General features: G+C 46.7%; 199 protein-coding genes, 16 tRNA genes, 2 rRNA genes, 1 pseudogene, 1 riboswitch and 1 other annotated feature (2 of these 220 cut by a window edge). Of the genes and pseudogenes, 55 read left to right on the top strand and 163 right to left on the bottom strand.

All coding sequences use genetic code 11. The annotated features are described in order from the left end of the window. The 19 genes from cntA to MKY44_RS23080 all read right to left on the bottom strand — a co-directional run. Positions 1-1,196, bottom strand: partial view of a staphylopine-dependent metal ABC transporter substrate-binding lipoprotein gene (gene cntA / locus MKY44_RS22990; RefSeq protein ID WP_341008757.1) — the 5' portion only. Its footprint begins 433 nt before the window's first position; 1,196 of the gene's 1,629 nt are visible here — the first part of the coding sequence; its start codon is at positions 1,194-1,196; its stop codon lies beyond the left edge, outside the window. 216 nt (positions 1,197-1,412) lie between these two features. Next, on the bottom strand, positions 1,413-2,708 hold the full coding sequence (locus MKY44_RS22995) for an opine metallophore biosynthesis dehydrogenase (protein WP_341008758.1): 1,296 nt from the start codon (positions 2,706-2,708) through the stop codon (positions 1,413-1,415). Between the two features lie 56 nt (positions 2,709-2,764). Next, positions 2,765-3,562 (bottom strand): SAM-dependent methyltransferase, encoded by a 798-nt coding sequence (locus MKY44_RS23000; RefSeq protein WP_341008759.1) that lies wholly within the window; start codon positions 3,560-3,562, stop codon positions 2,765-2,767. A gap of 43 nt (positions 3,563-3,605) precedes the next feature. Further along, positions 3,606-4,466 (bottom strand): diaminopimelate epimerase, encoded by an 861-nt coding sequence (locus tag MKY44_RS23005; protein ID WP_341008760.1) that lies wholly within the window; start codon positions 4,464-4,466, stop codon positions 3,606-3,608. A 329-nt stretch (positions 4,467-4,795) separates the two neighbouring features. After that, positions 4,796-6,022, bottom strand: coding sequence for an amidohydrolase (locus MKY44_RS23010; RefSeq protein ID WP_341008762.1), 1,227 nt, complete (start codon positions 6,020-6,022; stop codon positions 4,796-4,798). A 50-nt stretch (positions 6,023-6,072) separates the two neighbouring features. Then, the gene (locus MKY44_RS23015) at positions 6,073-7,134 is read right to left on the bottom strand and encodes an LLM class flavin-dependent oxidoreductase (protein ID WP_341008763.1); all 1,062 of its coding nucleotides are present in this window, start codon (positions 7,132-7,134) and stop codon (positions 6,073-6,075) included. Positions 7,135-7,311: 177 nt separating this feature from the next. Continuing rightward, a complete protein-coding gene (locus tag MKY44_RS23020) occupies positions 7,312-8,184 on the bottom strand; it encodes a LysR family transcriptional regulator (protein WP_017692495.1) in 873 nt (290 codons plus the stop codon). 69 nt (positions 8,185-8,253) lie between these two features. Continuing rightward, positions 8,254-8,802, bottom strand: a complete 549-nt coding sequence (gene ssuE, locus MKY44_RS23025) for an NADPH-dependent FMN reductase (RefSeq protein ID WP_340906980.1) — start codon at positions 8,800-8,802, stop codon at positions 8,254-8,256. A gap of 123 nt (positions 8,803-8,925) precedes the next feature. Beyond that, positions 8,926-9,840 (bottom strand): ABC transporter permease, encoded by a 915-nt coding sequence (locus MKY44_RS23030; protein ID WP_341008764.1) that lies wholly within the window; start codon positions 9,838-9,840, stop codon positions 8,926-8,928. A 60-nt stretch (positions 9,841-9,900) separates the two neighbouring features. Then, complete coding sequence (locus tag MKY44_RS23035) at positions 9,901-10,833, bottom strand: ABC transporter permease (protein WP_036605816.1); 933 nt, start codon at positions 10,831-10,833, stop codon at positions 9,901-9,903. A gap of 137 nt (positions 10,834-10,970) precedes the next feature. Beyond that, complete coding sequence (locus MKY44_RS23040) at positions 10,971-12,614, bottom strand: ABC transporter substrate-binding protein (protein WP_341008765.1); 1,644 nt, start codon at positions 12,612-12,614, stop codon at positions 10,971-10,973. A gap of 169 nt (positions 12,615-12,783) precedes the next feature. Continuing rightward, a complete protein-coding gene (locus MKY44_RS23045; protein WP_249912865.1) occupies positions 12,784-14,127 on the bottom strand; it encodes an LLM class flavin-dependent oxidoreductase in 1,344 nt (447 codons plus the stop codon). A 322-nt stretch (positions 14,128-14,449) separates the two neighbouring features. Next, entirely contained in the window at positions 14,450-14,728 is a 279-nt protein-coding gene (locus MKY44_RS23050; RefSeq protein WP_339789189.1) for a glutaredoxin family protein, read from the bottom strand. 348 nt (positions 14,729-15,076) lie between these two features. Continuing rightward, positions 15,077-16,804: a glycosyltransferase family 2 protein gene (locus MKY44_RS23055; RefSeq protein ID WP_341008766.1), complete on the bottom strand. Its 1,728-nt coding sequence runs from the start codon at positions 16,802-16,804 to the stop codon at positions 15,077-15,079. Between the two features lie 66 nt (positions 16,805-16,870). Continuing rightward, entirely contained in the window at positions 16,871-18,412 is a 1,542-nt protein-coding gene (locus MKY44_RS23060; RefSeq protein ID WP_341008767.1) for a GT-D fold domain-containing protein, read from the bottom strand. Positions 18,413-18,417: 5 nt separating this feature from the next. Next, entirely contained in the window at positions 18,418-19,149 is a 732-nt protein-coding gene (locus tag MKY44_RS23065; protein WP_036605812.1) for a sugar phosphate nucleotidyltransferase, read from the bottom strand. Beyond that, on the bottom strand, positions 19,146-19,919 hold the full coding sequence (locus MKY44_RS23070; protein WP_127547059.1) for a glycosyltransferase family 2 protein: 774 nt from the start codon (positions 19,917-19,919) through the stop codon (positions 19,146-19,148). Before MKY44_RS23070 ends, MKY44_RS23065 begins: the two co-directional genes overlap by 4 nt. Beyond that, entirely contained in the window at positions 19,919-21,031 is a 1,113-nt protein-coding gene (locus MKY44_RS23075) for a glycosyltransferase family A protein (protein ID WP_341008769.1), read from the bottom strand. Before MKY44_RS23075 ends, MKY44_RS23070 begins: the two co-directional genes overlap by 1 nt. 41 nt (positions 21,032-21,072) lie before the next feature. Next, the gene (locus MKY44_RS23080) at positions 21,073-22,029 is read right to left on the bottom strand and encodes a glycosyltransferase family 2 protein (RefSeq protein ID WP_341008770.1); all 957 of its coding nucleotides are present in this window, start codon (positions 22,027-22,029) and stop codon (positions 21,073-21,075) included. A 768-nt stretch (positions 22,030-22,797) separates the two neighbouring features. On the opposite strand from MKY44_RS23080, the gene MKY44_RS23085 reads away from it, so the two are divergent. Next, positions 22,798-24,363, top strand: a complete 1,566-nt coding sequence (locus MKY44_RS23085) for a M4 family metallopeptidase (RefSeq protein ID WP_341008771.1) — start codon at positions 22,798-22,800, stop codon at positions 24,361-24,363. Positions 24,364-24,533: 170 nt separating this feature from the next. Here MKY44_RS23085 and MKY44_RS23090 read toward each other — a convergent pair whose 3' ends face one another. Next, positions 24,534-29,747 carry a WIAG-tail domain gene (locus MKY44_RS23090; protein WP_341008772.1) on the bottom strand — a complete coding sequence of 1,738 codons (5,214 nt, stop codon included), beginning with the start codon at positions 29,745-29,747 and terminating at the stop codon, positions 24,534-24,536. Positions 29,748-30,261: 514 nt separating this feature from the next. On the opposite strand from MKY44_RS23090, the gene MKY44_RS23095 reads away from it, so the two are divergent. Together MKY44_RS23095 and asd are read left to right on the top strand one after the other, a co-directional pair. Continuing rightward, positions 30,262-31,392: a YheC/YheD family endospore coat-associated protein gene (locus MKY44_RS23095; protein WP_341008774.1), complete on the top strand. Its 1,131-nt coding sequence runs from the start codon at positions 30,262-30,264 to the stop codon at positions 31,390-31,392. 85 nt (positions 31,393-31,477) lie between these two features. Continuing rightward, positions 31,478-32,269: an archaetidylserine decarboxylase gene (asd, locus tag MKY44_RS23100; protein ID WP_047841263.1), complete on the top strand. Its 792-nt coding sequence runs from the start codon at positions 31,478-31,480 to the stop codon at positions 32,267-32,269. 347 nt (positions 32,270-32,616) lie between these two features. Here asd and MKY44_RS23105 read toward each other — a convergent pair whose 3' ends face one another. Further along, the gene (locus tag MKY44_RS23105) at positions 32,617-33,402 is read right to left on the bottom strand and encodes an AraC family transcriptional regulator (protein WP_278298407.1); all 786 of its coding nucleotides are present in this window, start codon (positions 33,400-33,402) and stop codon (positions 32,617-32,619) included. 178 nt (positions 33,403-33,580) lie between these two features. After that, positions 33,581-35,038 (bottom strand): MocR-like pyridoxine biosynthesis transcription factor PdxR, encoded by a 1,458-nt coding sequence (pdxR, locus tag MKY44_RS23110; RefSeq protein WP_341008776.1) that lies wholly within the window; start codon positions 35,036-35,038, stop codon positions 33,581-33,583. A 154-nt stretch (positions 35,039-35,192) separates the two neighbouring features. On the opposite strand from pdxR, the gene MKY44_RS23115 reads away from it, so the two are divergent. The 3 genes from MKY44_RS23115 to MKY44_RS23125 all read left to right on the top strand — a co-directional run bounded on the left by MKY44_RS23115 (position 35,193) and on the right by MKY44_RS23125 (position 37,630). Next, on the top strand, positions 35,193-35,810 hold the full coding sequence (locus MKY44_RS23115; protein ID WP_341008777.1) for a pyridoxamine 5'-phosphate oxidase family protein: 618 nt from the start codon (positions 35,193-35,195) through the stop codon (positions 35,808-35,810). A 178-nt stretch (positions 35,811-35,988) separates the two neighbouring features. Further along, positions 35,989-37,287, top strand: coding sequence for an aminotransferase class I/II-fold pyridoxal phosphate-dependent enzyme (locus MKY44_RS23120; RefSeq protein WP_341008779.1), 1,299 nt, complete (start codon positions 35,989-35,991; stop codon positions 37,285-37,287). A gap of 217 nt (positions 37,288-37,504) precedes the next feature. Continuing rightward, the gene (locus MKY44_RS23125; protein ID WP_206759599.1) at positions 37,505-37,630 is read left to right on the top strand and encodes a YjcZ family sporulation protein; all 126 of its coding nucleotides are present in this window, start codon (positions 37,505-37,507) and stop codon (positions 37,628-37,630) included. A 169-nt stretch (positions 37,631-37,799) separates the two neighbouring features. Here MKY44_RS23125 and MKY44_RS23130 read toward each other — a convergent pair whose 3' ends face one another. The 5 genes from MKY44_RS23130 to MKY44_RS23150 all read right to left on the bottom strand — a co-directional run bounded on the left by MKY44_RS23130 (position 37,800) and on the right by MKY44_RS23150 (position 42,857). After that, entirely contained in the window at positions 37,800-39,017 is a 1,218-nt protein-coding gene (locus tag MKY44_RS23130) for an ABC transporter permease (protein WP_340906992.1), read from the bottom strand. A 2-nt stretch (positions 39,018-39,019) separates the two neighbouring features. After that, on the bottom strand, positions 39,020-39,772 hold the full coding sequence (locus MKY44_RS23135) for an ABC transporter ATP-binding protein (RefSeq protein WP_340906993.1): 753 nt from the start codon (positions 39,770-39,772) through the stop codon (positions 39,020-39,022). 27 nt (positions 39,773-39,799) lie between these two features. Further along, positions 39,800-41,173 (bottom strand): DEAD/DEAH box helicase, encoded by a 1,374-nt coding sequence (locus MKY44_RS23140; RefSeq protein ID WP_340906994.1) that lies wholly within the window; start codon positions 41,171-41,173, stop codon positions 39,800-39,802. Positions 41,174-41,568: 395 nt separating this feature from the next. Beyond that, entirely contained in the window at positions 41,569-42,342 is a 774-nt protein-coding gene (locus MKY44_RS23145) for an SDR family NAD(P)-dependent oxidoreductase (RefSeq protein WP_036605800.1), read from the bottom strand. Between the two features lie 56 nt (positions 42,343-42,398). Further along, positions 42,399-42,857 (bottom strand): chemotaxis protein CheX, encoded by a 459-nt coding sequence (locus tag MKY44_RS23150; RefSeq protein ID WP_036605799.1) that lies wholly within the window; start codon positions 42,855-42,857, stop codon positions 42,399-42,401. A gap of 456 nt (positions 42,858-43,313) precedes the next feature. Between MKY44_RS23150 and MKY44_RS23155 the strand changes: the two genes are divergently transcribed. Together MKY44_RS23155 and MKY44_RS23160 are read left to right on the top strand one after the other, a co-directional pair. Then, the gene (locus tag MKY44_RS23155; RefSeq protein WP_036605798.1) at positions 43,314-44,216 is read left to right on the top strand and encodes a LysR family transcriptional regulator; all 903 of its coding nucleotides are present in this window, start codon (positions 43,314-43,316) and stop codon (positions 44,214-44,216) included. Between the two features lie 30 nt (positions 44,217-44,246). Beyond that, positions 44,247-45,056, top strand: a complete 810-nt coding sequence (locus MKY44_RS23160; protein WP_341008782.1) for a histidinol-phosphatase — start codon at positions 44,247-44,249, stop codon at positions 45,054-45,056. A 486-nt stretch (positions 45,057-45,542) separates the two neighbouring features. Here the strand turns inward: MKY44_RS23160 and MKY44_RS23165 are convergent, their stop codons facing one another. The 6 genes from MKY44_RS23165 to MKY44_RS23190 form a co-directional block, all read right to left on the bottom strand. Continuing rightward, a complete protein-coding gene (locus tag MKY44_RS23165) occupies positions 45,543-46,175 on the bottom strand; it encodes a GNAT family N-acetyltransferase (RefSeq protein ID WP_341008784.1) in 633 nt (210 codons plus the stop codon). Between the two features lie 168 nt (positions 46,176-46,343). Further along, on the bottom strand, positions 46,344-47,075 hold the full coding sequence (locus MKY44_RS23170; RefSeq protein ID WP_341008785.1) for a metallophosphoesterase family protein: 732 nt from the start codon (positions 47,073-47,075) through the stop codon (positions 46,344-46,346). A 57-nt stretch (positions 47,076-47,132) separates the two neighbouring features. Then, positions 47,133-48,107 carry a metallophosphoesterase gene (locus MKY44_RS23175; protein ID WP_341008786.1) on the bottom strand — a complete coding sequence of 325 codons (975 nt, stop codon included), beginning with the start codon at positions 48,105-48,107 and terminating at the stop codon, positions 47,133-47,135. Positions 48,108-48,282: 175 nt separating this feature from the next. Then, complete coding sequence (gene sdhB, locus MKY44_RS23180) at positions 48,283-49,047, bottom strand: succinate dehydrogenase iron-sulfur subunit (protein WP_036605794.1); 765 nt, start codon at positions 49,045-49,047, stop codon at positions 48,283-48,285. A gap of 596 nt (positions 49,048-49,643) precedes the next feature. Then, positions 49,644-51,386, bottom strand: coding sequence for a succinate dehydrogenase flavoprotein subunit (gene sdhA / locus MKY44_RS23185; protein ID WP_036673387.1), 1,743 nt, complete (start codon positions 51,384-51,386; stop codon positions 49,644-49,646). Positions 51,387-51,429: 43 nt separating this feature from the next. Then, positions 51,430-52,098 (bottom strand): succinate dehydrogenase cytochrome b558 subunit, encoded by a 669-nt coding sequence (locus MKY44_RS23190; RefSeq protein WP_036605792.1) that lies wholly within the window; start codon positions 52,096-52,098, stop codon positions 51,430-51,432. A 295-nt stretch (positions 52,099-52,393) separates the two neighbouring features. Between MKY44_RS23190 and MKY44_RS23195 the strand changes: the two genes are divergently transcribed. Further along, positions 52,394-53,323, top strand: coding sequence for a LysR family transcriptional regulator (locus MKY44_RS23195; RefSeq protein ID WP_036673385.1), 930 nt, complete (start codon positions 52,394-52,396; stop codon positions 53,321-53,323). A gap of 54 nt (positions 53,324-53,377) precedes the next feature. On the opposite strand, the gene MKY44_RS23200 is transcribed toward MKY44_RS23195, so the two are convergent. After that, on the bottom strand, positions 53,378-54,049 hold the full coding sequence (locus tag MKY44_RS23200) for a potassium channel family protein (protein ID WP_074096339.1): 672 nt from the start codon (positions 54,047-54,049) through the stop codon (positions 53,378-53,380). 17 nt (positions 54,050-54,066) lie between these two features. Further along, complete coding sequence (locus MKY44_RS23205) at positions 54,067-55,386, bottom strand: TrkH family potassium uptake protein (RefSeq protein ID WP_445670697.1); 1,320 nt, start codon at positions 55,384-55,386, stop codon at positions 54,067-54,069. 444 nt (positions 55,387-55,830) lie between these two features. Between MKY44_RS23205 and MKY44_RS23210 the strand changes: the two genes are divergently transcribed. Then, a complete protein-coding gene (locus MKY44_RS23210) occupies positions 55,831-57,528 on the top strand; it encodes a CPBP family intramembrane glutamic endopeptidase (RefSeq protein WP_341008789.1) in 1,698 nt (565 codons plus the stop codon). On the opposite strand, the gene uvrC is transcribed toward MKY44_RS23210, so the two are convergent. Next, positions 57,497-59,584 carry an excinuclease ABC subunit UvrC gene (uvrC, locus tag MKY44_RS23215; protein ID WP_341008790.1) on the bottom strand — a complete coding sequence of 696 codons (2,088 nt, stop codon included), beginning with the start codon at positions 59,582-59,584 and terminating at the stop codon, positions 57,497-57,499. The genes MKY44_RS23210 and uvrC overlap by 32 nt on opposite strands. A 408-nt stretch (positions 59,585-59,992) precedes the next feature. Continuing rightward, complete coding sequence (gene trxA, locus MKY44_RS23220) at positions 59,993-60,310, bottom strand: thioredoxin (protein WP_017692451.1); 318 nt, start codon at positions 60,308-60,310, stop codon at positions 59,993-59,995. 263 nt (positions 60,311-60,573) lie between these two features. Here trxA and MKY44_RS23225 point away from each other — a divergent pair, with 263 nt between their 5' ends. Then, positions 60,574-60,729 carry a hypothetical protein gene (locus MKY44_RS23225; protein ID WP_017692450.1) on the top strand — a complete coding sequence of 52 codons (156 nt, stop codon included), beginning with the start codon at positions 60,574-60,576 and terminating at the stop codon, positions 60,727-60,729. A 177-nt stretch (positions 60,730-60,906) separates the two neighbouring features. Here MKY44_RS23225 and dnaI read toward each other — a convergent pair whose 3' ends face one another. The 11 genes from dnaI to MKY44_RS23280 all read right to left on the bottom strand — a co-directional run bounded on the left by dnaI (position 60,907) and on the right by MKY44_RS23280 (position 82,307). After that, positions 60,907-61,857 (bottom strand): primosomal protein DnaI, encoded by a 951-nt coding sequence (gene dnaI, locus MKY44_RS23230; protein ID WP_062837925.1) that lies wholly within the window; start codon positions 61,855-61,857, stop codon positions 60,907-60,909. Between the two features lie 264 nt (positions 61,858-62,121). Continuing rightward, on the bottom strand, positions 62,122-64,905 hold the full coding sequence (locus MKY44_RS23235) for an alpha-mannosidase (protein ID WP_341008792.1): 2,784 nt from the start codon (positions 64,903-64,905) through the stop codon (positions 62,122-62,124). Beyond that, entirely contained in the window at positions 64,902-68,081 is a 3,180-nt protein-coding gene (locus MKY44_RS23240; RefSeq protein WP_341008794.1) for a beta-galactosidase, read from the bottom strand. The genes MKY44_RS23235 and MKY44_RS23240 overlap by 4 nt, the downstream gene beginning before the upstream one ends. Beyond that, a complete protein-coding gene (locus MKY44_RS23245; protein WP_341008796.1) occupies positions 68,078-69,397 on the bottom strand; it encodes a glycoside hydrolase family 125 protein in 1,320 nt (439 codons plus the stop codon). Before MKY44_RS23245 ends, MKY44_RS23240 begins: the two co-directional genes overlap by 4 nt. A gap of 257 nt (positions 69,398-69,654) precedes the next feature. Further along, the gene (locus MKY44_RS23250; protein WP_341008798.1) at positions 69,655-72,861 is read right to left on the bottom strand and encodes an alpha-mannosidase; all 3,207 of its coding nucleotides are present in this window, start codon (positions 72,859-72,861) and stop codon (positions 69,655-69,657) included. Positions 72,862-72,865: 4 nt separating this feature from the next. Continuing rightward, positions 72,866-75,220, bottom strand: a complete 2,355-nt coding sequence (locus MKY44_RS23255; protein ID WP_341009929.1) for a glycoside hydrolase family 3 N-terminal domain-containing protein — start codon at positions 75,218-75,220, stop codon at positions 72,866-72,868. 36 nt (positions 75,221-75,256) lie between these two features. Next, the gene (locus MKY44_RS23260; RefSeq protein WP_340031188.1) at positions 75,257-76,177 is read right to left on the bottom strand and encodes a carbohydrate ABC transporter permease; all 921 of its coding nucleotides are present in this window, start codon (positions 76,175-76,177) and stop codon (positions 75,257-75,259) included. 23 nt (positions 76,178-76,200) lie between these two features. Beyond that, positions 76,201-77,130 carry an ABC transporter permease gene (locus tag MKY44_RS23265; protein ID WP_036605780.1) on the bottom strand — a complete coding sequence of 310 codons (930 nt, stop codon included), beginning with the start codon at positions 77,128-77,130 and terminating at the stop codon, positions 76,201-76,203. 77 nt (positions 77,131-77,207) lie between these two features. Continuing rightward, on the bottom strand, positions 77,208-78,680 hold the full coding sequence (locus MKY44_RS23270; RefSeq protein WP_341008800.1) for an ABC transporter substrate-binding protein: 1,473 nt from the start codon (positions 78,678-78,680) through the stop codon (positions 77,208-77,210). Positions 78,681-78,961: 281 nt separating this feature from the next. Then, entirely contained in the window at positions 78,962-80,476 is a 1,515-nt protein-coding gene (locus tag MKY44_RS23275) for a response regulator transcription factor (RefSeq protein ID WP_341008802.1), read from the bottom strand. 1 nt (position 80,477) lies between these two features. Further along, entirely contained in the window at positions 80,478-82,307 is a 1,830-nt protein-coding gene (locus MKY44_RS23280; RefSeq protein ID WP_413407319.1) for a sensor histidine kinase, read from the bottom strand. A gap of 212 nt (positions 82,308-82,519) precedes the next feature. Between MKY44_RS23280 and MKY44_RS23285 the strand changes: the two genes are divergently transcribed. Next, positions 82,520-85,324, top strand: coding sequence for an endo-beta-N-acetylglucosaminidase (locus MKY44_RS23285; RefSeq protein WP_341008804.1), 2,805 nt, complete (start codon positions 82,520-82,522; stop codon positions 85,322-85,324). A gap of 140 nt (positions 85,325-85,464) precedes the next feature. Here MKY44_RS23285 and MKY44_RS23290 read toward each other — a convergent pair whose 3' ends face one another. Then, positions 85,465-87,042, bottom strand: a complete 1,578-nt coding sequence (locus MKY44_RS23290; protein WP_341008805.1) for a class I adenylate-forming enzyme family protein — start codon at positions 87,040-87,042, stop codon at positions 85,465-85,467. Positions 87,043-87,334: 292 nt separating this feature from the next. Here MKY44_RS23290 and MKY44_RS23295 point away from each other — a divergent pair, with 292 nt between their 5' ends. From MKY44_RS23295 to MKY44_RS23305, 3 genes are all read left to right on the top strand, one after another. Beyond that, positions 87,335-87,820, top strand: a complete 486-nt coding sequence (locus MKY44_RS23295; protein ID WP_341008806.1) for a hypothetical protein — start codon at positions 87,335-87,337, stop codon at positions 87,818-87,820. A gap of 575 nt (positions 87,821-88,395) precedes the next feature. Further along, positions 88,396-90,042 carry an RNA polymerase sigma factor gene (locus MKY44_RS23300; RefSeq protein WP_341008808.1) on the top strand — a complete coding sequence of 549 codons (1,647 nt, stop codon included), beginning with the start codon at positions 88,396-88,398 and terminating at the stop codon, positions 90,040-90,042. 659 nt (positions 90,043-90,701) lie between these two features. Continuing rightward, positions 90,702-91,940, top strand: a complete 1,239-nt coding sequence (locus tag MKY44_RS23305) for an RNA polymerase sigma factor (RefSeq protein ID WP_341008810.1) — start codon at positions 90,702-90,704, stop codon at positions 91,938-91,940. A gap of 328 nt (positions 91,941-92,268) precedes the next feature. Here MKY44_RS23305 and MKY44_RS23310 read toward each other — a convergent pair whose 3' ends face one another. Continuing rightward, complete coding sequence (locus tag MKY44_RS23310; RefSeq protein ID WP_341008811.1) at positions 92,269-92,934, bottom strand: Type 1 glutamine amidotransferase-like domain-containing protein; 666 nt, start codon at positions 92,932-92,934, stop codon at positions 92,269-92,271. Between the two features lie 140 nt (positions 92,935-93,074). Then, complete coding sequence (locus MKY44_RS23315) at positions 93,075-93,635, bottom strand: GNAT family N-acetyltransferase (protein WP_341008812.1); 561 nt, start codon at positions 93,633-93,635, stop codon at positions 93,075-93,077. A gap of 540 nt (positions 93,636-94,175) precedes the next feature. Between MKY44_RS23315 and MKY44_RS23320 the strand changes: the two genes are divergently transcribed. Next, on the top strand, positions 94,176-94,958 hold the full coding sequence (locus MKY44_RS23320) for a hypothetical protein (RefSeq protein ID WP_341008814.1): 783 nt from the start codon (positions 94,176-94,178) through the stop codon (positions 94,956-94,958). Between the two features lie 141 nt (positions 94,959-95,099). On the opposite strand, the gene MKY44_RS23325 is transcribed toward MKY44_RS23320, so the two are convergent. Both MKY44_RS23325 and MKY44_RS23330 read right to left on the bottom strand, forming a co-directional pair. Then, positions 95,100-96,635, bottom strand: coding sequence for a helicase DnaB (locus MKY44_RS23325; protein WP_074096359.1), 1,536 nt, complete (start codon positions 96,633-96,635; stop codon positions 95,100-95,102). 384 nt (positions 96,636-97,019) lie between these two features. After that, a complete protein-coding gene (locus tag MKY44_RS23330) occupies positions 97,020-97,313 on the bottom strand; it encodes a YuiB family protein (RefSeq protein ID WP_341008815.1) in 294 nt (97 codons plus the stop codon). 412 nt (positions 97,314-97,725) lie between these two features. Between MKY44_RS23330 and hemQ the strand changes: the two genes are divergently transcribed. Beyond that, the gene (gene hemQ / locus MKY44_RS23335; protein ID WP_149846789.1) at positions 97,726-98,472 is read left to right on the top strand and encodes a hydrogen peroxide-dependent heme synthase; all 747 of its coding nucleotides are present in this window, start codon (positions 97,726-97,728) and stop codon (positions 98,470-98,472) included. A gap of 302 nt (positions 98,473-98,774) precedes the next feature. Here hemQ and MKY44_RS23340 read toward each other — a convergent pair whose 3' ends face one another. Both MKY44_RS23340 and MKY44_RS23345 read right to left on the bottom strand, forming a co-directional pair. Beyond that, positions 98,775-99,026 carry a hypothetical protein gene (locus MKY44_RS23340; protein ID WP_145325111.1) on the bottom strand — a complete coding sequence of 84 codons (252 nt, stop codon included), beginning with the start codon at positions 99,024-99,026 and terminating at the stop codon, positions 98,775-98,777. Next, a complete protein-coding gene (locus MKY44_RS23345; RefSeq protein WP_036673348.1) occupies positions 99,023-100,216 on the bottom strand; it encodes an NAD(P)/FAD-dependent oxidoreductase in 1,194 nt (397 codons plus the stop codon). The genes MKY44_RS23340 and MKY44_RS23345 overlap by 4 nt, the downstream gene beginning before the upstream one ends. A gap of 654 nt (positions 100,217-100,870) precedes the next feature. Between MKY44_RS23345 and MKY44_RS23350 the strand changes: the two genes are divergently transcribed. Both MKY44_RS23350 and MKY44_RS23355 read left to right on the top strand, forming a co-directional pair. After that, positions 100,871-101,845 (top strand): NAD(P)/FAD-dependent oxidoreductase, encoded by a 975-nt coding sequence (locus MKY44_RS23350; protein ID WP_218639193.1) that lies wholly within the window; start codon positions 100,871-100,873, stop codon positions 101,843-101,845. Positions 101,846-101,921: 76 nt separating this feature from the next. Further along, positions 101,922-102,173: a hypothetical protein gene (locus tag MKY44_RS23355; protein ID WP_341008821.1), complete on the top strand. Its 252-nt coding sequence runs from the start codon at positions 101,922-101,924 to the stop codon at positions 102,171-102,173. Positions 102,174-102,194: 21 nt separating this feature from the next. Here the strand turns inward: MKY44_RS23355 and MKY44_RS23360 are convergent, their stop codons facing one another. Beyond that, on the bottom strand, positions 102,195-102,338 hold the full coding sequence (locus MKY44_RS23360) for a sporulation histidine kinase inhibitor Sda (protein WP_017692430.1): 144 nt from the start codon (positions 102,336-102,338) through the stop codon (positions 102,195-102,197). Positions 102,339-102,693: 355 nt separating this feature from the next. After that, positions 102,694-103,353, bottom strand: coding sequence for a YheC/YheD family protein (locus MKY44_RS23365; RefSeq protein ID WP_076253234.1), 660 nt, complete (start codon positions 103,351-103,353; stop codon positions 102,694-102,696). A 238-nt stretch (positions 103,354-103,591) separates the two neighbouring features. Between MKY44_RS23365 and MKY44_RS23370 the strand changes: the two genes are divergently transcribed. Together MKY44_RS23370 and MKY44_RS23375 are read left to right on the top strand one after the other, a co-directional pair. Next, a complete protein-coding gene (locus MKY44_RS23370; protein ID WP_017692428.1) occupies positions 103,592-103,846 on the top strand; it encodes a hypothetical protein in 255 nt (84 codons plus the stop codon). A gap of 26 nt (positions 103,847-103,872) precedes the next feature. Beyond that, positions 103,873-105,402 (top strand): Ppx/GppA phosphatase family protein, encoded by a 1,530-nt coding sequence (locus tag MKY44_RS23375; RefSeq protein ID WP_341008823.1) that lies wholly within the window; start codon positions 103,873-103,875, stop codon positions 105,400-105,402. Here MKY44_RS23375 and ppk1 read toward each other — a convergent pair. After that, a complete protein-coding gene (gene ppk1, locus MKY44_RS23380; RefSeq protein WP_036605760.1) occupies positions 105,362-107,443 on the bottom strand; it encodes a polyphosphate kinase 1 in 2,082 nt (693 codons plus the stop codon). The two genes, MKY44_RS23375 and ppk1, sit on opposite strands and share 41 nt — an antisense overlap. Positions 107,444-107,691: 248 nt before the next feature. Here ppk1 and MKY44_RS23385 point away from each other — a divergent pair, with 248 nt between their 5' ends. The 3 genes from MKY44_RS23385 to MKY44_RS23395 all read left to right on the top strand — a co-directional run bounded on the left by MKY44_RS23385 (position 107,692) and on the right by MKY44_RS23395 (position 110,531). Then, positions 107,692-107,919: a hypothetical protein gene (locus MKY44_RS23385; RefSeq protein ID WP_017692425.1), complete on the top strand. Its 228-nt coding sequence runs from the start codon at positions 107,692-107,694 to the stop codon at positions 107,917-107,919. A gap of 346 nt (positions 107,920-108,265) precedes the next feature. Beyond that, entirely contained in the window at positions 108,266-109,315 is a 1,050-nt protein-coding gene (locus MKY44_RS23390) for a glycoside hydrolase family 53 protein (RefSeq protein ID WP_036605759.1), read from the top strand. A gap of 760 nt (positions 109,316-110,075) precedes the next feature. Continuing rightward, a complete protein-coding gene (locus tag MKY44_RS23395; protein ID WP_221823564.1) occupies positions 110,076-110,531 on the top strand; it encodes a hypothetical protein in 456 nt (151 codons plus the stop codon). Positions 110,532-111,074: 543 nt separating this feature from the next. Here MKY44_RS23395 and rarD read toward each other — a convergent pair. The 5 genes from rarD to MKY44_RS23420 form a co-directional block, all read right to left on the bottom strand. After that, positions 111,075-111,953 (bottom strand): EamA family transporter RarD, encoded by an 879-nt coding sequence (gene rarD, locus MKY44_RS23400; protein WP_341008824.1) that lies wholly within the window; start codon positions 111,951-111,953, stop codon positions 111,075-111,077. A 150-nt stretch (positions 111,954-112,103) separates the two neighbouring features. Further along, positions 112,104-112,682 (bottom strand): hypothetical protein, encoded by a 579-nt coding sequence (locus MKY44_RS23405; protein ID WP_341008825.1) that lies wholly within the window; start codon positions 112,680-112,682, stop codon positions 112,104-112,106. Between the two features lie 344 nt (positions 112,683-113,026). Continuing rightward, the gene (locus tag MKY44_RS23410) at positions 113,027-113,422 is read right to left on the bottom strand and encodes a hypothetical protein (RefSeq protein WP_341008826.1); all 396 of its coding nucleotides are present in this window, start codon (positions 113,420-113,422) and stop codon (positions 113,027-113,029) included. Between the two features lie 254 nt (positions 113,423-113,676). Next, complete coding sequence (locus MKY44_RS23415; RefSeq protein WP_036605754.1) at positions 113,677-114,318, bottom strand: NAD(P)-dependent oxidoreductase; 642 nt, start codon at positions 114,316-114,318, stop codon at positions 113,677-113,679. Between the two features lie 225 nt (positions 114,319-114,543). Further along, positions 114,544-114,900 (bottom strand): HesB/IscA family protein, encoded by a 357-nt coding sequence (locus MKY44_RS23420; protein ID WP_062837974.1) that lies wholly within the window; start codon positions 114,898-114,900, stop codon positions 114,544-114,546. Between the two features lie 443 nt (positions 114,901-115,343). On the opposite strand from MKY44_RS23420, the gene mqnE reads away from it, so the two are divergent. Continuing rightward, on the top strand, positions 115,344-116,450 hold the full coding sequence (mqnE, locus tag MKY44_RS23425) for an aminofutalosine synthase MqnE (RefSeq protein ID WP_341008827.1): 1,107 nt from the start codon (positions 115,344-115,346) through the stop codon (positions 116,448-116,450). A 234-nt stretch (positions 116,451-116,684) separates the two neighbouring features. Next, the gene (locus tag MKY44_RS23430; protein ID WP_036605751.1) at positions 116,685-117,746 is read left to right on the top strand and encodes an NAD(P)/FAD-dependent oxidoreductase; all 1,062 of its coding nucleotides are present in this window, start codon (positions 116,685-116,687) and stop codon (positions 117,744-117,746) included. On the opposite strand, the gene MKY44_RS23435 is transcribed toward MKY44_RS23430, so the two are convergent. Further along, on the bottom strand, positions 117,743-117,997 hold the full coding sequence (locus tag MKY44_RS23435; protein ID WP_036605750.1) for a YuzB family protein: 255 nt from the start codon (positions 117,995-117,997) through the stop codon (positions 117,743-117,745). The genes MKY44_RS23430 and MKY44_RS23435 overlap by 4 nt on opposite strands. Before the next feature lie 80 nt (positions 117,998-118,077). Between MKY44_RS23435 and MKY44_RS23440 the strand changes: the two genes are divergently transcribed. Beyond that, positions 118,078-118,323 carry a NifU family protein gene (locus tag MKY44_RS23440; protein WP_053783253.1) on the top strand — a complete coding sequence of 82 codons (246 nt, stop codon included), beginning with the start codon at positions 118,078-118,080 and terminating at the stop codon, positions 118,321-118,323. 138 nt (positions 118,324-118,461) lie between these two features. Here the strand turns inward: MKY44_RS23440 and MKY44_RS23445 are convergent, their stop codons facing one another. Then, positions 118,462-119,241, bottom strand: a complete 780-nt coding sequence (locus MKY44_RS23445) for an SDR family oxidoreductase (RefSeq protein ID WP_017692411.1) — start codon at positions 119,239-119,241, stop codon at positions 118,462-118,464. Positions 119,242-119,408: 167 nt separating this feature from the next. Between MKY44_RS23445 and MKY44_RS23450 the strand changes: the two genes are divergently transcribed. Then, complete coding sequence (locus MKY44_RS23450; protein WP_341008829.1) at positions 119,409-120,413, top strand: DUF2167 domain-containing protein; 1,005 nt, start codon at positions 119,409-119,411, stop codon at positions 120,411-120,413. Positions 120,414-120,536: 123 nt separating this feature from the next. On the opposite strand, the gene MKY44_RS23455 is transcribed toward MKY44_RS23450, so the two are convergent. The 6 genes from MKY44_RS23455 to MKY44_RS23480 all read right to left on the bottom strand — a co-directional run bounded on the left by MKY44_RS23455 (position 120,537) and on the right by MKY44_RS23480 (position 126,249). Then, positions 120,537-121,376: a MetQ/NlpA family ABC transporter substrate-binding protein gene (locus MKY44_RS23455; protein ID WP_036605748.1), complete on the bottom strand. Its 840-nt coding sequence runs from the start codon at positions 121,374-121,376 to the stop codon at positions 120,537-120,539. A 74-nt stretch (positions 121,377-121,450) separates the two neighbouring features. Beyond that, positions 121,451-122,110 (bottom strand): methionine ABC transporter permease, encoded by a 660-nt coding sequence (locus MKY44_RS23460; RefSeq protein ID WP_341008830.1) that lies wholly within the window; start codon positions 122,108-122,110, stop codon positions 121,451-121,453. Further along, positions 122,111-123,145, bottom strand: a complete 1,035-nt coding sequence (locus tag MKY44_RS23465) for a methionine ABC transporter ATP-binding protein (protein ID WP_340934490.1) — start codon at positions 123,143-123,145, stop codon at positions 122,111-122,113. A 126-nt stretch (positions 123,146-123,271) separates the two neighbouring features. After that, positions 123,272-123,413: riboswitch (SAM riboswitch) on the bottom strand. Between the two features lie 129 nt (positions 123,414-123,542). Further along, positions 123,543-124,259, bottom strand: coding sequence for a Cthe_2314 family HEPN domain-containing protein (locus MKY44_RS23470; protein WP_341008831.1), 717 nt, complete (start codon positions 124,257-124,259; stop codon positions 123,543-123,545). A gap of 204 nt (positions 124,260-124,463) precedes the next feature. Then, positions 124,464-125,402, bottom strand: a complete 939-nt coding sequence (locus tag MKY44_RS23475) for a COX15/CtaA family protein (protein ID WP_036605745.1) — start codon at positions 125,400-125,402, stop codon at positions 124,464-124,466. 502 nt (positions 125,403-125,904) lie between these two features. Beyond that, on the bottom strand, positions 125,905-126,249 hold the full coding sequence (locus MKY44_RS23480; protein WP_017692403.1) for a thioredoxin family protein: 345 nt from the start codon (positions 126,247-126,249) through the stop codon (positions 125,905-125,907). Between the two features lie 141 nt (positions 126,250-126,390). On the opposite strand from MKY44_RS23480, the gene MKY44_RS23485 reads away from it, so the two are divergent. Then, on the top strand, positions 126,391-127,677 hold the full coding sequence (locus MKY44_RS23485; RefSeq protein WP_341008832.1) for a DUF2515 family protein: 1,287 nt from the start codon (positions 126,391-126,393) through the stop codon (positions 127,675-127,677). A 210-nt stretch (positions 127,678-127,887) separates the two neighbouring features. Here the strand turns inward: MKY44_RS23485 and MKY44_RS23490 are convergent, their stop codons facing one another. From MKY44_RS23490 to MKY44_RS23540, 11 genes are all read right to left on the bottom strand, one after another. Further along, a complete protein-coding gene (locus MKY44_RS23490; RefSeq protein WP_341008833.1) occupies positions 127,888-129,516 on the bottom strand; it encodes a putative polysaccharide biosynthesis protein in 1,629 nt (542 codons plus the stop codon). 61 nt (positions 129,517-129,577) lie between these two features. Beyond that, positions 129,578-130,018 (bottom strand): DUF456 domain-containing protein, encoded by a 441-nt coding sequence (locus tag MKY44_RS23495; RefSeq protein ID WP_047841365.1) that lies wholly within the window; start codon positions 130,016-130,018, stop codon positions 129,578-129,580. A gap of 54 nt (positions 130,019-130,072) precedes the next feature. Further along, positions 130,073-130,822, bottom strand: coding sequence for a Cof-type HAD-IIB family hydrolase (locus tag MKY44_RS23500; protein WP_341008834.1), 750 nt, complete (start codon positions 130,820-130,822; stop codon positions 130,073-130,075). Between the two features lie 490 nt (positions 130,823-131,312). Beyond that, positions 131,313-132,185 carry a metal ABC transporter permease gene (locus MKY44_RS23505; protein WP_047841304.1) on the bottom strand — a complete coding sequence of 291 codons (873 nt, stop codon included), beginning with the start codon at positions 132,183-132,185 and terminating at the stop codon, positions 131,313-131,315. Then, on the bottom strand, positions 132,185-133,144 hold the full coding sequence (locus MKY44_RS23510; protein WP_341008835.1) for a metal ABC transporter permease: 960 nt from the start codon (positions 133,142-133,144) through the stop codon (positions 132,185-132,187). The genes MKY44_RS23505 and MKY44_RS23510 overlap by 1 nt, the downstream gene beginning before the upstream one ends. A 3-nt stretch (positions 133,145-133,147) precedes the next feature. Continuing rightward, entirely contained in the window at positions 133,148-133,969 is an 822-nt protein-coding gene (locus MKY44_RS23515) for a metal ABC transporter ATP-binding protein (protein WP_235193917.1), read from the bottom strand. 31 nt (positions 133,970-134,000) lie between these two features. Further along, a complete protein-coding gene (locus MKY44_RS23520; protein WP_341009932.1) occupies positions 134,001-134,945 on the bottom strand; it encodes a metal ABC transporter solute-binding protein, Zn/Mn family in 945 nt (314 codons plus the stop codon). A gap of 237 nt (positions 134,946-135,182) precedes the next feature. Beyond that, positions 135,183-137,159, bottom strand: coding sequence for a peptidoglycan D,D-transpeptidase FtsI family protein (locus MKY44_RS23525; RefSeq protein ID WP_445670661.1), 1,977 nt, complete (start codon positions 137,157-137,159; stop codon positions 135,183-135,185). A 369-nt stretch (positions 137,160-137,528) separates the two neighbouring features. After that, complete coding sequence (locus tag MKY44_RS23530; protein ID WP_341008836.1) at positions 137,529-139,568, bottom strand: peptidoglycan D,D-transpeptidase FtsI family protein; 2,040 nt, start codon at positions 139,566-139,568, stop codon at positions 137,529-137,531. 105 nt (positions 139,569-139,673) lie between these two features. After that, on the bottom strand, positions 139,674-140,819 hold the full coding sequence (locus MKY44_RS23535; protein ID WP_341008837.1) for a transglutaminase domain-containing protein: 1,146 nt from the start codon (positions 140,817-140,819) through the stop codon (positions 139,674-139,676). A gap of 18 nt (positions 140,820-140,837) precedes the next feature. Beyond that, entirely contained in the window at positions 140,838-141,320 is a 483-nt protein-coding gene (locus tag MKY44_RS23540; protein WP_174806458.1) for an ATPase, read from the bottom strand. Positions 141,321-141,510: 190 nt separating this feature from the next. Between MKY44_RS23540 and MKY44_RS23545 the strand changes: the two genes are divergently transcribed. Together MKY44_RS23545 and MKY44_RS23550 are read left to right on the top strand one after the other, a co-directional pair. Beyond that, positions 141,511-142,686, top strand: a complete 1,176-nt coding sequence (locus MKY44_RS23545; RefSeq protein WP_341008838.1) for an MFS transporter — start codon at positions 141,511-141,513, stop codon at positions 142,684-142,686. Positions 142,687-143,175: 489 nt separating this feature from the next. Then, complete coding sequence (locus MKY44_RS23550; protein ID WP_341008839.1) at positions 143,176-143,523, top strand: toprim domain-containing protein; 348 nt, start codon at positions 143,176-143,178, stop codon at positions 143,521-143,523. A gap of 75 nt (positions 143,524-143,598) precedes the next feature. On the opposite strand, the gene MKY44_RS23555 is transcribed toward MKY44_RS23550, so the two are convergent. Beyond that, a complete protein-coding gene (locus MKY44_RS23555; RefSeq protein WP_124117453.1) occupies positions 143,599-144,210 on the bottom strand; it encodes an SCO family protein in 612 nt (203 codons plus the stop codon). A 431-nt stretch (positions 144,211-144,641) separates the two neighbouring features. Between MKY44_RS23555 and MKY44_RS23560 the strand changes: the two genes are divergently transcribed. Then, positions 144,642-145,622, top strand: a complete 981-nt coding sequence (locus MKY44_RS23560) for a metal-dependent hydrolase (protein WP_036605731.1) — start codon at positions 144,642-144,644, stop codon at positions 145,620-145,622. Positions 145,623-145,738: 116 nt separating this feature from the next. Here MKY44_RS23560 and MKY44_RS23565 read toward each other — a convergent pair whose 3' ends face one another. Continuing rightward, on the bottom strand, positions 145,739-145,957 hold the full coding sequence (locus MKY44_RS23565) for an alpha/beta-type small acid-soluble spore protein (protein ID WP_017692386.1): 219 nt from the start codon (positions 145,955-145,957) through the stop codon (positions 145,739-145,741). A gap of 120 nt (positions 145,958-146,077) precedes the next feature. On the opposite strand from MKY44_RS23565, the gene MKY44_RS23570 reads away from it, so the two are divergent. Then, complete coding sequence (locus MKY44_RS23570; protein WP_017692385.1) at positions 146,078-146,278, top strand: hypothetical protein; 201 nt, start codon at positions 146,078-146,080, stop codon at positions 146,276-146,278. Between the two features lie 114 nt (positions 146,279-146,392). Here MKY44_RS23570 and trpS read toward each other — a convergent pair whose 3' ends face one another. Then, the gene (gene trpS, locus MKY44_RS23575) at positions 146,393-147,385 is read right to left on the bottom strand and encodes a tryptophan--tRNA ligase (protein WP_036605729.1); all 993 of its coding nucleotides are present in this window, start codon (positions 147,383-147,385) and stop codon (positions 146,393-146,395) included. Between the two features lie 75 nt (positions 147,386-147,460). Next, positions 147,461-147,728: a binding site (T-box leader), on the bottom strand. A gap of 244 nt (positions 147,729-147,972) precedes the next feature. Between trpS and MKY44_RS23580 the strand changes: the two genes are divergently transcribed. After that, positions 147,973-148,947, top strand: a complete 975-nt coding sequence (locus MKY44_RS23580) for an aldose 1-epimerase (RefSeq protein WP_036673298.1) — start codon at positions 147,973-147,975, stop codon at positions 148,945-148,947. A 205-nt stretch (positions 148,948-149,152) separates the two neighbouring features. Continuing rightward, positions 149,153-149,386 (top strand): alpha/beta-type small acid-soluble spore protein, encoded by a 234-nt coding sequence (locus MKY44_RS23585; RefSeq protein ID WP_047841310.1) that lies wholly within the window; start codon positions 149,153-149,155, stop codon positions 149,384-149,386. 85 nt (positions 149,387-149,471) lie between these two features. Here MKY44_RS23585 and MKY44_RS23590 read toward each other — a convergent pair whose 3' ends face one another. Both MKY44_RS23590 and MKY44_RS23595 read right to left on the bottom strand, forming a co-directional pair. Continuing rightward, on the bottom strand, positions 149,472-149,873 hold the full coding sequence (locus tag MKY44_RS23590; RefSeq protein WP_341008841.1) for an O-methyltransferase: 402 nt from the start codon (positions 149,871-149,873) through the stop codon (positions 149,472-149,474). A gap of 295 nt (positions 149,874-150,168) precedes the next feature. Next, positions 150,169-151,968: a M3 family oligoendopeptidase gene (locus MKY44_RS23595; protein WP_341008842.1), complete on the bottom strand. Its 1,800-nt coding sequence runs from the start codon at positions 151,966-151,968 to the stop codon at positions 150,169-150,171. Between the two features lie 301 nt (positions 151,969-152,269). Here MKY44_RS23595 and MKY44_RS23600 point away from each other — a divergent pair, with 301 nt between their 5' ends. Together MKY44_RS23600 and MKY44_RS23605 are read left to right on the top strand one after the other, a co-directional pair. After that, positions 152,270-152,440, top strand: coding sequence for a YycC family protein (locus tag MKY44_RS23600; RefSeq protein WP_017692379.1), 171 nt, complete (start codon positions 152,270-152,272; stop codon positions 152,438-152,440). Next, the gene (locus MKY44_RS23605) at positions 152,437-152,670 is read left to right on the top strand and encodes a hypothetical protein (RefSeq protein ID WP_017692378.1); all 234 of its coding nucleotides are present in this window, start codon (positions 152,437-152,439) and stop codon (positions 152,668-152,670) included. Before MKY44_RS23600 ends, MKY44_RS23605 begins: the two co-directional genes overlap by 4 nt. Before the next feature lie 12 nt (positions 152,671-152,682). Here the strand turns inward: MKY44_RS23605 and MKY44_RS23610 are convergent, their stop codons facing one another. From MKY44_RS23610 to MKY44_RS23620, 3 genes are all read right to left on the bottom strand, one after another. After that, entirely contained in the window at positions 152,683-153,414 is a 732-nt protein-coding gene (locus tag MKY44_RS23610) for a DUF2225 domain-containing protein (protein ID WP_036605724.1), read from the bottom strand. A 43-nt stretch (positions 153,415-153,457) separates the two neighbouring features. Then, entirely contained in the window at positions 153,458-153,835 is a 378-nt protein-coding gene (locus MKY44_RS23615; protein ID WP_036605723.1) for a globin domain-containing protein, read from the bottom strand. Between the two features lie 244 nt (positions 153,836-154,079). Next, positions 154,080-154,244 (bottom strand): hypothetical protein, encoded by a 165-nt coding sequence (locus MKY44_RS23620; RefSeq protein WP_155984997.1) that lies wholly within the window; start codon positions 154,242-154,244, stop codon positions 154,080-154,082. A gap of 152 nt (positions 154,245-154,396) precedes the next feature. On the opposite strand from MKY44_RS23620, the gene ylbJ reads away from it, so the two are divergent. Then, positions 154,397-155,650, top strand: coding sequence for a sporulation integral membrane protein YlbJ (gene ylbJ, locus MKY44_RS23625; protein WP_341008843.1), 1,254 nt, complete (start codon positions 154,397-154,399; stop codon positions 155,648-155,650). Positions 155,651-155,754: 104 nt separating this feature from the next. Beyond that, positions 155,755-156,558, top strand: a complete 804-nt coding sequence (locus MKY44_RS23630) for an NAD kinase (protein ID WP_036673293.1) — start codon at positions 155,755-155,757, stop codon at positions 156,556-156,558. A gap of 28 nt (positions 156,559-156,586) precedes the next feature. On the opposite strand, the gene MKY44_RS23635 is transcribed toward MKY44_RS23630, so the two are convergent. After that, positions 156,587-157,006 (bottom strand): YutD family protein, encoded by a 420-nt coding sequence (locus MKY44_RS23635; RefSeq protein ID WP_245838390.1) that lies wholly within the window; start codon positions 157,004-157,006, stop codon positions 156,587-156,589. 14 nt (positions 157,007-157,020) lie between these two features. Further along, positions 157,021-157,920 carry a lipoyl synthase gene (gene lipA, locus MKY44_RS23640; protein WP_341008845.1) on the bottom strand — a complete coding sequence of 300 codons (900 nt, stop codon included), beginning with the start codon at positions 157,918-157,920 and terminating at the stop codon, positions 157,021-157,023. Positions 157,921-158,162: 242 nt separating this feature from the next. Here lipA and MKY44_RS23645 point away from each other — a divergent pair, with 242 nt between their 5' ends. Next, on the top strand, positions 158,163-159,233 hold the full coding sequence (locus MKY44_RS23645) for a M23 family metallopeptidase (protein WP_076319835.1): 1,071 nt from the start codon (positions 158,163-158,165) through the stop codon (positions 159,231-159,233). A gap of 88 nt (positions 159,234-159,321) precedes the next feature. Here the strand turns inward: MKY44_RS23645 and yunB are convergent, their stop codons facing one another. From yunB to zwf (MKY44_RS23665), 4 genes are all read right to left on the bottom strand, one after another. Then, a complete protein-coding gene (gene yunB / locus MKY44_RS23650) occupies positions 159,322-160,203 on the bottom strand; it encodes a sporulation protein YunB (RefSeq protein WP_051446910.1) in 882 nt (293 codons plus the stop codon). Positions 160,204-160,467: 264 nt separating this feature from the next. Continuing rightward, complete coding sequence (gene fsa / locus MKY44_RS23655; protein WP_036605718.1) at positions 160,468-161,112, bottom strand: fructose-6-phosphate aldolase; 645 nt, start codon at positions 161,110-161,112, stop codon at positions 160,468-160,470. 86 nt (positions 161,113-161,198) lie between these two features. Further along, entirely contained in the window at positions 161,199-162,092 is an 894-nt protein-coding gene (gene gnd, locus MKY44_RS23660; protein ID WP_017692367.1) for a phosphogluconate dehydrogenase (NAD(+)-dependent, decarboxylating), read from the bottom strand. 541 nt (positions 162,093-162,633) lie between these two features. Next, positions 162,634-164,088, bottom strand: a complete 1,455-nt coding sequence (zwf, locus tag MKY44_RS23665) for a glucose-6-phosphate dehydrogenase (RefSeq protein ID WP_341008846.1) — start codon at positions 164,086-164,088, stop codon at positions 162,634-162,636. 415 nt (positions 164,089-164,503) lie between these two features. On the opposite strand from zwf (MKY44_RS23665), the gene MKY44_RS23670 reads away from it, so the two are divergent. Then, positions 164,504-164,824 carry a winged helix-turn-helix transcriptional regulator gene (locus tag MKY44_RS23670; protein ID WP_036605715.1) on the top strand — a complete coding sequence of 107 codons (321 nt, stop codon included), beginning with the start codon at positions 164,504-164,506 and terminating at the stop codon, positions 164,822-164,824. A 720-nt stretch (positions 164,825-165,544) separates the two neighbouring features. Here MKY44_RS23670 and MKY44_RS23675 read toward each other — a convergent pair. Then, entirely contained in the window at positions 165,545-166,702 is a 1,158-nt protein-coding gene (locus MKY44_RS23675) for a Gfo/Idh/MocA family protein (RefSeq protein ID WP_341009933.1), read from the bottom strand. Positions 166,703-166,810: 108 nt separating this feature from the next. On the opposite strand from MKY44_RS23675, the gene MKY44_RS23680 reads away from it, so the two are divergent. Further along, on the top strand, positions 166,811-167,686 hold the full coding sequence (locus MKY44_RS23680; RefSeq protein WP_341008847.1) for an AraC family transcriptional regulator: 876 nt from the start codon (positions 166,811-166,813) through the stop codon (positions 167,684-167,686). Positions 167,687-167,768: 82 nt separating this feature from the next. Here the strand turns inward: MKY44_RS23680 and MKY44_RS23685 are convergent, their stop codons facing one another. Both MKY44_RS23685 and MKY44_RS23690 read right to left on the bottom strand, forming a co-directional pair. Next, positions 167,769-168,518, bottom strand: coding sequence for a DUF3600 domain-containing protein (locus tag MKY44_RS23685; RefSeq protein ID WP_341008848.1), 750 nt, complete (start codon positions 168,516-168,518; stop codon positions 167,769-167,771). After that, positions 168,505-169,091, bottom strand: a pseudogene (locus MKY44_RS23690) (sigma-70 family RNA polymerase sigma factor). Before MKY44_RS23690 ends, MKY44_RS23685 begins: the two are co-directional and overlap by 14 nt. An 845-nt stretch (positions 169,092-169,936) precedes the next feature. On the opposite strand from MKY44_RS23690, the gene MKY44_RS23695 reads away from it, so the two are divergent. The 7 genes from MKY44_RS23695 to MKY44_RS23725 all read left to right on the top strand — a co-directional run bounded on the left by MKY44_RS23695 (position 169,937) and on the right by MKY44_RS23725 (position 175,005). Then, complete coding sequence (locus tag MKY44_RS23695) at positions 169,937-170,440, top strand: phosphatase PAP2 family protein (RefSeq protein WP_341008849.1); 504 nt, start codon at positions 169,937-169,939, stop codon at positions 170,438-170,440. Positions 170,441-170,736: 296 nt separating this feature from the next. Next, positions 170,737-171,066, top strand: coding sequence for a hypothetical protein (locus MKY44_RS23700; protein ID WP_341008850.1), 330 nt, complete (start codon positions 170,737-170,739; stop codon positions 171,064-171,066). Positions 171,067-171,425: 359 nt separating this feature from the next. Beyond that, positions 171,426-171,929 carry a DedA family protein gene (locus tag MKY44_RS23705; RefSeq protein ID WP_341008851.1) on the top strand — a complete coding sequence of 168 codons (504 nt, stop codon included), beginning with the start codon at positions 171,426-171,428 and terminating at the stop codon, positions 171,927-171,929. Between the two features lie 44 nt (positions 171,930-171,973). Continuing rightward, positions 171,974-172,540 carry a class I SAM-dependent methyltransferase gene (locus tag MKY44_RS23710; RefSeq protein WP_341008853.1) on the top strand — a complete coding sequence of 189 codons (567 nt, stop codon included), beginning with the start codon at positions 171,974-171,976 and terminating at the stop codon, positions 172,538-172,540. 57 nt (positions 172,541-172,597) lie between these two features. Next, positions 172,598-173,278 carry a response regulator transcription factor gene (locus MKY44_RS23715; RefSeq protein ID WP_341008854.1) on the top strand — a complete coding sequence of 227 codons (681 nt, stop codon included), beginning with the start codon at positions 172,598-172,600 and terminating at the stop codon, positions 173,276-173,278. 49 nt (positions 173,279-173,327) lie between these two features. Next, positions 173,328-174,371: a sensor histidine kinase gene (locus MKY44_RS23720; RefSeq protein ID WP_341009935.1), complete on the top strand. Its 1,044-nt coding sequence runs from the start codon at positions 173,328-173,330 to the stop codon at positions 174,369-174,371. A gap of 34 nt (positions 174,372-174,405) precedes the next feature. Continuing rightward, positions 174,406-175,005: a class I SAM-dependent methyltransferase gene (locus MKY44_RS23725; protein ID WP_341008856.1), complete on the top strand. Its 600-nt coding sequence runs from the start codon at positions 174,406-174,408 to the stop codon at positions 175,003-175,005. 18 nt (positions 175,006-175,023) lie between these two features. Here MKY44_RS23725 and MKY44_RS23730 read toward each other — a convergent pair whose 3' ends face one another. The 8 genes from MKY44_RS23730 to MKY44_RS23765 form a co-directional block, all read right to left on the bottom strand. Further along, positions 175,024-175,806, bottom strand: a complete 783-nt coding sequence (locus tag MKY44_RS23730) for an SDR family NAD(P)-dependent oxidoreductase (protein ID WP_341008857.1) — start codon at positions 175,804-175,806, stop codon at positions 175,024-175,026. An 85-nt stretch (positions 175,807-175,891) separates the two neighbouring features. Beyond that, the gene (locus tag MKY44_RS23735; protein ID WP_341008858.1) at positions 175,892-176,470 is read right to left on the bottom strand and encodes a TetR/AcrR family transcriptional regulator; all 579 of its coding nucleotides are present in this window, start codon (positions 176,468-176,470) and stop codon (positions 175,892-175,894) included. A 55-nt stretch (positions 176,471-176,525) separates the two neighbouring features. Beyond that, on the bottom strand, positions 176,526-177,524 hold the full coding sequence (locus MKY44_RS23740; protein WP_341009937.1) for an NADP-dependent oxidoreductase: 999 nt from the start codon (positions 177,522-177,524) through the stop codon (positions 176,526-176,528). A 175-nt stretch (positions 177,525-177,699) separates the two neighbouring features. After that, on the bottom strand, positions 177,700-178,785 hold the full coding sequence (locus MKY44_RS23745; protein WP_341008859.1) for an alkene reductase: 1,086 nt from the start codon (positions 178,783-178,785) through the stop codon (positions 177,700-177,702). A gap of 60 nt (positions 178,786-178,845) precedes the next feature. Next, positions 178,846-179,604, bottom strand: coding sequence for an SDR family NAD(P)-dependent oxidoreductase (locus MKY44_RS23750; protein ID WP_341008860.1), 759 nt, complete (start codon positions 179,602-179,604; stop codon positions 178,846-178,848). A gap of 403 nt (positions 179,605-180,007) precedes the next feature. Further along, the gene (locus tag MKY44_RS23755) at positions 180,008-180,511 is read right to left on the bottom strand and encodes an SMI1/KNR4 family protein (protein WP_341008862.1); all 504 of its coding nucleotides are present in this window, start codon (positions 180,509-180,511) and stop codon (positions 180,008-180,010) included. 199 nt (positions 180,512-180,710) lie between these two features. Further along, the gene (locus MKY44_RS23760) at positions 180,711-181,502 is read right to left on the bottom strand and encodes a TrmH family RNA methyltransferase (RefSeq protein ID WP_341008863.1); all 792 of its coding nucleotides are present in this window, start codon (positions 181,500-181,502) and stop codon (positions 180,711-180,713) included. A gap of 26 nt (positions 181,503-181,528) precedes the next feature. Beyond that, positions 181,529-182,230 carry a potassium channel family protein gene (locus MKY44_RS23765; protein WP_341009938.1) on the bottom strand — a complete coding sequence of 234 codons (702 nt, stop codon included), beginning with the start codon at positions 182,228-182,230 and terminating at the stop codon, positions 181,529-181,531. Between the two features lie 128 nt (positions 182,231-182,358). On the opposite strand from MKY44_RS23765, the gene sspI reads away from it, so the two are divergent. Next, positions 182,359-182,592, top strand: a complete 234-nt coding sequence (gene sspI / locus MKY44_RS23770) for a small acid-soluble spore protein SspI (protein WP_036673259.1) — start codon at positions 182,359-182,361, stop codon at positions 182,590-182,592. Between the two features lie 229 nt (positions 182,593-182,821). Here sspI and MKY44_RS23775 read toward each other — a convergent pair whose 3' ends face one another. From MKY44_RS23775 to MKY44_RS23830, 12 genes are all read right to left on the bottom strand, one after another. Further along, positions 182,822-184,405, bottom strand: a complete 1,584-nt coding sequence (locus MKY44_RS23775) for a peptide chain release factor 3 (protein WP_074096423.1) — start codon at positions 184,403-184,405, stop codon at positions 182,822-182,824. 350 nt (positions 184,406-184,755) lie between these two features. Next, positions 184,756-185,154: a DoxX family protein gene (locus tag MKY44_RS23780; protein ID WP_026081473.1), complete on the bottom strand. Its 399-nt coding sequence runs from the start codon at positions 185,152-185,154 to the stop codon at positions 184,756-184,758. 389 nt (positions 185,155-185,543) lie between these two features. Continuing rightward, positions 185,544-187,094 carry a glucose-6-phosphate dehydrogenase gene (zwf, locus tag MKY44_RS23785; protein WP_341008866.1) on the bottom strand — a complete coding sequence of 517 codons (1,551 nt, stop codon included), beginning with the start codon at positions 187,092-187,094 and terminating at the stop codon, positions 185,544-185,546. Between the two features lie 215 nt (positions 187,095-187,309). Beyond that, positions 187,310-188,059, bottom strand: a complete 750-nt coding sequence (locus MKY44_RS23790) for a YwmB family TATA-box binding protein (RefSeq protein ID WP_341008867.1) — start codon at positions 188,057-188,059, stop codon at positions 187,310-187,312. A gap of 449 nt (positions 188,060-188,508) precedes the next feature. Then, positions 188,509-189,177, bottom strand: a complete 669-nt coding sequence (locus MKY44_RS23795; RefSeq protein WP_091020933.1) for a response regulator transcription factor — start codon at positions 189,175-189,177, stop codon at positions 188,509-188,511. After that, on the bottom strand, positions 189,119-190,234 hold the full coding sequence (locus tag MKY44_RS23800) for a sensor histidine kinase (RefSeq protein ID WP_341008868.1): 1,116 nt from the start codon (positions 190,232-190,234) through the stop codon (positions 189,119-189,121). Before MKY44_RS23800 ends, MKY44_RS23795 begins: the two co-directional genes overlap by 59 nt. Positions 190,235-190,265: 31 nt before the next feature. Beyond that, positions 190,266-190,913: a cell wall-active antibiotics response protein LiaF gene (gene liaF, locus MKY44_RS23805; protein ID WP_036605686.1), complete on the bottom strand. Its 648-nt coding sequence runs from the start codon at positions 190,911-190,913 to the stop codon at positions 190,266-190,268. A gap of 149 nt (positions 190,914-191,062) precedes the next feature. Further along, positions 191,063-191,770 (bottom strand): PspA/IM30 family protein, encoded by a 708-nt coding sequence (locus MKY44_RS23810; RefSeq protein ID WP_017692315.1) that lies wholly within the window; start codon positions 191,768-191,770, stop codon positions 191,063-191,065. 1 nt (position 191,771) lies between these two features. After that, positions 191,772-192,281, bottom strand: coding sequence for a PspC domain-containing protein (locus MKY44_RS23815; RefSeq protein WP_017692314.1), 510 nt, complete (start codon positions 192,279-192,281; stop codon positions 191,772-191,774). Positions 192,282-192,298: 17 nt separating this feature from the next. Continuing rightward, positions 192,299-192,532, bottom strand: a complete 234-nt coding sequence (locus MKY44_RS23820; protein ID WP_017692313.1) for a PspC domain-containing protein — start codon at positions 192,530-192,532, stop codon at positions 192,299-192,301. 5 nt (positions 192,533-192,537) lie between these two features. Beyond that, complete coding sequence (locus tag MKY44_RS23825) at positions 192,538-193,209, bottom strand: PspA/IM30 family protein (RefSeq protein WP_017692312.1); 672 nt, start codon at positions 193,207-193,209, stop codon at positions 192,538-192,540. Positions 193,210-193,244: 35 nt separating this feature from the next. After that, positions 193,245-193,553: a LiaF transmembrane domain-containing protein gene (locus MKY44_RS23830; protein ID WP_017692311.1), complete on the bottom strand. Its 309-nt coding sequence runs from the start codon at positions 193,551-193,553 to the stop codon at positions 193,245-193,247. Positions 193,554-194,110: 557 nt separating this feature from the next. Between MKY44_RS23830 and MKY44_RS23835 the strand changes: the two genes are divergently transcribed. Continuing rightward, positions 194,111-196,501, top strand: coding sequence for a helix-turn-helix domain-containing protein (locus MKY44_RS23835; protein ID WP_341008869.1), 2,391 nt, complete (start codon positions 194,111-194,113; stop codon positions 196,499-196,501). A 56-nt stretch (positions 196,502-196,557) separates the two neighbouring features. Here the strand turns inward: MKY44_RS23835 and MKY44_RS23840 are convergent. The 20 genes from MKY44_RS23840 to MKY44_RS23935 all read right to left on the bottom strand — a co-directional run bounded on the left by MKY44_RS23840 (position 196,558) and on the right by MKY44_RS23935 (position 205,627). Further along, positions 196,558-196,639, bottom strand: a tRNA-Asn gene (locus tag MKY44_RS23840). A gap of 257 nt (positions 196,640-196,896) precedes the next feature. Next, on the bottom strand, positions 196,897-197,823 hold the full coding sequence (locus MKY44_RS23845) for a class I SAM-dependent methyltransferase (RefSeq protein ID WP_341008870.1): 927 nt from the start codon (positions 197,821-197,823) through the stop codon (positions 196,897-196,899). Between the two features lie 183 nt (positions 197,824-198,006). Then, a tRNA-Leu gene (locus tag MKY44_RS23850) sits at positions 198,007-198,085 on the bottom strand. 6 nt (positions 198,086-198,091) lie between these two features. After that, positions 198,092-198,165 (bottom strand) — tRNA-Cys (locus MKY44_RS23855). Positions 198,166-198,171: 6 nt separating this feature from the next. Further along, positions 198,172-198,246: transfer RNA gene (locus MKY44_RS23860), tRNA-Gly, on the bottom strand. Between the two features lie 4 nt (positions 198,247-198,250). Further along, positions 198,251-198,325 (bottom strand) — tRNA-Gln (locus MKY44_RS23865). Positions 198,326-198,347: 22 nt separating this feature from the next. Then, positions 198,348-198,420, bottom strand: a tRNA-His gene (locus tag MKY44_RS23870). 29 nt (positions 198,421-198,449) lie between these two features. Then, positions 198,450-198,523 (bottom strand) — tRNA-Trp (locus MKY44_RS23875). 7 nt (positions 198,524-198,530) lie between these two features. Next, positions 198,531-198,616 (bottom strand) — tRNA-Tyr (locus tag MKY44_RS23880). 9 nt (positions 198,617-198,625) lie between these two features. Then, positions 198,626-198,701, bottom strand: a tRNA-Thr gene (locus MKY44_RS23885). 20 nt (positions 198,702-198,721) lie between these two features. Beyond that, positions 198,722-198,797, bottom strand: a tRNA-Phe gene (locus MKY44_RS23890). Positions 198,798-198,892: 95 nt separating this feature from the next. Continuing rightward, a tRNA-Asp gene (locus tag MKY44_RS23895) sits at positions 198,893-198,970 on the bottom strand. 27 nt (positions 198,971-198,997) lie between these two features. Next, positions 198,998-199,071 (bottom strand) — tRNA-Met (locus MKY44_RS23900). A 16-nt stretch (positions 199,072-199,087) separates the two neighbouring features. Beyond that, positions 199,088-199,163, bottom strand: a tRNA-Val gene (locus MKY44_RS23905). 6 nt (positions 199,164-199,169) lie between these two features. Then, a tRNA-Glu gene (locus tag MKY44_RS23910) sits at positions 199,170-199,241 on the bottom strand. Between the two features lie 17 nt (positions 199,242-199,258). Continuing rightward, positions 199,259-199,350, bottom strand: a tRNA-Ser gene (locus MKY44_RS23915). A gap of 3 nt (positions 199,351-199,353) precedes the next feature. Then, positions 199,354-199,429 (bottom strand) — tRNA-Asn (locus tag MKY44_RS23920). A gap of 66 nt (positions 199,430-199,495) precedes the next feature. After that, positions 199,496-202,421: ribosomal RNA gene (locus MKY44_RS23925) — 23S ribosomal RNA — on the bottom strand. A 317-nt stretch (positions 202,422-202,738) separates the two neighbouring features. Beyond that, positions 202,739-204,291: ribosomal RNA gene (locus MKY44_RS23930) — 16S ribosomal RNA — on the bottom strand. The 16S and 23S rRNA genes sit together here with 15 tRNA genes alongside, the layout of an rRNA operon. Positions 204,292-204,748: 457 nt before the next feature. Then, entirely contained in the window at positions 204,749-205,627 is an 879-nt protein-coding gene (locus MKY44_RS23935) for a nucleotidyltransferase-like protein (protein ID WP_036607052.1), read from the bottom strand. Between the two features lie 122 nt (positions 205,628-205,749). Here MKY44_RS23935 and MKY44_RS23940 point away from each other — a divergent pair, with 122 nt between their 5' ends. Beyond that, on the top strand, positions 205,750-206,130 hold the full coding sequence (locus MKY44_RS23940; protein ID WP_017692307.1) for a DUF2614 family zinc ribbon-containing protein: 381 nt from the start codon (positions 205,750-205,752) through the stop codon (positions 206,128-206,130). Positions 206,131-206,394: 264 nt separating this feature from the next. On the opposite strand, the gene MKY44_RS23945 is transcribed toward MKY44_RS23940, so the two are convergent. From MKY44_RS23945 to MKY44_RS24025, 17 genes are all read right to left on the bottom strand, one after another. Beyond that, a complete protein-coding gene (locus MKY44_RS23945; RefSeq protein WP_341008871.1) occupies positions 206,395-208,125 on the bottom strand; it encodes a glycosyl hydrolase family 18 protein in 1,731 nt (576 codons plus the stop codon). Positions 208,126-208,265: 140 nt separating this feature from the next. Next, the gene (gene perR / locus MKY44_RS23950; RefSeq protein WP_026081471.1) at positions 208,266-208,688 is read right to left on the bottom strand and encodes a peroxide-responsive transcriptional repressor PerR; all 423 of its coding nucleotides are present in this window, start codon (positions 208,686-208,688) and stop codon (positions 208,266-208,268) included. 188 nt (positions 208,689-208,876) lie between these two features. Further along, the gene (locus MKY44_RS23955) at positions 208,877-210,265 is read right to left on the bottom strand and encodes a DUF4097 family beta strand repeat-containing protein (protein WP_036607044.1); all 1,389 of its coding nucleotides are present in this window, start codon (positions 210,263-210,265) and stop codon (positions 208,877-208,879) included. A gap of 26 nt (positions 210,266-210,291) precedes the next feature. After that, entirely contained in the window at positions 210,292-210,885 is a 594-nt protein-coding gene (locus MKY44_RS23960; RefSeq protein WP_341008873.1) for a hypothetical protein, read from the bottom strand. 147 nt (positions 210,886-211,032) lie between these two features. Then, complete coding sequence (locus MKY44_RS23965) at positions 211,033-211,743, bottom strand: MgtC/SapB family protein (protein WP_017692302.1); 711 nt, start codon at positions 211,741-211,743, stop codon at positions 211,033-211,035. Positions 211,744-211,775: 32 nt separating this feature from the next. Beyond that, positions 211,776-212,240 (bottom strand): GNAT family N-acetyltransferase, encoded by a 465-nt coding sequence (locus MKY44_RS23970; protein ID WP_341008875.1) that lies wholly within the window; start codon positions 212,238-212,240, stop codon positions 211,776-211,778. A gap of 96 nt (positions 212,241-212,336) precedes the next feature. Continuing rightward, positions 212,337-213,776 carry an Asp-tRNA(Asn)/Glu-tRNA(Gln) amidotransferase subunit GatB gene (gene gatB / locus MKY44_RS23975; RefSeq protein WP_149846799.1) on the bottom strand — a complete coding sequence of 480 codons (1,440 nt, stop codon included), beginning with the start codon at positions 213,774-213,776 and terminating at the stop codon, positions 212,337-212,339. Positions 213,777-213,802: 26 nt separating this feature from the next. Then, positions 213,803-215,260 (bottom strand): Asp-tRNA(Asn)/Glu-tRNA(Gln) amidotransferase subunit GatA, encoded by a 1,458-nt coding sequence (gene gatA, locus MKY44_RS23980; protein WP_341008876.1) that lies wholly within the window; start codon positions 215,258-215,260, stop codon positions 213,803-213,805. A 27-nt stretch (positions 215,261-215,287) separates the two neighbouring features. Beyond that, entirely contained in the window at positions 215,288-215,575 is a 288-nt protein-coding gene (gene gatC / locus MKY44_RS23985; protein WP_036607033.1) for an Asp-tRNA(Asn)/Glu-tRNA(Gln) amidotransferase subunit GatC, read from the bottom strand. A gap of 205 nt (positions 215,576-215,780) precedes the next feature. Further along, positions 215,781-216,164, bottom strand: a complete 384-nt coding sequence (locus MKY44_RS23990) for a hypothetical protein (protein WP_024631336.1) — start codon at positions 216,162-216,164, stop codon at positions 215,781-215,783. A gap of 131 nt (positions 216,165-216,295) precedes the next feature. After that, a complete protein-coding gene (locus tag MKY44_RS23995; RefSeq protein ID WP_341008877.1) occupies positions 216,296-216,526 on the bottom strand; it encodes a sigmaY antisigma factor component in 231 nt (76 codons plus the stop codon). Next, entirely contained in the window at positions 216,519-216,854 is a 336-nt protein-coding gene (locus MKY44_RS24000) for a YxlC family protein (protein WP_341008879.1), read from the bottom strand. The genes MKY44_RS23995 and MKY44_RS24000 overlap by 8 nt, the downstream gene beginning before the upstream one ends. 2 nt (positions 216,855-216,856) lie before the next feature. Next, entirely contained in the window at positions 216,857-217,387 is a 531-nt protein-coding gene (gene sigY, locus MKY44_RS24005) for an RNA polymerase sigma factor SigY (protein WP_341008881.1), read from the bottom strand. 102 nt (positions 217,388-217,489) lie between these two features. Next, positions 217,490-217,735, bottom strand: coding sequence for a hypothetical protein (locus MKY44_RS24010; RefSeq protein ID WP_341008882.1), 246 nt, complete (start codon positions 217,733-217,735; stop codon positions 217,490-217,492). A 564-nt stretch (positions 217,736-218,299) separates the two neighbouring features. Then, positions 218,300-218,932 carry an MBL fold metallo-hydrolase gene (locus tag MKY44_RS24015; protein ID WP_036607016.1) on the bottom strand — a complete coding sequence of 211 codons (633 nt, stop codon included), beginning with the start codon at positions 218,930-218,932 and terminating at the stop codon, positions 218,300-218,302. A 6-nt stretch (positions 218,933-218,938) separates the two neighbouring features. Continuing rightward, complete coding sequence (locus MKY44_RS24020; RefSeq protein WP_017692292.1) at positions 218,939-219,508, bottom strand: thioredoxin family protein; 570 nt, start codon at positions 219,506-219,508, stop codon at positions 218,939-218,941. A 2-nt stretch (positions 219,509-219,510) separates the two neighbouring features. Continuing rightward, complete coding sequence (locus tag MKY44_RS24025) at positions 219,511-220,125, bottom strand: DedA family protein (protein ID WP_036607012.1); 615 nt, start codon at positions 220,123-220,125, stop codon at positions 219,511-219,513. Positions 220,126-220,285: 160 nt separating this feature from the next. Between MKY44_RS24025 and MKY44_RS24030 the strand changes: the two genes are divergently transcribed. After that, positions 220,286-220,633 carry a dehydrogenase gene (locus MKY44_RS24030; RefSeq protein WP_074096436.1) on the top strand — a complete coding sequence of 116 codons (348 nt, stop codon included), beginning with the start codon at positions 220,286-220,288 and terminating at the stop codon, positions 220,631-220,633. Between the two features lie 643 nt (positions 220,634-221,276). Here the strand turns inward: MKY44_RS24030 and MKY44_RS24035 are convergent. The 5 genes from MKY44_RS24035 to yyaC all read right to left on the bottom strand — a co-directional run bounded on the left by MKY44_RS24035 (position 221,277) and on the right by yyaC (position 227,749). Beyond that, positions 221,277-223,865 carry an O-antigen ligase family protein gene (locus tag MKY44_RS24035; RefSeq protein ID WP_341008883.1) on the bottom strand — a complete coding sequence of 863 codons (2,589 nt, stop codon included), beginning with the start codon at positions 223,863-223,865 and terminating at the stop codon, positions 221,277-221,279. Between the two features lie 152 nt (positions 223,866-224,017). Next, positions 224,018-225,265: a class I SAM-dependent methyltransferase gene (locus tag MKY44_RS24040; RefSeq protein ID WP_051447021.1), complete on the bottom strand. Its 1,248-nt coding sequence runs from the start codon at positions 225,263-225,265 to the stop codon at positions 224,018-224,020. A gap of 96 nt (positions 225,266-225,361) precedes the next feature. Continuing rightward, positions 225,362-226,066, bottom strand: a complete 705-nt coding sequence (locus tag MKY44_RS24045) for a DUF6483 family protein (RefSeq protein ID WP_341008884.1) — start codon at positions 226,064-226,066, stop codon at positions 225,362-225,364. Positions 226,067-226,339: 273 nt separating this feature from the next. Continuing rightward, positions 226,340-227,131 (bottom strand): alpha/beta fold hydrolase, encoded by a 792-nt coding sequence (locus tag MKY44_RS24050; RefSeq protein ID WP_341008885.1) that lies wholly within the window; start codon positions 227,129-227,131, stop codon positions 226,340-226,342. 60 nt (positions 227,132-227,191) lie between these two features. Beyond that, entirely contained in the window at positions 227,192-227,749 is a 558-nt protein-coding gene (gene yyaC, locus MKY44_RS24055; protein WP_082218945.1) for a spore protease YyaC, read from the bottom strand. Between the two features lie 158 nt (positions 227,750-227,907). On the opposite strand from yyaC, the gene MKY44_RS24060 reads away from it, so the two are divergent. Next, complete coding sequence (locus tag MKY44_RS24060; protein ID WP_017692283.1) at positions 227,908-228,132, top strand: DUF1128 domain-containing protein; 225 nt, start codon at positions 227,908-227,910, stop codon at positions 228,130-228,132. A gap of 95 nt (positions 228,133-228,227) precedes the next feature. Here MKY44_RS24060 and MKY44_RS24065 read toward each other — a convergent pair whose 3' ends face one another. After that, positions 228,228-228,953, bottom strand: coding sequence for a pirin family protein (locus MKY44_RS24065; RefSeq protein ID WP_341008886.1), 726 nt, complete (start codon positions 228,951-228,953; stop codon positions 228,228-228,230). Positions 228,954-229,092: 139 nt separating this feature from the next. After that, entirely contained in the window at positions 229,093-230,112 is a 1,020-nt protein-coding gene (locus MKY44_RS24070) for an asparaginase (protein ID WP_341008888.1), read from the bottom strand. Positions 230,113-230,290: 178 nt separating this feature from the next. On the opposite strand from MKY44_RS24070, the gene MKY44_RS24075 reads away from it, so the two are divergent. Then, positions 230,291-230,686, top strand: the 5' portion of a protein-coding gene (locus tag MKY44_RS24075; protein WP_341008890.1) for a phosphatase PAP2 family protein. 306 nt of this gene lie beyond the right edge of the window; 396 of the gene's 702 nt are visible here — the first part of the coding sequence; its start codon is at positions 230,291-230,293; its stop codon lies off the right edge, out of view.

The following is a 230,686-nucleotide window of genomic DNA, read 5'->3' on the forward strand; positions in this document are numbered from 1 at the left end:
TGTATTTTCTGTGAGGACGAGTTGCTGTCATAGTATAGTTTCATGGCTAAAGGCTTACCGTTCTTCGTTCTCACCCCTTCACCATCTGCCAATGTCCAGCCTGCTTGGTCCAGAAGCTGTTTAGCCATCTCCGGATCATACTTCCGTTTCTTCAGGTCCACCTTGGCGTAATTGACATTGGCTGAAAATAGCGTGTCCGCAACAGTCTGCGTTCCGTTAAAAATATCGTTACTGATCGTTTCCCGGTCGATGGCATACCAAAGCGCTTCCCGAACTTCCGTTTCCTGAACCGGACTATTCTGGCGACTGCTATTGGCTACGATCATATTCGTATTCATTGCATCACTTCGGATCACTTGATAATCACCAAATTCAGCCAATTGGTCCATGGCCTCGACATCAATGCTGTCTGCCCCACGGTCATCCGTGAACACAAAGTTGATTTCTCCCTTTTGTAATGCCAGGAATGTCGTTTCGCCTGCCGGAAGAACCTTGGATGTGATTTTCTTGATTGCAGGTGCACCACCCCAATAGTCTGCATTAGCTTCAAACGTGGCATTCTCTTCGACTTTATGAGCAGTAAGCTTGTAAGGCCCTGTACCGTGGAAACCACTCACTCCGTCTTTGGTTCCACCATCCTTGAAATCCTTGGGTGAAATGAAGACGTAAGGTCTTGTCATGGACAGTTCCACCAGTGCTGGATAATAGGCTTCCGACAGCGTCAGCTCCACCGTATGCTCATCGATAACTTTTACACTTGTGATTTTGGTAGACAGCTTGATCCAGGCATGTTTTTCGGCATTCGCCTGTACTGCATCGATATTTTGTTTGACCGCCTCTGCGTTGAACGGCTCTCCATCATGGAATTTCACATCTTGTCGCAGATGAAAGGTATAGGTCTTGCCATCCTCCGAAATATCCCATGAATCAGCTAGCAATGGCTTGATTCCGTCAGGAGTGTTTTCCACCAGAGACTCATATACCATCCCTTGCGCAGGCATGGAGCCTGTATACAGATGAGGGTTCATATCATTAATATCTTTGGCAGAAGCATAGATAAGTTCAGTCTGCACCTGGCTATTGGCAGGCTCCGTTTGGGCGCTCTCTTTCTCTGTTGTGCTCTGAGCGCATCCGGCGAGTAGCGCAATGGCAGACACCAGCAATAGTATGGATGTAAAAGTAAGACCCTTTTTCACAACATTTCCTCCTGATGAGCAAATTAAATTCACACTTTACACAAGACCACTACGTGGTCAGAACAACCTTCTGATCGCCGTTATCCCCAGATTTTTTTGATCTCTTTTCCAAAGAGAAAATCCGGTGATAAATGCGAACGCTTCGCTTCTTCAGGTTCTTTCTGCCCCCTCCGTTACTGTGTAAAACAAAATTTAATTTGCAATATTTAAATGTAATTAGACCCTTGAAAGTCCGGTGCAAATCATGCGGATATCCTCGTCGAAGGATTGGATGACAAAGGCGTTGGACACACGTTGATTCGGGTGTGCGTCATCCACTTCCTGAAGCTTCGCCTCATATTTGGCGATAAATTGATCAATCGTTGGGCAGCTCACATCGAGGTGTCTGGCAATGCCCTGAATGATTTTGATGCGGTAGTAATCTTCCTTGGGCATACGGGGGATGTCCAGCTCCCCTTCGCGGTTCATGAACGTTTGACGGAATGGCACTGCTGAAAAGTCGAAATATTTCCCTGCCGAATCGGGTTCCGAGAATGGATCAATCAATAATGAGGTGTATCGTATGTATAATAAATACTCTTGATGAATGACCTGCAGCTGATTGAAATTCTCGATATCCTGACGTGATATACTCTCTAATCGAACCGGATAGTTGTCATCCGTCATGAATTGAAGCAGGTTGACTCCCTGGATATGGAGCCGTTCCGTAATATTCATAATCTCCTGCCACTGTGCACGCATTTGCCGAATCAAATCTTGTGTAATCGGACCTTCGGGGTACATCTTGTATACGTATTTCTGAATATCCGATGCCCCAAAAATGGCCCCTAATGAGAAGTCGTTCATGAACAAGGGGGGATGCACATACAACGAAATATTTCTTGTTTCCGCCTCCAATGGAGATCGCATCACTTCCAGCGCAACACCCAAACGCTCATACACTTGGCATAGCTTGCTGACCTGTTCAGACGGGTAACGAGTGGAACCGATATAGACCTTTTTCTTAACCCCTGTAGTGATCACATGATTGGATGGATGTTCGTGCATCCAACGGGTATCTCCGAGGTAGGTAGAGAAGCTGATCACTTCCGGCGCTGCATTCCGCTCTCTCATATAATGGGTTACGAGTCGATTCGACCCAAACGTTGGAGAAATCAAAATGATACATTTCAGTTGTTTGATGAATTCATTTTTCATTTGTTCCAACACATCGATATAAGCATCGGTGGTAACCGCCAAAATGAGTGTATCCCATTCCCCCTGGGTGGTGTCATATCCCTTGAACACATGATCAATGAAACACTCACCTGCGAGTGGCTGATGTTTCTCATTTTGAATGCTGACCTGAATACGCCCATTGCTCTGTTCGAGGGCTGCGAATACGGACGCTGAACGAACCGATGCTCTCCCCACAATGCCTATACAGCAATTGAGATGATCTTTGAGTGTAACCGCAAGCTGAATGGATGCAGGCCCGGTTCCAAGTAACAGAATTCGCTGAAGATTGCTCATATAAACCTCCTTAATTCAAAGTTCAATCTGTAATCCATTTGGACGCACTTGCATACCTATGCTTTTTGATACAACGCAATATCAAACACATCATCCGGGCGCAGGATCGTATCCACCAGCTTCCACTTGCTGCTATCCGTCGCTCTCATGGGATAATTGAACAAGGACTTCAACTGATCACCGTATCTCATGGCTACAACCACCTGTGCATTCGTCAGGGCATGCAGTTGATCAAGCAGCTCATATTTAGGGGCCACCGTAGAGCTGAAAATGATATGGGTTGCTTCCCTGGTATAATCCAGATTCTCCAGCAAAGTTGACTCCAATCGAATCTTCAAGCCTGCCGTGCCCAGTGTCTCCACCACTTTTCGCCCGAGTGTGATGGACTCTTCGTCAATATCGATCCCTACGACCTCTGCACCTGTTCGCTTGGCGATGAGTACTGGTGTCATGGGGAAGGAACCGGAGCCTACCAACAACACTCTGGAATCGGAGGTGACATGGAAGCTGCCAAATTCTTTATCGATACACTCTTCGATGTTTTTGAAATAATCGGCAATCTGCACATCCCCGTTCTCTAACTTTAATGCACGATATTTCTCCATGATCGCCACACACTGGGCGGATTTATTTCTTAACTGCCATATAAGCGAATCAAGTTCTTCCAGCTCCGAATGCTCCAACTGTTCCCAGGCTGCCTTATTCTCCTGATCAGTCACAAAGCGGGAGTAGTCATTGATCACAGCCTCCAGCTCCGAACTATGCAGAATCGTATGATCATACTTGCTCGCGAGCTTATCGAATTTCTCTGCAAATTCACTCAAACATGTCTGAAAATGGACCAATGTGATCATTTCTTTTCCCCCTATACGTTGTCTCGATCATGTATCATGTACCTCATGCGTTTACTACGCTCCATTCTGCTGGAGTATCTATGAAGGCTTTGCCCTGTGCCACAATCCCAACAGATCCCTCAATCGTAATGCTCCCAAGTTCTGCGCCATTCCACTGGGCTACCACTTTGATCGCACCACCAGGCTGCTTGATGTACTGAGTGATCCCTCTCTGCTGGCTCCATGCGAGATAGGCTCCCACAGAGGCTGTACCCGAGCCACACCCTCTCTCCCAGATCAGACTATCCAGCTCCGGAACATAGATGAGTGGGGCCATTTCTTCCGAGTGCGATTGATATAACAAGATACCGATCAGCTTATCTCCCAGGGTTAGTCCCAGTAGCCTTGCAAGGGTCTGTGCCCTCTTTTTCATCGTATCGTCGAAGTAATCCACTTCAATCACGATATGGATGAACTCAGCGTACCGGATGATTACCATATCCAGCTCGATGCCTTCGTACCGGATTGTTCGCTGCTCAATCTGCTTCGGAACCGGCATGGTCACCTGGCAGTCATATTCATTCTGCTGTTTCTTCACATGGCACATGATCAATTGATCGGTTCCGGAAACCTCCAACACGATGTCCATCGATTCCTGTTGTGCCAGTCCTGCTTCGGATGCGTGGTGTGCTGCAAGTGCCATACAGGCATTGCCACAGAACTCTCCTCCGGCCATTTCCAGGCGGGCCACAGCTTCCGGTCTCCTCGTTGGTTCAATAAATCCCACCTGTTCAGCGTAAACGTTATCATACGACATTAGACGAGTTGCAATATGATTGTATTTCTCTGCTGCATGATCCGTTTTAACCAGAATCGTCATGTTTTGGGTGGGACTGAACTTGATAAAATCGATCTCCTGTTTCATCGCAGCGACTACTCCTGTTCTTCTTTTTTTGTCTAATAGTAATTATTACGATTAAGGGTCGAGAAAAATATAGCACATCCTTTTGGAGAGCGTCAACAAATATTTCCATTTAAAAAAATAAAATTTCATAATACCTTTAGCTGCACCTCCTGTAAGAAAACCCAAACAGAGCTGACGCTTCTGCGCCAGCCCTAGCCATAATTAAACCATCTGATAAGATTCAACGAATCGTCGTCCCAAGACCGCTCTTATCAAAAAAATACGAAAAACGGTTGCCGTCGAACGGAACCGTTTCGATCTGGATATGATCCAGTGATTCACTGTACTCATCACTCTTGATGTGCTTGCACATTGTGCAGTGCTTTCTCAGCCAGTGCAGCCAGAAGATGTGCTCCCAGCGGCAGAGCCCGTTCATCCACATCAAAGCCAGGGTGATGCCACTCATGCGGGCCAGAGGTGCCCAGGAAGAGGAACAGGCCGGGAACTTCTTTTTGATAAAAAGAGAAGTCCTCACCTGCAGGAGAAGGTAGCGGTCTAACACTATTTAATCCAATCTCACTTGCAACTTGCTCCGCCGCAGATGCCAGAGCTTCATCATTGACCACGGCAGGTGGTCCCTGAATCCAGCGAACCGTAGCACGTGTGCCATAGGCCGCCGCCACACCGGCTACCACCTGATTGAAACGCTCGCGAATTCGTGCACGCACTTTCTCATCAAAGGTACGCACTGTGCCATCGAGGATCGCTTCATCGGGAATAACGTTCCAGGCTGTGCCGCTGTGGAGCTTGGTGACGCTGATTACAGCACTCTCCTGTGCTCCTACATTGCGACTCACTATGGCCTGTAATGCCGTAACAATATGTGCGGCAACCACAATTGGATCAATGCCGGCTTCAGGCACGGCTGCATGGGTGCCTACACCTTCCACTTTGACAACAAAACCGTCTGCTGCTGCCATCAATGCGCCTTCCCGAATACCCACCGTACCCACTTGGAGATCAGGCTTGTTATGCAACCCAAATACGGCCCGAACATCGGATAATGCGCCGCTTTGGATCACTTGCCGAGCACCCGTTGCTTTTTCCTCCGAGGGCTGGAATATCAACCGTACTTTTCCCGGTAGAATGGACTCGCGCTGTTTCAGTAATCGTGCAGCACCAATCAGAATTGCCGTGTGTGCGTCATGTCCGCAAGCGTGCATCTTTCCATCTACCTGGGAGGCAAATTCAAGTTTTGTCTCTTCCTGAATGGGCAGCGCATCAATATCTGCTCTTAGGGCAACCACAGGTCCGTTCCCTTGGCCTACTTCAGCGACAAGCCCTGTCCGCAGCGCATATTCGTCTGCAATACGGACGCCTTCCTCTTCCAGCCAACCGCGAATGGCAGCTGTCGTCTCTTTTTCCTCGCCGGACAATTCCGGGTTACGATGCAGATGTCGCCGAATGGTGATTAAACGTTCCGCGAATTCTTCCACCCGTTCACCGTGAAGTTCATGCTCGGGGCCCTGTACTTGTTGCTCAGAATGCTGCTTGGGCTGTTCCAGATCACTTTTCATCACATGGCCTCCCGTTCGTATATATTCACTGTTATATTAACTGCCTAACTCTATCCGATTGCAGCTTCCTGTTCCTTGGATTCCAGTGCAAATTCGCTCAGTCCCTGCTCTGCCAGAATCTCACGCAACAATTCAAATGAACGAATTCGCTTCGTAAAGTCCCGTGTAGCTGTAGTCACAATGAACTCTTCCACAGCAAACTCCTGCTGGAACTTCAGCAGTGCCTGACCTACGCTTTCCTTCGTACCCCGGGTCACACTTGGCTCCAGAATCTCGATCCGATAGGTTTCGTTTGATTGACGGCCGAATTCTTCCGCCTGTTCCACAGAACCAACCGTCAGCACCTTACCACTCTCCAGATGAATCTTCACCAGCATATGCTCGCTCGCAAGTCCTTCCGCTTCTTCCTCACTCTCGGCCACAATTAACGATATGGCTAGTGCAGCGTAGGGCTCCCGTCCCTGGGAACGATTGAATTGTTCACGATATACACGGATCGCTTGAAGCGCTACCTCTATATTACTGTTAATGAACAGTGAAAAGACATATGGAAGTCCCAGTTCCGCAGCCATGCCTGCACTATCGACACTTGCTCCAAGTACGTACAGCTCCGCTGGAATGTCCGACACGGGCGAAGCGCTGAGACCTGCAAGTGGATGTGACTGATCTTCAAGCGGCTCATTGTGGATGTATCGTTTCACCTGAACAATTTTCTCTTGAAGAGATGCGGCTTCCTGAATTCCTTCCTGCAACGCCTGTGTCGAACGTGGTAACCCGCCTGGTGCACGACCGATTCCCAGGTCAACTCTTCCTGGTCCGAGCGCTGCGAGGATATTGAAATTCTCGGCGACTTTGTATGGGCTGTAATGCTGGAGCATTACTCCGCCAGACCCCAGCCGAATCCGCTTTGTATGCGCAAGCAAGTGGGAGATGAGTACCTCCGGGGAGGAACCTGCAACATGCCCTGAATCATGGTGCTCCGATACCCAGAACCGATGGAATCCCAGCTGCTCTGCCCGCTGTGCCAGCTCAATCGTATGCCGAAAAGCATCCACCGCCGTTTCCCCTTCATAGATGGGAGTCTGATCCAAAATGCCAACACGAATACTCATATCCTTCTCCTCCTTGATTGTGCTGAACCGCTGTTCTTGAATCACTATTAAGTTGAACTGGAGATGTTACACTTTATCACTCCGATTGCAGTACCATCTTCCGATCACGCTTCGCTTCTTCAGATTGGTTCTGCACTCTCCGTTTTGGTGTAAAAGTCAGATTCAACGTTAGACGCTTTATAACTGCCGCAGCAGTTCCCCGAAGGGTTCTGCCAATGGCGAATATTCTTCCTTTAAAGTAACAACGCTGATCTGCAACGATACACCTGCTACCTCATGTACCTGAATGGGGAACAGCTCCTGATTCTGCACTTCCTTCTTCACCGTGAGTCCCGGGAGAAAGGCAATGCCTGCCCCTTGCATAACCAGTTTCTTCGCCGTCTCCGAATTATCGACATGATATGTAATATTCGGCGGATGTTCCAGCGAGTCGAAAGCCCGGTGAATGCGCAGCCAGTCCAGTGAACCACATTCAAAAAAGACCAGTTGCTCATTCCGGATGGCTTCCATGCTGACATGCCCGCTCTCAATGAATGGATGTCCTTTGTACACATAGAGCTGGATCGGATCTTCATAAAAAGCAACCGTACGGATCGCAGGATGCATGACCTTGCGCACAAAAGCAAGATCGATCTCCTGACCAAGCAGTTTGGCAATCAGCTGATCCGTCGTTGCTGTCGTCAATTTGATGTTAATTTCGGGGTAAGCTTCCTTGATCTTAGGTAGAAAATCGGGAATGACATAGTTAGATACCGATACTGTACTACCGAGCCGAAGAGCATCCGGTGTTGATCGCCGTTGCTGAATCTTCTGCTTGCCCTTCTGAATCACTTGCAGCACTTGCTGCGCATATGGCAGGAATTTCCGGCCTTCCTCTGTCAGCACAATTTGTTTGCCAAGCCGATCAAACAACTTGCAGCCCAGCTCCCTTTCCAGTGACTGAATGCGAGCTGTGACCGAAGGTTGGGACAAGAAGAGTACTTCGGCAGCCTTATTGAAGCTTCCATAATGATTGATATATACAAATGCTTCAATATTCTCGATATTCATGAGCGCCTCCGTATCCACGTCCGCAGACGTTTGATCTTATATTGATTTATCCAATATACTTACTTGGTTTTATGATATCGTAATCCCATCCTTTTCCAGTGTCAATATCAATTCTTCCAGCGAGCGATCCAGACGTGTAGTAACGTCTGCCGAGAGTACAAATTTTCCATCATCCAATCGTTCAATTCCCTGATCCACAGCATACACGCCACCCAAGATATGTCTTCCACCAAGGGCTGCCAGAACAGGTTTCAATGCATAATCAATCGCGAGTAGATGAGCTATAGAGCCACCGATAACGAGCGGAAGTGTCAACTTACCCCGTAATCCTTCTTGCGGAATTAGATCCAGGAACAGCTTGAGTACTCCCGAGTATGATGCCTTGTATACCGGTGTAGCTACAATAACGGCATCCGCCGCTTCAACAACAGCCAGAGCATCACGAATGAATGAGCTGTCAAACCGGGCTTGCACCAGATCCTCAGCGGGCAGATCCACAACGTGAATAACTTCAACGGTGATGCCTGCCTCCGTTAATTTTTGGCTGCTGTAATCCGTCAGACCTGTCAAACGCGAACGTTTGGAAGGTGATCCTGCAATAATGACAACATGTGACATGAATATCTCCTCCTCAAGCGTAAACGGCTGTCGCCGTCCTCTGGTGGCACAGCTACCGTTTCGCAGTGAAATATAAAAATGGATAGGGTGAAACTTATAAATTCTTATATTTTGGAATAGCGGTCAAGCCGCTCCTTTTACTTTGGGGTCCAACCGATCGCGAATATCGTCTCCAATCAGATTAACCGCCAGTACAAACAACGTGATCGCCAGCCCCGGGAACGTACAGATCCACCAGGCAACCGTCAGATAACCTCTACCTTGTGAGAGCAATGCGCCCCAATCCGGTATTTCCTTCAACACCCCAAGTCCCAGAAAACTGAGTCCGGAGCCCGTAAGAATTGATGTCCCTACGCCCAGCGTAGCCATGACCAGCAAGGGTGACAACGAATGTGGCAGTACATGTTTCCAGAAAATACGTGTATTGGAACCGCCCAGTGAACGTGTCGCTGTAATGAAAGGCAGACCTTTAACTGATATGACTTGCCCACGCATCACCCGTGCGTAGCCCGGAATGGAGGAAACCGCAACAGCCAGTGCAATGTTCATCAGTCCTGGCCCGAGAGCAGCTGCAACAGACAATGCCAGGAGCACGCCGGGTACAGCCATCAGAATATCAACAGCCCGCATCGTGATGGTATCAACAATACCTCCGGCATAACCGGAGATAATACCAAGAGCACTGCCAACAATACCGCCTACAAGTACCGAGGCGAATCCAATGAGCAATGAATCTCTGCTCCCATGCACAACCACACTGAAGATATCCCTGCCAAAATAGTCCGTCCCGAACAGGTGCGCAGCAGAAGGAGCCTGCAGGATAGCATCCGTCATCATCTGAGTTGGATCATAGGGTGCAATCCAGCCTGGTACAATCGCACATGCCACGGTAAACACCACCACCAGCAATGCTGCATAAAAGAATAATCGGGATACCGCGAATGAGACGCGATAGCGCCAAGGGCGGCGATTCCACAGACGGATACGTCCTACGCCCGCCCATGCTTTTTTGTCACCAACCAAAGGTTTCATGCTCATGAGCAACAACTCCTCCTTCCATACTCCGCGTCAGGACACTTCTGACTGTTCCGGCTGTCATCATGTTCGGACTGCACGCCGAACCCGGGGATCAATGTACGAATACGAGATGTCCACCAGCAAATTCAAGACCACATAGATAATGGATGTAAAGAAAACAACCCCTTGCACCACTGGCAGATCCTTGGCCATTAGCGCATCTGCAATAATTCGGCCGATCCCCTGTCTGGAGAAGACAGTCTCCACCACAACCGTTCCCGCAAGCAGATCACCGATCAGCATGCCGATTACCGTTACAGCAGGAATAAGCGCATTACGCAGTGCATGGCCATACATGATGGCACGCTCCGAAAGTCCTTTGGCCCGTAATGCCACGATAAACGGTTCATTGATGACTTCCAGCATGCTGTTCCTCACCATCCGTACGATAAACCCTGCACCCACGAGACCCAGCGTAGCTGCCGGAAGAACCAGTGAGCTGAACCCATCCGATCCCATCGCCGGGAACCAACCAAGCTGTACCGAGAATAACAGGATGAGCAGTATACCCGTCCAGAAGGTCGGCATGGAGATGCCAAACAGTCCAACGAGCCGGGCGACGAAATCAATCACGCCATTGCGATGAATCGCAGACAATACACCAAGTGTAATTCCGATCGTGATGGCAATGATTGAACTGAGTGCGGTCAAAGCCAGTGTCGCTGGAAAATGTTCCAGTATTTTTGGCAAAACCGGATCGGAATTGATCATTGATTTACCAAAATCCCCACGCAGCATATCACCGAAATAGTTCGCAAACTGGATATAAAACGGCTGATCCAGTCCAAGCTGGACCCGCAGATTCTCGATCATCTCCGGGGTAGCCGAGGACGGGTCCAGCATGAGTAGAACCGGATCACCCGGCAGAAGATACATGATGCAGTACACCAGCACCGAAGCTCCGAAAATAACCAGAAGCGATGTTGCGAGTCGTGACAGTATCGTTTGAACCATACCGGGATATCTCCTTCCTGAATCTGGATTGGTCGTTCCTATAGTGCGTGTTCAAAAAGATCAGTTTTCATATTCGATGCTGATCATGCCATTAGGCATGACTCGTAATCAAAAGTGGACTTTTTGAACAACCTCTGTTAGGGCTGAATGCGAACGTCGTTAAAGAGTGGATAACCCAATGAATCAAACTTGATGCCTTCGACCTTTTTGGATGCAGCGACGGTATACGGGAATACATAGATCGGCAGAATTACCGCTTGCTCAATCAGGTATTGCTGGATTTGATTGTAGATCTGAACACGTTTATCAGGATCCGTCTCGACCGCTCCCCGCTCCAGCAATTCATCGATCTTTGGATCAGACAAACCGGACAATGTGGGACGCTCGCCCTCTGCACTCGTATGATAGAAAGCGTACAAGGCATTCGGATCAGAATTGACCTGACTGTTGCCATAGAGATCATAATCCCAGTTCTGATAGATGACTGTAGCGATATCTTTTGTAATCTCGACTTCAACGGCAATGCCAACCTGTTTCAACTGTTGCTGAATAATGGCGGCAATGTCATTGCGTTTCTCCCGATTGGGCGAACCATCGACATAACGCAGGGTCAGTTTCTGGCCGTCTTTGGCACGAATACCGTCAGCGCCTTTCACCCAGCCTTGTTCATCGAGCAGCTGATTGGCTTTGTTGATGTCCGGGTTAATGCTACCTTCCAGCGATGCATCATAACCCAGGATTCCAGGAGACAGTGCGGACCATGCACGTTCGTAGTTGCCCAGATACAATGTTTTGACAATCGATTCCACATCTACAGCGGATTGTACCGCCTGCCTTACTTTCACATCATCCCAAGGCGCTTTGCGCAGATTGAAAAAGAGTGTATATGGCAGCCCAACCGTATTGGCCTGCAACAATTGCTGGTTCGGATCGCTTTTCAATGCAGCGATATTCTGCGGTGGAACCGTCTCGGCAGCGAGTACCTGACTACTCTGTACACTTCCGATGCGCGTCGCTTCTTCCGGTACAATCTTGAATGTGATCGTATCCACATGGGGCGCGGCTTTATTCTCAACCGTCTCAGGTCCCCAATTGTAATCGTTGTTTTTGGCAACGACGATATCCGCATTTTCATCCCATTTCACAAAGGTATAAGGACCTGTGCCCACCGGATTTTTACCCAGCTGGTCACCATATTTTTGGGCAGCCGTAGGGGATACGATCCCCAGCAGCGCCTGGCTCAAGTTGCCGAGAAAGGCTTGCGATGGTGATTCCAGATTTACCTTGATGGTATATTCATCAATGACTTCAGAGGAGCTATACGGTCTAATCAGGGCCAGAGAATTGGCAGCTTTGGTGGCCGGATCGATCACTCGGTCCAAATTGTACTTCACGGCTTCCGCATTAAAAGGTGTACCATCATGGAACTTCACTCCTTCACGCAGCTTGAACGTATAACTCTTGCCATCCTCGGATACGCTCCATTCCGTAGCGAGCCAAGGTCTGATAGAACCATCAGGCAGCTGCACGACCAGATTGTCGTAGATCGTTCGGATGGCGCGTACCGTTACGGCAAGCCCACTACGATGAGGGTCAAGCGTATCCGGGGAAGTCGCGAGTGCAAAAGTCAGGTTGCCGCCTTCCGCTTGCCCGGCCTGATCCCCGCCCCAAGCCTGTGCCGAACCGTTCGTGCCCCCTCCCGCTGCTCCGCAACCGGATAATACCATCACCAATACTGCTGCCAATGCCATATATTTCATCCATGAGATAGACCTGTTCATATCGCTTCCCCCTCTGTGTATACAGGTGTCATTAAATTGATGTTTATACCAATACTCTATATATCCTATGAGTTAAGTAGGTTTTAAGATAGTACGAAACGTAGTAATTACTTTTTTACCGTTTGGAGAACATAACAGACAAAATCAAATGCTCGTACGCTCCTATCCGTTATGCCAAATCAGATACAACTTGCTTCTTCGCAGCCGTATAACGGTTAACCGGAATCTGTACCCCAAGGTTACCTCGCAATGTATCGTGTTCATAGTCCGTACGATACAGACCGCGTTCTTGCAGAATCGGAACAACCAGTTCCACAAAATCAGACAATCCACTCGGCAGTTCCGAAGCAATAATGAAACCATCCGCTGCTTCCGTCTCAAACCATTCCTGAATCTTGTCAGCGACCTGCTCTGGTGTGCCCAGGAATTTGCTGCGTGGTGTTGCTGCCCGCAGAGCCACTTCACGCAAGGTCAATCCTTGCTCTTTGGCATCCTTCTTGATCTTGTCAGTTCCACTGCGGAAGCTGTTGCTTCCAATGCCATTCAGCTCCGGGAACGGTTCATCCAGCGGATATTGGGAGAAATCATGGTGTTCGAAGAAACGACCCAGATAATCCAGCGCTTTATCAATGGTAACCAGGCTCGCGATCTCCTGATATTTCTGTTCAGCTTCCTCTTCGGTCTGTCCAACAATAGGATTGATGCCTGGCAGAATAACTATATCCTGTGCAGAACGTCCATAGGAAGCCGCCCGTGTTTTCACATCCTTATAAAATGCCTGTGCATCTTCAATCGTATCGTGTCCGGTAAAGACAGCATCCGCTTCTTGCGCCGCCAGCGTTTTGCCATCTTCCGATGAACCTGCCTGGAAAATCACCGGCTGTCCTTGCCGTGAACGGGCAATGTTGAGCGGACCTTGTACGGAGAAAAACTCTCCTTCATGATTAAGCGTGTGCAGCTTGGATGGATCGAAGAATACACCGCTCTCTTTGTCTCTTACAAAGGCATCATCTTCCCAAGAGTCCCACAACCCTTTGGTTACCTGTAAATATTCCGCGGCAATGCGATAACGTTCCGGATGCGAAGGGTGACTGCTCTTACTATAGTTCTTCGCTGTACCTTCCAGCGGAGAAGTCACGACGTTCCAGCCTGCACGGCCATCACTGATCTGATCGAGGGAACCGAACTGTCTGGCTACGGTGAACGGATCACTATAGGATGTCGAGAGGGTACCCACCAATCCAATGCGTGAAGTAACGGCAGCCAAAGCGGAGAGGATACTGATTGGTTCGAAGCGATTGAGGAAATGCGGAATGGATTTCTCGGTAATATACAGACCGTCTGCGATAAAGACCAGATCGAACTTGCCTTCCTCCGCTTTCAGTGCCTGACGTTTGTAGAATCCAAAGTTAACGCTGGCATCCGACAGAACCTCCGGGTGTCTCCATGTGGTGTTGCTTCCTCCAACCCCATGAATAATGGCTCCAAATTTCAAACTGCGTTTCGCTGTCATATGCACTCCGCCTTCCTTGGATTAGAATCTTCAAAAGAATGATCAAGGGCCAACTGAACTGATTACGTATGCAAAATAACTTAAAAGTTAACTATTCCTATGAGTTTGGTTTGTTTTAATTTCACAAATCTTATCACTGCCCCGTAAAAGGGTCAACAGCGTGACTAATAGATTTTTTCTATATGAACATTGAAGATGTAAATAAGACCATTTACATCCCAAGTGAGCCATAACTTATGAACGTTCCAGCTGCTGTACAAATGCGATCTTGCATCATGCAACAGCCGGAACGGCTTGCTTCAAAGTTATATATTAACTCCCGTTAGACTGCTGCCGCTTCGTCCGTTCGTGCCAGAAGTTCCGCCAGCTTCTCCAGATCAGGTTCCAGCAAGGCTTCAAACTTGCCGTCCCCTCCCACTTCAATGACAGGTACATGCCGAATGCCATATTTTGCTTCAAGCACATCACGCAGCACGTCATTACCCTGCACTTCAATGTTCTCAAAAGGCTGGTTTCGCTCTGTCAGAAATGCTTTCACTTCCCCGCAGAAATGACAGCCTGTTTTGCTCCACAGCACGACTTTTTTGGTTGATGATGACATCGACATACCTCCTGATTAGTTTTAAGATCAAGATCTGGGCGATTGAATATGAACACCCTAGACCTTCAATTCCCATCTGTTAAATAAGAATTATGGCTCTAAATGTACTCCTGTGCCCTTCCTGCGTCAATGGATCTGCTAATAGAATAAACCTATAACCAAATAGAAAGATTAAATTATAAATTTGAAAGATGAAGCATTTTAGAGAAATGAATCGCTTTCACTAGTCTAGCTACCAACTCATATGTAATATTCGGATGCGGAATGAATCAGAGCGATTACACAGGGTACCGCTACATTTTCCATTCCGCATCATGCTGCTGATTCGCATAAACAGATCGCCTAACATTACAGATCTGGGTTCAAGAGCTGAGGTGGGGCGATAATGGGCCAGCCTTCTTCCATCGAATTCAGTTGGTCCGCAGACACGCTGATTATATGCCCAGAATGTACACCCCAACGTTCTGCCGCATAGACCGATACAAATCGTCTCCGCTTGTCTCCGCTGATCTGATATCGAATCTCGGGTGCGTCCACTGCGGCAACAATACTTCCTTCTGCCCAGCCATGGTGAGAACCATGAACCGCTGTCGTATGCACCTGTTGTGATTCCCTCGGCCATCCTTGCACGTCCCCCGCTGATATCAGTGCTTCTCCGGCAGGAATGGCGAGCAGGTCCGGTTTCGCAACCTGAACAGGAGATATTCCACGTGGTACAGGGATGTTCAATTTACGCCGCCGACCGCCAGTTAAAGTATAGACATCTCCTTTGGCATCGGACAGGAACGAGCCTTCCGGGTAGAAGTCATAACTGTGTCTGAACTGTAATGCTGGATCTTGGCTGCCCTGCGTTGAGACTCGCTGACGCGGGTCGATTTCGTTCGTATCTCTGTCCTCTTGTTGCCCGGATGGGGGACCAGAGGTTTGTTGTCTAGCCAAGCGGGAGGTTTCGGCAACCAGCGCATGGGGATCTCCCCACTTTTGGCTATAAAATTGCTCGTTATCCTTATTCACTACAGCAAAGTCTTGCTCACCCAAGGCTTTCATACTGACACTTCCGAAGTGGTGGATAAAGGCATCCCCGGCTACCGCAAGCTGGTATCCTGCCAGCTTCACCCGAATGATCCAGTCATCATCTTCGAAATTACCCACCGCGTACCCTTCGTCCAGATAACCTACCCGTTCCAGCAGCTCCCGTGAGAACAGCCAGCAGAACCCGACCAGGCGATCGGTTATTCGATGTTTGTCTGCATCCGGACGATTATGTGTGGCGGCAAAAGACCACATCTCTTCTACCTCACGGTACGGAACCTGAATCTGCTGATCCCCGCCAATATAGTTGGTCACTGGGCCCACCACACCAATCTTCGGATCACTGGCAAGACAAGTCATCATGTTATCCAGCCAGCCTGGAGTAACGAGCGTATCGTTGTTCAGCACGATGATATGTCGTCCTCTCGCCATCATCAGCCCATGATTGACACCTCCGGCAAACCCCCGGTTCTGATCCAGGGCAGCAACTCTCACCATGCCGCCTTTGCGGCGCATGGCCTCGGCAGTTCCATCCTTGGAGGCGTTATCCACGACAATGATTTCGTAGGGAGCAGGCGTATGCTTTTCGATACTGGACACACATTGCAGCACATACTCCCGCTGATTGTACGTGGGGATAATGATGCTAACTCCTTCAAAAACAAGACCAAACGAGCTCTGTCCCTGGCGGACACCTTCGTTGTATCCTCTGGTATACCCCTGTTTGTAGAGCCTTGCGCCTTTGGCTGTGCGCCTGCTTTTGCCTTTACGTCTGGATTTCCGAATTGAGCGACGACCTGCTGCATGCAAGACTGCAATATCAGATCGCGAGACATCTTGCTGTGTGGCACGGCGGGCCGCGTTTTTTTCGCTGCTTATGCTACCATTCCTGTTGTTTTCACTGCGGTTGTTGTCACTGTGAGTGCTGATATTTGGAATGATATTCAGATGACTGTGACCCTTTCGACGGACGACGTTTCGAGCCTTAACCTTGTTGCTGCGGCTATGACGTTCTTCCCCGCGCTGTTGATCGGGTGTGCTCATGTTGCTCCCTCCATTTCCACTTGTCCGTGAGACCAACACGCACATGACCAGCCCCCGGACGGTCCACTAGAGTTGAAGCTCTCCTGTTACCAGTTTGTCAGCCAAATGTCCAAAATCCAGAGCGACCTTGCCGAGTTCACCTGCAATTCGCCGACACAGAATAACCGCCGGAATTCCCGCCGCCACCAACGCGATATCAAAAGCATGTTCTGCGGTTTGCTGCATCACCCTCGGAATATCCATGACTCCCGCCACAGAATCAATAATGCCTGTGACATGAATCCCCCGGTTATGCAGCAGTGCCGCAAGCTCTGGTGCCTGGCTGCCTATGAGCAGAACCCGCCGTCCTTGCAGCAAGGGCAACACCAGGCCGGACTGATGCAGACTGTAATTGATCGTGGAACTGGTCAATTTCAGCCGGGACCAGTCGATCCCGAAGTGACGCAATACCGGGAATAACAGCCCCTGGAATGTCGGCGCCCGCGAGATCGGCACGCCAACCCAGTCGGCGGCCTGTATGGCTTCCGCAAGCATCGCGCGGATGTCTGGCGTTGAGCATGGCACCCCTGCATAGGGCAGAAACGGTGCCAGCTCCTGCACTTCCTGGCCTGGCAGCACCGTATCGGCTGCCAGCGTGAGCAGTTCGCCATCTCCGAGGCGAACGACAGACAAGGGGCGCTGCGCATCCAGCGCCGCCGTGATGTGTCCAGCCATCTCATGAGGGCTGGACAGCCGGGCCAGGCTGGGCGCATATTGGCGGAATCCCGCCGCGATCAGATCTGCCGCCGCCACGGCAGGCAGAATGTGATCCGGCGGGATGTGCTGCGCCACCAGCGCCTCCCCGCCGGCGAATACGCCGTCGCGGTAGCCCTCGGCGTAGCCGCCGGGCACGGCCTCCGCCTGCACTGCGTGCTCCGCGGGCGGAGGCGGCAAGCCCTTCGCGCTGCCCGCCTTCGCGCCGGCAGCGCCTCCCCGCCCTGCGGGGGCGACACCCTTCGGGTGTGTCGCCTGGCGCGGGGCGGGGCCAGCACCGCTGGCAGGCATCGCCTGTGGCGTGCTGGCTTGCGGTGCTGGCAAGGGCGCACGGCGCATCGCCGTGCGCTGCTTGGCGCGGGCAGCGGCACGCCGGCCCCGCGCGGATGCCGGCCTGCGCCCAGCAGTGGCCCGGCGCAGGCCGGCTTTGCCTTTGCCGGTGCGGCTGGCTCTTGCCGCTCTGCTCGCACTCGCAGAGCCAGCTTTGCCTGCTCTGCCAACAACACTGCCTGTGCTGCTCGCTTTCCTTGCAGCAGCCTTATGCGCTGCGCCTGCAGATGTACCCGCTTTGGTCAGGGTACTACGTTTCCCTGACTTCACACCTCTGACTCCAGCAGACCCTGTACCTGCTGCTGTCGGAGTGCCACTGCCCATAAATACGGCCGGGTGGATGCCCCGGGGCTTACCCGACACGGAGGCCCTAGCGGGCCCGGTGCGTGTCACTACTCTCACGCCATTCCCTCCTTTGGCATGCACGAGGATTGTCGCTGCGCAAAGCGCCGGAGCATCCTTCCAGCTCCGGCGCAGAGTGTTCTGCTCCCATGGGGCACCGCACAGCGGCAGCATCAGTCGCATATATTTTAGGGCAATTGTCCTTTCATACGGACAGCTGCTTCCTGGAGCGATTCAAATGTACCTGCATCACTCCAGTATTTCTGCAAAATGTCGTATTCCAGTCCGCCAGCAGACGCGTAGTGATTATTCACATCCGTAATTTCAAGTTCTCCGCGCGCAGACGGCGCAATGTTGCGAATCAGGTTAAATACATGATCGTCATACATGTATATGCCCGTCACACAATAAGAGGTTTTCGGCTGGCTTGGCTTCTCCTCAATGTACGAGATTCGCTCTGGATGCTTTGGATCAAAAACAGGCACCCCGTAACGTCGTGCATCATCCACCTCTTTGAGCAGAACTCGCGCTGTACCAGCAGGTTGCTGCATGTAACGGTCCACATAAGGCTTCAGATCATCGCTGAAGAGATTATCACCGAGAAGCACTACAAATTTTTCGCCAGGAAGAATAAAGGAAGTCGCCAGATCCAACGCTTCCGCAATCCCGCCTGCCTTTTCCTGAATGCGATAAGTCAACTTCACACCATGATCTGCTCCGCCACCAAGATACTCTGTATATAACCCGGCGGAATGTTTGTTGATCACAATCAATAGTTCATCAATGCCTGCCTGGCGGAGCCTGTCGATGCCATACATAATCATCGGATGTTTACCGACTGGAAGCAGATGTTTGTTAATGAGCCGGGTCAGCGGATACAGTCTAGTTCCTGTTCCGCCGGCAAGAATTACACCTTTCATTCCACGTTCCCTCCTTCATCGGATATGTCCATATATTCAAGCGGATCGACATGCCATTTGTTCATAAAAATCGAACGATTACGCTCAAGCAGCTGCTTCCACGCTACCGGATCTGTCTTCTGGAAGCTGGCACTTCCCTGATGATGCACGAGAACATCTCCACATACCAGCAGACGATATCCCTGCAATCTTGCTCTATAACAATAATCGTCATCCTCATAGTGTCCCGGAGAATATGCCTCGTCAAGCAGTCCAACCGATTCCACGACATCTCGTTTCATCAGCATGCACAGACCGACGATCCGGCGCACTTCTCTCCACCTTGAAGAATCTGCAATATTATTGGAATTGGCCAACTCCTGAAAATGTTCCATATCCCGAAACGCCAGTTCAATCTGCTGGATGCCGCTTGCATAATTCGTAACAGGACCCGTGATCCCAATACTTGCGTCACTGTACAGAGCTGTTCGCAGGTTCTCCAGCCAACGGGGCGTGACCGTAACATCATTGTTCAACAGCAACAGCTCATCCCCGCAAGCTGCACGAAGTCCAGCGTTACATGCTGCCGGAAACCCCCGATTGTCCGGGAACCTTACAAATCGAATTCGCTCCAGCGCACAATATTCAGCCGTTCCATCCGTCGAACCGTTATCTACCACGATAATTTCATATGACGCAGGATCGCCCGAGTATTGACGTATGGCATCGATGCAGGGCCTGATCAGATCCAGCCCATTGTAAGTTGGGATAATCATACTCGTCAGTGTCATTAGGCGTTCCTCCTGTAAGCCACTTCTACACGGGAGAGTGTATGTGCCTGGGCTGGATTCCAACCTGTACCCAGCAATGTAGCCAGTGCCTCCAGATGATCTCCGATGATCAATCTGGCGACATCATTCCCACTTCCCGTGTTACCAGGACGCAACCGATTGGAACGAATAACATCCACCTGACTTGGTGCCGAGACGTTCATTCCATGCTGAATAGCTAGACTTTGTGCCTTAGGTGGAACGGCCAGTGATGCTGGCTTCACCGTCTGAATCATACGACGAGATAATGCATGAGGCACGGCTGTCATGGAATTGGAACCAAGATCTGCCCTGCCTAATGTTCGGTTCAGATATGCTTTGATCCGGCTTACCTCATCCTGCCCTGCAAACGCAGGAAGCAAAGACGTCAGATTATTCAACGCCACATCCTGTCCCCGATCAACCGCGAACAGAAAGGGTGCAAGCTGTTCAGCCGAGACGACCATATCTCCATCCACAAAAAGTACCGTCTCCGCATCCGTCATCTTGGCTCCAAGTGCCCGGCCCACATCATGTCCTGCCCGATCCGGTTCATAGATTACTGTAAGTCCCGGCTGCCTTAGTACCTGTTTCAAACTGTCATCTGTCGTTCCATTCAGTACCACAATAATATCCGTCAGAGGCAACCGCTTTAGTTGCAATAACACCTGCCCCAGTGTGTGTTCTTCATTACAGGCACAGACAATAGCAGCAGCCGAATGACGAAGAGGTAGTGGCACGATCTGGAATGAATGTCCCGAGGCCTGAGCATAACCCTGCATAAATGTCTTACCTGCTCTCAGGGCTAGCTCGAAATTGCTTAGCTCCGCAACGTTCGCCGCGTGTGCATTCCATACGAGACGTGCATGTTCTTCTGATACTGTGTTGTTCGCCTTTGCCTCGCTTCCTGCAACTTGCCCCGCTTTCCACATCAAGTGCAGATCTACTTGGCCAGACTTTGCTCGGCTTTTTCTTTTTTTTTGAATATCTACATGTTTTTTGTTCCTATGACGCTTGTTCATTACTGTTCTTCCTGCTGTCGTTTGTCTACTTGTTGTCCGCCTGCGGCGGACAACCCCTGAACGTCCCTTCATTTCCTCACCTCCAGCATGCTGCATCATCCGATGCGACATGCTTACCTCGCCAGGTTGCGAACACGTTGCAGATCGGTATAACCTCCGCGGGGACCGAGCGTATCCGTAATCCACTTGATTGCTGCCATATGATCATTCAGTACCACTTGACTTAGCGGATCAGGTCCGCTTCGCTTCTTGATTCGTACTGCATTCATTCTACCCACAGGTACGTGATGAACAGCGCGTACCCGAAGTCCGCCGATCACTGCCTTGGCTTGTGCGAGTGGCGGAACTTCAAGTGAGGATATTCCCATGACCTCAAGTCCTTTTCGGCTTATTGCATGTGGAATAGCTGTCATGGATGCCCCCCGGAGATCGGATCTTGCGAGTATGCTGTTCAACATGTGTTTGGCCTCCACTACCGGATGAACGGGATGATGAGTGACCGGCCCATGGTAGTCGTTAAGCGCCACATCCGTTCCCTTCAGCACAGCCTTCACGTAAGGGGCAAGGTGCTCTGCGGGAATTGCGATATCTGCATCAGTAAATAGCAACACCTGACCGCGCGCCTCCGCTGCGCCTACTTTTCGTCCTCCATCATGCCCCAGCGCTTCGGCATACGTGAGCACTCGTGCTCCAGCCCGTTTGGCTGCGTTAGCCGTACCGTCTGTTGAACCATTCACAACGACAAGCACTTCAGCATCACGGCATATCCGCAGCGCTTCACGTACAACTGCACCAATCCTTTTCTCCTCATTCATAGCAGGGATAATGACCGAGAGCATCGGTCGCTGAGAAACATCCCTGTGTGAAGGAGCATCACTCATGCCATTTTCCGCTCCATTCTCTACTCCATCCTTAGCCTGTGACATCAGCTGTTTGGATGAAATAACGAACGTATAGGCCTTTGTACCCTTTTTGTGTCCAGACTTCCATCTTCGTTTCTTCAGCACTGTTTTTCTTCGTGTCACATTGGATCGGGTTGCATAACGTGCTGTGGTACGGGTTTTGCGCAACAGTTTCACCTCCCGCATTCGATCATCGGCATGCCAAGGGAGTACACGTTATTCTATGTATTCGTGGAGCAGTGGAAACGGCGTTTGTCCTTGCACGAAGCAGGTTCTCCCTGTGAACACGAGGGTACAGGCCTTGCTTTTAGACAAAATACGTCAAATTATGTGAAAAACGCTACCTCTCCCCTACTTCAGACACAATTTTAACAAAAATCTAAATTTGTATCTTTTCCAAAGTTTTACATTGTGATAATATACGTTCCAAGCAGTTTTATTTACAAAAATAACCTTGTGGTGAACATAGGTTCCCCTATATTTTTTTAATCAATTTATTGACCTTAGGTTGATTAGATTATGACCTCATTCACAGAACCTGTTAAGCAGATACATTTTACTCTTGAGAGGAGTGATGCCGTTCAGAACACACTGCTTTTGTCATTTACGCAAACCCGGATTGAACACCCCAGTTTTCCGTGAACGTATCTTCTACCTGCGCAATTGAACAACCCCCGGCTTTCTGAAAGAGGAACACAATAGACGATTAAACCTTCGGGTTGAACTGAATAAACGGTTATCCTTTTTGTTTGGTGTCGTGCTTAACACTTCCCGAGCTAAAGGCCAAGCCGATTTTGTTCCAATCGTTTCTTGTCTCATTCCACGCTTCAGGTTCAGCCCCACGCTCCGCGCTGCCCAAGTTGCAGACGGAATTCCAACCGAGATTGGCATGAAAATTTCCAACAAAAAAATAATTTAAGAATGGGAGAGTTTACTATGAAATTCGCCAAAGTTATGCCAACAATTCTTGGAGGAGCTCTTTTGCTCGCTTCCGTATCCTCTGCTACTGCAGCTCCAGTGTCTGATCAATCTATTCCACTTCAGGCCCCTTATGCCTCTGAGGAGGGTATTCCATTGAACAGTGGAACAGATGACACCATCTTTAATTATCTTGGACAGCAGGAACAATTCCTGAATTCCGATGTGAAATCCCAGCTCAAAATTGTTAAAAGAAACACAGATACATCTGGCGTAAGACACTTCCGCCTGAAACAGTATATTAAAGGTATTCCGGTTTATGGTGCAGAACAGACGGTCCACCTGGACAAAACCGGAGCCGTGAGCTCCGCACTTGGCGATCTTCCACCGATTGAAGAGCAGGCCATTCCGAATGATGGTGTAGCCGAGATCAGCGGAGAAGACGCGATCCAGATTGCAACCGAAGAAGCAACCTCCCGGATTGGAGAGCTTGGCGCCGCGGAAATCACACCTCAAGCTGAATTGAACATCTATCATCATGAAGAAGATGGTCAGACGTATCTGGTTTACATTACGGAAGTAAACGTACTGGAACCTGCCCCTCTACGGACCAAATATTTCATTAACGCAGTGGATGGCAGTATCGTATCCCAGTTTGACCTCATTAACTTTGCCACTGGAACAGGTACAGGTGTGCTTGGAGATACCAAAACCCTGACAACCACCCAATCCGGCAGCACCTTCCAACTGAAAGACACCACTCGCGGCAATGGCATCCAAACGTACACGGCGAACAATGGCTCATCACTGCCTGGTAGCTTGCTCACAGATTCGGATAATGTATGGACTGATCGTGCAGGTGTAGATGCTCACGCTCATGCGGCTGCTACGTATGATTTCTACAAAAACAAATTCAACCGTAACGGTATTAATGGTAACGGATTGTTGATCAGATCAACCGTGCACTACGGCTCCAATTACAATAACGCCTTCTGGAACGGGGCACAGATTGTCTTTGGTGACGGAGATGGAACGACGTTCCGATCCCTGTCTGGTGATCTGGATGTTGTGGGCCATGAATTGACGCATGGTGTTATTGAATATACAGCCAATCTGGAATATCGCAATGAACCAGGTGCACTCAATGAAGCCTTTGCCGATATTTTCGGTAATACGATCCAAAGCAAAAACTGGCTGCTTGGTGATGATATCTACACACCTAACGTTCCAGGAGATGCGCTGCGCTCCCTCTCCAACCCTACATTGTATGGTCAACCTGACAAATACAGCGATCGCTACACAGGCTCACAGGACAACGGCGGTGTCCATATCAACAGTGGTATCATCAATAAAGCCTATTTCCTTGCTGCTCAAGGCGGAACACATAATGGTGTGACTGTTACCGGAATCGGTCGGGATAAAGCGATCCAGATTTTCTACAGCACACTGGTGAACTACCTGACACCAACGTCCAAATTTGCCGCTGCCAAAACAGCTACCATTCAAGCAGCCAAAGATCTGTACGGAGCAACTTCCGCTGAAGCTACTGCTATTACCAAAGCGTATCAAGCTGTAGGCCTGTAAAATCTTACTTTATTGTAGTTGAACTTATAATGTACTTATCATAATGGTAACAAAACGTTCAGACACCCCTCACCGTCCGAACGGATCAAGCTGATATCAATCAAAAGCGGTGTCCCGGACAACTCTGGACACCGCTTTTGTCATTTGTGTATTACGGATACAATCCTGCACTATCCTTGCGAAGGTCCCGCAGCAATCCATGACAACAACCCGTACGTATGCTTGCAATCTGCTGTACGTGACACTTCAAGTACCGCTTCATCCTCACTCTGCGAGAGCAGGGAAATCTGGAATCCCCGATCATTACTCATGCCCACAATCACATAATGTTCTGAAGCAAATGATTCTTCAAAAACAACAGTTACCTCTGTGCATACTTCACTCTCTGGCAGTACAAAAGCTTCCATCCCGAATTGTTGTACAACCGGTTGCTTGCTTACGCTGCGAACGGGCTGGAAGGCCAGATGTTTGGCTTGAACTGCCCCCAATTGCAACTGGCTGCTGCCCACGGCATCATCACACAGGTGCTCCTGTTTAATGGATTGTTCACTTAACATAAACTCCGTAGTTCCAGCGATCTCCTGTGACTGTTCAAGCTGTGGTTGCTGAGCCTGATCTTCCTGATCTGCCTGCACTGCCTGCTCAGTTGTGAACAAAGCTTCCGGTAGTTCGCCAAGCTGATCTGTTTGGGATACCAGCTCTTGTTGTTGCTCCAGACCAGCACTCGGTATTGCCTCGACGATTACCTGCTGTGATTGCTGTACACCTTCATTTTCTGGTTGAAGCAATCCCTCTTGTCTTTTGATAGCTGCCAGTTGCTCCAGCGTTTCTCCACTGAACTGACGGATCGCATTCCATATCTCTTCGCTCAGATGCGCTGGACCTACAATCCCCGCATTCAAATGATTAGAGGTAATACTCTGCTCACTCAGTTTGCTGCCGTTCACGCTGCCATCGGCCAATTTGGCACTGGTGACGGAACCATTTTGCAGATGAACCCCGCTTACTGCTTCCTCTTCCAGATGAGTTGTGCGAATACTGCGTTCTTGAATATGATCAGCAAGAATGGTTCCATCCTGGATATGACGAGTTTGCACACTTTTGTCTGCTATGTGGATAGCCGATACCGCACCTTCAAGCAATTTATTACCGTTTACACTGCCGTCAGCCATTTTGGCACTTGTTATGGAACCATTGTGCAGGTGAATCGCACTTACCGATTCCGCTTTGAGGTGGGAGATCCCAATGCTTCGCTCTTGAATATGGTCAGCATGTATGGCTTTCTCTTGGATATGACGGGATTGTACACTTCCATTGGCAATATGGACATCTGACACCGCATCTTCAAGCAGTTTGCTGCTGCTCACACTGCCATCCGCCAGTTTGGCACTCGTTACAGATTCATTTTGCAGATGAACTGCACTTATTGCTTCCTCCTCCAGATGAGACGCACCAATGCTATGCTCCTGAATATGATCAGCAAGGATCGCTCCCGCCTGGATATGGCGAGTTTGCACACTTTCCGATGCGATATGGCTCCCCAATACAGTATCTTCGAGCAATTTGCTGCCGCTAATGCTACTGTCAGCCAATTTGGCACTTGTGACGGACCCATTTTGCAGATGAACCGCACTTACGGCTTCCTCTTCCAGATGGGCTGTGCCTATGCTTCGCTCCTGTATATGACCAGCATGAATAGCTCCTGCCTGAATATGCCCGGTTTGCACACTTTCCGATGCTATATGAATTCCGGATACCGTACCTTCGAGTAACTTGCTGCCAGTTATACTGCCATCCGCCAGTTTGGCACTCGTTACAGATCCATTTTGCAAATGAATGGCACTTACAGACTCCTCTTCCAAATGTGCTGTGCCGATGCTCCGCTCTTGAATATGATCAGCATGAATGGCTCCTGCCTGAATCTTACTGGATTGCACACTATCGTCTGCAATGTGGATATCCGATACGGCTCCTTCAAGCAACTTGCTGCCGGTTACACTGCCGTCGGCCAACTTGGTACTTGTTACAGATCCATTTTGCAGATGAATGGCACTTACTGCTTCCTGTTCCAAGTGAAGCATGCCGATGCTGTGCTCCTGAATATGGTCACCAAGGATTACTCCTGCCTGGATATGGCGGGAATGCACACTTTCAGACGCGATATGGATTCCTGACACCGCATCTTCAATCAACTTGCTGCCGGTTACACTGCCGTCGGCCAGTTTGGTACTGATGACAGACCCATTTTGCAGGTGAATCGCACTTACTGCTTCCTCCTCCAGATGGGTTGTGCCGATGCTCCGCTCCTGAATATGGTCAGCATGAATAGCCCCAGCCTGGATATGCCCGGGTTGCACACTTTCGGACGCAATATGAACCCCCGATACGGTTCCTTCAAGCAATTTGCTGCCGTTGATACTGCCATCCGCCAGTTTGGCACTAGTTACAGATCCATTTTGCAAATGAACCGCACTTACAGACTCCTCATCCAGATGAACTGAGCCAATACTGCACTCTTGAATATGATCAGCAAGAATTGCTCCTTCTTGGATATGACGGGTTTGCACACTTTCATTGGCAATGTGAGTAGCCGATACGCTTCCTGCAGCTAATTTGCTGCCATCCACACTACCAGTCGCTAGTTTGGAGCGTGTCACAGATTCATCCTGCAAAATAATCGTACTTACCGCTTCTTCTTCCAGATGAGACGTTCCGATGCTGCGTTCATGAATATGATGAGGAAGAATTTCACCATCTTGAATATGACGGGAATGTACAGCTCCTTGCTGCAGGTGAACAGCACTTGTCGACTCTGCCTGAAGATGCAAACCACTGATCAAACCTGGCTGAAGGTGAGCCGCTGTAATGGATAAAGGAGCCAGATGGTCTGTTTCGACAGATCCGGGTGCCAAGTGATGCGATGTGACCACCTGTTCAGCAATATGCTCCTCATGAATGATGTCTGGCTTCAGATGCTGTGAGCTCACTACTTGAGTCCCCAAATGGTCAGATTTCACGCTGCCGTCTGCCAGATGGACGGATTGTACAACGGATGGTTGCAAGTGCTCGCTACCTACAGCAGCCTGTTGCAGTTCTGTTCCGGATACCGAGTCTGCTGTCAAATGGTCCGCACTTATGGAGCCATGCCGAAGTTTGTTGCCGGTAATACTGCCATCAGCAAATAATTCCGGTGAGCGTATCTCTTCCGACAAATGTTCCAGTGAAACGGAATGCTGCTTCAGGTGATACCCGCGAATGGTTCCTGCTGGAATATGTTTGGCGTTAATACTCTCTGCCATAATCTTGGAAGAAGTCACGCTACCGTCTGCCAGTTTAGCTGACGTGACAGCAAAATCCGCCAGTTTATCTGTTGCAACACTCTCTGGTGAAAGCTTGGGGGAGGTAACCGCATGATCTGTTAGATGAGGCGGAAAAATGGACCCGCCAGCCAGCTGGGCTGAAGTTACACTATCAATAGCCAATTTGTCAGTGGTGACCGCGGCCCGTGCAATCGCATCCGTTTCAACACTACCCGGCTGAAGATGAGGTACACCTACGGCATGTTCTGTCAAGTGTTCCGATTTCACTGCATAAGGTCTCAGGGCCTCGGAACCCACGCTGCCTGGAGCCAGATGTGTACCTGTGACTCCACCACTCGCAAGATGCGAGGATATAACACTTCCCGGGGCAAGTGCTCTGCTACTCACCGATGCCGTTCCAAGCTTTTCTGTTGTCACACTTCCATCCGCGAGTTTAACGTCTGTAACGGCAGCATCCTGCAATTCATACGTACCCACGGCCGACTCTGCAAGATGCCGCTCACTTACCACGTCGTCTGCAAGAGCGTCTCCGGACACACTTCCGGCAGATAGATGAGCTGCCTCGATGCTTCCACTTGCAATGTGAATGGAGTGAATTGCGGAATTGTCCACATGTACCGGAGTAATTCCCCGATTTGCAATGTGTTCCGCACGAATGGACCCTTTGGCAAGATGTTTACCCTGTACGGCTTCATCAGCAATTTTGGAAGAAATGACGCTCTGATCAGAGATCTTGGATGCCGTAATGGACTGCTCCAGCAATTTTGCTGTTCCAACAGACTGGTCTGCCAGTTTGCTGCTGGTTACTGCACCTTCCGTCAAATGCTCACTGCCGACTTCTCCATTGCCAATCTGCTCCTTGCCAACGGAATGAGCGCGAATCTGACTTGATCCGATTGAACCGTCCAGGAGATGTCTTCCAGTTAGTGAACCCTCAGCTAAATGTCTTGTTTGTATGGATCCATCCTCTATCTGGTCACTTCCAATACTGCCATTTAATAGTTGTGAACGACCGACAGACCCTTCTGCCAGATGTGTCTGTTTAACAGCACCTGCCTGAATATGGTGAGACTCGATGGAGTGTTCTTCGATTTTGCTGCCTGTGACAGCAGCTTCACGAATTTTGGTTGTAGTCACTGCATCGTCAGCCAGTTTGGAGGTATTCACAGCTCCTCCCGTGAGATGCCTTGTATCCACCCCGCTAATCGCGATCTTGTCTCCAGTTACGGCATGATTTTTGATTAATTCTTCCGTTACCAGCATGCGGCTGAGATGTCTTGTGCTGATGGAACCGTCGGCAATTTTAGCCGAATCGATGGCCTGGTTGCCAAGCTTCTGAGAAGTAATACTGCCATCTCTGATTTTCTCGCCTGCAATAGAAGCATTTCGTATTTTGTGACCAGACACAGAACCATCAATCAGGTGCTCCTCAGATACAGACGCTTCCGCAAGTTTCGCTGAAACAATGGCACCGTCTGCAATGTGAATGCTGGTCACCGCATAATCCTGCAATGCTTCACTGCCGACCGCATCCGGTTTCAGCTTGGAGGCATCTACAGAGAAAGGAGCCAACTTGCTCTCCGTAACAGCAAATTCACTCAAGTCGTCCGTGTAGATGTAATGTCCGGTATGACCCGGCATCTGGTTCTGGTTCAGGATCTGCAGCCGGTCCTTGTTTGTTGTTTCTTGTTTGATGATACCCACCTCTTCTTCCAGAACAAGCGGAGCCACGCTGCTAACCTGAATCTGCTTATCCGAGCTATCTTCTGTCTCTATTTCCTTGCTATCAGACTCTACGGGTTCCGGCTTGATTTCGGCTTCGATCTCTAACTCTTCCAGCTCGTTTGTTGAAGCAGGTAGCTCCATTGAGTCGAATAGGAATTCTTCCGACTCCTGAACAGCTCTCGAATCCCTTTTATTCGTATTCAAGCGTTCTTCCCTATTCACAGTGAAACCTGAGTTCATCTTGTCTGCCCGGCGATCAGTCAGTTCCAATTCCTTGTATTTCGGGCTCACATGCCGCAGTTTCGGCGTCGGAACCTTCTTTTTGCCATTTTTACTCATGCAGCTTGCTCCTTCCTCTAACGTTCGTCTCCGGCATCATATGCTTCCATCTGGGCATCTGCCACTTCATTTATGACTTTTGCGGATTCCAGAGCACGAATGTACGGGCGTCAAGACAGGAAGGTTCGATAATCTTCGTGGAAATAGGCGTGTCAGGGCAGCAGAGGAAAGGCGGCTGTCCACGCCCCCGTCCCAGTCATGTCATAGGATATTATATCTAGGTCGTGTCTGAAAACTCGCTGAAGTGCATCTTTCACCGTCTTTTCGCCCCTGCTGTGTCACTTTCCCTTGATGTGCCCCGGCACGCCTGCGGAAAACTTCCTTGCTTGGAACGAAAATTCGGCAAAACCTGCTTCCTTCAGAGTTTTAGACACGCCCTGAGCAAGCACTAGTGCTTGGCGATGCATCTTACACACCGGTCTGCGTTATCGCGATGTCTGAGCCATGCGGTGACAGGCCGGCATTCCATGAATGGACGATCCATGGTCGCGATAACATCGAAGGAGGAACGGTCATGCTCCAAGAAACGATCGGCATTATGTTCGATTCACGCATGTACCGGGGGATACCGGCCGGAAGGACCGGTCAGGAATCACTCGCGAATTATGAACAGGCAGCGGCCAGTTATGGATTAACTCCCTGCTTTTTGAGGCTGGAAGATATCGATTCGGATCAAAAAACATGTCTTGCCTATGTAAAAAAAGAAGGCAGATATGTTCGCGAGCGCATGCCACTTCCCTCCGTCATTCATAACCGCTCACTCCAGCTTCGCCGGACGGAACAACATCAGATTACCAAGCTGATGTTGCAGGGTATCCAGGTATTCAACGTTCGCAACCGGTATCGTAAAGATCACATTCATGACATGCTTCATCAGGACCTCGCCTTGCGAGAACACTTGCCCCATGCAGTTAAAGCTACGCCAGAGTCTCTGGCCTATATGATGGAACAATATGATGACCTCGTCATCAAACCATGCAGCGGTAGTATCGGTCATGGTATTATGCGAGTCTTCGAGCGAGATGGACAGTGGAAACTAACCTGTGAGACAAAGGCTGCACGCAAAGGGTGGGCTACCTTCCGTTTGAGCAAAGGACAGCTTCCTTCCTCCACCCTAAGGCGGATCTTTCGCCATGCCTACCTCATTGAAGAGCGTATCCCACTGGTACGTTATGAGGGCAGGCCAGTAGATTTGCGGGTATCTGTACAACGTGGCAGCGATGGTCTTTGGGGAATAACAGGCATGTTTGCCAAAGCGGCTCCTGCCCATACGTTTGTCAGCAATATCGCCCAGGGCGGTAAAGTCATGAAGCTCGCAGAGGCCCTTGGATTAGGGGAATCTGGCTTTGACCTGGCTCGACTGGAATACAGAATCGGACTCGTTGCACTTCGAATTGCCCAGAACCTGGCCGCCAGTCTTCCACATCTGGCTGATCTGGGTCTTGATCTCGGGATAACGCGCAGCGGCCAGATCTATTTTATTGAATGCAATGGACGGGATCAGCGTTACGGTTTTCGCAAGGCGGGAATGTCGGAACACTGGAAGGCAACGTACAGCAAACCGATGGCTTATGGGCGTCTGCTGCTGGAACAGAATTCGAGAATTCCGAGACAACCGCAGACATACGATAGGAGACTATATTGATTTCGTGTGCATTCTGTGTCAATATTATGCAGAACGGCCGGTCTTGCCGGCCTTGAAGTTCGCATTAACCCTAAGGGGGATATTCATGGCAAAAACGCTGTTGCGATTAATGACCGAGCTTTCTTCGCGCAAATGGATCTCCCGGACTGTGGGAGCCTTCTCCAAAAGCCGGGGAAGTAAGGCATTTATCCCTTATTTTGTCCGGACCTACGACATCCCTGTTCAGGAGGCCGAGAAAGACTGGAAAGAATACCGTTCACTGAACGATTTCTTTACCCGCAAATTAAAGCCGGGCATGCGCCCGTTGGAACTTTCAGAGCATGCACTGATCAGCCCGGTAGATGCCAAGATTACGGCAGCCGGTCCAATATCTGCAGGGACACTCCTGAATGTTAAGGGACAAAATTATACACTTGCTGAATTATTAAACCACTCTCCCCATCTGGAGAAGTACAAGCACGGGTACGGGTTCGTCCTCTATCTCAGCCCTCGCGACTATCACCGTATTCATGCACCTGTCAGCGGCCGCAAAATAGAGAGCGAACACATCAAGGGCAAAGTTTATCCCGTGAATGACTTTGGCCTGACCCATATGAGATCCGTGCTTAGTCGAAACGAACGACTCATTACGTATATCGCACACGATTACGGTGAAGTGGCGGTTGTCAAAGTAGGTGCGATGAACGTGAGTAGCATACAATATGCTGATACGGACACAAGTACCTGGGCACAAGGCGATGATCTGGCCTATTTTGAATTCGGTTCCACCGTTGTTCTGCTGACGCAGAGTGGCACATTCGAACCAAACCCGGGCTTACAGCCAGGCGATTCGGTCAAAATGGGCGCATTGCTTGGTCGTTTGAAACCAAAGAACTAATGAGTCCATACGCAAATAAAGAGGATGGCGCAACACCTGTAACCAGGTATTGCGCCATCCTCTTTATGAATTCATATTCATCCATATATACATGCAATACGAAGCTTCGCTCCGTCGTTATTGGTCTGCTGAGTTCTCCTCAAAACCACACATCTTGCAAGTCCTCTGCCGGTTTGAAGCGACGCAGACGGTTCCGGAAAATATTGCATCCCTTCGTAGAGCATCCCCGGTTGCGGACCCGACGTTTTCCGTTCATCACAAGTTCCCCCTTTTGGTCATCTGGAATGCTAGATAATTACCCTTGCATTCCAGACTTGAAACGGTTTCCTGTTTTTCTCATCAGAATTTTAACGAATCTCGGACGGGCTTTTGCCGGTATACTGCTTGAACTGACGACTGAAGAAGAAAATATCCCGGTAGCCCAGAGCATCCGCCACTTCGGTCACATTCATGCCGGTATGCACCAGCAGATGTTCCGCCCGTTCAATACGCATGCGGATAATATAAGATTGCACCGATGATCCCACCAGTTCCTTGAACTTGATCGAGAAGTATCGGGGCGATAAGCCAGCCCGCGCAGCCAGATCTTCCACCCGATGCGTAATCCCGGGATGCTGACGCACATAATTGGCGACCTCCTGGATCACATCGGACAACTGGTTGCTCACCTTTTTCTCCACAGGTTCTTCCGTATCGGCGCGCAGCAAATGAATCATCAATTGTTTTAGAATCAATCGGCTCTCTTCATCACGTCCGTACACATCCGATAAAAACAGTCTTACATAACGTGCCAGCAAGTGCTCAAACTCCACCGTTTCCTGTACCTCGCGATAGGACTGAGGAACGTCAGTAACAGGCACGTCCACATCAAAGTGAATATACGTAAGTACCAACGGTTTTTGCTTATTATGTGTTGCAGTAGGATGATCTCCTGGCCTGAACAAAAAACAACTACCCTTGCCAACTTCATACGACTGGTCATTCAGTACAAGCGTTCCTTCACCACTCCATACATAAAATAAATCATAGTTTTGCATCGGTTTTTCCCGTTTCTGCCACTTCCAGCCCGGTTCACAGACAATTTTGGCGACAGCGGGCAAAATAACAAATGATGACGGCGATGCCTGCAGCATGTCGCCACTCCCCCTTGATAGTTAATCTCTCTGCATATGGCATCCTACTGATCTGAAACTCACTTCTTCAATCAAGGCCATATGTATTTCAGTATCTTGCATCATTCAATACAACTTGCTCATATATAATCTCTGCTCCTACAGGAGCGAAATGTCTTATCCCATTATACAGCGGAATTCACCGAAACGAAAATGTGCACTTCTCCCAGGCTAGCCGCATTCGCCGGATTCCCTCGGTTATCTCTTCTTTCTCCAGATGTGCAAAAGCAAAACAGGCCGCCGGATGACCTGAAGTCAACCGATATCGCTCTGCATCACGGAACAATATGCCATCCTCCTCAGCAAGCTTTTTAAATCGCTGATAACTGTCCACATCGCCATTCCAGGTAGCGTAGATATGCAGTCCTGCATCACCAAGCTGCATGGTGAATGCCTCCGGCAGCTGTAGTTCCATCTCTCGCACAAAAAAATCATGCCGTTCCCCATATAACCGGGTTAACCTCCGTAAGTGCCTCAGGTAACCTCCTCGGGTCATGAACTTCGCCAGTGCGCGCTGCTCCAGCAGTGCCGGAGGTACCGGTTCATACAACGCCTTGGCGGCAAGCAGAGGTTCTACCAGACCAGGTGGCAGGACGGCGTAGCCCAGTCGAAACGAAGCAACCATCGTTTGTGAGAATGAACCCACGTAGATGACGCGCTGTTCACGATCAAGCACTTTAAGGGGTTCAATCGGTCTTCCGCCCCACCGGAATTCGCTGTCGTAATCATCTTCAATAATGACCGCATTTCGCTTCGAGGCCCACGCAAGCAAAGAACGTCTTCTGTCCAATCCCAGCACGGCTCCTGTTGGAAACTGCCGGGTAGGGGTGACAAATAACGTCTGTGCCTCCCATGGCTGAGGAATAATACCCGCCGTATCCACATCTGCCGGGATGATGTTCCCACCACAGGACTTAACCGCATGGGCAATGCCCGGATACCCCGGGTTCTCCAATACAACCGCTGCCCCCTCTGCGATCAGCAGCTGGGATAGCAGGGTAATGCCTTGCATTGAACCGCTGAACAATACAATCTGTGATGCATCAGCCTGGATGCCACGTGTCCATCTGAGATGGGAGGCGATGGCTTCACGCAGCTCCGGATCACCGGCTGCACCGCTAGGTTCTCGCCAACCACTGCGATGAACAGCAGCGAGTGCACTCTTCCACTCCGCCAGCGGGAAATGTTCTGCAGGCATACGCTGCATTTGGAAATTAATGATGGACGGCTTCGGTGAAGGTATCTGGGCCCGTGGGACATCATGTTGTGTATTCAACATCTGGACTCGTTCGCCCCAGGGAGACAGCTGGAGAACGGCTTCACGTTTCTCATTTTCCTGTATGGATAATGTTTCTGTTACAAATGTACCTCTTCCCCGATGTGCATGGACATACCCATCCGCAAGCAGCATGTCGTATACCTGAGCTACCGAACCACGTGACATCTCATATTGTCTTGCCAGTTCGCGCGTGGAAGGAAGCCTCGTGCCTCCCTCCAGTGTGCCTGCATGAATGGCATCCCGTAACGCATGGTACAGTGCCTCATACTTGTATCGATGTTGAAGTTCATAGGTATCCATCGGCAGCCACAATTCCATCGTGCACCTCTCCATCCGTCTTCATTCGTCATTCCTGACCAATTGGCCTACTAAAGTGAATGTAAATTGGATCTATTTCATTGTCAATGTATGAACTAATGTTATCCATAAGATATGGCGTTCTATTATACATTTCATTAATGGGGGAATACACATGAGACGGAAAGAATTCACAGTAGATGAAGAACAGGAGATTACCGCATTTCTGGATCAGTGCTCCTTCGGGTTTCTAGGAACGGTCAGCCCGGACGGACAACCACGGGTTACACCGCTGAATTTCGTATATATGGACGGTTGCTTTTTTTTCCACGGCAGTCTGGCTGGCGAGAAGATGAAACAGATCAAACAGGATTCGTCGGTCAGTTTCACGGTGGCTGAAGAGTTCTCCCTGATTCCATCCTACTTCAGTGATCCTGAGCTTGCTTGTCCGGCGACTTCTTTCTTCAAAAGTGTTATGGCCTTTGGTGAGGCTGAACCGGTTAAAGATCTGGACATCAAAGGTAAGGTATTACAACGATTCATGGAGAAACTCCAGCCGCAAGGCGGATATGTACCCATTGATGCTACTGACTCGCGTTACACAGGAAACCTCAAAGCTGTAGCCGTTGTAAGAATCGTGCCAAAACGAATCAGCGCCAAGTTTAAATTTGGACAAAACCTCTCCAGTGAACGATTTGATCATATTAGTGGTCAGTTAGAACAGCGCAATGAAGGAAGAGATACTGAAACTGCTGAAATGATGCGGAAATACTGTCCATTTCATCAGCAATAAGTTTCATTTCTTGAGGATTACTCCAAGGTTGAATTCAACGATAACCCACCCGAAAACCCTCTGCAACAACGCGGTAAAGCGATATAACTGTCATATTGCGTAATTTCCGTGACGGGGGCATGTCAAGGTGATATAATGTTAGGCAGTTGAATCACAAAGACTTGGAAGGATGAAAAGAATGAATCCACTGGCTGAACAGTTGAACGAAAGTATTCAGACAGGCAGCAGTCACGTCTACTCCATGCTGTCACAGCTTGGCAAAGAAATTTATTTTCCTAAAGAGGGGATCTTGAGTCAATCTGCTGAAGCAGCAAGCTTGGCCAAGACCCATAATGCCACGATTGGTATCGCCCTGGAGGGTGGTGTGCCGATGCATCTTCAGGTTATTCAGGAGAAGCTGTCTGCATTCCAGCCAAAGGATCTGTATCCTTACGCTCCACCTGCAGGCAAACCTGAATTGCGGACCGTCTGGAGAGACAAGATGCTGAAGGAAACACCTACGCTTGAAGGCAAAACGTTTGGCAATCCGATTGTAACCAATGCATTAACCCATGGACTGAGTATCGTAGCCGACCTGTTCGCCGATGAAGGGGACGCTGTCATATATCCGGATAAAAACTGGGAAAATTACGAGCTGACCTTCGGAATTCGTCGTCATGGCCAGTTGGTTCATTATCCCCTGTTCGATGATCAGTTGAACTTCAACAGCGATGGTCTGCTTCAGGCTTTGCTTGATCAAAAGGACAAAGGTAAAGCGATCGTACTGCTCAACTTCCCGAATAACCCAACAGGTTATACGCCTGGAGCCGAAGAAGCAGATGCCATTGTGAACACGATTCTTCAGGCAGCTGAAGCCGGTGTTAACGTGGTTGCTGTAACAGATGATGCCTACTTCGGACTGTTCTTCGAAGATTCCATTCATGAATCCCTGTTTGGCAAACTTGCCAACATTCATCCACGTGTGTTGACCGTAAAAGTGGATGGTGCAACCAAGGAAGAATTCGTATGGGGCTTCCGCGTTGGATTCATTACGTATGCCCATGAAGATGCAGCCGTTCTGCATGCATTGGAACAAAAAACACTCGGTATTATCCGGGCAACGATCTCCAGTGGCCCGCATCCTTCCCAGACTTTTGTACTGGATGCGCTCAAAGCACCGGAGTTTGAAGCACAGAAACAGGAGAAGTTCGAGATTATGAAAGGCCGCGCCAATAAGGTAAAAGCCATTCTCGATAGCGGCAAGTATGGAGATGCATGGGACTATTATCCGTTCAACTCCGGTTACTTCATGTGCCTGAAGCTAAAAGAAGTTGGCGCTGAAGAACTTCGAAGCCATTTGCTGCACAAATATGGTGTGGGTACAATCGCGCTGGGTGAATCGGATCTGCGAATCGCCTTCTCCTGTATTGAAGAATCCGGATTGGAAGATCTGTATGAAACCATCTATCGTGGAGTTCAGGATCTGCGGACGACTTAGTTAACACAGACCTGTACCCTGAATGATATAAGAACCCTTTGTATAACGGCGACGCTTCATGTCTCTGGATATACGAAGGGTTCTTTTGTGTTTTATCAGCCCAAAAGCTTTAATTTCTGGCTTTACCGGGCATCGGCCCAATCAGCCTACCCCCAAGGCACATAATATACGATGTACGCAAGGGCGTGCCAAACAACCACTTGAAAGGGGAATGACCATGTCTGGAGTTGAAGATACAAGAGGCGGTTATGGATGCGGCGGTTACGGAGGATTTACTAATACAGGTGCCATTCTCGTTCTGTTCATCTTGCTCGTGATTATCACTAAATCGTTCCTCTGTTAGTACCAATACACACTTGCGCGAGAACCAAGTGATCTGATTGCAAGATTCCATTACAGCACAAAGAAGGGTATTACGGGACACAGCCCGGCATACCCTTCTTTTGTTATCTTTTGTACCTCTCACTGATGAACCCAATGTAATAATCCGAGTTGGTCAGGTGTCCGATCGTTTACTCGTCTTCTTCTTCCTTCAACCACTTGTTACCTTGCGAACGCCGCATAATCACAATCACCAGTATACCCAAAATAAGTGCTACTCCGGTGACAGTCAGTCCGCTTGCTCCGGCAGCCAGCATAGGCAGCCACATGAGCAATGCAGCCAATGCGTGCAGATGGAATATGAATCCCAACACCTGAGAACGACGACTCTCACCCGAGATTGGATAGATCATAATCCAAAACGATTCACTATGACTGCGACGCAAAGCACCTAACTGAACACCTGCAAGCAACAGGAAGAACAGATACACCCCGACACCAAAGTAGCTGCCTGCTGTCCACCAGGATAGTAACATGCCCAGTACAACTAGGCGTAACACGATTGAGAACACTTCGGTTCGAACAAACGTTTTGGTTATCAAGTAACGGTAAGCTTTCCCTGCATTCCAGGGAAGACCACTCCCCAATTTGCTAAGCCAGCGACGCGAACTTACTTTCTGTCCGGATGAAGGTACATCCACAAACCAGCCAAGCGTACGCATAACCCTGCCAGCCTGCCCCTGCTCCACCTGAATCAGTCGTTCCCACGCTACCCGATGTTTCACCGGTATACGCAGGGCGACGACGTAGACAACAGCCAGCAACAGCAGGAACCAGACGCTGCGCTGCGGTGGCTGCCACAGCCAAGCGCCAACCGCCAGCACTGCCAGAGCCCATCGCAAGAGACGATATCCTCTTGCTGCCCCAACCTGAACCATTCTTAGCTCTTGCCATGCTCCATAACTGGACAACCCTTTCCACAGCAGCAGGAACACGATGAACCAGCCAAATGGCCGTGCACCCAGATCTGCTCTGACATAGAGCGGCCACAGTGTAACAAACACAAGCAGCAAGCCCAGAGTTTTATAGATGATGCCCCGGGCAAAGCTGTTCTTCAAATACTCCTGCATCCGGTATTCCTGTGGTCGCAGGAACACGATATCTGCCGGAAGCAGATATGTACGATAACTGCTAAACAGCACCAGTGGTGCCAGCAGCAGCAATGCAATCCAGCGAATCGGAAATTCCGCCGGAATATTCTGAACAAACGATGTATACCAGGCGGAGAACGCAATGACGAGAAATAAAAAGACCATCGCTACACCACTCTGGATCACATAACCCAGATAAGGAAGTATTCCGTTCCAGAATCCTGTGCGTCTTTGCTTCCATAGCAGCTTGAGATCCATGCTCAATCCCTGCCTTGTACGAGAGAATAGAACATGTGCTCCAGCGTGGCATCCGATTCCCCGAATTGAGAGCGCAATTCATTCAGCGTCCCTTGAGCAATGACTTGCCCACGGTGCAGAACGATAAAACGGTCACAGTAATTTTCAATCGTGGACAGAATGTGTGAACTGAGTAAAATGGATGATCCCGAAGCTTTCATCTCCAGCATAAAATCAAGCAAGGAGCGGATACCCAGCGGGTCCAGCCCCAGGAAAGGCTCATCAATGATGTACAGTGGTGGTCCTGCCACAAAAGCACACATTATCATAACCTTTTGCCGCATCCCCTTAGACAGGTGAGTCGACAAACTTGTGCTTTTCTCATTCATACGGAACAGTTCAAGCAGTTTCTCCGTACGTTGTTTGAAATCAGCCTCCGACACATTGTACGCTCTTGCCGTAAACTCCAGATGCTCCATCACCGTCATCTCATCATACAGTTCGGGTGATTCCGGTACAAAGGCCATAGCCGATTGGTAGATCTGCGCATCCTCTTCCCGCTTCTTGCCCATCACTCGTACTTCGCCCTGTTGAGGTGTCATCAAGCCGAGGATATGTTTCATGGTTGTACTTTTGCCAGCACCGTTTAAGCCGATTAGTCCGACCATCTCTCCACGTCCAACTTCCAGATCGATGCCGTGAAGGACTGGCCTTTTGGCACTATAACCTCCGCTTAACCCGCTGATTTGCAGAACAGGCGATTGAACGTTTTCCATCTATCCCTGCACCCCTTTCGTCAGATTCTATTCTTCGGAGCGTGGCGTTTTGTCTTTACTCCACTTGGGTGCTCCTTTGTTTTTACGATCCTGGTCGCGCTCCGTGCGGCCTGCATTCCCCGCTGGTTTGCTACCTGCTGGACGCGAATTGGAGATTGTAGCTCGGGTTCCCCCATTACGATTGCCCTGACCTGGTTTGCGATCTCTGGATTGTCCTGGTTTTCTGGAGAACGAATGTCCCTCAGGCCGCGTGTCCGGACGCGGGTCAGCCTCCAGTACTTTACCGCCAAAGAGTACACGTTCTGACAGTTCGATTCCGAGTTCGCGTGCGAATTTACGCATAATAAAGATCTGTGTTTCATCCACAATGGACAAAACGATACCCGAACGTCCCATACGGCCTGTACGACCTGCACGGTGAACATAGTGCTCCGAGTCAAAGGCAGGATCATAGTTAATGACCATTGGCAAGCCTTCGATATCCAGTCCTCTGGCAGCCACTTCGCTGGCAATCAGCAACTGAAGTTTGCCATTACGGAAGGCAGACAATACGTTACTGCGGGTCACTTTGTCAGCATCTCCATACAGCGCAGCAGCGGACAAGCCCAGATGATTCATTTTTGCTTCAACTTCACCAATATCTTCGGTTGCATTCACAAATACGATTGCCCGATCCGGATTGTACTGTCTAACCAGACGACGCAGCATGTCAATTTTGTTACGGTTTTCTTCTACAAAATAATAATGCTCCAGGCCCGCAGCCGTAGCTCGATCCGGTTCAATTCCGATCTGCACAGGCTCTTTCATCTCACGCTTTGCAAGTCCAGCCGTATGCTCATCAATGGTTGCTGACAGGAAGATCAGCTGACGGTCCCGCAATGCGCTCTTAAGTACAAAGTTCACGTCACTTACGCCGCCAAGTTGAAACACTTGGTCCGCTTCATCGATAACAATGGTGGAAACGTTGTGCATTTTCAGTTTTTTGAGTGTAATCAATTCTTTCAGTCGTCCCGGTGTACCCACAACTAATTGCGGATGCTCACGCAGCTTCTCGATCTGACGTTTAGCTGCTGCGCCACCAATCAGACCCAATACGCCGATCTTGCGTTCTTCCGCATAACGCTGTGCTTCTCGCACAATTTGCATCGCCAGCTCTTGCGTAGGTGCAATAATAAGTTTCTGCGTACCTTTGATATCCATTTTGATGGATTGTAACAGTGGCAGCAGATATGCCAGCGTTTTTCCTGTTCCCGTCTGGGATTTGGATACGACATCTCGGCCTTCCAAAATAACCGGGATCGTCTGAGCCTGTACAGGTGAAGGTTCGTTAATGCCATGTTTCGCCAAAACGGCCTCCAGATCCTGTTCCACGCCAATTGAAGCAAATGTTTGATTCGTCATGTATGTCCATCCTTTTAATTTATTCATTTTGATGTTATATAAGTTCAACTAATGAATATTTACACTGACACTACGACGACAGAACAACCTTCCGATCACTGTTATCCCCAGATTTTTTTGATTCCTTTTTTCCAAAAGGAAAAATCCGGGGATAAAGGTGCACGCTTCGCTTCTTCAGGTTATTTCAGTCCTCTCCGTTATTGTGTAAAAATTTAGTTGAACATATAAGTTGCTTGTATAAAACCGAAGCCTGTCATCACATTACCTTTCATTATATGCGAAAAAAGCCCGTGTACCAAATCTTATTCCAGAATTGTATGTATACACGCCAAAAAAAAGAAAAGCCCCTCGGCGGAGCCTTTCTTTCATTCCGTATATGATGCCTCGTATCACATTTACTTCTGATTCATTACACCGTGCGACAATCGATCTGCAAGACGAGGAAATAGCTGGTACAACCATATGCCAGCAGAAGCAAGTCTTGGCAGATTTACTTCTTCCTTGCGCTTTTTCATCGCCCGAATCATATGACCCGCAACGTCTTCCGGTTTCAACATCATCCAGCGTACATTATTCACATAATTGCCAGAAGGGTCAGCCCGATGGAAAAATGGTGTATCAATCGGACCCGGATTAATCGTTGTCACCAGGACGCCAGTCTTGCGAAGCTCTTGACGCAGCGCATTACTAAATCCGAGTACAGCATGTTTCGTAGCTGTATAGGAAGCGGACTTGGCTGTACCGATTTTGCCAGCCATGGAGGCCACGTTCACAATCTGACCTTTGCCACGTTCCAGCATCTGTGGAAGCACTGCTTTGGTGCAGCGGACAATGCCCATGTAATTAACGTCCATCATCTCATCGAATTCCTGTACAGACATCTCTGTCATCGCTGCGAATTTCCCGTAACCTGCATTGTTCAGCAAAATGTCGATTCGTCCGTATTTATGCAATATCGCATCCACAGCTGCCTGAACTTGCTCACTATCCGTAACATCAAGTGTGAGTAATTCATGCGGCCCTTTCAGCGAGGCACCAATCTCCTCCAGCTTGTCCCGTGAACGGGCAGCCAGAATTGGGATGGCTCCTTCTTCTATCAGCATCTGCGCACACAGCGCACCGATACCACTCGATGCACCTGTGATAAACACTACCTGATCTTTCAGCATCCGTAATGTCCTCCCGTATTGAACACATATTGCCTTTTGAGGCGTATGGTTCTATTCTACGAGATCATGACCTGAATATCCATCTCACCAATGCCGTCCATCAGCAAAGGAATGCTCAGTGCTTTCGTTGCACTAAATGTAGTCAGATGTTCGGATTTCATCACTTGTGGAGGTGTAATATCGACCACAACACCTTGGTTCGACAGAATCGTACTGGCATTACCACTGATCATATTACCGAGTTCCGAAATCGCACTTTTGCTCATTTCATCCATTTCTGTGATAACGAATCCGCCCATCATCGCAGATACAATTTTCAATGCAACTTGTTCATTAATTCCAAATACAATGTTTCCGCTAAGTTGTCCGGTCATTCCGATCACGATCCAGACATGGTCTGCAATGTACTCTACATTTTTCACGCCAAGACTCCCGGTGGAAGGCGAAACCTGGATGAGCTGTTCGAATACGTTCCGTGCCGATTCCAGGAAAGGATTAATCACTTCCGCTTTCACTGTCTATGTCCCCCTCGCACTGGGTTATTGGTCACACACCAAAAGTCCCATATTCATTAAATTTATTATACTTTATCACGTACAAGAATTCATTAAGAATTCGTTAAACCATGTGTACTATAATTTATCGTCATCCGTGGGGCAAATGTTTATAGCTGATTCTAGCGAATAAACAGCGCTTTTCACTTCTTTTGAAGAAAGCTTTTCGTTCATTGTGCGTGGCAAAAGGCATTTAGGACTTTATTACTGCTTCTCACAACTGTAAAAAAAATCAAATTCTTGTATTCGCGTTTTTTTCACAGTCTCTTGAACTACTTTTGATCCTGATAATTACCTTCATTGCTCTGCTGTCCTGAATCACCTATAATTTAAGATAACGGAACAATAACTAGTTACGGGATTACATCGAACCAAACACTACATAATCAAGAAATTTTGCCTGCAAGGAGGTCACCTATGAACATAAGCCAACTGGAGACACTAATTACCATTTCCAAAACGATGAGCTTCCGCAAGGCGGGAGAACTTCTGAACCTTACCCAGCCTGCCGTCTCGGCCCAGATCAAAAGTCTGGAGGACGAATTCAGCACCGTTCTTGTGGATCGGAACCAACCCGTTACCCTGACAGACCGTGGACAGGTATTCCTGGAGCACGCTGAACGGATGCTCGACATCGTTGATGAGTTAAAACAAAAATTGTCCGATCTCGATGAAACGCCTCAGGGACGTATCGTATTAGGCACAACAACTTCCATTGCTATTCAGATCTTGCCAAGGGTGTTATCCTATTTCCAAGATCAATTCCCGTTGATCAAAACCAGTATCCAATCCCTTCCCTCATCACAGATCTATACCCAGGTCGAAAATGGTCTGGTTGATATTGGTATCGGTTATCTCACGGAGCGTAATCCCAACCTGAATACATCTGTGCTGTACTATGACACATTTGAACTCGTGGTATCTCCTTCCCATCCGCTGGCGAAGAAAAAACATGCTGCAGTCGATGTACTCCGGAGTACACCATTGATTCTGCTGTCCCCTGATACCGTAGGACGAAGGTTTACGGAAACGATCTTCAAGAAACATAATATTGAACCTAATATTGTAATGGAGTTGTCGAGCAGCGAAGAAGTGAAACGGATGGTCGAGATTGATCTCGGGGCAGCTGTCATCTCCAAACAATCTGTTGCGCATGAGTTGCGTCAAGGTACATTGCGAATGATACCCTTAAGTGAGCTGGAGGTCAGTCACCCTGTCGGTGTCATCTATAAGTCCAGTCGATACCTTAACTCAGCGATGCAGCAATTCATAAGTGATCTCAAAGGTATGCCGGAAACCCAATTCATCAGTTCAGAATGACAATGAGCCATGAGAAAGGAAGGATTCCATATGAAATTTGATCTTCATACACATCATTTTCGTTGTGGTCACGCAGACGGCAACATCCGCGATTATATAGAGGCAGGTATTAAGGCAGGACTTCAGGCCATCGGTATCTCGGATCATACGCCATACTTTGGCAGTGAGCTTGAGCAGGCATTTCCCCGGATCGCAATGGGCAAGTCTGAATTGCAGCATTATGTGGAAGAAGTCCTTGCTCTGAAAGAAGAGTACGCTGGTAAAATCGATGTGCTGCTCGGCATTGAATCCGACTACTTCCCTGCTTATGCAGAATTGTACCGTACCACATTGGGACAGTATCCTTTTGACTATATTATTGGTTCAGTTCATCATACAGAGGATGTGAGTATCTTCAACAAAACCCGGTGGAATGGCCTAAGTAATGCTCGCAAAGTTGAAGTGAAAGAGAGCTATTATTCATTAATCCGGGAATCGGCTCGCAGCGGTATGTTCCAGATTCTTGGACACATTGATGCGATGAAAGGAAACTATCCACCTTTCTCCGAAATTATCGCTGATCAGGCCATTGATGAAACGTTGCAGGTCATTGCAGAATCCAACGTAGCGATTGAAATTAACACATCTGGCAAAACCAAACTTAGCGGTGGCTGGTATCCCTCGGATGCCATTCTGGAACGCGCTCATCATTATGGGGTGAAGGTAACATTTGGATCGGACGCTCATAAACCACAGCGGGTTGCAGACGAGCTGGATGACGTTCGTACACGCCTGAAGGAGATCGGATTCACCGACTGGGTGTACTTCAAGCAGAAACAGATGCAGATTGTATCACTGTAAAAAATATAGAACCACAGAGAAACCCCCACAGCGTTAACAAGCGCAGTGGGGGTTTTGGGTTTAATTCTAAATAAAAAAATATTATATAAAGTTAAACTACATATTTACACGATAACAGAGAGGACAGAAATAACTTGAAGAAGCGAAGCGGTCGCCTAAAAGCTTTCTGAAAGAAAGCTGCATCGGAAGCATACGCTATCAACGGATTTTCCCTTTTCAAAAGGGAATCAAAAAATCTGGGGATAACAGCGATCAGAAGGTTATTCTGTCATTGGAGTGGCCAGTGTAAATCCCCCACAGTTAACTTATATGGACAAAAAAAATGAACCCGCTCGCGCGGGTCCCAACAGCATTATCTATTATCAAAAAGGGGGTCATGAGATAAGTTTACCCCCTGTCTGTTAGAGTTCAATTGCAGCTATATTTCAATTGTGTAACAAATGATTGAAGTTCGATTCATTCACGTTTGACTACTCTTACTCTATGTCATTGCGGCTTGTCAGATACCAGGGTTTGCAGGTCTTTTTCCTGAAGCGGTCTGACGTATTGTTCCCGGTACATACTGTACACTTTAACATCCATCAGGGATGCTGATCCCTCGTCATCCTCATCATGCAGTACAAACGAGGGAAGACTCCGCTCATAGGACATCCCTATTTTGCTTAGCACCCGTTGTGAAGATACATTGGCCTCATAACAACGTGCTTCCACCCTCCCCAGATGAAGATCGTCAAATCCAAACTGCAGTAGCCGTTGTACCGCCTCGGTAGCCACACCCCTGCCCCAACAGGACCTGTTCAGGATATAACCAATCTGTGCGGTACCATTCTGATCATTCCAGTGCTGGAATGAGGTGATCCCAATCACTTGTTCCTTGCCTCTCCAGCAGATCCCATAATGTAACGAATCCAGCTTGGCGCTGCTGCTCCGTATCTGGTTCAATAACCGTCTCGCCCGGATTGGCGTGGGCTGGCTTCCCCTATTCACATATCTTATGACTTGAGGATCGGAAAAGAGTTCCGATAATGTGCTGTAATCACTTTGACGTAATGATCGCAGGACAAGACGCTCTGTCCACAAAGCCGGCAGACCTTGAACCAGCATTTTTCGGGTAAGCATGACAATCGCTCCTTTTGCCTAAACGGGCTCTAGTCCGGTAAGACAAGCATGCTCTGATGATGATCCGGCGTAATACCATTTGAACTGATCCACGAACTTTAGTATTCGCATTTTAGTATTAATATATTGCAACATTCAATTCCTCACGCTAAAAGGCCCAGATGCTGACTACTCCTGCAGCCCGCGATAGATACCCGTACGAATCTCACGAATATAGAAATCCAATGCAGGAACATTCGCCGACTGTGCAACCTGTACTTCTCGCTCAATATCATAAGGCACCCTCACAAATTGAACATTGAATGGGGTGTTGTTATCTTTGCAGTCTTCACCCTCCAGAATACAGTAGGAAGCTTGGGGAAGATCGAGTGGATTACCAACACTGCCTGCATTAAACAGTAACTTGCCGTTCATATACTGCAAGTATGCGTTATGCACATCCCCATAACCTACAACATCTGCAACACCTTGCTCAGGCTCATCAGCCGGAGGATCAAACATTGCCAACCTCTTTTCCATCGCGTCCCACGGCTGTACACGATGGTATACACTTTGGGGTGAAGCATGGACCAGACGGATGGTGCGACCGCTCAGTTGAAATTGATGACTGAAGGGTAGGCCCGCCAAGTACGCCAATCGTTCCTCACCCAACCGTTCTGCTTGCCACGTAAAGTTCTCGTTGTCCTGGTTAACCGCAACCAGTTCATCCCAATTGCCACGGATAACAAGTTCGCACGTCGCTCTCACCTGATCCACAACCTTTACCGGTTCTGGCCCCTTGCCCACGAGGTCACCAAGACAAAAGATTCGCTCTACGCCACGACTTCGGATATCTTTTAACACTGCTTCCCAGGCAGTCATGTTGCCATGAATGTCGGATACAATCGCAATTCTTTCCATCTGGATAACCTCCATTCATGTTGAATCCTTTATGTTTTATATTCATCTTATATTCTTTTATGTGGTTGATCCTTTAAGCTCAAAAACCGTTAATTCTGGTCTGCACAGAAAACGAATGGGCAGTTGAGTCATGCCAAAACCACGATTCACATACACCGGCATCTGTGTCTGGGTGGTGTAATATACCCCCTGGACATCCGTGTAATACAACCCTTGAACATACTTGTGTGAACCTCGCGGAGTTGTCAGTGCCCCAATCCAGGGAAAACGTACCTGTCCACCATGGCTATGACCGGAAAGTTGTAATCCGAAACCATAGGGAGTGGCAATGTCGGCATAATCCGGTTCATGCATAAGTAACAATTTCCACACATCGTGATCCAATCCCTTAATGGCTTGGGCAGGATCAGGCCTGCCTGTAAGTGCGTCATCCAGACCAGCTATGGCCAGACGTTCGCCCCCTTGTTCAATCACCACATGTTCGTTCTGTAACAAAGTGAATCCAGCTTCACGGAACATGGTTGTCACTTCATTCTGCTGTCCGCCCCGATAATCATGATTCCCCAAAACAGCAAATTTGCCATACTTCGCTTGCATGGAGGCGAGTACAGGAATACATTCTCGCATCGGCTCTGCTTCCCTCTCAACTATGTCTCCGGTAAAACAAATCAAGTCCGGTTGCTGCTCCTCAATCGTTGCTGCCAGCTTCTTCAGCTCTTTCACCCCGGTATGAAAACCAAGATGGGCATCGCTGAACTGAACTACACGCAAACCGTCAAATGCCTTTGGAAACTTCGGAAGTTTCAGCTCCACTTGCTTGATCTCCAGACGACGCGGTTCCCATAGCCAGGCATAACCTCCTGTAAGCAAACTGGCACCCGCCGTCATCAAAACCATGCGCAATAAGAAACTTCGGCGAGAGGGATCATGATCCTTTTCTTCCCCAGGAAACACAGACTCTTCTGCACCTGATGCTTTGTGCGAGCGCTGGGACGGCGAGTTGTTGCTGCCCTGACGCGGTGTCTCTGCCATATCTCCCCCTCCTTCTACGCTCTTAATCCATCCCCTTAGTATATCATATTCTGCATGGTTAGCCCGGTTCCTCTGCTTCATTACAAAAAGAAGCCGGGATCTCCGGCATGTTGCTGCACGGGATCACGACTTCTTCTAAGTTGCAGATTACACTTCTGCACATGTTATGACGAGATTATACACCCAACCAGCGTTTGAACATATGCTTGGTCGTTTGTTTGTTCATTTCGGCAATGGAGGTTGTCAGTGGAATGCCTTTTGGACAGGATTGCACACAGTTCTGTGAGTTACCACAGCCCTCGATGCCTCCGTCTTCCATCAACGCTTCCAGACGATCGTCGGCGTTCATCTCCCCTGTTGGGTGAGCGTTGAACAGGCGCACTTGGGACAGTGCTGCTGGACCGATAAAGTCTGTTTTCTCATTGACGTTCGGGCATGCCTCCAGACATACACCACATGTCATGCATTTGGACAGCTCATATGCCCACTGACGCTTCTTCTCAGGCATCCGTGGACCTGGACCGAGGTCATAGGTACCATCGATCGGAATCCATGCTTTTACGCGTTTCAGGGCGCTAAACATCCGGCTACGGTCGATGACTAAGTCACGAACCACCGGGAATGTCTTCATGGGTTCGATACGAACGGGCTGTTCGAGCTTGTCGATCAGAGCTGCACATGCTTGACGTGGCTTGCCGTTGATGACCATGGAGCAGGCACCGCAGACTTCTTCGAGACAGTTGGAATCCCAGCATACGGGTGCAATGGATTTGCCATCTGTATTGACGGGGTTCCGCTGAATCTCCATCAGGGCGCTGATCACATTCATGTTGGGACGGTACGGAAGCTCAAATTCTTCGTTGTACGAAGATGACTCCGGGCTATCCTGACGGGTGATGATAAACTTGACGGTTTTATTGGCTGTAGCTTGTTCCGCCATATCGTTGTCCCCTCCTCTGGTGACGATGATTGGTGTTGCTGATGCGCAAAGTTACTCTTTTGGTGCACGGGTGGCGCTCCGTCAGTGGAATGACCTTCCGACCGCTGTTGCTCCCCCATTTTACTGAATGGATCTCTATTGAATAAAATGGGGTATCAAAGGCGGACGCTTCGCTTCTTCAGGTCAATTCCACTTCCTCCGCTACGTCGTGCACTGGGTCACTTTGCTGGAAACTGCACTCCATTCATGCTGGAGGCAGTATTGAAGTGCTAAAGCATCGCTAGGCGCTTTGCTTCTTCTGGGCATTTCCGCTTCCTCCGCTACGTTGTGCACTGGGTCACTTTGCTGGAAACTGCACGCCAATTCATTGTGGATTGCGGTAATTTTAAATATGCAAGCTTTGCCAATGCGTTGCTTGCTTATGAACAGGTATTTTGGCATCCTCTGCTGCTTTGTGCACACAGAGTACCTTTGCTGAGAACCTTCACTTCAACACGTTGATGGCAGTAACTTTGAAGAATCTTTGCTTCTCCAAAGTTCTCCTGCCTCTCCGTTCAGGTGTATAACTATTCATTGCATGAATAGTGTGGTACTTCTTAATCCTTGGAGTAATCCCGGATACGTGGTGGGATAAGGGATACGTCTACTGGCTCGTACGAAATTTTCGGGCCTTCCTTCGACCAGCTTGCGATAGTCGTTTTCAGGAACTCTTCGTCATTACGTTCCGTGAATTCCGGTTTGTAATGCGCGCCGCGGCTTTCGTTACGCAGAAGTGCGCCCAGTGTCATCGCTTCTGCCAATTCAATCATGTTCCACAGTTGGCGAGTGAACGCTGCGCTCGGGTTGTTCCAACCGGAGCTGTCATACATGTTGATTTTGCCATAACGCTCTTTCAATTCCTTGATCTTGCCAATCGTGGCTTCAAGCTTGTCGTTGTAACGCACAACCGTCATGTTGGCTGTCATCCACTCGCCAAGCTCTTTATGAATGACATAGGCATTTTCCGTGCCCTGCATTTTCAAGATGCCTTCGTATTTGTCGCTTTGTTGTTTGGTGTGTTTCTCAAATACGGAAGATGGGATATCAGCGGACGATTTTTTGAGTCCTTTGATATATTCAGCCGCTTTTGGTCCAGCCACCATACCACCATAGATCGCGGATACCAATGAGTTTGCACCTAGACGGTTCGCACCATGGTATTGATATTCACATTCACCAGCTGCGAACAGCCCCGGAATGTTAGTCATTTGGTTGTAATCTACCCACATGCCGCCCATGGAATAATGGACTGCCGGGAAGATTTTCATTGGGATTTTACGCGGGTCATCACCCATGAACTTCTCATAGATCTCAATGATTCCGCCGAGTTTAACATCCAGTTCCTTCGGATCTTTATGAGACAGGTCGAGGTAAACCATGTTCTCGCCGTTCACACCCAGACCCATATCTACGCAGACGCTGAAGATTTCACGAGTCGCGATATCACGTGGAACCAGGTTACCGTAGGATGGATATTTTTCTTCAAGGAAGTACCAAGGTTTTCCGTCTTTGTACGTCCAGATCCGTCCACCTTCACCACGCGCGGATTCAGACATGAGACGCAGCTTGTCATCCCCTGGAATGGCTGTTGGGTGAATCTGAATGAACTCCCCGTTTGCGTAATTTACACCTTGCTGATACACCGCACTTGCTGCTGTACCTGTGTTAATTACAGAGTTGGTCGTTTTACCGAAGATGATCCCCGGACCACCACTCGCCAGAATAACCGCTTCTGCCGGGAAGGTCTGTACCTTCATCGTTTTCAGATCCTGAGCCACGATCCCGCGACATACGCCTTCATCATCCAAAACTGCCTGTAGGAACTCCCAGTTCTCATATTTCGTAACCAGGCCAGCTGCTTCCCAGCGACGTACCTGCTCGTCTAATGCATAGAGCAATTGTTGTCCTGTTGTCGCTCCGGCAAACGCCGTACGGTGATGCTTCGTTCCCCCGAAACGACGGAAATCAAGCAAACCTTCCGGTGTCCGGTTGAACATTACGCCCATACGGTCCATCAAGTGAATGATGCCTGGTGCTGCTTCACACATCGCTTTAACAGGAGGTTGGTTCGCAAGGAAGTCACCGCCGTATACCGTATCGTCAAAGTGTACCCATGGGGAGTCACCCTCACCCTTGGTATTTACCGCTCCGTTAATGCCGCCTTGTGCGCATACAGAGTGGGATCGTTTAACAGGAACCAGTGAAAATAAATGAACGTGGACTCCGGCTTCAGCCGATTTGATCGCCGCCATCAATCCCGCGAGACCGCCGCCCACAATAATTACATTCGTTGATGCCATTGCTGTTCACTCCCTTATAAGTCAGCATTTATACGCTAAATGCTTAAATTAGAACTGTTTTTACTGCGTCAATCATCGAAGTAGCTGTTTGGAAATCAATGCTCCGGAAAGCAAATAGTGAAGCAATAAACATGATGGAAACAATAGCGAACAAGCTCATACATACGTAAGAGGATACACGTTGCGCACGCGGGCCAACTGTAATTCCCCAGCTAACGAGGAACGACCACAGACCATTGGCAAAGTGATAAGACGCCGCAACCACACTGATCATATATATCGCAAAGGTTATCGGATTCGTCACCGCATCATGTATAACGCCGCCAATCTCTTCATGGGATACATTACCCAGCGCAATCTGTACTCGCGTCTCCCATACGTGCCAGATGACGAATACAAACGTAATAATACCGCTTACCCTCTGTAACGTGTAGCGCCAGTTGCGCTCATTACCGTAACGCCCAACGTTAGGCTTGGCCTGATAGGCAATGTAAAGACCATAAACACCGTGATAGAACAACGGCAGCCAGATAAGTAATGCCTCAATCACAATAACAAGAGGCAAACCGTTCAGAAATGCAACGGCACCGTAAAAAGCTTCTTTGCCGCCTTCAACTGCCGTGAAGTTCGTCACCAAATGCTCAACAAAAAACAAACTGAGCGGAATGACGCCAAGCAAGGAGTGCAGCTTTCTGGAGTAAAACCCTTTCATAAAATGTCGATCCCCTTTCGCTAAATACAACGTTTTCATAAATGATTTCACTTATCATGACACGAATCCTTTTCCCTGAAAAGGTTCGACAAATTGTTCCGTTTTCCCCAGGTGTGAACAACTTGTGTCACGATTCATGTTACTCCTTTTTTTCTTATAAGGGAATTGCAATATAATTATTAAATGTTATAACCTATAGGTATAAGCAGTGAAACATTGGATTTACAGGCTATACAACATGGAAAACGATTGAGCAAGGGCAAGAATCACATTCATGGAAAAGAGGTTATTGTTCATGTTTGAGGAGTTAAATGCATTTGCAGCGGTCGTGGAGCAGTCCAGCCTGAACCGTGCATCCAAGTTACTGAACTTGTCCCAACCCGCACTCTCACGCAAAATTGCCAAATTGGAGGATGAACTCGGGGTTGCCCTGTTCCACCGCCGTGGCAAACGGCTGGAGTTAACCAGTGTGGGCCAGTTCACCTATACCTACGCTGTAGAACAGAAGCAGCAGCAACAGAAGTTCCTCACCATGCTGGCCCAGTATAAAGACGAAGAACAGAGCACCATTACACTCGGAGCCAGTCTGACGACGCTTCAAACCACGTTACCACCTCTCGTGAATGCCTTTATGGAGAAGCATCCAAATGCCGAACTGAAACTGTTGACGGGTAAAACACATGAAATTGTCTCGTTTGTGCGTGACAAAAAAGCCGATGTGGGCATTGTCGCCTCCTCCATCAGCGAAGTGGGGCTTAACTGTGTGCCGCTCTTTGACGATCACCTGGAACTGGTTGTGCCGCTTACACACCCCTTGTCCGGTAAGGAAGCCGGGATGGAGCATTTGCAGGATCTGCCGATGATCACCTTCTCCAAAGGCACCTGGTACCGCAAATTAACGGACGACCTCTTCCAGCGCTGTGCCGTGATGCCGGATATTCGCATGGAGATTGATTCCTTTGAAGCGATCATCCGACTTCTGCCTTCCGCCAAAGCTGCTGCTCTATTGCCCAAGTCATATCTTCGTCCACAATTACTCGCGGACAATGATCTTGTTTCTGTTCATTTGCCTCAATTACAGCAGACCCGCAGAACAACTTGCATGATCTATGGGGAAAAGGAAGACCTCAGCGAGACCTCCAGACAATGGGTCAAGGAGACGGCTGCACTCTTTACAGCAAAGGCGCCATTGCCCTCACGGAGGGCTACGACGCCTTTGCCTTGATCTGAATCAGCCAGGATCTAACGCCTGGCTTCCATATATAACTCATCTTAATTATCAGCTCTCTTGGCTGATAACCTCTTCTTCAAATCGGTCGATATCTGCATTATTACCAATAATGACCATGATATCCCCCATTTGAAGCGAGTCCAGTGCTGTTGGAGCAATAATGACACCAGCTTCTTTCTGTAACGCTACAATGCTGCAACCAAAACGTACGCGTGCATTCAGGGTTGAAAGTGTTTTGTTGTGCAGACAGGCGGGAACCTTCATCTCGACAATACTGTAATCATTGGATAATTCAATGTAATCCAGCAAGTTTGGGGTAACCAGCTGGTGGGCAACCCGAATGCCCATATCCCGCTCAGGATAAACGACACGATCGATCCCCAGTTTATCCAATGCTCGTCCGTGAAGGACGGATATGGCCTTGGCCACGACCGTCTTGACACCCAGCTCTTTTAACAGAATCGCAGTGAGAATGCTCGTCTGGATATCATCCCCGATGGCAACGATGCAGCAGTCAAAATTCCGAATACCCAGGGAGCGCAGCACTTCCTCATCTGTGGCATCGGCTACAACGGCATGGGTGACCAATTCACTCATGTCTTCGACGACTTCTTCATTTTTATCAATCCCGAGTACCTCGTAGCCGAGTTCCATTAATTCCTGTGCCAGACTGGAGCCAAACCGCCCAAGCCCAATCACCGCAAACTGCTGTGTTTTCATTGTTCTTCACGAACCCCTTATCCAATAATCATTTTGCCTTCCGGATACCTGTATAACTCTTTACCCTTTTTCTGCCCAAGTGCATACGCTAATGTGATCGGTCCAAGCCTTCCTGCAAACATCGTAAAACAGAGCAGGAGCTTGCCCAATGTAGTCAACTTCAGCGTCAGTCCGAGCGATAATCCCACAGTACCAAAGGCCGATGTTGTTTCAAATAAGATCATCATAAAACTGGCGTCTTCTGTGGTACTCAGTGCCATCGTTACAGCTATGATCAACAAGAGTGCCAGCAATGTAATGGTAAGCGCCTTGAAAATCCGTTCCTGTACGAGCCGGTAGCGGAAAAATACGATATCTTCACGTCCTCGCATCATGGCGATGACCGCGCCAGCCATAATCATAAATGTCGTTGTTTTGATCCCGCCTCCGGTAGAACCTGGCGAAGCACCAATAAACATCAGAATGATCATAAAGAACTGTGTTGCCTGTCTGAGTCCAGCAATATCTACCGTATTGGCTCCTGCTGTTCGCGGCGTAACGGACTGGAAGAATGAACCGAGAATTTTGCCACCCCAGTTCAGGCCACCCAGTGTCCGTGGATTGCTGAATTCAAATACGAAAATGACAAGTGCACCAAACACAATTAACAATCCAGTCATTAACAGTACAACTTTGGAGTGCAGAGACAACTTCCGCGTTTTGCGGTAATCCACCAGATCTGACAACACCACAAAACCGATACCACCAGAGACAATCAGGAACATTGCAGTAAAATTAACCAACGGGTCATACACATAACCGGTCAGACTGCGGAAATCCCCAAACATATCAAAGCCCGCATTGTTGAACATCGAGATCGCATGCCAATAGCCATAATAGATCGCCTGTCCGACTGGCATGTCGAACGACCAGCGAATGGCAAACAGTGTGCCACATATGCCTTCGATAATGAGTGAGTAGATCACAACTTTACGTATTAGCCGGACGATGCCCTCCATCGTGCTCTGATTCATCGCTTCCTGTAGAATCAACCGCTCTCTAAGCGAAATCCGCCGTTTGAACGCAATGGCAACCAATGTGGACATTGTCATGAAGCCCAGTCCGCCAATCTGAATCAGAATCGCAATCACAACCTGACCCAGCACCGAGAAATGAGTCCCTGTATCGACCACAACCAAACCAGTGACACAAACAGCCGAAGTTGCTGTAAAGAGCGCATCAATAAATGCAAGACTGTCACCGTTACGGTTGGATGCCGGAAGCATTAACAACAGTGTGCCTACCAATATGATGCCAGCAAACCCTAACACAAGAATACGGGGTGGCGATAATCGCATCCATTGAACATTCAGTTTCACTTGAGTATCTTCCACCTCTTTTAAATGAAAACAACTCCACACCTGTGGAGCCTTCTTCATCTGAAATGCTGTTGCCAAACGTTAAACAAGTATGATTCAGATTAAAACGACATATATAATGAAGTTGGAATATATCCTATTCGTTCCCTTGTTGGGCGAAAGACATGCGAATCATTGCACATTTGTTTCAAAATTATAAGCGCTGCGACGTTTGTAGACAAAACGTTTTTTGTGTAAATAGCATCGAATTCAGCCAAAAAGGGAAGAACTCAGATATGGCGACGGATGGATCAGATTCTTTCGGTCCTTTTCATTCATTTTCAAGGATTTACACCTGTTTTCGTTACATCATTGGCATTCGGTGCTTGGCCTGTGCTATGTTAACTTTAATATCCATATTAGATTAAGGAGGAACACCATCATATGAATCCCTTAGGGCAGCCTTTGCAACTCAAGGCTAACTTCAAGCGGCTGGGGTTGCTTGCGGCGATTGGCCTGATTCTATTTTTTGTATTTCAGATCTTTCCTGCTACCTCATCACAAACGACAGAAATTTCGTCCACATCCTTCATAACCAAGGAGCAGGCGAAGCAATCCGCACGATCATTTGCAGCTTCTGTGAATGACTATACACTGCCAAATGATGATGAAAAAACCCTGGTAACCTACCAGACACATTCGGATATCTACGGGTATATGGCCAAAACCAAACAACTTGATACCTATAACCAGAAATGGGAAACAAGCTATCCTTACGATGTATTCCGCGTTCGTTTGCCTGATCAACACAAAGGCGGATATCTTAATGTTGACGTACATATGAAAACAGGAAAAGTAGTCGGCTTCAAACGGGAACTGCCTTCTTCTCTCTATACCGCCATTGAGGCGGAGCAGGTTAGTGGACGAGTGACCACATCGCAAGCACTTGCTGAAGGCAATATATCGCTGGACGAGAAACAACAGCTGGCGGCTGGCGTTCTGACCGAATTCGGTTATGAAGTACCTGCGCTTCAACTGGAGACTCGCGATGGTGAAGCGGGACTGAAGTATGTGGATTCTGAAAAAGCCATTGGAGACTCCAAGCTTGAACTGAATTTTACGTTTGAAGAGGGGGCGGTACGATCCTTCGATCCTGGCTTCTCGGTCCCGGAATCCCATACCGACTATGTGAAAGATCAAACGCGCCAAGCCAATTGGATGACTTATGGTGGTTATGCATTCCTGACCTTTGTTCTGGGCGTGCTGGCAATCATCTATAGCATTCTGACCCGAGCACATACGTCTTTCAAACGCGGGATCATTCTCTCGCTGGTGTATTTCGCAGCTTCGGTAATTGGTACACTGAACATGATTCCACTCTTTCAGGCACAAGGGCTCTCCAGCTTCATGTTAGCGTTCCTGATGTTAATGCAGGCGGGAATTACGCTCGTCATGAGTGCAACCATCTATCTGTCCCTTGTTGCCGGTGACGGCATGTGGCGTAAAATAGGTCTGAACCCATGGCCTCGTGCGAAAGAACCCGGATATGGAAAATATGTACTTCACAGTATGTATGCTGGTTACCTGTGGGCATTCATTCTACTGGGTGTGCAATCCATCCTGTTCTTCATTCTGGAGCGAAGCATTGGCACATGGTCAACGACGTCAGCAGATCAATCTACATTTAATATGACTTATGCCTGGCTCTTCCCGATCATGGCCTGGATGGCCGGTATTGGTGAAGAAACTGTCTATCGACTGTTCGGCATTCGCATGATGCAAAAGATTGTGCGTAACACGTTTATTGCCTGTCTGATTCCAACCATCATTTGGGCACTTGGACACACATTGTATCCGATCTATCCAGTAATCACCCGTCCCATTGAACTGATGGTGATTGGATTGCTGTTCAGTCTGATCATGCTGCGTCACGGCTTCATTGCCGTTGTATTCGCGCATGTGATCTTCGACAGCTTGCTTATGGGACTCAGCTTGGTGTTTATGGGCGATGCCCTGAATATGGCTGCCGGACTCTTCTGGATTGTACTGCCGGCCATCGTTGGATATGTGGTCTACAAATTCAATCCAAAACAAAAAGAGAAGCCGTATGTTACGACTCCTCATCCCGAAGTGCTGCAATAATCTGATTTGCCAGTTTGTCACCAATAGATAGAGGCCGGAAGTCTTCGACGCTGGCCTCTTTTATTTTGCGCAAAGAGCCAAAATGCTTCAACAGCAGCTTACGCCGCTTCTCTCCAATACCCGGAATGGCATCCAAACGTGATGTCACCATTGATTTTCCACGCTGTTCCCGGTGGAACGAGATCGCAAAACGGTGGACCTCTTCCTGTATCCGCTGCAACAGGTAGAATTCCTGACTATCCCGAGGCAGGGAGATGACTTCCGGTGGATTACCGATCATCAACTGTGAAGTCTTATGCTTCGCATCCTTCACCAGACCACATACCGGAATAAACAGCCCCAGCTCATTTTCCAAAATATCGACCGCAGCCGAGATCTGTCCTTTACCACCATCGACCACAATCAGGTCAGGCTGGGTCAGGTTTTCTTTTAATACCCGCTCGTAACGGCGACGGATGACCTCTCTCATCGTTTCATAATCATCCGGCCCTTCAACCGAACGGACCTTGTACTTCCGATATTCCTTCTTATCCGGTTTACCATCGGTAAATACGATCATGGCAGATACCGGGTTTGTACCCTGGATGTTCGAGTTATCAAACGCTTCAATACGGTGAAGCTGATCCAATCCAATAAAACGTCCCAGTCCTTCAGCAGCTTTCGATGTACGTTCTTCATTTCGCTCAATCAAACGGAACTTCTCTTCCAATGCCACACGCGCGTTATCCACAGCCATGGTGATCATCTGACGTTTCAATCCACGTTGCGGGATGAGCACTTTGATCTCCAACCACTCCTGTAAAGCAGCAGCAACCTGAGTTGGATCTTCCAGTCCTGATGGAAGCTTTTCAGTTGAAGCAGTTGTATCCGTTATTGGAGCATCCTCTTGCACACTATCAGGTTGTTCACCTTCTGCCTCAGCGGAACCTCCGTAAGCTGCACGAGTCTCAGCAACCATTGTTTGGGGAGCGTTACTGTGCTCTACTTGTCCCGTCTGATCGAACTCTACCGTAACTGCGGCAGGCACCGATCCCTCAGCATCAGATACTGTATCCAAACTGTCGTTATCCGTTGCAAGATCCTTGGGCATTTCCGGCAACAAAATTTCTTGTGGCAATGCCGGATTATCGCTGTAATACTGTGTTACGTAAGACATGAAATCACTGTACGCCTCACCGTAAAACGGGAAGGTTGATACGTGACGTTCAATCATTTTACCCTGACGCATATATAGAATCTGGACACACATCCAGCCTTTATCAATGGCAAAACCAAATACATCACGGTCTCTGGCATCGGCCATCGTAATTTTCTGTTTTTCCATCATCGCATCGATGGCGATCACCTGGTCGCGCAGTTCCTTGGCTCGTTCAAAATAAAGATCTTCCGCGGCCTCCTGCATCTTACGCTGCAAATCCTTCTTGATCTCTTCGTGACCACCGCTCAGAAATGAACCAATCTCTTGGGAAATCTGGTCGTACTGCTCCTTCTCCACTTCCTTCACACAAGGGGCAAGACACTGTCCCATGTGATAGTACAGACAGACTTCTTTGGGCATTACACCACATTTGCGCAGTGGATACATCCGGTCGAGCAATTTTTTCGTTTGGTGTGCCGCATATGAGTTCGGATAAGGTCCGAAATATTTGGCTTTATCTTTCAGCACACGCCGGGTTACTTCCAGCCGGGGGTGCTTTTCATTTGTAATTTTAAGATATGGGAATGTCTTGTCATCCTTAAGCAACACGTTGTACCGCGGCATATGTTTCTTGATCAGGTTACACTCCAGAATGAGTGCTTCCATGTTACTGCCCGTCACGATATATTCGAAATCACGAATTTCAGACACCAGACGCTGGGTCTTTCCGTTATGACTGCCGATAAAATAAGAGCGTACGCGGTTCTTTAGAACTTTAGCCTTACCCACATAAATAATGGTGCCTTCACTGTTCTTCATCAGGTAACATCCAGACATGTCTGGCAGCAAAGCGAGTTTGTGACGAATCTGCTCCAATGCCTTCTCCTGATCCTGCAAATCATTCATGAATTGATCCATAATTCTGTGAATCCTCCTTCCCGAAAAAGCTGAAATCCTCACGTTACAAATAATTCACACGAACACTACGATAACAGAACAACCTTCCAATCGCTGTTATCCCCAGATTTTTTTGATTCCCTTTTACAAGGGGAAAATCCGGTGATAAAGGCGAACGCTTCGCTTTTTCAGGTTTTTTCTGTTCTCTCCGCTATTGTGTGAGTAATTAGTCCAAAACATATTAAAGGTGAAACTCGGATAAAATTGCAACGGGTATGCTTCTACACTCATTTCTGTCTTCTTCGTTAAACATGTAAATTTCCAGTTTCATTTTATATAAATAGTATACTTTATATTGTCCTACATAAAGGTATTCGACGCAAAACGCCCCCGGCATGTAAACCGGAGGCGTATGTGTAAGCCTGTAAATTATTGGTGTTTTGCGATAATTCCTTTGAGCGCATCTTTCGAGTTCAGACCAACCACTTTATCTACTGGTTGACCGTCTTTGAAGAAGATCAAAGTTGGAATGCTCATTACGCCGAAGCGGGAAGCAGATTCCGGATTTTCATCCACGTTAACTTTAGCAATTTTCACTGCATCGCCAACTTCTGTGGACAGCTCTTCCAGGATTGGAGCGAGCATTTTACAAGGACCACACCAAGGCGCCCAGAAATCAACAAGAACCGTTCCTTCGCCTTCTACTTCAGCGTTGAAGGATTGATCGGATACGTTAACAATAGCCATGAAATTGTCCTCCTTATATATACTTACGGTTTATTTTAACCTGTAACGTCGTGAACGACACTTCCAGTATAACACAGGTACGTCAAACTTGTGAATTGAACGCTGCAATGTTCATCTTCCCAACATCAAATCTTCACAATTACAGGATGTGGCATACTAACTGCAAAATCTTTACAAACGCTTTCTTTTCCAAGTATACTAAAATTACTCCGGGTTTCAGCCCCCAATACGGGCAAGCTGTTTCCCCATAAGGAGGCAATAACATGGATGCAAATGTGCGGATCAGCGACCCGCGTGAACATGTGAACGAGGAACCCCGCAACGATCTATTTGATCTGATCGCGGGTGTTGCCGGCATGGCCGGCCTGATGACAGTGATCTTTTTCGGTATGGTTATCTTCAAATTTCTCACCGAATAGGTTGCTCAGGCTCACGCAGGACCAGAAAAGCCCGGTTTTCGCGACATTGCGAAATCCAGGCTTTTTTTGGGACTACTGTAGCTTTTGATTGCAATCAGCTGAGCTTCTAAATCAAAAGCTCCACCGATAATTTGAAGATTAACCTTGTCCAGAACCGTTTCGTTCAATTAGATCGCTTTAACGTTTACCGCGCTGATTCTCACCCCGAACGGAGATGACATCCACGAATGGACGAATCCGGTCCATGAGACGCTGGCCTTTATTCGATTCCTCGCCGTCCCGATTGGTGAAACTAAGATGTTTTTCCAGCCCATCCAGATTGTAATTGGACGTATAGAACGTTGGTTTACGATTCATCCGATAGTTCAAAATAGACCCCATCACATGATCCCGAACCCAAGGGTTCAGATTCTCTGCCCCGATATCATCAAAGATGAGCAGATCACAACTTTTCAAAATATCCGTCATTTCCTTCAGCTTCTGCCCTTCACTGATCATGGATTTCAGATCCTCCACAAAGTCAGGCATATAAATAATGACACCCGTGTGGCCTGCAACCGCCAGTTCATGCAGCAGATAACACATCAGGAACGTCTTACCCGTCCCGAATGTTCCTTCCAGAAACAGTCCTTGCGGAGATAATCCATTCTCCTTGGTCTCCCTAATATAACGAAGCACCTGATTCACTGCCGGAGCACGCATCCGATCCTTGCCCATGATCTCCACGTCGTTGTATCCGGCACTGAGCGCACGCTCATCCACATAGAAACTGCGAATGCGTTGCTTAATGATATGTTCATTTTGCCGGGCGATATGTTTGGAACAAGGTGCTTTTATATCTATAATTTCGGGTTTACCGTTAAAATGTTCTACTTCCAGTTTGCAAAAGTGGCCCTGAAAATCGTTAGGACAGTTGTCGAGTCCCGGACAATTCGCACAGTTCTTAGAGTCTTTGGCGTACTGAAACAGCTTGCTCAGATCGGTCATGAGCTGTGCATCTTGAAGTTCAGGATGACCTGCGCGGAATTCGCGTACGTACGGATTTTCCATCAATTCCGCCGCAATCCGCCGCGATTGCTCACGAAAGGCAGGGTTCAGCTGCTGAAGCAGTCCTCCCAAGGATTCCATGGCTTCAAGCCCCCTTAATGTTTCAATATAGAATGAACAATTGAAGTGTACCCATGGCCATCTTGATGGCATAGGTACTTTCGATCATTAGCAATTCTACTGTTCATTCTATAGAAAAACAACCAATAACTCAACAGATACATCTGGTAAATAGCGTAACCCTCCCGCCAACGTACGTAATGCCTAGTTTATTGTACACTTGCAGTCCTGTACCTTTTAGTGTGTGTTCAAAAGTCTGTTTTTCGACTCTTTAAACAACTTTTATCAGCGGCGCAAGCCGACAGTAACGATCTCGCATGAACCTGTCTGTATGTTCCATTCCTTGTTGGCAAATGATAATGTTGATGCCTCTTCTATGCTGCGGGCATGAAGCCTTTCGCCCTCTTCCTCCAGGATGTTGCTTTTGTATGCCGTTTCGAATGGCTGTGGATTCGCTTGTGATGCTGCAAGCTTCAACGTGGCAGAGTCAGTGGTCATATTGAACCAGCGGAGCATCACATCACTGGAATCTTCATTCACCTTGAGTGATGAAAAAGCCAAGCCGTCTCCTTTCCATGCAAACGGTGTGTTGTTAGGTGTCAGATAACCCGGATGTACTTCGGTTTGTGCCAGCGTCCAAGGAACCTGGAACTGATAGGCTTCAATATATGCACCTGACGCTGCACCATTTCCATCATGCGGAATGATCTCGATTTTAGATGTATGTTCACCAAGGCATTGTGCTTCTGGTGTCGGGAACAAGCCCCAATCTCCAAGTTCGCCCACAGAACGAAGCAGCGTTACGGCGATCGTGTTACGCCCATCTTGAAGCACTTCATATTCATTCAGGCCCAGATTGGCAACAACCAATCCGGCGTCCTTTTCACTCACATCCACAAAATTCTGTTGATGCTGTGTATTGCTTGGATTTTGCCACTCTGGTGCAGGCTTGTTATCACGCGTTGCAATTTCGAACATGGAATCCACATGATGAACAGCAGATACAAGATCCGTTGGGAAAAGGGCGCGTACCCGATGATCCTTCGCCTGATTGTTGAAGGTTGTTTCCATCTGGACGCCTTTTCCACTACGACTAAGCGATATAACAGTACGGATCTGAAGTGGAATCATTTTCGCTGAACGCTGGGCTTTGCGATGTGGATAATAAATCAGTTCTCGCTGTTCCTGATCCAGCATCTCATCTGCTGACTCCGGTATTTCCCAATGATGAATCACTTCGAACGAGGCCAAGTATGATGTATCCTCAAGGACCCGAATCTCGGCCTGAAGCTCGTGTGTTGTTCGCGCCACTTCGTTCTCTGGCTGCTTGAACATGTATTCATTGCCTATATCGCCCACGTTTTCGTACACGCCAAGATCTTTGTAAGTCCGGCCTGTTCGTTTATCTGTGAGTGTGAGTGAACCGTTGTCAGCAATTGTGACGATCAAATATTGATTTTCCATACCACGTTCACCACGCAACAGCGTAGTCGTTTTCGATGGAGTACCACTCTTAGCATCATCCGCAACGTTGATCAATGCATAGGTTTTCAGGCCAAATGCAGCTACATTTTCTGTTTCAAAACGAATACGTACTCGCCGACAACTATACGGCTGACGGAAGCGATCATCCGGCAGATCATAGCCAAATTGCAGACCCAGATCCTCCACCATACATGGAATGTGGTTACCATCTTCATCTACCAGTATGCGGTCTGACAGGTCAACGGCTTTCATCTGTGCCGCCATTTCCTCCAATGTATATTCATCCCGGAAATACAACCGAGCCGCGTCCAGTTCCATCTGAACTACACCGCTACGTTCCCACCCCGTTGTATTAAACACCACAACAGGCCGGGCATTTTCGCCGTAACGCTCAAAGATGGAGGTATCAACAGCTGTAGCAATCTGGCTGGTGCTCTCTTCAATTAAAGCCTCTGCTACATGACGGCTCTTATCAAACCGTGTCACCATCTCGCGGTGCACCTCATCCACACTGCATCCACAGATGCTGTCATGTGGGTGATTTTGCATCAGCGTTTTCCAGGCATACGTCAGTTGATCATGTGGATAGGCATATCCAAGCAGATAGGCGTAGGATGCCAGGGGTTCAGCCACTTTTTCCAGCATAGTCTGGCCCAGCTGGTTCATCTGTTTCAGATACACACGAGCCGAGGCGGTGTTCACCAGAGTTCCCCAGCCATCGGTACGCTGGCTGCGCAATTCGCCTTTGACCGTGGACAACTCATGTTCAGACGATGCTCTCAAAGCTTCCAGATAATCCGGAAAGTTCGAGTGAACAAACTCGATATCGGGATATAATTGCTCAGCCATACGGATGGCTTCTGGCAGGTCTCGTTGAATCGGCTGGTGATCACATCCGTTCATGTACAACAACTCATTCGTTGATGCATATTTCTCAGCGTCTGCAAGCTTGGTTTCCCAGAACTTGCGGGCCGATTCCTCGTCTACTGGAACTTCATTTCCGTTGGAGTACCAGTTGGCAAACAATACACCGAGTACTTTTGATCCGTCTGGTCCTTCCCACATCAGCTCCGAGAAGCTTGATTCATATCCGGCATCCGATACCGTATTATTAAATCCCGTAGGCTTCACACCACGACCAAAAAACACATTATCAATGCCCGATTGTTGCATCAGCTGCGGAGTCTGTCCGACCAATCCAAATGTATCGGGAAAGTAACCAATTTTCGAAGGGGTGCCGTAACGTTTGGCGTCCTTATGTCCAACCTGCATGTTGCGCACATTAGCTTCTCCACTCGTCAGAAACGCATCCTGCAAAATGTACCATGGCCCAATCACAATCCGTCCATTGCGAATATGCTTCTCCAGTCGTTCCTTCTGCTCCGGTCGAACCTGAAGATAATCTTCGATAATAATCGTTTGTCCATCCAAATAAAAGCTTTTGTAGTCTGATCCTTCATCCAGCTGATCTAACAGTGAATCGACGAGCTGAATAAGACGCATATGATGCTTCTCATACGGCAAGTACCATTCCCGATCCCAGTGGGTATGCGAAATAATATGTGCTCTCTTTTTCTTGGTCATCGTGTTATCCCACCTCTTTCATCTTGTTGTACAATCTCAACCTCATCAGGGCGATACACCGCAGTCAGGTTTCCAGAAGCATCTGTGGCAAACAGCACAGAACGATTTTTCTCCAATTGGAACGAGTACGATACACCTGTACGTTGATCTCTCACATGAACTTCATGGTTCAAGGCAAACTCCGATACGAATACATACAGATTTCCTTTTGGAAAACTCAGCTTCCGCCCGTAGATTCCTGCGACATCCCCGCCAGATATCCATTCCAACTCCTGTTCGATGCCAGCAACCTCAGTGGCGTAACGATACAATTCAGCAAGTGGTTCATCGCGTCCGTTTAACTCGAGCGGCAGCGGGGTCCAGATTAATTTCCCTTTGCCCAAAGGCAAAACGTGTACTTCATCTGGTGTATCATTATCCCCATGAAGCAACGTCTCCTTCGCCACCTCGGCGATACGACGCCGTCCATAGGTGACTCGGTGATTCACTCCATTAATATTCAGCAATTCCTCCCGCTGCACGTTACCCAGACTGCGTTTGCCTATGATATGATCGGCCCGGTCAGTTGCCTTCCAGTATGCGTCCAGTCCCAGCGGCCCTGTAATAAGCAGGCTCGTGCCTTTGTTCTCCGCGAACGTGAGCAATTGATGCAGTGCATCACTGTCCATATTGTGCGGACTCGGTACGATGATCAGCTTCGGTGGTTGCTGCTCCAGCGCTTCCAGATGGTATTCGGATAACGCACGGAACGGCATTTTCAGATCATAGGACATCACACGAGTCAGCTTCGTTGTGGCATCATAGGCCAGAGCACGGTTGGAGAAGTCATTGGAATACGGGAACACCACTGCAATCTCCTCCAGCTCGCGGTCTTCAAAGAGATCACGAATGCCATGCATGAATCGTCCAAAATCATAAGATACCTCTGCCTCAGGCTTCTCCGTACCATCTGCACGCAAGGCTCCGATATGAGACTCATTGGCATTATCCATATAAAAGTTGGTATTCCAAATCCATTGCACCGCCCCTGCGCCGCCTGTCGAGAAAGCATAAGCGTACTTGCGTTCGAGAATGCCACGAAGCTCTTCTTCCGAACGTTTGGCTCGCCCATCGGGAGTTTCCACATACATGATGCCCGTCTCCTGAATGAGATTTGGCTTATGTGGCGTTTTAGCGAAAATGCCGTCCCAGATCAGATCATCGTTTAACCACCAGGAATGCACGGTTGTATAATCCACTTCACGTTCATAGAAGAAAGGTGAAGGACGCTGCGCACCAAGTGCTTCATCCTGCCCCACGGTAACCAGATGATTCGGTACCAGATCCTTGATCGTACCTACAAGCTCTCTAGCCCAAACATTGTGCATTTCCATGGAGAAAAGACAATAATCAAGCCAGCGTGTTCCTTTTTTGGCCTTGTGCATGTCCTGTACATCAAAATTAATCTCTTCCGCCTCCGGGATCACCGCGGCTGCAAAGTTCGGAAGCTGCTTCGGTGACATATTCCATGCCTCCTGCAACGCCTCAATCGTCTGATGACGCTGCTGAAGCCAAGCGATATAAGCCTGCTGTTCATATGAATCCCTCGCCGAGCGTGGGCCAGTGGAGAAGATGCGCACCGGATCAAACATGGATGGCTCGTTAATCAGATCCCAGTCCACATGTGTTGTATGCGTGTGACGACTGACGATGCTGCGGATGAAACGTTTCTGTGCTTCGACACTCTGCGGGTCCAAATACGGATTCGTGCCTTCCCATGTCTCCGGTGTAAAGGAGAAGAAAGTGAACGTGACCTGTAAGCCGTGGCGTTTCGCCGTTAAAATAAATGCATCAATGGCACGAAGCACATCCTCTGCCATATGACCGTCCACCTGCATCATGTTGCGATAGGCGGTCCAGATTCCCGTCCGAATCCAGTTAATGCCGGTTTTCGCCATCTGAGCCATATCTCGATCCCAGACATCCGCATTCGGCAAAAACAGAAATTTCCGTGCCACATCGGAGGTCATGTAGGTCATGCCCACAACAGGGAGAGGACGTCCGTCTTTTACAAAATAGTCCCTGCTGCGGGTAATCAGTTCCCCTTCTGCCAGCAATGCAGCGTCCTGTCCCCAGAAGCCTTGACGCAAGGTCCGAACTTCCCCGTCAGGTGCCTGCGCGTGGCAGACGATCCGATACAGCCCACTCTCAATGGAAATCGGGAGAAGTATACGTTCAAAGCGCTGCTCACCGGAAAGTTCCATCTCCATTCGCTGGCTCCATACCTTTTCCGTCGTGCCACTTGTGCGATCTTCATGCTCCACTGTTATGTCGAATGTCCACAGCTCAGACGCTGTACGCCTTTTGCCTGCTCGCTGTAAAATCTGGCCTTGAAGTGTGAGTACAGCCCGCTCATCTGGCTCATACGAAGCGTAATTCGTTTTCAGAGATAGCTCAGTTACACCTTGCGCACAGAATTGCGCCCACTTCACAATCTCGGCAGCGCCATCCTGCTCCCAGAATGAAGTGGTCAGTGGCAGATGCACAAACATCCAACGTGAACCAACGAAAGTCCCGCGCGAGTTTTCCCACAGAACGACCGGAGCGGCAACACTGCGTCCATCCTTACTCATGCCACAAAGTAATGGGTAAATCTGCGTACTCATCGGTCCTGATGAACCCATCTGGTGGGGCAGATCACTTGTTTTGGTTGTATGTGGAACCAGATTCCATGTATCTGCCTTCTCGAACAGCCCCTCTTTCCCAGTGAGAAGCGGGATCTGTTCGGATGAAGTGTACGATTGCACATTGGCAGAAGATACGTTCAACGCCTCATGAATATAGAGTTCCTGGTGATACGCGGTCTGCTCTGACTCTACAACCCATGCCCCATTCTCATATCGAACCGGACGTTTGAAGGGCGCACCACCAACACTGATCAGGCTTCCGCCCTGATGCAAGTAAGCTGCAATCTCCGTCCAGGCAGACTTGGGAAAATAGGGTGCATGCAGATTGACCAGACATCCTTCACCTGCTGTGGTCTTCAAAGCCTCTGCAAGTTCTTCAGCGTTTACAACGGTGATCTCTTCGACTGCTTTCCATGTATTCAGAGCCTCATGAGTTGGAGAAGCACCTTCCATTGGAAACGCAGGATCAGCGAAGATAATCAGCTTTTTATCATGAAGTTGGATACTCATAACAGGCCATCCTTCATGGATTTATAGACCAACTGGGAGAATAGACTGTTGGACCATGCAAACCATTTTCGTGTAAAAATCGTTGGATCATCTGCGTGGAAGCCTTCATGCATATAACCTGTATCTGCATCTGTCGCTTCGAGCATGCGAATAATCTCCAGTTTCTCCTCGGCAGACTGTGCCGTCAGTCCCTGCATGGACAATCCCATATGCCAGATGTAATCTGGTGGGGTGTGCGGGCTACCAATCCCTTTGGCAACCTTGCCCTCATAGTAGAATGGGTTCTCTTTGCTCAGAGCGAAGCGGCGCGTATTCTGGTAGATCGGATCATCTGCTGTGACGTAACCTAGATATGGAATGGACATCAGTCCTGGTGTACCCGCATCGTCCATGAGACAGTGGTTGCCATAACCGTCCGTCTCGTACGCATAGATCGGTCCAAATTCCGGATGACGATAAATCCCGTACAGCTGAATACCGTGATCCACGTCCTGCTCCAGATCCTTCAGTTCCTGCAAAAGTTCCATATCACGGAACACCCACTCGGCAAACTCCTGCATTTGGCGCAGAGCTACAACCGCGAACATGTTGCCAGGAATATTGTAGTGGAAATCACACACATCATCACTGGAACGGAAACCTGACCAGATCATACCCGTGTAGTTGACTGGCATACCCTTTCCGTGATTGCGCAGGGAATCTGTTGGGATACCGTTATTACGAGTAAAGTGATATGGAGATTGTTCCATGTGATGCTGTTCGACTTTGAACAGGTCCACGATTTTACGCATCGCTGCTTTGAAGCTTGAATCGAAAATGTCGGTCAGCTCGGTTTCCTTCCAATATAAATAGGCCAACCGTACAACAAAACATAATGAGTCGATCTCGAATTTACGCTCCCACACCCAAGGTGACATGTCGGTTTCGTCCGTGGTGTTCCAGTGCCAGTCGTTGGCCGTCTCATTGAAGGCATTGGCATAGGGATCGATATGAACATACTGGATATGACGTTTAATCAGCCCGCCAATAATGCGCTGCAGGTCCTCGTCTTCTTTTGCAAACGGAATGTAATGTACCACCTGCTCCACGGAATCACGCAGCCAGGAAGCCGGAATATCTCCTGTGATCACAAACGTAGTGCCATCCTCCATCAACTTGGTTGTTGTTTCGATGGTATTGGGGAAGCAGTTTTTGAATAATTGAAGCAGCTTCGGTCGGTGAGCCAACTTCTGTTCTGCTTCTTCGAGCACGGCCTGAATGGATTGTGGCAAAGCAACAGGTGGCATGGGTATTTTGGGTAATCTGAACTGTTCCATGGATGAGTGCAACTCCTTAAACAAATTGAATGGTGTAGCTATAAAAGATCAAGCTGAGAACATTCACACTAGACCACTACGATGACAGAATAACCTTCCGATCGCTGTTATCCCCAGATTTTTTTGTTTCCCTTTTCTAAAGGGTAAAATCTGGGGATAAAGGCGAACGCTTCGCTTCTTCTGGTTATTTCTGTCCCCTCCGTTAACGTGTGAATAAAGAGCTGGACATGTATAGCTCAAAAATATTTCAAAAAGGTTTACCGCAGTAGCACGGTTTGTATTTGGTAAGGTTTAAAAGATAGTGTAATCTGGCCATTGGTATGGGCCAGTGGTTTGATCGGTTCTTCCAGTGCGTTGGAGTGATAGGCTTGCTCAAAGGCATATGGCCATTGCAATGTGATGTTTTCGCGTTTGCCTGACGATTCATAGAAACGAAGGACTGTTCCGTGCCCATCCTCTGCCATTTTGACGGTATCTAGAATCACGTGACTGCTGTTGAAGTTAATCCATGAGCCCGTAGCTGGACGAGAATGTGCAGCGGTTGCCGTTGCATCTTCAAGTGGATCGACTCCAGTCCCTGTGCTTGGCTGTACCTGTTCTATCTGCTGCTCTTGTTGTATCTGACCCTTTTGTTGCACTTGTTTCACTTGCTGTACCGTCACCTCATGATTCAGTTCGGCGGCCTGTCGTACGGTGTGTGCTGTTCGCCATTCTCCTTCGTGTGGGTAGAGGGAATACGTGAATTCATGTTCTCCCAGATCGGCTGTGCGATCAGGCCATTTGGGTGCACGCAGCAAGGATAAACGAATGGTGCTTCCCTGCACGTCATACCCGTATTTGCAATCATTGAGCAGACTCACGCCGTATCCATATTCGGATACATCCGCGAAGCGATGTCCACAGACCTCATACTGGGCTTGCTCCCAGCTTGTGTTGCGATGTGTTGGACGTTCCAGTGTGCCAAATGGAATCTCAAACGTAGCCTTGGAGGTCACCACATCAATCGGGAAGCCAACTTTCAGAAGTTTGTGATTCTCGTTCCAGTTCACCTGTGTTTGGAAGTCAATTCGCCGTGAGTCATGATAAAAGACGATATCTTGTGTGATTTCCGATTGATGTAGCTTCCAGCGGAAACGCAGGACATCTTTCGTTGTACCCGCCAGCACCAGCTTTTTCTCCAACAGTTCCACTTCGCCAGCAATCTGTTCCTCATAACGACTGTCGATATCCCATGCATCCCATAGCGTTGGACGATCATGGAAGAAATGAAGCTGATTGCCACGTTCTCCCGGCTTCAGCATCTCACGCTCTGCAGTTTTATCCCACAGGCGGGTGATCTCCCCACGTTCATTGAACTGCACATGGTAAAAGGCGGTATCCCATGTATCATTAAAGGTTGGTTGTGCGGCAAGGTTCTTCATTTCCCGTACATTCGTTTCCCTTGTATTTTCCGGTACCAGCCAAATCGTTTTATATCCAAACGCCGGAATGTCTGTCACGAGAATGGATATGCTGCCATCCTCCCGATCCAGCCGCAGTCGCTGGCCTTCTTCATCAATCCCGTAGCGATCAAAGCCATCCTGCACAGGAAGTTGAACGACTGAACTCCGTTTCCAGCCCAGGCTGTTGAATACAACATAGGCTACTGAACCTTCCGGTCCCTCTGTGTTGATACCCGTTGTCAATGCTGCAGTGCCTTGATTAAGTCCGGTTCTGCCCAATTCAAATACCTGTACATATTCCTCATTCGAAGTGACGTAGGACTCCGTAATCGCCGATCCCGGTATAATATCGTGGAATTGATTCAGCAAAATTAATTTCCAGCCTTCATGCAGATTCGAACGCACTTCAGCTTCTGCATCTGCCTCCATATCTGGCAGAGCGAGTGTGTTCCACAGCTCAGCTTCTCGATACAGAACCTCCGCTTTCCGATTGTTGCGCTTATTGCGCGCATGGGTCGTGTAGGTTCCTCGATGTAACTCCAGATACAGATCGCCATGCCACTTCGGAAGTACAGGCTGCTCCTTTTCAATTCCGGCAAAGAAAGCTCCAGCTGTGCTATAACGGCTCGCAGGCTGTCCAACCATCAGGTCTGCGCGATCCACATACTCCAGCATCTCGCGTGTTACGCCACCGCCGCCATCTCCGTGTCCGTACAGAAGCATATGCTCCGGATGCGCTGCTTTCTCACGGTAAGACTGCCAGTGATCATGAATGTCCTTCGGCAACGTATGCTCGTTAACACCATGATTGAGGTAGGACAGGATCGGTGTGCCGTCAATGCCCACCCAGTGGAAGAGATCGTATGGAAACACATTCGTGTCGTTCCATCCGAGCTTTGTTGTCATGAAATATTCCACATTGCCATGCTTCAAAATCTGTGGCAGGGAGGCACAATACCCAAACGTATCCGGCAACCATTCAATCTGTGATGTCTTGCCGAACTCCTCCATATAGAAACGCTGACCATATAACATCTGGCGAATCAGGGACTCCCCGCTCGGGATGTTCAGATCCGGCTCAACCCACATGCCGCCAACCAGTTCCCAGCGGCCTTCTACAATCCGCTGCTTCACCCGCGCGTACAGCTCGGGATCATGCTCCTTCAGAAACGCATATAGTAAGGGTTGACTCTGGGAATAAACATAGTCCGGATATTCATTCATGAGTGCATCCACGGTGGAGAAAGTACGGCTCGTTTTGCGTACCGTCTCACGTACAGGCCACAGCCAGGCAATATCAATATGTGACTGTCCCACCATATGCTCCAGACCTTCCGCGTTTCCACCAATCTCACGCACATGATGCTTCAGATTATTCTCAATCTGACGAATACCCTCTCCATGCTCAATCTCTTCTGCTGACATGCCTACAAATTGATCCATCGCACGATACACCAGTTCTAACAGGCGAACCCGCCGAAAGTCACTTTCCGGTAGCAACACAGCCGAATCACGGACAATAATGACGGTATACATCAGACTACGAACCGCTTCATTGGGTCTCACCAGCAAGCTCGTAATTGATGTGATTGGCGGCTGAATAACCGCCTGTTGATTCAACGGGTCTACAGGTTCAGGTACCGGATCAAACATCTCGATCTCCAGTTCTGGAGCGTTTCCGACTTTGGATGGATCAAGCGTGACGTAGGTATGATTGCGGTCAAGGCCCTGATAAGAGTTCCCATTTACCCGAAGCAAGCCTTCTCCGCCTGTCTCAAATACAAGCCCATAAGGTGTTTGCTGCCATGTAGCAGGAATCTCCAAACGTGTTCTGAAAAAATAAGTCGTTCCCTGTTTGCTCGGAAAACGCTCAAAATCTTGCCCTTCGGGGTACTCACCCTGATCCTCATACTGTCCTGGCACATGATAATAAGCGCGGGTAATGTCCCAGCTGCGCAGCTGTAATTGCTCCAGCCACTGATGTTCGGACAACTCGCGAATAAATCGTCTGATACGTTCCAACGTCTTACGCCTCCCTTACGGTCAGTTCGGCTATTTGCGTATCGTTTACGCTGCTGCCGATATGAATATGGAATTGTCCCGGTTCAACGACAGGCTTCAAATCACGACCAATATACTGCAGCTGCTCGGCCCCGATGTGGAATTCCACGGTCTGTGTCTCTCCTGGCTCCAGGTTCACTTTTGCAAACCCCTTCAGTTCCTTGGCCGGACGAGTTAGTGAGCTGACCACGTCAGAGATGTACATCTGTACAACTTCTGCACCTGCATAACGGCCGGTGTTGGTCACGTTCACCGATACCGTAACTGAATCATCAGTTGTCATAGATGCAACACTCAGCTGCGGTTCACTGTACTCATATGTGGTATAGCTAAGTCCGTATCCAAATGCATAACGTGGCTCCAGATCCTCTTCGAGGTAACGTTTGCCTCGGGAACGTTTGCCGTTATAATAGATCGGTAATTGGCCGACATGCTTCGGAATGGAGATCGTCAATTTGCCTGACGGATTCACATCACCGAATAAAATATCTGCAATGGCACGACCGCCCTCTTGACCCGGATACCACGCCTCCAGAATTGCATCGGCATGTTCATCCACCCAAGGTTCAGTGATGGGACGACCATTAATGTAAACAACGACAAGTTTCTTGCCGAGCTTGTGAATCTCCTGAATAAGTTCCAACTGTACTCCGGCAAGACCCAACGTCATCCGGTCGATCCCTTCGCCACACTCCATATCATTCCAGGAGTTATCCGACACATTGGAAGCCCCCGTCTTCAGATCAATTGTTCCTTCTCCAAAGTCACGTGCACTGGAGCCACCAACCACCATAATGACCGTATCCGCTTGACTGGCAACTTCGATCGCACGCTCGAATCCTTCTTTCGAATCACCTTTGATCCGGCAGCCTGGTGCATAAAGAACCTGATCTGTACTGCTGTCACCAGTCAAAGCACCAACAGAACTCTTCTCCGTTTGCCCATCCACATGACTAGCCAGCTTACTGCGAATCCCATCCAGTACCGTCGCTACTTTCGACTTCGGTTGCGGAGATGTGTAATCGCCCAGTTGATTGTAGGCCTGATCCGCATTTGGGCCGATCACGGCAATCCGGCCCACATTTGCTAACGAGAGAGGTAACGTGTCAGCCTCATTTTTGAGAAGTACAACCCCTTCCGCAGCCAACTGGCGTGCCAGTTGAATATGCGCTTCACTTCCAATTACTTCTGCTGCCCGATCGGCATCCACATAAGGCTGTTCGAATAAACCCAGTCTGAACTTCAACGCCAGCACGCGAGAGGCAGCCTGATCCAGAACCTGCATATCAAGTTTGCCTTCTGCCACCGCCTGCACCAGATATTGCCCAAACATCTCACCGGACATTTCCATATCGATGCCTGCCTCAATCGCCTGTACGGAAGCTTCCATTCCATCCGCCGCGACATCATGCCCACTTGCTAGCATGTTGATCGCACCACAATCCGTAATGACCAGACCGTCAAAGCCCCAATCCTTACGCAAAACATCTTCCAGCAATTCCGTATTCACGGTGCAAGGCGTGCCATCAATTTCGTTATATGCTGGCATGATCGACGCAGCGCCCGCTTCCACCGCTTTGCGGAATGGATAGAGATCCACTTCCAGCAGCTCGCGCCAGCCCATATGTACAGGCCCTGCATTACGTCCGCCTTCTGAGCTGCCATAACCAACAAAATGTTTCAGCGTTGCCGCTACTGTATCTCCACGGTCAAGACTTTCACCCTGAAGCCCTTCTACGGAAGCAACTGCCAGCTCTCCAATGAGAAACGGATCTTCACCGAAACATTCCTCCGTACGTCCCCAGCGCGGATCACGCACAACATCCAGTACCGGAGAATAGGTGACCGCACCACCTTGAGCACGTGTCTCCCGTGCTACTGCCCGGCACATCTCCCGATACAGATCCACATTCCAGGTGCTCCCCAGTAAAAGAGGGACAGGATAGACCGTTCCGTCAATAGCCATATGACCATGCGAGCACTCTTCCCCGATCAGAATGGGAATCCCCAGTCTGGAATGTTCTATTGCATAACGTTGAATCAGATTGACCGCCTCAGCGCCTTCTCTGGCGGATAGTCCATTTTCCAGCGTAACGCCCGTCCACGGATCTGCGCGAAGTGCACCATAGAGGGAGCCGACGCCCCCATTTTCCACTTGCTGTTTAAAGGATTCGTTTAACGTGATGTTCCCTTGATCATTCGTATAGGTCTGCCAGCCAAATGGCTGCGTAAGTTGACCTACCTTTTCTTCCGTAGTCATCAGGCTAAGCAGGTGTTGTACCCGTTCCTCTACGGATTTGCTTTGGTCCTTATAAGTCATCAATCTGCATCTCTCCAATCCTATAACGTGATCCGGTTATTCTTTGACCGCGCCCACCGTCAGACCCTGTACAAAATAACGCTGGAAAAACGGATAAGCGAATATAATCGGCAACGTAGCAAGCACAACCATCGCCATTCGGGACGTATCCTGCGGAATGGACTGCATGGCTGCCAGACTCATCGAACTGTTAGCAGAGTTCTGCTGGATAAATTGGATACTCGACTCAATCCGCATTAACATAGATTGCAGTGGTACCAGATTCGGATTATCGATGTATAACAGCGCATTGAACCAATCATTCCAGTAACCGAGTGTACTGAACAACCCGATGGTTGCCAGTCCCGGCAAGGAGAGTGGAACCACGATTTTCATAAAGGTATAGAACTCACCGGCGCCATCAATCTTCGCCGATTCAATGACTGCATCCGGTACACTGGTGGAGTAGAATGTACGCAGGATCATAATATAGAAGGCATTCATCGCCAGCGGCAGAATCAGTGCCCATAACGTATCTTTCAACCCGAGCAGCTGGGATACGACCATATAGGTTGGAATCATCCCGCCGTTGAACAGCATGGTAAGAATTGCAAAGATGGAGAAAAATCTCCGATATCTGAAGCTCTTGCGGGAAACCGCATACGCATACAGCGACATGAGAATCAAACTGATAATGGTACCGAGTACCGTCACCAGGATGGTAACTCCATACGCCCGCAGCAGCGTGTCCCCACTCTGCCAGACAAACTGATATGCCGCGAGACTCCATTCTGCCGGAATCAGACGATACCCATCACGGGCCAGTGCTTTCTCGTCTGTAAACGAGATGATAACTACAAATATAAAAGGAAATACACAGATCAGAGCAAATAGACCGGCGATGATGTTCATGATCACGTTCCATCCGTTGGATACGTGGTGGAAGTCGCGTTTTTTAACAAGCCTTGCTTGAGCCATAGTGGTTCACTCCTTTCCCTGTCCTAGAATAGGCTGCTGTCTTTATCTACTTTGCGAACAACATAGTTGGAGATAATAACAAGCACAAAGCCCACCACGGATTGATACAATCCCGCTGCTGTACTCATGCCGATCTCACCACTAGTTTTCAAACCTCGATATACATACGTATCAATAACATTTGTCACGGAATAAAGCGTACCCGAATCCCTTGGCACCTGATAAAAGAGTCCAAAGTCGGCATAGAAAATGCGGCCTACGGCCAGCAAGGTCATAATCGTAATGATGGGCGACAGCAACGGAATCGTAATATTGCGAATCTGCTGCCATTTGCTTGCTCCATCAATCATGGCTGCTTCATACAGTGATTTATCAATCCCCAGAATGGAAGCCAGATAGACAACGCTGCTATAACCGATGGTTTTCCATAACGCTACGAATACCAGAATATACGGCCAATATTTCGCCTCGGAATACCACTGAATTGGTTCCATCCCAAACCAGCCGATAATCTGATTCAACATCCCGCGGTCCATGCTCAAGAAGCTGAATGCGAAGTAACCTACGATAACCCAGGATAGAAAATACGGCAGAAACATGCCAGTTTGATACAGTTTGGCGAGTCGTTTATTCACTAGTTCCGAGAGCAGGATTGCCAATGCCACAGCAAATACCAGTCCCAGGAAGATAATGGCGATGTTATAAAAGAGGGTGTTGCGTGTAATGAGCCATGCGTCACTTGTGCTGAACAGGAATTTGAAATTGTCCCAGCCAACCCATTCACTCTTCATCAGACTTGCCCAGAACCCTTCACGGCTGAATCGATATTCTTTGAAAGCAGCCACTGTGCCCACAAGTGGCAAGTAGGAGAAAAAGAAGAACCAGATGGCGCCTGGCAGCACCATGAGCAGCATGACTCGGTTTCTAATCAGGTTTTTCAAAAATGTAGTCATTGTGGATACCCTCCTTCAGGCTTGAATGAAAAAGGACCGGACGCGATAAGCAGCCGCCCGATCCTTACGATGTACTGTTACTTGTTTTCCGCTCTCCAGGCATCCAGCTGGCTTTGGGCTTCAGCCATTACTTTCTCCAGTCCGGCTTGATTAAACTTCTCAATCACTTGATCCAGATTGGCTGCCGGGTCCAGTGTACCTGTCATCAGTGCTGCCCAATATTGCTCTTTCACGTTCTGTACCGCTGTCAGTTCGGACGATACGTTGCTTGCATCAAAGTTAAAGCTGAGGATCGGGGAATTGACACCTTCAGCGTTAAACTTCTTGAACTCATCCCATTTGTTATCCGGGTCATTGCTGTTCAGATAGAGCAGCATGTTGTTCCCAAGGGAGTATGAAGGCATATCGTAGTTTTTCGATTCAGGCAGATTTTCCATATGTGTGTCATCCACTTTTTTGTAGTGTGTGCCCTCGATACCGGAATCCACCATATTACGCAGCACAGGATCTGTATTCAGCAGGTTCAGGAACTCCATCGCTTTCTCCGGATATTCCGAGTTGGCCGAGATCGCCATAATGGAGCCTTGTACAGATGTATTCGTTATAATTGCTTCACTTGCAGGTGTTGAAACGACTTGATAACCGTAACTTGCAGACCATTGATTGTCCGCGAGCGGCTGAGTCTGTGCACGATCCAGGAACCAGTTGCCCGATGTTGTCAGGTCGTTCGTGGAACCTGTTGTTGCCGCTTCTGCCGATACATAACCAGCCTTGTAGTATTTGTGCATTGTGGTAAGTGCTTCTTTCATTTCAGGTGTTTCCAGTATGTTTACAAGCTTATAGTCTGTTGTATCCAGCTTGATTGCCATTGGCAGATTCTGAATGACATAGTCATAAGGCACGTAAGGAACGTAGTTCTTATCCATGGCAAAAGGTGTTACACTCGCCTCGTTTTCCTTAATTGTTTTGAGCAGAGGCTCCAGACTGTCTAACGTACGAACGCCAGAGATGTCCAACTTGTATTTATCAACCAGCATTTGGTTAAAGCGCCATACCTCTTGTTGTGGCAGCTCTTTGTTGGCTGGAATTCCGTAATTGTGTCCATCTACCTTGGAACCGCTGAGGAATGCAGGATCAATGGTCTTGGTAAGATCCTGACCGTATTCAGCAAGCAGGTCATCCAGTTCAAGGAATGCACCTTTTCTGGCATTTTGTACATAATCGAATCCACCAGAAGAAGTGAACAGAATGTCCATTGGTTCACCGGATGCTACGTTAACCTGCATCTTCTGCGGGTAGTCACCCCAGTCAACCATCTTCATCGTTACCGTGGCATTAATTTTCTCTTTGGTATACTTGCTGACTTCTTCCATCACTTTATTAACGTCTTTCTGAGGAGTACCGATGGTATACCAGATCAACTCTACCGCGTCATCTCCAGCTCCTTCGGATTCCGAAGCACTTTTGCTTCCTCCACAGGCACTAAGAACAAGTGTAACGGCCATTAACAATGCAAGAACGAGTGAGAAGCGTTTTCTTTGTTTACTCATTTCTTTGATCCTCCCTTTTCGTGTTCCCTTAGGCTCTACTTACTAACTGCTTTAACCTTATCGAATGAAAGCATTTACAAAAAGAAGATAAACTTAAGTTTTCGAGGTACAAATTAAAGAGAAATCATCCTTGGGCAACTATTTTGTACCTATTTAAATAAATCGCTTACATGAAAGAGACATGCCGGGTAACGTATGCCATGATTTTCATCCATGCCATTCCTGTTCCCGATATGTCTCTTGGCTCTCTGTCCGCATAGTTGGATCTACCCGTCACCGAATTAACCAAACACCTTGAAATCAGTCGGTGAAATCCCCACATATTTGCGGAACTGTTTATAGAAATACCCCGTCTCCCAATACCCCACATTTCGGGCGATCTCATGTACCTTCAGATTGGAATTGCGTAGTTGCTCCTTCGCACGTTCAATCCGGTATTTGTTGATATATTCGGCAAACGTCTCTCCGGTCTCCTTATGGAACAATTGTCCCAAATACACCGGATGCAGATGATAGTGGGCACCCAGCAGCTTCAGGGAAAGTTCTTCTGCGTAGTGTTTTTCGATATGCTGAAGCACCTGATTCACAATTGGATTTTTCAGATCCTGCAATAGGGATTGGATCGTCTGCGACCCAACCTGCTGAAGCGCCCGCACGAGTTCATCAAAAGTACCACTGTCCAGTACAAGTTGAAGCCCTTGTTGGTATATGGCAGACTCATCCGAATGTTTGATGCCCTCCAGTTCCATTTTGAAGCGAATCACAACTTCCAATGCGGTATTCTGTAACTCCCCAGGTGTAAGCCCATCGCGATGCTGTTCAAAATCCATGCGAATCCGGTCGGCAAGTTGTTCTGTATTGCGGGACAGAATAAGTTTGGCATACTCCCTCCATTCAATGAAAAAGGTCGCCGTTGAATTTCCGCACCTTTCCAGTATGGCATGGTCGATGACTTTAAGGTCGGGATAAATCATCACATACTGGAGTGCTTTTTTGGCCTCGGCATAACTGGTCGGCGCATGGTACAGTCCCTTCATCAACCTGCCTGCTCCAATGCGTGCCGCCGGATGGGTTACGGTTATCTCATCAGAAAATGCCTGCAAGCCATCCATCAACTTCTGTTCCTCGTCACTCGTACCCTGAATATTGGCAATAATGACGATGTCTCCATCGATATCATGAAATACGTTCAGATGGCGTCTGTCTCTAAGCATCTCTTCCACGCGTTCAAACATGCCAGATGTCTGTCCTTTGTCCCGCAAGACAGCCACAGCAACGTCAGGTGCATCCAGCGAAAGGTTCATAAACTGGGCACGTTCTTCAAATTCGGTAGCTGCAATCTGTCCTGTAAGCCATCGATGAAGAATGTTATCTTTCAGAATCTGGATGCCATACGCATCATCGGCTTGAGGTGATACCATATGATCCAGCTTGGACGCTGTGTTGCTCAGCGTGGATTCCAGTTCCTCCACATTAATCGGTTTGAGCAGATAATTTTCGATCCCCAGTTGCATACCTTCCTTCAGATATTCGAACTCATTGAAACCACTGAGGATAATGACCTTAAGCTCAGGTTGCACTCGCCTTGCTTCCCGAATCAGGTCAAGACCATTCATGAGTGGCATGGATATATCCGTGATCAGAATGTCCACAGGCTGAGAAGAGAGCGCTTGTAACGCCGCTTGTCCATTGCCCGCATGACTCACAATTTCCATTCCAAATGAAGACCAATCCACAATATCGTATAAACCTTCAATGATGAATGGCTCATCGTCCACAATAAACACCTTGTACATATTAAACACCTGTCCCTTCTGTATGTGGATAACGCACCCTGATCCGTGTTCCTTCTCCGAGGGTGCTCTCTATGGTGATACCGAACTCTGGCCCATACAGGAAGCGCAATCGACTATGGACACTGCGCAGCCCGAACATCTGACCAGACTCTTCAGGACGTTCCAGTTCTTCAAGGATTTCTGTCAGGCGTGCCGGATCAATGCCTTTGCCATTATCTTTGACTTCCACTTGCACCACATCATCCGTCTCTTCCACAACAATCGATAATCGGTTATCCGAACGTTCTGTCTGAATGCCGTGTACGACATAATTCTCAATGATGGGTTGCAGCGAAAGTTTGACCACAGGGTGTTGATAATAAGCAGCGTCGATCTGAATCGTATAGATAAAAATGTCCTTGTAGCGGATTCGGAATAACTCCAGATATAACCGGCAAGCTTCCATCTCATCCTTAAGCGTATAGTTTTTCTTCTGCTGTACCAGGCTCTTAAACAAAACGGATAGGCTATAGATCATCTCGCCGACATCCCTCGCCCCCTGAGATATCGCCCTCATCCGAATTACTTCAAGCGTATTATAGAGAAAATGAGGATTGATGCGCGCCTGTAAAGCGACCAGTTCGGTCTCCTTCTGTTTGATCTCGGCTTTGTAGACCCGTTCAATATACAGATTCAGCTCATCCAGCATGTCGTTGAAGCTATGGGAGATCTGCCCCAGTTCATCATCACGCGGATCGTCGATGCGAGCCGTCAAGTTGCCGTACTTTACTTTTTGGGTGAATCGAATAATTCGGCGGGTTCGTTTGGCAAAGTTAATAATGAAAAACGCCGGAACCAGCACGGCAAACAAAATACATACGATACTGATCGAGATGATGGTATTGCGAATACCCGCATAGGTTTCAGCCATCTCTTCTACCGGAACGGTGCCAATGACCACATAGCCCTGATCCGCGGAGACAAACTTGTTCACGTACATGTTCTGCTCCTTTTTCATCGAATCCATATCGGTCTGGTCAAACAGGGAATCGGCCACATTCACGTAGGGATACTTCTTCCCATAATAATGATTGTTGGAGTCAAACAACACTGTCCCTTTCGCCGATAACACCACGATTTCTCCCTTGAGATTACTCTCGTAGTTATCCAGCGCATTACCGATTCCTTCTGAGTCAAAGAAGACAAGAAATTGGCCCAGATTCCGAAGAGTCTGTGTATTGTTAATTGGTACGCGGATGGAGTAGAGCGCAGGGTCCCATTGATTAATCTCTTTGCGTATCCAGTAATTGGGTGCACTAATATTGGGTGTTTCCATCGCCATCACGTCCGGAATATAGGAATGAGCTACATTCGCGTCCAGCTTGCGGAACTGCTTGTGTTGATTGAAGGTAGATAGATCCTGCTGCTCAGCGCTATATAACATGAGTTGATTAATCTGCGAATTGCGATCCATAATGTTCTGAAAATGTTTCAACACATCGGCCGAATAATCGTCCTGATTGGCGTAATATCCATTCGTCATGTGCTGAACATATTCAGCGTACGAATGATTCATCAGATAAGTAATGTTGGCCGAGAGTGCCTCATTCTGATGCATGTCCCTCACCATGTTTTGTACCGATTCATACTGCTGATGAATGTACCGATCCACATGTTCCATCGCCGCTTTCTGGATCGCCAGTTCCCGGCGAATCGTGGAGTCGGACACCGACAGGAAGATGATATAAGATAACGTAATAATCGTGACAATGGATATCATCGAGAAAATCAGGAGCATTTTCATAAACATATTATTTTTGAAGAAATTATTGTAAACGCTAACAATTTTCAATTCGCATGTTCCCTCCGATGCTGTTTTCCTGACTTGAATTATACCATCAGGCTTCTGACATTAACTTGTCACCTGTAACTTTTCTTTAGTTTATATCTGTGTTTCTTTAATTTCACCCTATTTAAAAACGCTTTCATCCACTATCGTTAACCATAAGTTTAGCTTTGTGTAAAAGAATACCTTACATTCATTCCACTTGAAGGAGGAACAGCATGACACGCAAACTCAAACCAAAAGGCATCATTCCCAAGGTCACTGCCATGGTCCTGACTACGGCTCTGCTTGGACAAGTTGTTGCATCATCCGTTTATGCAGGAGACACGCTCCCTTACACCGGTGAAAGTGCCAAAGGGGTGAATCAGCCCTATCAACACGGGTACACCTCGGCCCAGATTCTGAACTGGACACCGGAAAGTGATATCCATGGTGATCTCCTTCGTGCCCATGTTCCCTTGCAGCCCCGTAATGAAGCGTTCGCTGCCACACAGGCTTATCCTGAGCTTAGCCCGGACACCCAACTGTTCACAATGAGTGGCGATTATGGCAATGCATTCTTCGATAGCACACCTTATACCAATGAATTCAGCCAGTATCTATTTAATTATTGGCAATATACAGACTACTACAGCTATTGGCACGGCATGGCCTCTGCGGGAGTACCTGAGGAGCTGTACGATCCGAGTAAAGAATGGACGGAGAAATACTTTGAGTTTGGTGTCTTGAACATTCCGAATCCGGCCTACACCAATGCAGCCCACAAGAATGGCGTTAAGTCCATTGCTAACATCTTTTTCTCGGACAATGACCGTGGGCCACAAACCTATAAACAAATGCTGATCCAGGATGAAAACGGTAATTTCCCTGTGGCCGAGAAACTGGCGGAGATGGCGAAGTACTACAACTACGATGGATACTTCTTCAATCAGGAAGAGGTTGCCCGGGGTGTAGCCCCTGAGGATATCGCTTCCTACAAGAAATTCATGAAATATCTAAGAGATAAAGGCCTGTACGTTCAGTGGTATGATTCCACCATCAATACAACAGGTAAGATTCAATACCAGAACCAATTCAATGGGCTCAACAGCCCCTTTGTACGAGATTCCGTTCTCGGCAGAGTCTCGGATTCCATCTTCCTGAACTATGTATGGAACCACAAGATGCTCCGCGATTCCCGTGATCATGCCCTTAGCTTGGGACTGAATCCATTGGAAACCGTATTTGCTGGTGTTGAAGGTGGTCATGACAAATTCGGCCGCTGGAAGCAGTCCTACGACCTGCGTCATAACCTGGATGAGAACGGTCAGCCTATGAATAGTATCGCGACATTGGGTGCCGATTTCACCCACAACGCCCTGGATGAAGAAATGGGCGATGGCAGCACTAATCACCGAGCTGAGGATGAGTACCAGTGGATGACCTTTGTACGTGATCGTGCGTGGTGGTCTGGTCCAAATCAAGACCCGACAGATGCACGTCGTAATGCGTCTGCCGATCTATCGGATGTGTATGCTTCCGGTGCAAACTGGGATGGAATCGCTGCGTATCTTACCGAGCGATCCGTCATCAACGGCTCTAATTTTGCAACAAGTTTCAATACGGGACACGGTCTGAAATATTATGAAGACGGCGCTGTCTCGAACGATAAAGAATGGTCGAATATCAACATTCAGGATATCCCTGTCACTTGGCAATGGTGGATGGATAGCGAAGGCGACAAGCTCAGTGTTGATTTTGACTACGGTCCATCTTATGAGAAAGGCGCAAGGTACAACTATGACTCCATCGGCGCATTCAATGGCGGCAGCTCTCTCGTGGTGAACGGTACATTGAACGCGGAGAACTTCCTGCGCCTGTACAAGACCGACCTGTCCGTCAACGGACAATCGAAACTAGAACTGACGTATAACAAACCGTCGACTAGTGACGCTTCCTCCCTGCATGTTGGGTTGATCTTCGAAGATGATCCATCCAACGTGGTCAATGTGGAAGTGCCTCAGTCAGGCCAGCATACTACAGGTTGGAAGACAACTTCGCTGGATTTGAGCGCCTATCAAGGAAAAACCATTGCCGCTATGGGATTATCTTTTGACCCGAATGGCAAAGCGATTGAGAATTACCAGATGAATATTGGTGAGATCCGTATGTTCGACGGTTCAGCGGCTGTACCGGATGCACCGACCGGATTCCATATTGCCAAAGCACTGACCAACACCGATGAACTGGTTGTCGCATGGGACATGAAGGACTATTCAGAGGTCAAACAATACAATTTATATGAAAATGGTGCCTATGTTGGCGGCGTGTATGATTCCACTTTTTATATCAAATCGCTAAAACAGCCGTCTGGTGACCTGTCCATACGTGCTGTTGGTGCAGATGGTACCGAAAGTGAAGCAACCGTCCTACCTTACGATCTGAATGCAGCCGTTCAGAATATGGATGTGAAATTCAAAAAGAATGGCGATGCCATCGTAAGCTGGAAAAACCCGAAGAAAGTGAAAGATTCGGGCAAAGATAAGAATACGGATAAGGATAAAGATAAAGATAAAGGCAACGAGTCAATTCAGCTCACACTAGAAACCGAATACACAAAAGAACCCTTCACCAAGTCGCTTCAGGTCAAAAAAGGAAAACAGTCTGCCATCCTGACCGGACTTCCGACCAATGGTGAACATTACGTGCTGAACATCGCCATTGGCGGGCAGAACCCGGTTACCCATACCGGACAGCTCGCAGATCTTCAGATTACACCATACGCCAAGGAAAAGGTCACGGTAAAAGATGGAAAATACACATTAGCCCTCCCGGATCTGGAGGACTGGTACAAGATCTATGTATATGAAAATGGAGTACCACGCGAGTTCGGAGTCACTTACGTTTCGCAGAAATTCCCGTATATCATTCGGGGTAGAACGAAGCTGAGTGAACTGACCTTCACACCAGCGTCCAGCAGCAGCTCTTTGAAGCTGGTCATTGAGGATTATGCGGGCAATCAGGCCACTACGATTTTGAGATAATATTGCAAAGTATTTTTGTGTGCGCCAGCATAACCGTAATGAAAACATACAGCCCTTCACTTCCAAAAGGAAGTTGAAGGGCTGTCTTGTTGATCAAACAATGAATACTCTACCAAACAGTTATTAAACAGCATTTTCCGTTAGCCTAGTTTTTCGGATGAAATTGAGGATAGCTGCTTGCGCAACCGCTTTTTATCTATTTTATCCACAGCTGTTCTCGGCAAAGTATCCACAATGAACAGTTGAGTCGGCCATTTGTACGGAGCAAGGTGTGGCTCACAAAACGCCCGCACCCGCGTCAGATCCATACTTTCACCGTCCCGTAACACTATGAAAGCAACGAGTTCCTCGCCTTCGTCAGGAAGAGGATGTCCGATTATGGCCGCCTCGCTTACCGACTCATGGCTCACAATAACATGCTCCACTTCGGCGCAAAACACATTGGAACCGCCCACAATAACCATATCCTTCAAGCGATCAAACACATAAAGGTAACCTTCGGCATCCAGACAACCGACATCGCCAGTTCGGATCCAGCCATCGTGCATGGTCTCGGCAGAAGCCTCCGACTGGCGCCAATACCCCAGCATGGTTTGTTCACCTCGAACAACGATTTCTCCAGCCTCGCCCCTAACTGTCTCACTTCCATCCATATTTAATATCCGAACTTCGAAGGCCTGTTCACCCTGGGCAGCCAGGTCGGCGGGACGACCTACAGATCGAAGGCGATGAGGATCTCCCATATGCTGAGCAGGAAAAAGGCGGCTTATGGACATTCCACATTCCGCTTGTGAGTAGTTGTTCACAATGATAACTTCAGGAAATTGCGATACGACCTCCTGTAGTGTATCCGGGGAAATAATGGACCCTCCGCAGCCAATAAGTGATAGACTCTTCAAGTTTCTACCTCCTGCCGATGCCTCGCGGGTAAGATCACGAAGCAGTTGGCCTACTGTGCTGAGTTGTGTAATCTGATCACGTTCAACAACTTCCATAATGCGGTGTACATCTGCCGGGTATTCGTCTAGGAATACAAGACAGCCTCCGGCAGCCATGGTCGCCCACAACTGAAACTGACCCACCAGATGGGATAGGTTGAGCACTAACACACGACGCCTGAGATCATGACCGAAGCCTGCTGAAGGCGTAAGTTGATTCCAAGCTGCCATACTTTGATGCGAATGCATTACCCCTTTTGGCCGACCAGTTGTCCCGCCCGTATAAATCAGAACTGCCGTATCGTCTACACTTCGATTGAAATGATCTTTTGGATAGGACGCGGGTTCCTGTTGTAAAAGAGCAGCGAGCGAACTGCTAATCGTCCCTTCTTCTTCTGTCGTGAATAGTTTTGGACAATACCCAAGAAGCTTTACCGTGGCGATAGCGGCTTCAGCATGTTGGTCATCATGAATAACCATATGTGGTTCTGCATCCTGAAATATCGCAGCGAGTTCAGGCACTGTTAGCATAGGAGACGGTACGAGCGGTATAGCACCGATCCCAACTGCTGCATAAAACGCAACAACGAGCTGGGGATCTGGATCACCTAAAAGGGCAATGCGATCACCGGCCCGGAGTCCTTCAACATACAGAGAATGACTAAGTCTTTCAACTAGACCGTAAAGCTCCCCATAACTCATCGTTTGGCCATGTCGCATTAACGCAGGTTCCTCAGGGTACAGACTTGCTGCAATTGGCAATCGTTCGGATAGAAGCAAGCAATTACCCCCAATATTTAAATTTCCATTTATCCGTTAAGAAAACTATGGAATAAAAAAAGAGTAGCATGTATCTGGAATAATAAGTAATCATTATCCCCTATTAAAACCATAAATTCTCCTGATATTACAGTTCTGCCAACATACGATCCTTGCCGTTAACCCTACTTGCTAACTTAATTAGGCAGCCTAATTGGGCTGCTTTTTAAACTGAAATCCAACATTTCTCGTTATCATTACGTTTATTTAGGTAACGAGTACCAAGGAGGGGATTGTCATAAAAGTAAAGACAATGTATTTTATTCTCAGTGTTGTAGCGTTATTTTTACTATCAGCTTGCGCAGGTGGTGTTACTGGCTCTAGTCAGCAGAATGAACTAGGTGAACCTTATCGTGTGGCGTTGGAGGAGTTCATTTCAACAGATACGGCTCTTAACGAAAACATGGAGTATATCTCATTGGATTTTAATAAAGGAATTCCATTAAAGGATTTTGATAAGAAAAGCATTGAGGATTATCTTCACAGCAAATATAACGTAAAAATTTATAACCTAACCTATGAAGAATTGATTGAAGAAGGACTGTCTGAACAGTCTGAAAACACGCTAAAAGGGATTTTACTGAAAATTGAAAAGCAGGAGAAGCAATCAGATAATAACATTGCCATAGAGGTCAGTAAGTATCGTACCAATGAGGGGTCGCTCTCTGCAAAAATAACTTTAACCTATGAGGAAGGTAAATGGAAAGTTGCTACTCATACTCCTACAAGGGAAAGTTAAAAGATATAATTTCTTTTATCAGTGAGAGTACTAGGAAAAGTTTACTATGACAATTATGGAAGTAGCCCTTTTGGGCTTTTTTTGTCCGTATTTTCTGGAGTACATCCCCCTAAAGGTATACCAATAAGAATCGTTAGCATTTTTGCAACGATCCCTATTGTCATCCGTTAGTTTAATGAAACTCAATTATGCATTTGAATAATTAATCGAGACCACTCCTGGTAAACTACGGAACGAAGGAGTACCCCAAGTCCCTGAAGAAGAACTTTGGCTCCTGCTCCTAGTTTGTATCCTCCCGAAGTTGAACGGAAAAGAAGTATCTTTATATACTAAAAGTGAGGTCTTTACATCTAAAGTAATCTTCAACTTGTTTAATTCTTTTCCAATATACTTAACAAAAAGTTCATAACGTCTTTTTAACCATTCAAATAATCTACTCATGATGTTTGTAATTATACATATATGAGCGATCCGGTAGGACGTCCAATTTTTTTTTTGAAATAATCCCAACCTTTATTTCGCCTGGCACACTATATAATTGTCAGGAATTACAGATGCAACTATGGAGGCAAAAAATGGACTCAATTGGTAAAAACGGAAAAGAAGCGGCGGAAGCGATTCGGAGCTATGTCAAACCGATTTTCGGTTTTGCGTTAAACCGGGTCAAGCAGCGGGCCGAGGCGGAGGATCTGGCTCAGGAGATTATGCTGCAGTTGTTAAAATCCTTCTCTGGGGTGCGGGACATTAGAAGCCTCGATGCTTACGTCTGGACGGTTGCCCGATACACTTGGGTCAATTGGTTGAAAAAGCGTGCGCACGCTCCCCAAGCGATCGAAATCAACGGCATGTCCGAACTGTCTGCCGCCCCTTCCCGGGAGCCGCTTGACCGGCTGCTGGTAACCGAAGCTTACCGTGAGCTGCGCCGAGAAGTCGCGTTTCTCTCCGACATCCATCGCCGGATCGTGGTCATGCATTACTACGACGAGCTTAAAATCGGCGATATCGCGATTGCTCTGAACATTCCTGTCAACACGGTGAAGTGGCATTTGAGCGAGGCTAAAAAGAAGTTACGGAAAGGGATGAAACGTATGCGTGCAACAGGAACTTTAAGTGTCAATCCGGTCAGCATGGGGGAAATGGGCCATTCCGGTTCGGCCGGCAGACTGGGCGAAACCAACGATTTTCTTGGACGCGCCTTGGCGCAAAATATCGTTTACGCGGCTTATCACAAGGCGCGTACCGTACATCAAATCGCGGAGGAGCTAGGAATGCCGCCGTCTTTACTGGAAGGCGAAGTCCGGCACCTGGCCGATTACAATTTTCTCATCCAAACCTCTCCCGGCAAATACCAAAGCAATACCATCGTCTGGGACCTCTTCGAGTTGGCCGTAGCCGGTCATCAATTTTGGCAAGATTGCGCCGCCGAAGTGGCCGATGTTCATTTCGACGCGTTAATGGAAGTTCGCCGGCAAGTCGAGGATAGCGGAGTGTACGTTCCGGACGGCGACTATAACTTCCTGCTCTGGACCTTGCTGCCCAAGAACGTCGAGGAGCAATCATGGCGGAGCATGCCGGCGGGCGAAAACTTCGATGCGGTCGCACCAATGCGAAAGGACGGAGGTCAGTATATTGCCTATGCGGCGTTAAACCAGAGCCACAGTTCCGATCCGGGTTTTGATTTGAGTAGTTACGTCACCTTCGGTCCGTCGCTCCGCTACGTCGAAGACACTCCCTTATACTTGTGGCAATTCAATACTTACTGGAGCGACCGCCAGATGGATTGGCGTTTCCTGGAATACCGGAATGTCGAGATTTGTCATGCGTTCCAACAAGGGGAATTGCCCGACAACGAAGAGAACGCCGAGCAATATTCGTTCCTGCTGGAGAAGGGGTACATCCGCAAGACGGAGGAGGGGTACAAGTTCAATGCGGTTTGGATCGACTCTCCGCAAACGTTGGATCGGTTGAACAAGGCAATGCCGGATTTGTCCGCTCTGTATGCGCCTGCTGTCGGCAAGCTCTACGATAAAATGCTCAACCTGTTCCTGCAAAATCAGCCGAAGCATTTGGAGCCGCAGCTTGCTTATATGGTGAGAGGTAACACCGGCGGAGGCCGGCTGGTCGCTTATATTTTGAAGCATTTGATCGATAACGGGAAATTGAAACCGCCGTTGCCACACCAGCAGAAGACGATTTCAACCTGGATGGGGCCGGTCAAGTAAGTCGGTTCGGAAATGTATACGAAGAATAGCCGTTCCCGGGCGGTGGCCATTTTTACACAAAACTCTGTCTTTCCACTCTGTCTGTCCAACGAAGTGATTAGGACATCGCTATTTCACACGGCCCCCTCCTGAACGTATGGAAATGATTAAAAACTACCCATGACGCATGTGCGCCATGGGTAGTTTTTAATCGCAATCGTATCTGCAAGATCTCCCCTTTACCTTACGAATTTTATCTTTCTTGTCCGCAACCAACCGTGAGAGGCCAGGTGCTCCACATACTCAGCAGATCTATTCAGCAAAACTGCCCGTTAGTTGAGTAAAAGCAGCCAATCACAATGATCAGCTGCTTTCTTGTTGTTATTGAGCTAACGTTTCCCGTTAGTTCAATTGGTTGGGGGGTTATAAATTAAAAGATTCCAATCAAGATGAGCTGAATTTGCTTTCCCAGAAAGCCAATACGTTTTTTAAGCTCCTGCATCTCTTTCTCCATTGGTAATCCTCACTTAATACCACATAGCCGAATTGCCTTTACGCTTTGCTTTTTCGGGGTTTAAAAAAAAGTGGAGTGGCGTCGTGTAAAATTATTTTAAAACGATGTGGCTTTTTACCTCCCTTCGGTGTCTAATGAATTGTAAGTTCAGGAGGAGGTATTACTGGTGTCACGAGCTCAAGACAAAAAGAAAATCCCTGTTCTTCCGGAGGATCAGGAGCACATCCAGCATTTCGAAGCCATTTATAATCAATATCGAGATAGAATTCGAAATTATATTGCAGTAAAAACAAATTCGGCAACTGCCGATGACTTAACGCAACAAGCTTTTTTAAAAGCAATGGAAAACTTTCACTTGTTTAAGTATAACTCCAGTATATTTACTTGGCTCTTCAAAATCGCTCAAAATATTGTGAAAAACGAGTATCGCACGAAATCACGAACTAAAGAAATGTTGCACGAAGTAATCGATTTTCAGTCCCAATCGATATCCCTCGATATTGCTAGAGATGTCGATATCCGTCTTGATATTAGTGCTGCATTAGCCCGATTGAATGAATTAGATCAGCAAATCATATCATTGCGTTTTTTCGTCGATTGCACTTTATTGGAAATATCCAAAATCATCGGGATGTCTGAAAGCGCAGTTAAGAACAGACTCTATCGTGCCTTAAACAAACTAAAAAAAGAATTAAAAGAATGGGGTGACATTACAATCATGTCTATTAAAGAATTGATATCAATTGTGGATAAAAGCGAGGCTCCCTCCAAAAATGATGGTATGAACAAGGTATACCATGACTTATTTGAAGAGTTGAAAAGTAATGTAAATCGAATTATTACAATCTATCGTCATCGACCTTCTCAGAAAATCGCTATTGAGATCTATCCGGATCTGCCCACTTTTCATCAAGCAATAAACGAGCCGGATGCGCCCAATTGGTTTATGGGAACCTATGAAGACAATAAAATTAAGATTGTATCCCCACTCAACCCAGGCCCTGAGCATACGTATCAATCGGTACTACGGCACACTATAAGCTTGTTTACAATGTGGTTAGTGAAGGATATTAATCCGTTGGCACCAAAATGGCTTACACACGGTCTCGGCGGGCATGAAGCCAAACAAATGTCACAAGAATATATCGAGTATAGCACCTCCGAATCGATTCAAAATAACGCTGTCCCTAGCTTTCAAGCATTAACAAATGATACCTGGGATTTCGAGAAGATAGGGGGATATGGATTCTCGCACTTGCTCGTAGAATATCTCATCCATTCATACAGTTTAGATGCGCTCAACAAATTCATACGCGATGCCACTGATTTTCAAGGCGCATTTCAAGTATCGGAAACTGAGCTGCATGGGATGTGGGTGCAATATTTAAAATCTAGGCTATGTTAAATTTTGATACTAGTATTTGACCATAACAAAACCACCTTCGAAAAGGTGGTTTTGTTATGGTCTCCCATAGCTCAACAGTACACTATACATTGTTCTATCTAGTACAGCCTTTTAGCACCAATCATTAAACTATCCTGTCCGCTAGTTGAAATCAGCAACTGATCACTTTGATACCCTGCCGACTATAGGTCCTAGGGATATTAAGATTGCATCTGTTTACAAACAGTATTCTAATCATAGAAAGGAGACCTGAGATGATTCGCCTGTTAGCCTTGATTTTATACATCAAAAGGAATTACTTATGTAAGGTCACAGCCACTCACCCTAATTAGAGCGTCTCAACCAACTTCTGAATCTTTGAGTGGGAAATTAAATATACAGGTCCCATTATTTCTATTTTGCCGTCCTTTACACGTATAGCGCTCTCCTGTTCTGCCGCATAAACATCATTCTCTTCAGACAAGGGGAACAGGTAGCCTTGAACAAACGTGGCGTAGTCGCGTTGAGAATGAGATTCATAGGCAAAATGATCAAAACCAATACCATTATAAATGGTACTTGTTTCAACTTCATCAGTGTTATTCAAGCTTAACCATTTTGCAGCCATGTTTAACGCACCGGCGCTGGCACCCATGATAACGGCATCGCTATTCTTAATAACATGCGATAATTCATATTCCGCCAAAAAATCGTTCTGCAAAACAGGATATCCACCACATAAAAAAATGACAGAAGCGTTCTGAATGAATCGCTGGGCATCTTCCTTCTGCATGCGGTAATCAATAAAATGATATTCATCAAAAATAATATTAGCCTGATTCAACCATGTCCATTCAGAAACATCATCAAAGTTAACTTGCTCATCTTTATAACCAGACGGATTAGCACTAATCATAACAAGCGATTTTCTGTCTTGTATATCCTCCTGCAAACAATGGACCAGCTTCTCAGGAAAAAAATGATTAAACCAACTGAAATAGTAGTGAGTTTTCAAACTTAATTACCTCCATATGTATTATTTACATTCACTCATTCTTAACGAAAACATATTATACATGCTAGAAAGATGAACGATTGTTCAGCCACGTTAACAACCTGCTCGTTGGCTTAACAAATCGCATCAGTTAAAGATGCTTACTTTACTAATGCATATATGTTCGTGTCTCTTAATTCACTTCCATCAACAGACAGGTCTTCATTCCTAATAACACCTTCCAGGTCAAACCTCAATCTTTCGGGAATCATCTTGCTTTTTGTGTTTTTGGTGTCACAACGTATTTCTATTCGATTTGCATTCAAATGATTAAAAGCAAAATCAGTGATACCTTGTACAGCTTCAGTCATATAACCTTTCCCACTATACCTAGTATCAATCCAATACCCAATTTCAAACTTTCGAACTTCCCAATCAATGCTATGTAAGCTAGAAGAGGCTATTAATTGCCCGGTATCCTTCAAAAATACAAGTAGCCTTAGGTTTTCTCTACTTAGGAATTTAATATGTGCTTCTCTTATCCCAAGTTCTGAATTATACTCCGTATGCTTTTCCTGAGCCCATTTCATCCAAGGCTTCAACTCTTCAACGGAAGCATTTACAGCTTCACATACTACCTTTCCATCACCTGGTTTAGGCATTCTTATCAGTAGACGCTCTGTAAAAAACTCATCTGGAAAATCAATCATGATAGGATTCATAGACAACCTCTTTTTACATACATTATACAAAATAACCCAATTTATTGATAGTACATTTACCATAACTCTAACCACGTTAAAAAAAGCCCGGTTCTTCCCCCGGGCAACATACATTTTTGTATGGGTTACTTACTTATAAATTTTACCATCTTCTGATGTAATTCCTTCTCGGAACATTGAAAGATACCATTAAATCCTGGGGGTTACGGATCAATTTGTTTAACTGGTCTATTCCATATTGTTGAACAACAAACTCTACAAATAGGAACGAAAACTGAAAACCCTTCATCGTTTCGAAATCCCAGGTATCATTATCTAATTGTTCGAACGTTGGGATCTCTAAATTGTGAATAGACTCTTCTATTGTACCTTCAATAAAGTCGTCCTGAGGATATACTTCAATCGTTACTTTCCGCGATCGATGATAATTCTCTATGATTTCATATATTTACAAATTTATAACGATAAGCAAAGATTGGAATAGTTCTGGAGGGAATCACATCATGTAAATCGACTTTCCAAAATGAAGGAGAGATAATAATGAAATACACCAATGTTTTATTATCAAGCGTAATTGTCTTAGGAAGCATGGGCACGTTATCAACTGCATCATCTTCGTTTCATACTTCTAATAAAGTAGCACACATTGCTGCTGGCTCAACATCTGTGAACTCTTCGACATACCAGAGTATATCTAAGTTTGAAAAAACAATAAGCTCAAACAAAATTGTCTGGAGAGGTGACAACATCACGATAACCGCGAACACCTTAAAGCTAGATGCTGCTGCCGATTTTGAACAAAACATCATTGACACCATTGTAGTTACTCATGGTAAAGAAAAGCACACCCTACAAACGGGAGATTTTGAAGTTAAATTATTGGATATCACTAGTATTGCTCAATCTCCATCGAATGAATGGATTGCTATCCAAGTCGAAAAAAGTGCCGGCAGCAACCTCATTCTCGCGAACCTTAAAACAGGAAAGTACACGATTATAAACGAACGTCTTGAAAAAGCAGGTAAACAAAATGTAGAAACCATTTCATCATATAATTGGTCACCAAAAGAAGACATCATTGCATTTTCTTATGGAAATACGGAGAAAAGCACGCTAGCAATATACGACACTAAGAAAGACAGTGTTGTTTATCTCCCTCGGGCAACCAACTATATTAGCACCGGTTTAATTTTATGGCATAAGAACGGAAAAAGTATGGATTACATTAGTGAGTATCCTTCAGATCAATGGATTCTTTTTAGATACGATACAGAAACCAAAAAAGTTAAGCCTGTAAAAAAAATCACACAAAAAGAATTTTAGCAGTGGTTTAAATTAGATAAATATCCTACGAAATAATAAAAAATTGGATTGGACGGAAAATCGTTTCTTTCGTTCAACTTATATAGCAAAAAGGCGAGTCTCCATTAATCGGAGGACTCGCCTTTGGTTTTATTAAAATATTTAAGAAGTTCCTTTTTGCTTACTCGCTTGCATCTGCTGGGCGAATCTCATCATCTCTTCGAACTCTTCCTCAGATACGGCATCCCCATCGGTGCTTATGTCTTGTACAATCGGAATTTCGGGCTTAGCTTTGGTTCCTTTGCCGTATGTACGGGTACGGGTTCCAGCTGCACCAGCAGCCTGTTTGCCTTTGACCTTGGCCTGATCGCGAATATATTGGACGGCTTTCTCGTAGGAGTTTACCTGCTTGAGCAACATGTTGGAGGCAATGGCCTCAACGAAGTTACGGTTAATCCGCTGCTCTCCGCCAGATACAAGCAATGCCATCAGATAATGAATCAATACATTGATCACTTCACCAGGCAACTTGTAGCTCAGATCAATTTTCTCAAATATATCGATGAGATTGTCGGGTACTGCGCCCGGGAAAAATGTCTGCAACAGACGTGTGTATGGCTCATTGCGCAACATCATATTATATTGATGAATATCACACTTGGTCATAAATTGCGGAGGCACTTCGACGTAATATTCCATCTGCACTCCATGTTCAACAGGTGGTTCACCGGAGTCTTCTTTGCGCTCAGGCTCCTCCATATGCTGTCTCAGTGCCACGACCTTGGCTGCCTGTACAGTTTGTTGCTCATGACGCTTCTTCGTCTGTCTGAACTGCATGCTCGCCTTATGCTGAAGATCATCCAGAATCAGCTGGCCCTGTGGACTAAAGATATCATCTTCATCCAGCAGACGGCATACATCCTGCACACTGAGGTTGAACTTGTTCACGACATAATTCACAATGCCCAGTTGTTCATGATCGAACCGCAACTGTTCAACATGACGGCGATTGACCGACTCCCGCGGAAAACGCAAAATAATGTCGGCATAGTTCAAACTGTTTTCTTCCGCTGCATCATTTGTGCCTGTCCGCTGGGCCGTAGTCGAAACTTCCGACAATGCTTGCTCCAACTCGTAATCAATTACATGGGTATTCAATTCAAATATATCGTAAAAGGGAACGGAAATATTCTCTTTATTGGCTGCCGGATAAGGCGCGTCCCCATTTTCCACTGCCGAGAAACCGGAACGCAAGGAAAGTACGGCGAATTTGCCTATCTTGTCACGAAGCAACAGTGTCAAATGCTGTGTCCGGAAAAACTCTGCCGGAGAAAGCGGCGGTTGCAGCTCATATTCGTAGATGTAATCATCATTTTCCGGTATATATAACCGTGAAGTCTGAAGTAGCCCCACTGCCTCAAGCTTGGATGTCTGCTCTAACATATATTTGCGCCCCTTCTCACTTGGCTCCAAGCCAAGCGTCATGAACAGCCTCCGTTGCTGTTCAAGCGGCGAATAACCGACCTGTTCACCGGGAAGATGCTGAAACAACAGCCGATACAAGCCAACCGCAAAAGCACCTACCATGGGCTGATATGCTCCTGTAAGCATACGGTCATCCAGGGCGCTAAGTCCAAACTCCCTGTATACGCAGTAGCGATGATGTTCAGTATAATGGTGCAGATTCTTCATGCGCATAGCCTGATCTCCTTCTCCCCAAAAGTATGTTTATCTATTCTATCATAAATGTCTGATCCTCAAATGCTCAAAAACAGGTAAAAAGATGGCCTGTTCTCGCTCCGTTTCGTCCTAGGTCGACATCATTCACGTTTTCGCCGAATTCAGCAAATTTCTAAAATAAAATGTCGAGAGCCGCTAGAATACTATAAAAGCTGTAGCCGCAGAATACAAGGGAATATCTGAAGAGAATGTTCTCCAGATGTATATGAAGTACAACTGTACAATAATCCTTCTAATATAAATGAATAGCAAAAAAGCCTTCCCTTTGTACTCGTAAGCGTTTACGACAAAGACAAGACTTTCACGCGATTACAGTGGCATGTGCTACCTCTTTCCAACAATCTAAAACATTCTGTACCCACCCAAACGCAACTTCTGAATCGTCCAGCCACTGATTACCGCACCAGCCAGTCCAGCGATGCCCGTCATATAGTCTACAAGCTGGAAAGAACCCAGATGTGACATCAGAGATGACGACTGATCCCATAGAGAGTACACAACAATAGGCAGAATTACAATAATGAACAGATAGGAAGGAAACCAAGTTGTCTTCATCAGCATGTTCAGAATGAAACCGATACCAAACATCATAACGAAAAATAATACCATCAATACCAACACAGGTATAAATTGCATCGGGCGACATTCACCTCTTCTTTCACACATTCAGGTTTCACTTCTGGATAGTAGTTAGTGTACCGCAAAAAATGTGGCGAAGCAACGAACTTTCTGGACAAATTTCCCTATATTTATACTCTGTTCATTTGCCCTTCTGCTTCATGTTGGGATACAATGTAAACGATAAAGCACTCACCCGTCCCTTATAGTGCGTGTTCAAAAAGACTGGTTTTCAGTACCGAGAAGATGGAATGAAGTTAGAAATGGAGCAGCGGAGCGTAGATAGAGCTACGTGAGTAGCGGACATTTCGGCTGAATGCCATATTCGATGCTGATGATGCCACCAGGCATGATTCGTAATCAAAAGCGGACTTTTTGAACAACCTCTTATAGGGATTTGGAAATATACCTTGCAGGAGGAACACAACCAATGAACGAAGCCGCATCAACACTGGAGGGCTGGTATGCCCTGCATGATTTTCGCTCGATTAACTGGGCCGCCTGGAAAGCAGCAGATGATGAAGAACGCGCTGTAGCACTGGACGAGCTGGAGGAATTCTGGAAGGAATGGAAAGAAGTCGAGAATTCCTCCCAGGGAAGCACGGTCGTTTATACCGTAGTGGGACAAAAGGCTGACCTTTGCATGATGCATCTGCGTGAAACGCTGGAAGATCTGAAGGCTGTAGAGAACGCGTTTAACAAAACGATGTTTGCTCAATACACAACCAAATCGTATTCCTACGTCAGTGTAGTGGAACTGAGCAACTATCTTGGCAAAGAAGGCGAAGACCCGATGCAGAATCCGGAGATTATCGCCCGTCTGAAACCTGTTCTGCCACAACGACAATACATCTGCTTCTATCCGATGAACAAAAAACGTGAGCTGAATGACAACTGGTACATGCTGTCCATGGATGAGCGTCGTACCATGATGCGCAGTCACGGCATGATTGGCCGCAGCTATGCGGGTAAAGTAAAACAGATCATTACCGGCTCTGTCGGTTTCGACGATTGGGAATGGGGCGTTACGCTATTTGCGGATGACGCACTTCAGTTCAAGAAACTTGTCTATGAGATGCGTTTCGATGAAGTTAGCGCCCGTTATGGCGAATTCGGTTCGTTCTATGTGGGAAGTCTGTTGAACGAAGAAACACTGGAAGACATGCTTAAGCTGTAAAAATAGCACAAAGCACAATAAAGCACCGCGACATCTCCTCTAAAGGATATGTCAGCGGTGCTTTATTATCTATCAATATTCTACTACCTCAAGCTTGATTTAGATCTATATTGTTTGAACTATTTATTTACACAAAAACGGAAAGGACAGAAAAAACCTGAAAAAGCGAAGCGTTCGCCTTTATCACCGGATTTTCCCTTTAACAAAAGGGAATCAAAAAAATCTGGGGATAACAGCGATTGGAAGGTTATTCTGTCATTGAAGTGTATGTGTAAACATCTTTAGTTCAACTTATATCGTCTCTAATCTTGCTCCTCATCTACCGCTTTCAGTGATTCGAGAAACTCGGCTGTGGCCCGGTCACGGTCACGACCCTTCTCTTTAAGCCGCTCAATCGCGGGCAAAATGAGAATATCCACTTCTTTCTGCACGATGTAGGCCAGATCATACTGATCCTGTTCCTCCAGATAACCACCGACCTGCATCAGGGCGTTGTATCGATCCAGTTCTTCACGCGTTAATAATCCCCGGACCTGAACACTGCAATGTCTCATCCAAAAAACCGCCCTTTCTTCAGGACTAACGGAATACCACCAATGATGAACAGATAACGCAGATCAACCAGCTTCTTCAACTGAGCTGCTTTCCAGCCCTTGTATTTCTTGCCGCCTACAACGGCAATCGCTTCACCTTTACCCAATGAAGCAACTGTGCCTTTGCTCGTAAATACAAAAGGTTGTGGCTGTTTCTTACGAATGGATGCCACGACGTTCTTCGCACAGTTCACACCTTGTTGCATCGCAATCTGGGCTGTTGGCGGATAAGGCCGTCCTTCCGCGTTGAACACAAGTGAATTATCACCAATGACATAGACATGCTCATGCCCCGGAGCACGCAAGTAGTCATCTACTTTCACACGTCCTCGCATCACTTCAAGACCTGCCTGTTCAAGCAGTGAGTTACCGCGAATACCGCCGGTCCATACGACTGTAGCAGCATCGAGTTTTTCACCCTCACCCACAATAACCCCGTCCGGGAGACATTGCTTGATTGGAACACCAATTTTGAAAGTAACGCCCTTCTTCTTGAGCACATTCATGGCATGTTCTACCAATTCCGGGTCAAATCCAGGTAAGGCCGAAGGCGCTGCCTCTACATTATAGATGTGCACATGTTTCGGATTCACGTCGAACTCCTTGCACAGATGTGGAATACGATCTGCAAGTTCAGCTACGAATTCAACACCACTGAAACCCGCTCCACCTACGACAAACCGAATACGATTTCGTTTGTTATCGTTTTTGTACATCGCAAATTGATATTCGATGTGTTCTCGAATCAGTCTGACCGAGTTAATACTGCGGATTGTCATGGCGTGATCGAGCATCCCCGGAATACCGAAGGTCTCAGGCTCACCGCCTAGTCCAATAATCAGATAATCATAGGATAACGTGCCGTCCTCCAGAATAATCTTCCGATCCTGCAGACGAATCTCCTTCACGGAAGACTTGACCAGATCAATCTTGAACTCATCAATCAGCTTGGAAATGGGCACTCTTGCATGCTCAATGGTATCCGTGCCGGCTGCCGGCATATGTAGATGTGTAGTAATATAATGATAATCATGCCGATTCACCAGTGTGACGTCGGCCTCGTTATAGTTCAATTCCTTCTGCAGCCGCTGGGCTGTCAGAATCCCGCCATAGCCCGCGCCGAGGATGACGATTTTGGGAATACTGCTCATGTCTATACCCCTTCCGGTTTCACTTGCATCAGCCCGATCTTGGGTGAGATGCAAAATGCACATACTTACAAATATTGATGAGGTCTTGCCCATTATGACGACAAATGTTAACTTCGCGAATTTATTTAAACGTTTGCATCAATTTCATAACTCACTAAAAATGGATTTTATGAAACTAGATATCGACATATTGAACTGTTTTGATCTATATCTAGACTTGATTGAAGCAACTAAAGGGTTTATGAAATTGATACGTTTGCACGCAAGTTATCGTTTCAAGTTGTGAAATTAACCACAAGATTCTACAAAACACGGGATCTGTCTTCATATTACATATTGACTCTAAATTAGACAAAAAAACACATAGTACAGGTCAAGGATATCTGTATTTCTAGTAAAGATCAAGGTTTTTTTTGTTATTTTTCATAACCTTTCATTTCCAATTTCATCCTATTCTCATCTGATCTTCATCAATTGTTCCCAGTTTCGTGACGCCGCTAACTTTGCAACCCTGAATACACCGTTTATAATAGGAAAGACAGTTCAGCACCCATGCCGGTTACGATACGTAGCCTGCACATTCTTTCTGTTAACTACCTATTAAAATATGAAAGGTGTTGTTGATTCTTGACTGCACAAAATTCCAGTCATGATATGACTGATTTACTTATTATCGGTGGAGGCCCTGCGGGTCTGTTCGCCGCGTTTTATGGTGGGATGCGTCAGGCATCCGTTACACTGGTTGAAAGTATGCCACAGCTTGGCGGACAGCTTGCCGCTCTTTACCCGGAGAAATACATCTATGATGTAGCCGGATTCCCGAAAGTAACAGCTCAGGAACTGGTGAATAACCTCGTTGAGCAAATGAATCATTTTAACCCGAACATCCGCCTTGAAGAAAAGGTTGTATCGGTGGAGAAAAAGGATGAACAACATTTCATCGTGAAGACGGATGAAAATGAATATCATGCCAAAGCCGTCATTATTACAGCTGGTGTAGGTGCATTCGAACCACGTCGCCTGGAGCTTGAAGGTGCTGCCAAGTTCGAGAAGAGCAACCTGCACTACTTCATCAGTGATCTGAATGCCTTCGCTGGCAAAAAGGTACTGATCAGTGGTGGCGGTGACTCCGCAGTAGACTGGGCACTTATGCTGGAGCCTATCGCTGAGCAAGTGACGCTGATCCATCGCCGGGACAAGTTCCGTGCGCATGAACACAGTGTCGAAAACCTGATGAATTCCAAGGTGAATGTCGTTACACCGACTGAAATCACGGAACTTCATGGGGATGACACCATTACCAAGGTAACCCTTTCCCATGTGAAAACCAAAGAAACTCAGGAAATTGAAGTAGATGACGTGATCGTTAACTTCGGATTTGTCTCTTCTCTCGGACCGATTGCCGAGTGGGGTATCGAAATTGACAGTAACTCCATCGTTGTTGATTCCCGCATGGAAACATCTATTCCAGGAATCTTTGCTGCCGGAGATATCACAACATATCCGGGTAAACTGAAGCTGATCGCTGTCGGATTCGGCGAAGCTCCAACAGCCGTCAACAATGCCAAGGTGTACTTCGATCCGGATGCCAAATTGTCCCCAGGACACAGCAGTAACATGAAACGCTAGTTTTGCTTAAATAACATATATTGATACAAAAAAGGGTATCTTACTCCTGAGTGAATCCATATCAGGAGGGATACCCTTGTCTTATATATGCCCGCTGTGTAACGGTCTGGTTGTACCGGAGCAGGCTTGCCCCCACTGCCTTCAGGGACTGTTAGAATGCGGCAAATTGGATGATTACACCGGACCATACAGCCCCTACGTATTCCAACCTTCCTCTGACACGGCAGACGAAGCCGAAAACGTTTGCAATCATGTGATGTACTGTCACCATTGTCAGACGAGCACGCCATGGCCTGTCTCACTATGGGACTTGTCCGGAAACCTGTAACATTGCCTGCAATGAGGATCTCTAGTGAAGAATGGCAGATACGTCGGTACCCAGTTTGCGCTTATGGATTTCTGCCAACAGCAGTGCGATGAAATCTCGTTCGAGATTCAACTCAATCGCTTTATGGTAGGAATCCAACAACATCTCATCGGATAACATAGCCATTTCCCGCCACAACCTTTCCTTTTTTTTCCTCAAAACTATCATATCAGAGATTCATATAGAGAACAAGCGTTCTTGTTATCCACAACGATATGTGGAAATCCTGTGCATAGTTTGTTGATAAATGGAAAAAATACAGAGTAATCAACGTGTATAGTGTGGACAATATTTATGCACAGGAAGTTTGTACTACTGTCAGAACGTTTATGAGCGTATTTTTTTTGGAATAAATTCATAGTTTCAAGACTTGTTGCGAGTAAATTACCCCGTAATGTAAAATTTCAAACGGTTTTCATACCGTTTTCTTCTATATATTATCGGTTTTTCTTGAATTTTCTTGAGTTTTCCCATTCATTTTCTATTGGGGTCTGGTATTCACTTCCAGAATCCAGATCTTGCCTGAATAATCCAGTCCATAATCAAATCCAAGCTGACCTACACCAGGGAACTGACTTTCCATAATGTACGTACATGTCAGTGTAAGGGAACGCATCTCCCGGCGTTTGTGCCGACCGGATATATGTGGCAGGGATAAACCAAGAGCTCGCCTTCCTGATAACATGGTGCCACCCTTGCTCAGATTCGTCACACAGAGTCCGGGACGAGCGAGTCGTCCTACTAATGAACGGAATACCCAGCCTCGTTGGGTTTTGACAACTTTGACTCTGTAATCAACCGGTCTCCCTTGAATTGTTGCCAGATGAATGCCTTGCTGGATCAAGTACTTGCGTCTAGCCTTTACACGCACCAAAGAGCGATACATCTGGCTGAAACTGGCGAAAGAACGGGTCGTTTTCATATGGGTGTATCGATAAGCCCCACCGCTCGCCGATACCCGGATGACACCGTAACCTCCGCCTCCTACAATAGGTTTGACATACACCATTCCATAACGACTGAGCATTTGCAGCAGATTACCCGAGTTGAATGCTTTGGTCTGTGGGATATGGACAGCAGCTACCGGGTATTTCATCAGAGCTGCTGTCTTCCGCCATTTGCTTGCAAGTTGTCTCGACATGGGTTGATCTCCTTCCTTGAAACAATAGTCCTTCCTTATACATACTCAACAGAAGCCTTGCTTTCTTGGATGTTTGTCCGCGGCAAGGGCCCCTTTTCCATGTAACCTGTCCCAGGGGAGATGGCGGAAACGGGAACAAGCGCCCAGTTTACTTTTCAAACAAGTCAATCTGTCGTATGCTACTAAGGAATGGCTTGGAAGGGCTTAAATATGAGGATCTAAGGAGCGTTCAGAACAAATGGAAGCATTTTTTAAATCACTTTATGGCGTAGCCTATTTTGCAATGTCGATCGTTCTCGTAGCTGTTACGGTACTTCTTTTTGTCACAGGTATTCGACTGTTTATGCAAAAGCGTAATCGCGGCTTTGCCGTGAGTTGTCTTATATTTGCCTGTTTCATCGTCTTTATCATTGTTGTTATGTTAACTACGCCCTTCTCTGCCACACCACCGGGTTCACCGGAAGCCATGGCTGCCCTTCTTCACTTCGGGTAGTTGAACCTCTGTAGAAGGAGATGCTTATGACACGTACTAATGAAACCTTAGGAATTATTGATATCGGCTCGAACTCCATTCGTCTAGTTATCTATGAACTGGACCAGGACGAAGCCTATCGCATCATTCATGAAGACAAATACGCCGCTCGTCTGAGCAGCGTTGTTGAGTCTGATGGAACCATTCTGCGCCATTCTCTGGATAAAGCCATCACCATCTTGAGTCAATTCAAAGCGACCTGTGAAGCGTATCAGACTAAACTGATTCGCGCAGCAGCTACCGCAGCCATTCGTAATGCAAGCAATGTCCTGGAGATTATTGAATGGCTGGAGACAGAGACGGGGCTTACCATTGAATGTGTATCGGGAGATCGGGAGGCCTATTATGGGTTCCTTGGTGTCACTCAATCCATTGATCTGGCAGACGGTTACGTCGTGGATATTGGAGGCGGCAGCACAGAGATCACGGTCTTTCGGGATCGGAAAAGGTTACATAGCATCTCCCTCCCTATTGGTGCAGTGAATTCACATGCCCGTTACGGGGGCGAAGATCAGTGGACCGAGGAAAATGCAAATGCATTATGCAACGAAGTCATTGAGGCTCTCCGTGGACAGGATTGGATTCGTGAGCATCCCGGTCTGCCACTCATCGGACTTGGTGGCACAATGCGTACACTCGCCAAAGTGGAACAGAAGCGTACCCAGTATTCTTTGCCTGTGAGCCATCATTATGAGATCAGTGAGGAAGCGATGGAGAACATTGCTCGCTCCTTGCCACATCTCACCTCAGCACAGCGCAAAAAGGTACCTGGGCTCGCCAAAGATCGCGCAGACATCATTGTGCCCGGCGTACTGATCCTGCGAACTGTCTTCCAGTTAATACAGGGAGATCGTTATGTGGTTAGTGGCGCGGGTCTACGAGACGGGTTGTTGCGTGATTACATGGCTGGAGGTCAGCCGGTCGTTCCAGACGCGCTGAAGGACAGTATCCGCAACTTTATCCATTTTGGTCCGCCTATTCCAGAGAAACGTCTGCAACGGATTCATCAGGATATGGTTACCCTGTATACGGCATTACAAGGTACCCCTCCTGATCAAGCAGATGCCCGAATCCTGTATGCATCCTCCATGCTGCACATGGCAGGTAAGCAGATTAACTATTTCCGTTATACACAGCACTCGGCCTATTGGATCATGAATTCAAGCATCTATGGACTTTCTCATCGGGAGACCATTCTAAGTGCCAGTGCAGCTGATTATCATCCCAAAAAAAGAACGCCCCAGCTGCTGAATAAGCACCGGGACATTCTGAAAAACTCGGATGAGCGGCATGCTCATCGTTTAGGCTCTCTGCTGCGAGTAGCCGAAGCCATCAATCGATCCGAAAGCATTGCTGCGATTGAAGCAACAAAAGAAAACGACTCGCTGCAGGTGCAATTCACCTGTACAGCTGAGCCGTTACTGGAACTTGATGGCCTGGAAGAGGCCGTCAAGGATCTGAAGGAAGCCTGGGGAGTTACGTTAACGCACTCCATTCAGCAGGCTTCCAAGGGATAATACCCATGGCCTCCGTCTGACTTCTCAGCGGGGGCTTTTCATTTTCTACAAACACATAATTGCCACCAGGCATAAGTTGTCTCGCTTTGACATTATCCATAAGGGACAGATTAAGGATATCCACCAGCATCTTTTTCAGCTCTGGATCAAATACGGGACACATCAGTTCAATTCTTCGATTCAGGTTACGTGTCATCCAGTCTGCACTGGAGATGAATACATCGGGGTTGCCGCTATTTTCAAAATAAAACAACCGTGAATGCTCCAGAAAACGATCCACAATGCTAATGACCCGAATATTCTCACTGAGTCCCTCTACCCCCGGGCGCAGACAACATACCCCACGCACAATCAGATCGATCTGCACGCCGGCTTGAGAAGCCTCGTATAATTCATCAATCATTTCCTGATGGGATAAGGAGTTGATCTTGGCAATGATTCTGGAAGGTTTGCCTTTCAGCGCATGCTCTGTTTCTCTACGAATCAGTGCAAAGAGTTCATCCTTCATCCCATCCGGAGCTACACGGAACGCCTGCAATGCCTTCGGACCGGAGTATCCGGTAATCTCATTGAACAATTCGGATGCATCTTCCCCAATAATCGGATTGGAGGTGAACAGTCCCACGTCCGTATAAACTTTGGCTGTACTCTCATTATAGTTACCGGTTCCTACATGAACATAACGTCTCAGCCCCTGCTGCTCCCTGCGTACGACAAGAATGATTTTGGCATGGGTCTTCAGCCCAACCAGTCCATATACCACGTGACAACCGGCCTTCTCCAGCTTACGGGCCCAAGCAATGTTGCGCTCTTCATCAAACCGGGCTTTCAGTTCCACCACCACCGTGACCTGCTTACCACTCTCAGCGGCAAGAGCAAGTGCCGGAATAAGGCGTGAATCGCCATTGACCCGATATAAAGTCATCTTGATCGCCAGAACTCTTGGATCTTCCGAAGCCTCCAATATAAAATCAGTGACTGGTTCAAACGATTCGTATGGATGATGCACCAGTACATCACGTTTGCGCAGCAGCTCAAAATGACTTTCTCTTGGCAAAAACTCAAGTGGGTAGACTGGCTTCACCGGACTGTATTTCAGATGTGAGAAACTTTCCAGACTGTCCACGAATCCCGCCAGAAAACTCAGATCAAGTGGTCCATCAATTTCATATACCGGGTCCTGAATATCAAATTCATCCTGCAATTCCAATAAGGCATCCGGACGAAAATCCTTGCAGACTTCCAGTCGTACAGGAGCCCCGCGGCGTCTGCGGCGCAATTCTTTTTCAATAGCCTCAAGCAGATCTTCCGCTTCTTCTTCATTAATGAACAGATCCGCATTACGGGTCACCCGGAATTCCTGTGCAGCAAGCGAGATATATCCGCTGAAGAGCGTATGGATATGATGTTTGATAAGATCTTCAATCAGTATGAATGTTTTCTTTTTGCTATTCGCCCGAATGGGAGCCTGAACTACTCGTGGCAGATTGGAAGGTACCTGAACAATAGCCATAAATGGCTCGCCCTCTTGCTCCCCTTCCTTCTGAAGCATCACGGACAGGTAGACAGACTTGTTGTGTACCAGTGGAAACGGACGACTCTGGTCAATCGCCATCGGTGTGAGTACCGGAAAAATAATTTCATGAAAGTACTGGTCCATTGCGCGCTGCTGTGTCACATTAAGATCTGTATATTCCTGAATGTTCACGCCTTTCTTGGCGAGTAGACGAATGAGTTCACGATACGTTTTATACTGTTCGGCGACCATGGTCCCGGTTCGTTTGATCAATCTGCGGTACAATCCCGAAGGCGTGTATCCTGTAAAATCTTTTTGCGTGAATCCGGCCTTGATCTTCTCTTTTGTCTCCGCCACCCTTACACTGACGAACTCGTCCAGATTACTAGCGACAATGCCGAGAAATCTCATGCGTTCCAGCAGAGGCGTTGTTGGATCCTGGGCCTCCTGAAGTACGCGCCGATTAAATTCAACCCAACTCAAATCACGATTAACGTAGTTGCCTGTTTTGACGTCTCTATGCATGTATGGCCTCCGAATGTGTTGCATATCTATTCTTGGTTAGAAGTTCTCATATAATTGTACTATTCGTAATCAACATCAAGCGTCAGCGCAGTGTAAACGCTACGTAAAATTTATGTAAATGATACCTCATGGGCGCAACTTTTTCCATCCCTTTACAAAGGTCAATAGACAGAGTAAAGTGAAGTACAGTGTGATTTGGTCCGGTTGCTTGTTCTCATTCCAAATATATAAGATTAAAGGAGTATATAATGAAATCCAACAAACCTAGAACGTTACAAAAAAATATAGAGTTTTTCACGGCTGCACTATCCCAATGTATGGTAAGCGCATGGCAGGAAGACCCGGCTGGCGTCTATTGCGAGGTCGGTTGTGGCATTGTGGAGCGGATCAGTGAAGACAGTGTGCGCATTCGAAATAATGACGGAACCAAGAGCCATTATGCACGAGATATCACGATGTTCCAGACTGAAAAATAATTTGGCTTAAATACGAAAAAAGACTAGCTTTCCGAAACAAGGTGTTGTATACTCTTGCCACAAGGAAAGGAGGTGCGTCAACATTTCTAATGTCATGTTGAACGTGTCCCTTACCCGATCCACTAGCTCAAATTAAAAGAGTCTGGTGGAGGCGCGGGATACGGATCAATGTTTCAAAAAGCGCCACGGGTAGAAAAGCCGTCTTCGGACGGCTTTTTGTTTTCTCATTTTCTGTAGAGAGGTTGAGAAAACACCCAAAATATTGGAAATGGACCCTTTAGTAGAGCAAACCAGGATGGCTATAATTAGGATGCAACTCAACCTAAATCCGAGGAGGCATCTTGTAATGTTCAAAAATGTAAGGGGTTTCAAGACATCCATCATGTTGGCTTTTGTTTTGTTATTCACCTCCATCATGTTGCCCGCAGGTCAGCATGCCAGCGCAGCACCAAGTTTCGCCAAAGGAGCCGACATCAGTTGGGTTCCCGGAATGGAAGCCCAAGGTTACAAATGGAAAGATAAAAACGGGGTACAGCGTGACATCATTGATATTTTGAAAAAAGACTATCAAATCAATTCCGTTCGCATTCGGGTATTCGTTAATCCTTCGAATGATTATGGGAACGGTTACATGAATAAGGATCGTGCAGCTGCACTCGCACAACGTGCCAAGAATGCTGGCATGAGTGTAATGCTTACCCTGCACTATAGCGATTCCTGGGCAGACCCTGGTCAGCAAACCAAACCTGCTGCCTGGAAAAACTATACGTTCCAACAGCTCATGGATGCGGTATGGAACCACACTCGTGAAGTTATGACGGCGATGCAAAGCAAAGGCGTTACCCCGGACTGGGTACAGATCGGTAATGAAACAAGCAACGGCATGTTATGGGAAGATGGCAAAGCATCCACCAACATGAAAAACTATGCGTGGTTGGTGAATACAGGCCATAACGCAGTGAAATCCCTGAGCAGCGGCACCAAAACCATTGTGCATCTGGCAGGTGGGGATGATAACGCCCTTTATGTATGGAATATTGGTGGTCTGATTAATAACGGAGCTAACTTTGACATGATCGCCATGTCCCTCTATCCTTCAGCTTCCGGCTGGAATACCGCTGTTACAAATACGGTAAACAACGCCAAGGATATGATCAACCGTTATGGCAAAGAGATCATCATCTCCGAAATTGGCATGGACAATAACCAGGCTGCAGCTGGCAAAAGTTTTGTTGCCGCGATGAAAAACCAAATTCGCAATCTGCCAAATGGCAAAGGTAAAGGTGTATTCTACTGGGAGCCTCAGGCTACACCAGGTTATAACAGTGGATATGGTAAGGGCGCTTGGCAGTCGAATATGATGCCAACTGTTGTCATGGAAGGATTTATTGACTAGAACACGGAGAGGTTAGAAGTTTGGATGGGAGCAGTGGTGGCGTTCCGGTGGCGGATCGTTCTTATGATCGCTGTTATCCCCAGATTTTTATGAATTCCCCTTATAAGGGGAAAATCCGGGGATAAAGGCGACCGCTCCGCCTCTTCAGAATCGATTCCGCCCCCTCCACTACGTTGCTGCTCCTTGAGACACTTCTAAAACCGTGCGTAGGCAAGTTATTAGGGTAATGAAGAGCGGAAGGCGCTATTCCTGGTGGGAGTAGCGCCTTTTTTTACGTTAGAGCGAGCTATACGGCTGAGGGTTCCAATTTGGGAGCATTGGTGGCGTTCCGGTGGCGGATCGTTCTTATGATCGCTGTTATCCCCAGATTTTATGAATTCCCCTGATAAGGGGAAAATCCGGGGATAAAGGCGACCGCTCCGCTTCTTCAGAATCGATTCCGCCCCCTCCACTACGTTGCTGCTCCTTGAGACACTTCTAAAACCGTGTGTAGGCAAATGGATTAAGTAGTAAGGTAAACAAGAGCTTGAGGCGCTGTTCCCGGTGGGAGTAGCGCCTTTTGGCGATGAAGTGCGTTGAGGGGGCAGCGTGGTCGGCGTTCCGGGGGCGGATCGGGCACTCCTAAAGCGTGTCGCAATCAATCGAGGAGGGGTGCATCACTCGGGCTGGAGACTGATGTTCTTTTGGCTTACATATGAATATAATAAGTTTATTGAGATAACACATAGGATCAACTTCTAATTGGAGAGGAGGCATAAGGATGAGTTTTTTAAAAGGGTTCGGTCAGTTAGCTGGGGAAGTTACCGGGAAAGTGTTGGGCGGCAGCGTGAGGGTTGTTGGTGAAATCGCGGGAAGCCCCTTTATCAAAGAAATCGGGAACGGCGTAGAGAAAGCCACAATTAATACAGGCAAAACCGTTGGACAACTGGCTAGCGGGACATATGATCTTGCCAGTGGTGCAATTCGAAAAGATGATACCGCCATAGACGCGGGGCTTGCCGATATTGGAGGTGCTGTAACCAATACTGCAAAAGGTGTAGCGATATCAGCCAAGTATGTATATAACAGCGGTAAAGATGTTGTTGTGGGCATGAAAGAGGAAGATAAGGACAGAGTCAAGCTTGGTGCCAAGAATCTTTTAGCTGCTGCTGCGGTAACAACACTCGCTGTCGGTGTCATTGATGCAGTTGATGGGGCTGAAGGTGTAGATACGTAGGATTTGGATTAGATCACCAATAACACAACAACTGAAGAAATACAGCCTAGCAGGGCAACCAAAATATGGAGACAACTAAATGAGATTTTTTCAAGTAAAATCCGTTGTCTCTTCTGAATTAAACACGAGTAGATGAACACCGTTATCACAACGGGCAGATATAAATGAAGATCCGGACCATCCGTGCTCGGTAATAGTTGATTAATATATCTACCTATCGTCTCGTTGACCATCATGAACCCATATATACTACCGATTATTGCTGAAACTGCAAACTGAAATAGTATCTGAACTACAGCATTCTTTACAAAGAATGGATCACGTTTGCGGTAACGGTTATTAACCATCATATATCTGTCGCCTCCTCGTTTTTCTATTACTCTTTTTGGTTACTATTTTTGATTACTACTCCTGTATTTTACCATAACGTTGATCAGCCTTCCTTTTTAGTTTTTATCGACCTATCGCTCCCCCACAAACAAAAAATTGCCCTCTCCACCTCATTGGCAGAAAGGGCATTTATAACGATTAAGATACCTCTGTTCAGCTTACCTTAGCGAGTCTCGTAGCACGTATCGATGCGGCAGCGTATACGATGAGCGCTGTCCAGATGAGTGCGAAACCAACAAGCAGAACTGGCGAGACCGTTTCCTTGAACACAAACACACTCAGGATCAGCATGATTGTCGGCCCAATATACTGTACAAAGCCGAGTGTGGACAATGACATTCGAGCAGCCGCCCGTGCAAAGAACAGCAGCGGCAACGCCGTCACCACACCGGAAAGCAGCAGTTCGAAGAACATCGGTGCAGGCAGCGTCCATGCCGTTGCTTTTCCTACAACGGCCAAGTAGATCCAGTAGCCCAGTGCGACGGGCAGAACTACAGCTGTCTCGGAAAATAAGCCCACTGAAGCGTCTTGCTTGATCTTCTTCTTCGCCAGACCGTACAAGCCAAATGACACGGCCAATGAGATCGCAACCCATGGGAAACGCCCGTAGTCGATAGCGATGATAAGCACCGCGACACCAGCGATAGCAATCGCGAGCCATTGTCCACGGTTTGGCTTTTCATGAAGGAAGACAACCGCCAGCAGCACATTCAGTAACGGGTTCAAATAATAGCCCAGACTTGTCTCAACGACATGCCCGTTGTTAACCGCCCAGATGAAGATAAGCCAATTAATAGCAATTAGCAGCCCACTCGCGGTAAGGGACAGCAGGGTCGAACGACTGGTAAGAATGCGCTTCATGTCCCTCCAACGACGTTGGACGGCAACGAAAATCCCCATAAAGACAAATGACCAGACAACCCGGTGCGATAAAATCTCACCTGCCGGTACATTTTCAAACAACTTCCAATACAGCGGGAGAACTCCCCACATGATATACGCAATGATCGCGTTGATTAATCCACTATTCATAACTGTATCCCCTCTTATTGCTCTGATATCTCAACGGATTATACGCCTCGATCCTCATTTAAGTAAAGGGGGTAATAGGTCATACAGGAATCCATGCCTAGTTCAAATGAGTTTTTCTTTGAGCAAAATTCCCCGCTTAGCGCAACCAAATTATGCTTTGCGCTTTTTCTTTCTTACTCTCATGAAGAAGATAAAGATCGCCGCAAATACGACTACACCTACGATAAACAAATCAATATCTTGCTCAAACATAAACCACATTTTGTGTTCTACGTTCACTTGTTGTTTTGGTGGAAATCCTTCCCCGAATAGCTCAGTTGCTTGGTTCAAATGATTCATTTCGATGGTCAAACTGCACGGACTACTACTTAATTCGCCATCCACTTCGCTAAAGTATATTAAGTATTTGTTACCTTCCTTGAAATCAAATCCCCATGTGAAGTTAGTTGCAATAATTAGTTGAGAGTCAACTTCAGTATTCCAACTCCTCTCAACTTCCACTAAAATATATCTAATTTTCTCTTTGGTCCCCGTAAATCCCTCTTGCTTCAAGTCGACCTTTACTTGCTTTACTTCACCATAAACAGCTCCATCATATATTTCTAACTGTTCTTGGGGACCTCCCGATTCAGCACATGACAAAGCGTTAGCATTTTGTGCATTTGGGATAAAAAACACGGTGGATATAAAAAATATTAACGTGAATATACGAAGCTTCAGTTTTTCCACCTTCTTCTCATAACGTTATTTCTACATCTTTATTGACCTGTTTAACAGGTAAAATGTTGCATTTTCCCTGGCCGTTAGGTGAATAAACAAAGAAGCAACCAATCGGACACAATTGTTTGCTCCATTTGTCTTTATTAAGTTATTATTCAAGACTAATCTAAAAGAAATAAAACTAAGATATTTTTCTTACAGCAAACCATAACTCAACAAAATTCAGTCCATCTTTAACTCCAGTAATTTCAAATTCCATTCCGTCGACCTGTTCATATCCTGTAGTAGGAAGCCATTCAGAAAAGAATCGTTTATGTATGGTAGCGTCACATTTGATCCTATTTTGGTTACTTTCACTTTCCTCCAACATGAAACACACCAATTACGGTTTCACCATCTTTGTCATACAGTGGAATATCCCACCCGTCTGGTGATCTGCTGTTCTGTATCGCAATAGCTTCTTCAGGTGTTTTTGGTTGCTCGCCATCCATGTCTTTTTTCAGCAGATATCCTTCTGTACCATCCACACCAGTAGCCAAGATTAAATCAGGTTCTGTTTCTGGAGAAGTCGCATATATGTTAGAACCGTATGTCTGTCCATTCTTATTTTTCGGATAAAGAGAAGTGATGTGAATTTGATTCAGCGCATTTTTAACGTTTGGATATTGGGATAACCCTGAACCACTCGATTCATTCATCATAAAAACCACAAAGATCAATAGTATAACTCCATTAGAATACATCTTCACAACTGTTCACTCCCTCATACTTTTGAACTCGCAGAAATTCCAATGAAGAGAAGATGGTTTTCATATAATCACATTTCCTTCCCATCTTTAGAATAATATAACATAGATTCAAAGGAGTAGTTGAAAGTTGAACTATAATCATCTAATCTGTCTAACGTTATTGCAGAACTTCTCTCTTCGAAAATATAAAAAACGAACGCCGATCTGTGGAGATCAGCGTCCGTTTGTATATTACATATTATTATTTGAAAGTGTTACTTCACTTCGCCAACAACGGTAAAGCGCTCGTTTTTGTGTTGTGGATTTTCGATCTCATCAACCAAAGCAATCGCATAGTCTGCATAGCTGATATAGCTGTTACCTTCACTGTTCACGAGAATAACGTCGTTGCCTGCTTGATATTTGCCGGTGCGTACGCCTTCTGGATTAAAGAATCCAGCCGGGCTCAAGAATGTCCATTGAATACCTGAGGATGCTTGTAGATCCTGCAAGTTTTGGCCTTGGTTCGTTGCAGTTGCTTTGTAAGCATCAGGGAATCCTGGGGATTCAAAGACACGCAATGTTTTGGACTCGTCTGTGAACAGGCTTCCTGCTCCACCCACCACGATCAGACGAGTGTTTGGTGCATCCTTCAGGATGTTGATCAACGCTTGTCCTACTTCCACATGCAGGTTTTCTTTACCAGCTGGAGCACCAAATGCATTTACAACCACATCGAATGCTTTAAGATCTTCAGCTGTAAGATCAAATACATCTTTCTCCAGCGTATTCAGGCTTTTATCTTCCAATTTGGATGCATTACGAACGATTGCCGTTACTTTATGACCTCTGTCTGCTGCTTCTTTCAAAATTACACTTCCTGCTTTGCCTGTTGCACCAATGATTGCAATGTTCATCATGATCTCTCCTTTAAATTATCGATATTGTTTATGTTTGAACTTTATATTGTAACTATAGTTGTTACAACTAAGTTTGTCAACCATGATACTTTCAGTACACGCAAAAAAGCCCCTGATATCATACCCGTGCTAAAAGGATACAATTCAGAGGCTAGCTATTAAAGGGATTGCAAACTGCTTATTTCATAACAAGATTGAGAAACCGCTGTACAACTCAGTTTCTTAACAATCCTTATCAGGCACACCCGCATCTTCCTTCGTACGGAAAGAAGATCCACAGCCACAAGTGGCTACCGCGTTCGGATTATGGATGGTGAACCCACCCGTCATACCGGACTCTTCAAAATCAATTTCAAGTCCATTCAGATATTTCAGGTTTTCCTTCTCAACTACAACCTTCATGTTCTGAATATCCATATACAAGTCCTCATCGGACTCTTTATCGTCAAAGCCCATGGCGTACGAAAATCCGGTGCAACCGCCCGGTGCTACGCCAAGACGGAGGAACATACCAGGTGTCTCTTGCTGTGCAAGCATCTCTTTCAATCTGTCAGCAGCCGTTTCGCTGATGTTAATCATGCCAGGTCACTCTCCTTTTCATTAACTCTTCTTTAAATTATACTCCACCCCGTCAAGGGTCTCAAGTCATGTTTGCCTCTTTCCGCGTTCCCCCTCTACTCCTTTTTCTTCCCAGTGTATTGAACCCCCGCGACACGAGGTTTATAATGAATAGGTGGTCGCACTGAAATGTCGATATTTTGTCATGACTTATTCAGGTGACGATCATATATAGAGTTGTAATTTTTTTCACATTTCGAGACTGTCCGCAGTCCCCAATGCATATAGAGTCACATGACTCACTTTAATGAAAAAATTAGCTTTACGTACGCAGCACACGCTGCACCGGGTAAATAAGAGTTAGTCCTTATAAGAAGGCGGCAGTTGACCGCATCTTTGCTATGTAGTTCTGTATACAGATCCTACACACAACTCAAATCCGGTTAAGAACAGGAGGAAACAGTATGTCTACATTGGTAACACCGTTCACAGACAAAAGAATGGCTGAAATCGTTGAGAAAGTGCAGAACGGCGTAAGGCTGAACGTAGAAGACGGCGTATATCTGTATGAAACAGATGATCTGCTGACTTTGGGCCAGCTGGCCAATGAGGCCAACCTGCGGAAAAATGGTAAGAAAGTATATTTCATCGAAAACATGAGTCTTTATTTTACAAACGTATGCGAAGCCCGCTGCGCTTTTTGTAATTTCCGTAAAGACCAGGGTGAAGAAGGCTCCTATACATTATCCGGTCAGGAAATGATCGATTATGTGGAACAGCATATTCATCCGGGCGTACGTGAGTTCCATATCGTAGGCGGACATAACAACCATGTTCCTTTTCAATATTATGTCGATTCCCTGCGTGCTTTAAACGAGAAATATCCGGATGTTACACTGAAAGCTTACACGGCAGCCGAGATTGATTTCTTCACCCGTATTAGCGGGCTCAGTATCAGAGAAGTTCTGCAAGAGCTGCAAAAAGCAGGTCTGAAAACATTGACTGGTGGCGGCGCTGAGATTCTCTCGGATGAATATCGCAAAAAAATGCGTGTAGACAAAGCCAACGTGGATCGTTATCTTGAGGTGCACCGTACAGCTCATGATCTCGGCATGCGTACACATACTACGATGTTGTATGGATCGATCGAATCCTATGAGGACCGCGTCAACCATATGGTGCAAATCCGTGAATTGCAAGACGAGACCAACGGATTCATGGTCTTTATCCCGCTTTCCATGCAGCCAAAAAGTAAAAACGCGAGTATTATGCGTCGTAACTCGGCTTATGAGGATCTCAAAACAATTGCGATCAGCCGTCTGATGCTGGATAACATCGATCATATCAAAGCATACTTCATTAACATCGGTCCACAGCTAGCTCAAGTTGCCCTTGGATTTGGTGCTTCGGATGCACACGGCACGATCGTTCGCGAACGGATTAGTCATGCGGCAGGTGCACTCACACCTGAAGGCCTTACACGTAAAGAGCTCATATGGCTCATTAAGGGTGCAGGACGTATTCCGGTAGAACGTGATACGTTCTACAATGAAATTCAAGTGTACGAATAGGATATAACTCCATCCACAACCAATATTGCACCAGCACCACTCCAGAACGCAGCTTTCATTATTGGCAGACGTTTGAATTCGAGTGGTGCAAACTGCTGATTAATATCTTGAATTTTCAATGTCTACTTTTCAATTATTCAAATCATAACAAAAGGAGCAGCTATGTTATTGCATAGCTGCTCCACAGTTTACAGCCCCATTTCAGTGGGACTGATGCAGAAAGGAAGCCGAGTCATGAAAAATTTCGTCATTCTTGGAGGCGGCTATGGCGGCCTCACCATCATCAAGGAACTTCTGGAGGGTAAAATTCCATCCGATACACAAATTATTTTGGTGGACCGCAGCCCCTTTCAGGGATTAAAGACAGAATATTACGCACTCGCAGCAGGAACCGTATCTGATTATGACCTGCGTATCCAATTTCCAGTGAGCGATAAAGTCACTTACCGTTATGGAGAAGTTACTTCGATTGACCTGGAACAGCGTCAGATTGAATTTGAAGGCCAAGACCCGCTCGTGTACGACAAACTTGTCATTGGACTTGGTTGTACAGACCGTTTCCACAATACGCCAGGCGCCGAAGACTACAGCTGTACCATTCAGAGCTTTAGCAAAACACGCGAGACCTACCTGCGCCTTAATGAAGTCAAAGCCTATGGCAATGTGCATATCGTAGGTGGCGGATTAAGTGGTGTCGAGATAGCAGCCGAACTTCGTGAGAGCAGACCGGATCTGAACATCAGCATTTTGGATCGTGGTGAACGTGTATTATCCGCTTTCCCGCAACGTCTATCCGTGTATGTGCATGAATGGTTCAACGAACATCAGGTAGAGACACGCGGGCATATCGCCATTTCACGCGTTGAACCTAATGCTATCTATAACCGGGATGAACAGATTCTCACGGATGCTGTCGTGTGGACTGCAGGCATTCAGCCCGTAAAAGTGGTACAGGATCTGGACGTGACCAAAGACCCTCAAGGTCGTGTCGTCCTGAATGAATACTACCAAATCCCGGAATATACCGATGTGTATGTCGTTGGTGACTGTGCCAGTGTACCTTACGCCCCTAGCGGTCAAGCTGCGGAAGTACAGGGTGAGCAGATCGCCCATATTCAGCATGCCCTCTGGAAAGGCGAAAAGCCCAATCCACATCCACTCAAGCTTCGTGGCACACTCGGTGCACTCGGCAAGAAGTCTGGGTTTGGGCTGATGGGCAAAACGTCCATGATGGGACGTGTACCTCGTATTTTGAAAAGTGGTGTGCTCTGGATGTCCAAGCGCCATCTCGGTTAGTCGAGATCGAGCTCGTCCCAGACATCGGCTTCAGCAATTTTGGCCAGAATGGCGTTATATAGATCTTCCACTTTGTCCGTGATGACAACTTCGCCATTCACCAGTGCAAAAGGAGTCATAGAACATTGGCCGCAGTTGGTGAGGCAGCCGTATTCAATCACGTCATAGTCTGGATTTTCTTCCAGTTGATCCATGACTTCATCTGTGCCAAAATGCATATTATTGGCACAAAATTCAATAATCGGTCTCATTTAAGTTCACCTGCTTTGTTTGACCATTTTAATTTGTGGCCATTTGTAATATAATATAGGAAGGAAAGGAGTTGAACAATATGAGCGAAAACGCACAAAGCACCATGTATGATGAGGTATCTGATGTGCTTGATAAACTTCGTCCGTTCCTGCAGCGCGATGGCGGTGACGTGGAACTGGTCGACGTGGAGGACGGCATCATTAAGCTGAAACTGGTCGGTGCCTGCGGCAGTTGCCCAAGCTCCACCATTACCTTAAAAGCCGGGATTGAACGTGCCCTTCTCGAAGAAGTTGAGGGTGTACAAGAAGTCGTACAAGTATTCTAATCAATCCTTCACGAAATAAACCTCAAGAGCCTTTCGCTTCGCATGAAGCGGAGGGCTCTTTTTTTGTGTGCATATGCAGAGAATCCATGTTCACAGTCACCTTGACCCGTTTCCACGTACAATCCTTCAATTCACCTTTTAAGTATCCTCGCGCTGTATGGTGGGACGAATCGGATCAAGTCCTCCAGATACATCCATAATGTTACCTGTTATAAAATCGGAATGATCAAGGCACAGATACGTAATCACTCGTGCAATGTCTTCACCGCTACCTGGGCGCCCTCTTGGCGTTTCCTCGTCGGTGATACCTGCCATTTCATCAATCGTTTTCTCTTTGTTCGCACCACGAATGTCACCTGGACATACCATGTTAACCGTAATTCCATACGGGGCTTCTTCAACCGCGAGTGTCTTTGTAAAAGATACCAGACCCACCTTGGCAGCCGCATATACGGCGCGATGAGGCCAAGATCTCGCTTCTCCAGCATGACTGAAGCCAAAATGGATAATGCGTCCCCATTGCTTGCGTCTCATCTCTGGCAAAACACGCTGATCCAGTAACATCGGTCCCAACAGATTTCCCTGCACAAGCATCTGGACCTCAGCTTCAGAATAATCAGCAAATAATCGTCGTTCACGGACAAATGGACCTGCGTTATTCACCAAAATATCAATGCTGCCCAGGTTACCTTCCACCTGCTCAACCAATGAAGAGATATCTTCCACCTTGGATATATCAGCCTGGATGGCAATGCACCGCACACCCTTGGCTATAATCTGAGCCTTTAAAGCCTCAGCTTCTGTTCTGCTGTGTACATAGTTGAGGGCAATATGGCACCCTTGATCTGCCAGACTGAGGGCCGTCATTTTACCAAGACCTTTGGCACTTCCCGTTATGAGGGCAATCTTTCCCTTCACGTTCATCCCCCTCTTCAAAGAGCAGTCACTATCCAGTATAAAAGATTTATCGTCCTCCTACAACTCGCTTATCCACAAGGGATTATCCACCTTTAATTCCAAATATATCTTGATTGAAAACAAACACCTATGGTACTGTCGAGGATATAACCCGAAAGGACCACTACATGAATATAATGAACAGAAGATGGATATCATTTCTTACACTTTTAATGTTGAGTTTATTCACAGTCTTTAGTGCCTTACAGGTATCAGCGGCAAGTGAGAATGAGCAAGCACCTGATGAGTACGATTGGATTACTGGACCAGCATCTGTCTCTCTGGACGGTAAGGCCACCCTGGAAGTCCCTGAAAGCCATTCCTATCTGGATAAGCCCAATACCCAACGCTCGATACTTAACAGTGATGGGAAGCCTAACGGGAATGAAATCGGAAGCCTAACCAGCAATAGCGAATTCGGCTCGTGGTATGTTGTGTTCGAGTACGTGAAGACGGGTCATATCCATGATGACGATCAAAATTTGAATGCCGAAGAGCTGTTAAGCAGTTATATCCGAGGCACAGAAGAAGATAACAGAGAACTTGATCCTGAATATAGAACGTACATAACGGGGTGGGAAATCGAACCGGCATATGACAGTGCCAAACATCAGTTGGTTTACTCCCTTGGTTTCAAGAATGCTGATCAGCAAGCCATGGTCAATTACAATGTAAAACTCCTGACACGCGAAGGATACATCACAGCCATTCTGGTTACAGATACGGCCAACTTTCAACAGAGCCGTCAGGCATTCGAGGAAACCGTACTTCATAAGCTGAGCATCAATGCAGGATACACCTACGAGGAGTACAATGCTTCGACTGACAAAACATCCACCATAGGACTCAACAGTCTTCTGATGGGCGGGATCGGGTACACAGCTTCCCAGAAATTCAGTGCTCTTCTTTTGCTCAAAAAAGGATGGGCTTTGATCCTCGTTGTCGTTCTCGGTCTGATTGGGTGGATCAGATACAAGATCAAAAGCTCACACGGAGAAGAAGAAACACTCTCTCCCTCCGAGAGAACGTACCTGCAAGAAGCAGATGAGCAGCAGTATGCTGATCAGAATGAATTATCTTACTACCGCCAATCTGGACATCAATCTGACGTGGAGAAACAAGATAAGCCCTAACCCTTCCCTTATTGATCCCACGTCAGCACAGACTTAGGAAACATAAAATAAGCCGTATATCTCTTCAGAAGAGATATACGGCTTATTCTTAATAGCTTCACATCATATCATACATATCGTGAATTATTCAGTTGCAGGTTCAACTGCACCTTTATAACGTTCTTTGATGAATGTTTTCACTTCTTCGGAGTGCAGAGCAGCAGCCAGTTTTTGAATTGCATCTGCATCCTTGTTGTCCTCACGGGAAACGAGGATGTTGGCGTATGGGTTACCTTGCAGATCTTCGATCAGCAAAGCATCATTCGCCGGATTCAGGTTCGCTTCAAGCGCATAGTTAGCGTTGATGAATACCAGATCTGCTTCATCCAATTGACGAGGCATCATGGCTGCATCCAGCTCGATGATATCCAGGTTCTTCGGATTGGCTGTGATATCTTGAATCGTAGATGTGATATTTGTGTTGTCTTTCAGCGTAATAATGCCTTCCTTCGCGAGCAGCAACAGTGCACGTCCACCATTGGATGGGTCATTCGGAATTGCTACTTTTGCGCCGTCAGCCAATTCATCTAAAGACTTAATCTTCTTGGAGTATCCACCAAAAGGTTCAACATGAACAGGTGTTACAGAAACGAGGTTGAATCCACGTTCTTTATTCTCTGTGTCCAGATAAGGTTGGTGCTGGAAGAAGTTTGCATCCAATTTTTTATCAGCAAGCTGCTGATTGGGTTGTACATAGTCATTGAATGTAACGACTTGCAGACGAATACCTTGTGCTTCCAGTTCAGGCTTGATGCTTTCCAGAATCTCTGCATGTGGTGTAGGTGAAGCTCCAACTTTCAATTCAACTGTACGTGGTGCACCTGCTGAATTGTCTGCGCCGCTATCGGCGTCCTTGTTGTTTCCGCAAGCTGCGAGAACCGCAATCAACATAAGACTAAGTAGAGCAAAAGACCATTTTTTCATGTGTAAAACCCCTTCTCTAATCATTTTTTCATGTGGCATCCGCATGAATGCATATCCATCATGTTATCTATGTGTTATTTCCTGGTGAAAAATGTAACCAAGCGATCTCCAGCCATCTGGAGAATTTGCACTAGAATAATCATCGACACTACGGATATAATCATGATTTCATTTTGATAACGATAATACCCATAGTTGATTGCCAGCGTTCCTAGACCTCCACCACCAACCATGCCCGCCATCGCCGTGTAAGAGACAAGCGTAACGATGGTAATGGTTATCCCAGCAACCAAACCAGGTAACGCTTCAGGCAGTAATACCCGTCTTACAATCTGTCCGGTCGAAGCACCCATCGACTGTGCCGCTTCAATGACACCCCGATCAACTTCTCGCAACGTCGTCTCCACCAATCGAGCAAAGTAAGGAGCTGCTGAAATAACTAAAGGTGGTATAACACCTAACACACCTGTAGCAGTACCGACGAGTGAACGAGTGAACGGAATAAGAGCAACAATCAATATGATAAATGGGACTGAGCGCAAAATATTCACAATCAGGGATAGTATAGTGTACACTGTCCGTGACTTGATCGAAGTAGATCGTGCTGTCATGAACAGCAGCACTCCGAGCGGTAAACCAAAAATTACGGTAAACAAGCCTGATACACCCAAAATTTGCAGTGTCTCAATGGAGGCTTTACCAACCTCTTCCCAGCGAACTGTTGAAAAATCCATCTAACGAAGCACCTCCACATCAAGTCCCTCAGCGGTTAATTCTGATATCGTCCGATCAATCGCATTTGAATCACCCTCGAACCGAACGGTCAGCTGCCCATAAGGAACCTGTTTGATCGTAGAGATTGTACCTTGCAGGATGGCAAAATCCACGCCTGTCTTACGTACCGTTCTAGACAAAATCGCTTCATACGTTTTGTTACCCAGAAAGGATATCTTCACAAGTTTGGAAGCAGCACCTGCCTGCAATTCAACGCCTGCATTTGCCAGAGCGGTCTCTTCCAGAGCAAGTCCAGCTTCATGGTCACGCATCATGAAGTCCCGCGTAATCGCATGCTGCGGCTTCAAGAACACGTCTGTTACAGGTCCTTGTTCCACAATGCCACCTTGATGAATGACAGCCACCTTGTCACAGATGTTCTGAATGACATGCATCTCATGTGTGATCAGCACAATCGTAAGGTTGTACTTTTCATTAATGTCGAGCAATAACTTCAGGATTGAATTTGTCGTCTGCGGATCAAGTGCCGAAGTAGCCTCATCACAGAGAAGTACATTTGGATCACTTGCAAGTGCTCTCGCAATCCCTACACGTTGTTTCTGTCCACCCGATAATTGAGCCGGATATTTGCTGCTATGGTGCTCCAGACCAACCAGTGCGAGCATTTCCTTCACTTTGCGATCAATGGCTTCCTTGGGTGTATTCACAAGCTTTAGTGGAAAAGCTACATTGTCATATACCGTTGCCGAAGATAACAGATTAAAGTGTTGAAAAATCATCCCGATCTTGCGTCTCTGTTGCTGCAATTCGGTTTTGCTCAGTTCAGTCAAGTTGATTCCGTCGACCCATACCTCACCCTCCGTAGGCCGTTCCAGCAAATTAATGCAGCGAATCAATGTGCTTTTGCCCGCTCCAGAATGGCCAATCACACCGTAGATTTCACCCTTTTGGATGCTCAAATTCAGCTCGGATAACGCTGTTGTAGATTTTTTCCCTTTGCCGTACGTTTTCGTTAAACCTTTTAATTCAATCAATCGCACTTGCCCCTTTCCAACCACCTACATGTATCTTTACCCGATCTAAAGGAAAACTCCCCTTAAAGTACAAAAAAAGAGCCCTTTGCAGATACAAAGAGGGCTCTTCACGTGAAAGAATATACCTTCTCATCTGCCAAAATCGTGTCTTGCACCATTTTGTAGGAATTAGCACCTAACATCTATAACGAATGATACATGTATCATGTCGTTACAAATCGGTTGCCGGGCTTCATCGGGCCTGTCCCTCCGCCGCTCTCGATAAGAAATATGTTGTTGTAGGATTTTATAAGTTCATGTAGTTTATGCTTTATAATGTGAACGTAACTTTTGAAATATCAATTATATCCGTGTAACATTTGATTGAAACTCAGTATATTCCAAGTATTCCGATTTGTCAAAGGGAATTATTTCTTTTCCATATTTTGTTGATATAACTATAAGAGGCTGTTAACGTTTCACAGACCATATCGACGCCCTGACGCATTTCCTGCACATGCTGATTCAGATCCTCCAATTTCACTTTACCTTGCAAGGTCTGATGTAACTGCCACAGGTCATCGTGCATTTCTGAGTTCATGTAGTGAATTTCCATATTACGTCGTTTGCGCAGCTTGCTCATCGGTTCACGATAAGAGTCCTTGATCTGTATTAATAGCAACGCAAGATCATGATGTTCCCTCGCATAGTCGAACTGCCTTAACACAGTAAAATAAGAAAAATGCGCTTTGGTATTTGAAGTATTCAACTGGAATATTTCATTTAATACCGTGCCGACTTTATCCAGAATGGCAAAGCAGCGGATAAAGCCATCTTTGTAGAAATACACATACCGAGCATACTCGGCTTTTTCAGTCGGCGTCATATCATCCGTTGAACCTGCAACGACCTTTTTACGAAAATGAGCAGCAGCGAAACAGCTTTGCTCCAGTTCATCCAGTGAGGAGATGAGTCCCTGAGTCCACACATACAGTTTCCGATAGTCATGCGTGGGATCTTGGTCCACATGCATTTGTCGTTGAAATAGCTCAAGCGTATGCGCCATTGCGTCCATCGCTGCTTTCAATTTACCTTCGTTTATACGTGGCTTTTCCCCCAACAACGTTCGCAGCATATCTAACCTCCTCTTTTCCAAATCAACAAGAATTCATCACCGTAAACGTAACACATCATCCATTCCGTGTAATTGCTGCTTGCCATAGGTTGCCCTGATCCCCCTGACATCAAACAAAGTCCACCTGTCCAATGATGTACATCACTGGATGGTGGACTTTCATATTTAGCCCAAGTACCTTTGGAAAAAGAATGGATCTATATCTTAGAAACGATTAGCCGGGCGATGTAGCTTGTACACCAGGAAACTCATATAGGTTAAAACCCCGAACAATATGGCGATATCCAGCATATGAGCAAGAGCTACGAACATGTATACTTCCGGACGGTTCATTGTCACCATCATGAAAATACCAATGACTACTTGCATGAGAATGAGAACAACGGATACCACGCCAAGGGTACGCATTTCCTTGTTGTCCGGATGATTACGGTAAGCGAAGTGACCCAGGATCGCGATAACAATCACGAGCGACGCAGCTGCTGCACGGTGAGCAAAAGCAACCGCTACCCCACCCGAAAGCTCAGGAATAATCTGACCGTTACAAAGCGGAAATCCCGAGCATCCGCCGGCAGAATCCGTGTGACTCACAAATGCACCCGTGTATACCACGAGATATGTGTAAATGGTGGAGAACCAGACCAGATTCCTGAATTTTTTGCTAACCCGAGGGTATTTATTCAGGCGCTCCAATCCGCCATCTTTGGCCTCCTGCCTGATGCCCAACGCCATCATTAGGGAACTGGCAAAAGCAATCAGTGCAAAACCAAAATGCAGTGCCATGACTGCTGAAGATTGGGAGAAGACAACGGCAAAAGCCCCCATGATTCCCTGGACGATAACAAATACCAGAGTTAAGAAAGAAAACAATTGCAGGTCACGACGTGACTTGCCAAACCGCAGAAAAGCAACAAACGAGGCAATGGACAACAGTCCAGCCAGTGCACTTACAGCGCGATGGGAATATTCAATGAGTGAAGCCACAGTATGTGCGGGAACGAGTTTTCCGTTACATAAAGGCCATTCTGTTCCGCAGCCAAGGCCTGATTCCGTTTTGGTTACGATGCCTCCGCCAAAAGTGGCCAGAAACATGACAAGACAGGTTAATACGGTTAACCATTTAAACAAAGTTAAGTGTTTCAATTTTTTCTCACCCGCTGTTGGTTTAAGATGGCGAAGAATATTCTCCGCTTGTTTCGGTACTTTGACACTTATTTCACAACTAAATTCATTATAACGGATAAAATGTTCATTGACGTCGCGCTTTGTGACAAAATGTTAACGTCTGGTGAAATAATGACCCACAGGTCATTGAGGATATGTAATTGAGGGATATGCCAGTTGAATTGTGTCTTAAACAGAATCCTGAACACACAAACGCCATTTCCCTATTTCAAGAGAAATGGCGTTCTTTTTATTATACCCTTTTACAACATGAACCTGTCATACTTTTATATAAGTTCAATGAAACATTTACACAATAACGGAGAGGACAGAAATAACCAGAGAAGCGAAGCGTTCGCCTTTATCCCCGGATTTTCCCTTTATAAAAGGGATCACAGAAATCTGGGGATAACAGCGATCGGAAGGTTATTCTGACATCGTAGTGCCTGTGTAAATATTCATTAGTTGAACTTATATAACATTATTTATGAATCGTGTTGTACACCTCAACTGCTCGATCTAAGAACTGCTCAATCTCTTCTCTCGACTTGCGCAGCTTGTTCACATAACGTACGAGTTCACGGCCATCTGTATACGCCACAAAGCTTGGAATGCCCAGAATATTCTGCTCTTCACTAACCGTTCCAACCTGATCCACATCGACCTCAATCAAGGTCAGTTCACGTGCATATTTCTCTTCAACCTCAGGCATAAACGGATCGATGTATTTGCAGTCACCACACCAGTCTGCCTTGAATACGGCAATTGTCAAACGTGGGGATTGGATGGCTACATCAAAAGCCGGTTTGGAAGTAATCTGTTCCATTCGGTCATCTCCCTTTCTGTACCTTGTCTTACCCTAAGTGAAGCAAATTGGCGAGTGGAAGTCAAATAATCAGCGCATACTTAGAATAAACCACATGGTCTGTGAATTTAAACTCAGAACATCATGAAAGGATGTCACATCATGACTTCCACCAGAACCGATTCTTCCAGCGAACAACATCACGGGTCCCTCCTGCAGATGGTCCGTTCCATTCCGGGTGCTGCCCGGGAAATATGGCGTGGCAAACAGGCTGCATGGCAAGCTTCTGCACAGCTTCGTCACCCATTGCGTGACATCGAGTGGGATACAGATACGGCAGCTGCCTTACAGTCTGAGGTGGAGCGTTTGTTACCTGCCAGCGGCAAGTCTTTTGCACGCACGGACCAGGTTCAAAGCGCACTCGTCTGCGAAGAAGATTGCATCATTCTGGAAGAGATTAAGACACTGACTCAGGAGCACAATCGGAGTAATATCACCCGCACGGCAGCCTATCTGGAATGTTATGAGCAATGTCCCGAACTGCATTGGGCACTGCTGGCCCATATGGTCTCTCGCAACGGCGGATATCACATGACAGATCTTCAGAGTGACTTAATGCATAACCTACAGAATCAAAGTGATCGCGAGCATATGTATCGGCTACTGGAGCGGTGCAATGCACTCATTTTCCAGGATGCCTATCCACAGCTTCTGCTGTATATGAACAGTCGCCGGATCGGACGTAGCTGTTTCCATCTCTTGTCGCACTTTCACGTATCGGCGTTTATGACTCCGTTTTGGGAACGCTTTTGGCTGGAACGATGCAGTTCACTGCTAAGTGTGGCATTAATTATTAATGAGCAGAACTATATCGAGAGCCGGGTGGTGCAGCATCCTTATTTTCAAAAAGAAGTACTTTCCAAACCCGCATTCCATCTGCATAATCTGGCCGGTCTGAATCATATCGTCTTTCCTCTTGGACGGGGAGCAGGACTCGCAGGACGCGTCATTGAACATTTTGGCAAACTGGATGAGCGAATCATGTTTGGCAAAGGGCTATATGCCCTATTGTTTGGCGTGGAGCAAGTACACACACAAGTGTTGGAGTTCGCACGTTTGGTTCCTCATCGTGGCTCGCGCGCTGAATATTGGCCTGGCTTGTTTACCAATCGTGAAGACGAGGCGGGTGAACATACATTATACGCTCAGGCGTTACTGGATGAAGAATGGCTTCCAGAAGGGCAACGATTATATAGTCCGGAACTACTTTCCGTATGGGGGGACACGCCTTATGAACCGATCACCAGACATGACTGGCTTCAGTCTCGGGATAGTCTCGGTTATCTGACGGCACCACGTCGGCCATGGCTGTTTGAGATTAGTCACGAACACCGGTATGGCATGCTGAAAACGGCACTGGCTCATGATGCTAAAGCCATCACACACTAATGTTGAAGATCATATGGAAAATGCTAATCCACATCATACATGCGAATACCTGAAGTACAGCTAATTCAGGCTTGCTTGCTTAATGCTCAACCCATTCGGCCTAAGCTTTGCCTGAACTAAACAAAAAGCCCTGTCCGCTTCAATAGCAGACAGAGCTTGTATCCTATTTTCACAAAAAATTCTGGAGCATAGATGATGCTTTTTTCATTTTTACCCTCTTTGCCCAGCTCCACGTTGAAGACGCATAAGTGGACGAAGAATTTTTTGCAGAATACGAGGGTAACTGCCCAGCTCGTCCTTGCGCAGTACACGCAGCACAACCATGAGAACCAGATACACCACCACAACAAGCATACCAACCACAAGGCAGGTAAACAAGAAGGATACACGCGCTGGCAGGAACAGTCCAAAGATCATATTCCCAATCCAGTTCGTTGCAAATCCTACACCTGCTGCAAGCAACACTGTAATGATAAACCCTTTCCAACGATCTCCCATGATGGAGAAATCAACGATTTTGCGAAGGACCCGCAGATTCAGGTACGTGATGACCAGGAAACAAAGGGCTGTTGCAATAATGATGCCGTAAATGCCAAAGATCGGCGCCAGAATCAGACTTGCGATCAGTTTGATCACAACACCTGCTGCGACACTGATCATCGTAATCCGCGGTTTCCCTACCCCGAGTAAAATGGAGTTGGTGGTCATCATCGTAATCTGGAAAATGGTACCGAATGTTAACAAGGCAATGATCGGCGTTCCATCCAGATTGGTAAACAGCAATCCGTTGACCGAATACGCTGCCGCACAAAGTGCAATGACAATCGGCATACCTGTCAGAATCGAAATGCGCAACGCAAGTGTAACCTGACTCTTCAGATGCGCTTCATCCTTGCGGGCAAATGCTGCCGATATGACAGGCACCAATGATTGACTTAAAGCGATAGCCAAAATTGGCGGAATACCCGCAATACTTTGGGCCTTGGCACCGAGGATCGCAAGTACGCCTGTCGCCTCTTCGAGCCCGATCTGGCCACTAAGCAGTGGTACCACAAGGGATGAATCGATGAAGTTAATGGCTGGAACCGCAAGTGAAGACAGCACAATTGGAATAGACAGCTTGAAGATATCACTGTAGATACCTCGCATCGGTAACTGCTCTGCACGCTCGTAATTCAATTGGGCCGCACGGTCGCTACGACGCAGCTTCAAGGTGAAGTACAGCATGACACCGAAGGCACCCACACTTCCTAATACCCCACCAAATGAAGCACCCGCAGCAATCGTCTGATCATCATAATTCCATTGCAGCATGACATAAGCCACGATAACGGCTGTACCTACACGGGCGAACTGTTCCACGATCTGTGAAATACCGCCTGCTGTCATGTTGCCGCGTCCCTGGAAATATCCTCGCATCATTGCAATGGCCGGGAAGAGCAGCAAGGCTGGAGCCAAGGCGCGAATGGCGCTGACTGACTCCGGTACTTTGGAGACATACGTGGCATAATAAGGTGCCGCGATCCACAATAAAGCAGACATGACTACCCCGGCCACAGCTGCAAAGATAAGGGCTGCACGGTAGATCTGTTGAGCTTCACCCGCGCGTCCGAGCGCATATCGTTCCGATACCATTTTACTCAGAGTACTCGGTATGCCCGCCGTTGCTACAGTTAACAGCATTAAATATACCGTATTGGAGATCGTAAACGATGCGTTACCTATATCGCCGAGGATATGCTCCAGCGGCACCCGTTGAACCAATCCGAGTACTCTTGCGATCAGCGCAGCGGCCGCCAGAATGAGCGTACCCCTAATGAATGTTTCTTTCTTAGACAAACGAATTCCCCTTCTTTCCTCCACACCGGACGTGCATCCCGTTGAAGCTAATCCTGAACGTTTAGGCGAATCTTACCACCCAGATAATAAAGAGAACAATCATGACGATTTGCAAAATAATTTTCATCACAGTACTCGTAAATAGCCCCACAACGGAACCAAATCCAACTTTCGACGCTTTGGAAGGTGAAGACCCTCCGATCAGTTCCCCGATAAAAGCACCGATAAATGGTCCCAGCACCAGTCCAAATGCCGGAATGACAAATGGACCAATGATAACACCAATGGTGCTGAGCGTTGTCGATAACTTGGAGCCACCGAACTTCTTCACGCCCCAAGCGCTGACGACATAATCAGCCACAAACAACACAACAACAATCAGAATCTGAATGATCCAGAACCACACACCAAACGGATCAAAGCTGAAGAACCAGCCGTAGACCAGAAACGCGAAGAAAATCGCTACAGCACCAGGCAGTATGGGATATACCGTTCCAGCCATCCCCACTGCAAACAGCAGTACAATTAAAATCCAGGCAACGGTTGCGAGCAAAGGTTACTCCCCCTTCAAAATATGTTCACGGATCACTTCGACGATGCCGTCTTCATTGTTACTCGCTACGATCAGATCAGCCGCTTCCTTCACCTGCTCTTGCGCATTACCCATCGCTACACCAAGACCTACCGCCTCAATGACAGCCAGATCATTCAAACTGTCTCCGACAGCAACAACTTCGGACATCTCAATGCCCAGCAGCTTGCAGACTTCCGCTACACCACTTGCTTTGGATACCCCAGCAGGGTTGATCTCAATATTAACGGGTGAGGAGTTGGTCATTTGCAGACCACCCATTTGTTGCAGTTCCATCATGATCTGGTGACGCACTTCATCCACTTCCGTATTGAAGCCGAATTTCAACCATTCCAGACCTTCAATATTGTCGATCCAGCGGTCACGATTAAACAGTTCTTCCACGGAGTATGCCCAGTACCAGCTGTTATATTTCTCACCAATCTCCTGCATTTTGCGAATCAATGCCGGGTCCATCAGATGACGCATATGCAGATCATGCGGAGCTTTCCAGACCTCACTACCGTTAACGGTAACCATCGGTGTCTCCAGTCCAAGTTGGACAGCATAAGGCATTGCGTGGAATACGGCTCTTCCCGTAGAAAGGCACACATGTACACCCCGACGAATGGCAATTTGAATCCACTTGGCGGTCTCCTGTGTAATTTCATGATTATCGTTAAGTAATGTTCCATCCATATCCAATGCAAGCAATTTGTATTTCAGTTCACTCATACAGTAGTTCCTCCTATTTTGTCTCTCTCCAAATTGAACTCATGGATATCCATTCAGGCACTACGCGGGCAGAAAACCTTTCGATCGCTGTTATCCCCTGATTTTCTTGATTCCATGTACAATGGAGAAAATCCGGTTATATACGCGACCACTTCGTTTCTCTAGGTCCTTTCTGCCCTCTCCGTACCCAATGGTTCTCCAGTTCAACTTAAAGGTTCTCTTTATCTATTTTAAACATTCTCTCACAACAAGATCGCCCGGCATCTGTAAAAACGGACGCTCCGGACGTCACAGCTAACGACATTTTACCACAGATCATCTGTATGCAACAAAATAACCCGTAATCGGCAGGATGACGCTACATTATCATTTTATATTACATATCTATAATTAGACTCCCCTGCAAAAAGAATAAGACAAGCCACGCAAAAAACCGTCTGCAATGCAGACGGCTTCTTGTAATTTTGTTTATTCACCTGTTAAACTTCAATTACCGTGCCGCGAATTTGCGACGAGCGTAACGGAATACGATGCCATGTTTCGGTGACAGCAACAGTGCAAGAACAAACAAAATCCCAGCAACAGCTACCATGCAGCCCGCGATGGAAGCATCCAGAGCGTAAGCCATGATGTAACCTCCAACCGAGGATGCTGCTCCGATCAGGACGGCATACAGAATCATTTTGCCCAGACGATCTGTGAGCAGGTAAGCCGTTGCCGCAGGTACAATCAGCATACCCACCACGAGAATCGAACCAACACTTTCAAATGAAGCTACGGACGTCATCGAAACAAGTCCCATGAGCAGATAGTGGAACAGCACTACTGGAATGCCGCAGGCCGCAGCCAGTGCCGGATCGAAGGCACATAGCTTGAACTGTTTGTAGAACAGCCCAATAACGACGAGGATGACCAGCAAAGTGATACCCAGCATCCAGACAGCCCTCGGACCGACATCCGTACCTCCAAGGGTTAGTGTATCCCACTGTACATAAGCGATCTCACCAAACAAAACACAGTCCAGATCCAGATCAATATGCTGGGCGTTTAGACTAATCAGAATGACACCTACTGCGAAGAGTGCTGTGAACACAATTCCGATCGAGGCATCAGATGACAGTCCACCGGCCTGCAAACTTTGTATGAAGAACACCGTCAGTAGTCCAAACACCGTTGCGCCGAGCAGCATCCATAACGAATCTCTGGAACCGCTCCACAGGAAAGCAATCGCAATACCGGGGAGAACCGCATGGCTGATCGCATCACCGACCAGAGCCATTCGCCGCAGGATCAGAAAACAACCGAGAATGGCGCAGGCAGAAGAAACCAATACGGCCGTCAAGATAATCCAAAACGTTGCCATTACATCTCCCCCCGTTCCTGCTGATTTCGCTGTGTGGCGAGAGTCTGAAGTGTAGCTCGCTCTTCACGCATATATGCGGACTTCGCCTGAATACTACGCAACCGTCGAGCTAATAATCCACGACGCGGAGCCAGCAAGGCTGACCCGGCAAACAACACCGTAGCCGCAAGAACGGTTACAGGTCCTGTCGGCAGATTAGGTACAAGCGTACTGAAGATCGTCCCTGTTGCACCGCTTAATGCACCAAATATGCCTGCCAATACCACCATCAGTGCAAGTGAGTCGGTCCAGCACCGTGCCGCTGCTGCTGGGGTTACCAGCAAGGCTGCAACAAGCACCACACCAACAGCCTGAATTCCGGCCACCACCGCGATTACCGTTAAGAGCAAAATGAGCTGCTCCAACATGGCAACTGACAGTCCCATACCACGTGCAAATCCCGGGTCAAAACTCACCAGTTTGAATTCCTTGAACCAGGCAAGACAGGCAATCAGTAATACGAGACATACACCACCCATGACATACACATCCGTCATGACCATGGATGCCGCCTGCCCAAACAAATATTTATCGAGCCCGCTTTGACTTCCACTCGCCCCATGCTGGATGCGCGTCAGCATCACTACACCAACCCCGAAAAAGACGGTCAGCACAATTCCCATCGCCGCATCCTGCTTGATTCGGGAGTAGCGCGTAATCCACGAGATTCCGAAGGTAGCGACAATGCCAGCCACCAGAGCACCGAACAGGAATAATCCGACCGACTTCGTTTCCGTCAACATAAATGCAATACAGATCCCAGGCAGAGCAGCATGAGCAAGGGTGTCGCCCATCAGGCTCTGTTTACGAAGAAAGGTGAAGGAGCCAATAATTCCGCTACTGAATCCTAACAACAGACAGCCAAGCAATATCCAACGTGTATTGGGGTCAGATAAGATGGCGATGATCCAGTTCCACATGCACTACACCTGGCCTTTCTCCGTCCGGCTTCCGATCATCGCAATCCGGCCTCCGTACGTCTCTTGCAGTGTATCCGGTACAAATACTTCACTTGTCGGCCCACCTGCCACCAGTCGTCCATTGAGCAGCAGCACATGGTCGAAGTATTCCTCGACTGTCGCCAGATCATGGTGAACAACCAGTACGGTCTTGCCTTGTTTCTTCAACTGTTCCAAAAGCGAAATGATCGCTTTCTCTGTGGTGGCATCCACACCTGCAAACGGCTCATCCATGAAATACAGATCTGCGTCTTGCACGAGTGCCCGCGCCAGAAAGACACGTTGCTGCTGTCCACCGGACAACTGACTGATCTGGCGGTACATGTAATCACCCATGCCTACTTGCTCGAGGCAGTGTGCCGCCAAGTCCCGCTCCTTTTTCCCCGGACGACGGAACCAGCCCAGATGACCATACCGTCCCATCATCACCACATCGAGTGCATGCGTTGGAAAATCCCAGTCCACCGATTCCCGTTGGGGCACATAACCGATGCGGCGACGTTGTTCCCTGTACGATTGTCCAAAGATCCGTACCTCTCCATGCATCTTCGGTACGAGTCCCAGAACCGCTTTGATCAGGGTGGATTTTCCTGCACCATTTGGTCCGAGAATTCCGATGAGCTGTCCTTCCGGAATATCGAAGGATACGCTGCTAAGCACCGGCTTTTTGTGATACGCAACAGCCAGATCCCTAACACTAAGAGGAGCCGATGTTGGCTGCGTTCCCTGCAAGTGACTATTGTTCAGTTTCGTAGGAGTTTGTTTCAATAAAGTTGTATCTTCCATAATCCTGTAACTCCTCTCTTCTTGTGATTCATTATTTCAGTGCTTCTACAATCGTCTCAACATTGTGGCGAATCATACCGATGTATGTGCCTTCTTCCGTCCCCTCAGCCCCCATGGCATCCGAGAACAGTTCTCCACCAATGCTGACCGTATGTCCTTTTTGAGCTGCTCCGGCAATGATGGCTTCCATCGCTTTTGCAGGTACACTCGATTCAACAAATACTGCTTTGATATGGTTATCTACGAGATAATCCCGCAGTTCGCTAACATCTTTTGCGCCGTATTCGGCTGCTGTACTGATGCCCTGAAGCCCCATCACTTTCATGCCATAAGCCTGACCGAAATATCCAAATGCATCATGCGCTGTAACCAATACCCGGCTTGCTTCCGGAATCTCCAGAATCTTCTCACGCACCTCGGCATCCAGTACTTCGAGCTTCGCCAGATACGCCTCTGCCTGAGCTTTGTATTCTTCCGCATGGTCCGGGTCCGCCTCCACGAGCGTATCGCGTACGGCTTCTGCCGCATGCATCCAGTGGCTGACGTTAAACCAAACGTGTGGATCATATTCGGTGCCGCCTGTATCTTTGCCTGAGTGCAACTCCTCGACTGGAATAGTCTCTGTAACGGCAGTAACCAGTTTGCTAGAGGACATTTTCTCCAAAATGTCTGTCATTTTGCCTTCGAGATGCAGTCCATTATAGAAAATGACTTTTGCTTGTTCCAGCTTGCGAATATCACCTTGGGATGCCTTGTACAAGTGGGGGTCAACTCCCGGGCCCATTAGCCCGGTAACGTCAACATATGCCCCGCCTACCTCACGTGCTACGTCAGCGATCATTCCCGTTGTAGCTGTTACTTGTAACTTGCCACCACTGCTCGTCTCTGCATTACTGGAACATGCCGTAAGTACAACAACCAGAACCAGAGCGGCTAGCGTAATGAACCCCCTCTGAATACTCCTCATTTTCACCATTAACAATTCAACCGACCCCTTTCCCTCTCCTAAAATACTTGTCTACATCTAATTTTGTTGTACAAGGTATTAAGTTTTAATCAAGACTAATAATGTTTCCCTTGTGCAAATTTTATCCGAAGCCAAAAAAAAAGGCAAGGGATTATTTCCCCTGCCTGTCCAAATTCATATATTGTTCACTTCATTAACCTGTTAGATGTGATGTAAAAGCGCTACATCTGCCGCATTTCTTTTACATTACTCGTTGTCTTTTCCTTCGTCTTTCTTACCTTTTGGCGTTCCATCGAGACCATACACTTCATCGTATGCATCGAAGATTTTCCGTGCAATCGGCGAGGCACTGACTGACCCGAACCCACCTTCCGGTACAACAACAGCAACAGCAAGCTTCGGATTATCTCGTGGTGCAAAGGCAATAAATACACCATTCTCTTTTTTGTTCGGTCCGGTCCCCTGCTCTGATGTTCCTGTTTTCCGAGCATAATCGTAAGGGAAACCGTCAAATGAACTTACTTTGGTAACCATTCCTTTGTGCACTTCATTCCAGTGCGCATCGGCAAAATCAACTTCATTAAGCACCTTAGGTTTGATCTCTTTCACCACATTGCCGTCCGCGTCACGGATTTCCTTCACCAGATGCGGTTCCATTCGTTTGCCCTTATTGGCAAGCATGGTCGTGTATTGGGCGAGTTGCATCGTGGTGTACTTGGCTTGCTGTCCAAAGGAGGCAAATGCCAAACGTGTTAGAGCTGATTCATGATCTTCTTTGTATTCCAGCCGACCCAAGAACTCGTTAGGTAAATCTACTCCCGTGGAGACACCCAAGCCAAATTCTTGCATGTGTTTGTGCCAGACATCGATGCCTTTCTCTGAGCCATAATTACGTAACAAACGTTTACCCACCATATCAATCATGAAGGCATTGGAGGATTTCTCAATCGCTCTTCTCGCCGTAATAGAACCATTATAAGCAGAATGCGAGTTCTTCACTTGTCGCCCGTCTTTCCCCAAAACCGCATATCCCTGATCGTGATAGGTCTCTCCTGCTGTAAATAATCCCTCTTTTAATCCAATAAGCACACTTAGCGGCTTGATTACTGATCCAAGAAGTACAACGGATTCCGCCCGACTAGGCTTGTCATCATTCGGTGGGAACGACTCGGTGGTTCCATTCCGGAACACATATTTGATTTTGTCATAATCCCAATCGTTCGGATCATAATCCGGCATACTCGCCATAGCCACCACATTCCCCGTATCCACTTCCATGGCTACTGCGTATCCGGTAATTGCCTTAGGGAGTCTTCGTAATTCGTCCGTTATTGCTTCTTGTGTGGCCATCTGAATTTCCTTGTTAATGGTGGAAACCAGACTGTAGCCTTTCTCTGGCGGAGTCTGTTTCATCGTGCCCTCTGGCAAATTACGTGAATTAATATCAATGGACTGGTAACCGCTACGTCCACGAAGCTCTTCCTGATATTGTAATTCCAGACCATCGACCCCCACTTTTTCTTGCTGGGTATAGCGCAGTCCAGGATCACGTTCTGTTGCCTCCGCCTTGCTTATTTCTATATATTTATCCAAGTTTTCCTGTTGACCTTTGAACTCTCTTGTATATCCAATCACCTGGACGGCAACTCCATCCGGATCATATTTTCGAATGTTTTCTTCCAGTACCATGGCACCTGGATACTCCGCCTTCTTCTCCATAAAATAAGCAATTTCTTTCGTGTTTAGATCCGACTTCACTAGGCGAGGGGTATACCCATGTGCCTTCTGAGATTTGAGATCCAATCGTTTGATGATCTCTTCCGCATCCGGCTGCTCTTTGTCCCCTGGATTAAACTGCTTAAACACAGCCGCCAGATCATGAGCCAGTTCCTCTGCTTCCTGTCTACGTTCATCATTCCGATAATCCTCATATAACAGCACATACAGGGACTGTACAGGTTCGGAATAAGCGAGCGCAACTTCCCCTGTCGCATCATAGATGGGACCACGAACAGGTGCGAGTGGAATGTCTTTCGTATTACGACTCGTTTCCATATACGTCAGTTCAGGACCCTCGACAAATTGCACAAAGGCTAATCTGAAAATAAGGATACTGAATATGACAAATGCCGCGAAAAAAAACAGATTCAGCCTTGCGGTGGAAGGCTTGTTGACGGGTGTATCTTCCTCAGTCATGGGTTTCTTCCTCAATCGGTTAAACATGTTATAAGCCTCTCCCGTTCCTTTATAAAAATAAAATATTTAATCCGTCTTGTGAACGCGTTCAATCCGATATTTAATCCTTTCTCATACAAGTCTACCAAAGGTTAGCTGTCACGTCTTTCAATATTTGGTTACATTTTCGTAAACAGAACTTTTACACTACCCCATCTACCGATTTCAATGTAAACACTGACATATCAACGTTGTCCCGCTCTCCAGATCGCGTTTACCCTTCCCTTATATAAACGTGGTACAGCTCATATGGTTACATATTAATGCAACTAATTAGTTCACTCTTACGATCCATTCTCCACGTAAAAACAAAAAAGAGGACCCACGAAGGGTCCCCTCTGTAACCAATGCCTCACATTACTGTGTGCCTGATTCCGAATCTGAATCTTTATTTTTGTCTTTCTTCGGTACACCGTCGAGACCGAATTCCTCGTCATAGGCATCGAAGATCGCACGTGCAACCGGAGCCGCACTGCTCGATCCAAAGCCCCCTTCGGGGATAACCACAGCGACAGCAAGCTTTGGATTATTACGTGGTGCATAGGCGATAAATACACCGTTATCCACCAGTTTACCGCCTACTACCTGTGTCGATGTTCCTGTTTTTCTAGCAAAGTCATAAGGGAATCCACTAAATGCAGATACCTCGGTTGCCATGCCTCGTTGTACTTCATTCCAGTAGGCATCGTTAAACTCCACCGTGCTGAGTACCTTAGGTTTTACTTTCTCGACCACGTTGCCTTCAGAATCCCGGAACTCTCTAACCAGTTGTGGCTCCATCCGCTTTCCTTTGTTCGCCAGCATTGTCGTGTACTGTGCTAACTGCATGGTTGTGTATTTTCCCTGCTGTCCAAAGGAGGCATATACCAGCTTGGTCAAGGAACTCTCGGCACTTTCCTCACCATATTCTTTGCGCCCAAGCCATTCATTAGGCAGGTCAACACCTGTGGAGATACCTAACCCGAATTGCTCCATGTACTTATCCCACACGTCGACACCCTTTGCCCCATACTTCGAGTACAGCTTCTTCCCGATCTCGTCGATCATAAATACGTTCGAGGAATGACGAATCGCATCACGAGGATACATTGCACCATACACATGCCCTGATGAGTTCTGCACTCTGCGATTGTCTCCACCAAAGGTCGTTGAACCTCTATCTGAATATACGGTATTTGTAGTGAAGAAACCTTCTTTCAAACCGATCAATACACTGAGCGGTTTAATTGTAGAACCAAGCAATACAACAGATTCCGCCCGTTTACCTGAATCGTCTGGCGGGAATCCACGAATGGTACCATTTTGATAAATATATTTTATTTTATCGTAATCTTCATTACTTATACCGCCGGTTCTCCATACGTTAGTATCATAGTCCGGCATACTGGCAGCAGATACGATTTTCCCGGTATCCACTTCCATCGCAACTGCAAATCCGGTCTTGGCATTCGGATGCAATCGACCGGAAACCTGATTCCGATGAAGCCAACTCAACTGATCCAGAATGGCCTGTTCTGTTTTTACCTGAACGTTCTTGTTAATGCTAGAAATCAGGTCGTACCCTTTCTGCGGCGGGGTAGAACCTGCTACACCTTCAGGCAAATTACGCAAATCAACATCAACGGATGTATATCCGCTTTTGCCCCGGAGAGCATCCTGATATTGCAGTTCCAGTCCATCAAAGCCTACAAATTCATTCTCTGTATACACCAGGCCCGGATCCGTTTGCGTTTTATTGGCCTCATCCACCTCTTTGTATTTGTTCAAGGACTTCGAACTTCTGAACTTCTTCAGATAACCGATGGTCTGAACCGCTACCGTATCCGGATCGTAGAATCGCACACTCTCCTCGACGATCTGAATACCTTTGAACTCGTCCTTGTGCTGTAGGAAATAAGCAACTTCTTCCTCGGACAGATCACTCTTGATCAGACGCGGCATAAAACCGTTCGCTTTACGGGAGTTCAAGTCCATCTCTTCAATAATTTTCTCCACTGTAAGTGACTCTGAATCCTTCAGCTTGTACTGTTCAAATACATCATGCAACCGGGTTGCAATATCCTGCACTTCCCCTATGTTAGGACTCGGTTTCCCATCAACATCCCCATAGTTTTTATACAGAGTCAGGTAGAGAGACTGAATGGGCTTGGAATAAGCCAGCTTCACTTCACCTGTGGAATCATAGATCGTGCCTCTTACGGGAGGAAGCGGTACATCCTTGGTAATGTTACTTGCTTCTTCCTGACTAAGTTCAGGGCCCTCCACGAATTGTAAAAAGGCCAAGCGTACAATAATAACACTAAAAATAACAAAGGAAGCGAAGAAAAATACGTTCATTCGGTAACTGAAGCGCCGTTTGTCTGTAAGTTCATCCTTCTCATTGGAATGTTTTTTCATCCATCCTACCTCTTTCATGACTTGATGCATACCGCTCAAACTGATTCTTAACGGCATGATAACCTGGCAACGTCGTCATATTCCGGACCCATGTCCGTTGTAATGTTAAGCTGATTGATCCTTTAGATGGGTGTCGGCAAAATTCGGAGGATTAAACCAGTCTCCACTGATCGCCCATGTCGGGTCAAGCGGAACCCAGCTCTCGGAATCACTCAAATACACCTCATTCCACGCATGCGGACCATACCCTCCCTGGCCGTTATAACCAAGTCCTGTAACAACTTTGACTTCAAGTCCTTGAGAACGGGCCATCACGGCGTAAAGACGGGCATAATCAATACATACGCCTTTGCGTGTATCAAATGTATTCTGTGGATTTTGTTCATGCCATATGCCCTTTTGCTCATAGTCATCTACTTTACCATAGTCATACTGAATACGTGAACCTACCCAGTCGTATAGCGCTCTTGCTTTGGCTTCATCTGTCGATTGGCCTTTGACAATCTCACTCGCTGCTGATTCAATGTCCGTCGGAATATTGTGGTCGATAACTTCATATTTGCGTTGCAGGATGCCGCCCAGTTCCTTCTGCACAGCCTGCGTAAATACGGGTAGCTTGTCCTTGATAAACGTGCCAGACAACGGTTCGATAACCGATTTGGCCCCTTGCATATAGATCGGAGATGCTTCTACATATCGGCTGAACATGCTCCCAGGGTAAAGACTGACAATCATGAACAAAACTGCGATGACAATCATTCCGCGGACGGAGCCTATGATCGTGCCAATGAATGCACCCGTCAACCGACTAAACATACCTTTAGGCGCACTTTCCTCGGCTGACCTCTGCCTGCTGCTAAAAATAAATGAAGAGAGAAACCCGAGAATCAGTCGGATGAGTCCATAGCTAAGTACAAACAATACAGCGAACCGCATCAGCGGAAAATCTGCAATCGCCGTAACCAACGTATAATACAACTGTTCCCACCGGTTCAACTCACGGTTAGGCATGGCTGAAGCATACTCAGACAGCCACTGCTGTACATATGGCGCAAGCCACAACGTTAAACCGATCGACAACAGAATACCAATGACCGCCATAATGCCATCCATCAGGAACCCAAAGAGTCTGCCTGCTGAACGCGAAGCCCCTCTGGACCAACCCTGCAATAATGAAGCAGCCACAATCAGCAACAGCATAATCGTGATGCCATTCAATTCCTTCAGGCTGTCCAGCCAATTCTGCAGCACGTACCGATTCCCCCTTTACTACGATGCTGGTGCTGTTTTGTTCTCCTGTGCCTGTTCGACAAACGTACGTATAGTTTCATTGTCGAGTTTCCATTCGCCAAGTGAAATTCCGCGGAAGGTCACATCAACTTTATCCGATTGAGTTCTGCCCTTAATCTCCACATTGGGACTTGTGATGGTGAACGCTCCATCCTGTCCTTTGACGTATTTCGCTTTGGAAGCCTCCTTAAGCATCATGCTGGTTGCTTCCTTCTTCAATGTGTCCATCGTGCTGGATTGTACGTCTGTCACTGTCTGTTTGATCTGATCAATGGAGATGCCGCTGTATATCAGTAGAGCCGCAATAATGATGATGGCAATCGCCCATTTCAATACGGTTTTGACCACATTCAGAACAAAGAACAATATGATCAATGCAACCACGATCACCAGCCAGTTCTGCATCACAAACTCTTTGATTACTTCTATGTTCATGACTACACCTTCCGTATTAGAATTCATTCGTAACACTCCCGAATATTATACATGATTTCCGAAGCTGCTGTCAGCTAAGCCCTCTCCCTTAAAAATAAACGGTCTAAGTTCGTCCCGCCGGGCGTACAAGTAGTACCATGAGGTTCTGCCGGGCGAACGGGGAACACGTTCAAGACCTGTAGTTTGAACATGCATCGCTTAACAAGGAGGGGCTTATGTGAAAACAGCCATCTGGCTATACCTGTTTTTGTTCCTTGCCGTATTTGATTTGCACGCCCAGTATCCCATTCTGACCCCTTTTGCCATCTCGCTGGGAGCCGCCCCTACTTTCATTGGCTGGATGATGGGCATCTATTCCTTAACACATCTTCCTGGCAATCTGATTGCTGGAACACAAATCGATAAACATGGCAGTCGCCGCTACATTGTATTCAGTCTGCTCGGTGCAGGATTCATCCTGCTCCTACAAGCCTATGTCCAAACACCATGGCAACTGCTGGCGCTGCGTTCCATCAGCGGGTTTGTACTGGCCTTCCTGTCTCCTGCATGTCTCGCCCTGCTTGCACAGTTATCCAGCGATCCGGTGAAACAGGGGAAGTATATGTCGGGTCACGGGGTAGTACATACTCTCGCGTCTGTGGTATCACCAGCAGCCGGTGCGATCATTGTGGGCTCCATGGGATTCTCTGCTACATTCTCAGGATTGGGCTATCTGCTTATTCTCACAGGTGTCATTGCTTTCATGACGATGCCTCGCGGCATCATCAAGCAGCATGAGAAAGTAACGGAACCTGCGAAACCTGCTATTTCACCAGCAGATGCCACAAGTGCCTTCCTGCCGGTGTCCTGGCGATACTTTGCCTTGCCTCTGGTGATTGCCTGTGCCCAAGGGATTCTCTTCTTCGAATTACCCCTGCGGGGCGGAGGACAATCGTCCATCATGTCTACCGGACTGCTGTTCTCTATTATCAGTATTGGGGCACTCTTCACACTCAGCATGTTATTTCTCAACCGGTATTCCCCCAAGCTGCGTCTGGTTGCGGGCGTGCTGTTAATGTCCTTGTGTTTTTTTGTGATGGCAGCCATTCCGCAAGTTCCGTTGTCCACCGTATTATTTGTACTCGGGATGTCTAAAGGCATCATCTTTCCAGCTATGGCAACCCTATTTATCCGTCTGAGTGGAGGAAGCAGGTTAGGCCGCATTTTCTCGCTGCAATCCATTGCCACCTCCATCGGCTCTTTCATCGGTCCCATCACAGCTGGACAACTTCGTATCGGGTTATCACCCTATTTCATCGCCTTTGTTCTATTAATGATTGGCATGCTTCTGCTTCCATACTATACAACCAGAGGTGAAGCTTCCCTTGCCGATCCCAAAAGTATATTGAATTAGGCTGGCCAGTATTTTCATTAGCTTTGCATCATTCCCCCATTTACAGCTAAACTATATAAAATGGACTAACGTTTTACACGTTAATACAAGCTAACTGGGAAATCTATCTTTTACAATCACCGAAGGTTTTATCTTATTGAAGATCATTAAGGTTGAACAATTAGCCAAAAGTAGTGAAGGGGACGGAATCGATTTTGAAGAAGCGGTAGCGTTCGCCTTTGTCTCCATATTTCAACCTATAAAAATTCAAACAGAAATTTGGAGACAACAGCGATCGAAGGAACGATCCGTAACCGGAACGGCCACTGCAAGCTATTACTGACCTAATGATGCACATGAGATAAGATTTCAGAGAATTGTCTTGATGGGTTGTTCTATCCAGTTAACAAACGTGTAAAGAAAGGAGTCCATTTTATATAATCAGTCGATTTTCGCTGCAACATTTCCCGGGGAATGTCGACATAAGCTCTCGAACAAGAGGTGAATATCATGCCTATTCATGTCATTGTGGAAGGTAAGAATGACCGAAGCAAACTGAAACGTCTGGTTGGACCCGAAATCAACATTCTATGTACGTTTGGAACACTTAATTCCCTCAAGTTGGAGACCCTGCGCAAGCAAGTCGGTTACGATGAAGTCTTTTTATTTATGGATAATGACAGTTCCGGCAAAAAAATTAGAGGTGTACTTCGGGATGCTTTCCCGGATGCAGTACAGATGTATACACGACGAGGATATGCGGGTGTGGAAGGAACACCTGATGAGTATATCATTACCCAGCTGGAAAAAGCCGGGTTAGAGACATACATCCAATACCCTGAACATCCTTCCTATTAAAATGAAATACCAAAAGGCTGCCTTTGGGTTGATATCCAACCAGAAGGCAGCCTTTACAGTATGATGATCAGATGATTATTCCTTAATCAGATTGCGAATATCCTCGGCAATGACAGCTGGCACAACGTCCTCTGTATTAAATGCGTTATATACCTTGCGCAGCTGGTTGTTCTCATCCACCAGACCGATCATGTTCATATGGGCAAAATCGTCCTTATTCTCCCCTTCGATCAGGATCTGGAATGAATCCCTGGCCAACTGTTTGGTTTTGTCCATATCCCCTCGCAAGAAGTACCATCCGGAATAATCCGCATGGAAGCGGTCCGCAAACGTCTTAATCTTCTCTCTGGTGTCGACTTTCGGGTCGAATGAAATAGATACAAATGAGACATCTTTACCAAAGGTGTCGTCCTCTTTCAACAGATCCTGCACCTGGGATAACGTAAAGGTCGTAATAGGGCAGACATCCGGACAACTGGTGAAATAAAAGTAGAACAAGCGGACTTTCCCTTGCGTATCTTCCAGTGACACTGTACTGCCATCTACATTTTCCATAGAAAAGGATTGGATTTCACGAATCTCGGGTAATTTTTCCTTACTGGCAAATACAGTGCCCCACATCAGATACACAGCCATAATCAGTGCGAGCCCGAGCAGCATCCATGTCCATTTGTACTTTTTCAGCATCTTCCTCGTCCCTTCTGTATCTCCTCTTATGAATACGCATACATATGTGAATCCAAAATCACGTTCGTTTCGCTTTATCCATCTACTGTGACATATGTATTCAAAGAAACCTACTTTTTATGAGATTCTATATTATTGTAACGGTTTAAAGGAACAATGCCCATAAATTATTTTAGCGTTGTATATCATTCGAATAGTATCGTACGTTCTCTGGCGATTTTTCTCACTGTATCCGATATAAAGTTTATCATAGGAACTGCCAAAATAGTTTGACAAACTACGTACATTTATTGGGTATGGCACAGGAAATTGTCATAACTTTGAAATTAGGGATGTTTTGCATCCTGACAAACGGATATTATACACTATATATGGGTATCACCTAGATAGAGAAGTAATATGCCTTAGAACACCACACAAAGGAGACGTTTATGGATACCTCTACACATTTTGTCATGGGGATTGGTCTAGCCGGTCTGGCTTATGTCGATCCTGTCGTCGCGGCGAGTCCCATGCTTGCAGCTGCGGTAATGGTTGGCACGATCGCCGGTTCCCAGGCCCCTGACATTGATACTGCGTTACGTCTCAAAAGCAATTCGCTTTACATTCGGAATCATCGGGGCTTGTCACACTCTCTGCCATTTCTCCTGTTATGGGTTTTGCTCATCACCGGCGTCATTGCACTGATATTCCCTGGTGTCCCTATTGGACACGTTGCCACCTGGACCGCTGTGGCCGTAGGCTTTCACGTATTCACCGATCTGTTCAACACCTATGGAACTCAAGCCGCCCGGCCTTTTACGGAACGCTGGATCGCTTGGAACATCATTCATATTTTTGATCCGTTTCTATTCACTACACATGTCATAGCTATCCTGTTATGGGCCTTTGATCTGATCGCCCCTGCACCACTTTTCGTTACGTTGTATAGTTTGACCGGTTTATATTATATATGGCGAACGATTGCTCGTGCACAAGCGGTCAGAAAAGTTAGACGTCTCGACAACAGCCCAGAACAGGCAAGATACATCGTCATTCCAACGATATCCTGGAACCGCTGGCATGTGGTTAAACGAGTTGAGGACGGCAGTTATGTGATCGGTAAAATGGATGGTTCTAATCTGGTATGGAGTCTGCACGCCTCGTCTTCTACTCATGCGGCCGTTGCTGCTTCACGCAAATCGCCGGAAGTCAGCGCCTTCCTCTATTTCACCTCCTATGCGGTGGCAGAGGTTGAAGAACTGCCTGCCGGTTACAAGGTCCGCTGGGCAGATGTACGTTATCGACACCGGAAACAATATCCATTTGTCGCTGTGATTGTGATGGATCGGAATTTTGAAACGATTGATACGTATGTAGGCTGGTTAAGCGATGAGAAAATGGATAAAAAACTTTTATCTGCACGCCCTTGACGAAGTGAGCATAGCAAGGCACAATCAGACATAGGAACTGATACGCGAGAAAGCCCGGAGCGTTTCCGCTCCGGGCTTTCTGTTTATCCTGTTTTGTTGCTGTTGGTTAAAATAAATTATTTGCCAGACCCAGCCAGAGACTGCTCAGCGATTTGTACCAGACGTTTGGTGATATATCCACCCAAAGATCCTGTTTCACGGGAAGTGTAGTTACCATAGTAACCGTCTTGTGGGATAGTTACACCCAGTTCCTGTGCAGCCTCGATTTTCAATTGTTGCAGTGCTGAATTTGCCTGAGGTACCACCAAGTTGTTAGAACGAGATCCTTGAGCCATATTTATAATCTCCCTTCAATCTGTGTCTGTAATGTAATTGCAAGCTTGCAAGATTATTATGGCTCGTAGGCTACAGGTTATACGGAGTTTTACTAAATTTGTAGATGGAGGTTTTTCCCAATGAGTAAAGGCTTGTCTTTATGGTTCGCATTCTCTTCGATTATCTTGTTAACGGTTTCAGCAATTATGATCTCCTACTCCGGTTGGTTTGCTGCACTACTGTTTGTCCTGTCCATTGCCAACATTGGCTGGGGATTTGTGATTCGCGCCAAAAAAGAACGTCAGGAAGTTCGCTCGGCTGCTTCAGAGCCCACTTCTTGATTAGGTCATTTGATAGTTCAATAATGAACGCACAAATAAAGAGGAGTCCTTCAATAGGACTCCTCTTTATTCATGTTAACTATTCATTGCATGAAATAAAGATTTTGTTCAGGACTACTGTTTACGTCTCGGAACAAATCCCATACGTTCTTTCACTGCATCCAACGTTTGAGCAGCTACTTCTTCTGCACGGCGGGCTGACGTATCCAGAACATCCGCCAATTCGCCAGACTCACGAATCTCATTATATCGTTGTTGGAGCGGTTCAATCACAGATACAACCACTTCAGCCAGTTCCTTTTTAAACGGACCGTACATCTTGCCTTCATAACGCTCAGCTACTTCCTTAAGCGTCATACCTGCACATTCAGCATAAATACTCATCAGATTGCTGACTTCCGGTTTGTTTGCCGGATCATATACGACTTCACGTCCCGAATCTGTAGTGGCACGGCTGATTTTTTTGCGAATCACATCCGGCGGATCCAGCAGGGCAATATAGCTGCCAGCGTTAGGGTTACTTTTGCTCATTTTCGAAGAGGCATCATCAAGTGACATTACCCGTGCACCTACCTGTGGGATATACGGATCTGGAATGGTGAAGTACTCCCCATAACGGTGGTTAAAACGTCCTGCCAGATCACGTGTCAGTTCCAGATGCTGCTTCTGATCCTCACCTACGGGTACAAGGTCAGCATTGTATAACAAAATATCAGCCGCCATTAATGATGGATACACAAACAGTCCGGCACCAACGGAATCTTTACCGGATGATTTATCCTTAAACTGAGTCATGCGTTCAAGCTCACCCATGGAGGTCAGCGTTGTCATCAACCAGCCCAATTCCGCGTGCTGCGGTACATGGGATTGCAGAAATACGTTAGATTTCGAAGGATCAATACCTGCTGCAATAAACAGCGCAGCTACCGCTTCCGACTGTTCGCGCAATGCTGCTGGCTCCTGAGCCACGGTGATGGCATGAAGATCAACCACCATGAAATGACATTGGTAGTCATGCTGGAGTTTTACAAAATTTTTGATTGCACCAATATAGTTGCCCAATGTGAGCTTACCGCTTGGCTGAATACCTGAAAGTACTGTTTTCATTGCACATAACGCCTCCCTGATTGTATATAAAAAAACGCCTGCCATTCTCTGCGAACGCAAAAAGGCCCCACATCCGCAAGGGACGTGAGACCGTGGTGCCACCCTTATTCGCTTTTCTTCGATTGCTCCTGACCCTGTATCAAGTCAAGCCGAAGAAATGCCTTCATTGTTCCGTAACGTGGATTATACGGCAGACTCTAGTGGGGCAAGCCCATCTCTGGCTTAACCTGTTCAAACCTACACTCAAGGGTCCATTCGGTAAAGAGCTCACACCGGTTCACATCAACCACCGGCTTTCTGAAGAGGATTCTCTTGGCCTACTTATCCCTGTCATCGATTTCATGTCATTCAATTCTAATAAATGCTTTTAGAGTTCCATCTTAATGCGCACAGGCGTGAATGTCAAAATGAGTTGAACTTTTTTACCCGAGACATCAAAATCTGTTATGATGGAATTGCTTATCCTGTTGCCTGTTCACACGAAATAGCGCAGGAAATCGCTGGCATGTACACAACGACACGCCTGCAGCAGTAGCTTCATCACAACTGCTTGCAGACAGATTTCAAGTGGGAAAAGGAGCATCGATATGAAACAAGTGACCAAAGGCCAATGGAATGGTTACGACACGTATATCCTACATAGCCGTGAATTGGAAATCACCCTGCTGCCGCGTCTTGGAAATAATATTATTTCTATTCGCGATTTAGTGCAGGACAGAGATGTCGTCCGCCGTCCGGATGAAGACGATCTTGCCTTTTATCTGCAGAAGCCGTACCATTTTGGCGTTCCTCTCCTGATTCCACCAGGGCGCATTCATCGTGGACAATTCGAATATGAAGGCGTTCGATACCAGTTCGATCAGAACACGGCGAATGACAACCATATTCACGGTCTCCACCGTACCCAATCCTGGTGTGTCAGTGACATTGAGGAAGATGAAGACGGCTGTGCAATTACGACTGAATTACTGACCGAAAATGAAGAGCATTGGATGGCACAATTCCCGATTCCCCTAAAACTTGAGATGACGTTCAGTCTGCAAAACGCTGTATTTAGCCAGCGTCTGCGAGTCACCAATCTGAGCTCAACGCCTGCTCCTTTTGGGATGGGATATCATACATGGTTTTTGTTAGACGGCAAACCTGCCGACTGGACACTGCAACTGCCTGTTTCCGGAATATACGGACAGAATGAAGAACAACTACCGACAGGTGAACTGGAATCCCTGGGTGAATGGTCTGCTCTGAACGAAGGCATCAATTTGCAGGGACGTAACTGGGATACCCTTTTGAAAGCTACCGAAGGTGAACCGGCTACGGCTTACTTACGCAGGCAAGATGGATATACATTGAAATATTCAGCAGATGAAGCATTTTTCAAACATTGGGTTCTCTTTACCAAAGGTGAATCCGATCAGTTCTTGTGCATTGAACCGTACACTTGGCTCCCGGATGCACCTAATTTGGCTTTATCGGATGAACAAACCGGGTTGATTCGCTTGGAACCGGAACAGCCTGTTGAGTTATTTACACGTATTGAGGTTATACCTCCTACAGACTAAGCGAGCTGATCATGCTCTATTCTGCTTTTACGCATATCACCCTATATTTTGATATCCAAATACAACTTGCCGACCCGCATTGGGTCGGCTTTTTTATGTGTCCTGTGCACTGATAGTTATCCATATTTTCCCTTACGCCATATCATGTATATTTCCGTATTCTCTAACCATACTAACATCACCAACCCATAAGGAGGTGACACATATGTACGGAAGTCAAAACCAAGGTAGCGGTAGCCGCTCCAACAACCTGGTCGTTCCCCAAGCAACAGCAGCATTGCAACAATTGAAAATTGAAGCTGCTCAAGAGCTGGGTGTAACTATTCCACAAGATGGTTACTACGGTAACTATACTTCCCGTGAGACAGGTTCTCTGGGTGGATACATCACTAAACGTCTGGTGCAAATCGCTGAGCAGCAATTATCGGGTCGTTCGTAAGCTCGTAATTATTGCTTGAGCCTAAGCAGAATCCAAAAGCAAAAGCGGCCTTCTTCGGAAGTGCCGCTTTCTCTTGTGCAACTAATTATGAGGTCGACTCCATATCTGAATCCTTGTATGTATTGGTTCTAGGGTAACGAATCATCAGGCTCGCCATATTGTAATTAGACTCCATCGTTGCATCTACCAAAATCATACCTTGTCTTACTGTGAAGTCGTACGATATTTCGCCATGTGTCCAATTACGTTTGAATTTCAACGTCTCCAGTGCCATTGCCCGGAAAGAAGTTCTCTGGGTTTCGTTTAGCCCCCCTTCCTCCACAGCCATCTGCCCATCTCGTCCAGCTATCGGATTATGTCGAATACCGAATTTCCCAATTACGTTGTTTCGTATTTGCACAAAAACTACCCCTGAATCTAACCCTGATAACTCATGATCAAGTTCTTTGAATACCAGATCCAACTGTCTCGCTAATGAAAGCTTCAATTTTCATATTAACACTCTCCTTATATGCTTATAGTCCTATACAGCAAGGGCTTACGACTCATTATATGACATCATATGTGCTCATTCAACAAAGAACGGCAAAGTTGGGTATTTCTAACTATGATTTGCACAATTAATTGCCATTCCACTCCCTTAAACTGAGCTTTTTCACTTATTTACGACAAAATCTTCGAGAATCAATAATGAGGATTCTGTACAAAAAAAGGCTGCAATCCTGTGTCTGTTAACACGGAATTGCAGCCTTTTCATATATATTCAACCTATTATGTTCAACCTATTTTTCGGTTGCTGTCATCTGCAGAAACTGCTCAATATCGGCAATAACCAAGTCCGCAGCATTTTGCCAGAATTCCGGTTGTGTCAGGTCTGTACCCAGATGTTTCTGAGCAAGTTCTTCGACCGTCATACGCCCTGTATCCCGCAACAAATCATCGTATTTATCTGCAAATGCTGTACCTTCCTGCTGCGCTCTTGCATAGATTCCCGCACTGAACATATAACCGAACGTGTATGGGAAATTATAGAATGGCACACCAGTCAGGTAGAAATGTAGTTTGGATGCCCAGAAATGCGGATGATCTGTTGCAAGCACACCACAGAACGCTTCCTGCTGTGCCTCCACCATTAATTTGGATAACTCATCCGCGTTGACCAGGCCTTTTTTGCGTTGCTCATAGAAACGATTCTCAAACAGGAACCGGGCATGGATATTCATAAAGAATGCCACACTTCGCTGTATCTTGTCTTCCAACAACGCCAGCTTCTCTTGCTCATCTGTTGCTGCCTGTACCAGGGCATCTGCTACAATCAGTTCAGCAAACGTGGAAGCTGTCTCGGCCACATTCATCGCATAGCGCTGATTCAATGCGGGTAACTCTTCCATAATGTGTTGATGATATCCATGACCAAGTTCATGCGCAAGAGTCGACACATTGGACGGCGTCCCGGAGAAGGTCATGAAAATCCGGGTTGCTTTGCTAAGTGGCAAAGACGTACAGAATCCTCCTGGGCGCTTGCCAGGACGGTCTTCTGCTTCGATCCAGCGTTTCTCAAAAGCCATCTCTGCAAACGAAGAAAGTTTAGGACTGAACTTGGCAAACTGTTCAACAATATTGATGGCTGCCTCATCGTAAGTGATTTTGCCACTTGATTTACCTACAGGTGCATCTACGTCGCTCCAGCTGAGCTTGTCTACCCCCAGCAGTTCTGCCTTGCGCTCCAGATATTGAACAAGCGCAGGTTTGGCACCATTAATTACATCCCACATCGTATCCAGTGTCTGACGTGACATCCGGTTGATGGCCAGAGGTTCTTTGAGGATATCATCCCAGCCACGTTTCTCATATAACTTCAGACGGAATCCCGCGAGGTGATTCAGCGTGTCAGCGCAGAAATCTTCGACATCGGTCCAAGCCTGCTCCCAGTTTGCAAATACCGTCTCCCGTACATTCCGATCACTATCACTCAGCTTGTTGGCAGCCTGTCCTGCGGACAGCATTACCGTTTCTCCATCTTGCTCAAAAGGAATGTTCACCTTGCTGACAATCGTATTATAGAATTTGCCCCAACCATGGTACCCATCCACACCCAGATCCAGGGCAAGACCTTCCAGTTCCGGCGACAGCTTCTCACGAGCCAGCGTGCGACTCTCGTTCAATGCAAATGCCAGCGGCTGAATATCTTCCCGAGCAATCCACGCGTCCCACACCGAATCCGATGTCTGACTAAGTGTATTATCGAACTTCGACTTACTGCCGTTCAGCATCGCAGCAAGGGAACTGATGGCTCCCTGAAGCTGCGTTGCCTTCTTGTCCTTCTGGTTTTGTGATGAGAGGCAGGAAACAAACGCAGAACCTTCCGATACGCGGATATAGCAGCTTTGCAGCAGTTCCAAAATCGGATCAAATGCAGCCGTCTCTTGTAATGAAATCGGTGCAGGTGTTTCGTTCAACAGATGTTGCAGTTTACGTACATCCTCTTCCAGTTCAATCAGATACGCAGCGAATGTCTCGGAGGAAGAACCTCCACTAAAAATGGACTCCAGATCCCATACGGGGTGTAATGGCGTTTTCATTTAATAAGGCACCTCTCTCTATAAATTGGATGGTTAGGATTGAATTAAAAACTGGTTTTATGCGTGCCATATCTCTATACTAGAGAAATAGCTACAGAGGTTGTTCAAAAAGTCCACTTTTGATTACGAATCATGCCTAACGGCATCATCAGCATCGAATATGAAATTCAGCCCAAATGTCCGTTGCTCACGTAGTTTGCCTACGCTCCGCTACTCCATTTCTAGCTTCATTCCATCTTCTCGGTACTGAAAACCAGACTTTTTGAACATGTATTCATAGTAACTTTCAGGAGGTAAACGTATGAAACCTTTACAAGTATCGGCTGATACAGCCGTCAAATTAGCAGAATCCCTGGGCGTACCTTTGGAGCACCTGATGCACATGCCCCAACATATCCTGATGCAGAAGATTGCGGAACTCGCCAAACAAGAAGCCTCCAAACCTTCCGCACCAGAAGGCGAACAAGAATGATTCCGTTTGAGAACAGCTGGCCTTACGATATTGTGATGGGAGACATCTATGTACAGCAATGTCCCTACTGTCATGCAAGCAACGTGCTGCTCCCCCTCAAACCCAAAGAGCTTGTGCTCATTCGCGAAGGCAAAAAGAAATTACTGGTCTTTCCCTGCTGTAATACAAGCATGACCGTGATCGACAACGACAGTGACTATTTGTTATCCAGCCGTCCTGTCCGTAACTAATGTAAGATCAACCTAGAGGGGGCTGCGCTTTGCAGCCTCTTTGTCTGTTTCCAGCATCTCTTCAGGGAGTTCCAACTTACTTGAAATCATCTGCTCACGCAGCACGGCCCACTGTTCCCTTGAAGCACGAATCATGGCCGCATCTGTGATCCGCTTGTCATGAATGACCTTGCTGAACCATTGCACTGCTTCATTAAACCGTCCTACCCTGCGGTTCAATTCCCCGAGCAAATACAACAGCTTGGCTTCATTGCCACCCGTTCCTTCACGTTCGAACACCTTCACATAGGCTTCCAGGCTAAATTCAAGAAAACGATGTTCCTGTGCATGGTCCTCCATATAACGATACAACCAAGCTATATGATGCAACAGACCAGCAACGACACGATCTTTCTCCCGGATAACCTGTGCGCACAGCAAGGCAAGCTTGTACGTAGCCAGCGCCTGTTCCAGTGTTCGTGCTCCGCTATAATCACGTTTAACCCAGCGGTTACCGATCTGTTCCTTAAAAGCCTTGCGCTGAGCATCATTTAAATGCTCCGTTGCGTTCTCCGTCGTGGCAAACCCGCACTGCGGACAGATGCGAACCACATAAAAGTCTGGATTCTCCAGCTTGTAGTAAGCACAAAAATCCGAATCCGTCCGGTAGGGCCTTTTCAAACTTGGTCTTACCCGTGAGGTTTCATACTCGGTTTCGCAATAATGGCAGGTCACTTTCACCTTATACAGCGGCTCTAATTCCAATCTCTTCCATCCCTCTCCCGTACGCTTGTAATCATATTCGGATCTACGGTGTATTCACAAAATGATGTGCAGGCCCGGATAAACGCTGCAGGATAAACGAATGCAAGGGCTCCTCCACACCAATCTGTGTTAAGGCTTGATCCATACATGCAAGCCAAGCCTCAGCCCGTTCAACCGTCACTTCAAAATGCATATGACGGGCACGCATCATCGGATGTCCAAACGCCTCGGAAAACAGCCCTGGTCCTCCAAAAAATTGAGACAAAAACATATACTGCTTGTCGATGACCGGCTGAATATCTTCCGGGAAAAGCGGAGCCAGCTGCTCATTCTGTTGAACGATCGGATAGAAAGCCTCGACCAGTGCGCGAACACCTTTCTCACCGCCAAGATTGTCATAAATACTCAAACTGGGATTCATTCGTCTGATTCCCCTTTCTGATGTCGAATTTTGCCATATATTACACGTTCCGTGAACATTGTGAAAACAGTAACAATATCCAGGCCACAAAAGCCTTTATCTCCATTCTATCAAAAAAAACCAAAAAGTCCTATATAACATGAAATCATCAGGACATGTAACCTGCTATCTGTATATAGGACCTTATTCGAAACATAACACAAAAAAAGCGCCAACCGCTTGGGTTGGCGCACTAGATATTTCATTAATAACTCCGCCAGTCCTCTTCCTCAGAGCGTACCAGCGAGGCACGTATCACATATACAAAAGCACAGACCAGGATTCCGGTGACAAGACTCATGATCATCACTCCATCCGAATTGAATTCCACCTTGGAGACAATTAGGTGACGTTCAGGCGTTTTTCTCATTTTAGCACACATCACTCAAAAACACAGCCACTTTTGCAAGCGCTTTCTACGTATAATTTTGTACTGTTTGTCCACTTTTTTTCATATATTGATGGCAATAACATCACAGACTTCCGCACACCGACCATTCCAAATATAAAGGAGAAGAATTCATGGCTGCTTCACAACGACTCACCCATGTCCTGGTCACACTCGCTCTCCTGATCCTTTGTGTGTTAATGGTCTTGTATCCAGCGGAAACCTGGCATGCAGGTGTACGCGGACTGTCCATCTGGTGGGACGTATTGTTTCCCTCCCTTTTTCCTTTTTTGGTGCTGTCCGAGCTGCTGCTCGGCTTTGGCATTGTTCATTTTCTAGGTACCTTGCTGAATCCACTGATGCGTCCATTGTTTCGTGTTCCCGGAAGCGGTGGTTTTGTATTTGCCGTGAGCTGTGCATCCGGTTATCCTACAGGGGCGAAACTGACCGCTCAGTTATGGGAACAAAAGCTGGTTACCCGGGAAGAAGGAGAACGGCTCGTTGCCTTCACTACATCATCCGATCCAATCTTCATGATTGGAGCCGTATCGGTTGGGTTCTTCCATAATGTCGCCATTGCTCCAGTATTGGTTGCGAGCCATTACGCTGCAGCTTTTCTGGTGGGTATGCTCATGCGTTTTCACGGGGGTACAGCCAAAGGCTCACAGCCAGACATCTCTTCTGCATCTCCATCGGAGGAGATACCTAGAAACAGACTGGTCCGGGCCATCTATGCGATGCATGAAGCAAGAAAGGCTGACGGACGGGCATTCGGTGAACTGCTGCGCCAGGCAGTCTCCTCATCCCTTCGCCTTATTATTATCGTAGGAGGGCTGGTTGTATTCTTCTCGGTCATGATGGAGCTGCTTGTCCAGACCGGTTGGCTTGGCGGATTATACGTGATAACCGAGCAATTGTTACGACATAGCGGACTGCCTCCATCCTTATCTCCTAGCTTGGTCGGTGGGCTGTTTGAAGTAACGCTGGGGAACAAAGAGGCTGGGAGTGCCGGGGCATCCATCCCACTCGTCTATAAAGTAGCAGCAGCAGCCTTTGTTCTCTCTTGGGGTGGATTATCCGTCCATGCACAGATTATGAGTGTTCTTAGCAACACACCCATGAGATACGTTCCATTTCTATTTGCCAGAGCAATCCATGCGCTAATCGCACCTATGCTGGTCCTGCTGTTGTGGACACCCCTGATGGGGCGTTCCTCTTCACCCGTTCTCATGGAGCCCGATTTCATCCCATCGTTATCAACGTATACACCGGACTGGGGACTGATTTTCTTGTCCGGAATGATTGTTTTTGTAAGCCTCATCGTGTTGTTGTTATTCCTTGCGATATTAAGTTCCATTCTCAAGCCTAGACGACATACCAAAAAATAAGTGAACGATTCATCTATATTTAACTGAATATGCGCCCAAACGTTGTGTTCTTCCGCGGAATTGATTATCATCGGTAGTATAATGACCACAAAGGAGCTTTCATCTTGAGATACTATGTTCAAGACCGCGGAGACCAGTTATCGATTGATCTCAGTCAGCAGTTTCATGCGCTGGCGAAGGAAGAAGGGTTCAAGCTGGATGCAGAATCGCCGGAGATTGTTATCTCCATCGGGGGCGATGGTACGATGCTACAGGCATTTCACAATTTCATCGACCGTATTCCGGATATTGCTTTTGTTGGGGTTCATACAGGCCATCTCGGCTTTTACGCCGATTGGAAGAAGGAAGAATTACGGGAGTTAGTCAGGCTGATGAGTGGCAAAGGAGATCCGGAGCGTCTCAAACCACGCATTGTACAATACCCGCTACTGGAGCTTGAGATTCGGAAAAAGTCAGGGAATTCCTCTTACATCGCCCTTAATGAATTTACGTTAAAAGGTGTAGACGGTACAGTCGTAGCCCAGGTCGATATTAACGATGTGACATTTGAGATGTTCCGTGGGGATGGCATCTGTGTATCCACGCCATCAGGCAGCACGGCATACAACAAGGCCCTTGGCGGTGCCATGGTCCATCCGACCATCGAGGCGATTCAGATTGCGGAGATTGCATCGATTAATAACCGGGTCTATCGTACACTTGGTTCACCGGTTATTTTGCCCAAGCATCATCATTGTGATATTTTCTCCCGCAAGGATCAGCGGTTATTGATGACGATTGATCATGTGAACGTGATGGTGGAGGATCTGATCTCCGTCCGTTGTCAGGTATCCAGTCACAAGGTCAGTTTCGCACGTTTCCGCCCTTATCCATTCTGGAACCGGGTTCGCACGGCATTTCTTGACTAAAATAAACACACCAAAAAAGCGGTCCTTCTCAGGAACCGCTTTTTGCTTTGGCTTGAGGCTGATCCTTGCTCTTCTGAAGCACAAAGTACGCACAGCCAAAGTTACAATATTCATTGATATAATCCACCATACTGGCGATTGTGGAATCCTTCGTCGCTTTTGGATGGTTATCACGGTAAAAACCTTTTAACCTTAACTGGCTATAACCCCAGTCCCCGATAATATAATCATAACGCTCCAGCACTTCACTGTAACGATCACGGAAAACCTCTGGATTCCAGCCTTCTTTGTGGTTCTGGACGATTTCATAATTTTTGCCGCCGATTTGTACAATGACCGGTTCTTTGGGCTTTTCTTCAACCGATTCAACAACTGATTCCTGAACCGGCTCCTCGATCTGCTCCTGAAGTTGGTCCTGAATCTGTTCTGTGATTTTTTCTTCTTCCAATCCGGTATCCTCCATCACGCGTGTGTTGCCGCCTGTTCAGCATGTTTGGTAGCCGATTTCACCTGTTCATGCGCATGGTAGGAGCTGCGTACCATCGGGCCGGATTCGACGTGGCTGAACCCACGTTTTAATCCTTCCTGTTTCAATGCAGCGAACTCCTCTGGCGGATAATACTTTTCAACATACAGATGTTTCTCCGATGGCTGCAAATATTGACCAATCGTCATAATATCACAGTTCACCGCACGAAGATCATCCATTGTTGATAAAATTTCATTATATTCCTCACCTACACCAAGCATAATGCTTGATTTCGTAGGGATGTTAGGTTTCATTTCTTTGGCACGAGCAAGCAATTCCAGTGAACGTTTATATTTTGCCTTGGCACGCACTTTGTCTGACAACCGCTCAACCGTCTCAATATTGTGATTCAGAATGTCCGGTTTGGCATCCATTACAATCTGCAAAGATTCCCGATCACCCAGAAAGTCTGGAATGAGAACTTCAACGCTGCACAATGGCAGGCGACGCCGTACGGCCTTCACGGTCTCTGCAAAAATCGTAGCTCCCCCATCCTTCAGGTCATCACGGGCTACACTTGTAATTACGCAGTGTTGCAGATTCATCTGCTCTGCTGCTTCCGCCACACGTTCTGGTTCCTGTAAATCAAGCTCCGTTGGCAAGCCTGTATTCACCGCGCAAAAACGGCATGCCCTTGTGCAAATATCGCCCAAAATCATAAAAGTGGCCGTTCGATTGGCCCAGCATTCATAAATATTCGGACATCGCGCTTCCTCACATACCGTATGCAGCGTTTTGGAACGCATCATCGTTTTCATTTCCTGATAGTTATCGCCGGTTGTCAATTTGATCCGAATCCAATCCGGCTTCGGTTCTTTAACACGTTTTGCCAATGCATAAACCTTCTTTCTAACTGAAGTTAGGCTGTTGCTCGGAACATATTATACCATGAAAGCGCTGGAAAAACCCCCATTTGTCACATCTTGTGCATTCATGCCCGATATGGACAATTTGTATAATTGGATTCCCCCCCAAGAGCTTACATGGATAAAATGAGAACTTTTGAAGAACGCTAACCTTTAGCTTGGTTCATCGGGTACCTTGTATCATTCTAATGGAAAGGGGCTGCATCCCAGTGCAACAACGCTTGACCTTCAGGCACACGTACCGCTTTTGGATCAAAACATTACTTGCAGGTACTCTGCTTCTCCCATTCTTGCCTGTTGAAGTTTACGGTGAACCCGCCCAGGCCGCTCCCAAACCACAGGCTGCCGAGTTAAAACCCGCAGAAATTTTCGCTGCACGTCGCCATTTATATGAAACCATCGGTCAGATGACTCAGATTCCCTGGTACAGGCTTGCCGCCATTGATCAGTATGAACGTACGATTACCCGTGCACACCCGAAGGATCGCAAGCATCCGGAGCGGCTTACGGGTATCTTCATGACCCCTCCGGCCTGGAGAGGATGGCTAAATCCCGATGAGACGGATCAACATCCGGAATCCATTCTTTTTTTCAAAGGATATGGACGTGATGGTTCAGGAGACGGTATAGCGGATGCCAACAATGATCAGGATGTGTTGTACAGCATGGCTTCTGTTATTCAAGGTTACGGGAACAAACAAGAGGACTTCAACATTGCCTTGTGGGAATATTATCACAACTCCCGTGCCGTGCAACGGATACAGCAATTCGCGAAGTTATATGAGCATTTTGACAATCTGGATCTATTCGGACATGCCTTTCCGGTCCCGCTCGGAACCAACTACTCCTATCGTAGTACCTGGGGGACAAAAAGAAGCTGGGGCGGTTATCGCATTCATGAGGGAACGGATATCTTCGCTCCGCATGGCCTACCTGTGCGCAGTACCTGTTACGGGGTCGTGGAAATCAAAGGCTGGAACCCGTTTGGCGGCTGGCGCATCGGAATTCGGGATTTGAACAACCATTATCACTATTACGCCCACCTCTCGGGTTTTGACAAGAGCGCACGCATTGGTGAAGTTGTTATCCCCGGTCAGGTTGTGGGTTGGGTTGGCAGTTCGGGTTACGGAAAACCGGGCACGCAGGGCAAATTCCCTCCACATCTGCACTATGGGATCTATCGCGACAGCGGACTGCACGAATGGTCGTTTGATCCTTATCCACAGCTGAAACATTGGGAACAGGATGAACGCAAACAAAAGAACAAGAAAAGCAAGTGAGACGAGGATATGCACGATCAGCAAAGCGAAAAAGGGACCTCTTTAATAGAGGCCCCTTTCTTTGCTTTGCAATTCAAATTTGTGTGTATCATGGGTGCGCGTCCTTATTGAGCTGTAATCCCCCATTCACATCAGGCAGATCATCCGGTTCAATTTCTTCAAGTTCATTCCCTTGCAAATGGTCTGACGGCGTCTGTTGCTGGTTCTGGCTAGGGGGATTCGTAGTTACTCCATTACCGCTTGATACACCCGTATGACCTGATGGCAGCGCAATAGCTGGGGCATTACTACCGTTACTGCCCACTGGCTTGCCCTGATTATCGTAATAATACATTGGCACATCCCCGACAACCAAAAGGTAGGAAATCGGGATTTCCGTATCGACCGTTTCGGGCTCCATGTCGAAGGGCACCACGACCGCGACCTCAGCAATGATGTGAATGTACACTTCCACCAAAATCATGTTAATACCCGCATTCTGCTGACGGGTGTTCAGATCCACTTTAACAGCGCCTTGGGGCTCAATACGAACCGGTATACTCGGGCCAAATGAAGCCAACACCGGACTGCCCAGCGCCTGCCCCAGTGGGATTTTTTCTTTTAACATGTGTACATTCTGCAGCGTGGATTGCACAATATTCATCGTACTTGCAGTGATTCGCATATGCTCATTGTAGTTCAGCATGAAACCGGACACTTTCCCGGCGGTATCCGTCTTCCAGTCAATCAGTCCTTCGTTGGTTTTGCCATCTGCAACCTGTGCTGTAATCGCCTTGTTGATCGCTTCGGTTGCAATCTGCTTCACTCTGATCTTGGCCAAGTGCATGATGGGGGGCTTCATCTTTTTATCCACATAAGCAAAGCCCTGCATCAAACAAAACGCGGTGACCAATAAAATGATCAACCACATTTTGCGTTTGCCACTTGGCGGCTTACGGCGTCTCCGGCTTCGCCATTTTCTTCTCATCATCGAAGTGTCCCTCCCCTGCGGGATGAGCTATAGGCTATATGTTAACCTTATGCACCGTTGTCCCGAAAAAGAAGGACAGTACGTGGACACTGGACAGAAAGTAACAACAACATGAAAGGGACAAGTACTCCTCTTTGGCTAACCTAACCGGAAATCGGAAACGACAATAAACAGAGATAAAAAAACCTTTCACCCGCAGATTACTCTGCAAGGCGAAAGGTTTTATGTTCAGACCACCCAAAGATTCAGGCCATGTCTATCCTTTTATTTCGGAACAGATTCCCAGTCTTTCAGGAAACGTTCAATCCCGCTGTCCGTCAATGGGTGTTTCCAAAGTGTTGGTAAGAGCGAACCCGGAATGGTGGCAATATGCGCACCGGAAAGGGCTGCATCCTCTACATGTTTGATATTGCGAATGCTTGCTGCGATAATCTCGGAAGGCAGATCATACATGTCCAGAATAAGACGCAGATCACGAATCAATTTCATACCATCCACCGCAATATCATCCAAGCGACCAACGAATGGACTGATGTAGGTTGCACCGGCTTTCGCCGCCATCAGGCCCTGTGCTGCGGAGAAAATCAGTGTTACATTGGTTTTAATTCCTTTTTGCGTCAACTCATGACAAGCGTACAACCCATCTTCGGTCATCGGCAATTTAATGACTACATTCGGTGCCCATTCTGCAATTTCATAAGCTTCCTTCAACATATCCTCGGCTTTGAGACCGATGACTTCAGCACTGACCGGGCCTTTAACAACGCCACAGATCTCCTGAATGACTTCTTTAAATACGCGACCTTCTTTGGCAATCAAAGACGGGTTAGTCGTGACTCCATCCACCAGACCCAGACGTTCGATCCGTTTGATTTCTTCCACATTCCCTGTATCCAAGAAAAATTTCATGATATGTTACCTCCACTTGATGAATTCGTAAACACGATATAAGTCATTACCCGATTCTCATCATATGTTAACAGTTATATATAAAATTAATTTTTCTCTACAGCGTGACCGCCAAATTCATTACGCAATGCTGCTACCACTTTACCTGTGAATGTATCTGTTTCCAGGGAACGATAACGCATCAGCAAGGACAACGCGATAACCGGTGTAGCGGTTTGAAGGTCAAATGCCGTTTCTACCGTCCAACGTCCTTCACCGGAAGAGTGCATCACGCCTTTGATTTCATCGAGGTTTGCATCTTTGGAGAAGGCACGTTCTGTCAGCTCCATCAACCAAGAGCGGATAACGGAACCGTTGTTCCATACGCGAGCCACTTGTTCGAAGTCGAAATCAAATCCACTTTTCTCCAATACGTCAAAACCTTCACCAATGGATGCCATCATACCGTACTCGATACCATTGTGAACCATTTTGAGGAAGTGACCGCTGCCGGCTTTACCTGCATACAGGTATCCGTTCTCCACGGAAGTATCTTTAAATGCCGGTTCAACGATTGCCCAAGCTTCCGGGTCTCCACCGATCATATAACATGCTCCATTACGTGCGCCTTCCATACCGCCAGATGTACCTGCATCCATGTAGTGAATGCCTTTAGGTTTCATCTCTTCGTAGCGACGGATGGATTCTTTGTAGTGGGAGTTACCCGCTTCAATAATGATGTCGCCTTTGGACAACAACGGGCTAACTTCAGCCAGCACAGCATCTACCACGTTGTGGGGAACCATGATCCACAATACACGTGGGGATTCCAGCGAAGCCACCATCTCTGCATAAGAAGATACGCCTTCAGCGCCGTATTCTTTCATTTCATTTACTGCTTCAGCGTTAAGGTCAAAAGCAACCACTTCGTGTTTGTGATCAATCAGGTTTCTACCCAGGTTCAATCCCATTTTTCCTAATCCGACAAGTCCAAGTTTCATTTCAAAATCCTCCTGTTATGAACAATGTTTAAATTTCATTTGCGTTCAAAATTAAAAATAAGTGCTTAACGTTTGGCGAAGTAACCGTTCCGGTCACGAATCGTTCTTTTGATCGCTGTTATCCCCAGATTTTTTGAATCTCCTATATAGGAGAAAATCCGGGGATAAAGGCGAACGCTTTGCTTCTACAGAATCGATTTCGTCCCCTACACTACATTCTCAGCGTTCAAGCCAACCGATTTTCAAAACTGAACCACTAATCTATATTCAAAAATTTTCACGGCCTTCCGGCAAACATAGCCGGAAGGGCTTATGCAAAATTGGAACGGTATAATTCGTAATAGTTACTGTATATATCTTTTGCATTATTCGATCCAACTTGCTCCTGAGTACAAGCTCTAAGGGAATAAAACATTTCGTTCTATATCCTGTTGACTTGGAAAGGTTTGTTTGGATTTGTGCAAATGATTATTTGTGAGCAGAACGGATTGTACTGTTGTTTTTACTATTGTGTTCTCTTATGCTCACTCTTTCGTTTCACTTACCACCAACGGAAGCCGTCTGCTGCTGTCAAACGATCTGCTGACTCTGGTCCATGCGAACCTGCACTGTACGTATCCAGTGGCACGCTGCCTGCTTCGAATGCTTCCTGAATCGGTTGCACCCATTGCCAAGCCAGCTCCACTTCGTTCCAGTGAGCGAAGAAGGTGGAATCTCCACGCATCGCATCATAGATCAGATTCTCGTAGGCTTCAGGGATGTTACGTTTACCTGAGTTGAAGGTCATATGCATTGGTTCCACTTCACCATGGTTCAATGGATTCTTCGCATTTAATTGAAGCGAGATGCTTTCTCCCGGACCAATTTCAATCGTCAGCAGGTTAGGTTCCGTTGTATTTTCGGATTCATGACCGGTCTTCAGTGGAGCCTTGAACTCAACAACGATTCGGGTGGATTTCTCAGCCAGGCGTTTACCTGTACGGATATAAAATGGAACCTCACTCCAGAATGGATCATCGATCCAAAGTCTTGCAGCAACATAGGTCTCATTCTGAGATCCGGCTGGAATGCCAGGCTCGTCCAAATATCCAACAACCGAGGAACCTTGCAGCTCACCTGCTGCATATTGCGCACGAACAACTTCAGAAGCGATATTTTCTTTTGTCAACGGACGAAGTGCTTCAGCAATTTTTTGCTTTTTGAATTGAATTTCTTCCGGTGTGCAGCGTTTCGGCAAATGCAAACCAATCATCATCAGCAACTGAAGCATATGGTTTTGGAACATGTCACGAAGGGCACCACTTTGGTCGTAATACGCGGCACGTTCTTCAACACCCACCGTCTCACTTGCCGTAATCTGTACATTGGCAATATAACGGTTAGACCACAACGCCTGAATCACCGGATTTGCATAGGTGAGCGTCTCAATATTTTGAACCATCGGTTTTCCGAGGAAATGGTCAATGCGATAGATCTCTTCTTCTGCAAAGGTATTGCTCAGTTTTTCGTTCAGATCACGAGCCGATTGCAGGTCGTGTCCAAATGGTTTTTCGATAATCAGTTTTTTCCAGCCTTTGGTGTTACCCAGGCCACTTTCTTGAATGTTTAATGCGATTGACTCAAAGAATTCCGGTGCCACCGACATGTAGAACATGCGGTTTTCGGGAATGTTAAGCTCTTGTTCACGCTGTTGAACCAACTCCAACAGTTTGGTGTAATCTTCAAGCTTCGTATTATTTAAAGAACAATAACGGAAAGCTCCAATGAAATCACGAACCTGAGATGCTTCTTCCGGCGTCTGACGTGAGAATTCATGTAGTGACTTTTCAACATTCGCCTGGAAGTCCGTATCCGACAATTCACGTCGTCCCAATCCGATAACGGAGAAGGATTTCGGCATTTTCTGATCCATGTACAAGTTATATAATGCAGGGTAAATCTTGCGTTTGGCTAAATCGCCTGTTGCCCCGAACAGGACAAATGTCATTGCATCCATTGGAGTGCCTCCTGTGATCTGTGCAGTATAGTATATGATGTTGCAAAATGTTCAAATCCAAGCATGACAAAAGACGGAATAAGTGGGTATGGTCCCCGCCTTGCCTCCGTTTATATAACGCACCTGAATTCAACCATGGAACATTCCTTCTCTCCACAACCTGTGTTTAGGTTATAAATTGTAACCATTTGAATTAACGTTACCCATATTACACCTGTCGTCACAATTCGTCAACAATCGTGTCGAACCTGTGAACTCCAGTGTTTATAGGGTTTTTATTTGATGATAACGCTTTATGTGGTAACATTAAGAACAATTGGTATGTGACATTTTACACATATGGCCTGTGGACAAGTAGGTTACAATAAGTATACTAATGATATTACAAGCAATACTAAATCAAAGGAGTACAATCATGAGCGATGATGAGAATGCCAAGCAAATATGCACAAAAGTGGAACAATCTTATCAGATCATTGGCCGAAAATGGGTAGCCCTCATTATCCATGCGTTGATGGAGGAACCCAAACGCTTCAGTGAGATTCACGCTTATATCCCTGACTTGAGCAAACGTGTGTTAAATGAGCGAATGAAGGAACTGGAGGAAGAAGGACTAGTGGTTCGTCATGTGGTCACGGAACGTCCAGTTCGAACTGAATATATGTTGTCACGAAAAGGCACGGAACTGGGGAGAGCGTTAAGCGCCGTGGAACGTTGGGCTGATAAGTGGCTGTAACATTTTTATTAATCATTATGATTTGTTTAGCTTGAAGGTAACACGTGCAATCCCGGAGGAGGAGTAACGCATTTAGCAACTGGCTAGTGCAATCCGCATCCGGGATTTTTTTAATTCAAACGGTAAATACTAATTGTGTATATAGAGACGTAATAACGCTATTATTTTGCAAACTAAAATAATGCTTGCTGCACCGTTCAAATTGTTGCCGATAATACAGCGGGCTCGTCCCGGCAGATTTGCGAAATAACTGGATGAAATACATCCGTTTGGAGATCCAGTGCGTTTGCCAATCTCCTTCACCGCAAGTGTTGTTATCTCAAGGAGTAAGAAGTCCTGCCCAACCTTCGAGCTTTGACGTGTTCCGTAACGCTGCTACCTGTCTCTTGATGAAAAATGCGGGAAGCATACGATTTGGACAGGTAAACTTCTGCCGTTATCTGGTCTCATGATCTAAATGCTCTTCAATCCATTGCATCCTCTTCTACAAGTGTCTAAAATGACGTGAATCCGCTAAATTTGAAAGCGTTTCATTTTCACCCTTTTTCTTTTGATCCAATTCATTACTGTGGAGATTATTATCTTGAAGCGAATACGAGTTAAATGGATGTAAAAACCGGGTGTATTGATTTTTTATAGTGATGTGGGTGTAATCGACTTAGTACAAAAAAAGATGCCCATTCTCACTTATGTGAGGGGGCATCTTTTTCACGTAAAATACTACGAATCCAACTTGCTCCCAAGCGTAATACTCGCATCCTCGAAGTTGTCCACCGTCGTCTTTTTTTCATAAAAGTGTACGGCATGTTGCATAATTCCTTCTCTTGTGTAAAACGCGTCTTCCGCCCCTATTGGAAAAACAACCTTTTCTCCCGTGCTTGCCGACTTATAGATACCCACAATCAGTTCAAGCGTATTCCGACCACTTTGGCCATCCACCAGAAGGGGAGAGTCTGTCTCAATAGCATTTAACACATTCTCAACTTGCCCAGCGTGACCGACATGAGTAACATCCGGTAATTCGTCAGCGAACTTCTGAATCTGCTGTTCCAACTCTCGATTCGGTTCCGGAAATCCGTTATTTCGCGCGGTAGAAGCAACCACTTTCCAAGGTGCAGATACCCGGGCTTTTTTCCCCTGAAAAATTAACTGTTGCTCCTCTCCGTGATGTACGACGGAACTGGTAATCATGCCAAGCGCCCCTTCCTGAAAGCGAAGCATCGCCATGGATATATCCTCAACTTCGGCATTATCATGTGCCGTATTTGCCATCATCGCCTGTAGTTCCACTGGAGGTCCCATCATCCAGAGCATGGCATCAATATGATGCACCGCATGATTAAGGGTACAGCCTCCGCCTTCTTTTTCCCATGTCCCGCGCCACCACAGATCATAATAATTGTGGCCCCGCCACCAGAACGAATCAACCTGCACATGTACAATCGGTCCCATCCGTTTACTGTCCAGCACACCTTTTAGCTTCATCATTGGTGTTGTAAAACGATTCTGTGCTACTACGGATAGCAACTTGCCACTTGCTTGCGCTGCTCTCAACATCAGATCCGCTTCCTCCAGAGAAGAAGCCATCGGTTTTTCGACCAACACATGTGCACCTGCTTGCATGAAATCACACGCAATGGGAGCATGCGTATACGGCGGTGTACAGACTGATACCAGATCAATGTTTTGGGCAAGTAACTCTGTGTAATCCGTGACAGCTTGTGCACCTTCCAGACCATTTTCATTAATTCGCTTCTGTGCTTTTTCCACGTAGATATCGACCACAGCAACAATCTGACATCGCTCAGGGAACGCCAAATATGCTGAGATATGTGCTCCACTAATTGCACCTGCTCCGATAATCGCCACTTTTAACATCATTGCATACCTCCCTTATTCCCTTCACAATACACAATAATAAAGCGCTTTTATGCGTTCATCTTGTGCTAAAATAAAACTATCTTGCGCATGATAAGGGAGGCATTCATGAAGTCCATCTTTCTGGGAGAACAATTTAATCTGGTCTGTCGTCGTACATCCAACACTACGTCTCGCGAAGTGTTCCATGCTCATTCGCAGCTGGAGATAACCTATATTCACGAAGGATATGGGCAGTTGATAATGGAAGGTCAGGTTTTCTCCCTTGAACCCGGTATGCTCATGATTTTTCGACCTTTTCAATTGCATCACATCCAGATTCATGTATCCAGACAGCAGCCTTTCATTCGAAATGTACTCATGGTTGAACTTGATCTACTGAAGGCACATTGGGCCCAATTTATCGTTACTCACGACTTCATACAGGACCTGCTGGAAGAACAATCCCCCATTCAGCCCATCCGACTTGCTGCCACATCCCCACTCGTTCAACGAATGGAACAATATGCAGATACGTATCCAGGTCTGTCTCCCCACGAAGTAGAGGAGGATACACGACTCTTTTTATTGGATCTGCTCGCACAACTTCGCTACCTGTGGCAAGACGGGCAGCAACGCCGCTCCCAAGATGTACTCTCGTCCAGTGCAAACGTTCTTCACCCTCATGCCGAAGCCATCATGCAATGGATTGAGCAGCATTACCAGGAGCCTTTTCGTTTGGAGCATATCGCAGACACTCTTCATCTGTCCCCCTATCATCTATCTCATGTATTCAAAAAAGCGACCGGCACCACAATTGTTGCTTATGCTCAAGCCACCCGCATTCGTCATGCCTGTGTGCTACTCACTCGGTCCTCGCTCACCGTTCCCGAAATCGGTCACCGTGTCGGTATGACCAGCCCCTCCTACTTTTGCAAAGTATTCCGTACTACCACAGGCTCTACACCACATCAATATCGGCTGAAGATGCAGGGGAGGAAGTAATGAAGTAATGGATCACAACAACAAGAAAGAAGCGAAAGAATTCACTTCTCCGCTTCTGCTCCTCTTTCACACTTCACCCGACTCAACGCAGATTGAGCTCCAACCGTTTCAAATAGGGGATTAGGCGTCTCTCTAGCTGACTTAAATCATCCTTCTGCTCCGCTGACAATCGTTCCTCATGGGTACTTCCATCCTTGTCCATCACCATAACTTTGTATTTTTTCATTTGTTCATAGACAGACTTGAACTCACGATATTGTTCCTTGGTAAATGTCTTTTCTGCCTGTTCCAACTGTTCCGTCCAAAATTGCTGCTCGTCCATCAGTTTTTTGGAGGACCCTACACTCACAGTTTCCAGCTTCTCGAAAAACGGTTCCAGCTCAGCTACAAGAAGGTTGTATCGTTCCTGCTCCACTGTACTCCACTGCTCTGGATGCATGTTTCCCTGAGAATCAGCATACTTCACGGCCATTTGCCCTAATTGCTTCAGCAAGTCCATATATTGAACAAATTCTTCTTCGCTGAAATGGGCCTTGGCCGTCTGCAGCTTTGCTTCCAACCTCATATAATCCTCAGCTGTCCCCCCCATAGCTGTGATGTTTTCCTGTGAACCGTATATTCCGTCTGCGAGATAGGTGTACCCTGCGTAGGCTCCGGTGGGAATAATGAGTACAGCAGCCAAGAGCCCCGTGACCAGCCATTTTTTTCGATTTCTTCTGATGTGTGAATCACTTCGAATACTAGCCAGCATTTTATGTTTAATCCTCGCAGGAACGGACCAGTTTTTAGTCTCTTCCTGGTAAGCTGTTCGCAACTGTTCATCGAGTTTCATGCAGATCCTCCACCTTTCCCCGCAATCTTGGATTCATCTTCTCTTTTTGTCTCAACTTCGCCAGCGCCGCATGTATACGCGATTTCACAGTTCCAAGCGGAATCTCCAATATGCAGCAATCTCCTCTTGCGTATATTCATTCAAATAATGAAGTGTGACCACCTGCTGCAGCTTGTACGGCAAACCGCGCACCTGTTCCAACAGAGGACGATTTGCCAGTTTGTTGACCAGATCAGCGGAAAAATCATATTCCATACCAACGTCAGATTTCTCGATCCGCTTGCCAAAACGAAACTGCATCAATCTTTTGCGTCGATAACTCTGAACCTGCCGCATCGTCACACCCATTAACCAGGGACGAAAAGCACGCTCCGCATCATATTGCGCCAATGATCGATACGCCTGAATGTAAATCTCTTGTACCACATCCTCCGCGTCATACTTGTCCTTGATGAGAAAGCGCACCGTTTGATATATCCCCGTCACTGTTTTCTCATATAATTCACCGTACGCTTCTTCATGCCCAGCCCGTATTAACGTTACAAGTTCTATGTACTCATCTTGCTCACTCATTATCCATCCCCCTCCTCCTTACACTATATATTGGTATGCCAGCATCATATCGTTCGATTTAATTATTGATGAGTAGGTATGGCTGAATCTTATACAAAAAGGGCCTCTGGTATTTATCATGATATAATATACCTAATTTTGATATAATTGGAGGTTCTGCATCTGAGTTATAAGATCCCCTTTGGTCTTTTGCTATTATCTATTTCGATCATCGGATTTGTAATCTCCAGAAGCAACCTCGAGGCCTACGCCACGGTAAATAGACTTATTGGGAGTTTTGGTTATCATATCGTCTCTTTTTCTTTCGAAAGCAGATATAAGGGAGTAACTTAGCAGGGGTGGTCACTACTGTGATGAAGTTTTTCAGCAAATTGTACTCAGAATATCTCCTGATTCCACGACCTCTACGTTTGTTGTTTTTATGGGGATGGATCGTTTTTTTTTTGTTGCCGGTGCCAAATTCAGATGGTTCCACTTCCTACAATAATCTGATTTCAAAAAGTCCGTCCTCATGGTACATATAAGAAGAGCTGAGTCGTCATTATGACGTCTCAGCTCTTCTTTTGTACTATCTGTTATACCACTATTTTTCGAGACAAACTTTACCTGATATTCAGAAATTCTTTAGAAAATCCCTCTCAAGTTCTTCAGAGTTTATCTCTACTATGGATACATTAATAAATCCGTATAGGAGTTGAGCATTTGAAGCTTTCCAGTCCGTCATCTACCAAATCAGCCTGGCTTCCCTGCTTTGGCTTGCAGCCGTTCCAATCTTAAATATCTTCTATGGTGTACTAAATCGCCCTGGTGATCATGTCTATAGTCTTGCAACATCCCTAGATTCCATGATCCCTTTTGTCCCGGCCTTTATCATTCCTTATTTATTATGGTACCCGTTCATTCCAGGTGCATTAATAGCACTTGCTTTTAAGGACAAACGAACCTATTTTCAAACCCTCATTGCACTTTGCAGCGGTCTGGTGATCTCGTACATCTTCTTCGCTCTGTTCCAGACAGCGATTGAGCGCCCGAACATCGAGGGGGAGGAAGGCTTTCTCATTACTATGGTTGATTACATCTACCGTAACGATCAACCCTATAACTGTTTTCCGAGTATTCATGTGCTAACCAGTTATCTGATCCTTAGAGGAACGCGTGTGTTTGGACGAGCGATATGGGCGATGACTTCCGCCTTCTCGATTGTTATCATCGTGTCTACCGTACTAGTTAAACAACATGTCGTCGTAGATATTGCGGGTGGGATCCTGGTTGGAGAGCTTTGTTTCCGCTTGGCTGGAACAACCCTCCATGCTCTCTCATCCCGTGTTAAATCGACTCGATTGGAGTGAGATGAACATTGACTGATGTCCCCTGGTTTTATCGCAAACATAGTATTCGTTTCCATATCCTTATCCATTCTGGTTTGAGTTTTCTGATAGCCTTGCTCATGACCTTCATATGTATGCTTCCGCTTGCCGCAGTTCATCATCTAGCCAAGCTGCATCTATTGCAATTGCACCTTCCATACCTTGTTCTTATTCTATTTACTACGTTTTTTGTGATATCTTTTTTCATTCTGACTCATCGCATCATTAAGGAAATTGCAACTTTGGACCACGCCATACGAATCATCTCAGGAGGAGATTTGAGCTATCGAGTGCCTCCGCTGCAACATGTTGAATTAAGAATATTTTCGTCTCAGCTTCATTCCATGGTTGATCAATTACAAGAACAGATGATCGAGGAACATGAGAGCGAGACCGCCAATAGAGAATGGATTAAAGACATATCGAATGAGCTTTACGCACCCCTAGAAGGGATAATCCGAAACGTAGAGTTGTTAAAATTCAAATCATTTACGAACCCGGAAGAATATAGACGAATTGTACAAGAAACATATACAGCTGCCTTTCAACTTCGAAAACGAATGAATGATCTAATCCAGGATGCCCGACTCTCTTTCCATGATACCTGATGAATACGGCATACCTATGGATCCTACACAACAGCACAGCTCATCCCGCACTGCATCAGAGATCTATGCCAGCACTGCAATGGGCCTTCATTCGCCAGATATATGATGAAGCTGCAAGGTGGCAAGTTAACATTAAATCACGCGAACAACATTATGGTTGTGACTGTGCCAATTGATCACCGCTCCTAAGTATATCCACCTATTCGAGTCTTGCCAGTACGTGGGCAAGGCTTTTTTCTCTTGCACGTAGTTGTTTGGCTTTACTTATGTATTCTTTAGATTTTCTTCAGATTTATACACATTAATTCCTTAGTTTTTTTCATTATGATTGCAACATCAACAAGAGAGGAGGCAAAACAATGATCAGTAATACGATCTTAGAGCTACTACATCAGTATGGATATCTGATTTTTTATTTTGCCTTCTCATTAGGACCTTTCGGGATTCCAATTCCAAATGAAATCACGATTATCAGCGGTGCCATTCTGAGCCACACAGGAGTTATCAATTCATGGATCACATACTTCTGTATTTTATCTGGACTATTAACGGCCATTACCTTTGCTTATTTTGCAGGGAAGTTATTTGGAAGCAAGATAAAACACAAGTTTCAACATCATAAACACTTCGTCAAGGCTGAACTGATTCTGAATAAAAGTGGCAATTGGGCGATGTGCATCGGTTTGTTCATTCCAATTGTGCGTTATGTTCTCCCTTTGCTTATTGGAATGAGCGGCGTGCAGTATCGGAAATTTGCTCTCATTTCATATTCCAGTGCTTTGTTATGGACCATCACCTATTTTACAGCAGGAACTTACTTCGGCGGTCCCATTCTATCTACGCTGCAATTATTCCATTTCTAACTGGTTTGATAACATACCATCACATATATGGAGGAACCACAAATATGAATTCTAATGAACCCATTTTATTTCTGAAAAGCTTTCTACAAAGCCCTAAACATGTTGGCAGTATCATACCCAGTTCCCGATTTCTCGCAAGTAAAATGGTGAAGCAAGCCTCTTGGCTAGAGGCAAAAGCAGTCGCCGAGCTTGGATCGGGTACAGGTCCTATCACTCGCTATATTCATCAACAAGTACAGGATTCCACCAAAGTCCTATTATTTGAGATGAACGAAGCGATGAGGAACACTCTTCAGACGGCATACCCGGAGTTCTCCTGTTATCCAGACGCCGCTCGATTGGTAGAATCCATGAATCAAGAGGGCGTTCAGCAACTGGATTACATTTTTAGCGGATTGCCATTCTTCAATTTTGAGCCTGAATTAAGAAATACGTTGGTATACCAGATCTATAAGGCACTCAAACCTGGAGGGTTATTCATCGCCTTTCAATATTCACTTCAAATGAAAAAAACATTATCCGAACACTTTATCATCGAAAAAATAGAATTCGTGCCTTTGAATATACCTTCTGCGTTCGTTTATGTCTGTCGCAAAAAGGAAACAATTTAAACATTCCGGACTATCGTTTACACTGATGTTATCCTAATTTTTAAGGAGTGTTGAATTATGAATACCGTTCTCGTTGTTGATGATGAACCCGATATCCGGGATGTCATTCATGTCTATTTACGTAACGAAGGATATCAGGTCATTGAAGCAGCCAATGGTGAGGAAGCGCTAAATATTATCAAAACAACATCGGTCCAACTCGTAATACTGGATGTCATGATGCCCATCATGGACGGAATCAAAGCCTGCTTCAAAATAAGAGAAGTATCATCCACTCCGATTATTATGTTATCTGCCAAGGAAGAAGACATTGATAAAATCACGGGCCTGACTACCGGGGCTGACGATTACATGGTCAAACCGTTTAATCCGCTAGAATTGCTGGCTCGCGTCAAGGCTCAGCTGCGACGTCAAACACTGATCGGGAAACCAGAATCCAATTCACTTATCCTGATTAAAGACCTTGTCATTGATACGAGTAAACATTCTGTGAAGCTCAAAGATAATGACATTTCGCTTACACCACTGGAGTTTTCCATTCTGGTGCTGCTTGCCAGCCATCCTGGACAAGTATTTAGCTCCGAGAAGATTTATGAGACCGTGTGGAAAGAACCTTATGGATATTCAGATAATACCGTGATGGTCCATATTCGTAATCTGCGAGAAAAGCTGGAATTGAATCCAAGAGAACCTCAGTATATTAAAACGGTATGGGGAGTGGGATATAAAATTGATTAAACGAATACCACAGTTTAAAAAAAAGATACAGATTAACATTCTATATCAAATGTTGATCAGTTTATTGATTTCGTTTGTTGGCTCTGTGGGTGTAAATAATATGTTAATCATAGCTGCCGCAAAAATTAGTGAAAGATTTAATTGGCCTTCGCTTCTCTACATCTTTCCTTATGTTCTAACACCAATCTTCATCGTAATTTTCACGTTAATTTTTTTGTTTTTCACACGAAAAATTGTGAGAGATCTCATTACACTAGAGCAAGGGCTTCAAATCATATCTGAAGGAAATTTGAATTACAGGGTGCCCGTTAATCGACAAGATGAACTTGGGCGCGTCGCTTCCAACATTAATCACATGACAGAACAGTTAAAGCAACAGATTGCTAAAGAACGTGAATTGGAGCAATCCAAGATGGACCTAATCACTGGCATCTCACATGACCTGCGTACACCGCTTACCAGCATAATTGGCTATATTGAGCTTCTCAAATCAGAATCATTTCAAGACAAAGCGGAGTATGACCGTTTCATACAAAACACCTATAACAAAGCAACGCATTTGAAGAAGTTACTCGATGATTTATTTGAATATACGCGTCTTAACGAAGTGAACACCCAATTGGATTTGAAAAATGTTGACCTCTGTCAGCTATTGGACCAATTGTTGTTTGAATTCGAACCTTTAGCTCAGGAGCATGGGATTCGTATTGAAAAAAAACTCGGTGATGCTCCAATCATGATTTCCCTGGATAGTGATAAGATTGCACGAGCCATCGACAATCTTCTCATGAATGCACTAAAGTATTCCTTTAAACCGGGCACGATTCATATTCGAATGAGTGTGCAGCATAATCACGTTACCATTGAAGTAGAGAATAAAGGCATACCACTAACGATAGAACAAAAAAACAGGCTGTTTGATCGCTTTTATAAGGTGGATTATTCGAGGAATAGCGAAGGTATTCAATCAGGATCTGGTCTGGGACTTTCTATTGCGAGAAACATTGCGGATTTACATCAGGGGACTTTAACACTAAAACATACGCGTAACGTATTTATATTCCAACTAAGCTTGCCTTCTAACATCCAGTGAAACATCAATAGCATTGATAATGGAGGATACCGCGATGAGAACATCCGAACCACTTCTTTTCCTGCAAGGATTTCTGAGGAACCCCAAACGAGTAGGCAGTCTCCTGCCCAGTTCCAAATTTCTAGCCCGTAAAATCGTCCAATCAGTACGATGGGATGAGGTTAGAGCCATTGCTGAGCTGGGGCCAGGAACAGGTGCCGTCACACGTCTCATGGAAGCACATTTACCGCAATCTGCAACCGTGTTTTTATTTGAAAGAGACCCCAAAATGAGAAGTAATCTGAAGAAAACTTATCCTGAATTCATGTTCCATTCGAACGCGTCCTATCTATTGAAAAGGATCAATCAAGAACATATTCATCAGTTGGATAGCATCATTTGCGGACTGCCCTTTTTTAATTTTTCCAGAGAAATGAGACAAAACATCCTGTCACAGATCCATACAGCGCTCCGACCTGGAGGCACGTTAGTTTTATACCAGTACTCCCTTCATATGAGGAAACAATTAGCTGAGTTATTTGAGATGGAGAAAATTCAATTTGTGCCTTTCAGCTTCCCTCCTGTATTTGTGTATGTTTGTCGTAAAAGACAAGATGAAGGACAACGTGTAACGATCGACTTGAGGAAGACTTGATTTATCCTCTTTATATGTTTAATGTCCTGTCTTGTCCTGTGAGGATCTAATTATGCGAGTCATCATCTTACGCGGCAACAACCGCGGCATAAACGCGATGAATCGGTTCCGAGCTCCAGGCATAATTAACGTCTTGCCACGCAAAAAGCCTCGATACCCTTCTTCGGCCACCTGTCCAGCTTCCATGATTGGACCCTGCAACATCTTCGAGACACCCATACCCGAACGATCAACAAATCCGGTGGATGTCAGGCCTGGGCACAGTGCCGTTACCGTAACACCAGTTCCGCTTACTTCATTTTCCAAAGCCTCGGTGAACGATAGCACATATGCCTTTGTTGCATAATATACCGACATCATCGGTCCAGGGAAAAAACCTACCAACGAAGCCACATTCATCACACCGCCTTGCCCACGTTGGATCATATCCGTCAAGAATAGCTTTGTCATGACGGTTAAAGCCGTTATATTCACGTCAATCATATTAACTTCTTGTTCCATATCCGTTTCCATAAACGTCCCGAACAGACCGAAGCCTGCATTGTTGACAAGATAGTCAACAACAATACCCTTTTCCTTCAGCTCATTATAAATCTCCTGTGGTACCCCAGGTGCTGCTACATCTTTGGCAATAACCGTCGCCTGAATGCCATACTTTTTCTGATACTCCTGAGCTAGATCCTGTATCTTACCCTCACTTCGTGCTACCAGCACAATATGATGTCCACCTTTGGCAAACCGATCAGCTAACTCTTTACCGATCCCACCCGATACCCCTGTGATTAGAACTGTCTTTCTCATATCGTTACCTGCCTCTCTTTTCTATAACATATGTTTCATCTGGAACATCAATTAGAATGAACATTCTATAATAGTAAAAAATGGACTACCTTAGTATGAGATCCATGGATAGTATCGCTATACGAAGCAGTTTTTCCTTGGTCATCGAGGTCTTGGCCATCCCCCTTAACCCAATGCTTACATTATGCAGATATTCCGCCAATACCTCGGCGTTGTACTCCGTTGTGAATTCACCTTCTTGCTGGCCCCACACCATAATGTCCTTGATTAGTTTCTCCGTATTTGCAAACATCTCCGTCGATCGGTGGTTCATGTCTTTATCGCGTGCCGCCAATTCTACCGTCGAATTAACAATGAAGCAGCCTGATGCTGGATGCTCCTCTCCATGAATTAAAGAACAAAATATAAACTGAAGTGCTTCAGTTGCCGTTTTGGAACGCTTTACGCCTGCTGCAAGAGCGGAGCTGATTTTGTGATCATACAGATCTACTGACTTTAGAAACAAGGTGTGTTTGTCGCCAAATGTGTCATACAAGCTTTTACGATGAATTCCCATATGATTAACCAGCTCCGTCATAGACGTCTTCTCATAGCCTTGTTCCCAAAAAAGTCTCATCGCTTTATCCAGTACAACAGACTCTTCGAACTCTTTGCTTCTCGCCATTGGCTTCCCTCCTTTTCAGAAAAACGAACATTGAATAACATGCTCTCGTTGGGCATTAAAAGGTAACAATGACTTTGCCCTGAGAGTGACCCGTGGATACTTTAATCAATGCCTTTTCAATGTCATCAAACGTATAAGTAGAATCAATCGAAGGTTTAATGTCTTCTTTTTCTACAAGAGCTGTGATTTCTTGCAATTGAATTCCACTGGAGTGCACAAATAAAAAACGATATTCATTTTGATTCTTACGCGCTAAAGAATCCAGGCGTGCACCTACGAGACCAAACAATGCTCTTTTCCACAACGGGAATTGACTGTCCACTGCAAAGCGATAATTGGGTCCTGCCTTCAAAGAGACTAATTTCCCCTGTGGTTTCAAAATGCTCAGTTCAGCTTTGATCTCGTCCGCACCCAAGGTGTCGATCACATAATCAATATCGGACAGAATATCAGCATACTGCTCGGTCTTATAATCAATGAATTGATCTGCTCCAATAGATAAACTACGTGCTCTACCCCTTTCACTGCCACTTGTAATAACCGTTAATCCCATGGACTTGGCAATCGGGATGGCCATCGCACCGAATCCACCGGTTCCGCCAGGAATAAACAACTTTTTATTCGGTTCAGCTCGGAGTACATCATGCAATGCTTGATATGCGGTCAGGGCAGTAAGGGGTACCGCAGCAGCTTCGATAAAAGACAGATTTTCAGGCATTATGGATAAGGCATCCTCATGTACAGCCGCATATTCAGCAAAAGCACCAATTTTATTTAGTGGCAATCTGGTATAAACCGGATCCCCCACTTTAAAATTCAAAACATCATCACCAACCGCTTCAATGACACCCGATAGTTCATTCCCTAAAGTTAGAGGTAACTTATAGTCGGCAATCATCCGAACACTACCATTCATATTCAAGATATCCAGCGGATTTACACCCGCAGCTTTTACTCTGACGAGAACCTCATGGCTCTGAATCTGAGGTCTCTCAATAATATTGATTTCCACTTGGATTTTTTTAGAGTATTTCTGAATTTGAGCTGCTCTCATCATATATCCTCTTCCTTTGCTTATAGACTATATAAGTTGAACTCAAGATTATTTACACTGACACTACGATGACAGAACAACCTTCCAATCGCTGTTAATGTGTAAATGATTAGTTCAACTTATGTTAGGAACATGGCGCACAATGTTCAGTTGTACGCCACCTTACTTGCTTGTGCTAGTGTAGCCCCTCTTGTGACTTTAATTCTTCCAACGTAGGATAATCCGTATAGCCCTTACTTCCCAATCCAAAGAATGTTGTCGGGTCTGCTTCATTCAGTGGCTCACCTTGTTGAAGTCGTTCCACCAAATCTGGATTAGCTAAGGACCATACACCAACCGGTACCAGATCAGCGAGACCTCGATCTAGATCTACACTGATATCCTCCAAAGTTCTTCCAGCCCGGTTAACCAATAGTGGATTTTGCCAGATCGAACGAATGTCTTGGAGCAGTTGTTCATCTCCAAGATGCATAACATGAAGGTAAGCCAAATCCAATTGAGCCAATTCTTTTACAAGATAGCGATAGAGTTCAGGGCCTTGTTCGCCATCTTGAATTCCACCCAGCGGTGTGCCTGGTGAGATACGGAAGCCTGTTCGTTCTGCACCTATTTCCTCCACGATGGCTTTGGTTACTTCAATCGCAAAGCGAGCACGATTTTCAATAGATCCGCCATACTCATCTGTGCGTGTATTCGAATTTTCTCCTAAAAATTGATTGATCAAGTAACCATTGGCCCCATGAATCTCAACGCCATCCGCCCCTGCTTGGATCGCTGCGACTGCTGCTTTTCGGAAATCGGCAATGGTCGTTTGAATATCCTCCTGACTCAATTCCCGGGGAACGGGGATATCCTGCATCCCTGTAGCCGTAAACATTTCTACACCCGGTGCGATTGCTGATGGAGCAACCGGTTGACGATGATGCGGGGTATTATCCGGATGTGACATGCGACCCGCATGCATTAATTGGATGTATACATATCCGCCAGCTTCATGCACCGCATCCGTTACCTTTTTCCATCCTTCAATATGCTTGTCGGTATAGATACCAGGTGACCACAAGTAACCCTGTCCATCATCGGAAGGTTGTGTTCCTTCCGTAATCAGGAGTCCCATCGTTGCGCGTTGAGCATAATAAAGTGCCGCCAACTCTCCAGGTGTACCATCTTCTTGTGCTCGACTGCGTGTCATAGGTGCCATCGCTAGTCGATGAGGCAATTCCATGTTGCCAATCTTTGTTTTACTCCATATCTTTTCCAATTGGATGTACTCCTCTTCTTATTTGAGATTTTATAGATGTATCCTCTAGATCCTGCTGTATTAATTCAATTCTGAAATCACCGGGTAGATTGCGCCTGTCAGTTGGAACTCATAGTTCTGGTCTACAATTCCAACGACCACTTCATTGTGATCATACAGATCGATCATGAAGCCCGCCATTTCTTTGGCCGTGTGGTACTTAGGCATATTTGCTTTGTAATCAAATCCTTCAGCATCTATTGATTTTTGTACAAATTCTGTTTCCGTGATCGCTGGTGCAAGCACCTTCGCTTTTAGTTTTGCACCCTTCAGTTCCAGTTCTTTGGCAAGACCTTCTGTGAAGGCACTAACGTAGTATTTCGATGCAGAATAAGCTACACTGCCTACAGCAATGGCATATCCGAGTGCGGATGAGACATTAATCAATTGAGTGCCTTCCACATTCGCATAATCTCGCACATACAGTGTAGATAGAACGGTCAAAGATTCGATGTTAACACGCAGCATGGTCTCCACTTTATCCAAATTCTGATCAACAATGAACGAGCCTTCTCCAAGCCCGGCATTATTAATCCAAGTCTCAATCTCATATTCTTTCAAATCGTTATACAGTTCGTACGCCTCTGCGGTAACAGACAGGTCGCATGTATGAACGACGACATTCACTTTGGGATCGATACCCTGAATAGTTGATTTAAGTTCTTCAAGCTTATCCAATCTTCTAGCTACCAAGATCAAGTTTTTACCCCGTGCTGCAAATGCCAATGCTGTTTCATATCCAATTCCTGAACTTGCTCCTGTAATCACTGTGTATTTCATCTTATTCTCTCCCTTATATTCTTTAGATTAGTATAATTTTAGTTTTGAGAACGATCGTTCTTTAATTTGTGAAAAAAAAGTTGTTAGATCTAACTTGCTGTTAGCATATCATTTCTAGAACGAACAGTAAAGAATTATTTTATATATAAAACATATGCTTGGAACATACTTAAATGAGAATAAAAACACGCTATATCAACCATTTTTATATCATAAATCGAGAATTCCTATATCGTTTCATAAATTCTTTCATTGAATAATCTAATGTCAGGCCGCTGGCCACAAGTATAACCATCAGGGCAATCAGCATTAGGCAAACACGCCTTACCCCGGCCTCGCTTACGAAAGTGATGACTTCACATATTTTCCTTCCATCACTAAACATCAACCTTTCCTAGCTACACTAATCTGAATTCAACATCATCCATGCCAGAAATTCTCCAAACGAATCGGATACCTTTTCAACCTCTTCAAATTCAGGCTCACATCCACGGACAATAGCTCCACTGTCGGTTGTTAAGTCAATGGCATAGAAGGAATATCCATCCTCCACAGACATTACGATCGGCAAGTGATGATCCCACCAGGCCGTTAGCTCTGACTGCCAAATAGAATCACCCTCTGCTGCCTCCAAACTAAGCATTTCAAATTCATTCCATTGGAATGCGGTCTCTGAGCTATTGTTGAACTCAGCCTCACAAATAAACCAGGTTTGCTCATCCGGTGCAACGCATTTTTCAACTACATTTAGAAATTCTAAATATTCATCTGGAAGTCCTTTATATCTTGAAGTAATGCCGCTGTTTAAATGTAGCTGTAAACCGGATTTACTCATTATGTCCCAGCCCTTTTCCCCAGCCCAAGTCATAAATTCCCTAAAGTGAGTGTTTCCTTTTCCATTATTCATTTCCAAATTATACACCTGCCCATCAGCTTAAGAAATAGAAACTATATCACCTATTCGGGATTTGAATGGAAAATCCCTCCTGTGGTGCTTCAAAGAGAAAGACAAAAAGACTGGAAAAATGGTTGGGAAAAGCGGCAACCAGGTTCCAGCCTTTGGTGGTTGGGGGAAAGTTAATTTTAAATTGGACAGGAATTATTAGTTAGTTAAACATCCGCTGTCTCATCGACTCAAACAACAGAATCGTTGCCGCCATTGCAGCGTTAAGCGACTCTGCCTGTCCCTGCATCGGAATCGTAATCGCATCATCTACCAAACGTGCTGTAGAATCCGAGATACCTTTGCCTTCGTTACCAATGACAAGCCATACCGACTGCGTAAAATCATAACTATAACATGAATGCTCTGCCTGCAAAGAAGTACTTACCAGCTTCACGCCCGCAGCCTTCGCTTCGGGAAGCAAGGATTCCAACTGGCCCTCCACAATGGGCAAATGAAACAATGACCCCATCGTCGAGCGAATCGTCTTCGGGTTATACACATCAGCACAGCCCGCGCCAAGTACAACCCCCGCTGCTCCAGCTGCGTCCGCACTACGGATGATCGTCCCCACATTACCCGGGTCTTGAACTCCGTCCAGCACCACAACAAGCCCGCGCGCTCCGGTAATTAGGCTTTCCAGTGGCTCACTGCCTTTACGCACAATTGCGAATACAGGCTGTGGTGTCATCGTATCCGTACATTTGGCGATAACCGCAGGAGATACACTAACCCACTCCACACGCTGTAGCGGATTCTCAAGCCCGGCGAGTTCGCTAGGTACGCCTTGCTCTCCGTCGTACACGATGCACTCCAGATCTGCTCCGGCGCGCAATGCTTCCTGTACCAGATGAATGCCCTCAATGATATATTTATGTTGACGGGTACGATGCTTTTTCTCCAGCAACTGCGCCCATTCTTTTACACGTGTATTTTGCGGTGATACAATATCCATCTTTCCATCCTTCCCATCTGCATCCATCACTTCGGATACGCAAGCTCCATTTTCGTCAAATGATCCTTGTGACCCACAATGATCAGCACATCTCCTTCTTCGATCCGGTCCTCCGCGTACGGCGAGATGTTCATCGAATTCCCACTGCGAATCGCCATCACGTTACAACCAAAACGTGCACGGATATTTAATTCCATCAGGTTTTTACCGATCATTTGCTCGGAGGCTCTCATCTCCAAAATGCTGTAATCCTCAGATAACTCGATGTAATCCAGTATATTAGGCGAGGTCAGATGATGGGCTACGCGTAGTCCCATATCCCGCTCAGGATAGATGACTTTATCTGCCCCAATCTTCTGCAATACCTTACCATGAAGCTCATTTTGGGCTTTTACGATCAGCACCGGTACACCCATATCTTTCAATATCAGGGTTGTCAGAATGCTCGCCTGAATATCTTCACCAATCGCCACAACGACAACGTCGAAATTCCGTATGCCCAGCGCACGTAGCGCTTCTTCATCTGTTGAATCTGCCGATACCGCATGGGTCACCACATTGGACATTTCCTGAGTCCGCTGCTCGTCCGCATCAATTGCCAGCACGTCGAATCCCATACCACTCAGTGCATTGGCAACACTTGATCCGAACCGTCCCATACCAATTACGGCATACTGTTTCTTGGCCATTAGGGTCTTAACCTCCCGCTGCACTTCAGCATGAAGCATCATTACGGATACCCATGCTAACGTAAATAATCCTTCGTAGTATACCACAAAGCCTGATAAACTTGAATGCGCTCGCGCTTCCCAGGGAACAGTATTAGAGCAGCCGAATATACGAGGAGGGAATTGCGATGCCCATTACATTAAGCCTGCGTGAAGCGATTGTTCATAAAGTTCATGACAAGAGTGATGATCAGCTCCGGGAGATGATTGAAGGTTCAGTAGATGGACCAGAAGCTGCATTACCTGGACTTGGCGCCATTTTCGAGATGATCTGGAAGAACACAGAACCTGCCAAGCAGGAAGAACTCATTCAAATCGCGCAGGAGCATCTGCACACCATTCCCGTTCAACCACTTCGCTAATCGAAGCATTGAAGGGTAAGGTAACCATCATTACGTTTGTTCTGTCTGCAAAAGAAAGCTTTCCCTTATTCGGCTGGATCATACCCGCCTCCATGTAAGGTGTATAGCAATAGATCCCTCCGCCAATCGGCGGAGGGATCTTATTTTTAACAAGCTCTATCTCATCACATGAACTTGTCACGTTCAACTAAGCCTTCAATGATTCCCCCGAGGAATACGTCGGCCTTACTTAAGGCGCAGTCTCCAGGAATTGAGCTGTAGGATTTTTATCCATAGCCGTTCTCATTGCATACTCATTTTCGAAGAGCACTACATAATTTCCTTTTTTATCTTTTACAAGCGCAGAGTTAATCCGGAATTTGCTTGGGTCCAGATTCTCGTCCACGATCCAGCGAGCGAACTGATAAGGCATGCGCTGCAATTGAACATCTACCCCATACTCGCCTTTCATCCGGTATTCAAATACCTCGAATTGAAGTTGACCAATTACGCCGAGGATTGTCTCGTCGAAACTTGCCGTCTGGAACACCTGAATGGTTCCTTCCTCCGTCAACTGATCAATTCCCTTTTGGTACTGTTTATGTTTCAATGCATTTTTCACGGTAACTTTGGCGAAAATCTCTGGTGAGAACGTTGGCAACTCCTCAAAGACAATCTCGCTGCCTTGGCTCAGTGAATCGCCAATCCGGAAGATACCCGGATCGAACAAACCGATAATATCGCCAGCATATGCCTCTTCGACAATATCCCGGTCTTGTGCCAGGAATTGCTGTGGCTGTGACAGCTTGATTTCTTTGCCCACACGAGTATGCTTCACACTCATGCCACGTTGGAACTTGCCTGACACAATACGTAGGAACGCAATACGATCCCGGTGTGCCGGGTTCATGTTTGCCTGAATCTTGAACACATAACCGCTGAATTTCTCATTCGTTGGCTGAATCTCTCCTGCCGTACTGCGACGTGGTTCAGGCTTCGGTGCCAGTTCCAGGAAATTCTCCAAGAAGGTCTGTACACCGAAATTATTGATCGCACTACCGAAGAAAATAGGTGTCAATTCGCCGCGTTGAACTTTCTCCATGTCGAATTGGTCGCCCGCGATATCCAGCAACTCCAGATCCTGACACAATTGATCATGCAGGTATTCTCCTGCCATCTCACGGATAATCGGATCTTTGTAGCCATCTACCTTTTGTACTTTGATCGTGGAGTGATCGTCCCCTTGGAACAATTCCACCTGATTTTTCATCCGGTCGTAGACACCGCACAGCTCGCGACCTGTACCAATAGGCCAGTTCATCGGAACCGAACGAATACCCAGTACATTTTCAAGTTCTTCCATCAGGTCAAATGGGCTTTTACCCTCACGGTCGAGTTTGTTGATAAACGTAAAGATTGGAATGCCACGCTTCGCACATACCTGGAACAACTTGATCGTTTGTGCCTCGACACCTTTTGCCACGTCAATCAACATTACCGCGCTATCGGCAGCTGTCAGTGTACGATACGTATCTTCACTGAAGTCCTGGTGACCCGGTGTATCCAGAATGTTGACGCGATGATCCAGATAATCAAATTGCATTACGGAAGAGGTAACCGAGATCCCCCGTTGTTTCTCAATTTCCATCCAGTCACTTGTTGCGTGTTTGCTGGCTTTCCGAGCTTTTACCGTTCCCGCAAGGCGAATCGCGCCCCCGAACAGCAACAGTTTCTCGGTTAATGTAGTTTTACCCGCATCCGGGTGAGAGATAATGGCAAACGTCCGGCGTTTGTCCACTTCCTGTTGAAGAATATCATTTGCAGCTTTGCTCATAGGTTTAATCCCTTTCGTCCGTTCATTCACGTTAATCCGGCATGGCCGGTCCATCATTCAATCTTTATGCAATCCGGCGAGGCCGGTTGATTGTACACGAGTTTTTACGTACTAGGTATTTACACACTAGATTAATTTTACACATTTACAATGGAGTTCATCCTCCTCAAATCTGTGCTTTCATGCATACCGTGAACTGCTTCTTAACCCAACTCTCCTATTGTACCATAATCTGTACCGAAAATAACCGATTACTACCGCAGATTCTTCTCTTTTCACTTGCAAAAAAAGCACCCTTCAGCCATTTCCATGGCATCCAGGCACTCCTCATTCATTTTTATTTATCGGTTTTAGAAAATCAATGCATCCAGCGCGTATTGTCCGCCACCTGTCAATGCCAGCGCTACACCAATCACCAGAATCGCGAGATTATACTCGAATCCGTTCTGTGTGGACCAGTATCCGTTCGCGCCATGGACTTTCACAATCGCAATGACCATCGTCAATGCAATCAGAATGCCACCTACCGGTGTAAGCAGACCCAGGGCCAGCAGCAATCCGCCACCAAATTCCGCGAGTCCAGCCAGTAACGCCACCAATGCACCCGGCTTCATGCCCATCGACTCAAACCAGCCACCTGTACCCTTGATCCCGTAACCTCCGAACCAACCAAACAGCTTCTGAGCCCCGTGCGCCATGAACGACAATCCAATCACCAAACGAATCAACAACAACCCTAAGTCCAACATCATTTTCTTTTCCTCCATTCAATATATACAAAATAGTATTCTTAGATTAAAGATATTATGCTAAATTTTTTTCTTCATGATTCTCTGTGTCGCAAACCCCTTCAACTGGTTTACATTTTATCTCATGAATGATAACTTATCCGAAACGTTTGCCCGAATGAAGTTTGTCATTTGCGTAACTCTTTAACTCATGTGTTGAGTATAAGTTACACACTTACTTTTTGTCAACAACTTAATTTAAATTACTTATTTCCTTATGATGAATACCTACCTTTTCCCCGCTAAAAAGCCTGGGTACACCACAAAATTTGCGATTTCCCCAGGCTCAGTCATGTTGTGTATGTTGTTAATACTGTTGTTAATACTGTTGTTAATGCCCTTACCCTACCCTAACCATTCACTTGCCAGATCACGCTGTCCTCGTCCTGACCATTCACCGGCCACCAGTGGAATCCGTCCTGCTCCAGCAGCTTATCTGTCGCTTCTGGCCCCCATGTTCCAGCAGGGTACGTATGAAGCTCTCCCTGATTCTGTCCCCAGGCTGCTGCGATCCGATCCACAAAAGACCAGGCTGTTGCCACTTCATCCCAACGGGTAAAGTACGTAGAATCCCCCTCTGCGGCGTCGTGCAGCAGACGTTCGTACGCTTCAGGCGAGTTAATTCCAATCATGCAGCTCTGACAGAAATCCATCGCGAGTGGCTGAATCTCGGAATCCGAGCCTGGCTTCTTGGCATTGATTTTGATATATATGCCTTCCATCGGATTCACCCGAATAACCAGCAGGTTCGGTTCGAGCTTATACTTTTTCCCAAGGTACACGTTGTTTGGCATCGACTTGAACTCAACTACGATCTCGGTTGTTTTCACCGGAAGACGCTTGCCTGTCCGAATGTAGAATGGGACACCTGCCCAGCGGAAATTATCCACGAATACACGTGCTGCAAAATAAGTCTCCGTATTCGACTGCGGATCAACCTTGTCTTCCTGGCGGTACCCCGGAAGCTGCTTGCCACGGTACTCCCCTTCGGAATACTGTCCCCGCACAACGTTGTTGCTCACTTCTTCATCTGAAGTAAAGGCCCGCAATGAACGCAGTACCTTCACCTTCTCATCCCGAATGTCCTCCGGGAACAGGCGACTCGGTGGTTCCATCGCAATCATCGTCAGCATCTGAAGCATATGGTTTTGCCCCATATCACGCAGTGCGCCAGAGTGATCATAATAACCGCCACGTTCTTCCACGCCTACCGTCTCACCCAGCGTAATCTGAACGTTGGCAATATGTTTGTTATTCCAGAGCGGTTCAAAAAAAGCATTTCCAAACCGAATCACTTCAATATTTTGCACCATTTCCTTGCCCAGATAATGATCAATCCGATAGATTTCCTCTTCACGGAATACCTCACGAATCTGCTCATTCAGATGTTCGGCCGATTGCAGATCATAACCAAATGGTTTTTCGATCACCAAACGGTTCCACCCCTGACTTTCCAACATACCGCCGTCCCGCAAACTGTACGAGACACTGCCAAACAGCTCAGGTGCCAGTGCCAGATAGAACAGCCGGTTCCCCGGCGTGTTAAACTTCGATTCCAGATGCTCCGTCTGCGCACGCAGCTCTTTAAATCCATCCACATTATTGATGTCCAGTGCTTTGTATTCAAAATGATCGACAAAAGCGTTCCACTCATCAGGTTCCCCCGCTGGATAACGGCAGAACTCTTTAATGGATTCATAGATGTCTTCCCGGAATTCTTCTGGGGACCTCGGACGACGTGCTACGCCAATAACCGCAAAGTCTTCGGCAAGCTTGCCTTCACGGTAAAGACTGTAGATAGCCGGAAACAGCTTCCGGCGGGCCAAATCACCCGTTGCTCCAAAAATGAAAAATACTGCGCCTGGTGTCTGTACTTCATCTTGTAACTGTTTTTCAACCATGGGCTCCTCTTTCTTCCGGGAAGATAACCTTCACGCTCTCCCCGAGCTATGTAATGGTGTTATATATGCACGACATACAACTGTCAATTACCAGCAAGTTCCTTCTTGGATGTGATGCCATTTTAGCATATCAACTGAACGGATGCACTATTTCAGGCTCATTTTTCTGATAAAGATTCTCAATATTGGGTCCCAATTCATGAAAAATCCATCCCTTAGTATTCAATCGTAATCACCGGAAACCCCACTGTAATTCGATTATCGACCTCGTCCCCAACCTGGTGAACTGCGAGTTGCATATTCAACATGTGCGAGCCACTCTTGATTGACAAGGGCAGCTCAGCCGCCTTATAAGAGACACTTGCAGTGCCTGCATCTGTATAACGTTCAACTGAGGCAATATCCACCTTTGTGGACAGCTGTTCTTCGATCAGTTCCAGTTGCTGATTCGCAACATGTTCAGTAGCAGTAACTGCTGTACCTTGCACAGACATATTCCAGGTTGCCTTCATCCCTGAGTCTACAAGCAGTTGATCGACCTGTTCATGTAATGTCATTAATGTATTCCGATCTGTGTGTGCATCCCCTGAGAGTTGTACGATGGCATAGTAACCATTGTCACCTGTATCGACGACATTGACTAACAAGCCTACACCTCCATTAGCCATATCGTCAACCACTTCACTGCGGTACACATCATGGCCCGTCTGGCGTACCTGTACCGGTTGTTCCAGTCCCAAGTGACCAGCCAGTAACGCTGCCTGTGCTTGTGCATCTCCCTTGCCTTCTCCTTGCCATTTAATCACCAGACGATCCACATTATCAATCACGCTGTCAGCCGTATAGATTAACTGTTCCAGTTGGGCAGCTTTGGATTCGTTCTTCTCTGCGTATACCTGTGTCACACCAATAAGAATTATGATAGCTATTGCCAAGATACCTGCTGTCATCCATCGATTTAACATTTGAATCCCCCCGCTTCTTTCTTGCATTCTATGAATCTATCAACAGCATGCCCCTTTCCCACATTAGCTATACTTCTTCTGCACACAACAAAAAAGCCCCACCCGCCACATTCATGGCAGATCAGAGCTTTCCATTCATACTTATAGAGGTTGTTCAAAAAGTCCGCTTTTGATTACGAAGGGTGCCTAACGGCATCATCAACATCGAATATGGAATTCGGCCGAAATAAGTAGGGGCTTACGAAGAATGTTTCCTTTGGATACATTGCGGTTGCTCACTTAGCTCGATCTACGCTCCGCTACTCCATTTCTAGCTTTATCCCATCTTCTTCGTACTGAAAACCGACCTTTTAGAACACACACTTATATATAAATCATCTCTTATCTATAACTTCCGCACATTAATGCACGGCTCTTTGGCTTAATGATGTCATTGCATATAATCCTGCTTACTCTGCAAGTCCGTTTTTATAAGCATAGATCGCGGCCTGTGTACGGTCGTCTACGCCCAATTTTGCCAGTAGGTTTGTAACATGGAATTTAACTGTCTTGATACCAATGATCAGATCATCAGCGATGTCCTGATTCGATTTGCCTTTGGCGAGCAACCGGAGCACATCCATTTCACGGTCTGTCAATTCATCATGCAAAGGAGCTGCTGCCTGTGGCTGCCGGAAGCGATTCATCATTTTCGAAGCCACCTGTGACTCCAGAACGGATTGCCCGCGAGCGGCTGCGCGAATCGCATCTGCCACTTCATTGGCTCTTGATGTTTTCAACAGATAACTGAATGCGCCTGCTTCAATGACAGGATACATTTTTTCATCATCCAGGTAACTGGTCAATACGATGACTTTGCACTCCGGATACATTTTAAGTACCTGACGAGTAGCCTCAATGCCATCCATTCCTTCCATAACCAGGTCCATCAGAACAACATCAGGCTTATATTCCTGTGCAAGCCGAATGCCTTCCTCTCCACTACCTGCTTCACCAACAACTTCAATACCATCTTCGGTATCCAGTACCGCTGCAAGACCAATACGTACCATCTCATGATCATCCACGAGCAATACTTTGATCGACGTTTCCGTCTCCGTTTCGACTTCCGGTTCCATTGACATGTTCTTCCTCGCTTTCATCGTTCATCAAAGGTATCGTGATCTCAATCCGCGTTCCCTTACCAGGCGCTGTTACAAATTGTATGGCCCCGCCAATCTCCGTAACACGTTCACGCATGTTAGCCAGACCGTAGGAAGCCTGTTTATTCTCATCAAGATCAAAGCCTTGCCCATCATCACGAATCAATACCCGGATCGCATCAGTACGGCGCTGGATCCGTATCTCCATTTTTTCCGCTTTTGCATGCCGTAACGTATTGGACATAGCCTCCTGAACGATTCGAAACAGATGATTCTCGATTCCTTTGATCAGATCAATGTCTTCGTCCATTTCGAGCACAATATCCATGGGCACTTTTGTTTTCAGTTCCATCACCAGATCACGCAGACCTTGTTCGAGATGTTTACCCTCCAGATAGACTGGCCGCAGATGTAACAGTAACGCACGCATCTCGGACTGGGCTACCGAAGCCATCTCCTCAATCAAAGCCACCTGCCTCTGAGCACGTTCAAAATCCTTCTCCATCTTCCGTCCAACGGCTGTTGCTGTCATGGATATCGCGAACAATTGCTGCGATACCGCATCATGCAGTTCCCGTGCCAAACGTTGCCGCTCTTCCACAATAGCCGTAATTCTGGCTTGTTCAGCAAGCTGTGCATTATGAGTAGACAATCGCTGGAGCGAAGATATCTGATCTTCCCACTTTTTGCCGATTCGTCCGAGTTGCTCACTTAAACGGCCCACATCATCATCGCCCAGATCAGGTACAGTGCGTGATAGAGAGCCCTTCTCCCACAGTAGAAGTGTTTCCCGCAGCAGTTCAAGTCGGCGTTTAACCCGGTAACTCTGATAGAACCCAAAGACCGCACCGATTCCAATCAGAAGCAGCAATAAGGCCAGACCCGATTGAATCAGATGCCGCCAGCCTGTAAACGGAGCAAGATAACCATATGTATACAATACATACAAAATAACAGCGAACACAATGAAAACCAGGAGGATCCCTTCACCCATACTTCGGGTTACCATGTCGGTATGTCGTTTTGTCTTCATCGGGGTCTCCTCCTTCTCTTCATCTATTTTACTACGGATTACTGATGTTTAGGTCGCCAACAATATAAGAAATGACAAATTTTGCTTTATGTTCACTGGATTCATATCCAGGCGTTCTCCATACTAATTTGTTCATCATGCCGCTATCTTGTTCTCCAAGAAGATTAATCCGGCCGAAAAGAACCGATGCTTCAATCTCCACACCATAATCTTCTGGTAGTGTAAGGCGAACATTACCCATAACTCCTTGCAGCAGCACAATTGTTTGTTTCTCCTCCGGAATCGAAAGTGATAGATCCGCGTTAACCTCACCTATGGCATGCCACAGACTCATACTACGTAACGTCCAGGATGATTGATCCCAGTAGTACCGAGCCATGAAATTCTGTTTCTTCATAACGCCTTCGTCTAGATGAATCTTTTTGTTTTTCGAATAAAAGTAAGCTAAAGAAGCCAGTACAATCAAAAATACAATCATTAAATTATCCAGCAATAACAGGGCCGCACCAATGCCAAGATACCGATGACCTTTGCGGGTATCCCCATTGCGGACTTGAAGCATTCCAACCGTTAACAGAATCAGTGCGGCAGCGGTCAGGAAGTTAATATTGTCATTCAATAACATCATTGTGCCAATAATCATAATGACAACTGCAAGCCATTTACTCTTTTGATTCATCCCGCCGCACCTCCTCTGTAAGTTAATCTCTCTTTATTCAACGGAAAAGCCATACCAGGCAATGAAGTCCTGTATGGCTTAACTTTTGTTCTACCAACCGTACATTATACACGATTTATAGAATATCATATTGTCCACTAAGCGAACAGTTATTCTTTTGAAGTTCCGTTCGCTTCATTCTTGGAACCATTGCCCATTTTATTTTTGAGGGCTTGTAATTGCTGATCCACTTTGAACTGTTTTTCCACATCTACAGGATTCGTGTACGTGGATGATGTGTTGCGATAAGGTGCACGAGCTACGTCAGCTTCAGCTTCCAGCTGCATGATTTTCTCTTCCATGCGGTGGAATCCAAGTGATGCCCCGCCACTTTCGATCGAATGCAAGCTGTTGATGGAAGACATTTGTTTTTTGGCTTTTGCCATTTGTGCACGGGATACAAGTTCATTACGTTTGTTACGCATTTTGTAGAACTCATCTTTCATATCATGCAACTGTTGCAACAGATCTTTTGCTTGTGCTTCGGACTGTGCATGCAGTTCGCTGTACTCCGTAATTTTTTGATCAAAGTAGATTTTCTCTTCCAACAATTTGCGTGCCACTTCTTCCTGACCGTTAGACAGAGCAGCTTCTGCTTGGGACTCACGTTGTACCGAAGTACGCTCCGCTTCATCCAAACGTTGTTTCATGCGGCGCTCATTTGCCATTTGTTTAGCAACAGTTACCTCTGCCTCATGAATCTCAGCCTCCATATCACGCAAGTACTGGTTCAACATTACAATTGGGTCTTCTACCTTATCCAACATATCATTTACCGATGCTTTCGTCATATCCTTAATCCGTTTAAATACTCCCATTTTACTTTTCTCCCTTCTCGTAACGAGATAATTTTTGGCGAAGCTCTTCAACTTCTTTTTTCAGTGCTTTTTTCTCGATATCTTTCATCATGGAATCAAGTTCACTTTCTTGCGGTGCTCCTGCTCCGTAGGCGTTGTTGTCATAAGAACGGGGACCTGATTGAGGTCTGCCGTTGAATCCAGGGCCGGGACCGAAGTTACCAGGACCTTGTTGGTTGTGATTATTTTGAAAAGGACCTCTTGGTGGCTGATGATCATAGTTGTCGTATCCTCTGCCAGGACCAGGGCCTTGGCCCGGACCGTAGCCATATGGATCATAAGGCGGATACGGTTCTTTTGGTACCACCAGTGCTGCAATAAAGTATATTAACAACGACGTGCCGCCAGTTACGAAGATACTGATAACAAAGATGATACGCAGCAGTGTGGAATCCATTCCGATGGTTTCGGAAATTCCGCCGCACAAGCCGGTTAACATCCGGTCACGCGTTGAGCGGTATAATTTGCTCATGTGCTTGCTCCTTTCGTTTACTTGTATCCTCTTACGTTGGAATCATAAGCATATGGATCAACGTGATTGGATTCCTTTGGTACCACCAACGCAGCGATGAAGTAGATCAACAATGATGTACCTCCCGTAGCGAAAATACTGATGAAGAAAATGATACGTAGCAGCGTGGTACTCAATCCGAGATTTTCAGAAATGCCACCGATCAAACCTGTTAGCATTCGATTACGCGCCGAGCGGTATAATTTACTCATTGTGACTACTCCTTTCTGTCATTGTTCAATTTTTGTCTTAAGCGTTCCAGTTCCTTATCCAACGTAGAGGATGACATGCTGCCAGTCACTCCTGAACCATCTTGATTCATCCGCCGGATATCGCGGAGACTTTGTGCTTCATATTCGAGATCAGAGACTTGATCATCCAGTCGGTTAAACATACGGGGTACATTCTGACCGTTGTGATTGCCTCTCTGGTTCATACGTTGCTGTAACTGAATCGTCTGCATACGAGCGTAGTAATATTGGCGTTTGCTGTATACGTTCTGATATTCAACCTTCAGCTGGTCGATCTGTTCATCCAGCTCCTGTAATGCCGCATAACTTTGTGCATACAATTCATTGTACTGTTCCATTTTTTCCTCGTGGAGGATTTTCTCCTGCAAGGCCAGCTTAGCAAGATGTTCTTCCCCTGCTTTCAGAGCCATGGATGCCTGTTCTTCCCGTTTGTTCACCATACCTGCTGCCTGATCGGCTTGTTGTTTCATTTGTCTGGTATGGCTTGCATATTGATGACGAAGTTTCTCGGCTTCACCGATGTCTTGGCGGGTCGAGACCAGGAACTGATCAATCAGTTTGACTGGGTCCTGACTTTGCTCCAAATGTTCGTTCAGATTGGCTACGGTAATATCCCGCATTCGACGAAATACACTCATTATGTTCTGTCCCTCCTTTTCATAATCGTGAAAGTTTAGTACCGACCACGACGACTGCGGTTATTGCTTAGCATTGAGATACCAAAGATGATTAACCCGATCGCGATGATCGGTCCGATCAACCATGCCAGTTTACCCATCAGTGAGATGATACCGATGATGAGAACAATCCAGCCAAGCATCACATTCCCTCGTTTGACTCCGTAGTATCCCAGTGCAATCATCAGGACTGGAATCAGATAACCCATTAAGTGTCCAAGAAGTGGAGTTAACTTTCCGAAGAGGAGTAGTGCACCCAGCGCGATCAATACAATCGCCCAGCCATTTCCCTTATTCAATCTCATAATTGTTGTTCACCGCCCTTTCCATTCGTTCCTTTTAATGTGTTGAGTCATTTGTTCGTTTGTTTCTTGTTTTTTGTTTCCGTGTTTCTTGTTTAACCTTATGTCCTTATTCTAGGGGATTCCGCGACTTTTCAAAACAGACCGTGGACGGTTTTTCATCCTAGACTCAGGTCGGGGATCTAGTTGGACCTTTGACTGTCCCTATATAAGACCAACGTTCCACCTAAACTGAATAGCACTCCAAGATACCTTCTATTACCCGTATACAAGCTCTACTTCACCAGATATCACCAGGTAGAAAGAATGACGTCCATGTCTCTATTTACGTTCACACTGCAATTTCGTTTCTCATGATTCCATATTGGATAGTCAGTCCAAGCCGTTACTCTAGCCTTTTCTGCAAAATCATCTATCAGCAATCCCTTATCTCTACTTCTATACCCTCTTGTGAAATTACTTATTTATCCAAATAAACAAAATTTAGATTGTTCTATATGTAAGCGTTTACTAAAATAGAAAGTGTTACTATTTCTAATGTCAGGGGTGGAACTGAAACTGTGCGACCAATCAGCTATCTCCATAAAATGATCATCTTCGGAATCCTGTTAAGCACCCTGCCCATTTTGTTAACGGGAATTGCCGCATTTATCTATTCATCAAACCAAACTGAGCTGCATCGTACGCAGGCCAACAGACAGTTGCTGGAACAAATGCAATCCAACGTAGAGCACAAACTCGCTACAGTCAGTTATATGCTTGATCAGGCCGTTCGCTCTCCAGTAACCCTTCGTTCCCTGTCTGCTTCTTCTTCACGTCAAGGAAAAGGACCATTACTTGCCGATAAGCTGCAAAGCGAGTTTCAGAATATGAGGTCGTGGGAACCTTTGTTGGATATCACGTTGGTGAATCAATCTCAGAATTGGCTTATTGATCATGCCGGATTATATCGTAATACGGATTTTCCATTGGCTCTTCCCATGAAGGAATTGATATCGGATACGCTAACCTCTGGATGGCAACTCTCCCCTTCATCGGTGTTCAGTAATGATGAGCGTTCACCAGGTACAGGCTGTATCTATCATATTGCCCTTGCGAGATCTATTCCGAATCTGAATACGTCTTCCGATGCTGCCCTGATTGCGGGAATCCCTGCATGCTCTTTGCAAAACACACTAGGAGAAGCCTCCTTAGGCAATGCTGCCTCAGGACTGATCATTTTGAATCGGGAACAACGTATCTTGGTCCATCCCGATCCTGTATACATTGGACAACCGTTGTCTGCCATTGGATTGCAGGATAGGGATACGGAAGCCAACATAACCAAACTATCACCCATCACATTTTCAACAGGCTTTGAAAAACGGGAAGTTAAGATCGCCGATACACATTATTCTCTGACGTATAGCCCTTCTACCTTAAAAGGATGGACTTATGTTCTAATCTCACCTACCAATATTCTGACACAAGAATATATCGATATCGGATTGCACACCTTGTATATCAGTATCTTCTTACTTTTACTTTCATTATTACTCGCATGGCTCGGCTCCAAGCGAATGCATGTCCCGATTCGTAAACTTTTAACTCAACTTGGTGACAACCACCTGTCCAAAGAAGGAAACACCGTAGCTCAGCAATCACCACCATTTTCTGATGAGTTCGAACAGATCAGAGCAGGGGTCTCACAATTATCTGCCTCTCGCTCCCAATTAGAGAACACACTTAATGTGCATCTATTGCAGATTCGCAATCATTTTATGATGAATCTGTTCCAAGGTAAGATCCCTGTTCATACTCTTCATGACACCCTGAATGAATATGGCTACACGCATCAGGTTCGGGAATGGCAACAAATTGCTGTTATTACACTACAGGCCGATCTCGTTAATCATACAAAATATAGAGCTAGTGATCGTGACCTCTTATTATTCGCTATTCAAAATATATTGGAGGAAACGGTTGTGCATAACCAACAATTGCTTCCCATTGTGCTGGAACATACGGTAGTCACGGTGATTGGGACCGTGGAACAGGATCAGTTTGTTTTTTCACAGCAGCTATATGTATTAACAGACCAGTTACAACAACAGATGGATAAGATTCTAACTCTTCAAGTCAGTATAGGATTCAGCCAGCCACACAGCTCTCTATATCACATCCCTCAAGCTTATACAGAAGCCATGGTAGCATTGAGGCATCGGATGAAGCTGGGAACAGGCATTATTTTTCAATATGAGAACATAGATCATTACGCTCCCACTTGGTCCATGACCTACCCGGAATCATTGGAATATTCGTTGATCCAAGCTATTCAAAGTGCGGACGAAGTCCAGGCCTCTGCTCTTTTGCAACAACTGCTTGAAGTGATCTTTGGTATGGAGGTTACACCCGAGGAGTATGAGGTGGCTCTTACGAGGCTACTCACACATATTTTGCAAATGACTCAGGAATCTGGCATACGACTCGGACAGATCTCCCAAGGTCGTGGCTCGATGTTTCATGAACTTCATAGTTTGCAGTACGCCGCTGAAGTTGAGGAGTGGTTTAACCATCAAGTCATCTTGCCCGTCATTCAGGTTTTTAAAGCGAGACAATATGCCCAGTATCAGCATATATCTGAGAAAATGATTGCCATGATTCATCAAGATTATGATAAGGATCTGACACTTGAAGAATGTGCTGTTAAGCTTCACTACAATGCCAACTACTTAAGTAGTGTTTTCCGCAAAGAGACAGGCTGTGCATTTAGTGAATATCTGACCAAGTACCGATTTAATATCGCTAAAAAATGGCTGGACGAAAGTGATCTAACCGTTAAAGATATCGCAGCACGACTTCGGTACAACAATCCGCAAAACTTTATCCGATCATTTCGTAAATGGGAAGGAATCACCCCTGGCCAGTACAGGGAGCGTAAGCAGAAAGCAGAAGTATCGAACAAAAATTAGACAAGGAGCACGATTGTAAGTCGTACTCCTTCAGCCAGCTCGGCCACCTATCCGTATGGCTCCCCGAACAGGGATAGGGCTCGGACCTGTGACAACTCGATTAACCGTGGAGTGCTCTACCAACTGAAATATCAGGGAATATGCTTCAGAGATCATTCTCTGAAAACGAGGGTCTGGTTCAAAGTGGTCGATGAATTAGTGGCTTCAAAAAAGAGGGAGCACATAACCTGCTCCCTTCACTTACACCTTCACTTCTGCAATCTTAACTTCATATGTTTCAACCGTTCATCTTTTGGCACAGCGTTGTGATGCTTCCTAGTGCCATCTTAGACGTTAGACTACATTGTCTCTGTCTCAATTCCTGATTATCAGTATACGTGCCAAGCTTATGCGATTTATTGCTTATCCTTAGTGCGAACTGTTTTCATATTTGGCTGTTCAAGTTGGATTAGAATTTTACCAAATCTTGCTCCACGTGAGAAGGTCACCGTACTATCCTTGTACGTATCGCTAATGTAATCCTCAGCCAATCTGAGGGAATCTTCATCCGATGGTAACTCATACGTATTAAGCCATTCTGGCAGCTTCTCGATAATCTCTTCCACCGGTACTTCAAATGAGTTAACTTCTCTCGTAATGATCATGGTGTATGAATAACCCTTCAAATACAGCAACTGTTGAATATATCCCATATCACCGGCCTTATATGAAGAAGTTACACCCAGTACATCCTTAAGTTCTTCCATTAGTGTGTGTTCCTTCTGTCCCGCCATAGTGCTTATATATACATACTTCCGGGCACAGTTGATCGCCATCTCAATCGTTTCCCAATCCGACATTGCTGGACACATGGATGCAAATGCAAAGTCATATTTCTTCTCCCAGCCTTTATCCTGAATGGAGATTTCCTCATATCGTTCGTTTACGATTTCGATATTGGATTCCAGAGCTGAAGGTATCGTCTCTTTCATAAGGGAGACAAGCAACTCAGAAGGCTCAACTGCGGTCACACTTGCCCCCTTTTCTGCAAAAGGAATGGTAAATATGCCTGAAGCGGCTCCAATGTCCAAAATGGATAACCCTGCGAATTCCACACCCTGGTTTTCAATCCAGCCCATAATGCGTTCAGAACGCTGCTTTCCTTCTTCAGTGAACGACTGTGCATGATAATCTCTTGCCCATCGCTCAAATACTTCTTCTGTATTAAATGGTGCGCTTTTCTTCTTATATTTTGAACTTCTCGGACCATTCTTCCATGCCTCTTCCCATACAGAAAGATCAAATAACAGATCGGTATCCGAAACATTTTTTCCATTAGTCACTCTACTTCACTCCTCCATATTAAAGACTTTACTTATCTACAATATACTGAATATAATTATACGTCAATCTTTATTAACGTCCATCTTCTCTTACTCTAGATTTTCTTACTGCACATAAATCATTTCATATGAAATAAAAATAGCCCTACACATTGCATAAGCAACATGTAGGGCTATTCAATATACCGGCGAGAGGACTCGAACCTCCACGGTTTCCCACTCGATTTTGAGTCGAGCGCGTCTGCCATTCCGCCACGCCGGCATATGCTGGAGGCGCCACCCAGATTCGAACTGGGGATAAAGCTTTTGCAGAGCTGTGCCTTACCACTTGGCTATGGCGCCATATTTTGGAGCGGACGACGGGAATCGAACCCGCGACCCTCGCCTTGGCAAGGCGATGCTCTACCGCTGAGCCACGTCCGCATAATGGCTGGGGATATAGGATTTGAACCTATGCATGACGGAGTCAAAGTCCGTTGCCTTACCGCTTGGCTAATCCCCAATAAAAAATGAAAAAACAAAGGGGCGATCGAGGGGAATTGAACCCCCGAATGCCGGATCCACAAACCGGTGCGTTAACCACTTCGCCACGATCGCCACAAAAGGTTATTTTCTAAAAAGTTAATTGGCAGGGGCAGCAGGAATTGAACCCACACCAACGGTTTTGGAGACCGTTGTTCTACCTTTAAACTATGCCCCTATAAAACTGGTGGAGGATGATGGATTCGAACCACCGAACCCGTACGGGAGCAGATTTACAGTCTGATGCGTTTGGCCACTTCGCTAATCCTCCAGGATTACATGGTGCCGGCGAGAGGACTTGAACCCCCAACCTACTGATTACAAGTCAGTTGCTCTACCAGTTGAGCTACACCGGCATATTAAATTATTTTAAAAATGGTGGCTCGGGACGGAATCGAACCGCCGACACGAGGATTTTCAGTCCTCTGCTCTACCGACTGAGCTACCGAGCCATAATAAAGTCTAATCTTAATTCCTTACACTTTATATAGGGCATCAGTGCCATACAGCAGATGTAGTGAACAGTTTGCCTCATGTAAAGATTAAATGGCGGAACCGACGGGATTCGAACCCGCGATCTCCTGCGTGACAGGCAGGCATGTTAGGCCAACTACACCACGGTTCCAGATCACTTTCTCAAAGGAAAGTATAATTGCGGGGGCAGGATTTGAACCTGCGGCCTTCGGGTTATGAGCCCGACGAGCTACCGGGCTGCTCCACCCCGCGTCGTTATAAAATTATATGGTGGAGGCTGAGGGGATCGAACCCCCGACCCTCTGCTTGTAAGGCAGATGCTCTCCCAGCTGAGCTAAGCCTCCATATTATGACCCGTAGGGGATTCGAACCCCTGTTACCTCCGTGAAAGGGAGGTGTCTTAACCCCTTGACCAACGGGCCTTGCTAAAAAAATTATCTGGCGGAGAGAGAGGGATTCGAACCCTCGAGACGCTTGTGACGCCTACACGATTTCCAATCGTGCTCCTTCGGCCAGCTCGGACACCTCTCCATATGGCTCCCCGAACAGGGCTCGAACCTGTGACAACTCGATTAACAGTCGAGTGCTCTACCAACTGAGCTATCAGGGAATATGCTTCAGAGATCGTTCTCTGAAAACTAGATTCGAAACGAAACATGCGAATTACAACTTGCTATTGGATAAGCCCTCGACCGATTAGTACTGGTCAGCTCCATGCATTGCTGCACTTCCACCCCCAGCCTATCTACCTCGTCGTCTTCAAGGGGTCTTACATACTGGGAAATCTCATCTTGAGGGGGGCTTCACGCTTAGATGCTTTCAGCGTTTATCCCGTCCGTACATAGCTACCCAGCGGTGCTCCTGGCGGAACAACTGGTACACCAGCGGTACGTCCATCCCGGTCCTCTCGTACTAAGGACAGCTCCTCTCAAATTTCCTACGCCCACGACAGATAGGGACCGAACTGTCTCACGACGTTCTGAACCCAGCTCGCGTACCGCTTTAATGGGCGAACAGCCCAACCCTTGGGACCTACTTCAGCCCCAGGATGCGATGAGCCGACATCGAGGTGCCAAACCTCCCCGTCGATGTGGACTCTTGGGGGAGATAAGCCTGTTATCCCCAGGGTAGCTTTTATCCGTTGAGCGATGGCCCTTCCATGCGGTACCACCGGATCACTAAGCCCGACTTTCGTCCCTGCTCGACTTGTAGGTCTCGCAGTCAAGCTCCCTTATGCCTTTGCACTCTTCGAATGATTTCCAACCATTCTGAGGGAACCTTTGGGCGCCTCCGTTACTCTTTAGGAGGCGACCGCCCCAGTCAAACTGCCCACCTGACACTGTCCCCGCACCGGATTACGGTACCAGGTTAGAACCTAGATACGATCAGGGTGGTATCCCAACGTTGCCTCCACACAAGCTGGCGCTCATGCTTCAAAGGCTCCCACCTATCCTGTACAGATCGTACCCAAATTCAATATCAAGCTGCAGTAAAGCTCCATGGGGTCTTTCCGTCTTGTCGCGGGTAACCTGCATCTTCACAGGTATTAAAATTTCACCGGATCTCTCGTTGAGACAGCGCCCAAGTCGTTACGCCATTCGTGCGGGTCAGAATTTACCTGACAAGGAATTTCGCTACCTTAGGACCGTTATAGTTACGGCCGCCGTTTACTGGGGCTTCGGTTCACAGCTTCGGATTGCTCCTAACCACTCCCCTTAACCTTCCAGCACCGGGCAGGCGTCAGCCCGTATACTTCGCCTTACGGCTTCGCACAGACCTGTGTTTTTGCTAAACAGTCGCTTGGGCCTTTTCACTGCGGCCCCCTCGTGCTATTCACACTACCGGGGCACCCCTTCTCCCGAAGTTACGGGGTCATTTTGCCGAGTTCCTTAACGAGAGTTCTTCCGCGCGCCTTAGAATACTCTTCTCGCCTACCTGTGTCGGTTTGCGGTACGGGCACCATCACCTGGCTAGAGGCTTTTCTTGGCAGTGTGAGATCATGACCTTCGCTACTATAATTTTCGCTCCCCATCACAGCTCAGCCTTACAATGTGCGGATTTGCCTACACATCAGCCTCACTGCTTAGACGGACATCCATCAGTCCGCGTCACTACCCTACTGCGTCCCCCCATTGCTCATAACGGCTTACGGTGGTACAGGAATTTCGACCTGTTGTCCTTCGACTACGCCTTTCGGCCTCGCCTTAGGTCCCGACTTACCCTGAGCGGACGAGCCTTCCTCAGGAACCCTTAGGCTTTCGGCGGATCAGATTCTCACTGATCTTTTCGTTACTCATACCGGCATTCTCACTTGTATAATGTCCAGCGCTCCTTACGGTACACCTTCAACCCTTATACAACGCTCCCCTACCCCTGATGCAAAGCATCAAGCCATAGCTTCGGTGGTGTGTTTAGCCCCGTTACATTTTCGGCGCAGAGTCACTCGACCAGTGAGCTATTACGCACTCTTTCAATGGTGGCTGCTTCTAAGCCAACATCCTGGTTGTCTGTGCAACTCCACATCCTTTCCCACTTAACACACACTTGGGGACCTTAGCTGATGGTCTGGGCTGTTTCCCTTTTGACAATGGATCTTAGCACTCACTGTCTGACTCCCGGAAGTAAGTCTATGGCATTCGGAGTTTGACTGAGCTTGGTAACCCTTGCGGGCCCCGCACCCAATCAGTGCTCTACCTCCACGACTCTGTTTTCCGAGGCTAGCCCTAAAGCTATTTCGGGGAGAACCAGCTATCTCCGAGTTCGATTGGAATTTCTCCGCTACCCCCACCTCATCCCCGCATTTTTCAACATGCGTGGGTTCGGGCCTCCAGTGCGTGTTACCGCACCTTCACCCTGGACAGGGGTAGATCACCCGGTTTCGGGTCTACGTCCACGTACTATATCGCCCTATTCAGACTCGCTTTCGCTGCGGCTCCGGCTCTTCACCTTAACCTTGCACGGGAACGTAACTCGCCGGTTCATTCTACAAAAGGCACGCCATCACCCCTAAAACGGGCTCTGACTTTTTGTAAGCACACGGTTTCAGGTTCTATTTCACTCCCCTTCCGGGGTGCTTTTCACCTTTCCCTCACGGTACTGCTTCACTATCGGTCGCTAGGAAGTATTTAGCCTTGGCAGATGGTCCTGCCGGATTCATACGGGGTTTCACGTGCCCCGCACTACTCGGGATCCGTCTCGGAGGGAACAGACTTTCAACTACAGGGCTTTTACCTTCTTTGGCGGGCCTTTCCAGACCTCTTCGCTTAACCGGTTCCTTTGTAACTCCATGTGAGACGTCCCACAACCCCAAAGAGCAAGCTCTCTGGTTTGGGCTTCTCCGCGTTCGCTCGCCGCTACTGACGGAATCACTATTGTTTTCTCTTCCTCAGGGTACTTAGATGTTTCAGTTCCCCTGGTATGCCTCTGCATAACCTATGTATTCAGTTATGAGTAACTGGAAATTACCCCAGCTGGGTTTCCCCATTCGGACACCCCCGGATCAAAGCTTGCTTACAGCTCCCCGAGGCAGTTTCGTTGTTCGCCACGTCCTTCATCGGCTCCTAGCGCCTAGGCATCCTCCGTGTGCTCTTAGTAGCTTAACCATTTTGTTCCGGTTTCGGTCGCTCGCTTCCCTTGGTTTGGACTACGTCCAAATCCAAAAGTCGCTCTCACCCGATACCATCACAAAAGCAATTTAACTACCTTTATAAACACTTCACTTGTTTACACAAGATCAGCTTAAAGGAATGTTCTAATTCGCGTTTGTTTCGTTTCGATATCTAGTTTTCAAAGAACAAGCTCCATGCAAAAGCAAGCTGTTTGAGAGTTTGAGCTCTCAAAACCGAACAACGAGTGAGTAGTTTGTGCAGATCTAGTCTGCTATTTGAATGTTTCCGTTGCAGGAAACGATTCTCCATAGAAAGGAGGTGATCCAGCCGCACCTTCCGATACGGCTACCTTGTTACGACTTCACCCCAATCATCTATCCCACCTTCGGCGGCTGGCTCCTTGCGGTTACCCCACCGACTTCGGGTGTTATAAACTCTCGTGGTGTGACGGGCGGTGTGTACAAGACCCGGGAACGTATTCACCGCGGCATGCTGATCCGCGATTACTAGCAATTCCGACTTCATGCAGGCGAGTTGCAGCCTGCAATCCGAACTGAGACCGGCTTTGTTGGGATTGGCTCCATCTCGCGATTTCGCAGCCCGTTGTACCGGCCATTGTAGTACGTGTGTAGCCCAGGTCATAAGGGGCATGATGATTTGACGTCATCCCCACCTTCCTCCGGTTTGTCACCGGCAGTCTATCTAGAGTGCCCACCCGAAGTGCTGGCAACTAAATATAAGGGTTGCGCTCGTTGCGGGACTTAACCCAACATCTCACGACACGAGCTGACGACAACCATGCACCACCTGTCTCCTCTGTCCCGAAGGAAAGATACATCTCTGCATCGATCAGAGGGATGTCAAGACCTGGTAAGGTTCTTCGCGTTGCTTCGAATTAAACCACATACTCCACTGCTTGTGCGGGTCCCCGTCAATTCCTTTGAGTTTCAGTCTTGCGACCGTACTCCCCAGGCGGAGTGCTTAATGTGTTAACTTCGGCACCAAGGGTATCGAAACCCCTAACACCTAGCACTCATCGTTTACGGCGTGGACTACCAGGGTATCTAATCCTGTTTGCTCCCCACGCTTTCGCGCCTCAGCGTCAGTTACAGCCCAGAGAGTCGCCTTCGCCACTGGTGTTCCTCCACATATCTACGCATTTCACCGCTACACGTGGAATTCCACTCTCCTCTTCTGCACTCAAGTCACCCAGTTTCCAGTGCGATCCGGGGTTGAGCCCCGGGATTAAACACCAGACTTAAATGACCGCCTGCGCGCGCTTTACGCCCAATAATTCCGGACAACGCTTGCCCCCTACGTATTACCGCGGCTGCTGGCACGTAGTTAGCCGGGGCTTTCTTCTCAGGTACCGTCACCTTGAGAGCAGTTACTCTCCCAAGCGTTCTTCCCTGGCAACAGAGCTTTACGATCCGAAAACCTTCATCACTCACGCGGCATTGCTCCGTCAGGCTTTCGCCCATTGCGGAAGATTCCCTACTGCTGCCTCCCGTAGGAGTCTGGGCCGTGTCTCAGTCCCAGTGTGGCCGATCACCCTCTCAGGTCGGCTACGCATCGTCGCCTTGGTGAGCCGTTACCTCACCAACTAGCTAATGCGCCGCAGGCCCATCCCCAAGTGACAGATTGCTCCGTCTTTCCAGTTCCCTTCAGGCGAAGAAAACAACTATTCGGTATTAGCTACCGTTTCCGGTAGTTGTCCCAAACTTGAGGGCAGGTTGCCTACGTGTTACTCACCCGTCCGCCGCTAACCATCAGAGAAGCAAGCTTCTCTTCAAGTCCGCTCGACTTGCATGTATTAGGCATGCCGCCAGCGTTCGTCCTGAGCCAGGATCAAACTCTCCAATAAAGTATTGAAAAGAGCGATAAGCTCATTTTGAATCTGACGAGATTAAAATTCTCATTTGTGCTCCAGTCGATTCAAGCCAAGGCTTGTCTCAAACTTTTGCGTTCATTCTGCAAGCAGAATGTTTACTCACTCGTTGTTCAGTTTTCAAAGATCAAAAACGATTTGTTATACTTCTTTTTCGTCTCAACCAAGTTTCGGCGGCGACTTAAATAATGTAACACATTTCGTTTATTTTCGTCAAGAACTTTTTTTGATTTCTTTTTTCAAGCTTTAGTTCTTCACTTTTCCTCTGAAGAATTTATCGTTTGTTGGTGATAATCTCGTTTGAGGAACGAAATATAATGTATCATATATCGTGAATGAGAGTCAATATCTTTTTATAAATTATTAAACAAACAAAAAAGGAAGGTTTCCCCTCCCTTATGTGATCAATATAATGTCAGGCCTCTGGAGAAGGTTATGCCTCTATCCAATACCGAATCTCCCGGCCCTCTCCTCCGATCGATGGCCATCCTGCCGATTCTTTTACAATAGAACGAAAGACCAGCTTACGTATAACCAAAGGCAGATCTTCTCGAACAAATCTTAACTGCGGATGATGAACAAGTTCATTCATGCTCCACGGCTCCTTGCGACTTCTTAACACACGCAGCAGCAGTTCTGAGCATTCACTCATTTTGGACATTACCGAAAACTCACAGGCAAGCAGGACAAGCTCTACTCGCTGCTCCAGCGTCTCCGAGCTTACGGTAAGCTCTTGATATAGTTTCCATAAAGCGCGATCCAGATTCTGCACATGTGTCCAGACGGCATGATCCGGGTATATCCCCTGTTCAATCAATACAATTCTTGCCCAGTTCCCCAGAGCCTCTAATACATTGTAGTAGGCGTCTACAACATGACCTTCCTGAATATGACGTTTGGCCTCCACATACATTCTCAAGAAACTGGTGAATTCATGAAGCAGCTTCTGCTCACGCAATTCTGCACCAAAGGTAGACAGTTCTTCTCGCAAATCACTTAAGGCGCTGTCCGCTTCCCAGATAATCTCACCTTCAATCAGACACTGGGTGAGATTATTATGATTCCCGGTTACTACACTACTCTTTAATTCATGACGGCTCGCATAGATCATCTGATAACGAAGATCACCATATCTGTAATGTCCCACTGCCGACTTCAATTGATCATCATTATGAACAACAAGTACTAATAATTCGAAATCTTGAATTAGGGAGCCGTGGAATCGCTCTCCCGGGTGGGAATAAGCGATAGCCCCAACTGCCCCTGTCTCTTCCGACTGTTCGGACAAAAAAGCAAGGTTCTTTAATTCCACGATTCCCTCCATACATTTCATGGCAGATAAGCGCCAAGTCAGTTATAATGTAATTCTACATCCAGACTGAAGTTTCCTTCTTTTCCAGGTCCAATACTACTCATACGATAGGAGCATTTTTCATGATTTTTAAATCAGCAAAAATTAATGCTTTTCGCACTTGGGGATTACTACTGACCATGCTAGGTATGGGCCTAATGATACTGGGAACAGCCGGGATTGTTTTCTGGGGACATGCAGGCAAGGTATTCGCAGCTGTAGGACTCGTCATTGGACTGATTGCCATGATGGCCAGTCTAGCCATTTATTTCTGGGCGGGTATGCTCTCCACCAGCGCAGTACAAGTCGACTGTCCGGAATGCGGGAAATTAACCAAAATGCTTGGCAAAACGGATCGTTGTATGTTCTGTCATACCATTCTCACCCTGGACCCTAATAAGGCCAACATGACCAGTCAACAACTGAAAGCGCCTTCTACACAAGCTCCCCCCACCGATGGTTAGCACGAATTAATCTCCAACCGCTAAATGTCTTTTACCTTAATTTCATTGAAGAACAAAAAAAGGCCCGGTATGTTTACCGGACCTTTTTTGGACTTGGCTTATAAGTGAGCCCTTATTGCTGTTATCAATAGCTAAAATATGAAGTTAAGTTATAAGTTCTACGACCAATAAAACAGTAGACTGCACGTATGATGGTACCCAATGAGAAACTTTGAGCTTAGCGAAAACAAATTGAAGCAAGCAGACACTCTGAGTTCGAGTAAATTATTTCTGGTAACCGGCCTGCTTTAATACCTCCCATGCAGAAGCATTAGCAAAACTTCGATTCCATGCTGCTACTCCGCCCAGCTTCAGCGAAGCAATCAAATCCACACGCGCCTGAAGGGACACGGCATCTTCAATCCATATTTTCTTGGTAGCTCCGTCTTCCTTATATTCCACATAGTTCTGTCCACTTGCCTGATCCAGTTCAGGTTTGAGTTTCTTCTCTTTGATCAGCTCCACGATGGCATTCATGCCCACCGCTTTGGAAGACACTTTAACCTCACCCTGATCATTCGTCTCTTCCGTCCATATCCGGGTATAGAGCGGAACCGCCATGATCAACTTGTTAGAAGGGACTTCATCCTCCTCAAGTATGCGTCTCATGGAAGCCTCGGTCCAAGGCAGAGATGCAACCGAACCTGCCTTGGGACTGGCCGCCCAATGTTCATCATAAGCCATCACAATAACATAGTCTGCAAAAGAACCTAATGCACGGCGATCCAGAAAGGCAGACCACATCTCACTGTTCGATTTTGGTGTTACATCGATTGATAACATCAATCCATGTATACGAGCCATCGCCTTGATCTCGCGCACAAACTGCGTAATATTCGGCCCGTCATCGGTATACACGTTCTCAAAGTCGATGTTGATACCATCCAGTTGATACGTCTGTGCATACTCTAACATCTGCTCAATAATATGCGTGCGTGTCTCGTAAGAAGCTACAGCTTCTTTTGTAACGTCCGGATCAAAGCTGTTATCCATGAGTCCCCATACTTCCATACCCGAACGGTGGGCCCAGTTCACATAAGCTTGGTTTCCCTTGCTTTTCACAGTGCCCTGTCCATCCGTAATATGAAACCATGTAGGGCTGACCACATTCACACCTGGCATTTTACCGATAGAGCCCACATCAGGCTGACGATTGTACACGGCTTCCCAAACCAGATTTACCGGTTTATTCTGCCACTTCTTCTCTGCTGCAGTCAGCGTATACTTGGGCAAGTCCACCTTCTTTTTCTCGGTGAGGACAATATAATCATTATCTACATATCCGGCATATCCATTATCGAGTTGAACAAAACTCTGTTTATCCCCCGTCTGCCATACACGTACCCGTGCATCCTTTTCCATGTCGGCAATGATTGGTGAGGATTCTCCCCCACGTTTATATAACGGCACGGTCTTGTCCGCTTTGGATGACAACGTATCAACCTCTGCATATTGTATCGTGTCTCCTCCACGCATCAGCAGCACAGCACCTGTTACTGAATCTTCCTGTACGGTTATGCCATATACTTCTTTCAAAGGTTTGAGCGGAATGTATGCTTCTCCGTCTTTAACCTCAGGCTTAACTGTCATAGGATAATCTTTGTGATTAAGTTCTGCTTGTGTGCTTCCATCTTTCATATGAAGGACTCGCTGAGGAGAGGCAATAATGATATCTCCCGATTCTGATTCATAACGTATGCCTGCATCAATCGCTTCTTGCAGCACATCTACAGGCAACTTGAGTTGATCTCCTGTACCCAGAGCGTCTCCATCCATCAGTTGGCCATCTACAAAAATAGGTTGGCTTCTTCCTACCCAGTCGGGGTCTTCATGGCTCTGGTTCAACCATACATTTGTTATAAGCCAGTAAGCCCCCCCGGCGATCAGACAAGCCCCGAGAAAACCGGGCCAAAATGAACGTCGCTTCTGACGTGTATATCTGCTTTTTCTACCCAAACGTCTACCTCCGTTAATTATGCTGATCATAAGGATGTGCGCATAAGTTGTTATAAAGATGAGCATTTTGCATAAATGCTAAAAAAAAACGTGAAGAATCCATACTGAATTCTGCACGTTAATATTGTAATTCAACTCTCTTAATCCCTGCAACTTTTGCAAACGCCATATACTTCCAATCGGTGACCGTGTACTTCGAATCCTGTACTAGACTCCGCCTGAAGCTCTACACTTTTGAGTGAAGGATAGCTGAAGTCTTCAATCTTGCCGCATTGATCACAGATAACATGATAATGATCCGTCACATTGGCATCGAAGCGACTTGAATTATCTCCGTATGTCAATTCCCGGACCATGCCAGCTTCCAGAAACATCTTCAAATTATTATATACCGTTGCCACGCTCATACTGGGAAATTGGGGTTCAAGGGCTCGGTAAATTTCATCGGCTGTCGGATGCCCCATGGATTCCATCAGATAGTTCAATATGGCATGACGCTGGGGTGTAATACGGACACCGGTCGTTTTCAGATGCTCCAACGCATGTTGGACACGTGTTGCCATAAAGCCCACCGCCTTACCTTTCATTCTCTGGTGAAGAGTAAGTTCCTGTCTCCTCGCTCAGAGTTGATTCCCGGCCATTAAGAACGACAATCCATCTTTCATGCCGTGTAATCTTGCCAGTGTACATTTATTGTACGGCGATTACAAGTTTATTGTCAACGCGGCAGTCAAGGAACCTCTGTAGAATCCTACTGGGAATTTGGTCCGTCCTCGGTAGTCTGTTCCAGATTCTCAGCCGTATCTTCAGAATCAGGTGTAACTGTTTCAGGCGTAGATACAGCCGGGTTACTCTGAATGGTGAGATCACTGTTGCCTTCAATTTTCACCCTGTACTCGCCCTCACCGAGCTGGCCTTCTATGGTTTTATTCTGTACTTTGAACGGCAGATCCGTACTTAGATCTCCATAACTGCTGGAACCCGCAAGACTGTAGTCTCCACGATCAGGAAGTAATACGTTAATGGCTCCCACCGCACTGTACACATCCCAGTCCCCTCCGACTTTGGTAGATACGATGTTAATACTGCCATTAAGCGATTGGGCTTTGATTCCCAGATTGGCTCCATCCAGCGTAATATTGCCGTTGCGTGTCTCTGCGATGAATTCACCAACGGAGTCCGCAATACTGATACTTCCCACTTGTGTAGCAAGATCTACATCGCCGGAAATACCGCGAGCCTTCATATCTCCGCGGTTACTGTCCAGATCGACATTACCAATGGCATTGGCTACAATGACATCCCCGTTCAACGTTTTCCCGGAGATATCTCCAACAGCATTGGTAATCCGGATACGTCCGTTACCCGTTTCGGCCAGTATGGTACTAATGGCTTCCGGACGGTTTAATAATATGGCACCATTGGAAGTTCGAATATCCAGATTAAAACGACGATCATCCGGGATCGTTATGGTAAGATTCATCCGTGGCTGCGTTTTTTCATTGTCTCCATACGTCTTGCCTGTAGCTTTGATATAAATTACTTTTGTACCATCGGCCTCTACAAAAGAGGCTGCTGCAACGGCCTTTGCCTGTACTTCCGTCGTCTGATCTACCCAGATCACCGTCCGTACTTCAATCTCATCCGTATCTCCGCGTTGTACCGAGATATCTCCGTTGACACCTTCAACCACCAGATCCGACGTATCCATGCGAACAGGTACACGAATCGTGCCCTTATCCTCCATATATCCTGCCGCTTGACTATAGTCCATGGATGCCGCTCCGAGATTTAGACTCACTCTATTCCACAAGTGCATGTAGTGATCCTGCTCGGTGACGATAAATACGGAAGCCGCCAAAATCAGTGAGGTTAGAATGCCTTTGGCATCGGGTCTGAAGCGTACTTTGATTTGCTCATCAGGATTGCTCGGGTTATCCGATTGCACCTTGTTTCTTCTGCGAGTCCACAGGAACAGCACAATATATTCAACACCTAAAACAACGAGCAAAAATGGCCACCAGTCCACCATCTCATATACGTAGTCAGTTCCCCACCGTTTATCCAAAATCAACAGCACACCGACCGCTATGATTAAGGCGGCAGCCGTATAGCGGCCAACCCGGACTTTACGGTTCATCACGTTCCCTCCTTGTATCGTTTCCACTACAATTTTTTCTTGTTCAACATCACCCAGAACTCACGACCAAACAGAAGCAAACCACCTACGATCATGAGAACCGCAAATGAATATCCGCCGTACATGGCGAGAAGCTCTTGAAACCAACGTGGTTTACGGAAAAACAGTACCATCAAAGATCCTCCCACAATCAGAAGTAATCCAAACGATATGCCTCTCTCCCAGACCATCATTGCATCTCGTGTAGAACGTTCATTGGATATCGGCTTGTCCGAAGTTGCCTGGGTCACTGCTCTACGTCTGCGCATCATGACCCAATCTGCAGATTGCAACACATCATATACATTGTAAAAGTAAATAACCGGAATACACAAAGCCAGTAAGATGAGCAATGGCACATTGATCTGTATACCAATAGATGAGAAGTACAACACTGCTGACAGATCAAGCAAAACAAGCAGCATAAAGGTCAAACCTCTCATGTACAATCTCAGATAAATATGACCCAGGCCAGGAATAATGGCACTCAGTAATCCCGCAATAAACTTGTGAGTCCGATTTCTAACCGGTTTGGTCTGAACTGTACGGGTCTTTTTGTTCAATTGACGTCTCCGTTTCATAACATACTCCTCTCTTCTGATCTGACCTTCCGCTCTTCATGCATTTGGTTAGATAGTACCCTAAAGAGCAAGGAGAGTAACTGGAAGAAATATGGATATGACCAAAAACCCTCCGGCACTACTGGCCTGGGGAGGGTTGTAATTCATTTATTCGATCGACACCTTGGTAACATGTTCCCATTGTCTTAACTTGGATACCAAGCCTACCGTTTGGAAATCATGCGGTACCTGAACATGCAGCACAATCTCAATTTTTCGTTCAACTGACACCATCTCTGCATAAGCCAGGTCTTGTTCATTCACGGTAATTTTACGAATTTTGATCTTCTCCTGCTCCATACATGAAGACAGTTGTTCGAGAAAACCGGGTTCTGACAAGGTATGAAGTGTAACAACATGCAGTTTGTTCCCTCGTAAATACCTTAGCTCTAATTTGTTAAATACCCAGAGATTAAGCAATACCAGAACGGTGGATACGATAGAGGCAAAAAAGAATCCCGCACCTGCTGCGAGCCCAATGGCTGCAACAACCCAGATTGAAGCTGCTGTAGTCAGTCCGGTAATGGATTTTCCCGTGAAGAGAATTGTCCCTGCTCCCAGGAATCCGACACCAGTAATTACAGCAGTAGCCAGACGTGCTGGATCGATCCTTACATTTAATTCATTAGCAAAATCTTTAAAGCCATAAACAGATAACATCATAATCAGTGCAGAGCCAAGGCATACCAGGATATGGGTACGCAAACCGGCAGCATGATTGGACCGTTCCCGCTCCAGGCCTACGAGCCCTCCAAGCAGCATAGCCAGCAATAATCGTAATAAAATGTGCCACTCATCAATGAACCAGGGATCGCCCAAAGTCGGTATTCCTCCTCAAGTTGTTAATATTATTAAAGTTTATTCTTGTGAAAAGTCGTTAATTCCACTCCAGGTGCAATCTGTGTGACTTCCACGGGCGTAAAACCAAATTTGGTGTACAGATTCACTGCGGGTTGATTCAGCGTTCCTGTGGAGACGATATAACGCGGAAGATCCGCATGCTGTTCCAACACATACGTCATCAAAGATGCCGCAATTCCCTTGCGAAAGTGATCCGGGTGCACCATCATTCGTGTAATGGTCAGTGTATTCTCCTCTTCCTCCGCTACAGCGACAGCCCCGATAAGCTCTCCGTCATTATGGATACAACCATAAAAACTCTCTCCACAATCCCGAAGTGTCTCCATCGTATCCATCAAAGGAGGAATCTCCTGAAATCCGATGATTTCGGCTTCCAATCGATAAGCTACATGTTGTAGTCTCCATAACTGTCCCAACGTCTCCAGATCACTCAGTGATAATGGTTGAATGTTCATATCCGTTCCCCCGTCCGAAATACATTTGTATCTATCAATACCAAAAAGAGGCTGTCACAGGGACGAGCCTCTTTCTGTCCGGCCTCACCGGAAGGATTAGCGGTTCAGTACATCTGCAAGCAGTTGGTTGGCTAGAGCGGGATTCGCCTTGCCTTTACTTTCTTTCATAACCTGACCAACAAGGAAGCCAATGGCTTTTTGTTTACCAGCTTTATAGTCTTCCACGGATTGAGGGTTATTTGCTACAACCTGCTCAACGATGGCAAGAATGGCGCCTTCATCACTAATCTGCACAAGACCCTTCTCTTCAACGATCTGCTGTGGAAGCTTGCCGCTCTCCAGCATTTCCTTGAATACCGTTTTGGCGATTTTGCTGTTAATGGTGCCCTTCTCCAGCAGTCCGATCATCTCACCCAAACCTTGACCTGTCAGTGGAACCTGAGTCACCTCAAGATTGCTCGTATTCAGGTAACCCAGCAAGTCGCCCATGATCCAGTTGGATACGGATTTGGCATCCTGAGTGAATTTCAAGCTATCTTCGAAAAGATCAGCTATAGCCTTGGATGAAGTAATAACCTCTGCATCATAACTAGGCAATCCGTAATCAGCCGTGTAACGAGCCTTACGCTCGTCTGGAAGCTCAGGTATGGTAGCTCTGATCCGCTCTTTCCAGGCTTCATCGATATGCAGCTTCACCAGATCAGGGTCCGGGAAATAACGATAGTCATGCGCCTGTTCCTTACCACGCATCGACAGTGTTTTTCCTTGAGCTTCGTCCCAGCGACGCGTCTCCTGAACCACTTCACCGCCATCATCCAGAATTTCAGCCTGACGATATTGTTCATATTCGAGACCACGTTGAACACCACGGAAGGAGTTCATGTTTTTCAGCTCAGCTCTTGTTCCCAGCTTCTCCTGTCCATGTGGACGCAAACTGATGTTAGCGTCACAACGCAGTGATCCTTCCTCCATCTTCACGTCCGATACATCACAGTACTGCATGATCGCGCGCAATTTTTCAAGATACGCACGTGCCTCTTCCGGAGAAGAAATCTCAGGTTCGGATACAATCTCCACCAGTGGAGTACCAACACGGTTGAAGTCCACCAAAGACGCGTATCCGCCATCGATATGTGTAAGCTTCCCTGCATCTTCTTCCAAGTGAAGACGCGTGATGCCGATTCGTTTCGTTTCACCATTCACTTCGATATCAATCCAGCCGTTCTCACCGATTGGTTGATCAAATTGCGAGATCTGATAAGCTTTTGGTGAATCGGGGTAAAAGTAGTTTTTACGGTCAAACTTGCTGACATCAGCAATCGTACAATTCAGGGCCATCGCTGCCTTCATGGCGTAGTCTACCGCCTGACGATTCAGTACTGGCAGTACGCCCGGATGTCCGAGACAGACCGGGCAGGTATGCGTGTTCGGCGGAGCTCCAAAAGCTGTGGAGCAGCCGCAGAAAATTTTGGAGTTGGTATGCAACTCCACGTGGACTTCAAGTCCAACGACCGTTTCATATTTAGATGCGGACATTTCTATATTCCTCCGTTCCGGGCAGTCTACAGCTGCGGACGCTGCTTGTGGAATTCTGTATTTTGTTCAAACGCATGCGCTACACGCAATACGGTTGTTTCATCAAAGGCTTTACCGATAATCTGCAGGCCAACAGGCAATCCATCCGAGAATCCACATGGAATGCTAACAGCAGGTACACCAGCAAGGTTAACCGGAATAGTCAAAATATCGTTCAGATACATCGTAAGTGGATCATCCACCTGTGAACCCAGTTTGAACGCCGTAGTTGGCGCAGTTGGTCCGATAATCACATCATATTTGGCAAATACATTGTCGAAATCCTGTTTGATCAATGTACGTACCTTCTGTGCTTTCAGATAATAGGCATCATAGTAACCCGAGCTGAGTGCATACGTTCCAAGCATGATACGTCGTTTCACTTCCGGACCAAAGCCTTGGCTACGAGACTGATGATACAGATCCAGTAAGTTATCTGGATTGTCAGCACGCACGCCATAACGTACACCATCAAATCGAGCCAAGTTGGAAGAAGCCTCTGAAGATGCCAGCAGGTAATACGTAGCCACCGCATATTCGGTATGCGGAAGGGATACTTCTTCCCATGTTGCCCCGAGCCCTTCAAGAACTTTCAATGCAGACAGTACTGTCTCTTTCACTTGTGGATCGACGCCTTCACCGATGTATTCCTTCGGAACAGCAATGCGAAGGCCTTTAACGTCACCTGTCAGTCCGCTCAAATAATCCGGAATCTCAACTTTTGCAGATGTCGAATCTTTGGCGTCATAACCAGCAATGGCCTGCAATACATAAGCAGAATCTTCAACATTTTTCGTCAAAGGACCAATCTGATCCAGGGATGATGCAAATGCAACCAATCCAAAGCGGGAAACAAGTCCGTACGTCGGCTTCAATCCAACAACACCGCAATACGAAGCAGGCTGTCTGATGGAGCCACCTGTATCTGATCCAAGCGTGAAGTATGCTTCTCCCGCAGCTACAGCTGCTGCCGAACCACCGCTGGAACCTCCTGGAACACGATCAAGTGCCCATGGATTACGTACAGGGGAGAAACTTGAATTCTCATTGGAACCGCCCATGGCGAATTCGTCCATGTTGAGTTTACCAATAGTTACGGTGTCCGCAGCTTTCAATTTCTCGACAACTGTCGCGTCATAAACCGGGTCGAAATTACGAAGGAATTGGCTACCACACGTCGTCCGCAGTCCGTTCGTAACGATGTTATCCTTAATACCTACAGGCAGACCAAAAAGCAAACCTTGCTCCTCGCCGCTAACCAGACGGTCATCCAGTTGACGTGCACGAGCGCGTGCTTGTTCTTCATCCAGTGCCAAATATGCCTTAACTTTATCGTCATGCGCGCCAATGTTCTGATACGCCTGATCCACCAGATCGCTGACCGACAGCTCTTTGGCATTCAACTTGTTATGTAACTCAGGCAACGATTGTTCAAATAAACTCACAGTTTTTGTCCTCCTTCCGGTTATCCGTTATTCCATTACTGCAGGCACTTTAAACTGCCCGTCTTCTTCTTCCGGTGCATTGCGCATCACCTGTTCAATCGACAGGCTTTCTTTGGTCTCATCTTCACGCATAACATTGCTTACGTGCAGAACGTGAGTGGTGGGCTCGATGTCTTCTGTATCCAGCTCATTCAGCTTTTCTGCATATTTTAAAATCGCGTTCAGCTGACCTGTCAGGGTCTGTTCTTCTTCAGCAGTCAAGTTGAGCCGGGCAAGCTTGGCCACATGCTGAACGTCATTATTCGAAATACTCATTAGCGGATGCCTCCTTCATTCGTTCTGATTCCCGAAACGACCTGAAACGAATCGCTCGTTTAACGGGCTAAAGTCTCAAGATAACTTTTTTCATTATAGGTGAGATAGTTCGACAATTCAATGCAAATGACCTGACTGACTTCTGGGAAGCTAAAAACGAACTTATAAAATAAAAAAGAGCCGGCATCAGCCGACTCTTAAAATTCTAAATCCATGCACGCAGATTAACCTGCTTTATAAAATCCGCCTGTGACATAACATCGTTCGCGGTTTCCTCTTCCTCTTCCACAGCTTGAAAATCTCCGTTCATCAGATGATGAAACAGCTTCTCATTGTGTGTCGCAAGGGCGTAATCTATCAACGCTTCTCGCTCGACCCGCTCAGCTTCCTGCTTCAGCAGAACCTCTTCCAGATCGACGTCGCCGGATGGAACAAAAAAGTTCCGGTTCACCTGCGGCACTCGAAGCACGTAATCGAACGCATTGTCCGGATTCCGGTCATAAGCGATGATGAAACCATATTCCCCCACAGGAAGATTCTGCTCAAACGCATCCGCGACGATGACAACCTTCTCTCCTAATCGCAGCATCGTCTAACCTCCTGGTAGTCTATCATTAATATTTATTTGTATAGTCTACTAGAAAAGAATAACGATGTCTAGGAATACTAGAATTAAACAACATATTTGTGCAAAATCTTTTTTCCATTTTTAAAATGATGTTATTTCTGATTCCGTCCACCTGGCTTGCGCTGTGATCGAATTACGACAAACCAATATATTATGAGCGGCGTGGGAAATCCGGTGATGCCCCATAATCCCCATAACCAAGGGAAATGTCCACGTCTGCGTGCGTCCCGAAAGATCCATGTGCCCTGAACCAGAAGAAAAATGCCAAGCAATGTAAGCCACAGTGGAGAAATCTCATCCAATGAATAATGCATTTTATTCATGATGAACCTCCTTCCGGCGCCGTCCAGCCCAAATCACAACCAAAACCACCGCAACAGCTGTACCAAGAGCCTGGATTCCCAGATATAGAGCTGGAGCAGATACGAAAAATAATGCCCCGAAGGTAATGGCAAGCAATCCAACCAACCAGAAACATATCATCTCGATCCAATTGGCTCGACGTCTAATCTGTCTCCGTTCCCTGACTTGGGCTTCAAGTGCACCCAAAGAAGGAATACTTGTCGGCTCAAATGCATCATCCAGCACTTTCATGTGTTGTTGCAATCGTTCTACAACTTCTTGTTCTTGTGCATCTTCTGATCTGCTCATCCTTATTCCAGCTCCTTTCTTAACTGACGGAGACCATAAGCTGTGCGTGACTTCACCGTTCCCGCAGGAATACCCAGCATCTCCCCGATTTCGTCATACCCGTATCCATAATAATGCTTCAGTAGCACTGCAACACGATGTTCGGGTGTCAGTCTTGTCATCGCATCCATGACATCTGTCCATTCTTCATTCCGAGTCTCAAGCTGCCAGCGGAATCGACGTACAGCCTGATCCCGGATGAGAGCAAGCCAGTTCTGTTCTCTCTTCTTACGTCTTGTCTTATCGATATAGATCCGGGTCGCAATGGTGATCATCCATGATGAAAAGGCAGACGTGCCATCATATCGATGGATATTTTCCATACAACGAATCATCGTATCTTGCACCGTCTCTTCTGCGAGGTTAGCGTCCATTGTCACTTTGACAAGATACTTATACACAAACGTGTAGTGACGTTGCAACAACGATGCAAGTGCGCTATCGTCTCCCGATACTGCTCTGCGTACCTCTTCCAGCTCAGCTGCCTTTATCATGAAATCACCTGCTTCCCGTTCAATCTGGAGTTATTACGACAGGCTCTGCAAAAACGTTCAATGAAATCAAAAAAAATTAAAACCCGACAATTTCCCGGGCAATCAGACTTGATTCCGGTAATCTTGCAGCTTGTCGAACCACGGTTGGTTGTGGGCTCCGTTTCTTAACACACGACTTGTCCATATATTCTGCTGAGACTTCATCACTTCATTGGTCACGCTAGGGTTATGTATTAAAGTTCGCTCAGTACCCGTTTCTCTTTTCCCACTTTCCAATATGCGACGGTTTTCTTCAATGATCGGATACTCGACACGCTGACCCAACGGAATAACTCTTGGTTTCTCCATTTTGATATTCCCCACTCTCTCATGATCTATATAAGTTGAACTAAAGATTATTTACACTGCCACTACGATGACAGAATAACCTTCCAATCGCTGTTATCCCCAGATTTTTTGATTCCCTTTTCTTAAAGGGAAAATCCGGTGATAGCTTATGCTTCCGATGCAGCTTTCTTACAGAAAGCTTGTGGCTTCGCTTTTTCAGTTTTTTTCTGTACTCTCCGTTATCCTGTAAATGATTAGTTCAACTTATATACTATTTTTAAAAATTTATTATTTCTAAATCAATCTGTACTTGCTGCTAACTTGCTATTGGTCTAAAACTGGCTTGTGATGAAGCGCATCTTGCATCTCTATGTAGCGTAAAAAAGGCTAATTCTGTGATAAAAAGGGGCTGAAAACAAAAAAAGAACGCAAACCGGGTATAGACCACAGTCTGCGTGCTTCGCGAGGTTGGGTGTTTCTTGGTAATGCTTCAGTTAGATGATGCCTTAACGCTTGTAACAACTAATTGCTATTCTAATGAAAAAGTTGTCACTTGTCCAGACTTTCTTCACATATCATGTCGGATTATCTTGCGGACACGTAAGGATTGTTCTGTTTCTCATAACCAATGGTCGTTTTGGGACCATGACCTGGATATACTTTAACCTCATCAGCAAAGGTGTAAAGCTTGTTCTGGATTGAATCAATCAGATCCCGTTCACGCCCTCCTGTCAGGTCCGTTCTGCCCACACCCATGCGGAACAGCACATCACCAGCAAACAGGTCGTTATCACAAAGCAAACTTACACTGCCTGGTGAATGTCCAGGTGTATGGAACACTTTAAACGTATGACCAATCAGATTCAGCTTCTGCCCTTCGTCCATGGCATATTCAGCGGGATCTGTCGAAAGCGGTGGTGTCGCCTGCGGCCAATTCAAAGATCCATTTAATTTCGGGGTGGTAAGCCAGTCGCTCTCCAAGTCATGAAGATAGACGGGACATCCCTTCAATTTACGGATCTCATCTACTCCGCCCATATGATCAAAGTGAGCATGAGTGAGGAGAATGGCTTCAATCTCCAAGTCTTGGATCGCCTTAAGCAGCGGCCCTGGATTCATGCCTGGATCGATAATGACGGCTTTACCCGGATCATCTCCTTGTAGGAGATACGCATTGGTCTGAAGCGGGCCTAGTGTAAACGTACGAATGTTAAGCATATCGGCTTAGTAACCCGAAATCAGTTCACGCAGCTCACGGATAATGGCTGCATGTGACTCCGTTCCTTCCCCATAACGTTTACCAATCTCTTGACGCGCCACAGCCAAATTTTCTTGATAATCTGCTGCTTCACGATCTGGATTAAGGCGTTTGAATTCAATCATGACTTCCTGTACATGCTGCGGACGAGGTCCCCACTGACCCAACACATGACCACCTGTATCTGCGAAAATAACAACTGGCACGGAACGGCCACCCATCGTCAGGAATTCATCCATCACTTCCGGATGGTTCTCCATAATCAGAACTTCTGTTGGAATTCCTGAGATTTCAAGCGCCTGGAACACAACCGGAATATTACGGACAACATCTCCGCACCAGTCAGCAGCCAGAATTAACACACGCAGATCATCGCGATGGTTCAGACTCTCAAAGAACTCACGATCCTCTTCGTTCGACCAAGTAAAGCTATCATAGTTGGCCTGGAATTCACTTTGATTCTTGGTCATACTCTCGATAAAATCTTTCGGTGGAAGACCTTTACCGAATTTGTGAGACAAGTTGGGTTTACCCATGACTAGACACTTCCTTTCTTTTTACGAACATTCATCCATTTAATAAGTACATAAACGATCATAAGGGCGAGAGCGACAAGCAAAATAGGCATAACATATGGTGCCGCTTTCTCATCAATATGCTTCCATTGATCTCCAAGAATCATCCCTAAATATATAAACAATGCAGTCCAAGGTATAACAGCGAGTGTAGTAAGCAAGATGAATTTGCCTGTGTGCATTTTCGTGATGCCAGCCGGGATGGAGATTGCATGTCTTACCACCGGAACAAAACGCGCCGTGAAAATGACACCTGTACCATACTTGCGGAACCACTCCTCGGAATGGTCGATGTGTTTTTTCTGGATGAGTATGTATTTACCGTAGCGTTCAAGTACAGGTCTGCCGCCATAACGGCCAATCCAGTAAATAAATAACTGGGCAATCACACCGCCCACCGTACCAAAAATCATAGCACCGAAGAAGTTGATATTACCTTGTGAAACGAGAAAACCTCCATACGCCAGCACAATTTCGCTTGGGATAACTTCCAACATTAATCCAAGCATGATTCCAAAGTACCCAAGACTTTGAATCCAATCGAACAATTGGCCAACAAGGTTATGAATAAAGTCCATCTCAACCCTCTTTCTCCATCCTGATTGGCGGTGCCCCTCCGCACCATGGATGTTCGTCCCTATTTTATCACAGGGCTGTGGACGTTGCTACATCACGAGGTTAGGATAGTGTCCCGTTCGCAGCAGTCCGCATATGGTATGGGGAGAGGAGCGTGAGAAGATGTCACACAAGTCAATACCCGGTTCTCCGCCGGTCAAACATACGCAATCTGGTCAAAATCTTCCTTCCGCCAGAGGAATTCGCAGGGCATGCAGCAAGGAATTGTACCGAACAGCCAAAAGACTAAAAGTATATGTCTCTCCCGAACGGATGAAGCAGGCAGAAGAATATTATTACGGTAAGGTGATCACAAATCTGCTCTGGATTGGGGAGAATCGCGACAACCGCAAGAAATTATGTGAGTGGTGGAACACGGATGTCAGTGCAGAGATCGCCGCGATGTGGGAAGTAGATGTTGAACCATTAAAAGATGCGTTTCAGCATGCATTTGGCGGTTATCGTCTGTAGATATGGAGGAATGAGGCGGGTAGCTGTGTCTTCAAACCTACTGAAAGACGCAGCAAGGCTGAAGCGAATCTGAACATGTTAGGAACAGGCAAGGGCACTGTGTCCTTAACGTGTGATGTTAATGCGTCCTTCACGTACGAGCAAGCGATAGAGACATATAATGCGAATTTCTCACTTATGATGTAAAGCTTCGCTCTGGCGAAATTCGAGTGCGACCCTTTGCGGATCGAGCAGAGCATGGAGCCGACCACCACGGGGAGCATGAACATAAGCTGAGAGTATATTTTCATGCTCATGCTCATGCTCATAACTCATACTCATGCTCAAGCCCATGAGCGGTAACGAATCTGAGGCGTCTTATTCAAGGATTTGAAGCACTCTTAGAAATCTAAGGAATCTGAGACACGTTATATCGGAATTTTTGGACTTTTATTGGTTTTTTTGTTAGGGAATTTCCGGAAATAACGTGTCTGATGTTCCTTACAATTTAAAAGGAGGAGCTAGAGGCGATATAAGACGTCCTGTGTTCCTTAGAAAATCGCATACCTATCAGCCAGGAGCAGCCAGCTTGGACTTCCAGAATTTTTAGACGCTGACATCCATCATCATATAACTTGGGTAAACGTCAAGATCCAGCAGTTATTCAAGGGCTCCGCTTGGTCAACTCTGGAGTAAACGGAGGAGAAGAAGCCGAAGCAAGCCTGCGCAGGTTCTCTCCATAGCCTGGAGCATGTTCTTCCAGTACAAAACGACGATCATTGCGAACGTTTCCTGCTTCCACTTCCTCAGCCAGCAGTTGATACCGTTCATACATCTGGACACCAGCGGCGGCAGTCTGTTGGGCTCGATCCGTGAATCCTGCCTTCCATTCCCGCCGCGCTGCCTGCTCCATCCAATATAAAGCCGCGGATTGGCCATTGCCATCATACCGATTCAATGCGATCGCTTGTTCAAAATATTCTCCAGCCTGCTGTCCTTCGCCGAATTGTGCTGCCAATCGTCCCAGTTCGATGTAAATCTGAGGGTGCATCGGGGAATGGGACAGGCTGTTTAAAAGGAGTGATTCTGCTTCTCGTCCCGGGAGCGTTCGCGCAAGAGATATCACGATATCCGATCGATTCGGGTTAGACTGCAGGGCAGCCATAAGATGCACCTTCTGTGCTGGAGTGCCATCCGGTTCAGACATCGCCTGACGGTACTGCCCTTCTGCTACGGCATATCGGGAGGTCAGCCAGACTGTTCCACCAATCCAGAAAAGGATGATCATCACTGTGGATACCCTTATTAGCCGAGCAGTTACTCGCTGAAGAATATGAAAGAAGGAACGCATCGAGACAGATAATGGACGGGATTGGGTTGGTAAATATCGCAAGAAAAGAGATCTGGATTTAGATCTCAATTTGGATCTGATAGGAGTGTATTTCACAGTTACGCCGGATCGCTGGACCCCCTCTGTTTCCGTCTTCAATGCGACTGCCCAAGCATCGAGCCAGATGAAGAGCATCCAAAATAGTGTAAAGCTCCAGTCAAAGTCCATCGCCCCATGCAGACCAAAAACACACACAGATGGAATGAGCTGTGGTGCAAAGTAAAAGATGCTTCGCAGGGTGAGGAGAAACCACCCTGCGACAAGCACGATGCCGATCATGCCCGTGTCCAGGGCGAGATCGAGCAGACCGTTGTGGACCTCGCCTCCGACATAAGGCGAGGATTGAATGGCGCGAAACATGTTGCGCCATGTATCCCCACCTTGGCCGAGCCATGCGGCCTCGGTCCACAGCTGGAGGGCGTCCCGCCACATCTGTAGGCGGGACACCCCAGTGCCGACACCCGCCGCGAGGCGATCGGCGGTGGAGGCCACAGCCATGAGTGCGGCGGCGGCTCCCGCCAGCACGATGGCCGTCAGGGCAGCGGAGCGCGGAGCCTTGGCGGCGCCGCTGTGCCATAGGCGGCACAGCAGCAGCGTGCCGAGCAGCGCAGCTGCCCATGCCCCGGCCAGTGCCAGCAGGCCGGGCACGGGTGCAGGCGCCAGCTGGGCAGCAGCCAGCTGGCGGTACAGCCAGGCCGCGCACGCCAGTGGCGCGGCCATGGCCAGCAGCAGCGGTAAGCGGGCACCGCGCCGCTGCAAAGCAAAGGCGGCGACCGCGGCGCAGCCGGTCGCCAGCCAAGCGCCGCGCGACTCGCTCAGCAGGAGCGCGGCTTGCGCGGGCATGAGCGGCAGCACTGCCGCGATGAGTCGCCCGGCCGGCACAGGCCGGGCTATGACTCGCGCGGCGGCTATCAGCCGCTCCAATGCGTACATGCCAACAATGGCACCGTACGCATTAGGGTACTGCAATAATCCGCCGAGCCGTGCTCCGGCGGAGCTGATCTCGGGGTCAGCAGTCCGCATCACCCCGAAGGGCAGCGGCAATACTCCGCACACGGCAAGGATGCCGCTTAGCACAAGCAAGCCGCCTGCCATCTGCCAACCGCAGGCAAACCAACGCGCACCATCCGTGCGCCCAGCCAGTATTGCGGTGAGCAGCGTAAACAGCGCAAGTAAGCTCCAACGCAGCATCTCATCCATACTGCCCTGTCTACTCACTGAGCCTGCCCATGCGTGTAGCCCAAAACATGTCATCATCGCTAGCGGCAACAATACCCGCCACATCCCCGGGAATCGAAATATGTTCCCCTGCCCCTGTACCAATGACATGGGTATTTGTTCACTCGCCTTCTTCGGACGAAAAACTGTAAGAAATAGAACGATCATGATCAAGGTGCTTCCTGCTGCGATCAGAATAACAGGGTACAGGTCCACTGAATAGTACAGTCCTCGACCCAGACATCCTGCGAGCAGCAAGACAATAGAGAGTATGCCCAGCCCAACAGTCCATCCCGACCCTGAGTAATGTTCACATCTCAAGATCCGATCAAAACCACCTGACCCCTCAATTTGGAAAACTCCATTTGATTGATATGTATCATCTTTTTCATACATATCATCTTTGTTGTATGTATCTTCCCTATGAAATGTACGATCTCTACCGTCTCTACCGTCACTCCTGCCCTCTTTACATAAGTCCCTGTTATCTACAGATTCTGTACCATTTGCATGGTGAGACCCTTCAAACACCTGTTCCATCATTTCCTCATTCGCCGCATACCCTCGTCTATACCTTACAACTTTATCCATTGTCCTATTCTTCATCCTTATACACACTCCTTCCTTCCACCGCTCCGTATGCATAACAAAAAGACAGAAGATCCCGATAACGGGTCCTTCTGCCTGATATACATCTGACAGTTATGATGTTGCTTGCTACGAAGTATGTGCATTGAATATCATTTTACATTCAGAGACCCTAATAGCAGTATGTCCCTGGATTGGCATTGGCACACTCAGCAAAGGTCACAATTTGCGGAATCCTGAACGGTTTCTTTGCTCGATTTTGATTTCCCGTTGGCCTGCTTGCCATCGCCAGGAAGCAAATCGGCACAAGCCCGCTCTAAATATGGATCGGCATGAATGAAATCACGGAAAGCCGTATATTCATTCCACATCTCCGTCACTTCGCCGGCCTGACCGCGAACAGCACGAATCAATATGTTTTTAGGCGTATTCTCCATATCGATGAATTCAAGCAATTGTGTCTTGTATCCCATCAGATCAAGCAACTTGGCACGAATCCCATCCGTAGCCAGTGCGGAAAAACGTTCCTTGAGAATACCATGGGACAACAATGGATTCATCACGGAAGCCTCTACTTGATCAAACAGTTCATGCTGACAGCAAGGAACAGACAGAATAACAGAAGCCCCCCAACGAACTGCCTTCTCCAAAGCAGCATCGGTAGCTGTATCACAGGCATGCAGCGTGACAACCATATCCACTTCATTTAATTCATCGTAGTCCGCGATGTCTCCAACCAGAAACTTCAGATCGCCATAATGCAATCGATTAGCCAGATCATTACAGTGTTCAATGACATCTGCCTTCAAGTCCAACCCAATAATCTTGAGTGAACGACGTTGTTGTACAGACAGATAATGATATAACGCAAATGTCAGATAAGACTTGCCGCAACCAAAATCAACGATGGTCAGTGGTCGTCCCTCGGGTAGATGCGGAATAACATCCTGCACCATTTCGAGGAAACGGTTAATCTGTCTGAACTTGTCATACTTACGAGCCAGCACACGACCTTCTTCGTTCATAATACCAAGTTCAACGAGGAACGATACAGGTACGCCTTCCTCCAATACATATTGCTTCTTGCGATTATGCGACAGATCCACTGCAGTTTTGGAAGCAGATTTGGTCAGAATGGATACTTTATATTTTTTGCTGATCAAAATTTGATAGTCTGCCTCGGTCGTACAGAGCAGCCCTTGACGAAACGTCTCTTCGCATAACAAAGTCATGCGCTCAGCCGCTTCAGCCGGAGTCAAATTCTCGTGCAGCACTTTGTTGTTATAATGAAATGCAAATTGATAATGCAGCTGATTCTTCAGTGTCACCGGCTTGACTTGCACTTTGGTATACGAGACATTGTCCCGTCTGCGCAGCTGGCTCCAGGTCGCTGTAATCAGCGAATTCTGTTCAAAGATGTCTTGTATAAGCTTTCGCAATGAATCCACGGGGTACATCTCACTTTCGGTTTGGTTTGGTCAACCGTTACCATACCACAATTCCGTTCCCTCTCCAAGTAAAGGCATGTAACAGGCCTTGATCCAATCCATATTTTATGAGTTCATCTCTTGACGACTTAGTTCAGCTAGTCCCTCTTCAACTTCGTTCCGTGGCAAACCACCATGCTCCAGCCGTTCATCCGTGAGTTGGCTCAACCTTTCATAGAACGCCTGTACATCATCTCGGTAGCTCACCGGAAATTCATCACCAAGCTGGAGCAATCTGTACCAACTGTTCTCTGCCTGATCGTAACGTCCTTGTTGTTCACGATACAGGGCAAGCTGTCTTTCAGTTCGAGCAGGAAGTTCATATTCTTTCGTAAGCCCCAACACACCCTCTACCCGTTCCGGTGCGTCCAACAACTTGGGATTAGCGCCATGATTCAATGCATACAGGTAAAAATGAAGTGATCTCATCAATCGAATGACAGCCTCATCCTCTGCGTCCATTCTCTCCTGATCATCGATGCCTTCCACTTTGGCCTTCTCTTGATAGATGTAAGCCTCTTCTTCAATCAGCCTCGCGGCTTGCTGCAGATTGTCTACCTCAATCATTCCGCGAAAACGGAACATTTCAATAACATCCTCTGCTGGCAATGAGTTCAGTAGAGATAAGTTCAACCCAAACTGCCTGCGCATCAACTCATCCAGTTCAGACAATGCCTCGGTGTGCTTACGCTGCTGTTTGAGCGTGAACACTTTGCCAATTGCTTCGGTCATTTCCTCCATCATGCGGAGCAGATAATCTTTTCTGAACATGCTGTATGCCCCCTCATCATTCGACCCTATACATGCAATCGTTCTCATATCGTTCCTTTATATTTATTTTAATTCATGCCATGACAAAAAGCCAAAAACAAGACGCGCGCGTCTATGCTCTGGCCATGAACATACTAAACCCCTGCCTATCCAAAAGGGACATTGCAGGGGTTCGGTTGGAATGGAACTGGTTACTCCTCCCCCATAAGAGGGTAGAGTCATCCAGAAACCAAACTATATTTTATATGATATCAACATAAATCACTTCATCAATTACTTTGATAATCCATCCATAAATTGTTTAATGACCTGAATTAATTCTTCAGGAGCTTCATACATGCTCATATGACCCGCACCCGCAATCACGGCTTGCACAATATGTGGCTTGTCACTTGTAAATGTACGTTCTGGCGGGGTAACAGCATCCTTCTCTCCCGCAACCAGCAATACAGGTAAAGGTGTAGCTGATAACACATCGCGGCGATCCGGGCGTTCTCGCATAGCAAGTGCAGCACCAACCGCACCTTGAGGAGCAGTCTGGTATCCAATTTCCTTCACACGTGTGACTTGCTTAGATAACGATTCCACATGTTCCGGTGCAAATAAGCCAGGAACCAGTCCATCTACAAAATTCACGATACCTTCAGTTTGAATGGTGGAAACGGCGCGAAGGCGTTTCTCCTTGGCTTCTTCACTGTCCGGATAGGCTGTGGAATGAATCAGACCAAATGCATTCAAACGTTCCGGGTGACGTTGTGCAATCGAGAGCGCAATGTATCCCCCCATCGAGTGTCCCAGAAGGACCGCTTTTTCCACATTCAACTCATCCATCAACTGTAATACATCGTTGCCCATCTGTTCGATGGTATAACTTCCTACAGGTGCATCTGTTTTTCCGTGTCCACGCAGATCAGGTACGATACAGCGATAGCTGCGTGCCAGTTCAGGTACGACCTCATCCCAATACGATGAACTGCCACAGTATCCGTGGAGCAAAATGAGTGCTTCTCCCTTACCTTGTTCGGCATAACAAATCGTCGTTCCATCACACATCACTTTTTCCATATGAATCCCTCTCTCTGCGCGAATTAAATAATTCAGGTTGTATATTATTAAGCCTACATATCATGAATGAAACGTTTGTCTCCATTTCCATGCTTCAATTGCGGCGTCTGCAATCGTTCGGGACATCCCCATGACCAAGTGAAGCGAGGTCATCTGCAAAATGGAATAGGGCCTTGGTCCATTCGCATTAACCACAGCTGCTACACTGTATTGTCCAACAGGAGGTAGCTTGCCTCCGACCGATTGGGCCGGAATGAGTGGGTTATTCGAGAGATAGTATGTACCTACCGCCTGCTTTGGACCCAGACATGCATCAATTGCTATGATGGCATGGTGTGCAGGAATAAGTGCCAATTTCTTTTCCAGCGTATCTGCATCACAAGGGGAAGACAGCGTGCCAATCACGTTCTCCATTCCGCTCTCTTGCAGTAAACTTCCTGTCAGTGGACCCAGAGCATCCCCGGTGGAACGATCAGTACCGATGCAGACAAACGTGATTTCAGCTGGAGAATGAAGTTGAACGATGTTTTTGAAAAATAAGACCAGATTCTCTGCAGGCACGCCTTTGCGGACTTCCCTTCCTTGATGGCGAACCATTTCTCGCTTATACGCTGCCAAGCTGTATTCCCTCCAGTACACTCAGGCTTCCGTTAAATCCTGTTGTTGTATCCATCATTGTAACCGATGCTTGGTTTCCTCGCAAAAGCATTAGCCTGAGCGCTTCCAATCATGATACAATAACAAGAGTTTCCGATACGGAAGGGATGAACTTAACGATGGATTTAACACAAGCAACAGCAGCCAATATGGAATATATGATTGAAGCGATCAAAACCAAACTTCGTATGGCAAGCGGTGCCGCCATGCAAGCTTCTTCATTCCCACTTGAGAAATATGAAGATCTGTTTGACCTGTATGAAATGATTTTGAGCAAGGAACATCTCAGTATCTCTGAAGTGGAAGCTGTCGCTTCGGAACTGGGTAATCTTCGTAAATCCTAAGCAAAAAAAGGACCTGTTTTCCACATCACCGTGGGAACAGGTCCTTTTTACATGTTTATATTTCCAGAATATCTTTTACGGAATACATCCCATCCTTAAGGCAGGTCAACCAAAACAAATTCGGCAGGTTCACTGTCTGTACTCGTGATTTGCAGATCACAGCTTTTGCGAATCCGTGCGGCATCGCCCGGCTTGAGGTTGAAGTTACCATCCGAACAATGAATCTCTACATGTCCACTGATCAGGAAAAGATGTGTCCGTCGATCTTCGTGTTGCGGGTACATCAACTTCTTCCCGGACTCCAAATGGGACAGGTAACAGGTTACATCCTGGGAAATAGGCAATGCGCCTTCGCTTCCCTCGCCCCCTTGCCCGGATACAATCGGACATAGACGATTCAAATGTTCCTGCGGCTCTATTCTCCGATTCGAATAGGAAGGTTTCAGCATACGCTCCGATGGCAAAAACCACATCTGGAGGAAACGTACCGGTTCATCCGCTGACGGATTGGTCTCGGAGTGTTCCACTCCCGTACCAGCACTCATCACCTGGACCGTACCCGGTTCAAGCAATTGTTCTGTTCCCATACTATCCGTATGTTTGAGTGTACCCGATATGACATAGCTGACTAGTTCAAGATCATGATGTGGATGTTTCTTAAAGCCTTCTTGCGGCATCAGCGTGTTTTCATTATGAGCCAACAGACAGCCAAAATGAGCGTTGCTTGGATCATCATAATCCGCAAAGGAAAAGCTGAATTCACTGTGTATCCAACCTCGATCCGACGTGTGCCTTTCTTCCGATGTCACCACTTTAATCATGTTCATCCACCTCCAAGGGTTTAGAGCTGCCACATTACCGCGGCAGTCCATGCGTGTATATGAATTGTATAGATGAATACCAGTTGGTATGTCATCTTTACCCGGGGTCCGGCAACTCTAATCACGCCCCTTCTTAAGGTTATACGCTATCTTCAAGTGAGTGGAGAATGAACTCACTATCTGCATGACCTACAAGGGTACCCGCATCATTTCGGATGTCCGAAGGGAACACTTCAGCCAATCGGGCAATGGTTCTCTCATTGGAATAACCAATCTGTCTCAGGATGGATTGGGTAATGAAGGCCCACTCTTCCTCGGAACCATCAAGCACCTTGAAGGTGATTCCCAGTCTTTCTTTTTTCAGACCAAAACCGAATACCCCCTTGAATCCACCCTTCGCTACAATGTTATCGTCTTCCAGCAGCACTGAATCTACACGCTCCGTTCCACCAACCATCAACGGATGTTCATTCATAGCTGATGTAATGGTCTCTACAGCTGTTCTTGTGGAAGGATCAGCGATAAGATCCGGACAAGCGAGCTTCAGATAAGCGTTCGACAATGCCGACAACGGCAAAGAAAATACCGGAAAGCCGCAGCCATCCGTCCCAAGCTCAATCTCTTTTTCCTCAATACCTGCCAGGTCGGCAAAGGTTTCAAGAATTTCACGTTGCACCGGATGATCCGGTTCAGCGTAACTGCCCAGATCAACCTGCTTCATCTGACTGTACCCCAGAATTCCCAGATGTTTTCCGGAGCAGTTGTGCAAGATGCGCCGTTTCTCTCCTTGTCCACGTAACCATTGATTACGGCTTTCTTCATTAAGCGGATAGCTTGGTGCACAGATCAGGCATTCTTCTCCCAATCCGATTTTACCGGATAGCTGCTCCAGCACTCGAATATGTTCCGGTTCCGAACGATGCGAAGAGGACATAATCGCAATCTCCTGTGCTGAGAGGCCATAGTGACTGGCAATCCCTGCCCGAATTCCTGGAATAGCTTGAAAAGGTTTGGCAGATGAGCGAGTGAACGCTCGAAAATGAGGATCACCAGCCGAGTATATGATTCGACCATGCTCATCCGTAATACTTATGTGTCCGTAATGGGCGCATTCCATAACGCCTGCACGGTATTCTTTAATTAACAAGGCACTCTCCATGCGAGTTCTCTCCTTTGTGCTCCCGAATTCATCTCTGCTTTGCGTCACGACGCCGCATGGGATATCTTAAATAGTATAGTACAAAAGCGACGTTTTTACAGTTTTTTCGACAGGTATTTCGGGTATAGCTTTATCAATCTATGTTCATCTACTACAACTATTGAAGGAGAAACTCACTATGCCGCGCAAAACGTATTCATCAGCCTCATTCAGTTCAACTCCCGGCACGTTGTTACGTCCACTCCTCAACTGGGGTTTGGCTGGTCTGGCCCTCAGCGCTTCGGTCGTATTTATCCTGGCAGGTCTGGGTGCCTGGTTGGGTGCTGATGTTATTATTCGTCTGGATGATCAAATTCAGCAATTATTTTATCTCAATTCGGATTCACGTCTTCATCTATTCCCTTACACTGCATTCATAACCGCACTGGGCTCATTCAAAATCTCTGCTGTGGCTGCCGGAGGTTTTGCCCTTCTTTTCTTCATGCAACGCAGTCCAAGGTTTGTTATATATGGATATGCGATCTTGGGGAGCTTTGCCATGATGTGGATTCTGAACACGTTATTGAAGGAATTT

This window comes from Paenibacillus sp. FSL R7-0026 (assembly GCF_038004485.1).
GTDB lineage: Bacteria > Bacillota > Bacilli > Paenibacillales > Paenibacillaceae > Paenibacillus > Paenibacillus xylanexedens_A.

Bases quoted from the DNA above. Each gene is read 5' to 3' on its own strand.
- MKY44_RS23520 (WP_341009932.1), bottom strand. From the start codon at position 134,945: ATGGTGAAAATGAGGAGTATTCAGAGGGGGTTCATTACGCTAGCCGCT.
- MKY44_RS23585 (WP_047841310.1), top strand. From the start codon at position 149,153: ATGTACGGAAGTCAAAACCAAGGTAGCGGTAGCCGCTCCAACAACCTG.
- MKY44_RS23200 (WP_074096339.1), bottom strand. From the start codon at position 54,049: ATGAAAACACAGCAGTTTGCGGTGATTGGGCTTGGGCGGTTTGGCTCC.
- MKY44_RS23775 (WP_074096423.1), bottom strand. From the start codon at position 184,405: ATGAGCAAAGCTGCAAATGATATTCTTCAACAGGAAGTGGACAAACGC.
- MKY44_RS23285 (WP_341008804.1), top strand. From the start codon at position 82,520: ATGACACGCAAACTCAAACCAAAAGGCATCATTCCCAAGGTCACTGCC.
- MKY44_RS24010 (WP_341008882.1), bottom strand. From the start codon at position 217,735: ATGGAGAAACCAAGAGTTATTCCGTTGGGTCAGCGTGTCGAGTATCCG.
- MKY44_RS23350 (WP_218639193.1), top strand. From the start codon at position 100,871: ATGACTGATTTACTTATTATCGGTGGAGGCCCTGCGGGTCTGTTCGCC.
- MKY44_RS23115 (WP_341008777.1), top strand. From the start codon at position 35,193: ATGAGACGGAAAGAATTCACAGTAGATGAAGAACAGGAGATTACCGCA.
- MKY44_RS23420 (WP_062837974.1), bottom strand. From the start codon at position 114,900: ATGATTAACATCAGCGAAACGGCTGCTGACAGATTGAAAGAGATGCTT.
- MKY44_RS23990 (WP_024631336.1), bottom strand. From the start codon at position 216,164: ATGCTGCGATTAGGAGAGAAGGTTGTCATCGTCGCGGATGCGTTTGAG.
- MKY44_RS23740 (WP_341009937.1), bottom strand. From the start codon at position 177,524: ATGAGAGCAGCTCAAATTCAGAAATACTCTAAAAAAATCCAAGTGGAA.
- MKY44_RS23505 (WP_047841304.1), bottom strand. From the start codon at position 132,185: ATGGCAACGTTTTGGATTATCTTGACGGCCGTATTGGTTTCTTCTGCC.
- MKY44_RS22995 (WP_341008758.1), bottom strand. From the start codon at position 2,708: ATGAGCAATCTTCAGCGAATTCTGTTACTTGGAACCGGGCCTGCATCC.
- sigY (WP_341008881.1), bottom strand. From the start codon at position 217,387: ATGATAAAGGCAGCTGAGCTGGAAGAGGTACGCAGAGCAGTATCGGGA.
- sdhB (WP_036605794.1), bottom strand. From the start codon at position 49,047: ATGGCGGAACAAGCTACAGCCAATAAAACCGTCAAGTTTATCATCACC.
- MKY44_RS23000 (WP_341008759.1), bottom strand. From the start codon at position 3,562: ATGATCACATTGGTCCATTTTCAGACATGTTTGAGTGAATTTGCAGAG.
- MKY44_RS23195 (WP_036673385.1), top strand. From the start codon at position 52,394: ATGTTTGAGGAGTTAAATGCATTTGCAGCGGTCGTGGAGCAGTCCAGC.
- MKY44_RS23245 (WP_341008796.1), bottom strand. From the start codon at position 69,397: ATGGAACAGTTCAGATTACCCAAAATACCCATGCCACCTGTTGCTTTG.
- MKY44_RS24070 (WP_341008888.1), bottom strand. From the start codon at position 230,112: ATGGAGAGTGCCTTGTTAATTAAAGAATACCGTGCAGGCGTTATGGAA.
- sspI (WP_036673259.1), top strand. From the start codon at position 182,359: ATGCCCATTACATTAAGCCTGCGTGAAGCGATTGTTCATAAAGTTCAT.
- MKY44_RS23495 (WP_047841365.1), bottom strand. From the start codon at position 130,018: ATGGCTGGAACGGTATATCCCATACTGCCTGGTGCTGTAGCGATTTTC.
- MKY44_RS23620 (WP_155984997.1), bottom strand. From the start codon at position 154,244: ATGAGAAAAACGCCTGAACGTCACCTAATTGTCTCCAAGGTGGAATTC.
- MKY44_RS23790 (WP_341008867.1), bottom strand. From the start codon at position 188,059: ATGTTAAATCGATGGATGACAGCAGGTATCTTGGCAATAGCTATCATA.
- MKY44_RS23755 (WP_341008862.1), bottom strand. From the start codon at position 180,511: ATGAATAATGGAAAAGGAAACACTCACTTTAGGGAATTTATGACTTGG.
- uvrC (WP_341008790.1), bottom strand. From the start codon at position 59,584: ATGGATCAATTCATGAATGATTTGCAGGATCAGGAGAAGGCATTGGAG.
- MKY44_RS23095 (WP_341008774.1), top strand. From the start codon at position 30,262: ATGCTCCAAGAAACGATCGGCATTATGTTCGATTCACGCATGTACCGG.
- MKY44_RS23600 (WP_017692379.1), top strand. From the start codon at position 152,270: ATGAAACCTTTACAAGTATCGGCTGATACAGCCGTCAAATTAGCAGAA.
- MKY44_RS23045 (WP_249912865.1), bottom strand. From the start codon at position 14,127: ATGACAGCGAAACGCAGTTTGAAATTTGGAGCCATTATTCATGGGGTT.
- fsa (WP_036605718.1), bottom strand. From the start codon at position 161,112: ATGAAATTTTTCTTGGATACAGGGAATGTGGAAGAAATCAAACGGATC.
- MKY44_RS23210 (WP_341008789.1), top strand. From the start codon at position 55,831: ATGAATCCCTTAGGGCAGCCTTTGCAACTCAAGGCTAACTTCAAGCGG.
- MKY44_RS23270 (WP_341008800.1), bottom strand. From the start codon at position 78,680: ATGAGTAAACAAAGAAAACGCTTCTCACTCGTTCTTGCATTGTTAATG.
- MKY44_RS23720 (WP_341009935.1), top strand. From the start codon at position 173,328: ATGTTGATCAGTTTATTGATTTCGTTTGTTGGCTCTGTGGGTGTAAAT.
- MKY44_RS23615 (WP_036605723.1), bottom strand. From the start codon at position 153,835: ATGAATCCCAGTTTGAGTATTTATGACAATCTTGGCGGTGAGAAAGGT.
- MKY44_RS23555 (WP_124117453.1), bottom strand. From the start codon at position 144,210: ATGCTGAAAAAGTACAAATGGACATGGATGCTGCTCGGGCTCGCACTG.
- MKY44_RS23035 (WP_036605816.1), bottom strand. From the start codon at position 10,833: ATGGTTCAAACGATACTGTCACGACTCGCAACATCGCTTCTGGTTATT.
- MKY44_RS23260 (WP_340031188.1), bottom strand. From the start codon at position 76,177: ATGGCTCAAGCAAGGCTTGTTAAAAAACGCGACTTCCACCACGTATCC.
- MKY44_RS23165 (WP_341008784.1), bottom strand. From the start codon at position 46,175: ATGCTTACCCGAAAAATGCTGGTTCAAGGTCTGCCGGCTTTGTGGACA.
- MKY44_RS23765 (WP_341009938.1), bottom strand. From the start codon at position 182,230: ATGCTTCATGCTGAAGTGCAGCGGGAGGTTAAGACCCTAATGGCCAAG.
- MKY44_RS23685 (WP_341008848.1), bottom strand. From the start codon at position 168,518: ATGAAACTCGATGAACAGTTGCGAACAGCTTACCAGGAAGAGACTAAA.
- zwf (WP_341008846.1), bottom strand. From the start codon at position 164,088: ATGGATGCAATGACATTTGTCCTGTTCGGGGCAACAGGCGATTTAGCC.
- zwf (WP_341008866.1), bottom strand. From the start codon at position 187,094: ATGGTTGAAAAACAGTTACAAGATGAAGTACAGACACCAGGCGCAGTA.
- gatC (WP_036607033.1), bottom strand. From the start codon at position 215,575: ATGAGTATTTCGAATAATGACGTTCAGCATGTGGCCAAGCTTGCCCGG.
- MKY44_RS23395 (WP_221823564.1), top strand. From the start codon at position 110,076: ATGAGTTTTTTAAAAGGGTTCGGTCAGTTAGCTGGGGAAGTTACCGGG.
- MKY44_RS24045 (WP_341008884.1), bottom strand. From the start codon at position 226,066: ATGTTCAGAAAAGATTATCTGCTCCGCATGATGGAGGAAATGACCGAA.
- MKY44_RS23485 (WP_341008832.1), top strand. From the start codon at position 126,391: ATGACTTCCACCAGAACCGATTCTTCCAGCGAACAACATCACGGGTCC.
- MKY44_RS23140 (WP_340906994.1), bottom strand. From the start codon at position 41,173: ATGACGAATCAAACATTTGCTTCAATTGGCGTGGAACAGGATCTGGAG.
- MKY44_RS23750 (WP_341008860.1), bottom strand. From the start codon at position 179,604: ATGAAATACACAGTGATTACAGGAGCAAGTTCAGGAATTGGATATGAA.
- MKY44_RS23795 (WP_091020933.1), bottom strand. From the start codon at position 189,177: ATGGAACCGGAAGTCGAAACGGAGACGGAAACGTCGATCAAAGTATTG.
- gatB (WP_149846799.1), bottom strand. From the start codon at position 213,776: ATGTCCGCATCTAAATATGAAACGGTCGTTGGACTTGAAGTCCACGTG.
- MKY44_RS24035 (WP_341008883.1), bottom strand. From the start codon at position 223,865: ATGCATACGGAGCGGTGGAAGGAAGGAGTGTGTATAAGGATGAAGAAT.
- MKY44_RS23670 (WP_036605715.1), top strand. From the start codon at position 164,504: ATGAGCGATGATGAGAATGCCAAGCAAATATGCACAAAAGTGGAACAA.
- MKY44_RS23005 (WP_341008760.1), bottom strand. From the start codon at position 4,466: ATGAAACAGGAGATCGATTTTATCAAGTTCAGTCCCACCCAAAACATG.
- MKY44_RS23040 (WP_341008765.1), bottom strand. From the start codon at position 12,614: ATGAACAGGTCTATCTCATGGATGAAATATATGGCATTGGCAGCAGTA.
- MKY44_RS23830 (WP_017692311.1), bottom strand. From the start codon at position 193,553: ATGAGATTGAATAAGGGAAATGGCTGGGCGATTGTATTGATCGCGCTG.
- MKY44_RS23605 (WP_017692378.1), top strand. From the start codon at position 152,437: ATGATTCCGTTTGAGAACAGCTGGCCTTACGATATTGTGATGGGAGAC.
- perR (WP_026081471.1), bottom strand. From the start codon at position 208,688: ATGGCAACACGTGTCCAACATGCGTTGGAGCATCTGAAAACGACCGGT.
- MKY44_RS24040 (WP_051447021.1), bottom strand. From the start codon at position 225,265: ATGTACCCCGTGGATTCATTGCGAAAGCTTATACAAGACATCTTTGAA.
- hemQ (WP_149846789.1), top strand. From the start codon at position 97,726: ATGAACGAAGCCGCATCAACACTGGAGGGCTGGTATGCCCTGCATGAT.
- MKY44_RS23020 (WP_017692495.1), bottom strand. From the start codon at position 8,184: ATGAATATCGAGAATATTGAAGCATTTGTATATATCAATCATTATGGA.
- MKY44_RS23075 (WP_341008769.1), bottom strand. From the start codon at position 21,031: ATGAAGGGACGTTCAGGGGTTGTCCGCCGCAGGCGGACAACAAGTAGA.
- MKY44_RS23330 (WP_341008815.1), bottom strand. From the start codon at position 97,313: ATGCAATTTATACCTGTGTTGGTATTGATGGTATTATTTTTCGTTATG.
- MKY44_RS23500 (WP_341008834.1), bottom strand. From the start codon at position 130,822: ATGAGTGAACTGAAATACAAATTGCTTGCATTGGATATGGATGGAACA.
- MKY44_RS23440 (WP_053783253.1), top strand. From the start codon at position 118,078: ATGAGCGAAAACGCACAAAGCACCATGTATGATGAGGTATCTGATGTG.
- MKY44_RS23015 (WP_341008763.1), bottom strand. From the start codon at position 7,134: ATGAGTATTCGTGTTGGCATTTTGGATCAGACTCCCATCTATGAAGGG.
- MKY44_RS23825 (WP_017692312.1), bottom strand. From the start codon at position 193,209: ATGAGTGTATTTCGTCGAATGCGGGATATTACCGTAGCCAATCTGAAC.
- pdxR (WP_341008776.1), bottom strand. From the start codon at position 35,038: ATGGAATTGTGGCTGCCGATGGATACCTATGAACTTCAACATCGATAC.
- MKY44_RS23715 (WP_341008854.1), top strand. From the start codon at position 172,598: ATGAATACCGTTCTCGTTGTTGATGATGAACCCGATATCCGGGATGTC.
- MKY44_RS23940 (WP_017692307.1), top strand. From the start codon at position 205,750: ATGATTTTTAAATCAGCAAAAATTAATGCTTTTCGCACTTGGGGATTA.
- ssuE (WP_340906980.1), bottom strand. From the start codon at position 8,802: ATGTCACATGTTGTCATTATTGCAGGATCACCTTCCAAACGTTCGCGT.
- sdhA (WP_036673387.1), bottom strand. From the start codon at position 51,386: ATGGCATCAACGAATGTAATTATTGTGGGCGGCGGTCTCGCGGGATTG.
- MKY44_RS23105 (WP_278298407.1), bottom strand. From the start codon at position 33,402: ATGCTGCAGGCATCGCCGTCATCATTTGTTATTTTGCCCGCTGTCGCC.
- MKY44_RS23265 (WP_036605780.1), bottom strand. From the start codon at position 77,130: ATGACTACATTTTTGAAAAACCTGATTAGAAACCGAGTCATGCTGCTC.
- MKY44_RS23810 (WP_017692315.1), bottom strand. From the start codon at position 191,770: ATGGGAGTATTTAAACGGATTAAGGATATGACGAAAGCATCGGTAAAT.
- MKY44_RS24025 (WP_036607012.1), bottom strand. From the start codon at position 220,125: ATGGACTTTATTCATAACCTTGTTGGCCAATTGTTCGATTGGATTCAA.
- MKY44_RS23705 (WP_341008851.1), top strand. From the start codon at position 171,426: ATGATCAGTAATACGATCTTAGAGCTACTACATCAGTATGGATATCTG.
- MKY44_RS23060 (WP_341008767.1), bottom strand. From the start codon at position 18,412: ATGCGACTGATGCTGCCGCTGTGCGGTGCCCCATGGGAGCAGAACACT.
- MKY44_RS23135 (WP_340906993.1), bottom strand. From the start codon at position 39,772: ATGGAAAACGTTCAATCGCCTGTTCTGCAAATCAGCGGGTTAAGCGGA.
- MKY44_RS23155 (WP_036605798.1), top strand. From the start codon at position 43,314: ATGAACATAAGCCAACTGGAGACACTAATTACCATTTCCAAAACGATG.
- ppk1 (WP_036605760.1), bottom strand. From the start codon at position 107,443: ATGCATAGAGACGTCAAAACAGGCAACTACGTTAATCGTGATTTGAGT.
- dnaI (WP_062837925.1), bottom strand. From the start codon at position 61,857: ATGGAATCCTTGGGAGGACTGCTTCAGCAGCTGAACCCTGCCTTTCGT.
- MKY44_RS23360 (WP_017692430.1), bottom strand. From the start codon at position 102,338: ATGGCTATGTTATCCGATGAGATGTTGTTGGATTCCTACCATAAAGCG.
- MKY44_RS24065 (WP_341008886.1), bottom strand. From the start codon at position 228,953: ATGATTAAAGTGGTGACATCGGAAGAAAGGCACACGTCGGATCGAGGT.
- MKY44_RS23170 (WP_341008785.1), bottom strand. From the start codon at position 47,075: ATGGAAAGAATTGCGATTGTATCCGACATTCATGGCAACATGACTGCC.
- MKY44_RS23340 (WP_145325111.1), bottom strand. From the start codon at position 99,026: ATGAGACATTGCAGTGTTCAGGTCCGGGGATTATTAACGCGTGAAGAA.
- MKY44_RS23370 (WP_017692428.1), top strand. From the start codon at position 103,592: ATGGAAGCATTTTTTAAATCACTTTATGGCGTAGCCTATTTTGCAATG.
- MKY44_RS23225 (WP_017692450.1), top strand. From the start codon at position 60,574: ATGGATGCAAATGTGCGGATCAGCGACCCGCGTGAACATGTGAACGAG.
- MKY44_RS23175 (WP_341008786.1), bottom strand. From the start codon at position 48,107: ATGGCAGAGACACCGCGTCAGGGCAGCAACAACTCGCCGTCCCAGCGC.
- MKY44_RS23300 (WP_341008808.1), top strand. From the start codon at position 88,396: ATGGACTCAATTGGTAAAAACGGAAAAGAAGCGGCGGAAGCGATTCGG.
- MKY44_RS23065 (WP_036605812.1), bottom strand. From the start codon at position 19,149: ATGAAAGGTGTAATTCTTGCCGGCGGAACAGGAACTAGACTGTATCCG.
- MKY44_RS23800 (WP_341008868.1), bottom strand. From the start codon at position 190,234: ATGAAGACAAAACGACATACCGACATGGTAACCCGAAGTATGGGTGAA.
- yunB (WP_051446910.1), bottom strand. From the start codon at position 160,203: ATGATGAGAAGAAAATGGCGAAGCCGGAGACGCCGTAAGCCGCCAAGT.
- MKY44_RS23415 (WP_036605754.1), bottom strand. From the start codon at position 114,318: ATGAACATTGCAATCATTGGTGCAACAGGCAAAGCAGGAAGTGTAATT.
- MKY44_RS23565 (WP_017692386.1), bottom strand. From the start codon at position 145,957: ATGGCTCAAGGATCTCGTTCTAACAACTTGGTGGTACCTCAGGCAAAT.
- MKY44_RS23725 (WP_341008856.1), top strand. From the start codon at position 174,406: ATGAGAACATCCGAACCACTTCTTTTCCTGCAAGGATTTCTGAGGAAC.
- MKY44_RS23460 (WP_341008830.1), bottom strand. From the start codon at position 122,110: ATGGATTTTTCAACAGTTCGCTGGGAAGAGGTTGGTAAAGCCTCCATT.
- MKY44_RS23320 (WP_341008814.1), top strand. From the start codon at position 94,176: ATGAAATACACCAATGTTTTATTATCAAGCGTAATTGTCTTAGGAAGC.
- MKY44_RS23560 (WP_036605731.1), top strand. From the start codon at position 144,642: ATGGATACCTCTACACATTTTGTCATGGGGATTGGTCTAGCCGGTCTG.
- MKY44_RS23255 (WP_341009929.1), bottom strand. From the start codon at position 75,220: ATGACTTATAAGGACCAAAGCAAATCCGTAGAGGAACGGGTACAACAC.
- MKY44_RS23090 (WP_341008772.1), bottom strand. From the start codon at position 29,747: ATGAGTAAAAATGGCAAAAAGAAGGTTCCGACGCCGAAACTGCGGCAT.
- MKY44_RS23820 (WP_017692313.1), bottom strand. From the start codon at position 192,532: ATGAGTAAATTATACCGCTCGGCGCGTAATCGAATGCTAACAGGTTTG.
- MKY44_RS23540 (WP_174806458.1), bottom strand. From the start codon at position 141,320: ATGAATTCTAATACGGAAGGTGTAGTCATGAACATAGAAGTAATCAAA.
- MKY44_RS24015 (WP_036607016.1), bottom strand. From the start codon at position 218,932: ATGCTTAACATTCGTACGTTTACACTAGGCCCGCTTCAGACCAATGCG.
- MKY44_RS23365 (WP_076253234.1), bottom strand. From the start codon at position 103,353: ATGTCGAGACAACTTGCAAGCAAATGGCGGAAGACAGCAGCTCTGATG.
- MKY44_RS23780 (WP_026081473.1), bottom strand. From the start codon at position 185,154: ATGTTGGACTTAGGGTTGTTGTTGATTCGTTTGGTGATTGGATTGTCG.
- mqnE (WP_341008827.1), top strand. From the start codon at position 115,344: ATGTCTACATTGGTAACACCGTTCACAGACAAAAGAATGGCTGAAATC.
- MKY44_RS23050 (WP_339789189.1), bottom strand. From the start codon at position 14,728: ATGTCATCATCAACCAAAAAAGTCGTGCTGTGGAGCAAAACAGGCTGT.
- MKY44_RS23120 (WP_341008779.1), top strand. From the start codon at position 35,989: ATGAATCCACTGGCTGAACAGTTGAACGAAAGTATTCAGACAGGCAGC.
- MKY44_RS23675 (WP_341009933.1), bottom strand. From the start codon at position 166,702: ATGTTAAAAGTGGCGATTATCGGAGCAGGTGCAATTAGTGGAGCACAT.
- MKY44_RS23295 (WP_341008806.1), top strand. From the start codon at position 87,335: ATGTATTTTATTCTCAGTGTTGTAGCGTTATTTTTACTATCAGCTTGC.
- trpS (WP_036605729.1), bottom strand. From the start codon at position 147,385: ATGAAAACAGTACTTTCAGGTATTCAGCCAAGCGGTAAGCTCACATTG.
- MKY44_RS23130 (WP_340906992.1), bottom strand. From the start codon at position 39,017: ATGGATCTCAAGCTGCTATGGAAGCAAAGACGCACAGGATTCTGGAAC.
- MKY44_RS23960 (WP_341008873.1), bottom strand. From the start codon at position 210,885: ATGAAACGGAGACGTCAATTGAACAAAAAGACCCGTACAGTTCAGACC.
- MKY44_RS23390 (WP_036605759.1), top strand. From the start codon at position 108,266: ATGTTCAAAAATGTAAGGGGTTTCAAGACATCCATCATGTTGGCTTTT.
- MKY44_RS23515 (WP_235193917.1), bottom strand. From the start codon at position 133,969: ATGGAAGATACAACTTTATTGAAACAAACTCCTACGAAACTGAACAAT.
- MKY44_RS23070 (WP_127547059.1), bottom strand. From the start codon at position 19,919: ATGACACTGACGAGTATGATTATCCCAACTTACAATGGGCTGGATCTG.
- MKY44_RS23955 (WP_036607044.1), bottom strand. From the start codon at position 210,265: ATGAACCGTAAAGTCCGGGTTGGCCGCTATACGGCTGCCGCCTTAATC.
- MKY44_RS23510 (WP_341008835.1), bottom strand. From the start codon at position 133,144: ATGTGGAACTGGATCATCGCCATCTTATCTGACCCCAATACACGTTGG.
- MKY44_RS23570 (WP_017692385.1), top strand. From the start codon at position 146,078: ATGAGTAAAGGCTTGTCTTTATGGTTCGCATTCTCTTCGATTATCTTG.
- MKY44_RS23125 (WP_206759599.1), top strand. From the start codon at position 37,505: ATGTCTGGAGTTGAAGATACAAGAGGCGGTTATGGATGCGGCGGTTAC.
- MKY44_RS23695 (WP_341008849.1), top strand. From the start codon at position 169,937: ATGATCCCTTTTGTCCCGGCCTTTATCATTCCTTATTTATTATGGTAC.
- MKY44_RS23970 (WP_341008875.1), bottom strand. From the start codon at position 212,240: ATGAACATTCAACCATTATCACTGAGTGATCTGGAGACGTTGGGACAG.
- MKY44_RS23435 (WP_036605750.1), bottom strand. From the start codon at position 117,997: ATGAGACCGATTATTGAATTTTGTGCCAATAATATGCATTTTGGCACA.
- MKY44_RS23240 (WP_341008794.1), bottom strand. From the start codon at position 68,081: ATGAGTATCCAACTTCATGATAAAAAGCTGATTATCTTCGCTGATCCT.
- MKY44_RS23815 (WP_017692314.1), bottom strand. From the start codon at position 192,281: ATGAGCAAATTATACCGCTCAACGCGTGACCGGATGTTAACCGGCTTG.
- MKY44_RS23530 (WP_341008836.1), bottom strand. From the start codon at position 139,568: ATGAAAAAACATTCCAATGAGAAGGATGAACTTACAGACAAACGGCGC.
- ylbJ (WP_341008843.1), top strand. From the start codon at position 154,397: ATGGCTGCTTCACAACGACTCACCCATGTCCTGGTCACACTCGCTCTC.
- MKY44_RS23995 (WP_341008877.1), bottom strand. From the start codon at position 216,526: ATGAATAAAATGCATTATTCATTGGATGAGATTTCTCCACTGTGGCTT.
- MKY44_RS23030 (WP_341008764.1), bottom strand. From the start codon at position 9,840: ATGAGCATGAAACCTTTGGTTGGTGACAAAAAAGCATGGGCGGGCGTA.
- MKY44_RS23010 (WP_341008762.1), bottom strand. From the start codon at position 6,022: ATGAAAAGTGATCTGGAACAGCCCAAGCAGCATTCTGAGCAACAAGTA.
- MKY44_RS23680 (WP_341008847.1), top strand. From the start codon at position 166,811: ATGAAGTCCATCTTTCTGGGAGAACAATTTAATCTGGTCTGTCGTCGT.
- MKY44_RS23730 (WP_341008857.1), bottom strand. From the start codon at position 175,806: ATGAGAAAGACAGTTCTAATCACAGGGGTATCGGGTGGGATCGGTAAA.
- MKY44_RS23145 (WP_036605800.1), bottom strand. From the start codon at position 42,342: ATGCTGAAAGATCAGGTAGTGTTTATCACAGGTGCATCGAGTGGTATC.
- MKY44_RS23430 (WP_036605751.1), top strand. From the start codon at position 116,685: ATGAAAAATTTCGTCATTCTTGGAGGCGGCTATGGCGGCCTCACCATC.
- MKY44_RS23190 (WP_036605792.1), bottom strand. From the start codon at position 52,098: ATGAAAGGGTTTTACTCCAGAAAGCTGCACTCCTTGCTTGGCGTCATT.
- trxA (WP_017692451.1), bottom strand. From the start codon at position 60,310: ATGGCTATTGTTAACGTATCCGATCAATCCTTCAACGCTGAAGTAGAA.
- MKY44_RS23345 (WP_036673348.1), bottom strand. From the start codon at position 100,216: ATGAGCAGTATTCCCAAAATCGTCATCCTCGGCGCGGGCTATGGCGGG.
- MKY44_RS24020 (WP_017692292.1), bottom strand. From the start codon at position 219,508: ATGGGTAAACCCAACTTGTCTCACAAATTCGGTAAAGGTCTTCCACCG.
- MKY44_RS23525 (WP_445670661.1), bottom strand. From the start codon at position 137,159: ATGTTTAACCGATTGAGGAAGAAACCCATGACTGAGGAAGATACACCC.
- rarD (WP_341008824.1), bottom strand. From the start codon at position 111,953: ATGAATAGTGGATTAATCAACGCGATCATTGCGTATATCATGTGGGGA.
- MKY44_RS23710 (WP_341008853.1), top strand. From the start codon at position 171,974: ATGAATTCTAATGAACCCATTTTATTTCTGAAAAGCTTTCTACAAAGC.
- MKY44_RS23580 (WP_036673298.1), top strand. From the start codon at position 147,973: ATGAAACAAGTGACCAAAGGCCAATGGAATGGTTACGACACGTATATC.
- MKY44_RS23470 (WP_341008831.1), bottom strand. From the start codon at position 124,259: ATGCTGCGAACGTTGTTGGGGGAAAAGCCACGTATAAACGAAGGTAAA.
- MKY44_RS23385 (WP_017692425.1), top strand. From the start codon at position 107,692: ATGAAATCCAACAAACCTAGAACGTTACAAAAAAATATAGAGTTTTTC.
- MKY44_RS23235 (WP_341008792.1), bottom strand. From the start codon at position 64,905: ATGACCAAGAAAAAGAGAGCACATATTATTTCGCATACCCACTGGGAT.
- MKY44_RS23315 (WP_341008812.1), bottom strand. From the start codon at position 93,635: ATGAATCCTATCATGATTGATTTTCCAGATGAGTTTTTTACAGAGCGT.
- MKY44_RS23055 (WP_341008766.1), bottom strand. From the start codon at position 16,804: ATGAGCACACCCGATCAACAGCGCGGGGAAGAACGTCATAGCCGCAGC.
- MKY44_RS23325 (WP_074096359.1), bottom strand. From the start codon at position 96,635: ATGCGCATGAAGAATCTGCACCATTATACTGAACATCATCGCTACTGC.
- MKY44_RS23450 (WP_341008829.1), top strand. From the start codon at position 119,409: ATGAATATAATGAACAGAAGATGGATATCATTTCTTACACTTTTAATG.
- MKY44_RS23375 (WP_341008823.1), top strand. From the start codon at position 103,873: ATGACACGTACTAATGAAACCTTAGGAATTATTGATATCGGCTCGAAC.
- MKY44_RS23595 (WP_341008842.1), bottom strand. From the start codon at position 151,968: ATGAAAACGCCATTACACCCCGTATGGGATCTGGAGTCCATTTTTAGT.
- MKY44_RS24000 (WP_341008879.1), bottom strand. From the start codon at position 216,854: ATGAGCAGATCAGAAGATGCACAAGAACAAGAAGTTGTAGAACGATTG.
- MKY44_RS23550 (WP_341008839.1), top strand. From the start codon at position 143,176: ATGCCTATTCATGTCATTGTGGAAGGTAAGAATGACCGAAGCAAACTG.
- MKY44_RS24030 (WP_074096436.1), top strand. From the start codon at position 220,286: ATGTCACACAAGTCAATACCCGGTTCTCCGCCGGTCAAACATACGCAA.
- MKY44_RS23480 (WP_017692403.1), bottom strand. From the start codon at position 126,249: ATGGAACAGATTACTTCCAAACCGGCTTTTGATGTAGCCATCCAATCC.
- MKY44_RS23735 (WP_341008858.1), bottom strand. From the start codon at position 176,470: ATGGCGAGAAGCAAAGAGTTCGAAGAGTCTGTTGTACTGGATAAAGCG.
- MKY44_RS24050 (WP_341008885.1), bottom strand. From the start codon at position 227,131: ATGGAAAAAGTGATGTGTGATGGAACGACGATTTGTTATGCCGAACAA.
- MKY44_RS23160 (WP_341008782.1), top strand. From the start codon at position 44,247: ATGAAATTTGATCTTCATACACATCATTTTCGTTGTGGTCACGCAGAC.
- asd (WP_047841263.1), top strand. From the start codon at position 31,478: ATGGCAAAAACGCTGTTGCGATTAATGACCGAGCTTTCTTCGCGCAAA.
- gnd (WP_017692367.1), bottom strand. From the start codon at position 162,092: ATGAAACTTGGACTTGTCGGATTAGGAAAAATGGGATTGAACCTGGGT.
- MKY44_RS23205 (WP_445670697.1), bottom strand. From the start codon at position 55,386: ATGCGATTATCGCCACCCCGTATTCTTGTGTTAGGGTTTGCTGGCATC.
- MKY44_RS23760 (WP_341008863.1), bottom strand. From the start codon at position 181,502: ATGGATATTGTATCACCGCAAAATACACGTGTAAAAGAATGGGCGCAG.
- MKY44_RS23085 (WP_341008771.1), top strand. From the start codon at position 22,798: ATGAAATTCGCCAAAGTTATGCCAACAATTCTTGGAGGAGCTCTTTTG.
- MKY44_RS23455 (WP_036605748.1), bottom strand. From the start codon at position 121,376: ATGAAAAAATGGTCTTTTGCTCTACTTAGTCTTATGTTGATTGCGGTT.
- MKY44_RS24060 (WP_017692283.1), top strand. From the start codon at position 227,908: ATGGATTTAACACAAGCAACAGCAGCCAATATGGAATATATGATTGAA.
- liaF (WP_036605686.1), bottom strand. From the start codon at position 190,913: ATGAATCAAAAGAGTAAATGGCTTGCAGTTGTCATTATGATTATTGGC.
- MKY44_RS23275 (WP_341008802.1), bottom strand. From the start codon at position 80,476: ATGTACAAGGTGTTTATTGTGGACGATGAGCCATTCATCATTGAAGGT.